This is a genomic window from Chromobacterium violaceum ATCC 12472 (assembly GCF_000007705.1).
Lineage (GTDB): Bacteria > Pseudomonadota > Gammaproteobacteria > Burkholderiales > Chromobacteriaceae > Chromobacterium > Chromobacterium violaceum.
This window is the reverse complement of sequence record NC_005085.1, coordinates 2,437,956-2,665,503: the sequence shown is the minus strand read 5'-3', so window position 1 is coordinate 2,665,503 and position 227,548 is coordinate 2,437,956. Positions and strand designations below refer to the sequence as shown.

218 protein-coding genes, 1 tRNA gene, 1 other RNA gene, 1 pseudogene and 2 riboswitches (2 of these 223 only partly in view) are annotated in these 227,548 nt (G+C 62.8%); of the genes and pseudogenes, 104 read left to right on the top strand and 117 right to left on the bottom strand.

The features are described from left to right. Positions 1-49, bottom strand: the 5' portion of a protein-coding gene (locus CV_RS12110; protein WP_011136024.1) for a M23 family metallopeptidase. It extends 1,286 nt beyond the left edge of the window; 49 of the gene's 1,335 nt are visible here — the first part of the coding sequence; its start codon is at positions 47-49; the stop codon falls past the left edge of the window. A gap of 194 nt (positions 50-243) precedes the next feature. On the opposite strand from CV_RS12110, the gene CV_RS12105 reads away from it, so the two are divergent. The 5 genes from CV_RS12105 (at position 244) to ddlA (ending at position 6,275) form a co-directional block, all read left to right on the top strand. Continuing rightward, complete coding sequence (locus CV_RS12105) at positions 244-1,242, top strand: hypothetical protein (protein ID WP_011136023.1); 999 nt, start codon at positions 244-246, stop codon at positions 1,240-1,242. An 8-nt stretch (positions 1,243-1,250) separates the two neighbouring features. Further along, positions 1,251-2,939 (top strand): single-stranded-DNA-specific exonuclease RecJ, encoded by a 1,689-nt coding sequence (gene recJ / locus CV_RS12100; protein ID WP_011136022.1) that lies wholly within the window; start codon positions 1,251-1,253, stop codon positions 2,937-2,939. Next, positions 2,939-3,493 carry an AAA family ATPase gene (locus tag CV_RS12095; protein ID WP_052278910.1) on the top strand — a complete coding sequence of 185 codons (555 nt, stop codon included), beginning with the start codon at positions 2,939-2,941 and terminating at the stop codon, positions 3,491-3,493. The genes recJ and CV_RS12095 overlap by 1 nt, the downstream gene beginning before the upstream one ends. Positions 3,494-3,525: 32 nt before the next feature. Next, a complete protein-coding gene (gene rmuC / locus CV_RS12090) occupies positions 3,526-5,103 on the top strand; it encodes a DNA recombination protein RmuC (RefSeq protein ID WP_043596186.1) in 1,578 nt (525 codons plus the stop codon). A gap of 71 nt (positions 5,104-5,174) precedes the next feature. After that, positions 5,175-6,275, top strand: a complete 1,101-nt coding sequence (ddlA, locus tag CV_RS12085) for a D-alanine--D-alanine ligase (RefSeq protein ID WP_011136019.1) — start codon at positions 5,175-5,177, stop codon at positions 6,273-6,275. A gap of 68 nt (positions 6,276-6,343) precedes the next feature. Here ddlA and gcvA read toward each other — a convergent pair whose 3' ends face one another. Further along, complete coding sequence (gene gcvA / locus CV_RS12080; protein ID WP_011136018.1) at positions 6,344-7,252, bottom strand: transcriptional regulator GcvA; 909 nt, start codon at positions 7,250-7,252, stop codon at positions 6,344-6,346. A gap of 188 nt (positions 7,253-7,440) precedes the next feature. Here gcvA and acnB point away from each other — a divergent pair, with 188 nt between their 5' ends. Together acnB and CV_RS12070 are read left to right on the top strand one after the other, a co-directional pair. Further along, entirely contained in the window at positions 7,441-10,029 is a 2,589-nt protein-coding gene (gene acnB / locus CV_RS12075) for a bifunctional aconitate hydratase 2/2-methylisocitrate dehydratase (RefSeq protein ID WP_011136017.1), read from the top strand. Between the two features lie 122 nt (positions 10,030-10,151). Continuing rightward, positions 10,152-10,724, top strand: coding sequence for a GNAT family N-acetyltransferase (locus CV_RS12070; protein WP_011136016.1), 573 nt, complete (start codon positions 10,152-10,154; stop codon positions 10,722-10,724). Between the two features lie 3 nt (positions 10,725-10,727). Here the strand turns inward: CV_RS12070 and CV_RS12065 are convergent, their stop codons facing one another. The 4 genes from CV_RS12065 to CV_RS12050 form a co-directional block, all read right to left on the bottom strand. Further along, the gene (locus CV_RS12065; protein ID WP_043596184.1) at positions 10,728-11,081 is read right to left on the bottom strand and encodes a hypothetical protein; all 354 of its coding nucleotides are present in this window, start codon (positions 11,079-11,081) and stop codon (positions 10,728-10,730) included. A 141-nt stretch (positions 11,082-11,222) separates the two neighbouring features. Then, positions 11,223-12,233 carry a BMP family lipoprotein gene (locus CV_RS12060; RefSeq protein WP_011136014.1) on the bottom strand — a complete coding sequence of 337 codons (1,011 nt, stop codon included), beginning with the start codon at positions 12,231-12,233 and terminating at the stop codon, positions 11,223-11,225. 294 nt (positions 12,234-12,527) lie between these two features. Continuing rightward, positions 12,528-13,328: a siderophore-interacting protein gene (locus CV_RS12055; RefSeq protein ID WP_011136013.1), complete on the bottom strand. Its 801-nt coding sequence runs from the start codon at positions 13,326-13,328 to the stop codon at positions 12,528-12,530. After that, entirely contained in the window at positions 13,312-13,935 is a 624-nt protein-coding gene (locus CV_RS12050; RefSeq protein ID WP_011136012.1) for a PadR family transcriptional regulator, read from the bottom strand. The genes CV_RS12055 and CV_RS12050 overlap by 17 nt, the downstream gene beginning before the upstream one ends. A gap of 204 nt (positions 13,936-14,139) precedes the next feature. On the opposite strand from CV_RS12050, the gene CV_RS12045 reads away from it, so the two are divergent. Then, a complete protein-coding gene (locus CV_RS12045; protein WP_011136010.1) occupies positions 14,140-15,774 on the top strand; it encodes a methyl-accepting chemotaxis protein in 1,635 nt (544 codons plus the stop codon). Positions 15,775-15,776: 2 nt separating this feature from the next. Here the strand turns inward: CV_RS12045 and CV_RS12040 are convergent, their stop codons facing one another. Beyond that, positions 15,777-16,688 carry a TIGR02285 family protein gene (locus CV_RS12040; protein ID WP_011136009.1) on the bottom strand — a complete coding sequence of 304 codons (912 nt, stop codon included), beginning with the start codon at positions 16,686-16,688 and terminating at the stop codon, positions 15,777-15,779. 280 nt (positions 16,689-16,968) lie between these two features. Between CV_RS12040 and CV_RS12035 the strand changes: the two genes are divergently transcribed. From CV_RS12035 to CV_RS12015, 5 genes are all read left to right on the top strand, one after another. Further along, entirely contained in the window at positions 16,969-17,469 is a 501-nt protein-coding gene (locus CV_RS12035; protein ID WP_011136008.1) for a metal-dependent hydrolase, read from the top strand. Positions 17,470-17,640: 171 nt separating this feature from the next. Continuing rightward, entirely contained in the window at positions 17,641-18,621 is a 981-nt protein-coding gene (hlyD, locus tag CV_RS12030; RefSeq protein ID WP_011136007.1) for a secretion protein HlyD, read from the top strand. Next, entirely contained in the window at positions 18,618-20,336 is a 1,719-nt protein-coding gene (locus CV_RS12025; protein ID WP_043596182.1) for an ATP-binding cassette domain-containing protein, read from the top strand. The genes hlyD and CV_RS12025 overlap by 4 nt, the downstream gene beginning before the upstream one ends. Next, positions 20,333-21,445, top strand: a complete 1,113-nt coding sequence (locus CV_RS12020) for an ABC transporter permease (RefSeq protein WP_011136005.1) — start codon at positions 20,333-20,335, stop codon at positions 21,443-21,445. Before CV_RS12025 ends, CV_RS12020 begins: the two co-directional genes overlap by 4 nt. Positions 21,446-21,449: 4 nt before the next feature. Further along, the gene (locus tag CV_RS12015; protein WP_011136004.1) at positions 21,450-22,541 is read left to right on the top strand and encodes an ABC transporter permease; all 1,092 of its coding nucleotides are present in this window, start codon (positions 21,450-21,452) and stop codon (positions 22,539-22,541) included. Between the two features lie 6 nt (positions 22,542-22,547). On the opposite strand, the gene CV_RS12010 is transcribed toward CV_RS12015, so the two are convergent. After that, a complete protein-coding gene (locus CV_RS12010) occupies positions 22,548-23,159 on the bottom strand; it encodes a TetR family transcriptional regulator (protein WP_011136003.1) in 612 nt (203 codons plus the stop codon). A 110-nt stretch (positions 23,160-23,269) separates the two neighbouring features. Between CV_RS12010 and CV_RS12005 the strand changes: the two genes are divergently transcribed. The 3 genes from CV_RS12005 (at position 23,270) to CV_RS11995 (ending at position 27,015) form a co-directional block, all read left to right on the top strand. Then, complete coding sequence (locus CV_RS12005) at positions 23,270-24,643, top strand: MATE family efflux transporter (RefSeq protein WP_052278823.1); 1,374 nt, start codon at positions 23,270-23,272, stop codon at positions 24,641-24,643. Positions 24,644-24,708: 65 nt separating this feature from the next. Next, positions 24,709-25,920 (top strand): M24 family metallopeptidase, encoded by a 1,212-nt coding sequence (locus CV_RS12000; RefSeq protein WP_011136001.1) that lies wholly within the window; start codon positions 24,709-24,711, stop codon positions 25,918-25,920. Between the two features lie 387 nt (positions 25,921-26,307). After that, positions 26,308-27,015, top strand: a complete 708-nt coding sequence (locus tag CV_RS11995; RefSeq protein WP_052262998.1) for a hypothetical protein — start codon at positions 26,308-26,310, stop codon at positions 27,013-27,015. Positions 27,016-27,200: 185 nt separating this feature from the next. Here the strand turns inward: CV_RS11995 and CV_RS11990 are convergent, their stop codons facing one another. The 7 genes from CV_RS11990 to CV_RS11960 are packed head-to-tail and all read right to left on the bottom strand — an operon-like array spanning position 27,201 to position 34,039. Further along, positions 27,201-28,274: an acyl-CoA desaturase gene (locus CV_RS11990; RefSeq protein WP_011135999.1), complete on the bottom strand. Its 1,074-nt coding sequence runs from the start codon at positions 28,272-28,274 to the stop codon at positions 27,201-27,203. Further along, complete coding sequence (locus CV_RS11985; RefSeq protein WP_043596180.1) at positions 28,262-29,359, bottom strand: sterol desaturase family protein; 1,098 nt, start codon at positions 29,357-29,359, stop codon at positions 28,262-28,264. Before CV_RS11985 ends, CV_RS11990 begins: the two co-directional genes overlap by 13 nt. Then, positions 29,356-29,979 carry a phosphatase PAP2 family protein gene (locus CV_RS11980; protein ID WP_011135997.1) on the bottom strand — a complete coding sequence of 208 codons (624 nt, stop codon included), beginning with the start codon at positions 29,977-29,979 and terminating at the stop codon, positions 29,356-29,358. Before CV_RS11980 ends, CV_RS11985 begins: the two co-directional genes overlap by 4 nt. Continuing rightward, complete coding sequence (locus CV_RS11975) at positions 29,976-31,265, bottom strand: F390 synthetase-related protein (protein ID WP_011135996.1); 1,290 nt, start codon at positions 31,263-31,265, stop codon at positions 29,976-29,978. Before CV_RS11975 ends, CV_RS11980 begins: the two co-directional genes overlap by 4 nt. Beyond that, complete coding sequence (locus CV_RS11970) at positions 31,259-32,068, bottom strand: MBL fold metallo-hydrolase (RefSeq protein WP_043596178.1); 810 nt, start codon at positions 32,066-32,068, stop codon at positions 31,259-31,261. Before CV_RS11970 ends, CV_RS11975 begins: the two co-directional genes overlap by 7 nt. Continuing rightward, the gene (locus CV_RS11965) at positions 32,061-33,080 is read right to left on the bottom strand and encodes an NAD-dependent epimerase/dehydratase family protein (RefSeq protein WP_043596175.1); all 1,020 of its coding nucleotides are present in this window, start codon (positions 33,078-33,080) and stop codon (positions 32,061-32,063) included. The genes CV_RS11970 and CV_RS11965 overlap by 8 nt, the downstream gene beginning before the upstream one ends. Beyond that, a complete protein-coding gene (locus CV_RS11960) occupies positions 33,068-34,039 on the bottom strand; it encodes a 3-oxoacyl-[acyl-carrier-protein] synthase III C-terminal domain-containing protein (RefSeq protein WP_011135993.1) in 972 nt (323 codons plus the stop codon). Before CV_RS11960 ends, CV_RS11965 begins: the two co-directional genes overlap by 13 nt. A 367-nt stretch (positions 34,040-34,406) precedes the next feature. Here CV_RS11960 and CV_RS11955 point away from each other — a divergent pair, with 367 nt between their 5' ends. Beyond that, positions 34,407-35,300 carry a CHAD domain-containing protein gene (locus CV_RS11955; RefSeq protein ID WP_158303317.1) on the top strand — a complete coding sequence of 298 codons (894 nt, stop codon included), beginning with the start codon at positions 34,407-34,409 and terminating at the stop codon, positions 35,298-35,300. 19 nt (positions 35,301-35,319) lie between these two features. Here the strand turns inward: CV_RS11955 and CV_RS11950 are convergent, their stop codons facing one another. Next, on the bottom strand, positions 35,320-35,655 hold the full coding sequence (locus tag CV_RS11950) for a cupin domain-containing protein (RefSeq protein WP_043596173.1): 336 nt from the start codon (positions 35,653-35,655) through the stop codon (positions 35,320-35,322). Between the two features lie 165 nt (positions 35,656-35,820). Between CV_RS11950 and CV_RS11945 the strand changes: the two genes are divergently transcribed. Beyond that, the gene (locus CV_RS11945) at positions 35,821-36,990 is read left to right on the top strand and encodes an RHS repeat-associated core domain-containing protein (RefSeq protein ID WP_011135990.1); all 1,170 of its coding nucleotides are present in this window, start codon (positions 35,821-35,823) and stop codon (positions 36,988-36,990) included. A 40-nt stretch (positions 36,991-37,030) separates the two neighbouring features. Here CV_RS11945 and CV_RS11940 read toward each other — a convergent pair whose 3' ends face one another. Then, on the bottom strand, positions 37,031-37,429 hold the full coding sequence (locus CV_RS11940; RefSeq protein ID WP_256595646.1) for a hypothetical protein: 399 nt from the start codon (positions 37,427-37,429) through the stop codon (positions 37,031-37,033). Between the two features lie 117 nt (positions 37,430-37,546). After that, positions 37,547-37,709, top strand: a riboswitch (yybP-ykoY riboswitch). 45 nt (positions 37,710-37,754) lie between these two features. On the opposite strand from CV_RS11940, the gene CV_RS11935 reads away from it, so the two are divergent. Together CV_RS11935 and CV_RS11930 are read left to right on the top strand one after the other, a co-directional pair. After that, positions 37,755-38,753 carry a sodium:calcium antiporter gene (locus tag CV_RS11935; RefSeq protein ID WP_011135989.1) on the top strand — a complete coding sequence of 333 codons (999 nt, stop codon included), beginning with the start codon at positions 37,755-37,757 and terminating at the stop codon, positions 38,751-38,753. A 442-nt stretch (positions 38,754-39,195) separates the two neighbouring features. Further along, entirely contained in the window at positions 39,196-39,984 is a 789-nt protein-coding gene (locus CV_RS11930; RefSeq protein WP_011135988.1) for an alpha/beta hydrolase family protein, read from the top strand. A gap of 114 nt (positions 39,985-40,098) precedes the next feature. Here CV_RS11930 and arsB read toward each other — a convergent pair whose 3' ends face one another. The 3 genes from arsB to CV_RS11915 are packed head-to-tail and all read right to left on the bottom strand — an operon-like array spanning position 40,099 to position 42,065. Beyond that, positions 40,099-41,175, bottom strand: a complete 1,077-nt coding sequence (gene arsB, locus CV_RS11925; protein ID WP_011135987.1) for an ACR3 family arsenite efflux transporter — start codon at positions 41,173-41,175, stop codon at positions 40,099-40,101. A gap of 46 nt (positions 41,176-41,221) precedes the next feature. After that, entirely contained in the window at positions 41,222-41,716 is a 495-nt protein-coding gene (locus tag CV_RS11920) for an arsenate reductase ArsC (RefSeq protein WP_011135986.1), read from the bottom strand. A gap of 16 nt (positions 41,717-41,732) precedes the next feature. Then, the gene (locus CV_RS11915) at positions 41,733-42,065 is read right to left on the bottom strand and encodes an ArsR/SmtB family transcription factor (protein WP_011135985.1); all 333 of its coding nucleotides are present in this window, start codon (positions 42,063-42,065) and stop codon (positions 41,733-41,735) included. 132 nt (positions 42,066-42,197) lie between these two features. Here CV_RS11915 and CV_RS24260 point away from each other — a divergent pair, with 132 nt between their 5' ends. From CV_RS24260 to CV_RS22915, 3 genes are all read left to right on the top strand, one after another. Further along, on the top strand, positions 42,198-42,326 hold the full coding sequence (locus CV_RS24260; RefSeq protein ID WP_256595645.1) for a virulence factor TspB C-terminal domain-related protein: 129 nt from the start codon (positions 42,198-42,200) through the stop codon (positions 42,324-42,326). A gap of 197 nt (positions 42,327-42,523) precedes the next feature. Beyond that, on the top strand, positions 42,524-43,042 hold the full coding sequence (locus CV_RS23535) for a DUF3304 domain-containing protein (protein ID WP_011135984.1): 519 nt from the start codon (positions 42,524-42,526) through the stop codon (positions 43,040-43,042). Further along, a complete protein-coding gene (locus tag CV_RS22915) occupies positions 43,043-44,566 on the top strand; it encodes a T6SS phospholipase effector Tle1-like catalytic domain-containing protein (protein WP_011135983.1) in 1,524 nt (507 codons plus the stop codon). Positions 44,567-44,943: 377 nt separating this feature from the next. On the opposite strand, the gene CV_RS11900 is transcribed toward CV_RS22915, so the two are convergent. The 6 genes from CV_RS11900 to CV_RS22910 form a co-directional block, all read right to left on the bottom strand. Continuing rightward, the gene (locus tag CV_RS11900) at positions 44,944-45,558 is read right to left on the bottom strand and encodes a DUF2726 domain-containing protein (protein ID WP_011135982.1); all 615 of its coding nucleotides are present in this window, start codon (positions 45,556-45,558) and stop codon (positions 44,944-44,946) included. After that, positions 45,558-46,007, bottom strand: coding sequence for a hypothetical protein (locus CV_RS11895; protein WP_011135981.1), 450 nt, complete (start codon positions 46,005-46,007; stop codon positions 45,558-45,560). The genes CV_RS11900 and CV_RS11895 overlap by 1 nt, the downstream gene beginning before the upstream one ends. A gap of 265 nt (positions 46,008-46,272) precedes the next feature. Then, positions 46,273-48,414 carry a CHAT domain-containing protein gene (locus CV_RS11890; protein ID WP_011135980.1) on the bottom strand — a complete coding sequence of 714 codons (2,142 nt, stop codon included), beginning with the start codon at positions 48,412-48,414 and terminating at the stop codon, positions 46,273-46,275. A 1-nt stretch (position 48,415) separates the two neighbouring features. Continuing rightward, complete coding sequence (locus CV_RS11885) at positions 48,416-49,855, bottom strand: metallophosphoesterase (protein WP_011135979.1); 1,440 nt, start codon at positions 49,853-49,855, stop codon at positions 48,416-48,418. A gap of 50 nt (positions 49,856-49,905) precedes the next feature. Continuing rightward, the gene (locus CV_RS11880) at positions 49,906-50,703 is read right to left on the bottom strand and encodes a hypothetical protein (protein WP_218567018.1); all 798 of its coding nucleotides are present in this window, start codon (positions 50,701-50,703) and stop codon (positions 49,906-49,908) included. A gap of 234 nt (positions 50,704-50,937) precedes the next feature. Further along, positions 50,938-52,038 carry an RHS repeat-associated core domain-containing protein gene (locus CV_RS22910; RefSeq protein ID WP_011135977.1) on the bottom strand — a complete coding sequence of 367 codons (1,101 nt, stop codon included), beginning with the start codon at positions 52,036-52,038 and terminating at the stop codon, positions 50,938-50,940. A 147-nt stretch (positions 52,039-52,185) separates the two neighbouring features. Beyond that, a riboswitch (Fluoride riboswitch) is annotated at positions 52,186-52,250 on the top strand. 77 nt (positions 52,251-52,327) lie between these two features. On the opposite strand from CV_RS22910, the gene CV_RS11870 reads away from it, so the two are divergent. Further along, positions 52,328-53,644 carry a voltage-gated chloride channel family protein gene (locus CV_RS11870; RefSeq protein WP_011135976.1) on the top strand — a complete coding sequence of 439 codons (1,317 nt, stop codon included), beginning with the start codon at positions 52,328-52,330 and terminating at the stop codon, positions 53,642-53,644. Here the strand turns inward: CV_RS11870 and CV_RS11865 are convergent. After that, positions 53,641-54,423 carry a substrate-binding periplasmic protein gene (locus CV_RS11865; RefSeq protein WP_011135975.1) on the bottom strand — a complete coding sequence of 261 codons (783 nt, stop codon included), beginning with the start codon at positions 54,421-54,423 and terminating at the stop codon, positions 53,641-53,643. The genes CV_RS11870 and CV_RS11865 overlap by 4 nt on opposite strands. Positions 54,424-54,562: 139 nt before the next feature. Between CV_RS11865 and CV_RS11860 the strand changes: the two genes are divergently transcribed. Further along, a complete protein-coding gene (locus CV_RS11860; protein ID WP_011135974.1) occupies positions 54,563-55,570 on the top strand; it encodes a class 1 fructose-bisphosphatase in 1,008 nt (335 codons plus the stop codon). 51 nt (positions 55,571-55,621) lie between these two features. Here the strand turns inward: CV_RS11860 and CV_RS11855 are convergent, their stop codons facing one another. Then, positions 55,622-56,266 (bottom strand): SOS response-associated peptidase, encoded by a 645-nt coding sequence (locus CV_RS11855; RefSeq protein WP_011135973.1) that lies wholly within the window; start codon positions 56,264-56,266, stop codon positions 55,622-55,624. 9 nt (positions 56,267-56,275) lie between these two features. After that, positions 56,276-56,827, bottom strand: coding sequence for an RNA 2'-phosphotransferase (locus tag CV_RS11850; protein WP_043596158.1), 552 nt, complete (start codon positions 56,825-56,827; stop codon positions 56,276-56,278). Positions 56,828-56,939: 112 nt separating this feature from the next. On the opposite strand from CV_RS11850, the gene CV_RS11845 reads away from it, so the two are divergent. The 8 genes from CV_RS11845 (at position 56,940) to CV_RS11810 (ending at position 62,010) form a co-directional block, all read left to right on the top strand. Beyond that, entirely contained in the window at positions 56,940-57,641 is a 702-nt protein-coding gene (locus CV_RS11845; RefSeq protein ID WP_011135971.1) for a glutathione binding-like protein, read from the top strand. Between the two features lie 176 nt (positions 57,642-57,817). Continuing rightward, positions 57,818-58,993 carry a PrgH/EprH family type III secretion apparatus protein gene (locus CV_RS11840; protein WP_011135970.1) on the top strand — a complete coding sequence of 392 codons (1,176 nt, stop codon included), beginning with the start codon at positions 57,818-57,820 and terminating at the stop codon, positions 58,991-58,993. 18 nt (positions 58,994-59,011) lie between these two features. Beyond that, entirely contained in the window at positions 59,012-59,266 is a 255-nt protein-coding gene (locus CV_RS11835; protein WP_011135969.1) for a type III secretion system needle complex protein, read from the top strand. A 44-nt stretch (positions 59,267-59,310) separates the two neighbouring features. Next, positions 59,311-59,613 (top strand): type III secretion system inner rod protein PrgJ, encoded by a 303-nt coding sequence (gene prgJ / locus CV_RS11830; protein WP_011135968.1) that lies wholly within the window; start codon positions 59,311-59,313, stop codon positions 59,611-59,613. Next, on the top strand, positions 59,610-60,338 hold the full coding sequence (locus CV_RS11825) for an EscJ/YscJ/HrcJ family type III secretion inner membrane ring protein (protein ID WP_011135967.1): 729 nt from the start codon (positions 59,610-59,612) through the stop codon (positions 60,336-60,338). The genes prgJ and CV_RS11825 overlap by 4 nt, the downstream gene beginning before the upstream one ends. Next, the gene (gene orgA / locus CV_RS11820; RefSeq protein WP_011135966.1) at positions 60,331-60,909 is read left to right on the top strand and encodes an oxygen-regulated invasion protein OrgA; all 579 of its coding nucleotides are present in this window, start codon (positions 60,331-60,333) and stop codon (positions 60,907-60,909) included. Before CV_RS11825 ends, orgA begins: the two co-directional genes overlap by 8 nt. Continuing rightward, complete coding sequence (gene orgB, locus CV_RS11815; protein WP_158303316.1) at positions 60,866-61,567, top strand: type III secretion system linker protein OrgB; 702 nt, start codon at positions 60,866-60,868, stop codon at positions 61,565-61,567. Before orgA ends, orgB begins: the two co-directional genes overlap by 44 nt. Further along, positions 61,561-62,010: a hypothetical protein gene (locus tag CV_RS11810; RefSeq protein ID WP_011135964.1), complete on the top strand. Its 450-nt coding sequence runs from the start codon at positions 61,561-61,563 to the stop codon at positions 62,008-62,010. Before orgB ends, CV_RS11810 begins: the two co-directional genes overlap by 7 nt. Positions 62,011-62,017: 7 nt before the next feature. Here CV_RS11810 and CV_RS11805 read toward each other — a convergent pair whose 3' ends face one another. Further along, entirely contained in the window at positions 62,018-63,214 is a 1,197-nt protein-coding gene (locus CV_RS11805) for an MFS transporter (protein ID WP_011135963.1), read from the bottom strand. 359 nt (positions 63,215-63,573) lie between these two features. On the opposite strand from CV_RS11805, the gene CV_RS11800 reads away from it, so the two are divergent. After that, the gene (locus CV_RS11800) at positions 63,574-65,289 is read left to right on the top strand and encodes a hypothetical protein (RefSeq protein WP_043596155.1); all 1,716 of its coding nucleotides are present in this window, start codon (positions 63,574-63,576) and stop codon (positions 65,287-65,289) included. Here CV_RS11800 and nrdG read toward each other — a convergent pair. Together nrdG and nrdD are read right to left on the bottom strand one after the other, a co-directional pair. Next, positions 65,233-65,736: an anaerobic ribonucleoside-triphosphate reductase activating protein gene (gene nrdG, locus CV_RS11795; protein ID WP_011135960.1), complete on the bottom strand. Its 504-nt coding sequence runs from the start codon at positions 65,734-65,736 to the stop codon at positions 65,233-65,235. The two genes, CV_RS11800 and nrdG, sit on opposite strands and share 57 nt — an antisense overlap. A 7-nt stretch (positions 65,737-65,743) precedes the next feature. Next, positions 65,744-67,882, bottom strand: a complete 2,139-nt coding sequence (nrdD, locus tag CV_RS11790) for an anaerobic ribonucleoside-triphosphate reductase (protein WP_011135959.1) — start codon at positions 67,880-67,882, stop codon at positions 65,744-65,746. 255 nt (positions 67,883-68,137) lie between these two features. On the opposite strand from nrdD, the gene CV_RS11785 reads away from it, so the two are divergent. Beyond that, the gene (locus CV_RS11785) at positions 68,138-68,695 is read left to right on the top strand and encodes a hypothetical protein (protein WP_011135958.1); all 558 of its coding nucleotides are present in this window, start codon (positions 68,138-68,140) and stop codon (positions 68,693-68,695) included. 59 nt (positions 68,696-68,754) lie between these two features. Here the strand turns inward: CV_RS11785 and typA are convergent, their stop codons facing one another. Further along, positions 68,755-70,572 (bottom strand): translational GTPase TypA, encoded by a 1,818-nt coding sequence (typA, locus tag CV_RS11780; RefSeq protein ID WP_011135957.1) that lies wholly within the window; start codon positions 70,570-70,572, stop codon positions 68,755-68,757. A gap of 197 nt (positions 70,573-70,769) precedes the next feature. Between typA and CV_RS11775 the strand changes: the two genes are divergently transcribed. Together CV_RS11775 and CV_RS11770 are read left to right on the top strand one after the other, a co-directional pair. After that, complete coding sequence (locus CV_RS11775) at positions 70,770-71,639, top strand: hypothetical protein (protein WP_011135956.1); 870 nt, start codon at positions 70,770-70,772, stop codon at positions 71,637-71,639. Between the two features lie 173 nt (positions 71,640-71,812). Then, positions 71,813-72,766: a hypothetical protein gene (locus CV_RS11770; protein ID WP_011135955.1), complete on the top strand. Its 954-nt coding sequence runs from the start codon at positions 71,813-71,815 to the stop codon at positions 72,764-72,766. Positions 72,767-73,048: 282 nt separating this feature from the next. On the opposite strand, the gene CV_RS11765 is transcribed toward CV_RS11770, so the two are convergent. The 5 genes from CV_RS11765 to CV_RS11745 all read right to left on the bottom strand — a co-directional run bounded on the left by CV_RS11765 (position 73,049) and on the right by CV_RS11745 (position 78,640). After that, positions 73,049-74,044, bottom strand: coding sequence for a hypothetical protein (locus tag CV_RS11765; RefSeq protein WP_011135954.1), 996 nt, complete (start codon positions 74,042-74,044; stop codon positions 73,049-73,051). 23 nt (positions 74,045-74,067) lie between these two features. After that, positions 74,068-74,796 (bottom strand): pseudouridine synthase, encoded by a 729-nt coding sequence (locus CV_RS11760; RefSeq protein ID WP_011135953.1) that lies wholly within the window; start codon positions 74,794-74,796, stop codon positions 74,068-74,070. A gap of 129 nt (positions 74,797-74,925) precedes the next feature. Next, a complete protein-coding gene (locus tag CV_RS11755) occupies positions 74,926-75,552 on the bottom strand; it encodes a hypothetical protein (RefSeq protein ID WP_011135952.1) in 627 nt (208 codons plus the stop codon). Positions 75,553-75,652: 100 nt separating this feature from the next. Continuing rightward, the gene (locus CV_RS11750) at positions 75,653-76,699 is read right to left on the bottom strand and encodes a DNA-binding protein (protein ID WP_147296139.1); all 1,047 of its coding nucleotides are present in this window, start codon (positions 76,697-76,699) and stop codon (positions 75,653-75,655) included. Positions 76,700-77,227: 528 nt separating this feature from the next. Then, complete coding sequence (locus CV_RS11745) at positions 77,228-78,640, bottom strand: hypothetical protein (protein WP_043596152.1); 1,413 nt, start codon at positions 78,638-78,640, stop codon at positions 77,228-77,230. Positions 78,641-79,309: 669 nt separating this feature from the next. Between CV_RS11745 and CV_RS11740 the strand changes: the two genes are divergently transcribed. After that, positions 79,310-80,005, top strand: coding sequence for a response regulator transcription factor (locus tag CV_RS11740; RefSeq protein WP_011135948.1), 696 nt, complete (start codon positions 79,310-79,312; stop codon positions 80,003-80,005). Next, positions 80,002-82,365 carry an ATP-binding protein gene (locus CV_RS11735; protein ID WP_011135947.1) on the top strand — a complete coding sequence of 788 codons (2,364 nt, stop codon included), beginning with the start codon at positions 80,002-80,004 and terminating at the stop codon, positions 82,363-82,365. Before CV_RS11740 ends, CV_RS11735 begins: the two co-directional genes overlap by 4 nt. Before the next feature lie 16 nt (positions 82,366-82,381). Here CV_RS11735 and CV_RS11730 read toward each other — a convergent pair whose 3' ends face one another. Next, positions 82,382-83,455, bottom strand: coding sequence for a response regulator (locus CV_RS11730; protein ID WP_043596149.1), 1,074 nt, complete (start codon positions 83,453-83,455; stop codon positions 82,382-82,384). A 190-nt stretch (positions 83,456-83,645) separates the two neighbouring features. On the opposite strand from CV_RS11730, the gene CV_RS11725 reads away from it, so the two are divergent. The 4 genes from CV_RS11725 (at position 83,646) to CV_RS11710 (ending at position 87,758) form a co-directional block, all read left to right on the top strand. After that, the gene (locus CV_RS11725; RefSeq protein WP_011135945.1) at positions 83,646-84,410 is read left to right on the top strand and encodes a response regulator; all 765 of its coding nucleotides are present in this window, start codon (positions 83,646-83,648) and stop codon (positions 84,408-84,410) included. 79 nt (positions 84,411-84,489) lie between these two features. Next, positions 84,490-85,287, top strand: coding sequence for a type I methionyl aminopeptidase (gene map / locus CV_RS11720; RefSeq protein ID WP_011135944.1), 798 nt, complete (start codon positions 84,490-84,492; stop codon positions 85,285-85,287). A 45-nt stretch (positions 85,288-85,332) separates the two neighbouring features. Then, positions 85,333-86,421 (top strand): tyrosine-type recombinase/integrase, encoded by a 1,089-nt coding sequence (locus CV_RS11715; RefSeq protein ID WP_011135943.1) that lies wholly within the window; start codon positions 85,333-85,335, stop codon positions 86,419-86,421. A gap of 71 nt (positions 86,422-86,492) precedes the next feature. Then, positions 86,493-87,758 carry an Hsp70 family protein gene (locus CV_RS11710; protein WP_011135942.1) on the top strand — a complete coding sequence of 422 codons (1,266 nt, stop codon included), beginning with the start codon at positions 86,493-86,495 and terminating at the stop codon, positions 87,756-87,758. A 65-nt stretch (positions 87,759-87,823) separates the two neighbouring features. Here the strand turns inward: CV_RS11710 and CV_RS24325 are convergent, their stop codons facing one another. The 8 genes from CV_RS24325 to CV_RS11670 all read right to left on the bottom strand — a co-directional run bounded on the left by CV_RS24325 (position 87,824) and on the right by CV_RS11670 (position 95,842). Further along, the gene (locus CV_RS24325; RefSeq protein ID WP_011135941.1) at positions 87,824-90,718 is read right to left on the bottom strand and encodes a DNA translocase FtsK; all 2,895 of its coding nucleotides are present in this window, start codon (positions 90,716-90,718) and stop codon (positions 87,824-87,826) included. A gap of 133 nt (positions 90,719-90,851) precedes the next feature. Continuing rightward, positions 90,852-91,358, bottom strand: coding sequence for a phosphatidylglycerophosphatase A family protein (locus tag CV_RS11700; RefSeq protein WP_011135940.1), 507 nt, complete (start codon positions 91,356-91,358; stop codon positions 90,852-90,854). Further along, a complete protein-coding gene (thiL, locus tag CV_RS11695) occupies positions 91,342-92,289 on the bottom strand; it encodes a thiamine-phosphate kinase (RefSeq protein ID WP_011135939.1) in 948 nt (315 codons plus the stop codon). Before thiL ends, CV_RS11700 begins: the two co-directional genes overlap by 17 nt. Positions 92,290-92,357: 68 nt before the next feature. After that, on the bottom strand, positions 92,358-92,807 hold the full coding sequence (nusB, locus tag CV_RS11690) for a transcription antitermination factor NusB (protein WP_011135938.1): 450 nt from the start codon (positions 92,805-92,807) through the stop codon (positions 92,358-92,360). Between the two features lie 76 nt (positions 92,808-92,883). Beyond that, entirely contained in the window at positions 92,884-93,351 is a 468-nt protein-coding gene (ribH, locus tag CV_RS11685; RefSeq protein ID WP_011135937.1) for a 6,7-dimethyl-8-ribityllumazine synthase, read from the bottom strand. Between the two features lie 60 nt (positions 93,352-93,411). Then, positions 93,412-94,536, bottom strand: coding sequence for a bifunctional 3,4-dihydroxy-2-butanone-4-phosphate synthase/GTP cyclohydrolase II (gene ribBA / locus CV_RS11680; protein WP_011135936.1), 1,125 nt, complete (start codon positions 94,534-94,536; stop codon positions 93,412-93,414). 29 nt (positions 94,537-94,565) lie between these two features. Continuing rightward, entirely contained in the window at positions 94,566-95,228 is a 663-nt protein-coding gene (locus CV_RS11675) for a diphthine--ammonia ligase (RefSeq protein WP_011135935.1), read from the bottom strand. Further along, positions 95,225-95,842 carry a riboflavin synthase gene (locus CV_RS11670; RefSeq protein ID WP_011135934.1) on the bottom strand — a complete coding sequence of 206 codons (618 nt, stop codon included), beginning with the start codon at positions 95,840-95,842 and terminating at the stop codon, positions 95,225-95,227. Before CV_RS11670 ends, CV_RS11675 begins: the two co-directional genes overlap by 4 nt. 232 nt (positions 95,843-96,074) lie before the next feature. Between CV_RS11670 and CV_RS11665 the strand changes: the two genes are divergently transcribed. The 3 genes from CV_RS11665 (at position 96,075) to CV_RS11655 (ending at position 99,252) form a co-directional block, all read left to right on the top strand. After that, positions 96,075-97,685 (top strand): peptide chain release factor 3, encoded by a 1,611-nt coding sequence (locus CV_RS11665; RefSeq protein ID WP_011135933.1) that lies wholly within the window; start codon positions 96,075-96,077, stop codon positions 97,683-97,685. Between the two features lie 7 nt (positions 97,686-97,692). Then, positions 97,693-98,538, top strand: a complete 846-nt coding sequence (locus CV_RS11660) for a mechanosensitive ion channel family protein (protein WP_011135932.1) — start codon at positions 97,693-97,695, stop codon at positions 98,536-98,538. A 69-nt stretch (positions 98,539-98,607) separates the two neighbouring features. Then, positions 98,608-99,252 carry a TetR/AcrR family transcriptional regulator gene (locus tag CV_RS11655; protein WP_011135931.1) on the top strand — a complete coding sequence of 215 codons (645 nt, stop codon included), beginning with the start codon at positions 98,608-98,610 and terminating at the stop codon, positions 99,250-99,252. A gap of 72 nt (positions 99,253-99,324) precedes the next feature. Here the strand turns inward: CV_RS11655 and CV_RS11650 are convergent, their stop codons facing one another. Together CV_RS11650 and CV_RS11645 are read right to left on the bottom strand one after the other, a co-directional pair. Continuing rightward, complete coding sequence (locus CV_RS11650) at positions 99,325-99,678, bottom strand: hypothetical protein (RefSeq protein WP_011135930.1); 354 nt, start codon at positions 99,676-99,678, stop codon at positions 99,325-99,327. A gap of 349 nt (positions 99,679-100,027) precedes the next feature. Then, entirely contained in the window at positions 100,028-101,236 is a 1,209-nt protein-coding gene (locus CV_RS11645) for an amino acid aminotransferase (RefSeq protein WP_011135929.1), read from the bottom strand. Between the two features lie 245 nt (positions 101,237-101,481). On the opposite strand from CV_RS11645, the gene CV_RS11640 reads away from it, so the two are divergent. After that, positions 101,482-101,760, top strand: coding sequence for a hypothetical protein (locus CV_RS11640; RefSeq protein WP_011135928.1), 279 nt, complete (start codon positions 101,482-101,484; stop codon positions 101,758-101,760). Between the two features lie 50 nt (positions 101,761-101,810). Here CV_RS11640 and CV_RS11635 read toward each other — a convergent pair whose 3' ends face one another. Beyond that, positions 101,811-103,193, bottom strand: a complete 1,383-nt coding sequence (locus CV_RS11635) for a sodium-dependent transporter (protein WP_043596145.1) — start codon at positions 103,191-103,193, stop codon at positions 101,811-101,813. A 125-nt stretch (positions 103,194-103,318) separates the two neighbouring features. Further along, positions 103,319-104,482, bottom strand: a complete 1,164-nt coding sequence (gene argE, locus CV_RS11630; protein WP_011135926.1) for an acetylornithine deacetylase — start codon at positions 104,480-104,482, stop codon at positions 103,319-103,321. 168 nt (positions 104,483-104,650) lie between these two features. Between argE and ffs the strand changes: the two genes are divergently transcribed. Next, an RNA gene (ffs, locus tag CV_RS22905) (signal recognition particle sRNA small type) lies at positions 104,651-104,749 on the top strand. A 264-nt stretch (positions 104,750-105,013) separates the two neighbouring features. Then, a complete protein-coding gene (locus CV_RS11625) occupies positions 105,014-105,337 on the top strand; it encodes a helix-turn-helix domain-containing protein (protein WP_011135924.1) in 324 nt (107 codons plus the stop codon). 111 nt (positions 105,338-105,448) lie between these two features. Here CV_RS11625 and CV_RS11620 read toward each other — a convergent pair whose 3' ends face one another. Beyond that, positions 105,449-105,898 (bottom strand): universal stress protein, encoded by a 450-nt coding sequence (locus CV_RS11620; protein WP_011135923.1) that lies wholly within the window; start codon positions 105,896-105,898, stop codon positions 105,449-105,451. A gap of 129 nt (positions 105,899-106,027) precedes the next feature. Here CV_RS11620 and CV_RS11615 point away from each other — a divergent pair, with 129 nt between their 5' ends. The 4 genes from CV_RS11615 (at position 106,028) to xerC (ending at position 108,705) form a co-directional block, all read left to right on the top strand. Further along, positions 106,028-106,456, top strand: coding sequence for a thioesterase family protein (locus tag CV_RS11615; RefSeq protein ID WP_011135922.1), 429 nt, complete (start codon positions 106,028-106,030; stop codon positions 106,454-106,456). A gap of 18 nt (positions 106,457-106,474) precedes the next feature. Then, positions 106,475-106,888 carry a TerB family tellurite resistance protein gene (locus CV_RS11610; protein WP_011135921.1) on the top strand — a complete coding sequence of 138 codons (414 nt, stop codon included), beginning with the start codon at positions 106,475-106,477 and terminating at the stop codon, positions 106,886-106,888. A gap of 64 nt (positions 106,889-106,952) precedes the next feature. Then, positions 106,953-107,804 (top strand): AAA family ATPase, encoded by an 852-nt coding sequence (locus CV_RS11605; RefSeq protein ID WP_011135920.1) that lies wholly within the window; start codon positions 106,953-106,955, stop codon positions 107,802-107,804. Position 107,805: 1 nt separating this feature from the next. Then, on the top strand, positions 107,806-108,705 hold the full coding sequence (gene xerC, locus CV_RS11600) for a tyrosine recombinase XerC (protein ID WP_011135919.1): 900 nt from the start codon (positions 107,806-107,808) through the stop codon (positions 108,703-108,705). Positions 108,706-108,720: 15 nt separating this feature from the next. On the opposite strand, the gene CV_RS11595 is transcribed toward xerC, so the two are convergent. The 4 genes from CV_RS11595 to orn form a co-directional block, all read right to left on the bottom strand. Next, a complete protein-coding gene (locus tag CV_RS11595) occupies positions 108,721-109,452 on the bottom strand; it encodes a sterol desaturase family protein (protein ID WP_043597916.1) in 732 nt (243 codons plus the stop codon). Between the two features lie 11 nt (positions 109,453-109,463). Beyond that, a complete protein-coding gene (locus tag CV_RS11590; protein WP_011135917.1) occupies positions 109,464-109,964 on the bottom strand; it encodes a CinA family protein in 501 nt (166 codons plus the stop codon). After that, complete coding sequence (gene pgi / locus CV_RS11585) at positions 109,954-111,606, bottom strand: glucose-6-phosphate isomerase (protein ID WP_011135916.1); 1,653 nt, start codon at positions 111,604-111,606, stop codon at positions 109,954-109,956. Before pgi ends, CV_RS11590 begins: the two co-directional genes overlap by 11 nt. Positions 111,607-111,678: 72 nt before the next feature. Then, a complete protein-coding gene (gene orn, locus CV_RS11580; protein WP_011135915.1) occupies positions 111,679-112,224 on the bottom strand; it encodes an oligoribonuclease in 546 nt (181 codons plus the stop codon). Between the two features lie 70 nt (positions 112,225-112,294). Between orn and CV_RS11575 the strand changes: the two genes are divergently transcribed. The 5 genes from CV_RS11575 to CV_RS11555 all read left to right on the top strand — a co-directional run bounded on the left by CV_RS11575 (position 112,295) and on the right by CV_RS11555 (position 116,192). Continuing rightward, positions 112,295-113,542 (top strand): M48 family metallopeptidase, encoded by a 1,248-nt coding sequence (locus CV_RS11575; protein ID WP_011135914.1) that lies wholly within the window; start codon positions 112,295-112,297, stop codon positions 113,540-113,542. After that, positions 113,539-113,865, top strand: coding sequence for a 4a-hydroxytetrahydrobiopterin dehydratase (locus CV_RS11570; protein ID WP_011135913.1), 327 nt, complete (start codon positions 113,539-113,541; stop codon positions 113,863-113,865). Before CV_RS11575 ends, CV_RS11570 begins: the two co-directional genes overlap by 4 nt. Then, positions 113,862-114,725 carry a ribosome small subunit-dependent GTPase A gene (rsgA, locus tag CV_RS11565; protein WP_011135912.1) on the top strand — a complete coding sequence of 288 codons (864 nt, stop codon included), beginning with the start codon at positions 113,862-113,864 and terminating at the stop codon, positions 114,723-114,725. Before CV_RS11570 ends, rsgA begins: the two co-directional genes overlap by 4 nt. A 125-nt stretch (positions 114,726-114,850) precedes the next feature. Then, positions 114,851-115,591 carry an acetoacetyl-CoA reductase gene (gene phbB / locus CV_RS11560; protein WP_011135911.1) on the top strand — a complete coding sequence of 247 codons (741 nt, stop codon included), beginning with the start codon at positions 114,851-114,853 and terminating at the stop codon, positions 115,589-115,591. Positions 115,592-115,697: 106 nt separating this feature from the next. Continuing rightward, on the top strand, positions 115,698-116,192 hold the full coding sequence (locus CV_RS11555; RefSeq protein WP_043596142.1) for a GAF domain-containing protein: 495 nt from the start codon (positions 115,698-115,700) through the stop codon (positions 116,190-116,192). Between the two features lie 65 nt (positions 116,193-116,257). Here CV_RS11555 and CV_RS11550 read toward each other — a convergent pair whose 3' ends face one another. From CV_RS11550 to CV_RS11510, 9 genes are all read right to left on the bottom strand, one after another. Beyond that, positions 116,258-116,671 (bottom strand): FKBP-type peptidyl-prolyl cis-trans isomerase, encoded by a 414-nt coding sequence (locus CV_RS11550; protein WP_011135909.1) that lies wholly within the window; start codon positions 116,669-116,671, stop codon positions 116,258-116,260. A 50-nt stretch (positions 116,672-116,721) separates the two neighbouring features. Then, complete coding sequence (folE, locus tag CV_RS11545; RefSeq protein WP_011135908.1) at positions 116,722-117,420, bottom strand: GTP cyclohydrolase I; 699 nt, start codon at positions 117,418-117,420, stop codon at positions 116,722-116,724. A 292-nt stretch (positions 117,421-117,712) separates the two neighbouring features. Beyond that, positions 117,713-118,933 carry a nitronate monooxygenase gene (locus CV_RS11540; protein ID WP_230623785.1) on the bottom strand — a complete coding sequence of 407 codons (1,221 nt, stop codon included), beginning with the start codon at positions 118,931-118,933 and terminating at the stop codon, positions 117,713-117,715. Between the two features lie 151 nt (positions 118,934-119,084). Then, entirely contained in the window at positions 119,085-119,666 is a 582-nt protein-coding gene (locus CV_RS11535; protein ID WP_011135906.1) for a uracil-DNA glycosylase family protein, read from the bottom strand. Next, positions 119,663-120,610, bottom strand: a complete 948-nt coding sequence (locus tag CV_RS11530; protein ID WP_011135905.1) for a phospho-2-dehydro-3-deoxyheptonate aldolase — start codon at positions 120,608-120,610, stop codon at positions 119,663-119,665. Before CV_RS11530 ends, CV_RS11535 begins: the two co-directional genes overlap by 4 nt. Beyond that, a complete protein-coding gene (locus CV_RS11525) occupies positions 120,610-121,209 on the bottom strand; it encodes a hypothetical protein (protein ID WP_011135904.1) in 600 nt (199 codons plus the stop codon). Before CV_RS11525 ends, CV_RS11530 begins: the two co-directional genes overlap by 1 nt. Before the next feature lie 8 nt (positions 121,210-121,217). Continuing rightward, complete coding sequence (locus CV_RS11520; RefSeq protein WP_043596137.1) at positions 121,218-121,799, bottom strand: TIGR00730 family Rossman fold protein; 582 nt, start codon at positions 121,797-121,799, stop codon at positions 121,218-121,220. A gap of 67 nt (positions 121,800-121,866) precedes the next feature. After that, the gene (pheA, locus tag CV_RS11515) at positions 121,867-122,940 is read right to left on the bottom strand and encodes a prephenate dehydratase (RefSeq protein ID WP_011135902.1); all 1,074 of its coding nucleotides are present in this window, start codon (positions 122,938-122,940) and stop codon (positions 121,867-121,869) included. A 135-nt stretch (positions 122,941-123,075) separates the two neighbouring features. Then, the gene (locus CV_RS11510; protein ID WP_011135901.1) at positions 123,076-123,879 is read right to left on the bottom strand and encodes an alpha/beta fold hydrolase; all 804 of its coding nucleotides are present in this window, start codon (positions 123,877-123,879) and stop codon (positions 123,076-123,078) included. 222 nt (positions 123,880-124,101) lie between these two features. Here CV_RS11510 and CV_RS11505 point away from each other — a divergent pair, with 222 nt between their 5' ends. Next, positions 124,102-125,892: a protein-disulfide reductase DsbD gene (locus CV_RS11505; RefSeq protein ID WP_011135900.1), complete on the top strand. Its 1,791-nt coding sequence runs from the start codon at positions 124,102-124,104 to the stop codon at positions 125,890-125,892. 63 nt (positions 125,893-125,955) lie between these two features. Further along, the gene (locus tag CV_RS11500) at positions 125,956-127,050 is read left to right on the top strand and encodes an AI-2E family transporter (protein ID WP_011135899.1); all 1,095 of its coding nucleotides are present in this window, start codon (positions 125,956-125,958) and stop codon (positions 127,048-127,050) included. Between the two features lie 72 nt (positions 127,051-127,122). On the opposite strand, the gene CV_RS11495 is transcribed toward CV_RS11500, so the two are convergent. The 6 genes from CV_RS11495 to CV_RS11470 all read right to left on the bottom strand — a co-directional run bounded on the left by CV_RS11495 (position 127,123) and on the right by CV_RS11470 (position 133,458). Further along, complete coding sequence (locus tag CV_RS11495; protein ID WP_043596135.1) at positions 127,123-127,458, bottom strand: 2Fe-2S iron-sulfur cluster-binding protein; 336 nt, start codon at positions 127,456-127,458, stop codon at positions 127,123-127,125. Further along, positions 127,455-128,630: a molybdopterin molybdotransferase MoeA gene (glp, locus tag CV_RS11490; RefSeq protein WP_043596133.1), complete on the bottom strand. Its 1,176-nt coding sequence runs from the start codon at positions 128,628-128,630 to the stop codon at positions 127,455-127,457. The genes CV_RS11495 and glp overlap by 4 nt, the downstream gene beginning before the upstream one ends. A 127-nt stretch (positions 128,631-128,757) precedes the next feature. Continuing rightward, positions 128,758-129,723 (bottom strand): ABC transporter permease, encoded by a 966-nt coding sequence (locus CV_RS11485; RefSeq protein ID WP_011135897.1) that lies wholly within the window; start codon positions 129,721-129,723, stop codon positions 128,758-128,760. Position 129,724: 1 nt separating this feature from the next. Continuing rightward, on the bottom strand, positions 129,725-130,816 hold the full coding sequence (locus CV_RS11480) for an ABC transporter permease (RefSeq protein WP_043596130.1): 1,092 nt from the start codon (positions 130,814-130,816) through the stop codon (positions 129,725-129,727). After that, positions 130,813-132,342, bottom strand: coding sequence for an ABC transporter ATP-binding protein (locus CV_RS11475; RefSeq protein WP_011135895.1), 1,530 nt, complete (start codon positions 132,340-132,342; stop codon positions 130,813-130,815). Before CV_RS11475 ends, CV_RS11480 begins: the two co-directional genes overlap by 4 nt. 111 nt (positions 132,343-132,453) lie before the next feature. Then, positions 132,454-133,458: a BMP family lipoprotein gene (locus tag CV_RS11470; RefSeq protein ID WP_043596127.1), complete on the bottom strand. Its 1,005-nt coding sequence runs from the start codon at positions 133,456-133,458 to the stop codon at positions 132,454-132,456. A 465-nt stretch (positions 133,459-133,923) separates the two neighbouring features. Between CV_RS11470 and CV_RS11465 the strand changes: the two genes are divergently transcribed. The 5 genes from CV_RS11465 to CV_RS11450 all read left to right on the top strand — a co-directional run bounded on the left by CV_RS11465 (position 133,924) and on the right by CV_RS11450 (position 137,145). After that, complete coding sequence (locus CV_RS11465; RefSeq protein WP_011135893.1) at positions 133,924-134,673, top strand: tRNA pseudouridine(65) synthase TruC; 750 nt, start codon at positions 133,924-133,926, stop codon at positions 134,671-134,673. Positions 134,674-134,685: 12 nt separating this feature from the next. Beyond that, a complete protein-coding gene (locus CV_RS11460) occupies positions 134,686-135,534 on the top strand; it encodes a 23S rRNA (adenine(2030)-N(6))-methyltransferase RlmJ (protein WP_011135892.1) in 849 nt (282 codons plus the stop codon). Positions 135,535-135,848: 314 nt separating this feature from the next. Further along, positions 135,849-136,226 (top strand): nitroreductase family protein, encoded by a 378-nt coding sequence (locus CV_RS24105; protein ID WP_011135891.1) that lies wholly within the window; start codon positions 135,849-135,851, stop codon positions 136,224-136,226. A 168-nt stretch (positions 136,227-136,394) separates the two neighbouring features. Next, positions 136,395-136,535, top strand: coding sequence for a hypothetical protein (locus CV_RS24100; RefSeq protein ID WP_198403930.1), 141 nt, complete (start codon positions 136,395-136,397; stop codon positions 136,533-136,535). Between the two features lie 55 nt (positions 136,536-136,590). Further along, on the top strand, positions 136,591-137,145 hold the full coding sequence (locus CV_RS11450; protein ID WP_011135889.1) for a thymidine kinase: 555 nt from the start codon (positions 136,591-136,593) through the stop codon (positions 137,143-137,145). A gap of 48 nt (positions 137,146-137,193) precedes the next feature. Here the strand turns inward: CV_RS11450 and CV_RS11445 are convergent, their stop codons facing one another. After that, positions 137,194-137,562: a VOC family protein gene (locus CV_RS11445; RefSeq protein WP_011135888.1), complete on the bottom strand. Its 369-nt coding sequence runs from the start codon at positions 137,560-137,562 to the stop codon at positions 137,194-137,196. A gap of 204 nt (positions 137,563-137,766) precedes the next feature. Between CV_RS11445 and CV_RS11440 the strand changes: the two genes are divergently transcribed. The 4 genes from CV_RS11440 (at position 137,767) to CV_RS11425 (ending at position 140,106) form a co-directional block, all read left to right on the top strand. Beyond that, positions 137,767-138,198 carry a GNAT family N-acetyltransferase gene (locus CV_RS11440; RefSeq protein WP_158303315.1) on the top strand — a complete coding sequence of 144 codons (432 nt, stop codon included), beginning with the start codon at positions 137,767-137,769 and terminating at the stop codon, positions 138,196-138,198. Positions 138,199-138,239: 41 nt separating this feature from the next. After that, positions 138,240-138,776: a GNAT family N-acetyltransferase gene (locus CV_RS11435; RefSeq protein ID WP_011135885.1), complete on the top strand. Its 537-nt coding sequence runs from the start codon at positions 138,240-138,242 to the stop codon at positions 138,774-138,776. Next, positions 138,777-139,202 carry a GNAT family N-acetyltransferase gene (locus CV_RS11430; protein WP_011135884.1) on the top strand — a complete coding sequence of 142 codons (426 nt, stop codon included), beginning with the start codon at positions 138,777-138,779 and terminating at the stop codon, positions 139,200-139,202. It abuts the gene before it with no gap. A gap of 328 nt (positions 139,203-139,530) precedes the next feature. Next, complete coding sequence (locus CV_RS11425; RefSeq protein WP_011135883.1) at positions 139,531-140,106, top strand: type 1 glutamine amidotransferase family protein; 576 nt, start codon at positions 139,531-139,533, stop codon at positions 140,104-140,106. On the opposite strand, the gene CV_RS11420 is transcribed toward CV_RS11425, so the two are convergent. Genes CV_RS11420 through CV_RS11410 form a run of 3 tightly spaced genes read right to left on the bottom strand, consistent with a single transcriptional unit; the run spans position 140,103 to position 141,811 of the window. Then, the gene (locus CV_RS11420) at positions 140,103-140,792 is read right to left on the bottom strand and encodes a helix-turn-helix transcriptional regulator (RefSeq protein ID WP_011135882.1); all 690 of its coding nucleotides are present in this window, start codon (positions 140,790-140,792) and stop codon (positions 140,103-140,105) included. The genes CV_RS11425 and CV_RS11420 overlap by 4 nt on opposite strands. Before the next feature lie 3 nt (positions 140,793-140,795). Next, the gene (map, locus tag CV_RS11415) at positions 140,796-141,587 is read right to left on the bottom strand and encodes a type I methionyl aminopeptidase (protein WP_011135881.1); all 792 of its coding nucleotides are present in this window, start codon (positions 141,585-141,587) and stop codon (positions 140,796-140,798) included. Continuing rightward, positions 141,584-141,811 carry a ParD-like family protein gene (locus CV_RS11410; RefSeq protein ID WP_011135880.1) on the bottom strand — a complete coding sequence of 76 codons (228 nt, stop codon included), beginning with the start codon at positions 141,809-141,811 and terminating at the stop codon, positions 141,584-141,586. The genes map (CV_RS11415) and CV_RS11410 overlap by 4 nt, the downstream gene beginning before the upstream one ends. A 285-nt stretch (positions 141,812-142,096) precedes the next feature. On the opposite strand from CV_RS11410, the gene umuD reads away from it, so the two are divergent. After that, positions 142,097-142,693 carry a translesion error-prone DNA polymerase V autoproteolytic subunit gene (gene umuD / locus CV_RS11405; RefSeq protein WP_011135879.1) on the top strand — a complete coding sequence of 199 codons (597 nt, stop codon included), beginning with the start codon at positions 142,097-142,099 and terminating at the stop codon, positions 142,691-142,693. Between the two features lie 16 nt (positions 142,694-142,709). Continuing rightward, the gene (locus CV_RS23930; protein WP_165691443.1) at positions 142,710-142,856 is read left to right on the top strand and encodes a hypothetical protein; all 147 of its coding nucleotides are present in this window, start codon (positions 142,710-142,712) and stop codon (positions 142,854-142,856) included. Between the two features lie 207 nt (positions 142,857-143,063). On the opposite strand, the gene CV_RS11400 is transcribed toward CV_RS23930, so the two are convergent. Next, the gene (locus tag CV_RS11400; RefSeq protein ID WP_011135877.1) at positions 143,064-144,596 is read right to left on the bottom strand and encodes a mechanosensitive ion channel family protein; all 1,533 of its coding nucleotides are present in this window, start codon (positions 144,594-144,596) and stop codon (positions 143,064-143,066) included. 203 nt (positions 144,597-144,799) lie between these two features. Further along, a complete protein-coding gene (locus CV_RS11395; protein ID WP_011135876.1) occupies positions 144,800-145,747 on the bottom strand; it encodes a tRNA dihydrouridine synthase in 948 nt (315 codons plus the stop codon). Positions 145,748-145,814: 67 nt separating this feature from the next. Between CV_RS11395 and CV_RS11390 the strand changes: the two genes are divergently transcribed. The 13 genes from CV_RS11390 to CV_RS22900 all read left to right on the top strand — a co-directional run bounded on the left by CV_RS11390 (position 145,815) and on the right by CV_RS22900 (position 156,344). Next, complete coding sequence (locus tag CV_RS11390; protein ID WP_011135875.1) at positions 145,815-146,270, top strand: GNAT family N-acetyltransferase; 456 nt, start codon at positions 145,815-145,817, stop codon at positions 146,268-146,270. A gap of 62 nt (positions 146,271-146,332) precedes the next feature. Further along, the gene (locus CV_RS11385; protein ID WP_043596123.1) at positions 146,333-146,548 is read left to right on the top strand and encodes a DUF1653 domain-containing protein; all 216 of its coding nucleotides are present in this window, start codon (positions 146,333-146,335) and stop codon (positions 146,546-146,548) included. Between the two features lie 9 nt (positions 146,549-146,557). After that, positions 146,558-147,466, top strand: a complete 909-nt coding sequence (locus tag CV_RS11380; RefSeq protein ID WP_011135873.1) for a histone deacetylase family protein — start codon at positions 146,558-146,560, stop codon at positions 147,464-147,466. 127 nt (positions 147,467-147,593) lie between these two features. After that, entirely contained in the window at positions 147,594-148,124 is a 531-nt protein-coding gene (msrA, locus tag CV_RS11375) for a peptide-methionine (S)-S-oxide reductase MsrA (protein ID WP_011135872.1), read from the top strand. Positions 148,125-148,207: 83 nt separating this feature from the next. Then, positions 148,208-150,496: an ATP-binding protein gene (locus CV_RS22185; RefSeq protein ID WP_052278816.1), complete on the top strand. Its 2,289-nt coding sequence runs from the start codon at positions 148,208-148,210 to the stop codon at positions 150,494-150,496. Then, complete coding sequence (locus CV_RS11365; RefSeq protein WP_011135870.1) at positions 150,496-151,170, top strand: response regulator transcription factor; 675 nt, start codon at positions 150,496-150,498, stop codon at positions 151,168-151,170. Before CV_RS22185 ends, CV_RS11365 begins: the two co-directional genes overlap by 1 nt. 9 nt (positions 151,171-151,179) lie before the next feature. Next, entirely contained in the window at positions 151,180-152,055 is an 876-nt protein-coding gene (locus tag CV_RS11360; protein WP_011135869.1) for an NAD kinase, read from the top strand. Positions 152,056-152,074: 19 nt separating this feature from the next. Then, positions 152,075-153,745 carry a DNA repair protein RecN gene (recN, locus tag CV_RS11355; protein WP_011135868.1) on the top strand — a complete coding sequence of 557 codons (1,671 nt, stop codon included), beginning with the start codon at positions 152,075-152,077 and terminating at the stop codon, positions 153,743-153,745. A 46-nt stretch (positions 153,746-153,791) separates the two neighbouring features. Then, positions 153,792-153,879, top strand: a tRNA-Ser gene (locus tag CV_RS11350). Between the two features lie 130 nt (positions 153,880-154,009). Then, positions 154,010-154,489 (top strand): hypothetical protein, encoded by a 480-nt coding sequence (locus CV_RS23530; RefSeq protein WP_140411200.1) that lies wholly within the window; start codon positions 154,010-154,012, stop codon positions 154,487-154,489. Continuing rightward, positions 154,489-154,905 carry a hypothetical protein gene (locus CV_RS11340; RefSeq protein WP_011135866.1) on the top strand — a complete coding sequence of 139 codons (417 nt, stop codon included), beginning with the start codon at positions 154,489-154,491 and terminating at the stop codon, positions 154,903-154,905. The genes CV_RS23530 and CV_RS11340 overlap by 1 nt, the downstream gene beginning before the upstream one ends. Positions 154,906-155,356: 451 nt before the next feature. Next, complete coding sequence (locus CV_RS22180; protein WP_140411201.1) at positions 155,357-155,530, top strand: transposase; 174 nt, start codon at positions 155,357-155,359, stop codon at positions 155,528-155,530. Between the two features lie 223 nt (positions 155,531-155,753). Continuing rightward, on the top strand, positions 155,754-156,344 hold the full coding sequence (locus tag CV_RS22900; RefSeq protein WP_080508992.1) for a GNAT family N-acetyltransferase: 591 nt from the start codon (positions 155,754-155,756) through the stop codon (positions 156,342-156,344). A gap of 179 nt (positions 156,345-156,523) precedes the next feature. Here CV_RS22900 and CV_RS11325 read toward each other — a convergent pair. The 6 genes and pseudogenes from CV_RS11325 to CV_RS11300 form a co-directional block, all read right to left on the bottom strand. Continuing rightward, positions 156,524-157,593 (bottom strand): annotated as a pseudogene (locus CV_RS11325) (IS256 family transposase); the annotation flags it as partial. A gap of 556 nt (positions 157,594-158,149) precedes the next feature. Beyond that, positions 158,150-158,968: a helix-turn-helix transcriptional regulator gene (locus CV_RS11320; protein WP_011135860.1), complete on the bottom strand. Its 819-nt coding sequence runs from the start codon at positions 158,966-158,968 to the stop codon at positions 158,150-158,152. 43 nt (positions 158,969-159,011) lie between these two features. After that, positions 159,012-160,202: a mannose-6-phosphate isomerase, class I gene (gene manA, locus CV_RS11315; protein ID WP_011135859.1), complete on the bottom strand. Its 1,191-nt coding sequence runs from the start codon at positions 160,200-160,202 to the stop codon at positions 159,012-159,014. Continuing rightward, positions 160,199-162,691: a phosphoenolpyruvate--protein phosphotransferase gene (ptsP, locus tag CV_RS11310; RefSeq protein WP_011135858.1), complete on the bottom strand. Its 2,493-nt coding sequence runs from the start codon at positions 162,689-162,691 to the stop codon at positions 160,199-160,201. The genes manA and ptsP overlap by 4 nt, the downstream gene beginning before the upstream one ends. Positions 162,692-162,734: 43 nt before the next feature. Continuing rightward, a complete protein-coding gene (locus CV_RS11305; protein ID WP_011135857.1) occupies positions 162,735-163,028 on the bottom strand; it encodes a PTS fructose transporter subunit IIB in 294 nt (97 codons plus the stop codon). Positions 163,029-163,060: 32 nt separating this feature from the next. Then, positions 163,061-164,101, bottom strand: coding sequence for a PTS fructose transporter subunit IIC (locus CV_RS11300; protein ID WP_011135856.1), 1,041 nt, complete (start codon positions 164,099-164,101; stop codon positions 163,061-163,063). A 212-nt stretch (positions 164,102-164,313) separates the two neighbouring features. Between CV_RS11300 and CV_RS22175 the strand changes: the two genes are divergently transcribed. Further along, on the top strand, positions 164,314-166,446 hold the full coding sequence (locus CV_RS22175; protein ID WP_052278812.1) for a putative bifunctional diguanylate cyclase/phosphodiesterase: 2,133 nt from the start codon (positions 164,314-164,316) through the stop codon (positions 166,444-166,446). A gap of 305 nt (positions 166,447-166,751) precedes the next feature. Here the strand turns inward: CV_RS22175 and cysN are convergent, their stop codons facing one another. Both cysN and cysD read right to left on the bottom strand, forming a co-directional pair. After that, positions 166,752-168,185: a sulfate adenylyltransferase subunit CysN gene (gene cysN / locus CV_RS11290; RefSeq protein WP_011135854.1), complete on the bottom strand. Its 1,434-nt coding sequence runs from the start codon at positions 168,183-168,185 to the stop codon at positions 166,752-166,754. After that, positions 168,185-169,111 carry a sulfate adenylyltransferase subunit CysD gene (gene cysD / locus CV_RS11285; protein WP_011135853.1) on the bottom strand — a complete coding sequence of 309 codons (927 nt, stop codon included), beginning with the start codon at positions 169,109-169,111 and terminating at the stop codon, positions 168,185-168,187. The genes cysN and cysD overlap by 1 nt, the downstream gene beginning before the upstream one ends. 339 nt (positions 169,112-169,450) lie before the next feature. On the opposite strand from cysD, the gene fliD reads away from it, so the two are divergent. The 4 genes from fliD to CV_RS11265 all read left to right on the top strand — a co-directional run bounded on the left by fliD (position 169,451) and on the right by CV_RS11265 (position 175,314). Continuing rightward, positions 169,451-170,827 (top strand): flagellar filament capping protein FliD, encoded by a 1,377-nt coding sequence (gene fliD, locus CV_RS11280; protein ID WP_011135852.1) that lies wholly within the window; start codon positions 169,451-169,453, stop codon positions 170,825-170,827. A gap of 218 nt (positions 170,828-171,045) precedes the next feature. After that, complete coding sequence (locus tag CV_RS11275) at positions 171,046-172,029, top strand: LD-carboxypeptidase (protein WP_227590033.1); 984 nt, start codon at positions 171,046-171,048, stop codon at positions 172,027-172,029. An 89-nt stretch (positions 172,030-172,118) separates the two neighbouring features. Next, on the top strand, positions 172,119-174,563 hold the full coding sequence (locus CV_RS11270; RefSeq protein WP_011135850.1) for a S9 family peptidase: 2,445 nt from the start codon (positions 172,119-172,121) through the stop codon (positions 174,561-174,563). Between the two features lie 343 nt (positions 174,564-174,906). Continuing rightward, positions 174,907-175,314 carry a hypothetical protein gene (locus CV_RS11265; protein ID WP_011135849.1) on the top strand — a complete coding sequence of 136 codons (408 nt, stop codon included), beginning with the start codon at positions 174,907-174,909 and terminating at the stop codon, positions 175,312-175,314. A 68-nt stretch (positions 175,315-175,382) separates the two neighbouring features. Here the strand turns inward: CV_RS11265 and serC are convergent, their stop codons facing one another. The 8 genes from serC to CV_RS11225 form a co-directional block, all read right to left on the bottom strand. Beyond that, positions 175,383-176,471, bottom strand: coding sequence for a 3-phosphoserine/phosphohydroxythreonine transaminase (serC, locus tag CV_RS11260; protein WP_011135848.1), 1,089 nt, complete (start codon positions 176,469-176,471; stop codon positions 175,383-175,385). Between the two features lie 130 nt (positions 176,472-176,601). Beyond that, positions 176,602-177,042: a PaaI family thioesterase gene (locus tag CV_RS11255; RefSeq protein ID WP_011135847.1), complete on the bottom strand. Its 441-nt coding sequence runs from the start codon at positions 177,040-177,042 to the stop codon at positions 176,602-176,604. Continuing rightward, a complete protein-coding gene (locus tag CV_RS11250; RefSeq protein ID WP_011135846.1) occupies positions 177,039-177,506 on the bottom strand; it encodes a PaaI family thioesterase in 468 nt (155 codons plus the stop codon). Before CV_RS11250 ends, CV_RS11255 begins: the two co-directional genes overlap by 4 nt. Further along, a complete protein-coding gene (gyrA, locus tag CV_RS11245; protein ID WP_011135845.1) occupies positions 177,506-180,106 on the bottom strand; it encodes a DNA gyrase subunit A in 2,601 nt (866 codons plus the stop codon). The genes CV_RS11250 and gyrA overlap by 1 nt, the downstream gene beginning before the upstream one ends. Before the next feature lie 280 nt (positions 180,107-180,386). Continuing rightward, positions 180,387-181,196, bottom strand: coding sequence for a MetQ/NlpA family ABC transporter substrate-binding protein (locus CV_RS11240; RefSeq protein ID WP_011135844.1), 810 nt, complete (start codon positions 181,194-181,196; stop codon positions 180,387-180,389). A 24-nt stretch (positions 181,197-181,220) separates the two neighbouring features. After that, the gene (locus CV_RS11235; protein WP_011135843.1) at positions 181,221-181,907 is read right to left on the bottom strand and encodes a methionine ABC transporter permease; all 687 of its coding nucleotides are present in this window, start codon (positions 181,905-181,907) and stop codon (positions 181,221-181,223) included. After that, complete coding sequence (locus tag CV_RS11230; RefSeq protein WP_011135842.1) at positions 181,908-182,645, bottom strand: methionine ABC transporter ATP-binding protein; 738 nt, start codon at positions 182,643-182,645, stop codon at positions 181,908-181,910. A 305-nt stretch (positions 182,646-182,950) separates the two neighbouring features. After that, positions 182,951-183,703 carry an endonuclease/exonuclease/phosphatase family protein gene (locus tag CV_RS11225; protein ID WP_043596119.1) on the bottom strand — a complete coding sequence of 251 codons (753 nt, stop codon included), beginning with the start codon at positions 183,701-183,703 and terminating at the stop codon, positions 182,951-182,953. A gap of 541 nt (positions 183,704-184,244) precedes the next feature. On the opposite strand from CV_RS11225, the gene CV_RS11220 reads away from it, so the two are divergent. Then, positions 184,245-185,498 carry a hypothetical protein gene (locus CV_RS11220; RefSeq protein ID WP_043596116.1) on the top strand — a complete coding sequence of 418 codons (1,254 nt, stop codon included), beginning with the start codon at positions 184,245-184,247 and terminating at the stop codon, positions 185,496-185,498. Positions 185,499-185,525: 27 nt separating this feature from the next. Here the strand turns inward: CV_RS11220 and CV_RS11215 are convergent, their stop codons facing one another. The 3 genes from CV_RS11215 to CV_RS24095 are packed head-to-tail and all read right to left on the bottom strand — an operon-like array spanning position 185,526 to position 188,094. After that, entirely contained in the window at positions 185,526-186,293 is a 768-nt protein-coding gene (locus CV_RS11215) for an ABC transporter permease (RefSeq protein ID WP_011135838.1), read from the bottom strand. Then, positions 186,290-187,066 carry an ABC transporter ATP-binding protein gene (locus CV_RS11210; protein WP_011135837.1) on the bottom strand — a complete coding sequence of 259 codons (777 nt, stop codon included), beginning with the start codon at positions 187,064-187,066 and terminating at the stop codon, positions 186,290-186,292. Before CV_RS11210 ends, CV_RS11215 begins: the two co-directional genes overlap by 4 nt. After that, positions 187,063-188,094: an ABC transporter substrate-binding protein gene (locus tag CV_RS24095; protein ID WP_043596113.1), complete on the bottom strand. Its 1,032-nt coding sequence runs from the start codon at positions 188,092-188,094 to the stop codon at positions 187,063-187,065. The genes CV_RS11210 and CV_RS24095 overlap by 4 nt, the downstream gene beginning before the upstream one ends. Before the next feature lie 539 nt (positions 188,095-188,633). Here CV_RS24095 and CV_RS11200 point away from each other — a divergent pair. The 9 genes from CV_RS11200 (at position 188,634) to CV_RS22890 (ending at position 198,733) form a co-directional block, all read left to right on the top strand. Next, the gene (locus tag CV_RS11200) at positions 188,634-189,104 is read left to right on the top strand and encodes a DUF2844 domain-containing protein (protein WP_052278811.1); all 471 of its coding nucleotides are present in this window, start codon (positions 188,634-188,636) and stop codon (positions 189,102-189,104) included. An 11-nt stretch (positions 189,105-189,115) separates the two neighbouring features. After that, the gene (locus CV_RS11195; protein WP_043596110.1) at positions 189,116-190,324 is read left to right on the top strand and encodes a DUF3443 domain-containing protein; all 1,209 of its coding nucleotides are present in this window, start codon (positions 189,116-189,118) and stop codon (positions 190,322-190,324) included. A 516-nt stretch (positions 190,325-190,840) separates the two neighbouring features. Beyond that, on the top strand, positions 190,841-193,687 hold the full coding sequence (locus tag CV_RS11190; protein WP_043596108.1) for a ribonucleoside-diphosphate reductase subunit alpha: 2,847 nt from the start codon (positions 190,841-190,843) through the stop codon (positions 193,685-193,687). A gap of 216 nt (positions 193,688-193,903) precedes the next feature. Continuing rightward, on the top strand, positions 193,904-194,329 hold the full coding sequence (locus CV_RS11185) for a nuclear transport factor 2 family protein (protein ID WP_011135833.1): 426 nt from the start codon (positions 193,904-193,906) through the stop codon (positions 194,327-194,329). 61 nt (positions 194,330-194,390) lie between these two features. Next, the gene (locus CV_RS11180) at positions 194,391-194,786 is read left to right on the top strand and encodes a hypothetical protein (RefSeq protein ID WP_011135832.1); all 396 of its coding nucleotides are present in this window, start codon (positions 194,391-194,393) and stop codon (positions 194,784-194,786) included. Positions 194,787-194,800: 14 nt separating this feature from the next. Further along, positions 194,801-195,016, top strand: coding sequence for a hypothetical protein (locus CV_RS11175; RefSeq protein ID WP_043596105.1), 216 nt, complete (start codon positions 194,801-194,803; stop codon positions 195,014-195,016). A 46-nt stretch (positions 195,017-195,062) separates the two neighbouring features. Continuing rightward, complete coding sequence (locus CV_RS11170; protein WP_011135831.1) at positions 195,063-196,145, top strand: ribonucleotide-diphosphate reductase subunit beta; 1,083 nt, start codon at positions 195,063-195,065, stop codon at positions 196,143-196,145. A gap of 116 nt (positions 196,146-196,261) precedes the next feature. Further along, entirely contained in the window at positions 196,262-197,962 is a 1,701-nt protein-coding gene (locus CV_RS22895; protein WP_080509122.1) for an AIPR family protein, read from the top strand. A 522-nt stretch (positions 197,963-198,484) separates the two neighbouring features. Continuing rightward, positions 198,485-198,733, top strand: coding sequence for a hypothetical protein (locus CV_RS22890; protein WP_011135828.1), 249 nt, complete (start codon positions 198,485-198,487; stop codon positions 198,731-198,733). 902 nt (positions 198,734-199,635) lie between these two features. Here the strand turns inward: CV_RS22890 and CV_RS23525 are convergent. Next, complete coding sequence (locus CV_RS23525; RefSeq protein ID WP_147296136.1) at positions 199,636-200,031, bottom strand: hypothetical protein; 396 nt, start codon at positions 200,029-200,031, stop codon at positions 199,636-199,638. Positions 200,032-200,748: 717 nt separating this feature from the next. Between CV_RS23525 and CV_RS11165 the strand changes: the two genes are divergently transcribed. Then, positions 200,749-201,465, top strand: a complete 717-nt coding sequence (locus CV_RS11165) for a hypothetical protein (protein WP_011135823.1) — start codon at positions 200,749-200,751, stop codon at positions 201,463-201,465. 145 nt (positions 201,466-201,610) lie between these two features. On the opposite strand, the gene CV_RS23520 is transcribed toward CV_RS11165, so the two are convergent. Beyond that, complete coding sequence (locus tag CV_RS23520) at positions 201,611-201,991, bottom strand: hypothetical protein (RefSeq protein ID WP_147296135.1); 381 nt, start codon at positions 201,989-201,991, stop codon at positions 201,611-201,613. A gap of 213 nt (positions 201,992-202,204) precedes the next feature. Here CV_RS23520 and CV_RS11155 point away from each other — a divergent pair, with 213 nt between their 5' ends. After that, positions 202,205-203,329 carry an RHS repeat-associated core domain-containing protein gene (locus CV_RS11155; RefSeq protein WP_043596103.1) on the top strand — a complete coding sequence of 375 codons (1,125 nt, stop codon included), beginning with the start codon at positions 202,205-202,207 and terminating at the stop codon, positions 203,327-203,329. A 257-nt stretch (positions 203,330-203,586) separates the two neighbouring features. On the opposite strand, the gene CV_RS11150 is transcribed toward CV_RS11155, so the two are convergent. The 4 genes from CV_RS11150 to CV_RS11135 form a co-directional block, all read right to left on the bottom strand. Then, entirely contained in the window at positions 203,587-203,964 is a 378-nt protein-coding gene (locus CV_RS11150) for a hypothetical protein (RefSeq protein WP_011135820.1), read from the bottom strand. A gap of 33 nt (positions 203,965-203,997) precedes the next feature. Beyond that, positions 203,998-205,047, bottom strand: a complete 1,050-nt coding sequence (locus CV_RS11145) for a hypothetical protein (RefSeq protein WP_043596101.1) — start codon at positions 205,045-205,047, stop codon at positions 203,998-204,000. An 84-nt stretch (positions 205,048-205,131) separates the two neighbouring features. Then, entirely contained in the window at positions 205,132-205,509 is a 378-nt protein-coding gene (locus CV_RS11140; protein ID WP_011135818.1) for a hypothetical protein, read from the bottom strand. 33 nt (positions 205,510-205,542) lie between these two features. Next, positions 205,543-206,592 (bottom strand): hypothetical protein, encoded by a 1,050-nt coding sequence (locus tag CV_RS11135; protein WP_011135817.1) that lies wholly within the window; start codon positions 206,590-206,592, stop codon positions 205,543-205,545. A gap of 1,068 nt (positions 206,593-207,660) precedes the next feature. On the opposite strand from CV_RS11135, the gene CV_RS11130 reads away from it, so the two are divergent. Further along, complete coding sequence (locus tag CV_RS11130) at positions 207,661-208,209, top strand: hypothetical protein (protein ID WP_011135814.1); 549 nt, start codon at positions 207,661-207,663, stop codon at positions 208,207-208,209. Between the two features lie 197 nt (positions 208,210-208,406). Here CV_RS11130 and CV_RS11125 read toward each other — a convergent pair whose 3' ends face one another. From CV_RS11125 to CV_RS24320, 12 genes are all read right to left on the bottom strand, one after another. Continuing rightward, on the bottom strand, positions 208,407-209,420 hold the full coding sequence (locus CV_RS11125) for an SGNH/GDSL hydrolase family protein (protein WP_011135813.1): 1,014 nt from the start codon (positions 209,418-209,420) through the stop codon (positions 208,407-208,409). Positions 209,421-209,790: 370 nt separating this feature from the next. Continuing rightward, a complete protein-coding gene (locus tag CV_RS11120) occupies positions 209,791-211,281 on the bottom strand; it encodes a scabin-related ADP-ribosyltransferase (RefSeq protein WP_043596099.1) in 1,491 nt (496 codons plus the stop codon). Positions 211,282-211,539: 258 nt separating this feature from the next. Continuing rightward, entirely contained in the window at positions 211,540-212,382 is an 843-nt protein-coding gene (locus tag CV_RS11115; RefSeq protein WP_147296134.1) for a hypothetical protein, read from the bottom strand. Positions 212,383-212,469: 87 nt separating this feature from the next. Next, positions 212,470-212,688 (bottom strand): RHS repeat-associated core domain-containing protein, encoded by a 219-nt coding sequence (locus CV_RS23810; RefSeq protein ID WP_158303314.1) that lies wholly within the window; start codon positions 212,686-212,688, stop codon positions 212,470-212,472. A 332-nt stretch (positions 212,689-213,020) separates the two neighbouring features. Further along, complete coding sequence (locus CV_RS11110; RefSeq protein ID WP_115610128.1) at positions 213,021-214,217, bottom strand: MFS transporter; 1,197 nt, start codon at positions 214,215-214,217, stop codon at positions 213,021-213,023. Positions 214,218-214,426: 209 nt separating this feature from the next. Next, positions 214,427-215,458, bottom strand: coding sequence for a methyltransferase (locus CV_RS11105; protein WP_169308513.1), 1,032 nt, complete (start codon positions 215,456-215,458; stop codon positions 214,427-214,429). A gap of 13 nt (positions 215,459-215,471) precedes the next feature. Then, positions 215,472-216,257, bottom strand: coding sequence for an HAD-IIB family hydrolase (locus CV_RS11100; protein WP_011135807.1), 786 nt, complete (start codon positions 216,255-216,257; stop codon positions 215,472-215,474). Between the two features lie 4 nt (positions 216,258-216,261). Further along, the gene (locus tag CV_RS11095; RefSeq protein WP_115610127.1) at positions 216,262-216,885 is read right to left on the bottom strand and encodes a DUF1349 domain-containing protein; all 624 of its coding nucleotides are present in this window, start codon (positions 216,883-216,885) and stop codon (positions 216,262-216,264) included. Next, positions 216,878-217,723 (bottom strand): SDR family NAD(P)-dependent oxidoreductase, encoded by an 846-nt coding sequence (locus tag CV_RS11090; RefSeq protein WP_011135805.1) that lies wholly within the window; start codon positions 217,721-217,723, stop codon positions 216,878-216,880. The genes CV_RS11095 and CV_RS11090 overlap by 8 nt, the downstream gene beginning before the upstream one ends. A gap of 95 nt (positions 217,724-217,818) precedes the next feature. Next, positions 217,819-219,579, bottom strand: coding sequence for a 1-deoxy-D-xylulose-5-phosphate synthase N-terminal domain-containing protein (locus CV_RS11085; RefSeq protein WP_080508985.1), 1,761 nt, complete (start codon positions 219,577-219,579; stop codon positions 217,819-217,821). Further along, complete coding sequence (locus CV_RS11080) at positions 219,557-220,795, bottom strand: aminotransferase class III-fold pyridoxal phosphate-dependent enzyme (protein ID WP_011135803.1); 1,239 nt, start codon at positions 220,793-220,795, stop codon at positions 219,557-219,559. Before CV_RS11080 ends, CV_RS11085 begins: the two co-directional genes overlap by 23 nt. 1 nt (position 220,796) lies before the next feature. Beyond that, positions 220,797-221,318, bottom strand: a complete 522-nt coding sequence (locus CV_RS24320) for a sugar O-acetyltransferase (protein WP_011135802.1) — start codon at positions 221,316-221,318, stop codon at positions 220,797-220,799. Between the two features lie 862 nt (positions 221,319-222,180). On the opposite strand from CV_RS24320, the gene CV_RS11070 reads away from it, so the two are divergent. Continuing rightward, positions 222,181-223,239: an RNA methyltransferase gene (locus CV_RS11070; RefSeq protein WP_011135800.1), complete on the top strand. Its 1,059-nt coding sequence runs from the start codon at positions 222,181-222,183 to the stop codon at positions 223,237-223,239. An 11-nt stretch (positions 223,240-223,250) separates the two neighbouring features. Here CV_RS11070 and CV_RS11065 read toward each other — a convergent pair whose 3' ends face one another. Further along, complete coding sequence (locus tag CV_RS11065; protein ID WP_011135799.1) at positions 223,251-223,964, bottom strand: hypothetical protein; 714 nt, start codon at positions 223,962-223,964, stop codon at positions 223,251-223,253. Between the two features lie 232 nt (positions 223,965-224,196). Beyond that, positions 224,197-226,260, bottom strand: a complete 2,064-nt coding sequence (locus CV_RS11060; protein ID WP_115610150.1) for a TonB-dependent siderophore receptor — start codon at positions 226,258-226,260, stop codon at positions 224,197-224,199. Between the two features lie 120 nt (positions 226,261-226,380). Here CV_RS11060 and CV_RS11055 point away from each other — a divergent pair, with 120 nt between their 5' ends. Then, positions 226,381-227,475: a PepSY-associated TM helix domain-containing protein gene (locus tag CV_RS11055; protein WP_011135797.1), complete on the top strand. Its 1,095-nt coding sequence runs from the start codon at positions 226,381-226,383 to the stop codon at positions 227,473-227,475. Between the two features lie 13 nt (positions 227,476-227,488). Here CV_RS11055 and CV_RS11050 read toward each other — a convergent pair whose 3' ends face one another. Then, positions 227,489-227,548: the 3' end of a hypothetical protein gene (locus CV_RS11050; RefSeq protein ID WP_011135796.1), read on the bottom strand. 165 nt of this gene lie beyond the right edge of the window; only the last 60 of its 225 coding nucleotides appear in the window; its start codon lies beyond the right edge, outside the window — the gene reads right to left on this strand; the stop codon is at positions 227,489-227,491.

Here is a 227,548-nt window from a genome sequence, read left to right as displayed (position 1 = left end):
GCCGGCTGGCGCATTTTTGCGGGATGTGTAGCAGTTTGCGATAATCCATCACTTTTCCGGGCAGGCGCCGCCTGCCTATGCAAAATATTGATCCGATTCCGGCGCGTGCATGCGCCAAAATCATGTTTGGTAGGCGGTCCGCGCGATAGTTCCGGCAAAGTCGTCAGTGTGCCGCAGAATGATGCGCGAGCCAAATGACCAGCGGCCAAAATGGCCGCCATTCGCAATCCATCTGGCAAGAATATGAAATTGACCCTGTTGTTACCCGGCCTGTGCTGGCTGGACGCCCACGACGGCGCGGAGGTCGGCAAGGGGCTGAGCGTTCCTGCGCTGCAACAGCTGCTGGGCAAGGGCGCCCTCCTGCGCTGCGGCGAGAGCCACGCCGAGTGCCTGGGCCGCCTCTGGGGCGCGCCGGCGACTGGCCTGGCGCGGCTGGCCGCCGCCGAGACCGGCCTGGATGCCGCGCAAGGAGACTGGCTGTTCGCCGACCCGGTGCATCTGAGGGTGGACCGCGACCGCGCGTTGCTGGCCGACGTCGGCGTGATGCAGGTCAGCCAGGACGAGGCCGCCAAGCTGGCCGAAGCGTTGAACCGCCACTTCGGCGAAGACGGGCTGAGCTTCCATCCGGCGCAGCCCGGCCGTTGGCTGCTGCGCTCGGACAAGCCGTTGCGGGCCAGCTTCACGCCGTTGTGGGACGTGGTGGGCGAGGACATCAACCGCCACTTGCCGCAAGGCGCCGACGGCCTGGCCTGGAGCCGGATGCTGAACGAACTGCAGATGCTGCTGTACACTCAGCCGGTCAACGACGCGCGCGAAGCGCGCGGCGAGCTGGCCATCAACAGCGTGTGGCTGTGGGGCGAGGGCGAAGCCGGCGCGTGGCGCGCTCCGGCGCCCAGGCTGCTGGCCGACGACGAGGCGCTGCTGCCGCTGGCGAGCCGGACCGGCATGCGCGCGGACGCCGCGCCGTTCGCCTTCGACGGCCTGGAGCCGGGCGACGACTGTCTGCTGGTGCTGGACGCGCTGCAGGCCGCCGCGCAGTACCGCGACGCCTGGGGCTGGCGCGAGACGCTGGAACGCCTGGAGCGCGACTGGTTCGCGCCGATGCTGTCCGCCCTGCGCCGGCGCCAGCTGGAGCAATTGACGCTGATCGCCACCGGCCCGGCCGGCTTCGAGCTGACGCTCAGGCCCGTCGACCTGTGGAAGTTCTGGAAACGCGCGCTGCCGCTGGCGGCGCTGTACTAGAAGAAGACATGTCGCAAATCGTTACCCGCGAAGTGCCCGCCGAACTGCAGCAAAAGCTGCTCGGCCAGGGCCTGACCCCGCTGCAGGCGCGGCTGTACGCCGCCCGCGGCATCGCCGACAGCGAAGAGCTGGACTACGGCCTGAAGGGCCTGCTGCCTTATCAAAAACTGAAGAACGTCGAAGCGATGGCCAGCCGCCTGGCCGACGCCATCGCCGCCAAGCAGCGCCTGCTGGTGGTCGCCGATTACGACGCCGACGGCGCCACCGCCTGCGCGGTGGCGGTGAAGGGCCTGTCCATGCTGGGCGCCATCATCGGCTTCATCGTGCCCAACCGCTTCGAGTACGGTTACGGCCTGACGCCGGAAATCGTCGAACTGGCGGCGCAGAAACGGCCGGACATCATCGTCACCGTCGACAACGGCATCGCCAGCGTCGCCGGCGTGGAAGCGGCCAAGGCGCGCGGCATCGAGGTGCTGGTCACCGACCACCACTTGCCGGGCGACACCTTGCCGGAGGCGCTGATCGTCAACCCCAACCAGCCCGGCTGCGAGTTTCCGTCGAAAAACCTGGCCGGCGTCGGCGTGATGTTCTACGTGTTGATGGCTTTGCGGGTGGAGATGCGCCGGCGCGGCGTGTTCGACGAGCAGACCCAGCCCAATCTGGGCGTGCTGCTGGACCTGGTGGCGCTGGGCACGGTGGCGGACGTGGTGCGGCTGGACCGCAACAACCGCACGCTGGTGGAAAACGGTCTCAAGCGCATGCGGGCCGGGCGGATGGCGCCCGGCATCGCGGCATTGTTCCGCGTCGCCGGCCGCGCCCACTACAAGGCCAACACCTTCGATCTGGGCTTCACCCTGGGGCCGCGGCTGAATGCCGCCGGCCGGCTGGACGACATGAGCCTGGGCATCGCCTGCCTGTTGGCGAGCAATGAAGAGCAGGCGATGCGGCTGGCGCAGGAGCTGGACAAGCTCAACCGCGAGCGGCGCGGCATCGAGGCCGGCATGCAGGACGAGGCGCTGGCGGCGCTGTCCGGCATCGACGCCGGCAACCGCTACACGCTCAGCCTGTACCGCGATGACTGGCACCAGGGCGTAGTGGGGATTGTGGCTTCCCGGTTGAAGGAGCGCTTCCACCGGCCGGCCATCGTGTTCGCGCCGGGCGACGAGGGCGAGATCAAGGGTTCCGGCCGCTCGATTCCCGGCTTCCACCTGCGCGACGCGCTGGACCTGGTCTACAAGCGCCATCCGGGGCTGATTCTCAAGTTCGGCGGCCACGCGATGGCGGCCGGCCTGAGCCTGGACGAAAGCCGCTTCGCCGAGTTCCAGCAGGCGTTCGAGGCGGTGGCGCGCGAGCTGCTGGACGAGAAGCAGCTGACCCGGATGATAGAAACCGACGGCAGCCTGCCGGCGCGCGACCTCAGCCTGCAACTGGCCGAGACGCTGGCGGCTGAGGTGTGGGGGCAAGGCTTCCCGGTGCCGTATTTCCACGACCAGTTCATGGTGGTGAATCAGAAACTGGTCGGCGACAAGCACCTGAAGCTGCGCCTGGCGCGCGAAGGCTGCGAATTCGACGCGATGCTGTTCAACCATGCCGACTGGCTGCCGGACCGCATCCAGGCGGTGTACCAGCTGATCGCCAACGAATGGCAGGGACGCAAGGAACTGCAGGTCTACCTGCAGCATTGGGCCGCGGCCTGATGCGGCCGGCGGACGGCGTGGAAGCGAAACCGCTGGTCCTGACCGGCGGCCCTGGGGCGGGGAAAACGTCCTTGCTGACGATGTTGGAAAACATGGGTTATCCGACGCAGGGAGAAGCGGGGCGGGCCATCATCCAGGACCAGCAGCGGATAGGCGGCAACGCGCTGCCCTGGGTCGATCCGCGCGCGTTCGCAGAGCAGATGCTGGCTTGGGACATGCGCAATTTCAGCAACGCCCAACGGGAGGCGGGGCCCGTGTTTTTGGATCGAGGCATTCCGGACACCATCGGTTATCTGGAGCTGTCGGGGCTTCCCGTCCCCGCGCACATGGAAAAGGCGGCCTGCATGTTTCGCTATGAGAAGGTTTTTCTGTTGCGTCCCTGGCCGGAGATTTTCACGCAGGACAGCGAGCGCCGGCAGACCTTGGCCGAGGCCGAGCGCACTTGCGTGGCGATGGAGCGCGTCTACGGCCGCTTGGGATACATATTGATCGAAGTGCCGCGCGGGTCGCTCGAGGAGCGGGCGGCTTTTGTGATCGGCCAGGCGGGCGCCTGAGGGCGGGCCGCGCAAAGAATGAGGTGTCTGTGATGGAAATGTTGGTGATCGGCCTGTTGCTGGGCCTGCTGGGCGGCGGCGCCGCGGCCTGGGCCGCGCGCGGACGGCGCGCCAGGGAGCTGGAGTCGTTGCGTCAGCAGACGGCGGCGCTGCAGGCGCAGCTGGACGCGCAGCGAGCGCAATGGGAAGAAGCGAAGAGCCGCGAGCAGGAGGCGAATCGGGCGCTGCAGGCGCAGAGCCAGCAATTGGCCGACAGCCAGACCCAGCTCGGCGCCTACATCGCCCGCGCCCAGCGCGTGCCGGAGCTGGAAAAACAGCTGCAGGAGCGCGAGCAGGCGCTGGACGCGTCGCAGCGGGAGGCGCGCGGACTGGCCTCGCAGTTGGCGGCGAGGGAAGAGCAGGGCAGGGTGCTGGAGGCTCTGGAGGCGCGCAGCCTGCAACAGGGCCAGGACATCATGCGCCTGACGGCGCGCGAGCAGGAACTGGCCACGCAACTGGACAACGAGCGCCGGCAGAGCCAGGAAAAGCTGGCGCTGTTGATGGAGGCTCGCCAGACCCTGTCCGACCAGTTCAAAGCCTTGGCCAGCGACATCCTGGAGGAAAAATCCAAGCGCTTCACCGAACAGAACCAGAACAATCTGGGCGCGCTGCTGAACCCGCTGCACGAACGCATCCAGAATTTCGGCAAGCTGGTGCAGGACACCTACGACAAGGACAGCAAGGAGCGGTTGACGCTGGAGGCCGAACTCAAGCGCCTGCAGGAGCTGAATACCCGTTTGGGCGACGACGCCGTCGCGCTGACCAACGCCTTGACCGGCGCCAGCAGCAAGGCGCAGGGCACCTGGGGCGAAATGGTGCTGGAGAAGGTGCTGGAGACTTCCGGCCTGACCAAGGACCGCGAGTACCGGGTGCAGGTGTCGGACATCCTGGAAACCGACGACGGCGGCAAGCGCTACCAGCCCGACGTGGTGATAGACCTGCCGGAAGGCAAGCAGCTGGTGGTCGATTCCAAAGTGTCGCTGAACGCTTACGTCCGCTACACCGCGGCCGATGGCGAGGAGGCGCGCGAGGCCGAGCTGAAGGGCCACATCGCCGCCATCCGCGCGCACATCCGCACGCTGTCGGACAAGCGTTACCAGGACCTGTACAAGCTGAACACGCTGGACTTCGTGTTCATGTTCATCCCGGTGGAGCCAGCCTATCTGCTGGCGGTGCAGCACGATATGAGCTTGTTCAACGAGGCCTTCGAGCGCCGCATCATGATCGTCGGCCCCAGCACGCTGCTGGCCACGCTGCGCACCGTCGCCAGCATCTGGCGCTACGAGTACCAGAACCAGAACGCGCAGGAGATCGCGCGCCAAGGCGGGGCGATGTACGACAAATTCGTCGGCTTCGTCGCCAATATGGAAAAGCTGGGCAAGCAGCTGGACACCAGCCGCGACACCTTCTCCGACGCGATGAAGCAGCTGTCCAGCGGGCGCGGCAATCTGATGACCAGCGCCGAGAAGCTGCGCAAGCTGGGCATACGGAACAACAAGCAGCTGCCGTCGCAGCTGCGGCTGGAAAGCGACGAGGGCGAAGACGCCGACGAGGCGCCTGGCGAAGAGTAGGCGCAGGCCGAGTGGCGGCATCGAAAATACATTATCATGCCGCGTTCCTGTTTTTCATATTGAAGGCAGTCATGGGCAAAATCCGGGTGGGTCTGATTTTCGGCGGACAGTCGTCCGAGCACGAGGTTTCCTTGCAATCTGCCAGGAATATCCTGCAAGCGATAGACGGCGAGCGTTTCGAAGTTTCGCTGATCGGTGTGGACAAGCAAGGCCGCTGGCATGCCAGCCAGGCGTCCAATTTTCTGCTGAACGCCGACGATCCCGGCCGCATCGCCTTGCGCGAGTCCGGAGAAAACCTGGCCCTGGTGCCGGGCGAATGTTCGGGCCAGCTGCAGACGGCGGCGAATGCGCATCCGCTGGCGCAGATCGACGTGGCCTTCCCCATCGTCCACGGCACGCTGGGCGAGGACGGCTCGCTGCAAGGCCTGCTGCGAATGGCCAACATCCCCTTCGTCGGCGCGGGCGTGCTGGGTTCGGCGGTTTGCATGGACAAGGACGTGGCCAAGCGCCTGTTGCGCGATGCGGGCCTCAAAGTCGCTCCTTTCGTCAGCCTGACTCGATCCAAGGCCGCCGGCGCCGATCTCTCCGCCATCGTCGAGCAGCTGGGATTGCCGCTGTTCGTCAAGCCGGCCAATCAGGGCTCATCCGTAGGGGTGAGCAAAGTGAAGCGGGAGGCGGATTTGCGCGCGGCTCTGGACGAAGCTTTCCGTTACGATCACAAGGTCCTGGTGGAGCAGGCGGTGATAGGCCGCGAAATCGAATGCGCGGTGCTGGGCAACGAGCGCCCGCGGGCCAGCGGCTGCGGCGAGATCGTGTTGAGCGATGAGTTCTACGCCTACGACACCAAGTATCTGAATGAGGACGGCGCCCGCGTCGCAGTGCCGGCCGACATCCCGGACGAGGCCTGCCAGCGCATCCGCGGCATCGCCATTGAGGCTTTCCAGGCGCTGGAGTGCAGCGGCATGGCGCGCGTGGATGTGTTCCTGACGCCGGATGGCGAGGTGGTGATCAATGAACTGAACACGCTGCCGGGTTTCACCAATATCAGCATGTACCCCAAGCTGTGGCAGGCGGCTGGGATGTCGTATCGGGAATTGATCACCGCGCTGATAGAGTTGGCGCTGGAGAAAGGCCGGATGGATGAAGCGTTGAGCCGCAGTTGCCAGTACTAGCCGCGCCCTTTGCGCGCTGGTGCGGTCTGCGTCGGCGCGCCTTGCCTCAGCCGTCAAACTGAATTTCGTTAGCCACTCTCAACGCCTGACAGGCCCGCCTTTTCCGCCTCGCCCTCCAGCCAGCGGCAAAAAGTCGCCACTGTCGCGTCTTCGGCCGACATGCGCGGCACCACCCAGCAATAATCCCGCACGGTCACCACCGGACCCGGCAAAGGGGAGACCAGTTTCCCGGCAGCTATCAGTTCGTGCGCCATGGGCAGCGGGCCCAACACCACGCCTAATCCATCCACCGCGGCCTGCAGCGCCAGGGAGAACTTGTCGAAATGCAGGCTGCAGGCGGGCTTGAGCTCGGGCGCGCCTGCCAGCGTCAGCCAGCGCGGCCAGGCCGTGGGGCGGGTGTCCGCATGCAGCAAGGTGTGCTGGGTCAAATCTGCGGCCTGGGCCAGCGGCTGGCGGCTGAGCAGCGCCGGGCTGCACAGCGGCAGCTCCCACTCCTTCAGGAAAGGCTTGGCGATATGGCCGGGCCAGTCGCCGGGGCCGCGGCGGATCGCTACGTCGAATGGCGCGTCCAGCCGCGAAAGGTCGCGGTCGGAGGTCACCAGGTGCAGCTCCAGCTCCGGCAGCTGGGAGCGGAAGCCTGCCAGCCGCGGCAAGAGCCAGAATGCCGCGAAGGTGGGCGTCGAGTTGATGGTCAGCCTGCGCTGGCGATTGGGTTGCAGCAGCTGTGACGTGGCGTTGGCGATCAAATCCAGCCCGTCCTGGACCTGAACCAGATAGCGCCAGCCGGCATCGGTCAGCCTGACGCGCCCGCCGCTGCGCTCGAACAGCTGCACGCCCAGCCAGTCTTCCAGCTGCTTAATCTGTTTGCTCACAGCGCCATGGGTGACGAAGAGTTCGCCGGCGGCGGCGGAAAAGCTTTCCAGCCTTGCCGCGGCCTCGAAAATGCGAAGAGAATTGAGAGGGGGGTAAGCGCTCATGCTGTGATTTTAACTCACAATCCGTGTTGCGATTACTCGTTTGTATGCAAGCGCCGAAAAGCGTAATCTTCAGTCACTACAAAGTGCATATCCCGCAGCGAGAGTGCGGGATGGTGCGAAATCAGCAAGTGGAAGCCGCCGGCCCGCGCCGGCAGCCTGCGAAACCAAAGCCAAGAAGGTCCCGAGTCATGCTAGAAGCTTACCGTCAGCACGTTGCCGAGCGCGCCGCGCTGGGCATTCCGCCCCTGCCGCTGTCCGCCAAGCAGGTTGAAGAACTGGTCGAACTGCTGAAGAATCCGCCCAAGGGCGAGGAAGCCACGCTGGTCGAACTGATCACCCACCGCGTGCCGCCGGGCGTGGACGACGCCGCCAAGGTGAAGGCCTCCTTCCTGGCCGCCGTGGCCGAGGGCAGCGCCAAGTCGCCGCTGGTTTCGCGCGAGCTGGCCACCGAATTGCTCGGCACCATGCTGGGCGGCTACAACATCAAGCCGCTGATCGACTTGCTGGACGACCCCGCCGTCGCCAAGATCGCCGCCGCCGGCCTGAAGAAAACCCTGCTGATGTTCGATTCCTTCCACGACGTGAAGGAAAAGATGGACAAGGGCAACGCCGTCGCCAAGGAAGTGATCGAATCCTGGGCCAATGCCGAGTGGTTCACCAGCCGCCCTGAAGTGGCCGAGAAAATCACCGTCACCGTGTTCAAGGTGCCTGGCGAAACCAATACCGACGACCTGTCGCCGGCCCCGGACGCCTGGAGCCGCCCGGACATCCCGCTGCACTACCTGGCCATGCTGAAGAACACCCGCGCCGACGCGGCCTTCAAGCCGGAAGAGGACGGCAAGCGCGGCCCGATGCAGTTCATCGACGATCTGAAGAAGAAGGGCCATCTGGTCGCCTACGTCGGCGATGTGGTCGGCACCGGCTCCTCGCGCAAGTCCGCCACCAACTCGGTGGTGTGGGCCACCGGCCAGGACATCCCCTTCGTGCCGAACAAGCGCTTTGGCGGCGTGACGCTGGGCGGCAAGATCGCCCCCATCTTCTTCAACACCCAGGAAGATTCCGGCTCGCTGCCGATCGAAGTGGACGTGTCCAAGCTGGAAATGGGCGACGTGATCGACGTCTACCCGTACGCCGGCAAGATCGAGAAGAACGGCGCCGTGGTGGCCGAGTTCAAGCTGAAGTCCGAAGTGATCCTGGATGAAGTGCGCGCCGGCGGCCGCATCAACCTGATCATCGGCCGCGGCCTGACCGCCAAGGCGCGCGAAGCGCTGGGCCTGCCGGCTTCCACCGCATTCCGCCTGCCCAAGTCCCCGGTCGATTCCGGCAAGGGCTTCTCGCTGGCGCAAAAGATGGTCGGCCGCGCCTGTGGCCTGCCGGAAGGCAAGGGCGTGCGTCCGGGCACCTACTGCGAACCGAAGATGACCACCGTCGGCTCGCAGGACACTACCGGCCCGATGACCCGCGACGAGCTGAAAGACCTGGCCTGCCTGGGCTTCTCCGCCGACCTGGTGATGCAATCGTTCTGCCACACCGCCGCCTATCCGAAGCCGGTGGATGTGAAGATGCACAAGGAACTGCCGGCCTTCATCTCCACCCGCGGCGGGGTGTCGCTGCGTCCGGGCGACGGCGTGATCCACAGCTGGCTGAACCGCCTGCTGCTGCCGGATACCGTCGGCACCGGCGGCGACAGCCACACCCGTTTCCCGATCGGCATTTCCTTCCCGGCCGGCTCCGGCTTGGTGGCCTTCGCCGCCGCCACCGGCGTGATGCCGCTGGACATGCCGGAGTCGGTGCTGGTGCGCTTCAAGGGCAAGCTGCAGCCGGGCGTCACCCTGCGCGACCTGGTCAACGCCATCCCCTTGTACGCGATCAAGCAAGGCCTGCTGACCGTGGCCAAGGCCGGCAAGAAGAACATCTTCTCCGGCCGCATCCTGGAAATCGAAGGCCTGCCGGATCTGAAGGTCGAGCAAGCGTTCGAGCTGACCGACGCCTCGGCCGAGCGTTCCGCCGCCGGCTGCACCGTGCACCTGAACAAGGAGCCGATCGTCGAATACATGCGCTCCAACATCACGCTGATGAAGGCGATGATCGCCGACGGTTACCAGGACGCGCGCACGCTGGAACGCCGCATCAAGTCGATGGAAGACTGGATCGCCAACGGCCAGCTGCTGAAGGGCGATGCCGACGCCGAATACGCGGCGGTGATCGAGATCGACATGAACGAGATCAAGGAGCCCATCGTCGCCTGCCCGAACGACCCGGACGATGTGAAGCTGATGTCCGAAGTGTCCGGCACCAAGATCGACGAAGTGTTCATCGGCTCGTGCATGACCAATATCGGCCACTTCCGCGCCGCGTCCAAGCTGCTGGAAGGCAAGGCGGATATCCCGGTGCGCCTGTGGGTGGCCCCGCCGACCAAGATGGACGCCAAGCAGCTGACCGAGGAAGGCCACTACGGCGTGCTGGGCCGCGCCGGCGCCCGCCTGGAAATGCCGGGCTGCTCGCTGTGCATGGGCAACCAGGCGCAGGTGCGCGAGGGCGCGACCGTGATGTCCACCTCCACCCGCAACTTCCCCAACCGCCTGGGCAAGAACTCCAATGTGTTCCTGGGTTCCGCCGAGCTGGCCGCGATCTGCTCCAAGCTGGGCAAGATCCCGACCGTGGAGGAGTACCAGTCCAACATCGGCATCATCAACGAGAAAGGCGCCGAAGTTTACAAGTACCTGAACTTCGATCAAATCGCTGAATATCAGGAGCTGGCCGCCAGCAAGGCCTGATAGCCGAACCGATTACCTTGGTGATGGCGCCGTTCGCCCGCATGGGCGGGCGGCGTTTTTTTTGCGGGAACTGGCGAGGCGTTTTTCGGCCCAATCCGGGTGACGCATCAACAGGACGCGAAATGGAAGTGTCGACCGCCCCCTACCAGGAACTGCCGCAGGCCTTGCGGCGGGAAATCAATGTCATGCTGCACCTGGCCTATCAATGCGAGGGAGAGGCCGACCTGGACGAAACGCTGCACCGCGCCGAGCTTGACGCCCAGTCCTTCTGTCTGCTCGACGGCGACGGCAGAGTTGCCGCCTATGCGGCGGTGCTGGGAAAGTCCATCGCGCAGCAGGGGCAGGCTTACGCGCTTGGCAGCCTCAGCTGCGTCGCCACCCATCCGGCCATGCGCGGGCGCGGACTGGGCGCGCGCGCGGTCAAGGCCGCGTCGGACTGGCTAAGGGACTGCGGCCGTTACGATATCGCCGCCTTTTCCTGCGATGCCGGCTTGCTGCCATTTTACCGGGCGGCAGCGGGGTGGGAGGCGGCCGACGTCGTGCTGCTTGCCAATGGAGATGAAAATGCCTTGCGCAGCGACATGCTGGGCAAGGCGGTGGTGCTGGAGCTGCTGTCCGGGCGGGCTCAGGCGGCCGCGGCTTCGTTTCAGGGCGCCGAGATCAATCTCGATCTGCCGCCGGGAGAGTTCATCTGAGAATCAGCGCGGTGCCTTGCGTCGGGACGCCTTGGCTGGCGGCTGCATGCCCAGTTCCAGCTCGAACAGGCTGCCGGTGCGCCCGGTCTGCGACTGGCAGGCTATCATCAGCGCGCGGTTGATCGCTTCCTTCTTGCTGACGCCCCACCACTCTATCATCTTGTCCAAAGACTTTTGCGCGTCGCGGCTCAGTTCCACCGTCACCGACATTTCCTGCAAGCGGTTGCGGCGCAACTCGCGGCTGCGGCGCTTGCGCTCGGCCACCGTCATCGCCCGTTCGCCCAGCGGCTTGCGGCCCGGTTTTTTGGCCACCCCGCCTATCAGGTCGAAGGTGTAGTGATCGCAAGGGTCTTTCATTGATGGGTGACGGGTCACGGCAAGTGAACGAGGGGGCGCAAGAATACCATAAACACGGCGTTTGCGCAGGATCGCAGGCCCGTTGCGCCGATAAAAAAGGCCCCGCGAGCGGGGCCTTGCCTCGAACTGGGTCCTGCGGGCTCAGTTCACCGGGCAGCTGTTGGCCGCGCGGTAGTCCACCACCTTGATCTTGCCGGCGATGATGTCCTTGCGCGCGGCGACGATCTTCTTCTCCATTTCCGGCGTGATCAGCGCGCGGTTGTACTGGTCCAGCGCCCAGTCCACGCCGTTTTCCTTCAGGCCCATCAGCTTGACGCTGGGCTTCCACTTGCCGTCCTTGGCGTCGCGCATGGTTTCGTACACGGCGTTGTCCACGCGCTTGACCATGGAGGTCAGCACGGTGCCCGGCTGCATGTAGTTCTGGTTGCTGTCCACGCCGATGTAGTACTTGCCGGAGGCCTTGGCGGCCTGGATCACGCCCACGTTCGACAGCGCGGCCGCGGCGAAGATCACGTCGGCGCCGCGGTCGTACTGGCTCTTGGCCAGCTCGTTGCCGCGCGACGGGTCGTTGAAGGCGGTGTGGGTGGTGCCCAGCATGTTCTGCAGCACCACGGCCTTCGGGTTCACGTAGCGGGCGCCTTGCGCGTAGCCGCAGCCGAAGGCGCGGATCAGCGGCACGTCCATGCCGCCCAGGTAGCCCACCTTGCCGGTCTTGGACTTCAGCGCGGCGGCCATGCCCACCAGGAAGGAGCCTTCCTGTTCCTTGAAGGCGATGCTCTGCACATTGGCGCCCTTGGCCACCGAGTCCACCAGCGTGAACTTGGTGTTCGGGAATTCCTTGGCCACGGTCTCGATCGATTGGGTGTAGGCAAAGCCCACCGCCACTACCAGGTCGGCGCCTTTGCGCGCCATATTGCGCAGCACTTGTTCCTTCTGCGCATCGTTGCTGGGCTGACCTTCGCGGTAATTGATCTTGAACTCTTTCTTGAAGCGTTCGGCGCCGGTATAGGCCGCTTCGTTGAAGCTCTTGTCGAACTTGCCGGCCTGGTCGTACACCACGGCCACGTTGAAGTCCTTGGCCAGCGCGGGGCCGGCGAGCAGGGCGGCGGCTACGGCGCATCCTGCGGTCTTGATCGCAAACGTCATTTTCATCAGCTTTTCTAGTAGTAGTTTTCGAGATGGCTTGCCCGCGAGTCTTCCGCGGGCGCTTCAACGAGGGGACATGCCGTGCCGGGAAGAGTGAGGCCTCGCGCGGCAGGATGCGACGAGGCGGGCGCCGAGCCGTCGTGTCCGACGGCGCGTGCAACCCGCCCATTGAAGCGGCGAGATTCTACCCAGCGCCACCCCTCGTGTAAACCAATATAGACGAAATGCGTGCGAAAACCGCCGCATCAGCCAGACGGCATTCGGCATGCGGCGGCGGAAATGCGCGCCGCATGCCGGGCATCAATCTTCGCTGATGCTTTCGTGGGCGCCTGCGTCGCCGCGCTTCCAGTAACCGGCCACCCGCATTCTTTCCTTTGGCAGGCCTCTCTGCTTGAGCTGCTGATGGATGGCGCGCATTTCTCCGCTTTCGCCCGCCGCCCAGACAAAGCCCTCGCCGGCAGGGAAGTCGTGCAGGGAGAGCGCTCGCTCAAGGTTGGCGTCACGGTCGCGATACAGCCAGATGACTTCGATGCCGGCCGGGGCGCTCAGCGCTTGCCGGCAGTAAGACGAGTCTGCCAGGATCAATGCCAGCCCTTGGGCGTTTTCCGGCAACTCCTCCAGCCGGCGGGCGATGGCCGGCAGAGCGGACTCATCCCCCAGCAGCCAGTGCCAGTCGAAACCTTGGGGAATGACGCGCGAGCCGCGCGGACCGCCAATGCCCAGCTTGTCGCCGGGCTTGGCGTCCAGCGCCCAGCTGGCGGCTACGCAGCCGGCGTGGACGACAAAATCGATGTCCAGCTCTCCTGCTGCAGGGTCGAAGCGGCGCGGCGTGTAGTCGCGCATCGTCGGCTTGGGCTGGCCGGCCGGAAAGCGGACGCCGCCATCCGCGCCCAGCGTCGGCATGACCGGTTCCGCGGCGCCGGCTTCCGGGAAGAGCAGCTTGATATGGTCATCGAATGATGGGGACGCGAAACCGGCGAGATCTTCGCCGGAAAGCGTGACCCTCAGCATCGACGGGGACAGCCGCGAGACGCGCGCCACCTGCAGCAGGCGGAAACGCAGCGGGAGCCGCAGGCGCTGGATTTCAAGTTCGGGATTCATGCATGTCCTCCGGTTTTCTCGCCGCGGCGATTTCGGCCGCGGCGCGTTGCAGGATGGCCGCGATGCGGCGCTGTTCGTCAGGCCCGGCCTGGTCTCGGAGCAGCAGCGCATGTTTCAGCGCGCGCCTGGCCTCTATCAGTTCCCGGGTCCAGCCGGCCGCGCCATCCTCGCCGATTTCCTCGCCGGCGTAGGCGCGGCGCGCCAGCTCCATCTTGCGGCCGATGTGAACCAGCTTGGCCAGGGTCAGCTCCACGTGTTCGCGGTGGATGGCCAAGCGTTCCCGCCCGGCATCGGCCAACGAGTAGCACTTCCGCTTGCCATGGCTGGCGACGGTGACCTGGCCGGCTTCTTCCAGGTGGACGAGGGCGGGATAGATCACGCCCGGGCTGGGGCTGTAATAGCCATTGGAGCGGGACGCCAGCTCCTTGATCAATTCGTAGCCGTGACAGGACTTCTCGCTGATCAGCGCCAGCAACAGCAGTTGCAGGTCGTCTGCGCCGAACTTACGCCCCCGCGCCAGCGCCTCATCTTCGCCGCCGCGGCGACGAGGCCCGCGCATTGCCCGCATCATTCGATGCAGCGGGTGTTGATAGGGATTGAATGGCATCTCAGTCTCCTCTGGTTCTGTTTATGTATCTTAAGATATATATCGTAAGATACAAAGTCAAGCGGCGAGAGGTTTGCGGCAGTAAAAAGCAAGGAACCGGGCAAGATTCCATGACAAAAATCAACAAAATACATTTGAATATTGAAATTGAATAATGGCATCGGTTATCGTAGCCAGTTGTTTACAAATTTCGTGAGCGAAAACATGGCCAGAACCCTTTCCTTGAAGCGGCGCCTGTTGCTGCAGACTGTCAGCGCCATTGCCCTGGTCTGCATTCTGGGCACCTTGCTGATGAATACCCTGCGCCAGCAGATGCTGGATGACCGGCACGATCAGGTGCGCACCCAGGTGGAAAACGCCGCCAGCCTGGTGGCGATGCACGAGCGACAGGCCGCAGCGGGCCTGGTGCCCGAGGCGGAGGCGCAGAAGATGGCGATGCGGGAGCTGGCCAGCCTGCGTTTCGACGGCGACGAGTATTTCTTCACGCTGGACCGCAATCTGAAGTGGCTTTCCCATGGCATGAATCCCAAGCTGGTCGGCAAGGACATGCACGGCGTCAAGGACGGAGCGGGCGCCAATATCGGCGCGCTGTTCGAGGATGCGATGCGCAAGGGCGGGGGCAAGGGCTTCGTCAACTACGTCTGGGACAAGCCGGGCGCCAGCGCTCCCCAACCCAAGCTCGCCTACTTCCAGACCACTCCGCGCTGGGGCTGGGTGGTCGGCACCGGGCTGTATCTGGACGACATCAACGCCACGCTGACGCGGCAGCTGCTCAGCGTGGGCGCGCAGGTGCTGCTGTTCATGGCGGTCAGCCTGTCGCTGGGCTGGTGGGTGTACCGCAGCGTGATGCGGGAACTGGGAACCGAGCCTTCGGTGGCCGCCGACATCGTGCGCGAGATCGCCGCCGGGAGGCTGGACAGGGAAATCGAGGTGGATGCCGGCCATCAGGACAGCCTGCTGGCCCATATCCGCGAGATGCAGGGCCAGCTGCGCCAGTTGGTGGGCGACATCATGCGCGATGCCGAGGAGCTGGGCCGGCTGAACGCCGACGTGGTGGACGGCGCGCGCATGGTGGCAGGCAATTCCCAGGGGCAGAGCGAGGGCGCCGCGGCGATGGCGGCCTCGGTGGAGCAACTGACGGTCAGCATCAATCATATCGCCCAGCACGCGTCGGATGCCCGGACGGTGTCGCAGGACTCCGGCCAGCTGTCCGAGGCCGGCAGCCAGGTGATCGCGCGCGCGGTGGAGGAAATGCAGGGCATCAGCGCCACCGTGGACCTGACCGAAGCGGCGATTTCGGAGCTGGCGAGCAAGACCGCCACCATTTCCAGCATCATGCAGGTGATCAAGGACATCGCCGATCAGACCAATCTGCTGGCCTTGAACGCAGCGATAGAGGCGGCGCGGGCCGGCGAGACCGGCCGAGGCTTCGCCGTGGTGGCGGACGAGGTGCGCAAGCTGTCGGAGCGCACCGCCAAGGCCACCGAGCAGACCGCGGACATGATCGCCGAGATCCAGGCCAGCTCCGACCTGTCGCGCCGCAATATGAGCGATACGGTGGCCAGGGTGAAGTCGGGGCTGGAGCTGGCGGAGCAGGGCGGCGAGCTGATTCAGCAGCTCCGCGGCAGCGCCGGCCAGGTGGTGCAGGTGGTCAACGACATTTCGCATGCGCTGCAGGAGCAGGGCACGGCCAGCCAGGACATCGCCCGCCACGTCGAGCAGATCGCCCAGGTTGCGTCCGGCAACGCGGTCGCCGCCACCCAGGCCTCGGAAAGCATACAGCGGATAGACGAGGTGACCGGCAACCTCAGGCTGTCGGTCGCGCAGTTCCAGGTATAGCGTCAGCGTCGCAGCGCGTAGCGCGCGGGGTCGGCGGGCCGCGCGCGCTGGCGGTAGAAACGGTCGAGCTCGACGCGGTAGCGCTGCACGGATTCCGGCGACAGCCAGCGATCCTGCGCCTGGCGGTAGGCGGGATCCGCCACGGCCTCGCTGAGCAACTGGTCTATCTTCATCACGGCCATCCGCCCCCAGCGGGTGCGCGGACAGGCGATGCCCACCGGGATCAGCGCCGCCCCGGCGATGGGCAGGCTGGCCAATGGATGATCGCGGTTTTGCTCTTCGCGGTATTTGAAGTTGGGCTCGTAGTCCAGCGTGTAGTCGGCGCGACCCAGCTCCAGCAGCTTGAACAGGCCATCGTTGGAGGGGAGGTTGGGGATATCCCTGACGTTGGACTCTCCCTTGCGATCGGCCAGCAGCCGGTCGATCTCCGCCGTATAGCTTCGGCCGGCGGCGGTGATGCCGCGCAACCCTGGCTTCAGGATCAATTTCTCAAGTACCACTTCGCCCGCCTCGTTCAAAGGCGCCTGCGCCGCCAGCTCCCTGCGGATCACCAATTGCAGCGGCAGCTGCATGTGAGTCAGCGTGAAAAAAGCGAATTTCTCGCGCTCGGGCGTCGGGATCAAATTCATCCGGCACAACTGGCTGCCGCGCTGCAGCTCTAGCGTGCTGCGCGCGGTGCTCATCACCATGAAGCGATGCTCGGCCTCCGGCCAACGGGCGATGATCAGTTTCAGGTAGACATCGTTCTGTCCGGTGGTGGGCTTGCCGTCGCGAATGATGAAGTTGGGCGCCCAGTCCGACAGCACCCAGGTGATTTGGTAAGGCTCGGCCGCGAGGCTTGCTCCGGCGGCAAACGCCAGCAGGGCGAAACCGGCGAGTTTTCGCCGCAAGGCGGCAGACGGAAAGACGAGCATCGGCACTCCTGGCGGCGCCCAGGCCGCTGATTTGATTCTAGACCGTCGATTTTCAGCAACCAATTCCGCGGCGGATGGTCTGTTCCTGCCTGACTGACGGATTTCGGCCGGCCGGCCTGGCCGCGACGGCGCAGACTGGGGTTTTGCGCGGTTTTTGCTTCCGCCGCCGGACTGCAGTAGCATGTGCGCCCCGCGCGCAAGGCGGGGCAATACCGCAAGAAGCAATGGCCGCAAAGGCGACAACCATAATGACTGACAATTTACGCGGCGGGCTGGCGCCATGATGGTGGCCACCCATGTCGCATTCGGGGCGTTTTGCGCGGTTTCCGCCGCGCTGATCCTGCATCTACCCGCCATGATGGCGGTGCTGCTGCTGGCCGGCGGACTGGCCGGCTCATTGCTGCCGGACATAGACCATCCCAAGAGCTGGCTGGGCCGGCGCATTCCCTTCCTGTCCCGTCCCATCTCTTATCTGTTCGGCCATCGCGGCATTACTCACAGCCTGCTGGCGGTGGTCGGCGTGTTTTATGCCAGTGCCGCCTGCCTGCATGACTGGGGTGTTAGGCTGGGGCATGCGATGCCGCTGGTGCTGGGTCTGTGCGTAGGCTATGCCTCCCATCTGGTGGGCGATTGGCTGACCCCGGCCGGCATTCCATTGCTGTGGCCGATCCGGATACGCTTCCGCGCGCCGTTGATGCTGCTGCGCCCGAAAATGGCCGAACCCATCATGACGGTGCTGCTGTGGTTCGGGGCCGGCTTCCTGATGTCCCGCGCGCTCTAGCTGTTGCATCCATGTTTCGCGGGCCGGCGCGCCGCCGTGTTCCGGCATCGAATGCCATCATTGGATGACATGGGCTTCGATTCGGTGCGGTATGCTACCCCATGGCCGCCGCGGCCTGATTCCGGCGCGGCGGCGGGCCGGGTGAGTGATGCCGGCCGAAACGGGGGCATAATGAAAAAATGGATGATTCCCGCGGCGCTGTTGCTGGCCGCCTCGCTGGCAGGCGGCTATTACCTTTACCAGCGGCAGGCGGAGGCGGCGCGCCAGGGCACGCTTTACGGCAATGTCGACATCCGCGAGGTGGTGCTGGCCTTTCGCGTCTCCGGCAGATTGTCCTCGGTCCAGGTGGACGAGGGCGACAGTGTGCAGCCGGGGCAGATTCTCGCCAGGCTCGACGTCGAGCCATTGAAGAACAACCTGAACGCCGCGCTGGCCAACGAGGCGGCCAGCGCGGCGCGCAATGCGCTGATGCGCAAGGGCAACCGTAGCGAGGACATCGCCCAGGCGCGCTCCCGGCTGTATGCGGCCCAGGCCGCAGTCGTCCAGGCCGACAGCGAATACAAGCGCCAGCGCGACCTGGTGCCGGCCGGCGGCAGCAGCCGGCAGTCGTTGGAGGCCGCCCGCTCGCAACGCGACCAGTCCGTGGCCCAGCGCGATGCCGCCATCCAGCAGCTGAAGGCGCTCGCCGCCGGCTTCCGTCCCGAGGAAATCGCCGAGTCCGACGCCCAGCTGAAGCAGGCGCGGGCCAATGTCGCCGCCGCGCGCCTGGCGCTCAAGGACGCCAGCCTGCAGTCCCCCAGCGCCGGCATCATCCTCGCCCGCGCGGTGGAGGCTGGCAGCATGGTCCAGGCCGGCACGCCGGCATTCACGCTGTCGCTGCGCCAGCCGGTATGGGTGCGCGCCTACGTCGGAGAAAGCCAGCTCGGCAAGTTCGCAACCGGGACGGAGGTGCAGGTCTCCAGCGACAGCCACCCCGAGAAAATCTATCGCGGCGTGGTGGGCTTCGTCTCGCCCACCGCGGAGTTCACGCCCAAGTCCGTCGAAACCGCCGATCTGCGCACCGCGCTGGTCTACCGGATACGCGTGGTGGTCGGCGACGCCGACGCCGGGCTCGGCCAGGGCATGCCGGTGACGGTAAGGCTGGCGCAGTGAATGCCTCCATCCACGCCGCAGGCCTGGGCAAACGCTTTTCCGGCGCGGCCGCGGACGCAGTGTCCGGCGTGGAGTTGGCCATCCCTCCCGGCTGCGTCGCCGGCCTGGTCGGCCCGGATGGGGCGGGCAAGACCACGCTGCTGCGCATGCTGGCCGGCTTGCTGACGCCCAGCGGCGGCAAGGCGCGCGTCGCCGGGCTGGACCCGGTGGCGGAGGGTGACGCGTTGCGGCGGAGCATAGGCTACATGCCGCAGAAATTCGGCTTGTACGAAGACCTGACTGTGCAGGAGAACCTGAACCTGTACGCCGATTTGCGCGAGGTGGCCGCCGGCGACCGCGAGCGGGATTTCGCCCGCCTGCTGGCCTTGACCGACCTGGCCGCGTTCACCGCCCGCCCGGCGGGCAAGCTGTCGGGCGGCATGAAGCAGAAGCTGGGCCTGGCCTGTTCGCTGCTGGGCCGGCCGCGCGTGCTGCTGCTGGACGAGCCGGGCGTCGGCGTCGACCCCATCTCGCGGCGCGAGTTGTGGAAGCTGATACGCGCGCTGTCGGCCGACGGCATCACCGTGCTGCTCAGCACCGCCTATCTGGACGAGGCGGAGTCCTGCGACGTGGTGTACCTGATGGCCGCCGGGCGGATCCGCGCCGGCGGCTCGCCTGCCGATCTGACCGCGCCGCTGGCCGGCCGCTGCCTGCGGCTCACCGGCATAGCCGGCAACCGCCGCCGCTTGCTGCAGCGTCTGCTGCGCCAGCCGGCGTTGATGGATGGCACGATACAGGGCCACAGCCTGCGTTTGCTGTTGCGAGATGCCGAACATCGGCCGGATCTCGCCGCGGCTGAGGCCGGCCCGGACACCAGATTGCAGGTTGCCAGACCCAGGCTGGAAGACGCGTTCATCAGTCTGCTGGGAGGCGGGCCCGGGGGGGATTCGGCATTGGCCGCAGTGATGCCCGACGCGCCGAGTCGGGCGGACGAGGCGGTGATCGAGGCCCGGCGGCTGGGCAAGCGCTTCGGAGACTTCCGCGCCGCCGACGACATCAGCTTTTCCGTGCGCCGCGGCGAAGTGTTCGGCCTGCTGGGGCCAAACGGCGCCGGGAAGTCCACCACGTTCAAGATGGAGTGCGGGCTGCTCAAGCCCAGCGAAGGCCAGGCGCTGGTCATGGGCCTGGACTTGAAGGCCAGCCCCAGCGCCGCCCGGCAGCAGTTGGGCTATATGGCGCAGAAGTTTTCGCTGTACGCGCAGCTGACGGTGCGCCGCAATCTGATGTTCTTCTCCGGCGTCTACGGCCTGGCCGGCGCGACGCAGCGCGCCAAGGTGGCGCAGATGGAACGGGTGTTCGGCCTGTCGCCTTATATGGACAGCCCCGCCGGCGAGTTGCCATTGGGCTTCAAGCAGCGGCTAGCGCTGGCCTGCGCGGTGATGCACGAGCCGCCGCTGCTGTTCCTCGACGAGCCCACCTCCGGCGTCGATCCGGTCACCCGGCGCGAATTCTGGACCCATATCAACGGGTTGGCGGAAAAAGGCGTGACCGTGCTGGTGACCACCCACTTCATGGATGAGGCCGAGTATTGCGATCGCATCGCGCTGGTCTATCGCGGCCGTCTGTTGGCGCTGGACACGCCGGACGCGCTCAAAAGCCGTGTGCAAAGCCCCGGCTTGCCCGATCCGACCATGGAGGACGCCTTCATCCTGCTGGTGGGGGAGGCCGACGCATGAACCTCCGCCGCCTGGCCGCGCTGTGCTGCAAGGAAAGCTATCAGATCGTCCGCGATCCCAGCAGCATTCTGATCGCTTTCATCTTGCCGGTGGCGCTGCTGTTCATCCTGGGCTATGCGGTGAATCTGGACTCCGCCCACATCCGGCTGGGATTGCTGGACCTGGACGGCGGCGGCGCGGCGCAACGGCTGGCGGCGACGCTGTACGCCACGCCGGCGCTGGATGTGCGGCCGCTGCACTCCCGCCCGGAGCTGGAGGAAAAACTGGCCCATGGCAAAATACGCGGCGCGCTGGTGATTCAAAATGGTTTTTCCCGCGATTGGGCCAACCGCCGGGGCGCGGTGCAGTTGCTGACCGACGGCGCCGAACCGAATACCGCCAACTTCGTCGCCGCCTATGCCCAGGGCGCCTGGCTGCGCTGGCAGCAGGCCGAGGGCGACGAGCGTGCCCAGTCCGCCGCGCCAGCCATCGACATCCGCCAGCGCTTCTGGTTCAACCCCAGCGCGGAGAGCCCCAATTTCCTGGTGCCGGGCACCATCGCCATCGTGATGACCATCGTCGGCGCGCTGCTGTCCTCGCTGGTGGTGGCGCGCGAGTGGGAGCGCGGCACCATGGAGGCGCTGCTGGCCACGCCGGTGAGCCGCGCCGAATTGCTGCTGTCCAAAATCCTGCCGTATTACGTGCTGGGGATCGCGGCCATGCTGTTGTGCCTGCTCGTCGCCGTGTTCGTGATGCGGGTGCCGTTCCGCGGCCCGCTATGGCTGCTGTGGCTGATGTCCTCGCTGTTCCTGGCCAATGCGCTGGGCATGGGGCTGTTTCTGTCCACGGTGATGCGTACCCAGTTCGACGCCGCCCAGGCGGCGCTCACCGCCGGCTATCTTCCGGCGCTGATGTTGTCGGGTTTCGTGTTCGAGATATCCAGCATGCCGGCGCCGCTGCAATGGCTGACGCGCATCCTGCCGGCGAGGTATTTCGCCAGCACGCTGCAAACGCTGTTCCAGGCCGGCGTGATTCCATCGCTGTTGTGGTTCAACGCCGCCAGCCTGATCCTGCTGGGCGCGTTCTGGCTGGGGCAGACCGTGCGCAAGACGCGGCGCACGCTGGATTGAAGCGATGTGGCAACGACTGCTGTGGCTGATCATCAAGGAACTGCAGGCGCTGGCCGGCAACCGCCAGGGGCGCTTGCTGCTGGTGGTGCCAGTGCTGCTGCAATTGCTGGTTTTCCCCTTCGCCGCCACGCTGGAGGTCAAGCATGCCAGCCTGGCGGTGTACAACCAGGATGCCGGCGCGGCCTCGCAGGAGCTGGTGAAGCGCATGGCCGCCAGCGCCACTTTCGACCATATGCTGCCGATGCGCAGCTATCCGGAGCTGCGGGACTGCATCGACCGCCAATGCGCGCTGCTGGCCGTGGTGTTTCCCCAGGACTTTTCGCGGGCTCTGGCCGCCGGCCGGCCGACATCGCTGCAAGTGATCGTGGATGGGCGCCGCTCCAATAGCGGACAGATCGCCAGCGCCTACATCGGCCAGATGGTCGCCGCCTACCGGCAGGAGCGCGCCGATCCGGGGCCGCAGCTTTCCGTTCGCAACCTGTACAACCCCAACCTGGAGTTCCAGTGGCATGTGCTGCCCAGCCTGGTGGCCATCATCACCACCATAGGCTGCCTGATCGTCACCGCCCTGTCGGTGGCGCGGGAGCGCGAGGAGGGCACCTTCGAGCAGTTGCTGGTGTCGCCGCTGACGCCGGCCTACGTGATGGCGGGCAAGGCGGTGCCGGGCGTGCTGGTGGCCTTGCTGCAGGGCGGATTGATCGCCGTCGCCGCGGCATGGGCTTACCGGGTGCCCTTTGACGGCTCCGTCGCTCTGCTGCTGATCAGCATGGCCAGCTATGGCCTGGCGCTGGCCGGGGTGGGCCTGTTCATCTCATCGATCTGCCGCACCCAGCAGCAGGCGTTTCTGGGGGTGTTTTCCTTCATGGTGCCGGCGGTGATCCTGTCCGGCTACGTGTCGCCTATCGAGAACATGCCGGACGCGCTGCAATGGCTGGCGCGGATCAATCCGCTCAGCTACTTCATTCCCATCCTGAAAGGGGCTTTCCTGAAGGGCTACGGTTTCGTCGACGCCTGGCCGTGGCTGCTGCCGCTGTGGCTGATCGCCGCCATCACGCTGAGCCTGGCGCTATGGCGCTTCCGCCGCCATGTCGAATAGCGGTCGTCAACGCATGATGCTGGCCGCGTGCGGCAAGCCTTGCAGCGCACCGCGCAGAATGCGCTCGCAGCGCGGCAGCGCGTCCGGGCTGGCCTCCAGCAGCTCGTACAGGCCCAGGAACAGACAGACCAGGTAGTCGGCGGCCAGGCCCACGTCCAGCCGGTCGGGCAGTTCCTGCTGGGCGATGGCCCGCCGCAGTTGTCGCCGCGCGTAATGCATGGTCAGGCGGTCCGCCAGCTCGCGGCGCCGCAGCACGCTGCGGTTTTCCTCTGTCTGCTCGCACTTCTGGTACAGGATCTGGTACACCCGTTGCGGCGAGCCGGGCTCCAGGAATTGCGCCAGGTAGTAAGTTCCGGCCGCCAGCAGCGTGTCGCAAGCGGATGCGCAGGGGGCGGGGAAGCGCAGCGCGTCCAGCGCGAAGGCGCGGTCTATCATCGCCTGGCACACTTCCAGCTTGTTGTCGTAATGACCGTACACCGCGCCGCGCGATACCTGCGCCGCGTCGGCGATCTCGGCCATGGTGGCGTTGGCGATGCCCTTGTCCAAAAACACCCGTTCCGCGCCATCCAGTATCGCGTCCCGGGTTTTTTGCGAGTCTTCCTTGGTTTTGCGAGCCATCTGCCTGCTTTCTTGTCATGGTTGGTCACATTCTGCCAACATTTAATCAATCATGCATGATTAATTAAATGCTAGAATGGTCTTTCCCATCGCTCTTTGCCGCAGCGCATATGCAGAATACCAATACGCACATCCGTGACCTGGACCTCCTTCCCGTCTCCACCTTGTTCTGGCGCTACGCCATTCCCTCGATCGCCGGCATGCTGGTGACCGGCCTTTACGCCGTGATAGACGGGGTTTTCGTCGGCCATTACGTGGGCAGCCACGGCCTGGCCGCGATCAATCTCGCCTATCCGCTGGTGATGCTGCAAGTGGGGCTGGGCGCGATGATCAGCATGGGCGCCGCCACCCGCATAGCCATCCAGCAAGGCGCCGGCGACATGCGCGCCGCGCGCGGCACCCTGCTGACGGCGCTGGCGCTGCTGCTCTTGCTGAGCGCGCTGATCCCCGCGCTGGGCCTGCCCAATATCGATCTGCTGCTGGCCTGGCTGAAGGCCGACGTCCAGCCTCAGGTGGCGGAGCAGGCGCGCGATTACCTATTGCTGATGCTGGCTGGCGCCGGGCTGACCATGGGGCCGATGCTGCTGACCTATCTGGTGCGCAACGACGGGCGGCCCAAGCTGTCCACCGCGCTGATGACGCTGGGCGCCTTGTTGAACATTGGCCTGGATTACCTGTTCGTCGGCGTGATGGGCAAGGGGCTGGCCGGCGCGGCCATCGGCACCTTGCTGGCGGAAGCCGTGGTCTTGATCCTGGCCTTGGCTTACTTTCTCAGTCCGCGCGCCTCGCTGCGCATCCGCGCGGACCGGCTGCGGCCCGACTGGCGGGGCTTGTGGCCCATCCTGGCGCTGGGCGCGCCCAGCCTGCTGATGGAGCTCAATCTGGCGCTGTTGCTGTATGCCCATAACCATCAGCTGCTGGTGTGGGGCAACGACCTGAGCGTGGCCGCCTACGCGGTGGCCGGCTACAGCGAGTCCCTGTTCACCCTGGTGATCCACGGCCTGGCCGTGGGCATGCAGCCGCTGCTGGGACATGCCATAGGCGCCGGCCAGGCCGAACGCGCGCGGGATGCGCTGCGGCACGGCGTCAAAGTGGGCCTGATCATCGGCGTCGCCGCATGGGCGGCGGTACAGCTGTTCCCGGCCTGGATCGCCGGCTGGTATAGCGACGGCAGCGCGGCGCTGGTGGAGGAGGGCAGCCGCGCGCTGCGCCTGCATCTGCTGGCCATGCCTTTGGACGGTCTGGTCATCGTCGGCACCACGGCCTTGCAGGCGATGGCGCTGACCCGCTTGGCGCTGGGGGTGACGGTGGGCAAGACCGCGCTGCTGTTGCCCGCCTTGGGCCTGCTGCCGCTGGCCATGGGTTTGGATGGCGTCTGGCTGGCGATGCCGCTGGTGAACCTGCTGCTGGGCACGGCGGTGGCGCTGCTGTTGTGGCGGCAGTTCGGCCAGTTGCGGGGACGTTCGCTTGCCGCGCAAGCATGATGCGGGGAAATGCGATTTGATTTATGTCATATTGATATCTCGGATCCTGGATTGGGGAAGACGATATGGCGCATTTCGAGCAGGAACACCATCTGGAAATGGCGCGCCGCGACCAGCTGCTGCGCAGCCGCCTGCTGCAGGCCGGCATCAGCCAGTATGTCGCCAGCGGCACGGAAAGCATTTATTACCTGTCCGGCATCAGCTATGAACCGCTGGAGCGCCCGTTCTTCCTGCTGCTGGACGCCGCCAGCGGCAAGCGCAAGCTGCTGGTGCCCCAGCTCGAGCATGCGCACCTGAAGCAGGCCTGGGGCGTGTCGGAAGACGACGTGCACAGCTACCGCGAATATCCGGCGCCGGCGGGGCAGCGCTGGGAGGATGCGCTGATCCCGCTGTTGAACGACCGTTTCGCCTTCGATCCCGCCGCGCCGCTGCATCTCGCCCAGTTCATGCAATCGGTGGGTGGACGCGCCGACGACGCGCTGGAGCGGATCCGCATGGTCAAGTCGCCTTGGGAGATCGCCAAGCTGGCGCGCGCGGGCCGTTATGCGGCGGAGGGTGTCAATCAGTTGCTGCGCGGCGTTTACGACGGCGTGTCGGTGGCGGAGGGCTTTGCCACCGGCCAGCAGCTGCTTCGCCGGATCATACGGGACGAGCCGGCGTTCGATCCCCTGTGCACCCGGGTGCTGCTGGCGCCCTGGCCGGCGCCGCTGAGCGCGCAGCCGCATGCGATTCCACAGCTGTCGCAAAGGCTGAAAAATGGCCCGCACGTGGTGATCTCCGTGGTGCGTCTGGATGGCTACACCGCCGAATGCGAACGCACCTTCTTTACCCGTCCACCCACCGCCAGCCAGCGCGAGCGTTTTCAGCTGATGAGCGAGGCGCGCAGACTGGCGATGTCCATGCTGAGGCCAGGCGCCGCCTGCGCCGAGATTGACGAGAAGGTCAACGATTTCCTGCGCGACGAAAGCTTCGGCGACTGGAGGCTGCGGCTGCACCGCTGCGGCCATGGTCTGGGCCTGGGCAACCATGAGGCGCCTTGGCTGGCCCTGGGCAGCGAGGACGTGCTGCAGGCCGGCATGGTGGTATCGATAGAGCCCGGCATTTACCTAGCGGACGAGGGCGGGTATCGCCACTCGGACACGCTGGCCATCACTGACGATGGCTGGAGCAATCTGACTGGCCAGGCCGAGGTGGAATTGGATGCGCTGATTATCGCCGCCGCCAAGCCCACTCAGAGAATGAAGGGCTATTTCATTCGGAAACTGGTCGCCGCTTAGCGCGGCTAAGCAAACCGCTGATCCAGCGTTGCGCCAACTTGCCGTACTGCTGGTACTGCCTGCGTCGGCACGGCTTGCTTCAGCCGTAAAACAGAGTTTTGCTAGCCGCTCTTGGCGGTGTGAATTCAGATTTAACTCTGCAAAACATAACTATCCAGTAAATAACTAGGCCAGTCTTTGACTGGCCTTTTTTCCTATTTCAGGCGATTAAACGTTTGAATTAACATTTATATCGAATATTTGCCGTTGCATTGCAATTAAATTCATATTTTTTGCAGTAAAAGCGATATTTTCCATTCGAATAAAATAGGGGCTAACATGTCTGAAATGGGAAAATCCGTTGTCGTCACGCCAAGTTTGATGAGTAGCGGCGACAGGGAAAAACTGGTGGACGAATTATATCTGGTGCATTGCGACATATTCGATGGCGTCAGCAAGGAGGATTTTGCCAACTATGTCGTGTATTCCAAGGCCAATGAAACGCGCATCCTGATTCACAAGAATATGCACGGGCAATCCGTCGGATACTGCGCGATCCATTTCTTCGAACAAGAACTCGAAGGCAAGCAATCCACCGTCATCCGCATGGAAGCCGGCCTGATGCGCGCTTACCGCGGCAAAAACCGCAACGCGCCCTTCGTCTGCCGCCAGGTGCTGGGCTACCGGTTGACGCATCCCGGCCGCCGCGTGTACTACCTGGGCGCGCTGGTCCACCCATCCAGCTACATGCTGCTGGACAAATACGCGACCAAGGTATGGCCCAGCGAGCAGCAGTCCTCGGAACTGGATTATGGCGGCGTGATAGGTCAGCTGGCGCGTCTGTTCGGCCTCACGCCGGTAGACCCGGATACGCCCGGCGTCGTGCATGTCGGCTGGCAGACGCGGGACAACGACGGCGACCGTCGGCAATGGCAGGCCAGTTCCAGCCAGGCGGCGCAGTTCTACATCCGCCGCAACCCTGGCTATATCAAGGGGCATGGCCTGCTGACGCTGGTGCCGGTGACGCTGGGCTGCGTGGCCCACGCCACCGGGCGCATGCTGCTGAACCGGCTGAGCCAGCTGTTCGCCCCGCATCCGCACGGCAATCGCGGCTAGGAGGAAGCCGGCGGGGCTTGCCCTGGCCGTCCCGCTGGAAATCCTCTGCCTGCGACAACCGCCCATCCGGAAAGGGACGCGGCGGATTCTCTCCAAGCTGTTCGCTTGGCGGCATAAGATTTAGCCGCGACGGAAGACAAAACGCCCGCGATGCGCCGCGGGCGTTGGTTTTTGCAGGCCTCGATTCAATCCGGCCGTCGCCCCATGGCCCGCAGGAAGTTTTGCTGCGCGCGCCAGAGGCCCTGGTAGCCGATGCGGCGGTAGGGCAGGCCGTGCCGGCATGCCAGCTCCTCAACGATGCGCGCCAGCGCCGGATAGTGGCGATGGCTGTAAGCGGGGAACAGATGATGGGTGAGATGCAGATGCAGCCCGCCCAGCAAATGCCCCAGCGCCTGCGGCCTGGGTAGCCAGTCGCAGCAGGTCAGGAACTGGTGCTCGTGCCAGGTGTGCGGCATTTCCATGCCCTCGGGCCGGAAAAACTCCACTTCCGCCCAGTGCGTGCCCAGAATCATCGCCACCAGGAAGCAGGAAGCCGTCATCAGGCCGGCCAGGTAGCACAGCAGCAGCCCCCCCCAGCTGATCGTGCCGGCCGGCAGGCAGTACCAGGGCAACGCCAGCAGCAGGACCAAGTGTCCCAGCTTGCCCAGCAGGAATCCCGCCGCGGGAATTGGCTGGCTGTCGTATTGTCTGAGCTTGCTCTTGCCCAGCAGGTCCAACCAGTCGCCATACCAGCACAGATAGGGCAGGGACAGCGCCGCCACCAGCGGCCAGTAACGGTGCTGAAAGCGGAATTGCGGCGACCAGTTTTGGAATGGGGTTTGCCTCAGGAAGGGATTGGGCTCGATGTCCAGATCGTAGCCGTCGACATTGGGGTAGGTGTGGTGCAGATGCACGTGGCGCCGGGTCCAGATATCGGCGTCTATGCCCATCGGCAGGCTTGCGGCGCGGGTCAGCAGGCGGTTGAGCGCGGCGCTGCGGAACAGCGCGCCGTGCGCGGCGTCGTGCAGGCTGTTCATCGCCAGCAGCATGGCCAGGACGATGGCGGCGATATAGGCCGGCGCGAACGTCCACATCGTCGTCGCGCTCAGCGCCAGCGCGTAGCAGCCCAGGCTGAGGGCGGCCAGCGCCGCGCCCTTCAGTCCCACCCGCCAGTCTGCGAAGCGATGGTCGCCGCGCTCTGCCAGATAGTCTTGGGCGGCGCGTTGCAGGTCGACCCGGAACGGCAGCTGCGCCGACGAGCGGAATCTCAGTTTGCCCATGCGGCCTCCCGCAGGCGAAGTCCGGCCAGACCGTGGACCAGCAGCAGCGCCAGCAGGCACAGCGCCCAGCCGTCGCGGATGCCGAACAGGCCTGCGCACAGGGCCGGCATCGCCAGCGTCAGCGCCAGCCAGCCCATCCAGCCCCAACGCCGCTGATCCGACATGCCGCCTATGGCGATGGTGCCGGCTACCAGGCAGGCGAATACGCTCCATTTGCCGACGGCGTCCCAGCCAGCCACCCGGTCCACGTAATAGATCACCATGCCGAACAGCAAGATCCCGCCGGTGGCGATGTAGGCGGCGGGCAGGCGCGGCGCGCGCCCTTCCGCGCCGCCGAAGCGGCGCCGGGTCCAGGCCAGCAGCCCCTGGTTGCTGGCCCAGAACGGATTGTAGCCGGGCGAGGCGCCGCTCACGCCGTAGCGCAGCGGGATGTCGTCGCGCTCGGCCTGATAGCTGCCGAACAGCTTGTCCCAGATCAGGAAGGTGCCGCCGAAATTCTTGTTCAGGTACGCCGGATGCATCGCATGGTGGACGCGATGGTTGGACGGCGTCACCAGCACCCGGTCCAGCCAGCCGCTCTTGCCGACGAAGGCATTATGGTTGTACAGCTGCACCGCGTAATGAAAAGACGATGCGGCGACGAACATCTCCAGCGGCAGGCCCAGCACGGCCAGCGGCGCGACGAAAAGAAACGAGGTCAGCGAGGAATACCAGGAATTGCGTATGCCCAGCGACAGGCTGAAATGCTCGCCCTGGTGGTGCACCACGTGCACCGCCCAGAAGATGCGCCAGGTATGGTGGGCCCGGTGCATGCAGTAAAAGCTCAGGTCCCAGGCGATGAATGCGAAAACCCACTGCCAGAACACCGGCAGCCGGTCCACCAGGTGCAGGTTGGCGTATTGCAGCAGCAAGCCGAACCCCGCCACCTCCACGCCGCGGAACACCCACATCACGATGTGGCCGGAATTGAGGTTGAAGATGATTTCGCGCCAGGGAATGGCCTCTCTGCGCCAGTAGCGCAGGGCGAACAGCTCCAGCAGCACGACCGCCAGCATGACGGCGAAGGTGAGGGCGAATACGTTCATGTGCGTTGATAAGAAAAATTGAAAACAGTTGCCGGCCGCGCCGCCAGCAGGCCGCAAAGCAGCCCCAGCGCCACGCCGGCGGACAGGTCGATGAACAAATGGCGGCGCAGTTGGATCACGGCGAACAGGATGGCCAGCGCCCACGCCAGCGCCAGCCAGGAGCGCAGCCGGCGGCGGCCGGCCCACAAGGCCCAGGCGGACAAGGCGGTCAGCGCGCCGTGCAGCGAGGGCAGGCAGTTGTGCGGGGTGTCGAAGCGCAGGAAGACGCGCAGCGCCTCGGCATGCCAGCCATCCCCGACGATGGGCGGGTAGGCCAGGGTGGTCGGGCACAGCAGGAACACCGCGCCCGCGGCCAGCGCGCACAGCTGCATCGCGCGCTGCAGCCAGGCCAACTTTTCCGGACGAGCGAACAGGTAGGCCACGGGCACGATCAGGAAAAACGACGCGTACAGCCAGATCGCCGCCGGGTCGAAGGGAATCCAGCGATCCACGGGCAGCTCGGGCAGGACGATCGCGCGCCGCGGCCACAGGCTGCCCAGCGAATACGCGCAGCCTACTGAAGCCCAGCCCAGCAGCAGGTGGCGCAGCCTGGGCGGCAAGCCATCCAGCGCGCGCCTCATGCGAACGCCCTGACAATGCGCCGGCGCTTGCGCGTGGCGTCCATGGCCGGAACGTGGTTGGACAGCGTCCATCGCAGCGCCTCGGCATCCACGCCCAGGCCGGCCAGCGTTTGTTCCAGGCAGCGGCGGATGGCGGGCAATGACGCCGCCGGCACGTCGGCGTCCAGCGCCAGCTCTGCCGGCCCGGTCTGGCGCAGCCGGTAATCGGCTTCCCGCGGGAGGGCGGTCGCCAGCGCGCGCCCCATCACGTCGGCGAACACCGTCAGCTCGCCGCCATCGCGGCCCGGCAGGCGCAGCATGTCGTCGCAGCGGCCCTCCACCGCGTCCAGCGCCATCGCCGCCCGCCCGCAGGGACAGGGCTCGGCGCGCGCCTGCAGCACGTCGTTCAGCCGGTAGCGGACGATGGGTTGGGTTAGGCGGCTGAAATCGGTGATCACCGGCACGAAGCGGCGTTTTTCCGCGTCCAGCCATTCCGGCTCGACATGGATGTATTCCTCGTTCAAGTGCAGCGTGCCGTATTCGCAGCTGCTGCCGAGAAAACCCTCGGTCGCCTGGTAGATCTCGTGCACGCGGCCGAAGGCCTGTTCGATCAGCGCGCGGTCCTGCGGCTCCAGCACTTCGGCGATCGAATACGCCCGCTTGGGCGACAGCCTCAGCCGGCCGTCCAACTGGGCCAGCGCCAGCGCGCGCAGCACCTGGGCCGGCGCCAGCAGAATGGTGGGCGCGTATTCGCTCAGCGGCGGCAAATGTCCGTCCAGCGGCTGAAACAGGTCGAAGAAGCGGAATGTCAGCCAGCGGCTGCGCACCGCGCTATAGAGATTGCTGTTGGCGCGCAGGAACAGCGCCACCCTTTCGCCGGCCAGCAAACCGTCTGGCAGCGCCTTGGCCAGCATGATGCCGGCCCACTGCGCCTGCTCGCTCTTGCTGACGACGAAAGCGCCGCGCTGGCCGGACGTGCCGGACGACAGGCCCACGGTATGGCCGTTCAGCGTGGGCGAAAAGTCGCGGCTGCGCTCCGCGCGCAGCGCGGCGTCCATCACCTCGTCCAGCTTCAGCCCCGCCGCGTTCATGTCGTCGAAATGCGCGAGCATCGCGGCCTTGTCCATCCGCGGCCACTGCGCGAAGGGAAGCGCGCCCAGCTTGGCGAAATAGGGGCTGCGCCGGCGCAGACGGGCCAGGAAACGGCCCATCTGCCGGGCCTGGTGGCGTTCCAGCGCCGCGCGGTCGCGGAAATGCAGCCGCCGGGCGCGCCAGTAGGCTGCCAGAATGCGGATCAGCCTCAGCACGGCGTCTCCTCCTGGTGGGTCAACAGGATATCCACGCGGCCGCCGCGATGCAGCGCATGCAGCCTGGCCAGCGTGTCGTAGTAAGACCGGCGACTGTGCTGAACCAGAAAGGACAGCTCCGATGGGCCGCGCATCTCCCGGTAGCCTTCCTCCGACCACGCAGCGTCCGAGGCCAGCAGCGTCCAGCCCGCATCGCCCAGCACGAAGGCCCCCAGGTGGCCGGCCGCATGTCCGGGCAGGTCGACCACGAACACTTCGCCGCAGCCGCTGACGTCGCGGCCATGGCTGAACGGTGCCAGATCGGCTGGCAGCGCTTGTAAGGCAAAGGCCTCGACGAAGGACAGCCGGCTTTCCATGTCGGGCGGCAGCAGGCCGGGTAGAAAGGCCTGCCGCACCGCGGCCAGCCCGCTCAGCCCGCGCACCGCGCGCCAACCTGGCTCCGAGGCCAGGATGCGGGCGCGGGGAAAGTCGCGCAGGCCGGCGATATGGTCGGCGTGAAAGTGCGACAGCAATAATGTGTGTATATCGTTTGGCCCGATTCCGTGGGCGCGCAGCTGCTCGCGCAGCGAACGGGCATCGTCGAAATGCACCGGCGTCACCAACGGATACAGCCGGTAGGCGCCGCGGCGGCTGGCATCGAAGAAATGCTCGGAATAGCCGGTGTCCCACAGCAGCAAGCGATTTCGGGTTTCGATCAGGTAGGCGCGCGACGGGAAGCAGCGGCTGGCCAGCCCCGCGCCCTTGAGCGCCATGCAGGCGGGGTGGGTGCAATGCCCGACGCTGAAGGCGGTGACGTTAGCCATGCCCGCGCTCCCGCAGCCAGCGCGCGGTGCGCGCCAGGCCTTGGTCCAGGCTGTACGGCGGCAGATAGCCCAGCACCTCGCGGGCCTGGGTGTTGTCCAGCGTCATGTCGAAATGAATCGCGCCCAGGCTGTAAGGCGTCAATGCCGGTTCCCTGCCGGTGACCGCAGCCCACAGCTGCGCCAGTCGGCTGGCCGCGCTCAGCAAGGGGTAGGGCAGGGTGACGATGCGCAGCGGCTGGCCCAGCTCCTGGACGAACACCCGCGTCAGCGCGTCGCGCAGCATGACAGGCTGCTGGTTGGTGATGTTGAACGCCAATCCGCTGGCGAGGTCTGGATGCGAGGTGGCCAGCCACATCGCGTGAACCACGTTGCCGACATAGGTCAGATCCAGCGTCGCCGCGCCGCCGCGCGGCAGCGGCAGGCGCCCGCCGCGCCGGCTCAGCATGCGCGCCAGCCTGGGCATCAGCACCTGATCGTGCTCTCCGAAAATGGCCCTCGGCCGCAAAATGGTGGTCCGCAGCGCGGGATAGGCGCGCGTCGCCTCCTGCACCTTGTCCTCGGCCTGCGCCTTGGTGCGGGCATAGGCGTTGACGAAGCGGCGCGGGCGGAACGCCTCCGGCACGTTGTAGCGATGGCGGAAATCGAAATACAGCGCCGGCGTGGAAACGTGGATGAAGCGGCTGGCGCGCGACGCGCCGGCGGCATCCAGCAGTTTTCCCGTGGCCAGCGCGTTGGCGGCGGCGAAATCGGCTTCGCGTCCCCAGGGCGCGGAAAGCGCGGCGCAATGCCATACCGCGTCCACGCCGTCCATCAGGTCCGCTAGCTCGCTTTCACCCGCGGCGGCCAGATCCAGCGCGACGAATTCCGCGCCCGCAGCCGCCAGTTCGCGGCCCGCAGCCAGGTTGCGCCCAGTGGCGCGCACCGCGCATCCCCTGTCCAGCAAGTGGGCGACGGCATTGCGCCCCAGGCCGCCGGTGGCGCCGGTGACCAGCACCCGCGTCACAGATCCCATACCAGCCCGCCCAGGTTGAGGCCCGCCGCCGTGCCCACCATCAGCAGGCGCTTGCCGGCGCGGGCGCGGCCGTCGACAAAGGCCTCGTGCAGCGCGGTGGGCAGCGAGGCCGCCACCTGGTTGCCGTGCGAGGCGTAGATGTCGACGATGCGGCCGGCGGCGATGCCCAGGCGCTTGGCCATGTGCTGCATGCCCAGGTGGCTGGCCTGATGGGGCACCACGCAATCTATGCTGTTCAGTCCGCCCGGCGTGGCATCCATCAACGCATCCAGGAAGTCCGGCATCAATCGCGATGCCAGCTTGAAAACCGCCTTGCCGTTCATGTCGAACAGGAAATCCCCGTCCGCGACGCCGCGGCGCGGGTTGCGCTGGGTGCCGCCCGCGCGTATCTCGCAGAAGTTGCGGCCTTCCGGATAGGTGGCCAGCTTGAAAGTCTTCAGGCCGTGGCCCGGCGCCGAGCGCTCGACGATGGCCGCCGCCGCCCCATCGCCGAAGATCAGCGAAGCCTCGGGATCGGCCCAGTTCAGGCCGCGCGAGGCCAGGTCGGCCGATACGATGGCAATTCGGCGATACGCGCCCGACAGCAACAGGCTGTCCGCCACCTGCAGCGCGGACAGAAAGCTGAGACAACTGGTATTGACGTCGAAAGCGGGCAGGCCGGCGGGCAGCCCGGCGGCATGGGCGATGAAGCTGGCGGTGCCGGGCAAGGCCTGCTCCGGAATGCCGCAGGCGCCGATCAGCAAGTCTATCTCCGACGCTTGCATTGCCGCGCGCGCCAAAGCATCGTTCAGCGCGCGGGCGCCCAGCAGGCTTTGCGACTCGTGGTCGCCGGCGAAATGCCGGGTGTGGACGCCGCTTTTCTTCAGGGTATGGCCGCGGCGGCAGCCAAGCTTGATGTCAAGATCGTCAGCGGTGACGGGATGGCTCGGCAGTGCTTTGCCGGTTGCAATCAAATTCATTCAGGCTCAAGGTGCAATTCAGATTCGGCCGCATTTTCATGCACTGGAACATTTTCAGACAAGTCCGTTCACATAAAAATCATTCAAGCATGCGGAGCGCGCCCAGATGAAACCTTCGCCAGGCAATACTCTGAAGCATGACTGTCAATTAGGACAGTTGCTGGTTTGCCATGAAGAGAAATGCTGTTTTTTTCGCTACCGCAAGACGTGAAAAAACATTGCGGCGCGGCCGGAAAATAGACCGCGTCGTGAGAAATGCTCATTGGTCGGAATGAGGACAGGCCTGTGTTGCGCTGAAGACTCGCATGATCCATCCGATCCGCGCATACTCAGCTCACGATAATCGCCGATGAGTCGAGAGAGAGCCATGGCAAAAGGCCGCTCATTGCGTCAGCAGCGCTCGCCATCTCATTTGTCCGCTGATCGTACCCAGGCGCGCATTCCGCGCCTGCAGGCGGACATGGGATGCGATCAGGCGCTGAAGCGCATCGCGCTGGAATGTCTGCGGCACCTTTTGGCCAATACGCCAGCCATTTGCGAAGGGAACGAGGCCGAGCCCGTCCACCAGGCCCGCGTGGCGATCCGCCGGCTGAGAACCGCGCTTGCCATATTCTCGCCCCTGGTTCGGGGACGGAAATGGAAAGCTGTATCGGGCGACTTGAAATGGCTGGCCGGCATACTCGGCAAAGCGCGCGACCTGGATGTGCTGGCGCTGGAAACGCTTCCCGCCCTCCAGGCCGAGCTGCGGGACGCCAGCCTGGCGCCTGCCGCGGCCGCGTTGAGCGCGGCCCGCCAGGACAGCCGCGCCGCTTGCCGCGTAGCACTGGCGTCTAGGCGCTGGACCGCGCTGCCTCCTGGATTGCTGAATGGCCTGGCCAGGCTGCCGGCGTGCCGGCAGCCTGCGTTGCCAGTGCTGGCAAACCAGTCGCTGAAGCGGCAGCGCAAAACCGTTTGCGAACTGCAGGCGAAATCCAGACATTCGATCGGGCAATGGCACGAATTGCGAAAACAGGGCAAAAAACTGCGCTATGCGGCCGAGTTTTTCACCGATCTGCGATTGAGCCGGAACGACAAGCGCCTGCTCGGCAAGCTGCAGGCTTTGCAGCGGCGCTTGGGCGATTATAACGATGCCATCATCGGCCGGGAGTGGTTGCTCCGGCATCTCGCTCCGGAAGACATGCCTGAGCGATTGGAGCAAATATTGGGCCGGCGGATCCGGCTCGCGGAAGAAAGCTTGCTTTCAGCCGAACACCGGTCTTGAAACCCATGCGACCGGCGCGTCATGCCGGAAAAAATACCGCCAGCCATACGCTGCGCTGTTCGGGATCGGTCCACGCGACCCTGTGGCGGCGATGGGCCGGGATCATGACCGCATCGCCAGGCTCCAGCCGCATCTGCTGATCTGGTTCGGCGAATTCCAATATCGCGGCGCCGGATAGCAGCGACACCCATTCATGCTCATTCTGGTCATACCAGAAGCCATCCGGCGAACAATGTCCGTTTGACACGATGCGTTCCATGCGAAACCCCTGGCCGCCAGAAAGAATTTCCTGGCACCACTCCTCTGGGAGCTCGCCGGGAATATGGTCGAACAGATTGTTTTTCATGATCAGCATGGCCTTGTCGCTCCCCTGGGATGCATTCTACTGAACGCAGGATAGTCCGCCAGTCGGGTCTTTTATCGGCGGAAATATCTGATTTTACTCATGACTCGCAGCCGGGTCTGGCGGGGTCATGAATAGTGCGATCGCTGATTGCGGTTTTGCTTGCAGGGGGAAATCATGAGCCGTGGTGTATTGGGGTTTAATGGGGAGCGCCTTGACCCGGCACGCGGATTCGCTCTCCTCGGAAAGGGTTGCCGAGCCTACAGTCCGGCATTGATGCGTTTTCATTGCCCGGACAGTCTGAGTCCATTTGGCGCCGGCGGGATCAATTCCTACGCCTATTGCAGCGGAGACCCGGTCAATCGGGCCGACCCCTCTGGGCATCTGAGCTGGCAAGCCTGGGCGGGGATTGGCTTGGCCGCGGCAGGTTTGGCGCTGGCGGCCTATACCGCAGGCAGCTCGATTGCCGCCGCCGGCGGCATGATCTCTGCGCTGGAAAGCGCCTCTGCCGCATCGTTGGCGATAGGCGGAGCCGCCGTGGTGGCGGATGCGGCGGCAATCGCGAGCGAGACGGTTGGCGCGAGCCATCCGACAGCGTCATCTGTCTTGGGATGGGTGTCGCTATCCGCGGGGATGCTGTCACTGGGTGCGGGACTGGTCTCCACAGGACACCGAGCCCTCAGGCAGTCAGGGAAAGCCAGCGATTCCATGGTGATGGATCTGGATAGCGAATTCAGGTTCGTTGCCGCGCTTGGCCGTACGGCGAGAAGAGGGGCGAATCCCGACTCGATGATGTCTGTAGTATTCGAAGATCATTTTCAGAATGGATTGCGGCTGAACATCTGGGCGCATGGGAGGAATCCCGATCTCATCTTCATAAATGGACGAACATTCAATGCCCGCACACTGCTCGAACTTCTCGACGCCGTAGGCGTGGATCTGGCAGATTACGATGCTATCAGGTTTATAACCTGCAACTCGGTAAATCTGGCGCGGGCATTTGTGAGAAATTTGCCAGTCGCCGGAGATTTGCCGATAAATTCAATGCAAACCGTTACTGGTTTTCGAGGAGAGGTGACCGTTCAGGGGCATGCCGTTGCTGCGCTCAGGCGGATATCCGCGGAGGTGCGTAATTTTCCAGACGCCGAGGCGCGGATACGTTTTGCTCAAGCCGTGGAGCGATACCCTGACCAGGCGATCATCGAGGGCGTCAATATTTTCGCGGATCTGGAGTTTTTCCGTATCGCGCATGGCAATCCTGTTTCATTCAGGCGGTCGCCAGCCCAGAGAGAGATCATAGAGCAGACGGAGGGATATCCCCCGCCGGCTTGGGGTGGACTGGCCTAGTTTTCCCGGCAAGACCGGCGCCATCTTTTCAAGCCAGGCTTTAGATGCGGCAACCCTGGCGGTTCATCTTGTCCTGCACGTCGCGCAGCTTGGTGAACAGGTCTTGGATGGTGGAGTTGTTCTTTGGCTCCATCTGGGCCATGTAGTAGTCGCGCCATGAGCGCAGCGTTTCGCATGACGGCTGCGCAGGCAGGGGACTCTGGGCAATGATAGGGCGCGTGTAGACGGGTTGGGGGCTGCTGTAGGGATGGGCGCGAGCCGGCGGCGGAGGCGGGTAGTTCTCGTTGAGCTGCAAGGCGCGCTTGGGTTTGAAACCACTGGGGCACTCGGTTGCATTGGTGAATTCAACCCTGCCGCCGCCGACGCATTCCAGGACTTGCGCGCCGACATGGCTGCTGAGCAACGCGATGGTTGATGCCAACAAGATTTTTGACCGCATGACGCCCGTCCGAAAAATGACTTTGTCATTTTACCTCTTCGATCATCATCCAGGGAAGTCTGTGGTTGATCAATCGCCGGTGTCTGGCCGCCGAGTCAATCAGCTGATAGTATCTGTCGCTCAGTCATTGGGGAGTAGCCTTTCCCGGCCAGCCCGGGAAGTCCACGTCAACAAACTTGAGGCCTCACGCCTCATGGCGTGGTCAGCTTGTATTGCGCTTAACCGCAAGGCAAGTCAGGCAAGACCTTTGGCCGCGATGCGTTTGCCAGCCGGGCAAGCCGCATGGCGCGCCATCGGTTTTCGCTTGCCCGGCTGGATGGCTTTCATGTTTGTCACGTTTGTTCTGTTTTTCCTCTCCGCCGGCGCGATCTACGCCTCCTGTGAATATTTCGTCAACGGCATTGAATGGCTGGGCCGTCGCTTGAACCTGGGCGCCACCGCCATAGGATCGGTGCTTGCCGCATTTGGCACCGCGCTGCCTGAATGCGCGGTGACGCTGATGGCGGTAGCGTTCGGCAGCACGCCGGAGCAACGCGACCTTGGCGTCGGGGCGGCCATGGGCGGCCCCCTGGTGCTTGCCACGCTTGCCTATGCGGTGGTCGGGCTGACCCTTCTGGCGAATCGCAAGCGCCTGGGCCGCGGCCATGGGCAGACGCAGGCCGACCACGTCCGGCTGAGCCGGGACCAGGCGGCGTTTTTCGGCGTGTTCGCGCTCAAGGTCGCACTGGGGCTGTTCGCCTTCACCATCAAGCCCTGGCTGGGCCTGGTGTTCTTGGCCGCTTATGCCGCCTATGTCTGGCGCGAGGTACGCGATGCGGAAACCTCGGAGGACGAGGAGGCGCTTGAGCCCTTGAAAATCCGGCCCTCGGCTGATGAGTCCTCTTTGGGCTGGCCGCTGTTGCAGACGCTGCTGGCCTTGATCGCCATCGGCCTGGCTTCCCACACCTTCGTGGCGCAGCTGGAAGCCATCGGTTTGGCCATCGGCTGGCCGGCGCACCTGACCGCCTTGTTGCTTAGTCCTGTGGCGACAGAACTGCCGGAAATCATGAATGCCCTTATCTGGGTGCGCCAAGGCAAGGAGCGCCTGGCCTTGGCCAATATTTCCGGCGCAATGATGATTCAGGCCACGATACCCAGCGCGCTGGGGCTCTTCTTCACCCCCTGGCTGCTCGACGCCTCTTTGCTGGCCGCCGGCGCGGTCACGGCCTTGGCTATCGCCATTCTCTGGTTCAATTTCCGACGCGGCGCGGTCGATGGCCGTGCATTGGTGGCGGTCGGCGGCCTGTACGGCGTTTTCGCATTGCTGATCGCCGGTGGCTTCTGACGCCATGCCCGGGTAAAACTCGATGCCTGCGTGGTTGGTCGTGCCTGGCTGCCGTCCCGTTTCATCGGCGGCCAAATGGACCCGGATGTCGACAAGCCGGGATCAAACCCAATAAATTTCCCGTTCAAAGCGGGCCGCTTACAGAGCTGCCCGCCATGCCCATGCAACGCGCGGATAATCCACAAGTTGTGGCAAGACGGTGAAAACTCGATAATCTATTTGAGAAAGGGGAGCTCACCCTATCCAGGACTTACGCAACAGCACCCAAAGGTATCTTTCAATAAATAATTTTGACTAATTGGATGGGCACCCACATGAGAGCATTGGTCTTGACGGTGTTATTCTGTCTGTACACGGCGATCACACATGCGGCAGGAATTAAGTTTGCTCAAGTCCCAGCCGATGCAAATGGCCCGGCGCTCAAGGCGATGGTGTGGACGCCATGCGCCGTGAGTGCGCAAGAAGTACCCATCGGGCCTATGGCCATGGAGGGTCTTTTCTTAGCCACCACGATCTTGCCGAGCGGCTGGCTGATGCGGGTTTTATCGTGGTGGCCATTAACCATCCCGGCGATACGTTCTCGGATATGAGCCACGCGGCCGAACTGTCCGAGTTCGTGGAGCGTCCGGTCGACATAAAGCGGTTGATCGACTACTTGCTGAGCGAGGCGCCGGACGCGCCAAAAATCGACCATGCATCGATAGGCTTTTTCGGTTTTTCGCGCGGAGGCTATACCGGGCTTGTATTGGCGGGCGGCAATCCAGATTTTCTTAACGCCAATGTCCCCTGTGCGGACCTGAATCTTCCCATGTGCGCACAGCTCCGGCGAAAACAGGTCCCCAAGGGGCCATGGACTCACGATGCGCGGATCAAAGCCTACATCATTGCGGACCCGCTCAACGAGTTTCCAACAGCAGACAGTCTGAAAAGTGTAAAAGCGCCCATTCAGCTCTGGGCTTCACAACATGGCGGTGACGGCGTATTACCGGAAACTGTTCCTGCACTAGCCAATGCGCTTCCCATCAGGCCAGAATTTCACCTTGTGTCCGGTTCGGCGCATTTTGCCTTTCTTGCGCCTTGCCCTGAAGCATTGGAGAAAGATGCGCCTGAGCTCTGCGTCGACGCGCCAGGATTTGACCGCATAGCCTTCCACAAAGAGCTTGGCGAGAAGGCGCTTGAGTTTTTTCAAGCCAACATTGGCAATGCACGCCATGCAGGCGTTGCAGACTAACGGATGAGCTTGATCCAACGCCCGAAGGCCCAATTGCGTCGCACCGAAGTAGTGCGAGATATTCTAAAAAAGCCGCGCGGTACTGCCCAGGAAGGCGTTCCAGCAATCGAGCCACTAACCCGATGCGCTCCTCTCGTACCACCCTTTGCTCGCATTAACAACGTGGACGACCAGCAGCATTACCGGCACCTCGATCAGTACACCAACCACCGTAGCCAGGGCCGCGCCCGACTGGAAGCCGAACAGGCTGATCGCTGCCGCCACAGCCAGCTCAAAGAAGTTGGAAGCGCCGATCAGGGCGGATGGGCAGGCTACTGAGTGCTTTTCTCCGACGCGGTGATTGAGCCAGTAGGCCAATGCTGAATTGAAGAACACCTGAATCAGAATAGGCACGGCTAGCAGGGCGATCACCAAGGGTTGTCGCAGGATGGCGTTGCCTTGGAAGGCAAACAGTAGCACCAAGGTCAGCAATAGCGCCGTGATCGACCATGGCTGGATGCGATGCAACGTGGCATCAAATACCGCTTGGCCTTTGCTCAGCAGTGTCTTGCGAATGGCCTGCGCGATCAGCACCGGCACCACGATGTATAGACCTACAGAAGTCAGCAGCGTGGCCCACGGCACGGTGATGTTGGAGACACCCAGCAGCAGGCCTACCAGTGGCGCGAAGGCGAACACCATAATCAGGTCGTTCAGTGCGACTTGGGATAGCGTGAAATACGGATCGCCGTCAGTCAGCCGACTCCAGACAAACACCATGGCGGTGCATGGCGCAGCCGCTAGTAGGATCAGGCCAGCAATATAGCTGTCCAACTGCTCAGCCGGCAAAAGCGGCGCAAACAAAACCCGAATGAACAGCCAGGCCAGAAAGGCCATCGAGAACGGCTTCACCATCCAGTTGATGAACAAGGTAACGCCGATGCCTTTCGTGTGCGCCTTGACTTGATCCAGCGCGCCGAAGTCGATTTTCAACAGCATCGGGATAATCATCACCCAAATCAGCAGGCCGACCGGAAAATTGACCTGGGCGATTTCCAAACCAGCAATCATGTGGAATGCGGAAGGGAAGAACTGCCCTAGGCCGATTCCGATCACGATGCAGATGGCGACCCAGGCTGTCAGATAGCGTTCAAACAGATTCAGAGATGTGCTGGCGGTGCTGGCGCCGGCGACTTCAGAAGGGGAGGACATGCCATTCTCCGCAAAATAGAGGGTATGTGACGCCGTGAGGGCTGACTCAGCGGTGTAGCGTGCCGATGCGCTCCAGCTCTGTCTTGAGACGAAGCGGATCTTCGCGCAGCGTATCCAATGGCAACGCTAGAAAAGCCTCAATTCGCGCCCGCAGGATGCGATAGGCCGCCAGAAAGGCGGCATCAATTTCCTCATTGCTGCCTTTCGCGTGCGCCGGATCGTCTACACCCCAATGGCTGCGCAGCGCCGGTCCCAGGAACACGGGACAGGTCTCGCCGGCAGCGCTGGCGCATACCGTAATCACGATATCCGGCGTAACCGGCAGATCATCCCAGGATTTGCTGCGGTAGCCATCGGTGGCAATTCCTTCTCGCGTTAGCAAAGCCAGCGAGCGAGGATGAACTTGGCCTGTCGGTTGGCTTCCGGCGCTCATCGCATGCCAGCCAGCCGGTGCTAGGTGGTTAAAAACTGCTTCAGCCAGGATGGAGCGGCAGGAATTGCCCGTGCATAAGAACAGCACATTTGCCGTAGGTTGATTCATGATGAGTTCGCCTCTTTCAGCAAGTGCCATCGCAGGGCGGCACATTGTTTGCTGGCGTGCAGGTTTCGCCGCGACAACAGTTTTCGGTCAGAAAACCTAGCAAGGCGTTCATCTGCTCGTAGTTGGCTGAGTAGTAGATAAAGCGCCCCTCTTGGCGGGACAAAATCAGCCCGGCATGAGATAGCTCCTTCAAATGAAAGGACAGCGTGGCATTAGCCACAGCAAGCCGTTCTCCGATCTGGCCGACTGCCAGGCCTTCAGGGCCTTGCTGAACCAGAAGTCGATAAATCGCTAGGCGAGTGTCCTGCGCCAAGGCGGCCAAGAGCGTGACAGCACTTTTCATTTCCATATTTCCATATTTATGGAAATAAAAACTCCGGTCAAGAAAAATGTGCGAACTAGATCCTCCGCAGGGTATCAATGACCGGCTCGGGAGACCGCGCTCGCGCGCGAAGTCGTCTTCACCCCGAAAAGCTTTTCCATGCCGGCGACCTGTCCGCCGAACTACGAATTCACGCTGAGCAGCGGCCAGCACTTCTCGTACTCGTTCGAATGGTTCTGCAAGTACGCCAGCGCCATCCGCGCCTACTTCATCAAGGGAAGCGGGTAGGAATGGAATGCTATTAGTGACCCTTATGCCTCGTGATTGCAGCCGTCGGCCTGCCGGTGTTGCTTGTGTACTTGATCAAGAATGTGCGGTAGCGGCCTAGCCAAACCGCCTGTTCGTCATTCACAAAAGGACAGGTGCACGAATGCGGCATTGTGGTATGGTGCTAGCTTGCTTATAACTGCCTCAACTATAAGACAATGAAACAAATCTCCTTCCTCCTGGCCAGCATATTGCTGGCCTTTGTCTTGACCTCCTGCGCCACCACCAATGCAGCGGAATCCAATGATCCTTACCTGAGGAATGGCATTGGCTTGAGTGTCTATTCTGCAAACTATGTTAATCGGGCGGTGTTCTTCCGTTTGGATGATGGGGTTAATGGAGGCGGAGCCCCGGCGGCCGCAAAAGATGGAAAGCCAGGCACGGGCGGTTCTATGTGTTGTTTCAACATAACCGACTTGAAGAAGCCAGTGAAGATTGAGCTGAATTGGCACTCTGTATCCGAGCCGCCTGTCATGGGTCCTGATCAGAATTTTATAGAAGGAAAGGTTTTAATTCCTCCAGTAAAAAAAATAGTAACAGCCAGATTGCCTCAGAGATTGCCACGCATTATCCCGAATGATCATATAAATAGCGAAGATGTGATGTGCGTAGTAATCAGAGACCTTGAAAAGGTTGAATTAAAATACGCTAACGAATACGATTGCAGGGATAAGTAGATGACTCTCAGGCAAGCGGGTGCTTACATCGACGATCAGGCATTATTAGCTGCACATAAAGCCGCCAAAATGGCTAGATTGTCGTGCGAAATCGGTGGCGAAACTTGGAAAGAGAAAATTGAATGTAAGTTCTTTCCGAAATTCACCATCTTTTTTGATGGCACAATGAACAATCTGAATACCTCGCCGGATAATAAGTCCAATGTGGCCCGCTTATTTCTGACCGCCTACGACGACAGAGGTAAAGAATACTATCCCCGCTACATCACTGGCGTTGGCACTTTATACGAACCCAAGGACAATCCCGAAGTTGGCGTAGACAAAGGCGGCAATATGGGTGCCGGTTTCGGCAAGGGTGGCGATATGCGCCTGAAGGACGCCATCCTTTTTATTGAGAAGACATTAGGCAGGAATTACACAACGGCCATTGCGCATATCAAAATGCTCCGGGTGGATGTAATTGGTTTCTCGCGCGGGGCAACACTTGCCCGAGCATTCGTATACGGCATGACTGTTCCCTTGGAAATCGGCTTTCTCGGCCTGTTTGATACTGTGGCCTCGGTGGGCGGGCCGCAGTTGCACGCGGATTGGGCCAAAGACTTGCGCGTGCCGTCCGCTGTAAAACGCTGCGTCCATCTCGTCGCCGCGCATGAAGTCCGCAAAGCCTTCCCGTTGGACTCCATCCAATACAAAAACAAATATCCCGACAATAGTGAAGAAGTTGTCTATCCCGGTGTGCATTCTGATGTAGGCGGCGGCTATTACCCGAACGAGCAAGGCCGCAGTCTGGAATACACCAAAATTCCTCTGCGGGAGATGTATTTAGAGGCGCTAAAAGCAGGCGTTGGATTGCAGTCGCTTACGGAGATGACAAAAGAGTATAGGGGCGAATTCACACCCGAAAATCGGGTGGAGCTCGTCGAAAAATATAAATCTTATATGGAGTATGTAAAAGCTCCGATAGGTGCAAAAAAAACATCGGATGCGAAAGCCAAAGAAGATAACTTGGTTTCATTGATATTGGCACATCGACCGGTATTCTTTAGGTGGCATGCAGATGTGGAACGCAGTGGCGATAAAACTCGACTTTTCTCTGGATTAGCAAAAGAGGCTGACTGTTCCGCGTGCTTATCCGCTCCAGCGGAACGCATCAAGGTCGAGAAAAATGAAAAGCTGTGGGCTAGTCGCAATATGAAGGATGCGACAGGGCAGGGCAAAGAGCTGGTTACAGAGCATAAGCGTCTTGCAAATCGCATTCCCTTCATCAAAGAACCTTATGAGCGCATAGGCAATGAAAACGTCGATCGGCCAAGGACGGATTATGAGGAACTCATTTACAGTGCTTGGACCAATCCGAATCCGTTGCCTAAATACATTATCGAGTTCTTTGAAGAGTATGTGCATGATTCCGTGGCGGCATTTGATAGCTGGCCATGCGCGCTATATGATCCACGAAAAATATTCATGCATGAAGATACCGTCCTAGCTCAACGGACAAGCCCTGAGACAGATGCAATTGCCTAGGTCGCACTATAGAGCGGTGAAACATGCTTTGACACTGGCGGTGCTTGCGACCCTGGCCGGATGCTCCTTGCCCGATACGGATGCAACCGTGACACGAGACACCGCAGTCTATGCGGCCGTGAATGATGCGCGCGACACGTATCTAAAGTACATCACTGACCATTCAAAAGCGCCTCGACACGGTGAGTCCAGCCACACCCCGGGTGACATCACGAATGAGGTAGTGGCCCGTTCGTGGTCTGTCATGAATCGTTACCTTGAATATCGAAAAGCTGGTGGAGTGCTGCCAAGTAGCTTGCCTCAACTGACTGGCTAGTAACGCCCAAGAAGGCCGCGAAGCGGCCTAGACGGGTGACTGGTATTACCCGTCTTTTTTCTCAATTTGAGAATTTTTCCGTAGGCCGGAGCGTCTTCCCGGGCCTTTGACTTTGCGCTTCTGTGGCTGCACCAGCCGGGTACATCTTGGACAGAATACTGGCGTAGCGATCAAGCAACTCCTGAGGTGGTGTCTCTGGGATGCGCAGCGGCATCAAGCCGATTTGCCGAATGACAGCATCACGCATCTTGTCTTGTTCCTCTTTCCCCAGGTGGCTGCTATCGTCCAGCTCTATCACCGCGATCATGGTCAGATCATTTTTGCAGATGAGGTAATCAGCCACTTTTTGGCTCATGGTTCTGCGTAGCCATTCACGTTGCCATCGGCTCCCGCCCTTGGTGTCTAGTATCTGGCTGAACGCCACTTGAGGGAAGACTAGAAAATTCGGACAGAGGCTGACAGTTAGTCGCCGATAGCATTCAATTTCACGGGGCGTCAGGATAGTGGGGCGCTTCAGCACAAATCGTGCTGCGCCGTAGCTGTTTGTTTTTTCTATCTCCTGTGACTCAGGCTCTTTCGTTGCCTTCTGCGCCTTCTGTTTTCCCGGCTTCAGTACAAGCCCAGCTACGCCGGCGAGGATGATGGAGATGATGAAGAAGCTGACCATGATATTCATTAGTCCGGAACTAAGGCATTGATGATCATGCCATATTTTGCTTGTTTTAAGCAGTTGCGTCGGTAGAAATCGCGCTCCATCATTAGCCGCTCAATTAGTGCTGACTGTTGCTCGATCAGGCATTGCGCGCGACGGTACTCGGGAAGACGCACAACGTCTGCGTGGTTCACCCGAATGCCTGTTGCTGGGCATACCAGGGCGTCGCCGCGATCGCATAGCCGGAACCCAGTGAACGGCCCGTATTGCGCGCCTAGGACCGTTTCTGAGCGATGGCGCAGCCATAGGTAGACCACGCGCGGCACTGGCTCGCGTCCACGCCGCCAGTAGGCCAGCTGTTGCGCGCTGACGCCGAGCTCGGCGGCCATTTCCTCAATGTCACCAAACGAAACAGCCCTGACGAGATCGTCAGGGCTGCAGGGGAATTCACACCACGGCTGATTCTTTTTCATACGAGCTTGAATTGTTGTCGGTGGAACTCCCTAGATCGGCAGTGTTGCGTAATTGGACCCCGTCCAAAAGGACAGTGCGCCTTTTAGGAACCGCCTGATTCTTGATAATACGCGATTTGACATAATATAGATTATGCGAATATAGGCCATTAGGCTGTAAGGGTCTGCGTGCGGCTTGCATAGCTGGCGCCTGCTGGATCAGCTCATCGTTGTTCAACGCTTCCGCCATGAACATCGCTTGGCGTGATCATAGCTTTGGGCATCGCTATGTGTGCCGATCGGCCCAACCGACATCTTCTTGCTCTGGCAGCATCCCGATCGCCAGTTTCGACAGTTGGAGCACTTGTTCGAATCGCGCATGGAGCTCGGTTCCATCTGTCGAGCGGCGTATCGAATCCATCTGGAGGATTTTCTCCCACAGCGCGTAGCGATGCAGTTGTCGGTACGTCGAAAACAGCTCAAACGAATCCACGCCAACCATCTGCTGCAGTCCACTCGCCAGTTGCTGCACTTTCATGCGCAGCGGGTCGCGATCGTTTAGCCGCCTATGTTTGCTGAGCTGCGAGGCGATCTCGGGCAGCATGGGCGCCAGAATGTGGAGCTCAAGCAAATTGGCCTGCGCCCAAATCGCTTTTGCCCCAGCGGCTCCCTGGTCCTGTCGGGACTGCACCTCAGCCAGCCACCATAACGGTGGCAAGTCATCCCACTCTTCGTCGAGGGGTTGCGGTGCCCTGCCGATGACTCCTAGCACGAAGGTAAGCGACAGGTACTGCACGACAGCCCAATAGTCCTCACGGTTTCCAGAGTACGCCGACCAGTAGTATTGCCGGGCGCGAGCCAAGGCTCGCCATCCCTCATCACGCAACGTGGCGGCATGCTTTAACTCGCTTTCGCGCGGGTCCATGCTGAGCAGAAAACAGACTTCGGATGCGCGCTTTTCTGTGCTGGCCAAGAAGCCATGCAATCGTGCCGCCTCACCGGGATGGCGCTGAGTCAGGCCCTTCAGTCTCGTCACGGCGTCAGCGACGCGTTCGCGAGCTTGCGACAGCATGTTGAATCCAATGCCGCCGTCAGGCGCCGGCGCCGATTGGGTCTCAAACGGTTCGGCTGCCTCATCCTTTTCTATCGGCTGTTGGTTGACTTGCTGAGAGGTCTCCCACACCGCCTCGCCTGCAAATCGCAGCGTCACATCGATATGCGCCATCGCCCGGGCGATCTGGGCATCCGCGAGCCCCTTATCGAATCTGGGAGGAAACGCCGCATAGGCGGTAATGCTGGCCCAATCGTGGGTGTCTGGATACTCGCTGTGAAGACTGCGCCGCAAGGCAACCAACAGGTGACGAGGGTCCTCACCCCACAGAAAGCCAGTATAAAGCGTTTGTACGAAGCGGACTGAAGCGCCATAGGACAACGGGAACTGTGATCCGATCACCAAGGGGATGCCTGCCTCATGCAATGCGTGCGCCACGCTGGCGCCTGTGCCGATCACCGACCCTTGGTGCCCGCTGTCACACGACGCCATGGTGACCACGGAGGGCCGCGAATTGGCTGTTTGGCGTTCAGCCGTTGTCGCCCGCAACGCGGAAGCAAGACGCTTGCCGCTTACTTTGTCCATTTCTCCTTGAGGGCTGTTCACCGCGTGCAAGGCAATGCCGAAACTCTGGTCGATCTCCCCTGGCAGGTTGACTCCATGCGCGAGGATATGCACATGCGTGTATGCCGTCTTCGCGCAGGCCTGCTCGATGTCGCGGATGCTGGCGTTGCTCAATACAGTGAGGTGTCGCATGACTCGATCCCGTTGGCGCTCTGGCAAGTCGAGCTCGCTTTGAGCGATCCAGGGGTCCAGGGCCTGGCGGATGGCCAATAAATGCGCCTCCGCGGGAATCGCCGGCAGCCCTGGCGGAGACGCGAGCACGACCAGGATACGTGGGTGGACCGGCCATGAGACGGCGTCGTCGGTAACGCGGCGAATTTCCCGCGTCAGACATATCGGCCTTTGCGCCTGCAGCAACAGGTGCTGCCCTGCTCCTGGCTGGCCAGGCGGCGACAGCATCAATTCGAACGGTAATAGCGCCAGTTCGGCCGCGGACAGAACCAAGCGCAACTGGGTGTAACTATTGCCATCATCGCCAACCTCGTGTCCCGCCATGTCGGCTGTCAGCCCTGGCACTTGCCCGAACAAATCAGCCAGCGCGCGCGCCGTGTCTTGAAGCTGAAACCGGCGTGGCTCATCCCCTTGCCGATAGCTGAGCGCGGTCAATCGGTGAAGCATTTGCCCATGCTCGAAAGGAACAGCCAAGGTGACCGCCGGGTGGTTCTGGCACAGTGCCAGATAGGGTGTCAGCGGAGACAGCAGCTGGTTATTCGATGGACCATGGCGAAGCAGCTCCAGCGATATGGTATGCAATTCAGGCCTCCTTGCTCCGCAAGGTATTCGGTACCGGGATCAGCGTTTTTCGTCCTGCGGCGAGCGCTACACGCCGCAGTTCACCAAGGGTCCGGTCTCCGTCCTTCCAGATCGACACGACCGAGCAGCGCCGGATCACTAAACCATCGGCCTGATCCAGTTCGCCCATGCTGCGGCTCTTGATAAGCCGGTTGATCAACGTATTGAACGCCTGGGGGTCCTGGCGGGTTTGCGGCGAGATCTGGATAAGCCGTGCCCAGGTGCCGCTGTTGAAATAGCTTCCCTGCCCTTTCCTTCGGGAAAGAGAACGCTCTAGATGGGTGTGGCCCGCCACCAGAAAATCGATGCTCGGGTCAACCTGCTCATCCAGGGCGGTGAACGTGTCGTCAACTGCGTTCGGATTAAAGCTTTGGTCCTTATCAAGTCCATCCAGCCCCCTTCGCAATGCCTCCTCCGTCGACTTCCCCTGGATTAGCCCCCGTATGGCATCCATTACCCCCAGTTGCTGGGAGGCGGCGCCGGGCAAGAGCGCCATCGGATCTGCTTGCTGGCGCGCCATGTACTCCACGCCGTCCAGTAGTTGCCGCGATGATGGCAGCGGCCGGGTCGAGTTGACGAGCGCATCCGAGATTGGAAGAGCCTCGTCTTCGCCAAGCCAGCCGATATGGCTTTTGAATTTGTCCAGCCCCACCCGGCCGAGCACCGAGAGCACCGGCTGCAGTTTGCCGTACGCCTCTGGAGAAAGCGTCAGCAGAATGGGGATCGCGGCTTCCGTTTCCGGCTTGAGCAAGTCAACGAATGGATACTGGCGCTTGATGTCATTCATCACCTCGATGACCATTTTTGAGCCGGCATTCGGTTCGATGGGGTCGATGCGCCCGCCCCATTGGCCCGTTCTGGCAGCCATCCGGAGCTGCTCGTAATTGGCCCGGTTCCAGTCGTCCACCTCGTTTCCGTGCACAAAGAGAACATTCGCCTTGCCAACGCGACACGACACTCCCGTGCCATCGGCGACCAGCCGTATCCGGCCGCGTCGACTGTCGTCGCCGGCGCTCAGCATTTCCAATAAATGCCGCTGGACCCATGGCAGGGAAAGTTCGATGTCATGATTGCCGAGATTGATGATCAGGGTTCGATTCGCCGTCGAGACGAACCGCTGGATTGCCGGGAAAATGGCCGCAAAGGTACCGTCCCCCTTGATGCGCTCCAAATCTCCGATTGCCTTGTCGGGGTTAAAATGCCGCGCGCCGGGCTCGGCGAGAAAATCAATGAAATCGCCGTTGATGACCAGCGCAACGCGTTGCTCGGCGGGCTTTTGGCTGAGCGTATCCAGTAGCCAGACCAGTTCCTCGGTCGATCCGAAAATTTGAAAGCCTGGTTGCCCGCCAATATGGAGGTCTGAAATGCCATGGACTTCGTCAAAGTCCAAGTCGCTCACCATCGTGCGTCCTCCTCAAGATTCGCCAAGCGGCGCGTGCCGTGGCGAGGTCTTTATGCCCTCGGCAAAGCGCTGGCTGTTCGCCAAATGCCTAGATTCATTGCTTCGGATTGTTCTTTTACGGAATAACTGCCGGGAGCCGCATAAAGCGGACTTTCAACGCCCCAGACTGTTTGCGCGCTACGCAGGCAGCTGAGCAAATGCTCATCCAGCGCCGAGTCGCTCACCACTTCCCGCCGCTCCGCCAGACGCCGCGGCAGGCTCCAGCGATCCCAGAACACTGCGTGGCCTGCGTCGAGGAGCGCGCGAGCAAGTTCGAATGCTGGCTGCGTTCCGTCGGCGATGCGATAGCTGATGAATTGCAACGGGAGATCAAGCATCCGCTTCGCATAGGCTTGTATCTCCTCTCCGGAAACAAGCATCCTTGGGCTTTGCAGATATTGCCCGATTGGAGCGGTTGGTCGCCTCCAAAGCGGCATGACCTGCCCCTTGGTGTTCTGGGTCTGCAGTATTCTCAACAAGGGCCGCGCATCGAATAATGGAAACCAGCACGAGTCCGCGCTTGCAGCGAAGCGAAAACGTCCATCAGGAAGACGTTCCACTTTCTCGACGTTGATGCGCGCATCGAGCGATGGCGGCAAGGTCCCCCAGGGCGCATGCAACTGCCCGACCATCCAGATCACATCTCCTTCGCGCACCAAGGACGCGGCGCCCCGTGTCTGCCGAGTTGTGTGATAGCCAGGGCGTTTGAAACCATCGTCAGGCTCGCGCGGTTCCGCAAACCAGCTATCTGCATGCGCGGCGTGAATGCGCCGCGGTTGGTAGTGGATGATGTGCTGGGAGGTGTTCATGATTGCGACCCGTCGGAAGTCCATCCATGGCATTGGCAGGTGACAAACGAGCTGATGACAATATTCTAGGCAAACATGATGGTGTTTGCTGGCTGCTTAGTCCAATCTCGCCCAGGCCGCCGTTGAGTCGCCCTGCCCCATTGCCGCCCTCCCCCTCGGGTACAGGCTTGCGCGATCCGCGCAGTCATGACGACAGGCGGCATCGAGAGCGGCTCACGCATGCGGAGTGGTTCTTCAGATTAACCATTCCTCTGAATAGTTGGGCCATTGCTGTATCTTCCAGCGCAAATGGTCGCTTTCAGCGCGCATTTCCAATGCCGAGCTATTCATTGCAGATGCGCTGAAGTCTATGAATTTGAATTCATTCGCTGCCTTCTCGAACAAGATATTGCCATCGCTGATATCGCCATGCAGTATTCCCAGATCGTGGATTCTATCCATCGACTTCACCAGGGAACGTGCATGATCGCTTGTCAGTTCAAACAAAACATGATTATTGGAAAGCGGCACGCCTTTCACCAAAGGCATTTTTATGCTGCGGGGAGGTTTTACTTTTGCTGTGGTTGAGGCATGAACTCTATTGAAAATCGATGCCTCATTGCTGAGCTGTCTTAGATCCACTTGCTGGTTTTTATATTCTTTTATTAAGAAATTCCCTTTTTTATATAATATCGCCTCGCTGCCTTCGCTGAAGACGGCGCGTCTGCGCAGGAAAGGGATTCGCTCCTGGATGGCGCGCCATATTCCGGCATGCCCAGACCCAGCCTGGCCTGCTGTGGTTTCCGCTCTGACGCCTCCAGACATCATCAATCCACCAAACGGACGATCACTGCTTCCCGGCAGCAAGCCGATTAATGAACGCGCCCCAGGCGCAGCCCAAGTCAAGGCCAGCGAGCTGAGTCCGCTCACACTCCCTGCCCCAAGCGCGGCCCACCCCAATGCAGCTGCGGCTTGGGGGTCCGATGCCTCCACAAACTGTTGCGCGATGGCCAAGCCGGCGGATGCCGCCGCGCTGATGACCGATACGGTGGACAACACCGCGGCCAGTGATGTCCCTCCAGATATCGGCGTCAGCAAGACGCCCAAACTCATCCCGACGCCAATGCCCAGCCACCCCCAGAAGCTGTGGCGCCCAGCAGGATCGACACGGTTGATCGGGTCGCCGGCGCAATAGGCATACGGATTGAGCCCGCCGCCGCCGAATGGGCTGGCATGGTCAGGGCTGATGAAACGCATCATCGTTGGGCTATGCGCCCGATGCCCGTTTCCCAGTTGGTAATGCCCATTTGCGGGATCCAGCCGTTCGCCATTGAATCGCAGCACGCCTTCGCCCATAGCAGTCTCCCAGAAGCCAATTGAAACGTTCAAACTGCCCGGAGAGCTTTCTGCAGGGATATGGCGGCGGCTGATTTGCGGAGAGTCCGAAAGATCGCACCCAGTTGAAAGTCTTGTATCGATCGACCCTTGCTCATAGAATCGACGTTCTATTGCGGAGATGGCATTCCTCCCGTAACCACCCCTAGAGGGTTGATGATGCCTACGGTATTCCTGGCACGGAAGCTGTAGGCGCGCGCCCTATCCCCTGTCCGTCCAGGCGTTTAGATTCGACTGTATTGGACATTCCATGATGCAAAGAAAATTGCCGGCTCTGTCATTTGCGCTGTCTTTCATCGGCAAATGGTCGTTGCTTTCCGCGCTGGTCGCCGCCTTGTCCGGCACGGCATCCGCGTTTTTCCTGTTCGCGCTCGAGCAAGCTACGCGCACCCGACTCGCTCACCCATGGCTGATCTGGTTATTGCCGCTTGGAGGCTTTGCCGTTGGAATGGCCTATCTGCGGCTGGGGAAGGAAGTTGAAGGCGGCAATAATCTGCTGATAGACGAAATTCACGATCCCCAAAAAACCGTGCCGCTGCGCATGGTCCCTCTAGTGCTGACCGGCACAGTCGTTACCCACCTGTTCGGCGGCTCGGCCGGACGAGAAGGCACCGCGGTGCAAATGGGAGGCGCGCTGGCCGACCAGGTCCATAAGGTGCTGCCTTTGCAGCCTGAAGACAGGCGCATGCTGTTGATGGCCGGGATCAGCGTCGGTTTTGCTTCGGTTTTCGGCACCCCGCTCGCCGGCGCGATTTTCGGCCTAGAGATGCTCGCCATTGGGCGCTTGCGCTACGATGCGATCCTGCCCTGTCTGGCTGCCGCCATTCTCGGCGATCAGGCGAGCTTGCTTTGGGGCGTGCATCATACCTTCTACCGGATTCCCTTCATTCCCGCTCTCGATGCCTGGGGACTGTGCGCCTCGGTTCTGGCCGGGGCGGCGTTCGGCCTGACCGGCAAACTGTTCGCGGAGTCCGTGCACTGGTTGGCCGATTGTCTGAGGCGCCGCATCGCGTTCGCGCCGCTGCGGCCTTTGATCGGCGGAGGCGCCATCGCCGTCGCGGCATCGCTGATGGATGCGCGGGCTTATCTTGGCCTGGGCATTCCGACCCTTGTTTCCGCCTTCCAGCAGCCGCTGTCGCCCTATGACGTCATCGGCAAGCTGGGTTTTACCGTCGCGACGCTCGGTTCCGGCTTCAAGGGCGGCGAAGTGACGCCGCTGTTCTACATCGGCGCGGCGCTGGGCAATATGCTGGCCCCCCTGTTGCACCTGCCCTTCCCCTTGCTGGCCGGCATGGGTTTCGTGGCGGTGTTTGCCGGCGCGGCCAATACGCCGCTCGCCTCCACCGTGATGGCTCTGGAACTGTTCGGTTCGGAGATCGGCGTTTACGCCGGCATGGCCTGCGTGGTCGCTTACCTGTTTTCGGGCCATTCCAGCATCTATCGGGCTCAACGCATAGGCGTGGCCAAGCGTCGCGGCGTGCCGGAAAACATCAGACTGGCCGATTGGCCGGCTTTGCGCCAGGCAACGAGGCGGAAACAGGAGACCTCGGGCCCTGACGCCGGCTAGCGCGCCGTTCCCGGCGGCACGCCCAACAGCTTCATCTCCATCGGCGGCGCGTCCCGCGGCAGCCATTTGTTGTAGATGCGCTTGAACGTGCCGTCCTTTTTGATGGCGGCGAAGCCATCCTGCCAACGCTTGACCTCTTCCGCGGAGGTGCCGCGGGAAAAGGCGAGATACAGCTCCAGCGACTCCAGCACCCGCACCACCTCCACCGCATTGGCTGGCTGATGGATATCCTTGAGCACCGAGGCGACGACGAAGCCGCCCTCCACCCACATATCGTAGCGGCCCATCAGCATTTTTTGCGCGGTCAGCTGCGGCGTCGGCGCCAGGTCCACCTCTACGAAACCGGCGGCGGACGCGGCGTCGGCGAAGATGCTGCCCCGATAAGCGCCCACGGGCCGCTGGTAGATGCCGGCGCCCAGCGCCAGCAGCTTGGCGGCTTCGCCCTTGCGGGCCAGCAGCACGGTTTGGGATACCGCGATCGGCCCCAGCAGGGTCATTTGCTTCTCCCTCGCCTCGCTGCGGCCGACAGTGAACAGCATCACGCCCGGCGTGGTCAGCAAATCCTTGTAGCCGCGCGCCCAGGGAACGACTTCGATCGGGCTGTTGTCGTGGATGCGGCCTTGGATCTCGCGCACCACTTCCACCGCCATGCCATCGGCAATGCCGTTGCGCTGAAAAGTAATGGGCGGCCATTCCTCGGTATAGATCGTCAGCGCATGCGCTCGGGCAGGCCAAGCGCACAGACTGAACATCAGCAAGATCAGAACGCGGGCCAGCATCGGGATTCTCCTACGCATAACTACTCATCTCTTGATAGTTCCCAACCGCCCCGTCTGCCGGCTTATTCGCTATAATCCCGCTTTGCGCCGCCAAGCCGTCGGCATTATCATTCGCGCACCTACCCATCTAAGGAACGTCATGAGCCGCATCACCCTCTCCCGTTTTCTGATCGAACAACAGCGCAAGGCCGGCACGCTTCCACCGGAGCTGCGCCTGCTGATCGAAACCGTGGGCCGCGCCTGCAAGGCCATCAGCTACTCGGTGAACAAGGGCGCGCTGGCCGACGTGCTGGGCGAGGCCGGCACCGGCAACATCCAGGGCGAGGCGCAGAAGAAGCTGGACGTGATCGCCAACGACTTCCTGCTGGACGCCAACGAGTGGGGCGGCAGCCTGGCCGCGATGGCGTCGGAAGAGATGGAGCTGCCCTACCACATCCCGGGCGAATACCCGAAGGGCGAATACCTGCTGATGTTCGACCCGCTGGACGGTTCGTCCAACATCGACGTCAACATCTCCGTCGGCACCATTTTCTCCATCCTGCGCTGCCCCGAGGGCGTGACGCAGCCGACAGAAACCGATTTCCTGCAGCCTGGCACCCACCAAGTCGCCGCCGGCTACACCGTGTACGGCCCGCAAACCATGCTGGTGCTGACCTTCGGCAGCGGCGTGCACGGCTTTACGCTGGACCGCGAGCACGGCTCTTTCGTGCTGACCCACCCGGACATGAAAGTGCCGGAACGCACCGCCGAATTCGCGATCAACATGTCCAATATGCGCCACTGGGAAGCGCCGGTGCGCCGCTACGTGGAGGAGATGCTGGCCGGCAAGACCGGCCCGCGCGGCCGCGATTTCAACATGCGCTGGGTGGCGTCGATGGTGGCCGAAGTGCATCGCATCATCACCCGCGGCGGCATCTTCATGTATCCGAAGGACGCGCGCGATCCGTCCAAGGCCGGCAAGCTGCGGCTGATGTACGAAGGCAACCCGATGGCCTTCATCATCGAGCAAGCCGGCGGCGCGGCCACCAACGGCCACCAGCGCATCCTGGACATCGTGCCGACCAAGCTGCACGAGCGCGTGGCGGTGTTCCTCGGCTCTAAGGAAGAAGTGGAACTGGTGACGCGCTATCATAGCGAACAGCAATAAGCCGCCAGTCGTCTTTCTGAACCAAGCCCGCGTCCTGCGGGCTTTTTGCCTTCAATCGAACAGCGATCCCTGCCGGGGCGGATCGGCGATTTCGCCTTCCGCGCGCATGGCCTCGGCGGAAAACAGCTGCAGAAAGGCGCGCGCCTGCTCCGGATTGCGGCAATGCAGCCACGCCTGGTAAAGCGCCGCGGGGATGATGGCCAGCGAGCGCTTTTCGTCGCCGGGCCTATGCATGCGCCCCATCACCGCGTGGCCGTCGGCATGGATGGTGATCTGGGTGAAGGCCAGGCTGATCGAGCCGTCCGCCTCGCGCCATTCGCGCCACAGGCCCGCCACTGCGAACGGCGCGCCGTCGGCCATGCTTATCTTTGTGCGCACCGCCCGACCGCTCTCGTAGCAGGGTTCATAAAACGCCTGCATCGGCACCAGGCACAGCTGGCAGTTGCGCCAGGCGTCGCGGTAGCTTCGCAGCTGGCCTATGGTTTCGACGCGGGCGTTCATGGTGCTGAGCCGCACGCCCGCCGGCTGGTGGCGCTTGGGAATGAAGCCATAGCTGGCGAAGCGCAAGCCATCCCGGGTCAGGATGGGAGCCGGGTAGTCCTGCCAGGCCTCGTCCGGCCATTGCCCGTCGCCGGGGTCGCAGCCTAACCATTCACGTAGCTGGCCGCGGCTGGGCGGAATGAAGTTGACGCACATGTTCCGGCCCTATCGCGCTTCGGTTTGACGGATGAAGACCGGCGGCACGCCGTCGATCAGCCAGACGCCGTTGTCGGAGCGGTAGAACGCCAGCCCGGCCTGCCGCATCGCGCGGGCATCGATCTCCAGCACCACGGGCTTGCCGTGGCGCGCGCCCACCTTGCGCGCGGTCTGCCCGTCGGCGGAAAGATGGACATGCTGGCGCTGGCCTGGCCGCAGCCCTTCGGCCAGGATGGCGTCGAGGAACCGGCTGGCGGTGCCGTGGTACAGCCTGTCGGGCGGCTCGCAGGCCGCCAGGCCCAGATCTATCTTGATCGAGTGGCCCTGGTTGGCGCGGATGCGCAGTCCATCCTCGCTGATGGCGAACCGCTGCTTGTCGTTGTCGAGAACAATCTTCTCCAGTTGCTTGCGGCCCAAGTTCCGGCCCTTGGCGGCAAGCCTGGCCAGCAGCTCGCCGATATCGGCCCAGCCCTGGTCGTCCAGTTGCAATCCTATGGTTTCCGGTTGATGCCTCAGTACCAGGCTGAGAAAACGCGAATGGTCGTCTTGCGTATTGCGCATGGCAGGATCTTGCTTGATTGGGTTTCGCGCAATCATACCGCGCGCGGATGCTCTTTCAAAACGCGGGCATGCCCCCATGTCATTCTTTCCATTCCCATCCAGGAGGCGAACGATGATAGACCTTCATTACTGGACCACGCCCAACGGCCACAAGATCACCCTGTTCCTCGAGGAGGCCGGCCTGCCTTACCGCATCGTGCCGGTGAACATCTCCGCCGGCGATCAGTTCCAGCCCGATTTCCTGCGCATCGCGCCCAATAATCGCATTCCGGCCATCGTCGACCATGCGCCGCAAGACGGCGGCGAACCGATCAGCCTGTTCGAATCCGGAGCCATCTTGCTGTATCTGGCCGACAAGACCGGCCGCTTCATTCCGCAAGACCTGCGCGGCCGCAACGAGGCGCTGCAGTGGCTGTTCTGGCAGATGGGCGGCCTGGGGCCGATGGCGGGCCAGAACCACCATTTCTCCCAGTACGCGCCGGAAAAGCTGCCATACGCGATCGACCGCTACGTGCGCGAGACCGCCCGCCTCTACCGCGTGCTGGACACGCATTTGTCCGACGGCCGCGACTTCATCGCCGGCGATTACTCGATCGCCGACATGGCCTGCTACCCGTGGATCGTGCCGCACCAGCGCCAGCAGCAGAACCTGGACGACTTCCCTTCGCTCAAGCGCTGGTTCGAGCGCATCGCCGAGCGTCCCGCGGTGAAGCGCGCCTATGCGCTGGCGGAAAGCGTCAATACCGCGCCGTCGGTCACCGAGGCCTCCCGCGCCATCCTGTTCGGCCAGGACGGCAAGCCGCGCGGCGGCTGATCCCGCTCCTTTCGCTTCCTTCCATGCGCGGCGGCCATCGGCCGCCGCTCTTTCAAATCTGATCGCTCCGCCGGATTTTGATCGGCTTTTCATCAGGAACTGTTGCCATCGCGCCGCTACAGTGCCCACATGCCCGGCCCCGCCGGCAAGCACCTGATCCGGAAGACGATATCACCGTGGAAGACATCAACACCTCTGGACGCGACGCCGTCGTCGTCCGCCTGCTCAATAGCCCGCTGCGCGGATGCGAGTTCACGCTGCAACCCGGAAAGACTCTGTTCCTGGTTGGGCCCGAGTCCGCGCTGGCCGCGGATGGGCTGCCGCCGGAGCTTCCGGCGGACAGCCTATTCGTGCCGCTGGCTGAGGGTGGCGTCAACTTCGAGCTGCTGCTGGACAACGGCTGCGCCCGGCTGAGGATTCTCGGGGATGAGGTGACGGAAAGCGAGGCGCCGTTCAACCAGCCGCTGTCAGTGGGCGCCTTGCGACTCGCGTTGCGGCCCCAGCATCTGCCGTGGCAGGCCGAGATCCTGAACGGCTTCGAACCGACCGGAGCGCCCGCGGCGCCATCTTCTGCGACCCCGGGCCGCGCCGGCCGCGCCCTGCTCGCGCTCGGTGCCTTGTGCGCCGTCGCACTGCTGGCCGCAGGAGGGCATTGGCTGTGGAACAGCCAGCAGAGACAGGTGGCCGAGCTGAGCGCGCTGCTGGGCGACGATGGGCAGCGCTTCCATGTGCTGCCGGGACGGGACGGCGTCTATTACGTCGCCGCCGCCGACGCCCGCGACGGCGTCTGGGCCAGGCAATCGTTATTGCGAGCCGAATTCCGCCAGCCGGTCCAGATCGTGGAGCCGGCCGGCGAAAGCGAGCGCGTGTCCCGCTGGCTGTCCGAAAGCCGGCCCGAATTGGCCTTTTACAGGCTGTTGTTGGACGACCCGCGCCGGCCGCAGCTGTGGATCAGCCGCCAGCGATCGCCGCTGGATGAAGCCTCCAGGCAGAAGCTGGCCAGCCAGCTGTCGGTACTGATGCCTTACGCCGAGCGCGTATCCATCGTGCCGGTGGACGACGAGGCCGCCTCCCGGCAGGCCGAGGAAGGGCTGAGCCGCCAGGCGCTGCCGTTTACCCGCAACGATCAGCGCGACAGCGTCACATTCGTGATCGCCGGCGCGCTCGACGACGGCGAGCTGCAGCGGGCGCGGCAATTCGTCGATGCCTACTATCGCCAATGGGGCGGACGCTATGTGCAGTTCGCCATCGAGTTGAAGGATGACTGGCTCAAGGGCAAGTCCTTCAAATATGGAAGCCAGGGCTATGTGAAGCTGAACAGCGGCCATTGGTATTTCCCCAAACCCCTCTGACCGAAAGGAACCACAGACATGCCAGACCCGGTGAATACCCCATGGAGCGGTTATCTGGATGGCGTTTCCAACCAATTCGACCAAGGCGTGCAGGATCTGCACGGCGCCGTCGAGCAGGCGCTGAAAGATCTTTCCGCGACGCCATCCGACCCGAAGCTGCTGGCGAAATACCAGAGCAAGCTGTCCGAGTACAACCTGTACCGCAACGCGCAATCCAACGCGGTCAAGGCGTTCAAGGACATCGACGCCGCCATCATCCAGAACTTCCGCTAAACCGCGCGCGCCGGCCTTTGCCGGCGCTCTTCACGGAGCTCATCATGAACGTCATCGGCCCCGCCGCATCGCAAGCGCTGGCACAGGCCAGCGATCTAGGACAGACAGACGCCGAAATGGTGTCGCTGGAAGATAGATTGATCCAGGCATTCTCCCGTTCAGCCGTGGCCACCGACGCCGAAAGAAACGACATCATGCAACGACTGGAGCGGCCGGAGTTGATCTCCAATCCAGCCGAGCTGTTCGCGTTGCAGCAGCGAACCGCCAATTACAACCTCGAGGTTTCGATGATCAGCACGCTGACCCGCAAAACCGTCGGCGCGGTGGAAAGCTTGCTGCGCTCATGATGAAGGCTTGCCTGAAAGCGTTGCTGCTGGCCGCGGCGCTGAGCGGTTGCCAGCAAAAGGACCTGCTGAAAGGATTGGATCAGCAGCAGGCCAACGAGGTGATCGCGGTGTTGCAGCGTCACAATATCGAAGCCGACAAGGCGGACCGTGGCAAAGCCGGTTTCAGCATCGCCGTGGCGCCTGCGGATTTCGCCGCGGCGGTGGACTGGCTGCGCGCCTACGACCTGCCTTCCAGGCCGAGGATGGAAGTGGCGCAGATGTTTCCCGCCGATTCGCTGGTCTCTTCGCCGCGGGCTGAGAAAGCTAGGCTCTATTCCGCGATAGAGCAGCGGCTGGAGCAGTCGCTGCAAACCATGGACGGCATCCTGTCCGCCCGGGTCCACGTCAGCTACGACCTGGACAGCGGCGAAGCCGGGCGCGCGTCCCAGCCCATGCATATCTCGGCGCTGGCGGTGTACGACCGCGATGTCGACGCCGCAGCGATGATCAACAACATCAAGCGTTTCCTGAAGAACAGCTTCGCCGAAGTCGACTACGACAACATCTCGGTGGTGTTGTCGCGCCGCGAAGAAGCGCAGCAGCAGCCTCCCGGCCCAGCGCCGAAAAGCAATGCCGCCTCCCTGTCCTGGCTGATCGCCGGGATCGGGTTGGCGCTGCTGGCCGGCATCGCCGCCTGGTGGCGGATGAGGCGCGGCTCCCGAGCCGGAGAGCCTCGCAATGGCTGAGCAGGCTGTCCAGCTGCGGGCCCTCCTGTTCGACCCCCTGTCCTACCTGCATCGGGACAGGCTGCGGCTGCCGCCCGCGCTTGCCGGCGCGGAACAGCGGCGCCTGGTCAACGATATGTTGATCGCCGGCTACCGTTTGAGAACCGACTGGTCGCCGGACCCTGCCGACAGGTCTCATGGCCTGTGGCTGGCCGAATGGCACCGGCTGCCCCAGGCGGCCTATCTGATGGGCTGCCAGTTGCTGCGGGCCAGGCTGGCCGCGAGAGGCGGCCTGCTGCGGCTGCCCGGCTGGGCGCGCGGTTTCGCCGCCATGCAGATCGGCGCCGAATGGCCGGCCGCGCCCCTGGACGAAGCGCCCGGCCACGACGCCATCCTGCTGGCCGGTTTCGGCCAGTTGCTGTCCTGGCGCGAACGCATGCCGGAAGCGCTGGCACAGCGGCTGCCGCTGCTTTTCCCCGCCTGGGTGGATGAGGCTTCGCCATGCATCCCGGCCCAAAACACCCTGTTACTTACCCTGGCCCTGCAATATGCCAAGAGACATCCCCATTTTCCGCCCTCCGAACGCGATTGAGGGCGTGCTGGTATGCCGCGAGCAGCTGCTGCGGCACGACAAGGCGGTCAGTCTGGAACGGGAGGCGCGCCGTCATGCGGCGCGCATCGTGCGCCAGGCCGAACAGGAGGCGGAAAGCCTCCGCGGCCGCGCGCTGCTGGACGGATACGGAGACGGCATGATCCAGGCGCTGGGCCAGCTGGCTCGCCACCTGGCCAATGGCGATGCCTTGCTGCGCCATTGCCGGGAAAGGCTGGAGGCCGAATCCCGGGCGATGCTGTCCGCTGCGGTCGACCACCCGGACGCCTTGCTGCTGGCCCTGGATGAATGGCTGCGGGAGCGGCGGAGGGAGGATGAATCCCGCACCCTGCACCTGCTGTTGCCGCAGCAAGCCCGCGCCTCTCAGGCTGAGTTGATGGCCCTGCTGGCCGAGTCCTGGGGCGGACGGCTGAGCCTGGATTACCACGCCGACAGCCGCTTCGTCATGTGCTGCGGCGAGCAGGCGGCGGAGTTCTCGCCGGAACTGTACGTGGAGCCCGCATCCAGCCAGGCGATGCAGGCGCTGGGCGACCTGCCGTCCCGCTGCCGCGGATTGTCCGCCGCCGCGCTGTCCGCCCTGCGAGACGAACTGGACAGAATGCTTGCCGACCAAGAAAACCGGGAGACCGAAACATGCTGAATCCGATAAGCGCCATCGGCGCGCAAGCCTTCTCTCAGAGCGGCGACGGCGTGCAATCGCTGCAACAGCGCGTCGCCGTTGCAGCGGACGCCGCCTCATCGGCGTCGTCCGCTTCTGGCGCCCAGCTGCAGGCCTTTCTGCAGGCGGTGCGGGACCTGCCGCCGCCGCTGGCCGACTCCCCGCAGGCGAAGCAGGAGCAGATCGACGCGATCGCCAGGCTGTTGCGCGAGTTCGGCGAAGGCGGCCAGCCCGCCTTCCCCACGCTGGCCCAGCAACTTGAAGTGATCGATATGGCGCTGAAGGAGGAAGGCGAGGCCTCGCCCCTGCGGGAGCCGTTGATGGGCGTGATGGTCAGCCTCGGCAATCTGCAGTTCCAGATGGACAAATGGATGCAGGACACGATGCTGTCGGACGGCACGCCCGAGGAGTTCGAATCCTGGTAAGCCCCGGCTAGTGAGCTTGCATCGCCTCTCCCCTGCGCTCGTGGCTGAAGCGGATCAGGATGGCGATGGCCAGCGCGACGATGCCGGCGACGATGGCCATCGCCAGACCGTAATCGCCGCCATTGGTCTTGGCCATGTGCGCCTGCAATGGGCTGTTGACCGAGGCCAGCAGATTGCCCAGCTGATAGACCAGGCCGGGGAAAGTGGCCCGCACCGCCGGCGGCGAGATTTCGTTCAAATGGGCGGGTATCACGCCCCAGGCGCCCTGCACCGATATCTGCATCAGAAAAGCGCCGATGGCCAGCGGCAACGGCGTGCTGGTGAACGCCCACAGCGGCAGCACCGGCAGCGCGAACAGCGCCGCCAGGGTGATGGCGTTGCGCCGGCCTATCTTTTCCGACAGGCTGCCCATCGTCAACCCGCCGACGATGGCGCCGACGTTCAGGCAAATGGCGATCAGCTGCACGGTGTGCGGATCGAACTTGTGCTGCACGCGCAGGAAAGTCGGATACATGTCTTGCGTGCCGTGCGAAAAGAAGTTGAAGCAGGTCATCAGGATGATGGCGTACAACGACAGCCTCCATTGCGCGGATATCGCCTGCAGCAGTCCGGGTTTATCGTGATGTTTCGAGGCTTCCCAGCTCGGGCTTTCCGGCACGTTGCGGCGGATGTACAGCGTCAGTAGCGCGGGCAGCAGGCTGAGCATGAACATGCCGCGCCAGCCTATGTGTTCGAACAGCTGGCCGAAGGCCAGCGTCGCCAGCAGGTAGCCGCTGGGGTAGCCGGCCTGCAGCAGGCCGGAGACGAATCCGCGCGATTCCTTGGGTATGCTTTCCATCGTCAGCGAAGAGCCCACGCCCCATTCCCCGCCCATCGCCACGCCGAACAGGGTTCGCAGCGCCAGCAGCGCCAGCAGGTTGGGCGCGAACGCCGATGAGAAGCCCAGCACCGAATACAGCACGATGTTCGCCATCAGCACCGGCCTGCGGCCGAAACGGTCAGCCAGCCGGCCGAATATCAGCGCGCCTATCGGCCGCGCCGCCAGGGTCAGCATGATCGCCCAGCTGACCGCTTCGATGTCGGCGCCGAACGCCTTGGCGACATCCTTCAGCACGAACACCATCAGGAAAAAGTCGAACGCGTCCAGCGTCCAGCCCAGATAGCAGGCGAACACCGTTTGTTTCTGCTCCTTGGTCCAAGCCATGCCTCTTCTCCAGTCCTAGTTATTGTCAGGTCGCCCACTCATGATAAGTGCATTTTTCGCAGGGGGTCTGGCATCGCAAAAAACAGCAACACACTTCCACGCGCCCCGCGGCGTCGCGCCAGCCCATTCCAATGCCCGCGGGCCCTGATGCGTTGATGAAGAAACATCCATACGCGCTTGCGGATTGGCTAATCTGGGAACACAACCGTATGAACCGAGGGGGAAAAGGAATGAGAATCCATCGCGCGTTTCTTGGACTTGCCTGCTGTGTCGCGCTGGTTTCATGCGGGGGCGGCGGAGGCGGGAGCGCAAGCACCGGCTCTTCCAGGCTATCCGGCACGATCGCCGTCGGCGCGCCGATGCAGAATGCCACTCTGACGGTGCTGGGCGCCAATGGCCAGACCGTCAGCGTCAGCGTCAATAGCGACGGCAGCTACAGCAACCTGGACGTCAGCGCGCTGACCGCGCCCTTCCGCCTGCAAGCCTGCGGCCTGGTCAACGCGGTCTATACCTGTCATTACGCCGTGGCCCAAAGCGCAGGCACCGCCAATGTCACGTCACTGACCACAGCGTTGGTCACGCTGGCCACCGGCAGCGACGCCGCCAGCATCATGAGCGGCGGCGCGCCGTCCGCCGGCGCGCTCAACAGCAGCCAGCAAACACTCCAAAACGCCTTATCGCAAGTGCTGGCCGCATCCGGCCTCAGCAGCGGCGCCGACCTCACCACCACGGCCTTCAGCGCCAACCGCACCGGCATGGACAAGGTGCTGGACGCCATCGCCGCCAATACCGGGACCAATAACGGGCATACCTTCGTGCAACTGGAAGGCCGTTTTGGCAGCAGCAACTTCTACGTGGACAATAGCGGCAGCCAGTCCGGCAGCCTGAGCGACAGCACCTTGCTCAACGGGCTGGGCTTGGATCTGACCAGCATCAGCCAGATCTTCGCCGCATTGAATAGCGCCGCCGGCAGCAGCAGCGCCAGCGCCTGCGCCACCGTGCTGAACAACAATGCCAGTATGCTGGATCCGCAGTTCACGCTCAGCATCAACCAGCAATCCCTCAATACCAGCAATTTCGCTTCGATGATCTGCGGCTTCCTGTCGCAAGGCAACTTGCTCGGCGGCAGCGTCGCCAACCCCGCTCTGCGCGATTGCGACTTCTCCGGCAGCGACAAAATCTGCACGGTCGGCTTTGACGTCATCAACGGCAGCGCCGTGCAGGAAGGCGCGGAAATGGCGGTGGTGCTGCGCAACGGCGCAACGGCATGGAAACTGCTGGGCCAGGCGTCGCCGTATGAAATACACGTCAACGCCAATGCGCAGCGCACGCTGCGGGTTGGCATCAGCAATCCGCAACCCAGCTATTACCGCGCGATTTCGTTTGACATCGGCACCAGCGCCAACGGCGTGAGCAACGCCGTGCAATCCGCCAAGGTTTACCAGCGCAACGCCGCCGGCACCGGCTGGGACGGCACGCCCATCGCCACGCTCAGCAACGCCGGCTGCAGCAGCCAGCCCAGGCTGACCATGCAAGGCAGCACGTGCGGCAGCACCTGGCTGGGACTGGACAGCTTCAACAATGGCAGCCTTGCATCCGGCGACGCTTTGATCTCCGCCTTCTTCCAGCGCGGACGGAGAGTGAAGATCGACCTGTACTCCGACAATGCCTTCAGCAGCCTGCTCGCCAGCGTCATTACACGCGTGGATGGCGTGCCGCCACAATCGTCCGAGCTGGCGACGCTGCCCTGGCTGACCCTGGACAGCGCCAGCCAGAGCGCGCTGGCCAACTATGCCAGCGCCCAAGGCGGCGCCTTGAGCTTCTCCTGGACTGGCAGCAATAGCGTCGTCCCGCATGATGCCTCATTCTGCAACGCCGGCAGCTGCAACAGCCCGGTGCAAATCGATCTGAGCGGCAAACTGGGCAGCGCCGGCAGCGCCAGCTTCAACCTGTCCAGCCTGACGCTGGCCTCCAGCGACTACAAGATGATCGCGCTGTACGGGCGAGACCGCAGCAATCTAGGCTTCGAAAGCAATTACGTCAGCTGCGCCAACGGCAGCAACAGCTGCCCCTGATCCGGCGCCCAGCCTGATCAGGCGCTGATTGTCCGATCCCCGCCAGGGCTTGCTTGTCGGCAGGTCCTGGCGGTAGCGGCCGTCTATCAGCACATCCACGAATTGCAGGATTTCCAATTCCCGCACTTCTTCGTAGTCATAGCCGGTCCACAACCAGATGTTTTTCTGCGGATAGCGCTGCTTGAACATGCGGCACAGTGCCAGAATCTCGTCGCGGTTGGCCGGCAGCAGCGGATCGCCGCCGGACAGGCTGAGGCCATCATGGCTTGCGCAGTGACGCAGCAATTCTTCCCTCGCCTCCGGCGTGAATGGCCGCCCGCTCTTGCGATCCCAGGTCGAGCGGTTGTGGCAGCCGTCGCAGGCGTGGGCGCAACCGGTGACGAAGAGCGTGACCCGCACGCCCTCGCCGTTGACCAGATCGCAGGTGTAATAGCGATCGTAATTCATCCCGCGCTCAATGCTCTCCGCCGAAGTGCTTGACCCGGCGCATCACTTCCTTCTGCTTGCCGGCATTGAACGGGCGCGAGTTGGGGCTGCCCAGATAGCCGCATACCCGGCGCGTCACCGACAGCGAGGCGCTGTCGCGGTTGCCGCACTGCGGGCAGCAGAAACCTTCCGTGTCCGCCTTCGCCTCGCCCATGAATCCGCAGGCGCCGCAAGAGTCCACCGGCGTGTTGCTGCCGAAATAAGGCACCCGTTCCAGCGCGTAATCCCATATGCGCTCCAGCGCCTGCAGATTGTGCTTCATGTTCGGCAGCTCGACGTAAGTGATGTGGCCGCCGCTGGCCAGCTCGGCATAGCCGGCCTCGAAGTCGATCTTTTCAAACGGGTTGACCTTGCGGAACACGTCCAGATGGAAGGAGTTGGTGTAATAGCCCTTGTCCGTCATCTCGGGGATGTCGCCGAAGCGCTCGCGGTCCAGCTTGCAGAAGCGGTGGCACAACGATTCGCTGGGCGTGGAATACAGCGAGAATCCAAACCCGGTTTCGCGCCGCCACTGCGCCGTCGCCGCGCTCATCCTGGCGACCACGCCGCGCAGGAAGTCCCTCGCGGCCTCGCTGTCCGCGGGATGCGCGCCGAACAGCAGCGTGCCGACTTCGTGCAGACCGATATAGCCCAGCGAAATCGAGGCGCGGCCGCCCTCGAACAGCGTCATGATGTCCTCGTCCGGCTTCAGCCGCATGCCGAACGCGCCCTCGGTGTAGAGAATCGGCGCCACATTGGCCTTGACGCCGCGCAGCCGCTCGATGCGCAGCATCAAGGCGCGAAAGCACAGGCCTAGACGCGCATCCAACAGTGTCCAGAACGCCTGCGCATCGCCTTTCGCCTCGATGGCGATGCGCGGGAGATTGAGACTGACCACGCCCAGGTTGTTGCGGCCGTCCAGCACCTCCCTGCCCGCCTCATCCCTCCAGACCGGCAGGAAGCTGCGGCAGCCCATCGGCGAGACCGGCGTCGCGGAGCCGGTGATGCGCCGGTTCAGCTCGGCGGAGATGATGTCCGGATACATGCGCTTGGAGGTGCACTCCAGCGCCAGCTGCTTGATGTCGTAATTGGGATCTTCCGGCCGCAGGTTGACGCCCTTGTCGATGAACATCACCAGCTTGGGAAAGACCGGCGTGATGCCCTCCTTGCCCAGGCCTTTGATGCGCACCCTGAGGATGGCCTGCTGGATGATGCGCTCTTCCCAGGCCATGCCCATGCCGAAGGAAAAGGTGACGAAGGGCTGCTGGCCGTTGGAGCTGAACAGGGTGTTGATCTCGTATTCGCAGGCCTGGATGCCGTCGTAGCACTCCTTTTCCGTGCGCTCGCGCGCGTAGCGTTCCGGCTCGGCGATGCCGTACTGCTGCGCCACGTCCAGATTCTTGCGATAGCTTTTCAGCACATAGGGCGCCAGCGTCTGGTCGATATTGGGGATGGTGGTGCCGCCGTACTGGTGGCTGGCCACCTGGGCGATGATCTGCGCGGTGACGGCGCAAGCGACGCCTATCGATCTGGGGCTTTCGATCTGGGCGTTGCCCAGGCGGAAGCCCTGCTCCAGCATGCCTTTCAGATCCACCAGGCAGCAGTTGGTGAACGGCAGGAACGGCGAATAATCCAGGTCGTGGAAATGGATGTCGCCATCGTTGTGCGCGCTCAAGATGTCCTTGGGCAGGAAATTGCCGGCGAACTGTTTGGACACGATGCCGGCCATCAGGTCGCGCATCACCGGGAAAACGTTGGCGTCCTTGTTGGCGTTTTCGGTGGTGGCCTCCCTGTCGGTCTTGTGCACCAGGCCCATCAGCTTGGCATGCAGCTCGGAGCCGCGGGCGCGGACGTTGTCGCGATCATGGCGGTATTCGATGTAAACCCGCGCGACTTCCGGATAGCGCTGCATCAGCGCGTCCTCCACCCGCTTCTGGATCGCCGGAATGTCCAGCCGGCCATCGCGGGCCAGCTGTCGGCATTCGCGCTCCACCTGGGACGCGATTTCCAATGCCAGCCTGGCCGGCTCCGCATGCCCGGCCGCCATGGCCGCCCGCTGGCAGGCATTGGCAATCTTGCCGATATCGAATCCCACTACCGCGCCGTCGCGCTTGCTCACTTGCAGCATCGCCTGGTTCTCTCCCGACTCGTGGCCCTTGCGGCCGTATAGAACACGCCTGCGCCCGGCAGGCCCTGAAACCGCCAATACTGTAGGCGATTTGGCAGGGTTGTGGGCCAGTTTTTCTTCAAAATATGGTAACTTAACTTGAGTGCGATCAATATATTGTGCCTATCGGCTAAAAATAAGGCAGCCTTCACGCAGATTGCAATCGTCATCAAATTCGGATTGGATGTCATGTCAATGTTTTGATGGAAACTGCCAATGAGACGCATACTCTGCTTGCTGCCGCTGATGTTCTGCCTGGCGGCCTGGGCTGCGGATAACGAACAAATACAGGGCCAGGGCGGCCGCATCCTGCGCTACAGCTCCACTCAGGTGCGGGTTGAGCCATCGGCCGACGATGTGCGCAGCTATCTGCAAGCGCGCGATGCGCGACTGGAGGGCGCGAGCGCGGCGGCGGCGCTGCAGGCCGGCCGCAAGGCATTGGCGCGTTTGGGATACGGGCGGGTGGATGTCGATGCCGATTACGGCGTGATCCGCGCAGAGAAAGACGAGAAGCTGATCAGCGAAGCGCGCCAGGTGCTGCGCGGGCTGCTGAAATTGAAATTCCCGCTGCCGGGCAAACCGGATCATCAGACCACCGAGGTGCTGCTGACCCTGAAGCCGGGAACCCAGCCCCGGCAGGTATTGCTGCGGGCGAATATCCGCCAGACCGTCTGGGACAGCAACGGCAATTCGCGCGCGCTGCTGTGCAGCGACCCAGCGGTCTATCGCCAGCTGTTCGACCAGCTGAGCGACGCGCTGGGCAAATCGAACTAGCGCACAAAACAAAAGCCCCGCTTGCGCGGGGCTTCGTCATATTCCGAACCGCTCCGGAATCAGATGCTTTCCACCTTGGCCATCTTGCGACGCTCATGCTCTTGCAGGTAGCGCTTGCGGATGCGGATGGACTTCGGCGTGATTTCCACCAGTTCGTCGTCGTCGATGAACTCCACCGCCGATTCCAGCGTCAGTTTGATCGGGGTGGTCAGGCGAACCGCTTCGTCGGTGCCGGAGGCGCGGACGTTGGTCAGTTTCTTGCCCTTGATCGGGTTGACGACTAGGTCGTTGTCGCGGCTGTGGATGCCGATGATCATGCCTTCGTACAGCTTGTCGCCCGGGGAGACGAACATGCGGCCCCGGTCTTCCAGGTTCCACAGCGCGTAGGCCACGGCCTCGCCATGCTCCTGCGAGATCAGCACGCCGTTGTGGCGGCCCGGCAGATCCGGCTTCACCGGCGCGTAGTCGTCGAACACGTGGCTCATCAGGCCGGTGCCGCGGGTCATGGTCATGAAGTCGGACTGGAAGCCGATCAGGCCGCGCGCCGGAATGTGGTATTCCAGGCGGGTGCGGCCGTTGCCGTCCGATTCCATATTGGTCAGCTCGCCGCGGCGGCGGCCGATTTCTTCCATCACGCCGCCCTGGTGGTCGTCTTCCAGGTCGATGGTCAGGTTCTCATACGGCTCGCACTTCTGGCCGTTGATTTCCTTGAACACCACGCGCGGCTTGGCCACAGCCATTTCAAAGCCTTCGCGGCGCATGTTTTCCAGCAGGATGGTCAGGTGCAGCTCGCCGCGGCCCGACACGCGGAACACGTCGGCGTCGCCGGTGTCTTCCACGCGCAGCGCCACGTTGGTCAGCAGCTCCTTGGTCAGGCGGTCGCGGATCTGGCGGCTGGTGACGAACTTGCCCTCGGTGCCGGCCAGCGGCGAGGAGTTCACCATGAAGTCCATGGTCAGCGTCGGCTCGTCCACCGACAGCATCGGCAGGCCTACCGGCTGCTCCTTGTCGCAGATGGTCACGCCGATGCCGATATCCTCGATGCCGGAGATGATCACGATGTCGCCGGCTTCGGCTTCCTGCACTTCCACGCGCTCCAGGCCCTTGAAGCCCAGCACCTGGTTGATGCGGCCGGAGGCCACTTGCTCGTCGTGGTTCATCACCACCACTTGCTGGCCCGGCTTGATGCGGCCGTTCAGGATGCGGCCCAGGCCCAGGCGGCCGGTGTAGGTGGAGTAGTCCAGAGCGGAAATCTGCAGCTGCAGCGGCGCGTCCGGGCTGCCGGCCGGGGTCGGAACGTGCTTCAGCACGGTCTCGAACAGCGGGCGCATGTTGTCGGACTCTTCGTCCAGCTCATGCTTGGCGAAGCCGGTCAGGCCGGATGCGTAGATGATCGGGAAGTCCAGTTGCTCGTCGGTGGCGCCCAGCTTGTCGAACAGGTCGAAGGTCTGGTCCACCACCCAGTCCGGACGGGAGCCCGGGCGGTCGATCTTGTTGATCACCACGATCGGACGCAGGCCCAGGGCCAGCGCCTTCTTGGTTACGAAGCGGGTTTGAGGCATCGGACCTTCAACCGCATCGACCAGCAGCACCACGCCGTCAACCATGCCCAATACGCGCTCCACTTCGCCGCCGAAGTCGGCGTGCCCCGGGGTGTCGACGATGTTGATGTGCACGCCTTCGTAGTTGATGGCGGTGTTCTTGGCGAGAATGGTGATGCCGCGCTCTTTTTCAAGATCGTTGCTGTCCATTACGCGTTCGTCGACCTGCTGGTTCTCGCGGAAGGTGCCGCTTTGTTTCAGCAGTTGGTCGACCAGGGTGGTCTTGCCATGGTCGACGTGGGCGATGATGGCGATGTTGCGGATTTGTCGGGTCATGTTTAGCGTGTTTCGGCTGGAATTCTGAAAACAGAAAAATCGAAAGATTATAGCATGCTAGAGCCCCGCCGAGAAAATTTCAGTAAAGACAGATGACAATCCTGTAAAGGCCGCGTGTATTTTCAACGCTCGACGGATTCGTCCGCCTGCTCGTTTGGCGCTACACTTCGGCCCATCTGGCAACAAGGAATGAAAACATGTACGACTGGAACGCCCTGTGGCGCGAGCGCGAGGCTTACCGCACCGGCTACAACGTCCATCACGCCGACGCCAACGAGCTGGCCGACGCGCTGAAGGCCAAGCTGATCCACCCCGCCTCGGAGACTAATCCGGTGGCCGTGTACGAAGACCAGGACCGCTATGTGCTGGCTGGCCACGATGGCGGTCTGCAACTGCTGGAAGTGATGAAGCACGGCCTGTTCGACATCACGCTGCGCTTTGTCAGCGAAGACGAAGGCCAGGGCGTGGCCCTGCCCTACGTCGAGATCCACGTCGACAATCTCGCCACCGAAGAGCAGGCGGTATGGCGGGGAGAGGCTCGCCTGGACGACGAGGGGCGGATCTGGGTGGGCAAGCGCACGCTGGACGAGGATGTGCTGCCGGCCATGCCTTTCGACGAACTGTCGTTCACCGACAATGCCCAGTTCCGGGAAGAACTGGCACGCGTCTGGCACGAAGACCTGCCACAGCTGCGCCCGCTGATCGAGGCCTGGTTCCACCATGGCGGCGCCATCGCCGAAGCGGACGAGCCCGCGCATTACGGCGACGCCGAGCGAGTTCAGCAGATGTGCGACCGCTATGCCGAAATCGTCCGTCGCGAACAGTCCGTGCTGTCGCGCATGTTCAGCGACGACGAGCTGCGGCTGATCGCCGGCGTGATCGCGGGTATTCATTTCGACAGCGCGGCCTCCTGCCGCGGCGTATGGCTGGCGGTGGAGGCGCGCATCATAGAAGACGAGCTCGATCAGCAGCACCAGATTGACGCCGAGGCGTTGCTCGCCAAGATGAAGGGCCTGAGCTATGCGCAGGAAGTGGCGCTGATCGAGGCGCTGTCCCCCCTGCATTGATCTGGCCGGATTTTGCCGGCGGCGGCGCGCGCCGCGTCTCGGCCAGCCCGCAGCCCCTCTGCAATCCGTGAAAGTCTGCACCATTGGACAGGTGCCTTCCCCTCCTGGCCGGCTACGCTCAGTCAGGAGCGCGACCCGGAGAACCGGACCGCCGCACTGCGAGGGAGGGATGAATGAAACGATTGGCCAGCCTGCTTGGCCGCATCTTTCCGTTGATGGCCGCCCTGGCGGCCTCATCGGTCTGGGCGGCCTCTCTCACTCCGGCGGACGCAAAATCCCGCCCCGCCGATGTTCCGCAGCACTACGTCGTCACGCCCTTTGGCTACTTCCATCCGTCTTGCGTGAGAGAGGTGCCTGACGGCGCGAGGCTGGAGGACGCCGACATCTCATCCGCCTGCGTCAATCGACCGCATTACGATGCGCAGGGCAAGGTGGCGGCAGCGACGGGCGCGGCGATGCCTCCGCCCCGAGCGGGCGCCGCGCTTGCCGCGATCAATGGCTGGGTGGAAGACTCGGAATTGGTCGCCTCATCTCCATACGCCGGAATCAGCGCCAGCTGGCCGGTTCCGGCTGCGCCGGCAAGCCGTGGCGGACAGGTGGTCTACTTCTTCCCCGGCCTGCAGGACAGCCACAATGTGCAAAGCATTTTGCAACCAGTGCTCGGCTGGAATGCCTTCAGCGACCAGGCCTGGACGATCGCCAGCTGGAATTGCTGCAAGAACGGCGCGGCAAACTACAGCGCGCCGCGCAAGGTGGCCAGCGGCGACTGGATAACCGGCCGTGTCTGGCATGATTGCGCGGCCGGCGCGACCGCCTGCGGCTCCTGGAACGTGGAGACCCGCGACGCCACGCAGAACATCCAGACCACGCTGAGCCATACCAGCAATTACGGCCAGAGCTTCAATTGGGCGTTCGGCGGCGTGCTGGAGGTGTACAGTGTCGCGAATTGCCAAAACTATCCGGCGGACGGCGCACTCAGCTTCAGCAACATCCAGCTTCTGGATATCAACAAGCAGATCATTTCCAACCCGGCCGCCCTGGCTTGGCGAGCAAACGTCCTGCAACAGGGCGGCGGCTGCAATTACCATGCGGCGGCCGCGAAGACAGTCACCACTCTCAGCTACTGATCGCCTTTGCCATCGCCGTGGCCGACATCCCCCTGTCGCCGCGGCGTTTTTTTTTGTTTTCTCCGCCTCGGAGCAAGGGGCGGCGGCAGGCGTAAAAAAGCCCCGGCCGGCAGGTCGGGGCAGATTCAACCGACCGCCCTGAGGCCGATTGAAACTCGTACTGTATTCAGCATAGTCCTTTCATGGCCTGTCGTGACGGTTTTGGCTAAAAAAGCGAGACGAGCTTGACGGCGGCGTCTGCATGGCCAGCCAAAGGGACATCAACATCGCCTGCGCCATGCGTTATCCGCCAAGCTGCCGCCGGAGTTCGGCAATGCTTTCCCTGCGCACCCTGACCGGCATCAGCGCCCTTCGGATCGGCTTGTCCCGTCCCAGCACAAGCTCTTCAAGCTGCAGCGTGGTCGCGCCCTCTTCCAAGGCGTCGGACTTGATGCCCATCCGGTTCAGGCTCAGCGTCACGCTTTCCAGGCTGAAATAATCGTCGGGATGCTCAAGCACGTGCCGCACGGAGTCCAAGGCGCCTTCCAGGCTATTCAATTCGCGGAGGCTTTCCAGCAGCGGCTGCACCTCGGACAGGCGCCTGTCCACCTCCGCCAGCGTGTCGGGCAGGTCGTCATCGCCCTGCCCGTCCACCACCACTTGCGAGGTGGACTTCAGCGCCAGCCTGCGCAACTGCAGCCTCCCCAGCTCAGCCTCAAGCTGGAGGCGGGTCTGCTCCTGCATGCTCAACTGGCGGGCGATGACGGAAGTCAGCACATTCAGCGCGCGCTCGCCGGATTGGGTGCGGAATTGTTCCTCGCTGGCGCAAGGCATCTGCAGCCGGTGCCCATCGAAACTGACGACAACCTGTGCGACATCGTTGCGCAGCTCCCCGTTTTCCATGGCCACGCCGAAGCGGCTGGTCTCGCTGCGCTGCATGGTCATCAACGCCCAGGCCTCGTCGCCGTTGGAGGCGGAAGAAAAGAATTCCCGCAAGGCATCGCTGCCATCGAGCAACTCCAGCAAGCTTGGCGGCCCGGCGAACATCAGCCCGAGCCGCGGATCTCGGGAAAAGCTTTGCAAGGAAAGCTCCAGCACGGGAGGAAGCCTGTCGCTCAGCGTGGAGAGATACGCCTGGGCAATGCGCATGCCCGGCATTAGCGCATGCTGATGGTCAGGCAACAGGCACAGCCTGCGATCGCAGGCGCTCAACAGCCGGTCGATCTGCATCGCCTGCTCGCGGACTCGCAGACGGCTGGCCGCGTCCCATCCCATTTTGCGAAGCAAGAATTCGAACATGCCCACCCCTCCGGCCGCTCAGGTCAGAACTGCTCGTCGTCGCGCAGATAGCGCCACTGCCCCGTCGGGAGGTTGCCCAGCTTGACTTTCCCGATCGAGATGCGTTTCAGGCCGACCACGCGCAAACCGACCAGTTCGCACATCCGGCGAATCTGCCGCTTCTTGCCTTCGCGCAGCACGAAACGCAGCTGGTCTTCGTTCTGCCAACCCACCTTGGCGGGCAGCAGCTTCTTGCCGTCAAGCTCCAGGCCATGGTTGAGCAGCGCCAGGCCACTGGGCGTCAGCTCGCCCTCCACGCGCACCAGGTATTCTTTCTCCACTTCGGAATGTTCGCCGATGAGCTGCTTGGCGATGCGCCCGTCCTGCGTCAGCACCAGCAGGCCGACGGAGTCGATGTCAAGGCGACCGGCGGGCGCCAGGCCGCGCAAGTGCGATGGCTGGAAGCGCTTGCGGCTGCCATCCTCGGCCCAGCGATTTTCCGGCTTGATCAGCGCGGCGGCGGGCAGATAGCCGTCCTCTGCCTGGCCGGAGACGTAGCCCACCGGCTTGTTGAGCAGGATGGTCACGCGGGCCGATTGGGCATCCTGCGCCTTCTTGTCGATCTCTATCTGATTGTGCGGCAGCACTTTCTGGCCCAGGACGGCGACTTCTCCATCCACCTTGACCCAGCCCTGCTCGATATAGCTGTCAGCCTCGCGGCGCGAGCACAGCCCCAGCTCGGCCATGCGTTTAGACAGGCGTACAGGTTCCATTTGGTCTTTCCGTAATGAAAAAGCGGGCTCCGGACGCGCGTTCGCGCGTGGAGACCGCTATTGAATCGACCATTATTGTATGAGATTGCCGCCCGCCTGACCATGCGCGGCGGCAAATTAGACGCTGCCTCAGGCGGTCATCGCCGGCGAAGGCGGCGGATTGGCGGCGGCGCTGCCCGCTTGCGACGGTGCCGGAACGACCTGCGGCGCGGGACTGCCGGCTTCACGGGATTTCATGCCGACGTAGGTCGCGCTGCTCAGGCCAAGCACGGCCAGCCAGCTGGCGTCTATCGGGTAGAAGCCTTGCATCTGCACGGATTTGTACAGGAAGGCGACACCTATCCCGGCATTCGCCAGCAACGCCTGGTAGCGGTGTATCGACACGCCCTGGCCGTCATCCAGCACATCCTGCAGCCAGCCGCGGGAGCGTTGCAGCGTCGCCGACGCGCCTCCTGCCGGCGCGTCGATCAGCGCCGAGGTGCCGGAAGTGGCCACGCTGATGCCCAAGAGGCCCAGCAACTCCAGCGTCGGAGCGGGCAGATTGCCCGTGGTCAGCAGCAGCCATCCCGAAATCACCATAACCAGAAAAGTCCACCAGATCAGCTGGCTGCGCGCCAGGCTGAAAGTCTGTTGCCCGATGGCGAGGCCCGGAGGAAGCTGGCCGCGATCCCTCAGCACATCGGTTTTCCAGACCACGGCGGCAAACAGCGCGATGACAAAGGCAGAATACAGTACGGCATAGGCTTGCAGAGTCATTTCAGCTCCTTGCTGTGGAAGGTTGAAACTCATTCAGCATAGCCAAGCCCATGTCCTCGCCCCGCGATTTCGCCCCATTCCGATGGACAGGTGCGACGATTCAGTCGACGAGCCTCTCTTTCAGCCACGCCCGCAGCGGCTGCTCGGGCGCCGGCCTCTCCCCTGCCTCCCAATCCTCGCAGGCGCGCCCCAGCCGTCGGAGCCATTCTTGCTCCGACCTTTCCTCCAGGCGCGCGCACTGCGCGGCCAGCGCCTGCAACCGGACATTGCCGGCATCCAGCGCCTGTTGGCGTTCCAGCGCCTCTCGACGCAAGGCATCCTCCCTCTGGGCCAGCAGATCCAGCCTGGCTTGCAGTCCGCCGTTCTCTCGCTCGCGCTCCAACAGCCTCTCTTGCCACAGGGCCTCCACCTTGGCGGCGTCCTGTCTTGCCTGAGTCAAGGCGTCCTCCAGCTTTTGCAGCTGCAGCTTCATGTCCTGGCGCTCTTCTTCCACTTGCTGGTACAGACGCACTCGCAGTCCCTCAAGCCGCTCATAGGCCAGCGTCTCTTTTCGCTCGGACTCCTCTCTTGCCGCCAGCAATTGCCGCTGATGCTCGCTCTCCAACTCCTCCAGGCGGGCCGCCGCCAGCTTGCGCTCCCGTCCCAACTCTTCCCGCGATTCGGCGGCCGCCTCCAGCAGCGCCGCTCGCTCTTTCTCCAAAGATTGCGTCAGCAGCTTCTCGCGTTGCAGCAGGCTGTCCAACTCCACCTGCCGGGCGGCGCGCAGCTCCAGTTCGTGTCGCAGCGACTGGATCTCAGCCTCGGCCGATTCGTTCTTGCGCTCCGCTTCCTGAAGCCTCTTCCCAAGGGCTGCGGCCTCCGCCTCGGCCTCTTCGCGGACCGTCGCCAGCTGCAGATCCGCCTCATCGCAGGCTTTTTGCCAGACCTGGTCGAAAGCTTCAGCCAAAGCCGGCGGCCAATCGGGACGGCGCGAGGAGATGGCCACCTTGCCGAGAAACTCTTGCCTCCAGCTCTTCAACGTATTGTTGATGGTGGTGTTGGAGCCGCTGCCAAGACGTGCGCGGACATCCGCCACCGTCGGCCAGTTACCCTCCGCCACCATTTCGAATGCCGCTTGGCGTATGCGCGAATAAATATCGACCGTCACTTGCCTCTTCCCTGAACACTTCAATTGGCTTGGAGTGTAGCAGATACAAGGCGGTAAATATATTACGTATTACATGATTAAATTATCATTCTGGTAAAATTTTTCCCATAATTAAACTTATCGGAATATTTGTCTGGAAATATGGTCGAATTGCAGGCTAAGCACAGCCCGATGCCATCTTGCCCTTCCTGGTCGCTTAGAGCGCTCCGCAGTGAAATTCACACTTAGAGCGGCCAACAAAATCAGTTTCACGGCTGAGGCAAGGCGCGCCGACGCAGGCAGCACTTGAGTACGACAAGTCGGCGCAACACCGCATCAGGAATTTTGTTAGCCACTCTTAGGCGACCTTGAGGGCTTCGATGTCGAGATGAGCCTCGGCCAGCAATTTCTTGAGGGGAGCGTTCTCGGCTCCCCTATCTCGGGCGCACTGGAGATTCGAGGGCGAGCGGAACCTTTCGGCAAGCTTCCTTGACGGCTCGCCGTACAAACCGCCCCCTCCCGCGCAACGGAAAGATCGAGCCCCTCTTCTTATGGCAAGCTCACGACATTCGCGTGCAAATTCACCTTCACCACCGGAACGGGCTTGCCGTCGGGGGAAACATATTTCTTGGCCATTTCCTTGGCCTTGAGAAAGTCATCGTCGTAAAACAGGCCCTCGGAGTTCGCGCTCCAGAAAAAAGCCTCGATCTCCGGAATGTCGGCCGCCTGCCATGGCTTGACTATCAACTCATTCCAAGGATCATCCGAGGCCTTCAGATTGGTAGCCGAAACCTGAATGGCAGCCTCGAACTGACTCGCGTCATGCACGCTGAGCGAGCATTGGCGAAGCGCCTCCTCGCCGTTGCGTCGATAAGGATATTTGGCGAGGAAGGCAGCCGTCCATTGCGCCGCAGACGCGCCTGCCCTGATGCCCAGCACTCTCGAGCAAGAACTGAGATCCGCCTGGCTCATCTGAGTTGCCGCGTCGCTGCACAGAAAGTTCGCATGGTCCCGATGGTAATTCCCGCCTTCCCCCCACGCTGAATTCGCGTCGCGCGGGTAAATGCACTTCAGCCAGTTTTCGCCCAGATCCGCGGTCGGTTTCAAAATAAGCCCTCGCCCCGCGCCCGACATCAGGTGCCGGGTTCTCGTATCCGCCCGGACAAAATAATGAGCAGCGACCGACGCGCTGGCCCAAGGGGAAAGATGGCTTGTCGATCTCATGATCAAACCGGAGCACAGCCAAGCAGGTTTCTTATCGCCACGCTCATCAAGGCCGCAGTCATGAACCGCATGATTGAGGCGTTTATTCAGCCTCGCGACGACATCGGCGCTTTCAGCATACGGGTTGCGGATGGGCACAGAGGCTTGAGAAATAACCTTGTCAGCCAACGCGCCTTGAGGGATATCCTCCCCACCTGCAGTATCAAGCTGGAATACAGGGTAAGCCTCATGATGGGCCGCCTCTTCCGTAGCTTGCAACTTCAAGGCGTAATCCAGGTTTTGCCCTGTAGACATTTGGCTGCTGGGCACGTAAAAAATCGCCTTTTCCTTGTCCGAGACCCACAAAAGGCCGTAAACCGGAGCTTTATGGCTGTTCAAGCCTTTGAAAACAGGGCTTGCCTCCCGCGTGAACAATACGCCGTCTTTCGACATGTAAATCGACACCAGATTATGATCCGAAGCGCCTGGCGTGAAGAAATCCAGATGGACAGGAATGCGCTTTTGAAATGCGTCCATCAAGGCGTTCTTGTCAAAAGCGGCCTCTGTTCTGGCCTGTTTATTGATAAAAGCGCCATGGCTCAAGTCTTGCGCAGTCCTCAATAGATGGGGTCTTTCATCCTTCAATGCCTGATCGCCGCCAGCATGGGCGAACGCGCCAGACCCGCTGCCGAGCAGCAACGCGATGGGCCAACCCAGGCAAGCCAGCTTGCGGCTTCCGCCTCTCTGAAAAAGGGACATTTTCCACTCCACAGTTATTCAGGAATAAGCAAGCCAGCGCAGCCGATCCCCATGCCGCGGACAACTCGCATCACCTCATCTCAACTCATCGGATTCACGCTTTTAAAACTTGGGAATGAAGCGTGCAGGCATCATAAAGAATGCATTTTCCGGAGCGCGCCATTCACATGGAATTCAGAATCAACCCTGAAATCCGGCACGACCAAAGTGCGCGAAGTTTTGCCGCGGGCGGAAACCATTGGACGGATAAACCGGCAGATCAACGTAGCCGCAAGAAATGAGGCAAGCCCTGTTCGAGAAAATTGGCGCGGCGGCGCCAGGTCCGCCTCAGCGCGACCCTCTCGGCGCCAGCCCTACGCGCGCTGCCGAGAATGCGAGCCGGTCCTTCCCGAGGCAGAAGCAATGGACCCGCGCCCCCTCTCTCCCCGATCGAAGCCTGGACTCCCCGCCCAATCCTGCTCGCGGCCTCGCTGCAGGCCCTGTTACGAACCCAATTCGCCATCCCGCGCGCGCCGAGCGTAAAATCGGAGCCACTCGACCGACACATTGGCATCGATCCGCTCAAGCGATCGTACTTTCCCTGGACAGCCAATATCGTCGACAATGAAACCAGACATAGACAGTCAATACAGCGAGCCGCGCCACACCGTCCCCTCCCCGAGAGCCGTCATGAACCTCACCTCATCTTCTACGGAACAAGCGATCCGTGTCATTTTGCTGGATGACCACCTGATGGTTCTGCATGGGCTCGGCAGCCATCTGGAGAACGTGCCCGACATCAGCCTGACCGGCAGCTTCTCCTCCAGCGGCCAATTGATGCGCACGCTGGCCGGTGCCGCGGCGCCCCTGGCGGATGTCGCGGTGATCGATTACGCGCTGAGACCGGACGACGTGGACGGACTGAACCTGATCCGCGCGATGCGCATACGCTTTCCCTGGCTGCGCATCCTGGTGATGTCCGCCTATTACACCCCCGCCACCGTCGCGCTGGCCATGCGCGGCGGCGCGCATGGCTTCATCGGCAAGGAACAGGGCATGAGCGAGCTGATTCTCGCCATTCGCCGGCTGGCGGCCGGACAAACCTATCTGAGCGAAGACATGCGCGAAGCGATGCCGCAACAAAGCGGCGAGGCCTCCATTCCGTCTGACGCGCTGCCCAATCTGCTGGACCATCCCGATCTGTCTCCCCGCGAGCGGGAAGTGCTGCGCTGCTGTTTGCTCGGTTTGTCGGTCAGCGAAATCGCGGTCAAGTTCTCTCGCAGCATCAAGACGATCAGCAATCAGAAACAATCGGCGCTCAAGAAGCTGGGCCTGCGCAGCGACAACGAGCTATTCCTGCAACAACAACGGCTGGAAGGGCAATGAGGCTGTCAGGGCTGCATCGATGGCTGCTGGCCATGTCGCTGGCGTTCTGCTCCGGATCGAGCGTGGCCGCGAGCCCGTTCAACGCAGGAGAGCAAGCCTGGCTGGCCAACCATCCTGTGGTTCGCTACGCAATAGATCCCCACGGCTGGCCGATAGAATACCTGGACGACGGCGAGCACAAGGGTCTGACCCAGGAGTACCTGCAACGCATCGCGGACATCACCGGCATCCGGTTCCAGCTGGTGCAGGTGCAAAACCGCCACCAGGCGATGGGCTTGATGCTGAGAGGCAAGCTGGACCTGCTCACCGCGACCTCCCCCAGGCTGATCCCGCCGCCGTTCAACAAGCAGATCCTGTTCAGCGATCCCTACTTTTCCGGCAGCACACTGCTTGTCACGCGCGCGGACAAGCCCATCGTGTTCGATCCGGCCAAGCTGTCGGGCAAAACCGTGGCCGTGGAGCAAGGCGACCCGTACGAATACTTCCTGCGCGAGCACTATCCGGAAATCAAGATCGTCCAGACCACCACCCCGCTGGGCGCGCTGGACGCCGTCGCCGATGGGGACGCCTATGCGGCGGTCGGTCTGGACGCCATTCTCCAGAGCGTGATCCAGCGACGCTATTACGGGACACTGCACATCGCGGGCAGCGTCAGCGAGATGCCGCGGCTGGTTTCGATGGCGGTCAGCCTGCAGCAGCCGATGCTGCGCGACATCATCAACAAATCGCTCGGACAGCTGACCGCCGAGGACACCGACAACATCCTGTACAACTGGCTGCGCACCACCGACTACGGCACGCCGACCGTGGGTTCCATCGTCCGTCACTACTGGATAGAGCTTTCGCTGCTGGCCGTCGCGCTCTGCCTGCTGCTGCTGTTCGCCCAGCACGCCCGCTCCGCCAAGCGCGCGGCCCAGCGCAGCGAGGCTGAGAAATCGATGTTTCTCGCGATGATGAGCCACGAGATACGCACGCCGCTGAACGCCGTGCTGGCCTCGGTCGAATTATTGCGCGGCAGCATGCTGCCGCCCCGCGAACGGGAGTTGGTGGCTTTGGCCAACGCCTCGGCAGTGAATCTGCTGGAGCTGCTGGACAACGTTCTGGACATCGCCAAGCTGGATGCCCACAAGCTGATGCTTGAGCCGGTCCTGGTGGACATGGCGGCGCTGGCCAGCGGCGTGGCCGGCATCTATCGCCCCTGCGCCGAAAAGAAGGGACTGGCGCTGACCACCCAGTTGTCGGGATTGGCGGGCCTGCGCGTATGGCTGGACCCCGTGCGCATGCGACAAATATTGAGCAACCTGCTCAGCAACGCCGTCAAGTTCACCCATCAGGGCGAGATTCTGCTGCGCGTGGAACTGCTTCCGGGCGACGCCGGCAGCGGAACCTTGCTGATCATGGTGCAGGATACCGGCATCGGCATCGCACTGGAGCAGCAAGGCAGGTTGTTCACCGCCTACGCCCAGGCAGGCGACAGCCGGCAGGGGTACGGCGGCTCCGGGCTGGGATTGGTCATATGCAGGCAACTGGTTGAATTGATGGCCGGCAGCATTTCGCTGTCCAGCCTGCCTGGATGCGGCACCACCATGACGCTGAGGCTGCCGGTAGAGTGGGAGCCGGCGCCGGCGATGGAGCCTCCCCAGGCCATTGAGCGTCGCCCCGGACTGCTTCAGGCCTATGACCCGATACTGGTGGTGGAAGACCAGCCGGCGAATCGCTTCGTGATCGGCCAGCAACTGGAAACGCTGGGCTTTCGCTCGGTGATGGCCGAAGATGCCCCGGCGGCGCTGGCCCTGCTGGATCAGGGCGGCCGCTTCTCCATGGTGCTGCTGGACTGCAACCTGCCAGGCATCGACGGCTATGAGCTGGCCAGACGCTTGCGCCAGCATCCGGCCCTGCAATGGCAGCCCTATCTGCCCATCGTCGCGATCTCCGCGACCACCGGCATCGAGCACCAGCAACGCTGCCTGGAAAGCGGCATGGACAGCTGCCTGTCAAAACCTCTGCAGCTGGCCCAGCTGGAAAACATCCTGGCGCTGTGGCTGGACCACCACCCGGCGGGCGAGGTCCACGAAAGCGCCGCGATCCATGGAGAGAGTTTCGACGCGGTGTTTCGCCGCAGCGCCGGCGAGGATGTCTCACGGTTTGGACTGGCGCTGTCCCAGGGAGACTGGAAGCAGGCCGATCATTACGCGCACCGCCTGCATGGCGCGGCGCTGAGCGCCGGCCGGTCGGAACTGGCCGCCACCGCGGAACGGATGCAGAACGCCCTGCGTGACGCCCAGCCGGATCAGGCCTTGCTGCGCGCCCTGCAGGAAGAGGCCGACTGCCTGCTGAACGCCGCTCCGCCTTCGCCATGAGCGCCGCAGCGGCGCGCTAGCGTCCCGCATCCGTCAGGCGCAGGCTCAACAGCTCCAGCTCTCTCATCTGCCGGCCAAGCAGCCTGTCCAGCGCGGCCTGCGCCTCGCACGCCACGGCCAGCAACGGCGCCGCCTGGGCCTCGCTGACGCCCATTGCGGCCAGCAGGTCCTCCTGTTGCGCCCTCATCGCGTCCAGCAGCGCGCGCGCGTCGTACTGGCTGGCGCGCTGGTTCGCGGCGATCGCGGCCAGCGTGTCGCGGATCTGGTCCAGGCGGTCAGGCCGGCCATCCCGGATCATTCCGTTCGCCCGCTCCGCAGCGCCTTCCGCCATCAAGGCCAGGTAGTCCTTCAACTTGCCGCAGCGTTCTTCGTCGTCAACAGGCATATTGTTGACCAGCAAGGAAATCGGCCCGTAGTTGAACGCGCAGCGGCTGTCATAGCTCACGATCCGTTGCGGCTCCGCCGACAGATCCTGCAGCAGCAGCGACTCCAGCTGGCTGTCGGGCGCCGAGCTCAGCGTTTCCACCTTTCCGTCGTCGCGGAACTGCACCGCCGCGGCCAGGCCGAACTCGCCCAGCGCGTCCAGCGTGATTTGCATCAGTTGGCCTGGATCGGCCGCCTGGAACAGCCGGCGGAAATACTGCAGACAGATGCCCAGCGCGCTGCTGTCCGTCATGGCCGACATCGCCACCGACATCGCGCCCTGCGCCTGGCTTTTCAACTCATGCATCTCGCGCCGATAGCGCAGCGCCTGCTCCACCTTCCGCGTCAGCTCCTGGGGCTGAAGCGGCTTGCTGACGAAATCCTCGCCTCCCACGCTGTAGGCGGCCAGACGCTTGACGGGGTCGCTGTGCGCCGATACGAAGATGATGTACGGCTGGGACGGCAGATTCAGCTGGCGGATGCGGCGGCAAGCCTCGTAGCCGTCCATGCCTTCCATCTCGATGTCCAGCAGCACGATTTCCGGCTGCTCCTCTTCCACGGCACTCAAGCCTTCCTCTCCGGTCACCTTGCAAGTCAGCCTCAGCTCCGCCTCGAACAGCATCTGCATGATCTGGTGGGCGATCGGGTCGTCATCGATTACCAGCATCCTGTGTTTTTCCATTTCATCCCCCCTTTCGCTTGACTAAGCTTGAACTTGCGGAGCGCACGCCCCGCGACCGCAGCGATATCCCGGTATTACAGCTATAGCTCTTCCATCGGCGCGCGGCACCCGAGCCTGCATGATGCGTGCGGCATTTTCATACCCGAAACGAAACGCGCGTGCCGCTGGAGGATCTATGAAGCAAGGGGATTGCGCTGGCGCGAAACCGTCCAGGCTGAGCGTCCTGCTGGTGGATGACAGCGAGATCAATCGCTTGTTCGTATCCAGCCTGGCTGAAGATTTGGGGATTGCCCTGGATTGCGCAAACGATGGCGCCGAAGCCGTGAGGCTGCTTAGAGATCACGGCGGGCGCTATCAGCTGGTTCTGATGGACCTGCAAATGCCCGTGCTGGACGGATTGGGCGCGACCCGGACCATCCGGGAGGAATTGCAGCTTGGGCTGCCCATCATCGCGCTGACCGCCAGCGCCGATCCGGAGCAGAGGGAAAATTGTCGCCGGGCGGGCATGAACGGTTTCCTGCTCAAACCGGTGGAGGGCGAAAGACTGTCGCAACTGATCGACCACTATCGCGCCTGCAACGATGCCAGCGGGGAATACGGCAAACTGAAGCTTGGCACGCTGGACTTGTTGCACCGCGCCTCCGCGGCGCGCCTGTCCAGCACTCTTCGTGAGGCCGTCGCCACCTGTCGGGAAGAATTCGATCAGGCTTGCCAGCAGTGGCGGGAAGGCGACGCGGAGGCTGCCGCGCGGCTGATTCACCGCTACCGCGGCTCGCTGGGCACCTTCGCCCACGACGGCTTCGTGCGGCAGACGCTGGATCTTGAGCATGCGGTGCGGCAGGGAGAAAAAGACCTGGAATCCCGTTTCGACGCTTTTCGCGCGGAACTGGACGAGCTGCGGCGCCAGCTTCAGCTGTGGATGGAGAGCCGGGCCGACTGAAATTCGCCGCCGCGTGCCCCGGGAGCCGCATTTTGATAGAATTACGTCTCATTAGCCGCCAATCATCGCAAACCCACTCATGAGCATACAAATCAAAGACGCGCAGGATATCGAGAAGATGCGCATCGCCGGCCGCCTGGCGTCCGAAGTTTTGGATTTCATCACCCCGCACATCAAGCCCGGCATCACCACCGAGGCCATCGACAAGCTGTGCCACGACTACATGGTCAACGTGCAGGGCACCATTCCCGCCCCGCTGAACTACGCGCCGGACGGCCACAATCCTTATCCCAAGTCGGTATGCACCTCGGTCAACCACGTGATCTGCCACGGCATCCCCAATGACAAGCCGCTGAAAAACGGCGACATCATGAATCTGGACATCACCGTGATCAAGGATGGCTACCACGGCGATACCAGCCGCATGTTCTTCGTCGGCGACGTCAGCCCGCATGCCAAGCGCCTGAGCAAGATCACCTACGAAGCCATGTGGAAAGGCATCGAGAAGGTGAAGCCGGGCGCCACGCTCGGCGACATCGGCTACGCGGTGCAAAGCTACGCCGAAAGCGCCGGCTACAGCGTGGTGCAGGAATTCTGCGGCCACGGCATCGGCAAGAAATTCCACGAGGAGCCGCAGATCCTGCACTACGGCCGTCCGGGCACCGGGCTGGAGATCCAGGCCGGCATGATCTTCACCATCGAGCCGATGATCAACCAGGGCAAGCGCCATCTGCGCATGCTGGCCGACGGCTGGACCGTGGTCACCAAGGACCGCAGCCTGTCCGCCCAGTGGGAGCACACCGTGCTGGTCACCGAAACCGGCTACGAAATCCTCACCCAGTCCGCGGGCACGCCGGACAAGCCGAGCTTCAAATAATCTTCCAGGCCGTCCGCATCCGCGGCGGCCTTCTTCCGCTCAGCCATGCTGCCAGATGTTTTCCGCGCCGATACAGGCTCCCGTTCGCTGATACAAGCCCAGTCCGACGCCCAGGCGGTGCTGACCTGGCTGGCCGAGCATGCCGATCGTCCCGCCACCTTGGCGGCCTACCGCAAGGAAGCGGAGCGCCTGCTGCTGTGGCTGGCCCCTCGCCGGCAGACGCTGGCCCAGGTCAAGCGCGAGGATGTGCTGGACTACCGCCGTTTCCTCGCCTCGCCCCATCCGGCCGAACAGTGGCTGGGGCCGGCGAGGCCGCGCAGCCATCCCGACTGGAAACCGTTCAGCAAGCCGCTGTCTCCCGCCAGCGTCGAGCACAGCCTGACTGTGCTGGGCGCGCTGTTCGCCTATCTCAACGACGCCGGCTACTTGAACGGCAACCCATTCAAGCTGCTGCGCCGGCGAGGCGCGAGGAAGTCGGCCCAGGAAATCGAGCGTTTTCTGGACGCCGATTGCTGGCGCCATCTCCAGGCCACCTTGAACGGCCTGCCGCGCGGCAGCGACAGGGAAATCCGCCACGCCGAACGCGCGCTGTGGCTGTTCACCCTGCTCTACCTGACCGGCGCGCGCCGAGCCGAAGCCGCCGCCGCGCGCGCCTGCGACCTGGCCCGTCGCAACGGCAACTGGTGGTGGCATGTGGTCGGCAAGGGCGGCGTGTCGGCGCGCATTCCGCTGTCGGACGAATTGATGGACGCGCTCGCCCGCTATCGGTTGAGCCTGGGACTGCCGCCGCAGCCTGCGGCGGATGAGGATACGCCGCTGGTCTGCCGCGTCGGAAGCAAAGGCCAGGCGAAGCCTCTGTCCGACAAGGCGATCTACCTGGTCTGCAAGGAAGTGTTCGGCCGGGCGCAAGCCGCCGCGCCCAATGAGGATATCCGCGCCAAGCTGCGCGCGGCCAGCACGCACTGGCTGCGTCACACCGCCGCCAGCCATCAGCTGGAAGCGGGCGTGCCGCTGCTGCTGGTCAGCCAGAACCTTCGCCACGCCAGCATCCAGACCACCCGCCGCTATCTGCACAGCGAGGAGGACGCCCGTCACGAAGCCAGCCGCCTGCACAAGCTGAAGCGCGATTCCTGAGCGTTTCGCCCTTCCCTTTCCGCGCCATTCCGCGTACCATCGCGCCTCTTTTATTTTCAAGGAGATGCTAAGTGACTGATCAAACTGCCGCCCGCGCCTGCGGCATAGACTTCGGCACCTCCAACTCCACCGTGGGCTGGCTGCGGCCCGGCCATGACACCCTGTTGCAGCTGGAAGACGGCAAGATCACGCTGCCCTCGGTGGTGTTCTTCAACTACGAGGAAGACCACTCCCGCTTCGGCCGCGCCGCGCTGGCCGAATACATAGACGGCTTCGAGGGCCGGCTGATGCGCTCGCTGAAGAGCCTGCTGGGCTCCAGCCTGATCGACAGCCAGACCGAGGTCCAGGGCAAGGCGCTGCCGTTCCGCCACCTGCTGAAGCTGTTCATCCAGGAATTGAAGCTGCGCGCCGAAGGCGCCGCCGGCCGCGAATTCGAGCAAGTGGTGCTGGGACGCCCGGTCTACTTCGTCGACGACAACCCACAGGCCGACAAGCTGGCCCAGGACACGCTGGCCGACATCGCCCGCCAGGTAGGCTTCAAGGAGATTTCCTTCCAGCTGGAGCCGATCGCCGCGGCGTTCGACTACGAATCCAACATCCAGAAGGAAGAGCTGGTGCTGATCGTCGACATCGGCGGCGGCACCTCGGACTTCACGCTGATCCGCCTGTCGCCGGAGCGCCGCAGCCATGCCGAGCGCCGCGACGACATCCTGGCCACCGGCGGCGTGCACATCGGCGGCACCGATTTCGACCGCCAGCTGAGCCTGCACGGCGTGATGCCCTTGTTCGGCTTCAAGACCCGGCTGCGCAACAACGCCGAGATGCCGTCCAGCCAGTACTTCAACTTGGCCACCTGGCACACCATCAACTTCGCCTACACCCGCAAGGCCTGGATGGACCTGCAGGACGTGCACCGCGACGCCGCCGAGCCGGAAAAGCTGGACCGCCTGTTCAAGCTGATCCAGGAGCGCGCCGGGCACTGGCTGGCGATGGAAGTGGAAGCCGCCAAGATCGCGCTGTCCGACCGGGACAGCCACCGCCTGGCGCTGGACGCCATCGAGCGCGGTCTGCACTGCGACCTGAGCCGCGCCGATTTCGAGACCAGCATCAGCGCGCTGCTGGACCGCGTCGGCGGCACCGTCGGCAAGCTGCTGGCCGATTCCGGCCTCAAGGCCCAGGATGTCGACACCGTGTTTTTCACCGGCGGCTCCAGCGGCGTGCCGGCGCTGCGCGACGGCATCCGAGCCTTGCTGCCCAATGCCCGCCACGTGGAAGGCAATCTGTTCGGCAGCATCGGCAGCGGCCTGGCCATCGAGGCGAAAAAGCGCTACGGCTGAGCCTGCCAGGCTTGCAATGAAAAACGCCGCGAATCATCGCGGCGTTTTTTTATGGAGACAGCCGTTCAGAAATCCCGCTGCGGCACCAGCACCGTGCGGTTGCCGTTGCTCTCCATCGGGCTGACGATGCCGGCGGCCTCCATTTCCTCGATCAGCCGCGCGGCGCGGTTGTAGCCGATGCGCAGGTGGCGCTGCACGCCGGAGATGGACGGTTTGCGGGTGCGCAGCACGATCTCCACCGCCTCGTCGTACAGAGGGTCGCTTTCCGTCGCCGCCTGCGCCTTGGCCGTGGCGTCGGCCGAAGCGTCGTCGGCCTCGCTCTCGCCGGTCAGCAGGCCTTCCACATAGTCCGGCTCGCCGAACTGCTTCAGATGCTCGACCACCGCATGCACCTCGTCGTCGGTGACAAAGGCGCCGTGCACGCGTTGCGGATAGCCGGTGCCCGGCGGCAGGTAAAGCATGTCCCCCTGGCCCAGCAGGCTTTCCGCGCCCATTTGGTCCAGAATGGTGCGGCTGTCTATCTTGCTGGACACCTGGAACGCGATCCGGGTCGGAATGTTGGCCTTGATCAGGCCGGTGATCACGTCCACCGACGGCCGCTGGGTGGCCAGGATCAGGTGGATGCCTGCGGCGCGGGCTTTCTGCGCCAGGCGGGCGATCAACTCTTCGATCTTCTTGCCGGCCACCATCATCAGGTCGGCGAACTCGTCCACCACTACCACGATGAAGGGCAGCGTGTCCAAGGGCTCCGGGGTTTCCGGCGTCAGGCTGAACGGATTGGCGATACGCTGGCCGCGCTCCGCCGCCTCCCGCACCTTCTGGTTGTAACCGGCCAGGTTGCGCACGCCCAGCGCGCTCATCAGCCGGTAGCGGCGCTCCATCTCGCCGACGCACCAGTTCAGCGCGTTGGCGGCCAGCTTCATGTCGGTGACCACCGGCGCCAGCAGGTGCGGGATGTCGTTGTAAACCGACAATTCCAGCATCTTGGGGTCGATCATGATGAAGCGGACTTCTTCCGGCGTGGCCTTGTACAGCAGCGACAGGATCATCGCGTTGACGCCCACCGACTTGCCGGAGCCGGTGGTGCCGGCCACCAGCAGGTGCGGCGCCTTGGCCAGGTCGGTCACCACCGGCTCGCCGGTGATGTCCTTGCCCAGCGCCATCGTCAGCCTCGACGCGGAATGCTGGAACACATCGGCGGAGAAGATTTCCGACAGCCGTATCATCTGCCGCTTGGGATTGGGCAGCTCCAGGCCCATGCAGGTCTTGCCGGGAATGGTTTCCACCACGCGGATGGAGGCCAGGCCCAGCGCGCGCGACAGGTCCTTCATCAGGTTCACCACCTGGTTGCCGCGCACGCCCACCGCCGGCTCCACTTCGTAACGGGTGATCACCGGGCCGGCGTACGCATCCACTACGCTGACCTTGACCTTGAACTCGGCGCACTTCTCCTCGATCACGATGCCGCGCTCGATCAACTCGTCCTGGTTGCAGGTTTCCATGGCCGCGTCGGCCGGACTCAGCAGGTCCAGGCCGGGCAGCATGGAATCGTCGTAATTGTGGCGGAGCGGAGCGGCTTCCGCTTGCGGCGCGGGAGACGGCTCGGGCCCGGCGGCGGCCTCGACGGGTTCTGCGGCAGCCGGCGTCGCCGGCGTTTCCTCCATCAGCACCCAGGGCATGGGATTGCTTGCCAACTGGGCCGCCGTGGCAGCCAGCGTCGGCATTACCGGCTCAGGCAGCACGGTTTGCTGAATGATGGCGGGGCTCTCGTCCTGCTGCACCAGCACGTCGCGCGTTTGCGGCCAGCGCCACGGGGTTCGGGCCGCAGGGATAGCGTCGGAAACAACCGCGCCTTCTTCTGCTTGGGGCGCGGACTCGGCGTGGATGCGTTCAAGCGGCGCCGCCGGCGCGAACGGCGCGCCGCGCGCGGCTAAATCGGGCGCAGGTTCCGCCGGCTTCGAATCTTCGAATTCGGCATCGGCCACCGCAGACGCCGTCGCCTCCGGTCCACTGATTTCAGGCCACGGCTGTGGCTCAACCTCCGCGGCATCGAGAGGCCGGATGACGACTGCGTCAGACGCGGCGTCAGGCTCGGCGGCAATGGGCTGCGGGTTTGCCGGCTCCGACGGCGGCAAAACGACAGGGGCGGGCTCCGTCTCGACGGTTGGCTTGCGAACCGGCTCCTGCTCCGGCTTGCGCCATGGCTCCAGTATCACCAGCGGCTTTTCCGGCTCCGGCCTGGGCTCCGGCTTCTCGCGCGGGATGGAAACCAGCTCCACTCTGGGCAGCGGCGCGGCTGGCGGCTGCGGATGGCGGCGATGCGCGTGCAGGCTCGCCACCTTGGCGCGCACCTCGCTGCTGCCTATCGTCGGCAGCTCGCCCTCGCTCCGCTCGCCGGGCTCCACGCCCCTCACGCGCAGGCGGCGGCGGTAATCCTGCCGCATATTGCTCTGCATTTCGGACAGGCCGATGACCGGCAGGTCCTGCTGCTTGCTTTGCGGCTGCTGGCGGGTTTTCCGGCGATATTCGCGCGACAGCTCCAGCATCGGCAGCTCGGCCGGCGGCTCATGGCTGGCTGATTGCGGGCGCTTGGGCAGGATGATGGTCTCGCGCGGCCGCTCCTCAGGCGGCGGCGCCTCCCGCCGGGCCTGCGGACGCGGCTGAGGGATGCGGACAGGCTCAGGCTGTTCGCGGCGCGGGGCCGGCTGAGCTTGAAGCGCGGGCTCGGCGGCTTGCGCCTGCTGGTCCGGCTGCTCTGCGGCTTGCGCGACAGGCGGCCCTTCGCCTGCCGGCGGGTGCTGCGACGCCTCGGCGAAGTAATCGGGCTGGTAGCGCTCGCTGCGCCCCTCCACGCCAAGCAGGCCATCCAGCTTGCGCATCAACTGCGGCATCTTGCCGCTTTTCACCAGCCAGCCGGCCGCGGCCAGCGCTGACAGCAATAGTACGACGACAACCCACACGGTCGAGAACCCCGGAATCTAGCTGCCCGCGGCGAAGCGCGGGCGTGTTTTTCATGGCAGCGCGCTGGACTCAGCCTAGCGTCAAACTGTCTGTCACTTTAGGATCCGATTGTAACTGTTTTATGCGTTCGCATCACAGCCAATGCCAGATCGCAGCCTGCGCGGCCAGCGCGAACAGCGCGGCGATCACATCATCCACCATCACGCCGAAACCGCCGCCGACGCGCTGGTCGAACCAGCGTATCGGCCAGGGCTTGACGATGTCGAACAGGCGGAACAGCGCGAACGCCAGCATCCAGCCGGCCCAGCTTGCCGGCGCGAAGGCCAGCACCATCAGCATGCCCACCACCTCGTCCCAGACGATGCCGCCGTAGTCGTGCACCCCCAGCGCGCGGCCGGTGACGCCGCAGGCGTAGACGCCGATCAGGAACAGCGGCAGGCACAGCGCCACCAGCATCCAGCCATGGATGCCCAAGGCCAGCAAGGGGAAGAAGACGGGATAGGCGACCAGGGTGCCCCAGGTGCCCGGCGCCTTTTTCATCAGGCCGCTGCCGAAACCGAAAGACAGCAGATGGATAGGGTTGCTCAACAGAAAACGCCAGTTGGGCGTGATTCTTGGTGCGTCAGCCAAAATGGTCATAGCCTTTCTTGTCCAGCGTCACGGCTTGCCCGGCGCCATCCAGCAACAGGCCGCCCCGCCCGTCCAGCACGCGGCCGATGCGGGTGGCGCGGCAGATGCCGGCGGCTGCGGCCTCGATGGCGGCGCGTCGCGTCGGCGGCGCCGTGAAAACCAGTTCGTAATCGTCCCCGCCCGCCGCCAGGCAGGCGAGGAATTCCGCTCGGCGGGCCTCCAGCGCGGGATGGGACGGCAAGGCGTCCGCCCACACTTCTCCGGCCACGCCCGAGGCAGCCAGGATGTGGCCGAGATCGGCCATCAGACCGTCGGACACGTCGGCGGCGGCATGCGCCAGCGGCAGCAAGGCGTCGCCCAGCGCCAGCCGCGGTTGCGGGTATTCCAGTTTGTGCGTCGCGGCGGCCAGCAGTTCCATATCGTTTACATTCAGCCAGCCCAGCCGCTGGCGAACCGCCAGGGCGCCCAGGCCCAGTTCGCCCGACACCCAGATGTCGTCGCCGGGTTTGGCGCCATCCCGGCGCAAGGCCTGGCCGGCCGGCGTCTCGCCGATGATGGTCACCGACAGCGTCAGCGGGCCGCCGGTGGTGTCGCCGCCTATCAATTCCACGCCATGGGCGTCGGCCAGCGCGAAGAAGCCGGCGGCGAATTCAGCCACCCAGGCTTCGTCTGCGCGCGGCAAGGCGATGGAAAGCAGCGCCCAGCGCGCGCGCGCGCCCATCGCCGCCATGTCGGACAAATTGACTGCCAGCGTTTTGTGGCCCAGCGCCCGCGGCGACACGTCGGCGAAGAAGTGCCGCCCCTCCACCAGCATGTCCGCCGACAAATGCAGGTCAAGGCCTGGCGTCGGCCGGACGATGGCGGCGTCATCGCCGACGCCCAGCAGGACGGATGGCGCGCCGCGCTTGAAATAGCGGCCGATCAGTTCGAATTCGTTCATGAGCTTCTCACGCAAAAACACCCGCCGCGGCGGGTGTCGTCGACAGCGGCACGCCTGCGGCGTCCAGCTCAGTCCTGTTTGCGGCGCTGTTTCTGCGCCAGCACTTCATCGCCGCGCACTTCGGCGGCGAGCTTGTCCAGCACGCCGTTGACGAATTTGTGGCCGTCGGTGCCGCCGAAAGTCTTGGTGATCTCGATGGCTTCGTTGATGATCACCGGGTACGGGGTTTCCGGGCTTTGCGTCAGCTCCAGCGCGGCCATCAGCAGCACGGCGCGCTCCACCGGGCTGACCTCGTCCTCGGCGCGCTCGTAGTAGCGGCCGACCTGGGCGGACAGCAGCTCAACATCCTTCAGCACGCCGTACAGGATGCTGCGGAACAAGGCTTCGTCGGCCTTGGCGAAGTATTCGTTCTCGCGCAGGTGTTTTTCGATCAGCGAAGCCGGGCGATCCGGATTCAGCTCCCATTCATAGATGCCTTGCACAGCGAATTCGCGGGCGCGGCGACGGGCGGTTTTCATGGTGGCGATTCCTTGAAAGAGCAAGGGAAGCGGCGCGACCGCCCCGCTTCCCGTTGGACGACTGGCGGCGAACGGCTCAGCCGCGCAGCGTCTTGTGCAGATTGGCCATCTCCACCGCCACGCGGGCGGCATCGCCGCCCTTTTCCAGCATGCGGACTTCCGCCTGCTCGTCGTTCTCGGTGGTCAGGATGGCGTTGGCGACCGGAATATCGAAATCCAGGCCGACGCGGGTGACGCCGGCGCCGGATTCGTTCGACACCAGCTCGAAATGATAGGTTTCGCCGCGGATCACTGCGCCCAGCGCCACCAGCGCGTCGAAACGACCGCTCTTGGCCATGGTTTGCAGCACCAGAGGAACCTCCAGCGCGCCCGGGACTGTGGCCAGGGTGATGTCGCCGGCGGCGACGCCCAGTTTTTCCAGCTCGGCGAGACAAGCGTCGCGCAGGCCGTGGCAAACCGGCGTGTTGAAACGCGCCATGGCGATGCCGATTTTCAGCCCTTTGCCGGAAAAATTGGGTTCAATACACTGGATGGCGTCAAGCATGTTGGGTCCTCGCGGCGAAAACACTAAGGAAAGCCGGCAATTGTAACGCAATCGCCGCGATTAGGCCACGCCCGGACCGCCGTCCCGGTCCACGTGGAAGTGCCCGGGCTGGCAGAATCCGGTCACTTCGAGCTCGAAGCCGGCCATCGACGGCAGGCTCACCGGGCTGGACATCAGCTTCATCTTGCCCACGCCCAGCGCCTTCAGCATCTGGGCGCCGATGCCGAAGGTCTTGCTGTCCCATTTCTGCCGCGGCGGCTCCTGGTCCAGCGCGCGCTGCGCCAGATCGGCGCCGGTCTCGTCGCGGTACAGCAGCACCATCACGCCGCAGCCCTCTTCCTCCATGGTTTCCAGCGCGTTGGGCAGCGTCCAGGAGTGGTGGCTGCACAGCGGCGCCAGCACGTCTATCACCGACAGCGGCTCATGCACCCGCACCAGGATTTCCTTGTCGGGGCGTATCTTGCCCTTGCTCAGCGCCAGATGGGTCGCGGAGGTGGTGATGTCGCGGAACACGTGCAGGTCGAAGCTGCCGAACGGGGTCTCCACCGGACGCTCGCCCACTTTCTCCACCAGGGATTCGGTGCGGCTGCGGTGCTGGATCAGATCGGAGATGGTGCCTATCTTCAGTCCGTGCTGCTTGGCGAACTCCAGCAGCTCCGGCAAGCGCGCCATGGTGCCGTCGTCGTTCATGATCTCGCAGATCACGCCGGCCGGCTCCACGCCCGCCAGCATCGCCAGGTCGCAGCCGGCCTCGGTATGGCCGGCGCGGATCAACACGCCACCGTTCTGCGCCTTCAGCGGGAACACGTGGCCGGGCTGGACCAGGTCGCTGGCCTTGGCCAGCCGCGCGACGGCGGTCTTGATGGTGTGGGCGCGGTCGGCGGCGGAAATGCCGGTGGTGACGCCCTCGGCCGCTTCCACCGACACGGTGAAATTGGTGCCGAAACTGGTGCCGTTGTTGGTCGCCATCATAGGGAGGTTCAACAGCTTGCAGCGCTCTTCGGTCAGTGTCAGGCAGATCAGGCCGCGGCCGTATTTGGCCATGAAGTTGATCGCTTCCGGCGTGACGAACTCGGCCGCCATCACCAGGTCGCCTTCGTTCTCGCGGTCTTCGGCGTCCATCAGCACCACCATCTTGCCGGCCTGGATGTCGGCGATGATGTCTTGGATCGGAGATATGGTCATTGCTCTATTCCTTTGTCGGTTCGCCCGTTCTACGCGGGCAGCAAATCCAGCGCCCGGTATTCGCCGAGCTTGGCCGCCTCGCCGTCTCGCAGCGCCAGCGGCTTGTTGAACAAGGGGCCATCCACCACCAGGGTGTGGAATTCGCCCGCCTCGCCGCAGGGATCCACGCCCTCGGCCAGCATGTCTTCTATCAACGGATGGTCGAGCGTCCGGCCCAGCCATTTTTCGTCCACCAGCGCAGTATTGACCATCACAATGCGGGCGGAGAAGCCTGCGTCGACGAATTCGCGCACCAGATCGGCGCGAGCCTCTTGCCACAGCGGCAGAATCGCATCGAGGCCCGCCTCGGCGCAGACCGCCTCCTCCCATTCGCGGTGCGCGTCCAGATCGATGTCGCCGAACACCACCGCCTGGATGCCGTCATCCGCCGCCGCGCGCAGCTGTTCGACGAAAACCTCGCGGTAGCCATTCCAGCTCGCGCGTCCCAGCCGCTGCGGCAAACCCATGGCATGCGCCTGCAGCGCCAGCACCTCGGGCCGCACGCCATGGGAGCGGGAACGATCGCCCGTCTCGTCCAGCATGGTCAGCAGCGCCTGCGGCCGGGCGCCGGCCCGCACCGCCCGCCACAGCGCGAGGCAGCTGTCTTTGCCGCCGCTCCACGACGCCAGCACCGGCAGATCGCGCAAGATCACGCGACCTGGCCGCGCTGCGCCAGCACGCGCTCGACGGTATCGACGATGGCCTGGGTCTGAGGGTCGATTTCGATGTTGATCCTGTCGCCCGGCTTGCGGCCGGCGATATTGGTCCGGTTCAGCGTCTCCGGAATCAGGTGCACGCAGAAACGGCGGCCTTCTACCGCGCCCACCGTGAGGCTGATGCCGTCTATCCCGATATACCCCTTGGCGAACACGTATTTTTCCAGGCCCGCCGGCAGCTCGAACCAGACGGTGCGGTTGTTCGGGGATTCGATGACCTCGGTCACGGCTGCGAGGCCCATCACGTGGCCGGACATCGCGTGGCCGCCGATGTCGTCGCCGAAGCGCGCGGCGCGCTCCACGTTCACGCCGTCGCCAGCCTGGATCCCGCCCAGGTTGGTGACCCGCAGCGTTTCCTGCATCAGGTCGAAGTGAACCAGATCGCCATCGACGCGGGTGACGGTCAGGCAGCAGCCGTTATGGGCGACGGAGGCGCCGAGCTGCAGTCCGGGCAGCATCTCCTGGGGCAGACGGACGATATGGGTGCGGAAATCCTGTTTTTCTTCGATGGCGACCACTTCGGCCACGCCCTGGACGATACCGGTGAACACGGCAAGCCTCCTTGGTTTGAATTGTCGTTTGGACAACATTGTAGCCGAATGGCTGTTTTCCAATCTGTTCGGGAACAAAAAAACGCCATGGAGTTTCCAGGCAATATGTGCTTGTTTCCGCCGCGCGCGGCGCCGCATCACTCGCCATCCCGCGCGAAAGCAATATGGAATTTCCCGAAACCGGCAACTCCGGTAAAATGATCGGCTTTATTGAATTTCAAGCAAGCCATCCATGTCCGCCGATCTCGCCCGCATCGCAGAAGAAGTTTCGCATCGCCGCACCTTCGCCATCATTTCCCACCCCGACGCGGGCAAAACCACGCTGACGGAAAAACTGTTGCTGTTCTCCGGCGCCATCCAGATGGCCGGCACGGTGAAAGGCAAGAAGGGCGGCAAGTTCGCCACTTCCGACTGGATGGAGATCGAGAAGCAGCGCGGCATTTCCGTCGCGTCGTCGGTGATGCAGTTCGACTACCGCGACCACACCGTCAACCTGCTGGACACCCCCGGCCACCAGGACTTCTCCGAGGACACCTACCGCGTGCTGACCGCCGTCGACAGCGCGCTGATGGTGATCGACGCCGCGAAAGGCGTGGAGGAGCAGACCATCAAGCTGTTGAACGTCTGCCGCCTGCGCAACACGCCCATCGTCACCTTCATGAACAAGTGCGACCGCGAAGTCCGCGACAGCCTGGAATTGCTGGATGAAGTGGAAAACGTGCTGAAGATCCGCTGCGCGCCGATCACCTGGCCGATCGGCATGGGCAAAACCTTCCGCGGCGTATACAGCCTGCTGAGCGACGCGGTGATCCTGTTCGAAGCCGGCACGGAAAAGCTGGTTTCCGACATCGAGGTGATCCAGGGCATAGACAACCCGCGCCTGGACGAACTGTTCCCGCTGGAAATGGAACAGCTGCGCATGGAGATCGAGCTGGTCAAGGGCGCGTCCAACGAGTGGAGCCTGGAAGAATTCCTGGCCGGCGAGCTGACGCCGGTGTTCTTCGGCTCGGCCATCAACAACTTCGGCGTGCGCGAAATCCTCAATGCGCTGATCGACTGGGCGCCGGCGCCGCAGGAACGCGACGCCACCGTGCGCAACGTGGACCCGAAGGAAGCCAAGTTCTCGGGCTTCGTGTTCAAGATCCAGGCCAATATGGACCCCAAGCACCGCGACCGCATCGCCTTCCTGCGCGTGTGCTCCGGCCAGTTCGAGCGCGGCATGAAGATGAAGCACCTGCGCCTGAACCGCGACATCGCCGCCTCCAGCGTGGTGACCTTCATGTCCCACGACCGCGAGATCGTGGAGGAGGCTTTCGCCGGCGACATCATCGGCATCCCCAACCACGGCAACATCCAGATCGGCGACAGCTTCTCCGAGGGCGAAGACCTGGCCTTCACCGGCATTCCCTTCTTCGCGCCGGAACTGTTCCGCTCGGTGCGCATCAAAAACCCGCTGAAGCTGAAGCAGCTGCAGAAAGGCCTGCAGCAGCTGGGCGAGGAAGGCGCGGTGCAGGTATTCAAGCCGCACAGCGGCGGCGACCTGATCCTGGGCGCCGTGGGCGTGCTGCAGTTCGAAGTGGTGGCCAGCCGCCTGGCCGCCGAATACGGCGTCGACGCCATCTTCGAATCGGCCAGCATCTGGTCCGCCCGCTGGTTCAGCTGTGACGACCGCAAGAAGCTGGACGAATTCGTCAAGACGCTGCAGATGAACATCGCGACCGACGCCGGCGGCAACCTCGCCTATCTGGCGCCCAACCGCGTCAACCTGCAATTGACCCAGGAGCGCTGGCCGGACATCGTTTTCCACGAAACCCGCGAACACGCGGTGAAGCTCAACGACTGAGGAGTCCATGCACACCCTGCTCGATCTGATCGCCTTCCTGCGGGAGAACTACGCGCACGAAATCACCCGCTCCCTGCTGCTGATCCTGACGCTGGTGGTGATCCGCGTGGTGGTCGACCGGCTGCTGGCGGCCAACAGCGGGGTGCCGGTGGAGGAGCGCCGGCGCTGGTCGATCAACACCCGCAACGGCCTGTTCCTGGCCGGCCTGGCCGGCATCGGACTGATCTGGGCCAATGAGCTGCAGACGCTGGCCGTGTCCATGCTGGCCTTCGCCGCCGCGCTGATCCTGGCCACCAAGGAGCTGATCATGTGCCTGTCAGGCGGCGTGGTGCGGCAGATGTCCAACAGCTACGGCCTGGGCGATCATATCGAAATAGGCGCGGTGCGCGGCCGGGTGGTGGACATCGGCCTTCTGTCCACCACGGTGATGGAGATCGGCCCCAACCACAGCTCGCACCAGATGACCGGCCGCGCCCTCACCTTCCCCAACAGCCTGCTGCTGTCCACGCCGGTGATCCGGGAAAACTACATGGGCGAATACGTGATGCACATCATCAACGTGCCGCTCGCCTACACCGTTCCGCCAGCCCAGGCGGAACGCCTGCTGATGGAGGCCGCGGAAGAGACCTGCGATTGCCATGTAGACGTGGCGCGGCGCCACATGGAGGACATGGCGAAGCGCTATCTGGTGGACATCCCGTCGGTGGAGCCGCGCATTTCGATCCAGCCGGTCGATGAAAAGCGCTATCAGTTGATCCTGCGCATCGCGATTCCGGCCAGAGAGCGGCAACGTATCGAACAAGCCATCCTGCATAAGTTCATGTCGGATTGCTATCCCATTATTGAGCCATAAGAAATAGAGCAAGAACTCCAAACATCGTATACAATTGCGCTATGCGAAGTCACTACCAGCCGGTGCTAAATGAGTAAAACCAGAATCAAGACCTACGACCGCATCATTCAAGAAAGCCTGAAGCTGTTCAACGAGCAAGGCGAGCGCAGCATCACCACCAACCACATCGCCGCGCATCTGGGCATCAGCCCGGGCAACCTCTACTACCACTTCCGCAACAAGGAAGAAATCGTCTACCAAATCTTCCTGATGTACCGCGAGTTCATCAATCAGCGGCTGTCCGTGCCGGAAGACCGCAAGATGACGGTCGACGATCTGGTCAACTACCTGGACACCGCCTTCCTTGCCATGTGGCAGTTCCGCTTCATGTTCTATGACCTGCCCGGCCTGCTCGCCCGCAACCCCCAGATGCAGTCCGAATACCACCAGTTCGTCAACACCGAGCTGAAGAACATTCTGGGCGAGCACTTCCGCGAATTCATCCGTCTGGGACTGCTGAAAATGGACGAGGAAGACATCGAGCCGGTCAGCATCAACATCTGGCTGGTGGTGAAGTTCTGGTTTGCCTTCGAGCAGACTTCCCGCCCCAAGGCGCCGATCACCGAAGAGTCCGGCCATCGCGGCGTGCTGCAGGTGCTGGCCCTGCTGAAGCCCTATGTGCAGCCGGAATATCGCCACGCCTTCCACTCGCTGTACGAGCGGCACGGCGGCTGAGCACAGGATTTTCCGCGCCAAACAGAAAGGCCACTGCATAGCAGTGGCCTTTTTCATTGCCGCCAGGGTGGCTTACGCCGCCTCGGCAAGGTTCTGTGTCAGATAAGCGAGCAACTCGCCGTTGGCGAGCATTTTGCGCAGATGGCTGCCCGGCGCATTGCCCACGTACTCCACCTGGCCGAGCTTGCAATGCGCAACCTTGGCTTCGGCGCATACTTCCATTTCAACTTCCAGCGTCCACAACGCAGGCTGAAGATCCGAGCCCACCGGCTCCAGCGACACCGTCAAATGATAACGGCCATCGCGGGAATGCACGTCGAGCAGGCCCAGCAGGCCCAGGTTGTTGCGGACATCTGCGTCGTCCGCGTCGAAAGCACCCGCAGAAAGAGCCTGCGGAACCAGCACTTCAGGAAAAGTCGCAGTCATGGCATCTACCCCGAGGGTTTCCCCTCAAAAAACGAACTATTGGATTATTGTCATCGCGCGCCATCTGAATGGTTTGCGATCAGACATTCATTGATGTCTGGTTCCATCATGAGGATGTTTGCCGGAGGGGACAATCCCGAAACGGGAAAAAGCGCGCCGTCGCGAGGAAACCTGTACTTTTGGACATTCACCAGGTGGCGAGGCCATCACAAGCGCGGGGAAAAAATGATGAATAAATTTAGCATTCTGTTGAATGCTTCATTTGACGAGGGTCATGGTATGATTTTTTATCATTATAAAAAAAAGCCCTGGTCATACCAGGGCTCTTGCTCATGAGTGCCGGATCCCGTCAGGCCTGAACCACCTTGGCGATGGCGGAGGCCACATAGCCTACGTTCTTGCTGTTCAGGGCCGCCAGGCAGATGCGGCCAGTGGATACCGCGTAAATGCCGAACTCCTCGCGCAGGCGGTCCACCTGGGCGGCGCTCAGGCCGGTGTAGGAGAACATGCCGCGCTGGGCCGTGATGAAGGAAAAGTCGACGGCCACGCCTTGCGCCTTGATCGCCTCCAGCAAGGCCAATCGCATGTCGCGAATGCGATCGCGCATGCCCGCCAGCTCTTCCTCCCATTGCGCGCGCAGCGCCGGGCTGGACAGCACGGCGGCGACGATGGCCGCGCCATGGATGGGCGGATTGGAGTAGTTGGTGCGGATCACGCGCTTCAGCTGGGACAAGACGCGGACCGACTCGTCCTTGGCTGCCGTGATGATGGACAGCGCGCCGACACGCTCTCCGTACAGCGAGAAGCTCTTGGAGAAGGAGCTGGCGACGAAGAACTGCAGATTCGAGGCGGCGAACAGGCGCACCGCCAGCGCATCGGCGTCGATGCCGTCGGCGAAGCCCTGGTAGGCCATGTCCAGGAAGGGCACCAGGCTGCGCTCGCGGCAGATCGACACCACTTCTTCCCATTGCGCGGCGGACAGGTCGGCGCCGGTGGGATTGTGGCAGCAGGCATGCAGCACGATGATGGAGCCCGCATCCAGCGAGGACAAATGCGCCTTCATCGCGGCGAAATCCACGCCGCGGCTGGCTGCGTGATAATACGGGTAGTTTTCCACGGCAAAGCCGGCGGACTCGAACAGCGCGCGGTGGTTTTCCCAGGACGGGTCGCTGATGTACACCTTGGCGGCCGGATTCAGGCGTTTCAGGAAGTCCGCGCCGATCTTCAGCGCGCCGGTGCCGCCCAGCGCCTGGGCGGTCACCACGCGGCCGGCGGCCAGCAGTTCGCTGCTCTCGCCGAACAGCAGCTTCTGCACGGCGACATCGTAAGCGGCGGGGCCTTCGATCGGCTGGTAGCCGCGCGCCGGCAATGCTTCGAGGCGAGCTTTCTCGGCCGCCTGCACCGCGGCCAGCAGTGGAATCTTGCCGTTGTCGTCGGAATACACGCCCACGCCAAGATTGACCTTGGTGCTGCGGGTATCGGCGTTGAACGCCTCATTGAGTCCGAGGATGGGGTCGCGCGGCGCCAGCTCCACGCCGGCGAAGATCGAAGAGGTCATACCAGGCTCCATTAGCTTTACGAATGCACCGGCCAAGAGGCCGATCAAAAAAATCCGATGCTGCTTGTTGCCTTCCGAAGGAAGGTTGTTCGCTGTCGAACATAGTCTAACATGTATCCACTGGCCTCACAGGCAGGATATTGCGGCCAGTTATCGACAAACCCGTTCCCATGGCTTAATCAGAAGCATAAGCTGGTCAGCGGGCGATTTTCTGCCCATGCCTTTACTTTAAACCGGAGGCATCCATGAAAAAGGGAATCTTGCTGCTTTGGCCGTCCTTCATGATCGCTATGATAGCGACCGCCGTGTTCTTCTCGATTTTCGATCCCGCCGAGCTCAAACTGCACGGCGACACCCTGTTTTCCGACAAGCTGAGCGCCTATTCGGTATTCTTTCTGGTCAGTTGGGCCTTCGGCGCCCTCAACACCTCCATCGTACTGCTGCTGGAGAAGAGCGCCAGGGAAATCAACGGCTTTACCCCGCCGCCGGTGGCGGCGCCCGACGAGGACACGCCCCTTCCCTGATTTCCAGGGAACAAAAAAGGCCAGACTGCGCGTCCGGCCTTTTTCTTGCATCAGATGACCTTCAGGCCCTTCAGCATCACATACAGTATCAGCACCGGCGACACGAAGCGCAGCACGAAGAACAGCGGCTTCAGCACGCGCTCGTTATCCAGCGCGCCTTCGTTGCTCAGCGCGGCGCGGAAGCGGTCGTAACCCCACACCCAGGCGGTGAACAGGCACAGGCAGATGCCGCCCAGCGGCATCAGCACATTCGAGGTGACAAAGTCGAACAGGTCGAACATCGTCATGCCGAAGATCTTGAAATCCGCGGTCAGGCTATTGGACAGCGCGCAGGCGGAACCCACCAACGCCAGCAACAACAGATTGATCACGGTCGCCTTGACGCGGCTGATGCCGAAGCGCTCGCTCAGCACCGACACAGGCACTTCCAGGATGGACAGCATGGCGCCGGTGGCCGCGATGGCGGTCAGGACGAAGAACACCACCATGAAGAAGTGGCCCAGCGGCATGCTGGCGAACACCGCCGGAATGGTGATGAACAGCAGAGATGGTCCGGCGGCCGGCTGGAAGCCGAAGGCGAACACGGCCGGGAAGATGGCGATGCCGGCCAGCAGCGACACGAACAGGTCGGCGCACATCACGCGGAAAGTGGTCAGCGGGATGTTCTGGTCGTCGCGGAAATAGCTGCCGTAGGTGATCATGGTGCCCATGCCGATGGACAGCTTGAAAAAGGCCAGACCCATCGCGGTCAGCACTACAGCCGCGCTGATCTTGGAGAAGTCGGGCGCGAACAGGAAGGCGAGGCCCTGGCCGGCGCCCGGCAGCATCAGGCTGCGCGCGCCGATCACCACCAGCAGGACGAACAGCAGCGGCATCAGCTTCTTGGTCACCGCCTCGATGCCCTTGGACACCCCCAGCAGCAGGATGCCGCCGATCAGCGCCAATACCAGCCACTGCCACAGCAACGATTGCACCGGATCGGAAATCAGCGCGGTGAAGGCGCCGGACGTCACCTTGGGATCGCGCGACAGGATGTCGCCGCCGATGGCCTTGAAGATGTAGGCGAATACCCAGGCCGCCACTTCGGAATAAAAGGCCATGATCAGGAATGCGGCGAACACGCCGAAAGCGCCCACCAGCCACCAGGGCTGTCCGGCCGGGGCCAGCTTGACCAAGGAGGTGACGGCGTCGCGCTTGGCCTTGCGGCCCAGCATGATCTCCGAAATCATCACCGGCAGGCCCACAACCAGCGTGGCCAATACATAGACCACCAGGAAGCCGGCTCCGCCGTTGGTCCCCGTCAGGTAGGGAAATTTCCAGATATTACCCAGGCCGACCGCCGACCCCAGCGTAGCCGCCAAAACGCCGAAACTGGACGTGAAGCCGTCCCGCGCCTTGGGCTCTCCACCCGTTTTCGATTTGTTCTGACTCATTGTTTTTCTGAACCCTAGATAATGATGAACCCGCGCGGAAGTCACCGGCGGGCTCAATAGTCCTTCGTTTCCAAGGGGCAGAATTTTGCAGCCTATCGCTTATGGATGCAAAGCATTTCTGACAGTTATTTGATTAAGTTGTTAGTCAATAGCCCAAGCCAATCATGGCATGCATTCAGCTGGGCGATTTCTATGAACTCGTCCGGCCGGTGAGCCTGCTCTATCGATCCCGGCCCCAGCACCACGCACGGCATGCCTGCCTCGCTGAACAACCCCGCCTCGGTAGTGTAGGCGACGCCCCGCCCGGCGCAAGCGCACAATCCATGAACGTAGCGGCTGATATCCGAATCCGGCTCGGCTTCGAATGCCGGGCTGTATACCACGCGCTCGATCTCGATATCAGCCTCCTCCGCCACCGCCCGCATTTCCAGCAGCAGGCTCGCCGCGTAGTCGGCCACCGACGAGACCAGCCGCTGCGGATCGTCTCCCGGCAGCCAGCGGCACTCGAACATGAATTCGCAGTCGGCCGGCACGATATTGCAGGCTACGCCGCCGCGGATCACGCCAGTCTGCATCGTGGTGAAAGGAACGTCATACAAAGGCTGGCGGTGGCCGAACGACGCCTCGGCGTCGGCCAGCTTGCGGATATGGGTGATCAGTCTTGCCGCATACTCGATGGCATTGACCCCGTAAGGCGTCAGGGAAGAATGCGCCGCACGGCCCCTGACCCGGCAACGGTAATGCGCGATGCCTTTATGCGCCACCACCGGCCGCATCGAAGTCGGCTCCCCTATCAGGCACCCAGCCACCGTCACGCCCTGGGCGACCAAATCGTCGATGAGCCTGCCGACGCCCAGGCAGCCCACTTCCTCATCGTAGGAAAGCGCAATGCCTATGCCCTGCCTCAGCTGGCCGGCCTTCGCCAGCGCCACGAAATCCGGCACTCTCGCCAGCACGCAGGCAATGAAGCCTTTCATGTCGGCGCTGCCGCGCCCATACAGGCGCCCATCGCCGCCATCCGTCAGCTGGAATGGCGGATAGGACCAGTCCTGCCCATCCACCGGCACCACGTCGCTATGGCCGGACAGGACAATCAATGGCAAATCATCTCCGCCGATGCGGCAGAACAGATTAGCCTTGCTGCCGTCGTCGCTATGGGTGAGCCGGCTTGCCAACCCGTGGCCGGCAAGATAACGCCTTACCCATTCTATCAGTTGCAGATTGGAATTCCGGCTGGTGGTATCGAAGCCGATCAGTTCGGCCAGCAAGTCGGCGAGTGTGGTATCCATGGCGCTTGGCGTGTATATATTAGGTGGCTTGACTGCCGAGTCTGCACCGCATGATGCGCGCAATCAATAGCCACTCTCCCCGCCGACGACTCCTTCCGCCGTTCGGCAAAAAACTTATAAAAATGCTTGTCAAATAGATGGGCATTGGATACAATCCGTTTTCTCTATGGCGGGCCTCCCCGCATTGCACGGTAGCGAACCTGGTCAGGTCCGGAAGGAAGCAGCCACAGTTATTCAGTGCAAGTGCCGGGGGTCGGGCTCGCCACCCCTCCCCTTCTATGCGTTCCGCAAGGACAATTGCAAATTTGCGACACTTTTGCGCCTATGCACAGTCTCGCATGCTGATAACATTGTCCTGAACGATAAGAATCCGCTAACATTAGCAAAACTGAATTTTCAAATTCATGGAACTTCACTAAATTCCCTGCATCAAAAATATTCCTGTTGAATTTTTTTTGCTATTTTTAGTAGGCAGGGCGAAGTCCTAAAAAAATACTAGAACCATTTGTTTCAGATACGAGAGGAACACTCATGAAACTGTTTGAAAAGATCCCGAATCCTCGGGAAATCCGTCGCAAGCTGGGCCTGAACCAACAAGAGTTCTGGAGCCGCATCGGCGTTACCCAATCCGGCGGCTCCCGCTACGAAAGCGGCCGCAACATGCCGAAACCGGTCCGCGAACTGCTGCGCCTGGTTCACGTCGAGCAGATCGACCTGTCCAAGGTTCGCCGCGAAGATTTTGAAATCGTCGAAGACCTGAAGGAAACCCACCCCGATCTGTACAAAAGCCTGCGCAAGGCCGTACGCACCAAGATCGAGGCACAGGAAGGCGGCGCCGAAGCTGCCGCCAGCTGATTTCCAGCCCCTCGAAAAAGCCAGCCGCGGCACGCCGGGCTGGCTTTTTTTCATTCACGGGTCCACCAGGACCGCAAGGCTTCCCGCAGAATGACGGAACCATGACTCGGCTCAGTCGCCGGGATTGCGCACCAATAGCACCGGCATATCCGCCACCTTCAGCAGGCCTTCGGCCACGCTGCCCATCAGCAGGTGCATCAGGCCTCCCAGCCCGTGCGTGCCCATCACGATCAGGTCGGCGCCCCAGGCGCTGGCTTCATCCGACAAGACGGCGGCGATCTTGTCTCCCCAGCTTTCCAGTATCTTGCAATCCGGCGTCACGCCCAATGCGCGGGCGCGATCCCCTGCCTGCCCCAGCACCTGCTCCCCGGCCTGCTTGATGGACTTCTGCAGTTCGGTGGCATCCAGAAATTCGGTGCCGCCCCAACCAAACTGCGCCAGATCCACCACGTGAACCAGCCTCAAGTTCGAGCCGAAAGCCTTGGCCAGCTTGCACGCCTCATCCAGCGCCATATTTGACGTGTCGCTGTCATCCACCGGTACGAATATCCTTTGATACATGACGTTCAGCTCCTCTATGATCTTGGCTTGCGCCCCCAGTCTATCAAAGCCGCCGCGCCAGCATTTGACACAGCTTAGCTTGCTTTGACATAAAGGCCATATCGTCATTCCCTTCTGCCAGTATACGCCATGGCCAGAATCAGAATCGAAGCACCTGGAACCATCGTCTACGAGACGCTCATGGATGTCCGCATCGGCGACATCAACTACGCCAACCACCTCGGCAACGACGCCTTGCTGCGGATCGCCCAGGAGGCTCGCCTCCGATTATTCCGCGACTGGGGCTACGTCGACGAGCTGCATATCGACGGCGTCGGCATCGTCGTGGCCGACGCCGCCATTTGCTACCTGTCCGAAGCCTTCCTCGGGGATGTTCTGCGCATTCTGGTCGGCACGGCCGACATCCACCGCAAGGGTTTGGATTTCATTTATCAAGTGATCGATGACAACAGCGGCAGAGAAGTGGCAAGATTGAAAACGGGCATTGTGTTCTTCGATTATCCAGCGCGCCAAGTCGCCCTCATGCCGGAATCTTTTTCGGCAAAGCTCGGCCAATAAGCAAGAAGGAATCGCGCCATGAGAAACTACTCGCCAAACAGTCCGGAGGCGATTGCCAGGCTGCTCGCCATGTTCATGATCGCGGACGGCAATATGGACCCCCGCGAGCTGGAGTTGCTTGAAAAGCTTCACGTCTACCACCTGATCAATCTGCCGCGGAAACAATTTTCCCAAGTATTGCGGGATTTCTGCGACGACATTTCCGACGAGGCGTCCGACGACGGCTCCATCCGGCTGCTTGAACGCGAACGCATCGACAATCTGCTTTCCGACGTGACCGACCGACGCAAACGCATCCTCACTTGCGTGCTGGCCATGGACATCAGCAAGTCCGACGGTACAATCAGCGACAGCGAAATGGCTCTGCTCAGCCACATGATGAAGAGCTGGGCCGTCACGCTGGACGATCTGGAAAGAGAATTCGCCCGATGACCGGCGCCGGCCGCCCCACCGGCGGCCCGGCAACAAGACGCACGCAACCTACTCGCAATAAATAATGAACACTCGCTTTACTGGAACCGAACGCTACATCGCCACCGACGACCTGATGATGGCCGTCAACGCCTCCATCACGCTGCAGCGCCCGCTGCTGATCAAGGGCGAACCGGGCACCGGCAAAACCATGCTGGCGGAGGAAGTGGCCGCCAGCCTGGACCGGGAGCTGATCGTCTGGCCGATCAAATCCACCACCAAGGCGCAGCATGGGCTTTACGAATACGACGCCGTATCGCGGCTGCGCGACTCCCAGCTGGGCGACGCCAAGGTGCACGACATCGCCAACTACATCGTCAAGGGCAAGCTGTGGCAGGCCTTCGAGGCCGAGCAGGCTCCCGTGCTGCTGATCGACGAAATAGACAAGGCCGACATCGAGTTTCCCAACGATCTGCTGCGCGAACTGGACCAGATGGAATTCTTCGTCCATGAAACCCAAGCGTTCGTGCGCGCCAGGCAGCGCCCCATCATCATCATCACCTCCAACAATGAAAAAGAGCTGCCGGATGCCTTCCTGCGGCGCTGCTTCTTCCACTACATCCGCTTCCCGGACCCCGAGACGATGCAAAGCATCATCGACGTCCATTTCCCGGACATCCGCCAGCAGCTGGTTCAGCAGGCGCTGGAGGTGTTCTTTTCGATACGGGAATTGCCGGGCCTGAAGAAAAAGCCCACCACATCCGAACTCCTGGACTGGCTGAAACTGCTCTCCGGAGAGAATATCGGCGCAGAAGAACTGGCCGGGCTGCACGAACGCAACGCGCCGCCGCCCCTGGCCGGCGCGCTGCTGAAGAACGAGCAGGATCTGCAGCTGTTCGAGCGGCTGATGCAGATGGCGCGCCTGCGCCGCAACTGAGATGGACGAGGCCATCCGCCGCTTCATCGAGCATCTGGCCGTCGCCGGCCGCAGCCCGCACACGCTCGCAGCCTACCGGGCCGACATCGAACTGCTGGAAAACATGATGCAGGCCAAATCCGCTCGCGACGCCACCGCCGCGGAATTGCGCAAGGCGCTGGCCAAATTGCACGCGCAAGGATTGAGCAGCCGCAGCCTGGCGCGGCGGCTGTCCTCGTGGCGGCAGTTCTACCATTGGCTGCAGCGCAACGGAGAGCGCGAGGACAACCCTGCCGCCGGGCTGTACGCCCCCAAGCGAGACAAGTTGCTGCCCAAGGCATTGCCGGTCGACGGCACGGCAGCGCTGCTCGACCGGATAGAAGGCGAAAGCGAACTGGATGCCCGCGACCGCGCGATATTCGAGCTGGTTTACAGCTGCGGCCTCCGGCTGTCGGAAACCGTGGCGCTGAATCTGGACGACGTGGACTTTTCCGACAGTCTGCTGCGCATCCGCGGCAAGGGCGGCAAGGAGAGGCTGGTGCCCATCGGCGCCGAAGCCATGCTCAGACTGCGGACCTGGCTGGGCGAACGCTCGGCGGGAATGGATGAGCCGGCGCTGTTTCTGGGCCGGCACGGCCACCGGCTGGGAGGCCGCCAGGTGGAAAAACGATTGCGCGACTGGGCGATCAAGACCGGGGCCGGCCAGCATGTCCACCCGCACATGCTGCGCCACTCGTTCGCCTCCCACATGCTGCAATCATCAGGCGATCTGCGCGCGGTGCAGGAACTGCTGGGCCACGCCAACCTGTCCAGCACCCAGATTTACACCGCGCTGGACTTCCAGCACCTGGCCAAGGTGTATGACGGCGCGCATCCGCGCGCGCGCAAGCGCGGCAAGCCGGACGACGAAAACAAATCATAAAACCGGCAGCGGCCATCAGCCGCCCTTGTGCACGTCGCGGCATAGCAACATCGCATGGATGTTGTCCGCCTTGTCGGCATCGAAGCCCAGGCGCGCCACTCTCTCCTCCGGATTGCTCCAGGTGCCAAACAGCAAATCCCACAGGGGCAGGCCGTAATTCTGAGCATGGTGGCCATGGGCGTGGTGGACGGTATGCATTTCCGGGCGTTGGAGGAAATAGCCCAGCCAGCGCGGAGTCTTCATATCGCCATGCAGAAACAGATCGAAGCCGCTGGTGAAAAACAGCGCCCAGGCTGCCGCGACAGGAGACGCGCCCAGCACCAGGTAGCTGGAGAAAGCGCTGATCAGCACCGCGGCCGCCGAATCCAGCGGATGCGCGTAAAACGCGGTCAGCGCCTCAACCCTCCCAGGGCTGTGATGAAGCTGGTGAAACAGCCGCCACAGCAGGTCGGAAGCGTGCGTCGCGCGGTGCCACCAATAGAAGGCGAAGCTGGTCAGCAGGAAGCTGGCCGCGCCCACCAGGATATCGGGCCAGCCGCGCGCGGCCGGAATCAGCGCGACGCTGTCGATCTGCGCGGCGAACAGACCGCCCAGCGCCAGCGTGACCGCCGCCGTGCACCCGCCCAGCGCAGAGGCAAGCAGCAGCCAGCGGCGGTCGCAGCGGTTTTTCGATGCGGGCGCGATCACCTCTCGGGTGAAGATGCCGACGAACAGGATCGCCAGCGCGGGAAAAGCGTATAACTCCATGCCGCCCAGCCTCAAGCTTGCGCCGCCTGGCCGTGAACGCGCTCCAGCAGGCGCGCCAACGCCTCTTCCATCGTTTGCTGACGCACCGCGTGGCGATCGCCGGAGAAATGCCGGCTCCAGGCCTCGGTCTGCCCGCCAGGATGCGCGATGGCGAGCCAGACCAGACCCACCGGCTTTTCCGGCGAACCGCCGTCCGGACCGGCAATGCCGGAAACGGCCACCGCCCAGTCGGCGCCGGCCAGAGCCTGCGCGCCGGCGGCCATCTCGCGCACCACGCGCTCGCTGACCGCGCCATGATCCATCAACGACGAAGCCTGGACTTTCAATAGTTGCTGCTTGGCCTGGTTGCCATAGCTGACCACGCCATGGCTGAACCAGCCGGAGCTTCCCGGGATGTCGGTGATGGCTGCCGCGATCATGCCGCCAGTGCAGGACTCCGCGGTGGCCACGCTTTCGCCTCGGGCCTGCAAGGCCTCGCCTAGGTCCGAGGCCAGTTGTCTGCTATTTGCCATGGCGTTCCCTGTAATGTCGGATCAGACCATTGGTGGAGCTGTCGTGCCCCAGCGCCCCGGTGTCGCCGGACAGCTCCGGCAGGATGCGCCGCGCCAGCTGCTTGCCATACTCCACGCCCCACTGATCGAAGGAATTGATGCCCCAGATCACCCCTTGCACGAACACCTTGTGCTCATACAGCGCCATCAGCATGCCCATGCTGTACGGCGTCACCCTGTCCAGCGCCAGCGTGTTCGACGGCTGGTTGCCCGGAAACAGTTTCTGCGGCAGCAGCATGTCCAGCTGCTCTCCGGACAGATGGCTCAACTCCCGCATCACCTCCGCCTCGTTCTTGCCGCGCATCAGCGCCTCGGTTTGCGCCAGGCAGTTGGCGACCAGCACATCGTGCTGGTTGCCGAGCGGATAGTGGCTGTTCAGCGGCAGGATGAAGTCGCACGGCACCAGCCGGGTGCCCTGGTGCAGCAACTGGAAGAAGGCATGCTGGCTGTTAGCGCCCTCCTCGCCCCAGATCACCGGGCCGGTATCGAAATCGAGCGCCTCGCCCAGCCTGCCGACCCGCTTGCCGTTGGACTCCATGTCCAGCTGCTGGATGTGGGCCGGCAAGCGGCGCAGACCATGATCATAGGGCATGATGGCATGGGTGTGCGCCCGGTAGAAAGTGTTGTACCAGATGCCGATCAGCGCAAGCAGCACCGGCATATTGGCATCGAACGGCGACTCGAAGAAATGCCGGTCCATCGCATGGCCGCCGTCGAGGAAGGCGCGGAAGTTGTCGTAGCCGATGGACAGCATGACCGGCAGGCCTATCGCCGACCACACCGAGTATCGCCCCCCCACCCAGTCCCAGAAGCCGAACATATGCTGCGGATCAATGCCGAAAGCCCGCACCGCCGGTTCGTTGGTGGAGACTGCGACGAAATGCTTGGCGATCTGAGCCTCGCCGGCCGCCTGCAGAAACCAGGCGCGCGCCGCCTGGGCGTTCAGCAGGGTTTCCGGCGTGGTGAAGGATTTTGAGGCGACGATGAACAAGGTGGTGGCTGGATTCAGCCGCTCCAGCGTGCGCGCCAAGTGTTGGCCGTCGACATTGGATACGAAGTGGACCTTGAGATCGGGATGGGCATACGCGGCCAGCGCGTCCGCCGCCACCAGCGGCCCGAGATCGGAGCCGCCGATGCCGAGATTGACCACGTCGCGGATCGGCTGCCCGGCGAACCCCAGCCAGCGGCCTTCCCGGACCTGCTCGCTGAAATCCTTGAGCCGCGCCAGCACCTGATGCACGTCGGCCGCCACGTTATGGCCTTCCAGGTCGAGCCGCGCCCCCGCCGGCAGCCGCAAAGCGGTATGCAGCACCGAGCGGTTCTCGCTGACGTTGATGCGCTCGCCGCTGCGCATCCTGTCCATCCAGCCTCTCAAGTCGGCCTTGCGCGCCAGATCGAACAACAGCTCCAGCGTGCGCTCGGTCACCCGGTTTTTCGAATAGTCGAGCAGAAGGCCATCCAGCTCCAGCGAAAAACGCTGGAAACGCTGCGGATCCAGCTCGAACAACTCGCGCATGTGCATATGGCGCGTCGCGCGCTGGTGCTGGTGCAGCTTGGCCCAGACCTGGGTGGAATTGATGTCGATGTGGCGTTGTGCGGCCATGTTTTCTGCCAATGGAATACAAGGTGAATGTGAAAAAGCCGGCCCGCTCGAGCCGGCTCGACACGGCGTAGCTTATACCTTGAGGAAGTGCTCGCGGTAGTAGCGCATTTCCTCTATCGACTCCAGGATGTCCGCCAGCGCCTCATGCTTGCCGCGCTTGACCACGCCCTTGGCGATTTCGGGACGCCAGCGCTTGCACAACTCCTTCAACGTGGACACGTCCAGGTTGCGGTAATGGAAATAGGCTTCCAGCTTCGGCATCCAGCGCGCCATGAAGCGGCGGTCCTGATGGATGGTGTTGCCGCACATCGGCGTCGCGCGCTCCGGCACGTGCTGCATCATGAACTCCAGCAGCAGTTGCTCCGCCTCGGCTTCGCTGACCGTGGAATTCTTCACCTTTTCGATCAGCCCGCTCTTGCCGTGGGTGTTCTTGTTCCAGTCGTCCATGCCGTCCAGAATGGCGTCCGGCTGGTGAATCACCAGCACCGGCGACTCCGCCAGGACGTTCAGATTGCTGTCGGTGACGATCATCGCCACCTCGATGATGCGGTCCTGATCCGGGTTCAGGCCCGTCATCTCCATGTCGAGCCAGATGAGGTTATTGGTATCTTGTGCCATACTAGTCAATCTTTAGAAAACCCTGCCATTTTCCTTCATTGCCGCGTCGTCGGCAAACTCCAGGACACCCATGACCGAGGCTTTCTCCCTACTGTTCGCCGCCGCGCTGACGCTAACCCTATGCCTGAAGCTTTGGCTGGGCTGGCGCCATATCCGACACATCGCCCGCCATCGCGACCAGGTTCCGGCGGCCTTCCGCGACAGCATCACCTTGGAGCAGCACCGGCACGCCGCCGACTACACCATCGCCAAGACCAAGCTGGGCCTGCTGTCCGCCTGGGTGGACACCGCGCTGATCGCGGCTTTCACTTTCGGCGGTGGATTGCAATGGCTGGCCGTCCACAGCATGCAATGGCTCGCCAACCCGCTGCTGTCGGGCATGGCGCTGATCGTGTCGGTCGCCGTGATCAGCAGCTTGGTTTCGCTGCCCTTCACTCTGTACGGCACCTTCGGCATTGAAAGCCGCTTCGGCTTCAATAAGACCACCATCGCGCTGTTCATGGCCGACATGATCAAGGGCGCTCTGGTCGGCGCGGCGATCGGCCTGCCCTTGCTGGCGCTGGTGCTGTGGCTGATGGAGATCTCCGGCCCGCTGTGGTGGCTGTGGGTATGGCTGGTCTGGTCCGGCTTCCAGTTGCTGATGGTCGCGTTGTACCCGACGCTGATCGCGCCGCTGTTCAACAAGTTCAAACCGCTGGAGGATGAGATGCTCAAAACCCGCATTGAAGCCTTGCTCCAGCGCGCCGGCTTCAAAAGCCAGGGCGTGTTCGTGATGGACGGCTCGCGCCGCTCCAGCCACGGCAATGCCTACTTCACCGGCTTCGGCTCCGCCAAGCGCATTGTGTTCTTCGACACGCTGCTATCCCAGCTCAGCCACGCCGAGATCGAAGCGGTGCTGGCGCACGAGCTGGGCCACTTCAAGCGCCGCCACATCGTCAAGCGCATCGCCTTGGCCTTCGCCTTGTCTCTGGCCTTGCTGTGGCTGCTGGGCCAATTGCTGCATGCGCCATGGTTCTACGCCGGCCTCGGCGTCGCCGCGCCCAGCACGGCGATGGCGCTGATCCTGTTCCTTACCGCGACGCCGGCCTTCACTTTCCCGCTGACGCCGCTGTCCAGCCGGATGTCCCGCGTCCATGAATACGAGGCCGACGATTTCGCGTCGGAACAGACCCGGGCGGACGACCTGGTCAGCGCCTTGGTCAAGCTGTACCGCGACAACGCGTCCACGCTGACGCCGGACCCCATCCATTCCGCCTTCTACGATTCGCACCCGCCAGCGGCGCTGCGCATCCAACACCTGAAAGGAAACCACGCATGAACCTGTTGGAGCTATCCTGCACTCCTCAGCATGGCCAGAGTCCGCTGGCCGACAACACCGTCAAGCAACTGCTCTCCACGCTGCCGGACTGGGAAATCGTCGGCATCGAGCTGCGCAAGACCTATCGCTTCGCCAATTACCACGAGACCATGGCCTTCGTGAACGCGCTGGCCTGGATCGCCAACCAGGAAGACCATCATCCGGACATGTCGGTCCACTACAATCGCGCAGTCGTGAACTTCAGCACCCACGACGCAGGCGGACTCACCCTCAACGACTTCATTTGCGCGGCCAAGACCGAAGCCCTGTTCCGCCGCCCATGACAGCCAGCACCGGACAAATCATACGCAGCCACGGCCGTCGCTTCATCGTCGAGGCGGACGGCCAGACGTTCGATTGCACCACGCGCGGCAAGCGCGTCGACTATGCCTGCGGCGACATCGTCGATATCCTGATCCAGAACCGCGAACAGGCGGTGATAGAGCGCGCGCATGAGCGGCGCAGCCTGCTCTACCGCCAGGACGAATGGAAAACCAAGGTGATCGCGGCCAACGTCACGCGCATCCTGTTCGTGATCGCCGCCGTGCCCACGCCCAATGAAGAACTGCTGGGGCGGTGCCTGATCGCCGCGGAAGCCGGGGACATCGATCCCGTGATCGTGGTCAACAAGAGCGATCTGCCGGAAACCACGGCGCTTCTGGAAAAATTGCAACTCTATGTGAATCTGGGTTACAAGCTGGTCACATTGTCGGCGAAGCAGGATTTTTCACCGCTGAAACCCTTGCTCAGCGGACATACCAGCGTGTTGGTCGGCCAATCCGGCATGGGCAAATCCACACTGACCAACGCGCTGCTGCCAGACGCCAATGCGCGAATCGGCGATATTTCGGAAGCGCTTGACTCAGGCCGCCACACCACCACCCATGCCACGCTATACCACCTCGATGAAAACAGTCATCTGATAGACTCTCCGGGCCTGCAGGAATTCGGCTTGAAACACCTGAAATCGACGGATTTAATTCATTATTTCCCTGAAATGCGCAGATACATTGGCCAGTGTCGCTTCCATAACTGTTCGCATTGCGTGGAACCGAACTGTGCGATCATTGCAGCTGCAGAACAGGGAGCAATTTCTAAACATAGACTGGATCTACTGCAAAGGCTGAGCCGAGAACTAGGCTAAAAGGATTGTAAATAAAGTAGTACACGCTATTTATTTACTTTTTATGGCTCCCTGCATATTCTGTAATAAAAGGAAGTAAAGATTATCCAAATATAGATTCCAAACCCGACAGAGGAGCCAGCATCATGACGAAAAGGATTGCGTTAGTTACCGGTGGCATGGGCGGTATCGGCACCGCCATCTGCAAAGCCTTGGCTGAAGCGGGGCATATCGTGGTAACCACGTACAGCAAACCGGGCCGCGAAGCGTCCTGGCATGCCGACATGAAGGGACTGGGTTTCAGCGACATCCACAGCTACCTGTGCGACGTCACGGACTTCGCCGCCTGCCAGGATGTGGCTGCCCGCATCGCCAAGGACGTCGGCCAGGTCGATATCCTGGTCAACAATGCAGGCATCACCCGCGACGCCAGCTTCAGGAAACAGAGCAAGGACGACTGGGACGCCGTGATCCGCACCAACCTGGACTCGGTATTCAACATGACCAAGCCCGTGCTGGACAATATGCTGGAAACGGGCTTTGGCCGCATCATCAACATTTCGTCCATCAATGGCCAGAAGGGCCAATTCGGCCAAACGAACTACTCCGCGGCCAAGGCTGGCATGCACGGCTTCACCATGGCGCTGGCTCAGGAAGTGGCCAAGAAGGGCGTGACCGTCAACACCATCTCTCCCGGCTACATCGCCACCGAAATGGTGATGGCGGTGCCGGAAGATGTGCGCAACAAGATCATCGCCCAGATCCCGGTCGGCCGCCTGGGCCGCCCGGAGGAGATCGCCGCACTGGTGACCTTCCTCTGCTCCGACAACGCCGGCTTCATCACCGGCAGCAATATCGCCATGAACGGCGGCCAGCACATGATGTAATCGCGTCAAGGCTCCGCAATACTGTTCACGCCGCCTCTCCCGGGCGGCGTTTTCTTTTCTGGTGTATGCTGTCCGGCCCGCCACTCATTCGCAAGCAACACCCGCCATGGCAGAAAATCTCATCATCGAAAACGGCAGCAAGGAAGACAAGTATCAGGTTTTGCTGCCGCAAGCCCATGCGCTGATCGCCGGAGAGACAGACATCGTCGCGGCGCTGGCCAATCTGTCCGCCGCGCTGGCGTCCACCTTCGGCTGGCTATGGACCGGCTTCTATCTGGTCAAGGGCGAACAACTGGTGCTGGGTCCGTTCCAGGGGCCGATCGCCTGCACGCGCATCCCGAAAGGCCGCGGCGTCTGCGGCAGCGCCTGGGCTCAGAACCGCACGCTGCTGGTCGACGACGTCGATGCCTTTCCCGGCCATATCGCCTGCTCGTCGAGCGCACGCTCCGAGGTGGTGGTGCCGATCCGCGACGCCTCCGGCAAGGTCGCCGCCGTGCTGGACATCGATTCCGACCAGTTGGCCAGTTTCGACCAGACCGACGCCGTCTATCTGGAACGCATCGTCGCGCCGCTCGCCGGACTATTCGCCCCAGCCGGCTGAATGCAGGCAAACTGTGTGAAACAGGCCCGAAATATCGGGCCTGTTTTTCTGTCCGCCTGCGAATGCTACTTCTGGATGGACAGCAGTTCCACTTCGAAATACAGCGGCGTATCAGGCGGAATCACGCCCGGCACGCCACGGCTGCCATATGCGGTATTGGCCGGGCAATACAGTTTGGCCTTGCTGCCGACCGTCAACGCGCTGACGCCCTGGGTCCAGCACGGGATCACGCGATTCAGCGGGAAGCTGATCGGTCCGCCATTCTTGTAGGAGCTGTCGAACTCCTTGCCATCCTTGAACGTGCCGCGGTAATTGACCTTGACGGTATCGCCGCTGGAGGGCTTCACGCCCTTGCCCGCGACCAACACCTCGATCTTGACGCCGGAAGACAGGGTTTGCGCTGCCGGGGCATTCGCGGCCTGCGCGCCGCTCGCGCAGGCCAGCAGGGCCAGGGCGGAAATCATTCGTGTGGAAAACATAGGCTCTTTCATTCAAGTAAATGCTGCGCGTCCGGCCCTATGCCGCCCGCTCACTTCCGCATCAAGGACAGAAATTCCTTGCGCAGGTCCGGATTGGTCAGGAAGGAGCCGCGCATCACGCTATTGGTCATCTTGCTGTTGCTGTCCTTCACGCCGCGCCAGTGCATGCAGAAGTGATCCGCCTCCATCACGATGGCCAGACCGTCAGGCTGCAGCTTCTGCATCAGCAAATCCGCTATCTGCGATACCGCCTCTTCCTGTATCTGCGGACGGGTCATCACCCAATCTATCAGGCGGGCGTATTTGGACAGCCCGATCAGGTTCGAAGCCTCGTTCGGCAGCACGCCCACCCACACCCGGCCGATGATGGGGCAAAGATGATGGGAGCAGGCGCTGCGCACCGTGATCGGCCCGATGATCATCAGCTCGTTCAGATGCTCGACATTCGGGAATTCGGTGCAGGGAGGCATCGACACGTAGCGCCCCCGAAATACTTCGCGGACGAACATCTTCGCCACCCGCTTCGCGGTCTCCTGCGTGTTGTGGTCGTTCGCGGTATCGATCACCAAGCTTTCCAGCACGCCCTTGAGCTTGGCCTGCACCTCTTCCTGCAATGCATCCAGCTCTCCGTCCTCGATAAAGGCCGATATATTGTCGTTGGCATGGAAGCGCGCCCCCGCCGCCTGCAACCGGTAACGGATGCGCTGCGATATCGCTTCCTGCTGGTCCTGCTTGTCGATTTTGCTCATTGTTGATTACTTGTTCGCAAGAAAATGGAAATCATTTCGAAATATACAGCAACTTACGGCACGGGTTCGAGCGGTCCATGCACGCAAGCGCATGGCCGCGATGGTAGAACAGCCTGACCGGGCGCGCAAATGACAAGCGCAACAACGCATGGCCATACTCAAGCCGAAGGAGCAATGCTATATAAATAGTCGACTTGCGACAATACCCGTCCGGGCTGACGCGGCCCAAAAAAAAGCAGCCGGCCCCAGAAGGGCGTCGGCTGCCGTCGCGGCATGCGGGCCATCAGGCGGGTCAACCCGCGAGCAGGCACTCCTCCCGGCGCGGAAGGGCGATCTTGTGATCCTTGCTGTGCTGATAATCGAGGAAGACATGTTCCGCGCTCAGCATCTGGTAGCTGCCATCGGCGCGTTTGTGCGTCGTATCCTTGAGGCGATACGCGTAGTGGCCGCAAGTCCAGCAGTCGAAATTGCGCATGTGGGTGCACAGGCAGGTCTTCTCCCAGACCGGCACGCGGCGCTGGCCCGGGTTTTCCTCGTGCGCCTTGTGATAGGCGTCGATATAGGAACAGCCGCCCTTGGCATCCAGCAGATAGCCGTAGGCCTCGCAATTCGGACGGATGCTGTCGCCGATCGCCGGGCAACTCTTGATCATGCGCATCGGATAGCCGGTCGGCGACAGCTGGTTGACCTCGATGTCCTCTTCGTTGGACTTGAAGTACTCCTGCTGAACCTTCTCCGGCAAGCCGCATTCGCGGGTCACCGTGAAACGGGTCGCGACCTGCACCGCGCCGGCGCCCGCGTCCAGAAAGCCTGCGGCATCGCTGCCGGTGAAGATGCCGCCGGCCGGAATCAGCGGGATGTCCAGCTGCTCGGCCCGCAGCCAGTCGCGGATTTCGGTAAAAATGCTTGCCAGGTCGTATTGGGCCCAATCCATGCCGAAGCCCAGATGACCGCCGGCCAGGGGGCCTTCCACCACCACATAGTCCGGCAGACGGCCGCAGCGGCTGTTCTTCTTCAGGAACAGCTGCAGCGCCCGCAACGAGGAAACGATGATGCCCAGCTTGGCGTCACGGAAACGCGGATGGTCTTCGATCAGGGAGAACGACCCCAGATGCAGGCCGGCGGCAAGCGTGATGCCGTCGATGCCGGCATCCAGCGCCGCGCGCATCCGCACTCGCAATGTCTCCTTGGGGGCATTCATCGTCAGCTTTTCCATGCAGTTGATGAACACCAGGCCCTCGCCCTGCTTCTGTTGCATGGCATTGCCGACATGCAGGCGGGTCGCCTCTTCCAGCATGCCCAAGTCGAAGCGAACCACGGACTTGTCCGGGTTCTCGACGTTAAACTTGTACTGGGCTAGCTTATTCTTGACGAACTTGGTATTGAAACGACGGTCGGCCACGGTGGGCACCATCGCGTCGGAAATATGACCGACGCCGCCCAGGCGCGCGGCCTCCAGAGCCAATTGGGCGGTAGAAATGTCCACGCCCATGCCGCCTATCACGATAGGCACCAGTTCGTGTTTTCCCAGTTTCAGTCGAAAATCATCAACACACTTCATTGTGACGGGTCTCTCCATAGAGCTGGGCCGAATTATCACCCGCAAAACGATGGAAATCCACATTTTTAGAGTTTTTGCTCATAGCAAAGCCAGGCGCGCCCGCCTACCTCCCCAACACCTCGGCCACCCTTGCGCGCAGCGCCGGCAGCAACTCGGATTCGAACCAGCGGTTGCGCGCCAGCCACATCTGGTTGCGCGGACTGGGATGCGGCAACGGCATCACCGCCGGGAAATACTCGCGCCAAGCCGCCACCGTCTCGGTCAAACTGCGCTTGCGCGCAGCCAGATGATAAGCCTGCGCGTAATACCCCACCGCCAATACCAGCTCCACCCGCTCCAGCAGCGGCAGTAGCCGGGGATGCCACAGGCGGCGGCATTCCGGACGCGGCGGCAGATCTCCGCTGGGCCCGGTGCCCGGATAGCAAAACCCCATCGGCACGATGGCGAAGCATTCCGGATCGTAAAACGTTTCCGCATCCACAGCCAGCCACTCGCGCAGGCGCTTGCCACTGGCGTCGTCCCAGGGCACGCCGCTCTCGTGCACCTTGCGGCCAGGCGCCTGGCCTGCCAGCAGGATGCGCGCTCCCGCCGCCGCCCTGAGCGCCGGCCTCGGCCCGCAAGGCAATGCCGCCTCGCAGACCCGGCAAGCGGCGATCTCGCCCAGCAGGTCCGCCAATGCGCTCATGCGGCGATGCCGGCCAGATACGTTTGCCAGGCGACGGCTTCAGACTCCGTCCACCCCGCGCACTCCAGCATCAGGCCGCAGGCGCCTGAAGTCAGCGCGGCGCGCGCCAGCGCGCGGGCGGCAAGCGGATCGGCAGCCAAGGGGCCCGCGGCGATGACCGGCAAGTGGGTCCGCTTGCGCAGGCTGAGCAGGCTCCCGACATCCAGGCTGACAGACTGGCCATCCCCTCCGCATTCGCACAGCACGATCTGGTGATTGCCGCCAAGCGCCACATGCTCGGCCGCCGCCAGCCACTCGTCCAGCGTCAGGCGATTGTCCCGCTGCAGGATGACAGTCTTATTTACGCGGCCGACTTCGCGCAGCAATTCGACATTGCTGAGCGCTTGCGGCGGCAGCAGCAGCGCCTCCGTCTGCAGTTCCAGATGCGAGTCCAGCAGGCGGACGTCGCGCAATTCGGCGACGGCGCCCAGCCCGGCCTCGCCGGCCGCGTCGCAAAGGCGCTCCAGTTCGGCCACGCCCATCGCCTGGTAATGGTAGGGACTGGCATGGCTGCGGCCGCCGCCCGCGTACAGCAGCTTGCCGCCGGCGGCCGCCACATGGCGCGCGGCGGCGCGAAGCGCGGCTTCGCCCCAGTCCTGCGCGCAGCCGCCCAGCCAGGCCGCGCCGCCGGCGCCGAACACCGTCCGCCCCACCCGCACGGCGCTATCCTCCGGCTGAGCGGCCCTGGAAACGATGCGGTCATCGCCGACCACCCTGAGCGCGCGCTCCACGCCGGCCATGGCCTCGAAGCCGCCGGGCTCCAGCCCGCGCTCCTCGCCCACCGCGCCTATCACCGTGCGCTCCATGCCGCGGGAGACATGGGCAGCCAGACCGGCGCGCTCTATCCTGGCCACCACGGCATTGACATCGGCCTCGCTCGCGCCCGCATTCATCACCACTATCATTATTCAGCCTCCTTGTCCTCTCCCTGCGGGGAGACATTGCGGCGCCAGCGGCCGGCCAGCCGCCGCGCCAAGCGGGCCAGCGGCGATGGCCTGGACCAGAATCGGCGCAGCCGCATTTTCGCCATCCTCGCCCAGCGCCACGGCAGCGAGGTGCGCAGACGCTCGAACACCCAGCCCCGCAGCCGTTCGAAACGCCGATACCAGCGCACGAACCACGGCACCGACATCAGCACCGGCCGCGTCAGCGCGAACAGCCAAGCCACCAGCGCGGTGCCGCCCAGCTTGGCCAGCAGGATCACCGCCAGTCCCAGCAGCGCGTGCCCCTGCTCGATCAGGAACAGCGCCGCCAGCTTGACCGGCAGCAAGGTCAGCGCCGGCGCCAGAAACAGGGCCAGCGCCGCATGAGGGGAGCGGCGCGCCACCCAGCGCTCCAGCGCGGCGAACGGCGGCCACCTGCCCAGCCTGGCAAGCGCCGCGGCCAACTCATCCCACGCGTACTCTTCAAAAACGATGATCGCCGCCAGCAGCAGCGCCAGCGGCCAGGCCGCCGCGCGCCGCATGCGCAGCCAAGGCGACGCTTTCGAATCGGCCCTTTCCATCAAGCCCCTCAAGTACGCGCCAGATCCAGCCACTTGGCGACGTGGCTGGGCTGGTATTGCCGCATCCAGCTCAACAGCGCCGGCAGATCGCGCTCGATGCGGAACAGGTCCTGATTGCCCTTGGGGACGAAGCCTTCGCTGACCGCGTGTTCCACCAGCGCCCGCAAGGGCTGATAGAATCCGCCGGCATCCAGCACGCCCACCGGCTTGTTGTGCACCGACAGCTGCGCCCAGGTCAGGATCTCGAACAGCTCGTCGAAAGTGCCGAAACCGCCCGGCAAGGCGATGAAGCCGTCGGACAGCTGCGCCATCATGGCCTTGCGCTGATGCATGGTTTCGGTGATGTGCAGCTCGGTCAGGCCCAGGTGCGCCACTTCCTTGGCCTTGAGGAATTCCGGGATCACGCCGATCACCTTGCCCCCGGCTTCCAGCGCGGCGTCGGCGGCCAAGCCCATCAGGCCCACCTTGCCCGCGCCGTACACCAGGGTGATGCCTTGCTCGGCCAAGGTGCGGCCGAATACCCGGGCAGCTTCCTCGTACTCCGGCTTGCCGCCTTTGTTGGAACCGCAAAACAGGCAAATCGATTTCATTTTCTTTTCCGTTTCTCTCAAAAAAACAAGGGCCGGAATCTTCCGGCCCCGGGTCATTCCAGGCGACTCACAACACCGCGGTCGGATAAGAGCCCAACACTTTGACGAAGGACGTGCGCTCACCCAGGCCAGCCAGCGCCTTCAATACGCGCTCGTCCTGCCGGTGGCCTTCCAGGTCTATGAAGAACACGTAGTCCCACAGCCCCGCGCGCGATGGGCGCGACTCGAACTTGCTCATCGACACGCCGTTGGCCGCCACCGGCTCCAGCAACTGGTGGACCGCACCCGGCCGGTTGGGCGCGGAGACCACGATGGAGGTCTTGTCCTGCCCGCTGGGGCCGACATCCTGCAATCCCAGCACCAGGAAGCGGGTGGTATTGTTCGGCTCGTCTTCGACATTTTCCGCCAGCTTGACCAGCGCGTAACGTTCGGCAGCGGCCTGGCCGGCGATGGCCGCGGCGGTGTCATCCTCCGCGGCCAGGCGAGCGGCCTCGGCGTTGCTGGCCACCGACACGCGCTCCACGTCGGCCGGCAGGTTCTTGTTCAGCCATTCATGGCATTGCGCCAGCGCCTGGGCGTGGGCATACACGCGGCGGATGCCGTCCACGCCCTCCACCTTGCGCAGCAGGTGGTGATGGATGCGCAGCACTACCTCGCCGCAGATCTTCAACGGCGAGCTCACCATCAAGTCCAGCGTGCGGCCCACGGCGCCTTCGGTGGAATTCTCCACCGGCGCCACCACGTAGTCGAGCGCGCGCGACTCCACCAGCCGGAACGCCTCGTCTATCGAACTACAGGCCACGGCGCGGGCCGCGTGGCCGAAGTGCTTGATGGTGGCCAGCTGGCTGAAGGTGCCTTCCGGCCCCAGGTAGGCGATGGACAACGGCTTTTCCAACGCCAGGCATTCTGACATCACCTCGCGGAACAGGCGGGCGACGGACTCGCTGGGCAGCGGACCGGGATTCAGATCCTTCAGCCGGCGCAGCACCTGAGCCTCCCGTTCCGGGCGGTAGATGACGCCGCCGCCCTTGATCTCTCCGATCTCGCGGGCATGGCTGGCGCGCTGGTTCAGCAGTTTGAGGACTTCGACGTCGATGGCGTCGATGGCGTTGCGGTGTTGCTTGAGACGTTCTTCAGACACTGGTTTCCGGCTTTCTCACGATGACGAAACTGGCTCTTTCGATAAGCTAAGTTTCCGCGAGATGGCCGCCGCTCGCAAGCGCCTTGCTTGGAATTCAGACTCCTTGCGCGGCATTTCCATATCTCGGCAGCCAGGTCACGCCCAGCCTCGGTCCTCCAGCTGCGCCAGCAGGCGTTCGATGCTGGCCGCGGTTTCCAGCGGTTTCTCCAATGGGAACAGGTGGCTGCCCGCCTGCTTGCCCACCTTCACCGAGAAGTGCTTGCGCATGAAAGCCAGGTCGCCGTCGCGCAGCACGTCCGAAGCCTCGCCGGCCAGCAGCGCGGCCGGCACCTTCAGCTTCCCCTTGTGGCGGGGGAAATCATGCGGCAGGGTCGCGTAAATGTCGTGCTCCACCTGCGGGCGGAATTTGAGCCGGCGGCCGCCCTTGCCATCGTCCTGCGTGCCGTGCAAGGCGTAGTCGGCCAGGCAATCTGGATCGAAACGGGCGAATTTGGGTTTGCGCGCGAAATAATCATGCGCCATCTCCACCGTCGCCCAGTTGTCGCGCCGCCGCAGCGTGTCGCCGCCCGGCGTCACCCGCTGAATGAAGCCCAGCCGCTTGGCCAGCCAGATGCCGAAGGAACGCGACGGCCCCATCAGCGGCGAATCCAGGATGATGATGGCGCGGAAAAGATCCGGACGTTTCAGCGCCGCGTAAAACATCAGGAAACCGCCGAGCGAATGGCCGACGCCGACGACCGGGCCCCGGTATCGCGTTTCGATGAAGCGGACGCTCTCGTCCACCAGATACGGCCAACAATCCGTCACCGGGTAGTCCGGGTCATGGCCTATCGTATCCAGATAGCCGACGTCGCGGCCTTCGGCCAGCTTGCCCAGCATCTTGCCGTAAACCGATCCGGGAAAGCTGTTCGCATGAGCGAAATGAATGGCTTCTCGCATAGCCCCTCTTGATATCCTCGTTCTTATTTTTCATAAGCGGAACGCTGTCTGCGCCCCGCCCGCCCGGCTATACTAGCCCTTCCCGAACCGTTTGGGACGCGGCGCTTACCGTTTGCCGGGCGATGCAATTTGATGCATATTGCATCACGCATCGTAAAAACGGAACCGCAAACCGTTTACATCGTCACAGTTTCATCGCCAACCGCAAAGAAGAGTCTGCACGTGCAAGCATACCTCCATTCGTTTTACCGATCGGCCTGGCTATGGCTGGCGTCCGTGATCGCCTGTCTCGGCCTGGCCCTGCCCGCGCACGCGGTCAACCAGGACGACCTGCTCCCGCCGGAGCAGGCTTTCGCCGCCCAGGTCAGCCGCAGCGGCGACCAGCTCCAGCTGACGCTGGAGGTCGCGCCCGGATACTACCTGTACCGCGACCGCATCAGCATCAGCACCACGCCCGCCGACCTGGCCGGCAAGCCGACGCTGCCCGCCGCCCAGGAAAAAAATGACCCTTACTTCGGCAAGCAGCAGATTTACCATGGCAAGCAGCTGATCACCATCCCGCTGGCCGCCGGCGCGCCGGCCGACTTCCAGCTGAACGTGAAGCTGCAAGGCTGCGCCGAAGCCGGCGTCTGCTACCCGCCTTACACCCACAAGCTGAAGGTGGGACAGGCCGGCGCCGCGGGCAACAAGCTCAGCGCCTGGACGGAGGTCGACTCGTCGGGAAAAGCTTCGGCCGGTAACAGCGAGTTGGCCGCCAGGGGTTGGCTGGCCACACTGGGCACCTTCCTGCTGGCGGGTCTGGGCATGGCGTTCACCGCCTGCATGTACCCGCTGCTGCCCATCGTTTCATCGCTGATTGCCGGCCAAGGCGCAACCCTCAGCCGCGGCCGCGGTTTCCTGCTGTCCCTGCTTTACGTGCAAGGCCTGGCGCTCACCTACACCGCCGTCGGCGTCGTCGCCGGGCTGACCGGCTCGCTGCTGACCGTATGGCTGCAGCAGCCGGCGGTGGTGCTGTCCGCCAGCGCGCTGATGGTGGTGTTCGCGCTATCCATGTTCGACCTGTTCTCCATCCAGTTGCCCAGCGCCCTGCAGTCCCGCCTGGCCGACACCTCCAACCGGCTCACCGGCGGCAAGGCCGCCACCGTGTTTCTGATGGGCGCGCTGTCGGCGCTGATCATCGGCCCCTGCGTGGCCCCGCCGCTGGCCTTGGCGCTGGGCTATATCGGCAGCACCGGCGACGCCGTGCTGGGCGGCGCGGCGCTGTATGCGATGGCCATGGGCCTGGGCCTGCCGCTGATCGCCATCGGCACCTTCGGCGGCCACGTGCTGCCGCGCGCCGGCCACTGGATGAAGGCGGTGAAGTCCGCGTTCGGCGTGGTGATGCTGGGCCTCGCCATCTGGCTGGCCACGCCTTTCCTGCCGCCGCCGCTGGTGATGCTGCTGTGGGCGGCGCTGCTGATCGGCTCGGCGGTGTTTCTCGGCGCCTTCGACAGCCTGTCGTCCGCCACCAAGGCCAGCGCGCGCCTGGGCAAGGCGCTGGGCCTGCTGCTGTTCCTGCTGGGCGGCGCCCAGCTGGTCGGCCTCTTGTCCGGCGCCGACAACCCGCGCTATCCGCTGAAGCTGCTCGCCGCCAGCAGCGCCGAGGGCGCCGTTCAGCAGCATTTCCAGCCGATCCGTTCGAGCGCGGAACTGGACGCCAAGCTGGCCGAGGCCAAGGCCGCCGGCAAGCCGCTGCTGCTGGACTTCTACGCCGACTGGTGCGTGGCCTGCAAGGAAATGGAGGCCGACGTCTTCCCGCAGCAACAGGCGGCGGCGCAGATGCAGCGCTTCGTGTTGCTGCGCGCCGACGTCACCGCCAACACGCCCGAGCACCAGGCGCTGCTCAAGCGCTTCGGCTTGTTCGGCCCGCCGGGCATCATCCTGTTCGACAGCCAATCCCGCGAAAGCAACCGCGTGGTCGGCTACACCCCCGCCGACGCATTTGCCCGCGAGCTGGCCAAGGTGGCAAACTAGCGCCGTATCCGGCCGGCGCCATCGCGCCGGCCGCCATTTCCGCCACCTAGATCGGACGCCTCCATGCCGCCCCTCCCCAACGCTTTTCCCAATGTCAGCATACTCGGCGCCTTTCGCGTCGCCATACTGGCGTTGCTGGTGGTCGCTTGCCTGAAAGTGCTGCAACCCTTCCTCGGCGCGCTGACCTGGGCCGCCATCATCGCCATTTCCGCCTGGCCGCTGTACAGCCGGCTCAAGCTGCGGCTGCGCGGCCGCCACAAGCTGGCGGCGCTGCTGATCGTGCTGGCGCTGTCCGCCGCGCTGGCCATTCCCATCGGCCTGATGGCGCTGACACTGGCCGACACGCTCCCGCATCTGGCCAATCTGGCCCATGACCTGACCAGTTTCCGGCTGCCCGACGCGCCGGCATGGCTGACCAATCTTCCGGTTGTCGGCGACAGCCTGCAGAAGCTGTGGCAAAGCACCCAGGCAGACCTGCCCGGCTTCTTCGAGAAAGTCCGTCCCGCGATCAATCAGGCGGCGCTGTGGCTGCTGTCCGGCGGCGCCAATCTGGGTCTGAGCCTGCTGGAAATCGTGTTGGCCATCGCCGTCGCCGGTCTGCTGCTGATCAACGGCGACAAGCTGTGGGATCTGGTGGAGCGCATCGTGGTCAAGCTGGGCGGAGAAACCGCCGGCGACCTGCCCGAGGTGATCGCCCGCACCATACGCAGCGTCACCACCGGCGTGGTCGGCACCGCGCTGGCGCAGACCATCCTGTGCGTGATCGGCTTGTTGATCGCCGGCGTGCCTGGCGCGCTGGTGCTGGGCTTTTTGTGCTTCATCGTCGCGGTGGCGCAGATGCCGACGCTGGTCGTCTGGCTGCCGGCCGCCGCCTGGGTATTCTACACCGGCCACACCGGGCTGGGCGTGTTCCTGCTGATCTGGGGTTTCCTGCTGATCAACACCATAGACAACATCCTGAAGCCGCTGTTGATCAGCCAAGGCGCGCAGATGCCGCTGTCGGTGATCTTCCTCGGCGTGATCGGCGGCCTGATCGCCTGGGGGGTGATCGGCCTGTTCATCGGCCCCACCCTGCTGGCGGTAGGCCTGACCATGCTGCGCCATTGGCTGCAGCGCGAGGACAACGAGGAGCTGGCCTGCGAGGGCGAGCAGGGCTGAGTCCTGCTTCCAAAAGAAACGGCGCGGCGTCCTGATATGGGCGCCGCGCCGTTTTTTGTTTCCAATCATCGCTCAATAGTCGGGACAACGAACCACCCAGCTCTCTTCCTCCACCGCCAGGTGGCAAGCCAGCCGCCACGGTTCCGCTTCACGCCATTCCTCGCATGCCGCCAGCTCCGCGCCGATCGCGCCGGCCCGTTGCAGCACATTGCGCTCCTTGCGGCCCGGCCGCTGCGGCGCGGCCATGCCGGCGATACGGACCTTGCAGGTGCCGCAGGTGCCCTGGCCGCAGCGCCAGTGCAGCGGCACGTCGGCCAGGCGGGCGACGTCCAGCAGATTGTCGCCCGGCATCGCATCCGACTCGTTCAGCAAGGCCCCGCTCTCGCTGACGAAACGTATTCGCGTCACGTCAGCTCCAGGTAAGCCAGTTCGTCGCCCGGCTTCACCTGCTGGCCCGGCTGCAGCCAGACCAGGCCGTCCGCCCAGGCGCAGGACATCAGCACGCCGGAGCCCTGCTGCGGATACAGCTGCAGCTGGCCCGCCAGTTTGCGCACGCGCAGGAACTCGCTGCGGCGCGTGTCCGGCTTGTCCCAGGCGAAGGCGGCCGGCAACCGCTGCGTCTCCGGCGGCGGCACCTCCAGGCCCATCCGCTTCTGCAGGAAAGGCTTGATCAGCGTCTGCAGCGTCACGTAGCCGGACACCGGATTGCCGGGCAGGCCGATGAAATCCGCGCTGCCCACCTTGCCATAGGCCAGCGGCTTGCCCGGCTTGATCGCCACCTTCCACAGCGTGAGCTCGCCCTCCGCCTCCACCGCGGCCTTGACGTGGTCCTCCTCGCCGACCGACACGCCGCCGCAGGTGATCACCACGTCGGCCACCATCGCCGCGTCGCGCAGCAGCTGCCGGGTGGGCTCCAGCGCGTCGCCGACATGGCCGAGGTCGATCACCTCGCAGCCCAGCTGCTGCAAAGCCGGCAGCAGCCAGTAGCGGTTGGAGTTGTAGATCTGGCCTTCGGCCAGCGGCTGGCCCGGCTCCACCAGCTCGTCGCCGGTGAAGAAGGCAGCCACCCGCAACCGCGGCAGCACCGGCAGCCGCGCCAGGCCGATGGAGGCCGCCAGCCCCAGATCGGCGGCGGACAGCTTGCGCCCGGCTTCCAGAATGCGCTGGCCGGCAGCGATGTCCTCGCCGCGGCGGCGGATGTTCTGCCCGGGGCTGGGCTCCGCGCTGAAAGTCACACGACCCTCGCCGTCCAGATCCGCCTGCTCCTGCATGATCACCGCGTCCGCGCCCGGCGGAATCGGCGCGCCGGTGAAGATCCGCGCCGCGGTGCCGGCCTGGAGCGGCGCCGGCACGCTGCCGGCAGGCACCCGCTGCGTCACCGCCATCGCCGGCGCCAGGTCGGCGCAACGCAGCGCGTAACCGTCCATCGCGCTGTTGTCGTGCGGCGGCACGTCCATGCCGGCCGCCACCGGCTGGGCCAACACGCGGCCCAACGCTTGCATCAGCGGCAATTCTTGATGGGTGTTCAGCGGTTTGGCGCGCTCCAGCAGCCAGTCCCGCGCCTGTTGATAGCTCAGCATGCGGTATTCCAATCCTGTCTTGCGATGGGCCGGACCCATCCTTCACAAGCCCCCATCATAGCACGCGCGGCCATGCAAAAAGCCCGCCGGCGTTGAGCGGGCGGGCTTGGAAAAAGCGGAAAACGTATCAGCGCGACTTGACGAAAGGCACGCCGATGGCCTTGGGCGCCAGCGCGCGGCCGACGAAGCCGGCCAGCAGCAGCACGGTCAGCACGTAGGGAATCACGGCGATCGCCTGCGACGGGATCTGGCCCACTACCGGCAGCGCCACGCCTTCCAGGCGGATCTGGATCGCGTCGGCGAAGGCGAACAGCAGGCAGCCGATCACCGCCGGCACCGGGCGCCATTTGCCGAAGATCAACGCCGCCAGCGCCAGGAAGCCCTTGCCGGCGGTCATTTCCTTGATGAAGCTGCCGGTCTGGTACACGGACAGATAGGTGCCGGCCATGCCGCACAGCATGCCGCCCCAGAACAGCGCCGTGTAACGCACCTTGGCCACCGAGATGCCGGCGGTGTCGGCGGCATGCGGATTCTCGCCCACCGCGCGCAGGCGCAGGCCGAATCGGGTCTTGTACAGCACCCAGGTCACCAGCGGAATGATGATGAACACCGTCAGGTACACCAGGATGCTGTGGCCGGAAATCAGCTTGCTGTAGACCAGCCCCACTACCGGCACGTCGCGCAGCGCGTCGGCGAACGGCAGCGTGATTTCATGGAAACGTCCGTCGTCCGGCAGCTGCGGCGAGTTGCCGCCCTGCTGGAACCAGGCCAGCGCCAGCACCGGCGTGATGCCGGAGGCGATGGTGTTGATCGCCATGCCGGAAATCAGCTGGTTGCCGTTGTAGGTGACGGAAACGAAGGCGTGCACCATGGCCAGCGACACCGCGGCCATCATGCCGGCCAGCAGGCCGATCCACGGGTTGTGGGTGACGTAGGCCGCGGCGGCGGAGGCGAAGGCCGCCGCCAGCATCTTGCCTTCCAGGCTGATGTCCACCACGCCGGAGCGCTCGGAGAACATGCCGGCCAGCGCGGCCAGCACCAGCGGCGTGGCCACGCGCACGGTGGAATCGAGAAGACTGAAGAACATTTCCATATTACTTGTCCTTGCGCTTGAACAGGCCGGCGATGAACGGCTCGAACAGGTTTTCCAGCGCGCCGCAGAACAGGATGATCAGGCCCTGGATGAACAGGATCATCTCGCGGGTGATCATCGGTTTTTCGAACGACAGGTCGGAGCCGCCCTGGGTCAGCGCGCCGAACAGCAGCGCGGACAGGATGATGCCCACCGGGTGGTTGCGGCCCATCAGCGCCACGGCGATGCCGACGAAGCCGACGCCGTTGGTGAACAGCACGTTCATCCGATGCGAGGAGCCCAAGAGGTCGTTGACCGAGGCCAGGCCCACCAGCGCGCCGGACACGCACATTGCCACGATGATCACGCGGCTGACGCTCATGCCGGCGTAGCCGGCGGCGTGCTCGTTGGTGCCGACGGTGCGCAGCGTGAAGCCCCAGCGGCTGTGCCAGACGATCAGGTAGAACAGGCCGGCCGCCAGCAGCGCGAACACGAAGCTCAGGTTCAGCGGCGAATTCGGCAGGAAGGCGAACAGCTCGTGCATCTGCGGAATCCAGCCGTTCTCGGCGAACAGGCGTGTGGTCGGGTTCTGCGAGCCGGCTTCGATCAGCTGGTGGCTGATCAGGTACAACATCAGCGAGTAGGCGATGAAGTTGAACATGATGGTGGTGACCACGATGTGGCTGCCGCGCTTGGCCTGCAGGTAGGCCGGGATGTAGGCCCAGGCCGCGCCGAAGCCCATCGCCGCCAGCATGGCCAGCGGAATCAGCACATAGGGCGGCAGCGCGTGGTCGAAGCCCAGCATCACCAGCGTCACGCCCAGGCCGGCCAGATAGGCCTGGCCTTCGCCGCCGATGTTGAACAGCCCGGCGTGGAAGGCGGTGGCCACCGACAGGCCGGCGAAAATGAAGCTGGTGGTGTAAAACAGCGTGTAGCCTATGCCCTCACCGTAGCCGAAGGCGCCGTGGATCAGCAGCTGCAGGCATTCCCAGGGGTTCTCGCCAATCATCCAGGTGACGAGGCCCGTCACCAGTAAGGCGGCCAGCAGGTTGAGCGCCGGCAGGATGGTCAGCTGCGCCCAACGCGGCAGAGTGGATGGTTGTCCGAATTTCAATGCTTGTGCCCCCCCATGAGCAGGCCGAGGGAAATGGTGTCGGCGTCCTTGGCCGCCACTTCGCCGGTGATCTGGCCGCCGGCCATCACCAGGATGCGGTCGGACAAGGCCAGGATTTCCTCAAGTTCCACCGAGACCAGCAAGATGGCCTTGCCTTCGTCGCGCAGCTCGATCAGCCGCTTGTGGATGAATTCGATCGCGCCGATGTCGACGCCGCGCGTCGGCTGGCCGATCAAGAGCAGGTCCGGGTTGGCGTGGATTTCCCGCGCCAGCACCACTTTCTGCTGGTTGCCGCCGGACAGGAGGCCCACGCGCAGCAGCGGGTTGCCCGGACGGATGTCGAACTGGGCGATGAAGTCTCGGGTGCGCTCTACCAGCTTCTTGCGCGAGTACAGCGGACCGCTGTTCAGCGTCTTGTCGTCGTGGTAGCCGAGGATGGCGTTCTCGAAAGTGGAGAAAGCCTTGACCAGGCCCTCGCGCGAACGGTCTTCCGGAATGTGGCCGATGCCGCGCTGGCGGTAGACGGCGGCGCGCGGCTTGCGGCGGCACGGCAGCTTGAGCAGGTCTTCGCCCTTGTAGACCACGGCGCCCGCGCTCGGATCGCGCATGCCGGCCAGCACTTCCAGCAATTCGGACTGGCCGTTGCCGGATACGCCGGCGATGCCGACGATCTCTCCCGCCCGGACCTGGAAGTTCAGGTTGTCCAGCAGCTTGACCTTGCGCTCGTCGATCAGCGTCAGGCCCTGGACGTCCAGCACGGCGGCGCCGGCCTGGCTATCGGCCTTGTCCACCTTCAGCGACACCTTGCGGCCCACCATCAGGTCGGCCAGCTTTTCCTTGTCCACGTCGCAGGTGCGGACGTTGTCCACCACGGTGCCGGCGCGCATCACGCTGACATTGTCGGTGATATCCATCACCTCGCGCAGCTTGTGGGTGATCAGGATCACGGTCTTGCCCTGCGCTTTCAGCGAGCGCAGGATGTGGAACAGGTGGTCGGCCTCCTGCGGCGTCAGCACCGCGGTCGGCTCGTCCAGGATCAGCACGTCGGCGCCGCGGTACAGCGCCTTCAGGATTTCCACCCGCTGCTGCAGGCCCACGCCCAGGTCGCCGACCAGCGCGTCCGGATCCACTTCCAGCGAGTAGTTCTTGTTCAGTTCCTTCAGATGCTCGCGGGCCTGCTCCATGCCGCCCTTGAGCAGCCGGCCGCCTTCGGCGCCCAGCACGATGTTTTCCAGCACAGTGAAGGTCTCCACCAGCATGAAGTGCTGGTGGACCATGCCGATTCCCAGTCGGATGGCTTCCTGGCTGTTGCGGATGCGGACATCCTTGCCGTTCACGCGGATGGTGCCGCTGTCGGCGTGGTAGTAGCCGTACAGAATGCTCATCAGCGTGGACTTGCCGGCGCCGTTCTCGCCGATGATGCCGTGTATGCTTCCCTTCGGCACGCTCATCGTCACGTCGCGGTTGGCCTTGACGGCGCCAAAGCTCTTGTTGATGCCTGTCAGTTCAATGGCAAACTCGGTCATGCTTGATATGTTCCCGATTCTTCGATTCTGGCTTCCCCGCCGGCACGAACAAACAGCCGCGATGATGAATCACCGCGGCTGTGGCCCCGTCCGGGGAAGTCACCGCCCTGCTTATTGCGCCGGGCAGCTGTTGTTGGCGCGGTAATCCACCACCTTGATCTTGCCGGCGATGATCTCAGCCTTGGCTTCGTTGACCTTCTTCTCCATTTCCGGCGTGATCAGCGCGCGGTTGTACTTGTCCAGCGCCCAGTCGACGCCATGCTCCTTCAGGCCCAGCACTTTCACGCCGGACTTCCAGGAGCCGTCCTTGGCTTCCTTGAAGGTGTTGTAGACGGCCACGTCCACTTTTTTAACCATGGAAGTCAGCACCGAGCCCGGATACAGGTAGTTCTGGTTGCTGTCCACGCCGATGGAGAACTTGCCGGCGTTTTTGGCGGCCTGCAGCACGCCCAGGCCGGTGCCGCCGGCTGCGACGAAGACTACGTCCGCGCCGCGGTCGAACTGGCTCTTGGCCAGCTCGGTGCCGCGGGCCGGGTCATTGAAGGCCTGCGGGGTGGTGCCGGTCATGTTCTGCAGCACGGTGATGTTCTTGTTGGCGTACTTGGCGCCCTGCACGTAGCCGCAGCCGAAGGCGCGGATCATCGGGATGTCCATGCCGCCGATGTAGCCGACCTTGCCGGTCTTGGACTTCATCGCGGCGGCGATGCCGGTCAGGAAGGAGCCTTCCTGCTCCTTGAACACGATGCTCTGCACGTTCGGGCCCTTGGCCACGGCGTCGATCAGCGTGAACTTGACCTTGGGGAATTCCTTGGCCACGGTTTCCACGGCCTGGGAGAAGTTGAAGCCGACGGCGACCACGACGTCGGTGTCGCGGCCGGCCATCTTGCGCAGCAGCTGTTCCTTCTGCGCGTCGGAAGAGATCTGGCCTTCGCGGTAGTTGACCTTGAAGTCCTTCTTGAAACGTTCGGCGCCGTTGTAGGCGGCTTCGCTGAAGCTCTTGTCGAACTTGCCGGCCGAGTCGTAGATCACGGCGGGGGTGAAGTCTTTGGCGCCCGCGGCAGCGGACAGAACTGCGGCGGCGACAGCGAAGCTGATACGTTTCAGTTGGATGGTCATCTCTATAACTCTTGGATTGAGTTGGTCAACGCGCCTTGGCCCCAGGCAGACGCGGCGAGTGCAACAGTGCTTGGACGTGAATGGAGGCAACCAAACTTGCAACCGGCATGTAACCGGCGAACTACAACCCTGGCTGTGGCAAAGCCGCCCGGGCCCCTCTCGCGCGATGCGCGAAAGCCGGCTACGGACACCACCATGTCGTTCTTCTGAGCGCGGCGAATTGTAATGAGCGTTCACGGGGCTGTAAACAATTTCCTCTCGACTTTGAAATACCGTGTCGCAAACATTTCTTCACTTAAAAATATTGACTCGTCCACAAGGCGCGCCAGCCTTGAGTTAAGCGCATGGCATCCCATGTTTGTCATGACTGTATTCAATTGGATTGATCCAACACAAAACATAACGGCTATATCCAAAGCAGCGTGCAAGCCCTACAATTCCGCCCTGCCCAAAAGCTTTGTATCCATGCTGCAAATACTGTATCGAGACGATCTGCTGATCGCCATCCACAAGCCGTCCAACCTGCTGGTGCACCGCACCGAGCTGGACCGCCACGAAACCCGTTTCGCCATCCAGATGCTGCGCGACCAGATCGGCCGGCGCGTCTATCCGGTGCACCGGCTGGACAAGGGCACCTCGGGCGCATTGCTGTTCGCGCTGGACAAGGACGCCGGCCGCGAATTGTCCTTGCAGTTCGAACGCCAGCAGGTGTACAAGCGCTACCTCGCCGTGGTCCGCGGCCACCCCGACGACGCGGGCCATATCGACCATCCGCTCAGCCGCCGCCCGGACGACCTGGAATGGATAGGCGAGAAAGTGGAAACCGCGCCGCAGCCGGCCGTCACCGATTACCGGACGCTGGCGCGCGTAGAGTTGCCCATCATGGTGGAACGCTATCCCACCAGCCGCTACAGCCTGCTGGAGCTGGAACCGCAGACCGGCCGCAAGCACCAATTGCGCCGCCATCTGAAACACATCGCCCACCCCATCATCGGCGACTCCACCCATGGCAAGGGCCGCCACAACCGGATGTTCGCAGACCAGCTGGGCTGCCGGCGCATGCTGCTGGCCTGCGTGGAAATGCGGCTGACCCACCCCATTACCGGCCAGCCCCTGCTGCTGAACTGCCCGCTGGAGAGCAACTTCTCCGCGCTGCTGGCGCGCCTGGGCTGGACCGACGCCGCGCGCGATGCCGGAATCGAATTAACCATCTGAAAGACAACAACAATGCTCAGCTATCGCCACGCCTTTCATGCCGGCAACCACGCCGACGTGCTCAAGCACCTGATCGAGATCGAGCTGCTGAATTACCTGGGCCAGAAAGACAAGCCCTACTGGTACATCGACACCCATGCCGGCGCCGGCGCCTACTCGTTGACCGAGGGCTACGCCACCAAGAACGCGGAATTCGAAACCGGCATCGCCCGTCTCTGGCAACGCGACGATCTGCCCGAAGCCGTGCGCAATTACGTGGACGTGGTCAGGCGGATGAATCCGGACGGCGAGCTGAAGTTCTACCCGGGCTCGCCGTGGTGCGCGGCCGACGTGATGCCGAAAAGCGACAAGCTGCGGCTGTTCGAACTGCACCCCAGCGACGCGCAGATCCTGCAGGACAATTTTTCCGGCAGCGGCCGCCGCGTGCAGATCCAGCAGGCCAACGGCTTCGACGGCATCAAGGCCGTGCTGCCGCCGCCGCCGCGCCGCGCGCTGGTGCTGATCGATCCGCCATACGAGGACAAGCGCGACTACCACAACGTGGTCACCGCGCTGAAGGAGGGCCTGAAACGCTTCGCCACCGGCGTCTACGCGGTGTGGTATCCCTGCCTGCAGCGCGCGGAAATGAAGGAAATGATTCCCGAGCTGAAAAAGCTGCCGGCCAAGAGCTGGCTGCGGGCGGAGCTGCACGTGCAAGGCCCGTCAGCCGACGGTTTCGGCATGCACGGCAGCGGCATATTCATCCTCAACGCGCCGTGGACCCTGCCCAAAACGCTGAACGAAACGCTGCCTTATCTGGTCCAGCACCTGGGCCTGGACGCCAAGGCCAGCTTCATCCTGGAAACCGGCGGCGATCTGTAAAGCGTCCCGCCATGCCGCGACAAGCGCCCTTTCCGGGCGCTTTTTTACATCCAGCACCGGCCCATGCCTGACCGTGATCACTCAGTGGATGTAACTTTACATAAAGTATCTTTATTTGAAATAAAACTACATGACAAACGGCTTTTCAAATGCATAATGTCAATTGCATTCCAGAGACAGGCGCTGCCATGGCGCCTGTCGCAGGCAGTGGAATCTCTCGTTTGCCGATTGCGCTGCGGCACGGAAAACCGCATCGCCTCCGAAACCGCCGGACCGATGCCCCGGCGACGCAACACCCACTCGCAGGAGACGCCATGGGCAAATTGCCGTTCAAGCAGGGCCAGCCGGCCTTCACCCCGCTTAGCACTTTCCAACGCTATCCGGAAGCGGAGATGGTGGAGCGCTCGCGCGCCTTCTACGCCGACATCCGCCGCCGCAAGGCCGTGCGCGCATTCACCGGCCAGCCGGTTCCCCGCGAGGCGATAGAGAACGCGCTGCGCGCCGCCGGCGCCGCTCCATCCGGCGCCAACCGCCAGCCCTGGCATTTCGCCGTCGTCAGCGACCCGGACCAAAACGGAAGATACGGGAAGGCGCATAAAGCCGAGGCACGCGAATTTTATACACACAGGCGCCGCCGGAACGAAAGGACGCGCTGGCACCCCTGGGCACCGACGCCGACAAGCCTTTCCTGAAAAACGCGCCGTACCTGATCGCCATCTTCGGGCAGAAAAGACCGCGCTGAACGGCGGCAGCGAGATCAAGACCTCCTACGTGCCGGAGTCGGCATCCGCCGCCGCCGGCTTCCTGATCGCCGCGCTGCACCACGCCGGCCTCGCCCCCTCACCCATAAGCCCAGCCCAATGCACTTCCTCAATCGGCTGCTGGACCATCCCGCCCGCGAGAAGCCCTATATCCTGCTGGTGGCCGGCTACCCGACGGACGATTGCATGATGCCCGATATCGGCAAAAAGCCGCTGGGCGAGATCGCCAGCTTCTACTGAGCGCGCCGGCCATGGTATGCTGCGCGCCCCGGCAACGTCCTTCGCGCCCAGCACCATGGCCAAACTGTTTTTCCGATACGCCGCGATGAACAGCGGCAAGAGCACCCAGCTGCTGCAGATCGCCAACAACTACGAATCGATGGACAAGAAGGTGGCCCTGTACACCAGCGCCATCGACGACCGCTACGGCGTGGGCATGATCACCTCGCGGCTGAATATCCAGCGCGAATCCAACACCTTCGACGCCGGCTTCGATTTCCTGGCTCACGATTACGGCGACACCGCATGCGTGCTGGTGGATGAAGCCCAGTTCATGACGCCCGAGCAGGCGCAGCAGCTGCACCGACTGGCCCACAAGCGCAATATTCCGGTGATCTGTTTTGGCCTGCGCACCGACTTCCAGGGCCATCCCTTCCCGGGCTCAGCCTGGCTGCTGTCGCTGGCGGACGACGTCGAAGAGATCAAAACCATCTGCCACTGCGGCCGCAAGGCGACGATGCATATCCGCATCGACGGCGACGGCCGCCGCGTCAAGGAAGGCCCTCAGGTGGAAATCGGCGGCGAGGCGCGCTACCGCGCCGTATGCGGCCGCTGTTTCCACCACGACTAAGCCCGCGCGGCAGCCAACATTCCAGAGCCGGCCAAAACCGGCTCGTTTTCATTCCGTGCGCACATAGGCCCGCAAGCGGTGCCCATCCGGGTCCAGCGCTACGAAAGTGCGGCCAAAGTCCATATCCGTGATGGGTTGCAGAATGCGCAGCCCCTGCGCGCGCCAATCGGCAAGGCAGGCATCCAGCGCCGCGAAGTCCTCAATCAGGACCACCAGCTCTCCGCCACCGCCCAGCACATCCGAGCCCGGCTCGACGGTATGGCGCGACCACAAACCCAGCCGCATGCCCGACGCGAACTTGAACATCGCAAAGGTCGGCGATTGCTCGATAGGCTGCAGATCGAACAGCCGGGAATAGAAACCGGCGCTGCGCGCCGGCTGGTCCACATACAGGATCACAAAATTGGGGTGTTGCATGGCGATTCTCCTTGGCTGAACACCGGTCACGTCCCGGCATGCGTTCATGCTAAGCCATGGCACTGTCAAATTTTGTCAGTAGTGCGCGCAATTTCGACATGACAATATACTTTCACTTCAGACACTTTCCGCACCTCACCAACCATGCCAAACCTATCTGTTGATTTCCTTCCGTCCAGCCCATGCGACTCACCGCCAACCCAATTGGCATCCGAAACAGCGCCAGATATCGCTATCCGCCGCGCAGAGGAAAGCGACCAGGCCCACATCGCTGGCTTTGACGAAATGGGCGGCAACCGCCAACAAGAAATCGCCAGTGGCTGCTGCCTGGTGGCGGAACAACATGATCAAGTCGTGGCCTATGCCAGCTATCAGCCCACCGGACTGCTGGGCCAGCCGCTGCTGACCTATCTTTGCGTCGCACCCGCCATGCGCGGACAAGGCATAGCCAAGCAACTGGTGGAAACCATACAGGGGCAGGCCAGAGGGCGAATGCTGCTCTCCTCCACCGAAGACTGGTGCCTCGCCAGCCAGAAAATCTTCACGGACTTGGGCTGGCGCAAGATCGGCGCACTGGCCGGCGTCAACAAGGACGGTTCGACTGAATACTTCTACGCCGTCGATTTAAACCACTAGTGCGAATGGCGTCTCCGCACCAATCAACAGGAGAAACCATCATGTTATTTGCTGAAATGCCAGTTCTCGACTACCCACAAACCATCCTCCGCCCGCTGCGTCAGGACGATATCGAACCCTGGTTCGATTATCTGAGGCAGGAGGCTGTCTACCAGCACACCAGCTGGAATGTGCAATCCCCCGCCGAGCTGGAGCACTACGCCTGGCAAACGGAGCGTTTCACCGATAGCAGCGCCCTGCGCTTCGCCATCGCAGACCGCGACACCGACCGCCTGCTCGGCACCGCCGGCTTCCATACCGTCACACCCGTCAATGCCAGCTCGGAATTGGCGTATGATCTCTCCCCCGCCGCATGGGGACGGGGCCTGGCCACTGCGGCCTGCGCCAGTTTGCTGCGATGGGGACACAGCCACATCGGCCTCGTCCGCATCCAGGCCACGGTATTGCCGGCCAACCAACGCTCCATTCAGGTGCTGGAGCGCAATGGCTTCGAGCGCGAGGGGCTGCTGCGCAGCTATCGCAAGGTGCGCGGCCCATCGCGCGACTTCTGGATGTACAGCCATATACAGGAGAAATAGATGATCCAACTGGCCGCGAAAGACCAGGAAATAGAACGCTGCTTCGCCGTGATGCGGCAGCTGCGGCCGCATCTGCAGGCGGAGGACTTTGTCGCTATCGCGCGCGCGCAGATGGCGGAGGGCTATCAACTGGCCTATCTGCAGGACGGCGATGCCGTCGCCTGCGTGGCCGGCTTCCGCATCCTGCGCACGCTGGTGGCCGGGAAAAGCCTGTACGTGGACGATTTGGCCACCGATGAGACGGCGCGTTCGCGCGGCCACGGCGCGGCGATGATGGACTGGCTCCGTCAACGGGCAGTCGACGAAGGCTGCGGCGAGATCCATCTGGATTCCGGCGTGCAGCGCCACCGCGCCCATCGCTTCTATCTGAACCGCAATATGGACATCGTCGCCCATCATTTCTCGGAACGGCTCCAGCATGACTGAAGCGGTAAGCGATGTGATAGACGCCAGATTACCGTCGCGGAACGGGATGGGACAGCGGATGCCTATGGCGAATTGAAACGGCGGCTGGCGGCCAGCCTGGCCGATCCGGACAGCGATCCCAACCAGCGGACCTGGTCTACCTGGCCGCGGAGCAATGGGCGCCCCTCGGCGGCGGGAAACCCGGAGACGGCGGCGCGCGATAGCCTGTCCGCCCGCGCATCCGTCCGCGGCAAGTTTGCGTGCTGCGCTGCTGACAAGAACTGTCAGCAGCATGGTTTACCCTGCGGGTGTCCGGAACGCATCCGGGCTATCGTACAAAAGGAATCCAATGAAGCGCGCCATCACCATTCTCACCGAAAACTTTTCCGACTGGGAAACCGCCCTGATCAACTCCTGCTGCCGAGGCTACTACGGCTTCGACGTACGTTTCGCCGCGCCCGGCGGCAGGCCCGTCACCTCGTCCGGCGGACTGATGGTCACGCCGCATCTGGCGATAGAAGCCATCCGGCTTGAGCGGCTGGATCTGCTGATCGTGTGCGGCGGCACCATCTGGAAGACCCCGCAGGCGCCCGACGTCGCGGGCCTGGTCGCCGCCGCGCATGCGCAAGGAACGGTGGTTGCCGGCATCTGCGACGGAACGCGGGCGCTGGCCCAGGCGGGCGTGCTGAACGCCGTCGGCCACACCTCCAACTCGGCTGACAATCTGGCCGCCGTGTCCGGCTACGCGGGCGCCGCCCGCTACCAGGACGTGCCCTGCGCGGTCGGCGATAACGGCGTGGTCTCCGCGCCCGGCACCGCTCCGGTCAGCTTCATGGCGAAGATACTGGCTGCGCTGGGCATCGGCGGCGCGGACCTCGACGCCTACCTGGCTCAACACGCCGCGGAACACTGCGGACAGGGCTAGGCCGGGCCGGCGATCCCCAGACGCTGCCGCCACTCCCGGAGCAGCGCCTGGCGGCGCCGAGGGTAGCGATCCTCCGCGCTTTCGCAATGCAGAATCCTGTCGCAGCGAAAATGGCGGAAATCCTGGCGCAATTCGCACCAGGCCGCCAACACCTGCACCTTCTCGAAAAAGCCCAACGCGAACGGCCACACCACCCGCCGGCTGTCGCCGCCGTTGACGTCGCGGTAGGACAGGACCAGTTTGCGCTGCTGGCGGATGGCGTCGCGCAGCGCGGCCATGTCCACCGCGATGCCCGGCACCGCGGCCGGCCCCACCAGCAGCGTCTCATCCTCCAGCCGCCGCCGCAAATCGTCCGGCAGCACCGCGGCAACCTTGGCCAGCGCGTTGCCGGCGGCGCCGGCAAGCCGGGAGTCGGCCCGCTTCTCAACCCAGCGCATGCCCAGCACCAGCGCCTCGATCTCCTCTTCGGCGAACATCAAGGGCGGCAGCAGAAAACCCGGCCGCAGCTGGTAACCCATGCCCGGCTCGCCGGCGATGTCCGCCCCCTGCAGCTGCAGGCTGGCGATGTCCCGGTAAACGGTGCGCACGCTGACATCCAGCTCGTCGGCCAGCGTCTGCGCCGTCACCGGACGGCGATAGCGGCGCAGCAGCTGCAGCAGCGCCAGCAAGCGTTCGGAACGCGCCATCGCTCAAGCGATCGCCGGATAATCGCCCAGGCCGTCCGGCCACGGCGTCAGCACTTCGAAGCCATGATCGGTCACCGCCACCATATGCTCCCACTGCGCCGACCACGACCCGTCTTGCGTCACCACCGTCCAGCCATCGCCCAGCTGGCGGGTGCCGGCCTTGCCGGCATTGATCATCGGCTCGATGGTGAACACCATGCCGCGTTTCAGCTTCATGCCTATGCCGGGACGGCCGTAATGCAAGACCTCGGGCTCCTCGTGATAGACCTTGCCGATGCCGTGGCCGCAGTACTCGCGCACCACGCTGAAGCCCGCGGATTCGGTGATGGCCTGGATCGCGTGGCCGATGTCGCCCAGCGTGGCGCCAGGGCGCACCGCGCGGATGCCGGCGCAAGTGGCGTCGTAGCAGGTTTCCACCAGCCGCTTCGCCTCCGCGCTTGGCCTGCCCACATAGAACATCCGGCTGCTGTCGCCATGCCAGCCGTTCTTGATCACCGCCACGTCTATGTTGACGATGTCGCCGTCGCGCAGGATCTGCTTTGCCGATGGAATGCCGTGGCACACCACTTGGTTGACCGAGGAGCAGATGGTCTTGGGATAGCCGTAATAGCCGACATTGGCCGGCTTGGCCTTCTGCACCTTGACGATGTATTCATTGCAGCGCGCATCCAGTTCTTCGGTGCTGACGCCGGGCTTCACGTGCTCGCCTATCATCGCCAGCAGTTCCGCCACCAGCTTGCCCGCCTCGCGCGCCTTGGCCACCTCGGCCGGAGACTTGATCACCACCCGGCTCATCGCGCGCTCTCCATCGCCTGGCGTCGCAAATCCAGGCCGCCGCCATCCTGGCCCGCTTTCAGCAGCAGCTGGCAAATCTCGCTGTAGCGCAAATCCGGATTCAGTTCGGCCAGCATGCCGATGCGCAGCCAGTGCTCGGCCTGGGAATTGATGGAGCGGCTCAACGCCTCGCTGGCGGTGCGCAGATTGTCATGCATCCGCTCGGAAATCTTGACGATGCCCATGGCGCCTTCCAATAAGCGATTAATATATGAAACGTATATTAATTGAATCATTCCAGCCAATGCAAACGCACGGCCTCATGCCGGCGACGAACCGCCGCCTTGGCCAGCCAAGTCCGCGCATGAGGCCGCCATGCCGCCGGATCGGCTGGAGAACAGGGCCCGCGCCGCCCTTGTGGCTGGAATCAGACAGCTCCAAACCTTGTCAGGCCTTGATCCTCCCCCGCGAGTCCCTCACCTGGACGGCAAATCCTTGCATTCGCATTTGAAATTGTACAGAATCAAAACATGGATACCGACAAGCCCAAACAGCATGGCGGCAAACGCTCAGGTGCCGGCCGCAAATCCGTCTTCGGAGGCGACAAGACCGTCGCCGTACGCGTTCCGGAGCCGCTCAAACCCATCCTGCAGCAATGGTTGGACGACTACCGCAGCTGGCGCACCGCCAACAGCGCGCAGGCCTTCGACTTCCGCACATTGGGCGCCCAACTGAGCGAACTGTCGCTGCCGCTGTTCGCCGGCAGCGTGCCGGCCGGCTCTCCTGTGCCGGCTGACGACCTGAAAGAAACCGATATCGACCTCAACACCCATCTGGTCAGCCGCCCCGGCGACACCTTCATGGTCAAGGTCAAGGGCGATTCCATGCAGGGCGCCGGCATACACGACGGCGATCTGCTGCTGGTGGAGCGCAGCCGGGAGCCGCGCAGCGGCAAGGTGGTGGTGGCGGCGCTGAATGGCGAGCTGACCGTGAAGCGCCTGGAACGCGGCCCCGCCGGCGTGCGGCTGCTGCCGGAAAACCCGGCCTACCAGCCGATAGACGTGCCGGAAGACTCGTCGTTTCACATTTGGGGCGTGGTGACCAGTGTCATCCACAAAGTGGATTAGCGTGAAGGAGAACGCAATGGGAAAGCTCAACGACAGCATCAAGATGAAATTCAACGACTGGAAGCGCCTGCCCCGCCCTTACCGCGCGATGATAGAAGGCCAGCCCCAGGTGCTGGTCAGCCGCCCCGGCCGCGACTTCTTCGTGCCGGTCCAGTTTGTCTGACTCCAGCCATTTTTCTTGAAACCGCGCGGCCGGCTGGCTTGTCCGCCGGTTCGCCAAGCACGATATGCCGCCAATCCGGGTGCCCGCGCAAAATCATGATCTCCACATTGCGCCATGCCCGGACAAGGCCGCAGGCAAAAGCAGGCGCGGGCCTGCCGCATTTCAGAAATGGGCGATCGGCCATCCCTACGGGCTGCGCCGAGCGGCTCAGTGCTTGTTCAAGCCGAAAAAGCTGCGGACGCGATCCACCAGCTCCGCGCGCTTCGGCATCTCGCCCTCGGCGTCCAGCAGCGCGTCCGGCACCCGGTTTCGCTGCTCCTCCAGCCTTTGCGCCAGGATGGTGGAAATGGTTTCCGCCAGCTCCTTGCGCGACACCAGGATGGTTTGGAACGCATCCTTGTCCAGCCTCAGGCACTCGACATTGGAGCGAGCGATCACGGTATTGGAACGCGACTCTCCGGTCATCAAGCCCATCTCGCCGAAAAAGCTGCCTGACTTCAGCACATCCACCAGCTTGCGGCCGCCATCCGGCAGCGTCAGCCAAACCTCCACTTCGCCGGACAGCATGATGTACAGCCAATGCGCGACCGAGCCCTGGTGCATGATGATGTCCCCTGTGACGAAGGGCGTGAACTTCAGCTGATCGGCCAGCACCACCATTTCCTCGTCGTTCAGGGCGGACAGCAACTCCACCTTGCGCAGCGCCAGCACCCGCTCCTCCAGGTGGCGCTTCATTCGCGCTTCGATGTATTTCTCGTTTTCCTTGATGGTCAGCACATTGTAATAAGGCGAGGCCATCCGCAGGTTGTGCCGCCGCAAGGCCGCGTCGATATGCGTGCGGACGATGGAATCGGTGTAGTCGTCGGCGGCAAGGTCGGTCAGCCAATAGCGCACCGCGTAGCGGGTGAAACCGTTCTCGAAACCCATCAGGATGCAATTGGGCGCCGGCGTGGCCGCCACCCCGGGCAACTGGGCCTCGCGCAGCGACTTCTCCACCACGCCTATGATCTGTGTCGGCAACGTGTCCCAGTTGATGTTGAACCACACCCAGCGCCGCCATTGCAGCGGGCAGCCATGGCGTTTGCCGAGGATGGCGAAGTGGTTCTTCATCAGCATGCTGTTGGGGATCACCACCGTTTCCCAGTTCCGCGTCTCCAGCGTGGTGGCGCGCCAGTTGATTTCCACCACCTTGCCCACCAGGTCGCCGCTCTTGATCCAATCGCCGATGTCGACCGAGTTGTCCACTTGCAGCGATAAACCCGCCAGGATATTGCCCAGCGTGTCCTGCATCGCGAAAGCCAGCACGGCGGTGATGACGGCGGACGTGGTGACGATATGGCTCAGGTCCAAACCGGCCAGCCGCAACAGCACCAGCCCCCAGCCGATATAGCCCAGCACCACCAGGATCTCTTCCAGGATTCGCGGAGGATGGATGCGCATCACGGGCAACAACAGGCGGAACAGCAGCATCGCCCACAGCCGGATCATGGCCAGCCCCAGCACCACCACGGCAACCTGCCGCACCCACTGGCCCGATTCGGTCGGGGGACTGACATTGACCACCAGCAAAGCGATCAGCACGATCAACTGCGTGCGCAGCACGCGCTTCCGGCTGTCGGCCCGAGTCAGGTACAAGAGAATGGAAAACGCCGCGGTGACCGCGACAAAAACCGTCAGGGAGCCGTACCAGACGGCGGGAATCAGCTTTTCCAGCCAGCCGACAGCGGGAGGGGTGTCCATGCTTGCTCCGCCATGCTTTTTTCTAATTATTAGTTCATGCGGGCGGATAAAAAAAATCCCTCCCGTGAGGGAGGGGTGCAAGGTATCGGGGAAGTGTAAGATCTGCAGCCAGGCAGGCCGGCAGATGTTACAGCGCGCTGCTTTACCAAAGCAGCACGCGTTTTGATGTTAGCAACAGTTTCCGCATTGCGGTATGAGTATATTTACTTATCCCGTCTTGCAATCAGAATATTCTCAATCTTTTCAGCCTCTTGCTCGCGCCTTACCGTTTCAAACAAACGCTCGGCCTCTGGCCAGGTGCGCTTGAGCAGACCCAGCCATTGCTTGAGCCTGGCTGCCGGATAACGCTCTTCTCCTGACTTTTGCCGGCACAGACGGAAGAAGTCCAGCACCCAAGGCATCATTTCGCCCCAGGACATGGGTTCGGCCGGCCCACCTTCCGCAATCCTGAGCGCCAGATCCGGGCAGGCCACCAGGCCGCGCCCTATCATCACTGTGTCGCAGCCGCTCTCCTCCCGGATCGCGCGGTAATCGGCCAGCGTCCATACCTCGCCGTTGGCCGTGACCGGAATCGTCACGCTTTCCCGGATCCGGGCGATCCAGTCCCAATGCGCCGGCGGCTTGTAGCCCTCCACCTTGGTGCGGCCGTGGACGGTCAATTCGTCGGCGCCGGCGCTGGCTATCGCCTGCGCGCACTCCAGCGCCCGGCTTTTATCCTCGAAGCCCAAGCGCATCTTGGCCGTCACCGGCACTTCCGGCGGCACCGCGCGGCGAACCGCGGCGACGATCTGGTTCAGCAGTTCCGGCTCGTTCAGCAAAACCGCGCCGCCGCGGTGGCGGTTGACAGTGGGCGCCGGACAGCCGAAATTCAGGTCCACGCCCGGCGCGCCCAAGCTAGCCGCCTTGGCGCCATTCTCGGCCAGACAGGAAACATCGGAGCCCAGCAACTGCACCCGCACCGGCACGCCGGCCCGGGTCTTGCCCTGATGGTCGAGCTCCGGCGCCAAACGCATGAAGGTGCGGGTGGGCAGCAGCACGGAGGTGACGCGCACGAACTCGGTCACGCAAAGATCGATGCCGCCCACGCGAGTCAGCACATCGCGCATCACATCGTCAACCAGGCCCTCCATCGGGGCAAGCACCAGCTTCATTGTCTAACCTGCTGAAAAAGGGCGTTATTGTACCCCAGCGCCGCCCTTCCCATCACGGAGATTGTAGATGGACATACAGTTGAGCATCGCCACCCCGGAGTCGGTCGCGGACTGGCTGCCGCTATTCACCGCCTACCTGGACTTCTACCGGGTCAGCCAGCCACCTGAGGCCTGCCGGGAATACCTGAGCGAAAGACTGCGCCGCCGCCAGGCCGTCGCCTTCCTGGCCCGCCGCGGCGATACGCCTCTCGGCTTCGCGCTGATGTATACCGGCTTTTCCTCATTGTCGCTGCAGCCATGCTGGGTGCTGCACGATCTTTACGTCGCCTCCGCCTCGCGCCAGGAGGGCGTGGGCAAGATGTTGATCCTGCGTTGCCAGCAGTATGCTCGCGATCAAGGCGGCGGCGAGATCATGCTGCAGACCGCGCACGACAATCTGAACGCGCAACGTCTGTATGAAAGCCTGGGCTTCGCGATGGATCGCGACTTTCGCGTCTATTACTGGAGCAGCCGCCATTCTTGACGCTCCACGCCCGCTGCGGCATGCTCGCCCCCCCCACTCGTCAATCGCCGGAGGAGCCCGCCATGACCACGCCCGGAATTTACCAGCACTTTCGCAATCGCCAGCTTTACCAGGTTATCGGCACTGCCGCTCACTCGGAAACCCATGAGCCGTTGGTGATGTATCGGGCGCTGTACGGCGACTACGGCTTATGGGCGCGCCCCGCCGCCATGTTCGCAGAAACGGTGGAGCACGAAGGCCGGCAAGTGCCGCGCTTTGCCCTGGTGAAGGCGCTGTAGGCGGGCGCGATGCGCATCTATCGCACCGACCAGTTTCCGCTGCCGCTGCCCGCCGGCCACCGCTTCCCGGCGGAAAAATACCGGCTGCTGGCCGAGCAGGTGTCGGCCTTCGCCGCCGAGCGCATGGAAACCGCGCCGGCGGCGACGCGCGGCGAGCTGATCCACGCCCACCATCCGGATTACGTCGACGCCGTGCTGAATGGCACGTTGGACGCGCGCGCCCAGAGGGAGATCGGCCTGCCATGGTCGCCGGAGTTGGCCGAACGCAGCCGCCGCTCGGTGGGCGCCACCGTGGCCGCCAGTCGATCGGCCCTGCTGGAAGGTTGCGGCGTGAACCTCGCGGGCGGAACCCACCACGCGGGCCGGGAACGCGGCAGCGGCTTTTGCATGTTCAATGACATCGCCGTCGCATCGATGCTGCTGCTGGCGGAAGCGCGTGTCCGGCGCGTGCTGATAGTGGACCTGGACGTTCACCAAGGCGACGGCACCGCCGCCATCGCCGCGGACGAGCCTCGCATCTTTACCTTTTCCATGCACGGCGCGCGCAATTTCCCGTTCCGCCGCGTCGACAGCGATTGGGACATCGACCTGCCCGACGGCACCGAAGACGCCGCCTATCTCGACGCGCTGGCGCGCGCGCTGCCGGAACTGTTCGCCCGCGCCCGTCCCGACCTGGTGTGTTACCTGGCCGGCGCCGACCCCTACCACGGCGACCGCCTGGGCCGCCTGGCCCTCAGCAAGCAGGGGTTGGCCGAGCGGGACCGAATGGTGATGGAGGCCTGCCGCCGCTACGACGCCGCGCTGGCGGTGACCATGGCAGGCGGCTATTCGGTGCCGATCACGGATACGGTGACAATACAGACCGAAACGGTCAGACTGGCGTGTGAGATTTTCGGCTCGTCCCCGACCAATCATTAAGCTCGCGGGCGCGGGCGCCGTCGCCCGCATCCGGACCAGGTCCGCGAGTCCGAGCTGAGCGCGGCGGAAAGGCAAGGCCTGACGCTGGCCGCGCCAAACCCTCAACCCAAGAATTACAGGAGTCATCATGGAAAAAGCGATTCTGGGCGGCGGCTGCTTCTGGTGCCTCGAGGCAGCCTTCTCCCAGCTGAAAGGCGTGGAGCGGGTGGTTTCCGGCTATTGCGGCGGCCACACCGACAGTCCCGACTACCGCCAGGTATGCTCGGGGGACTCCGGCCACGTGGAGGTGGTAGAGATCAGCTACGATCCCGCCTTGATCGACTATGCCACGCTGCTGCAGGTGTTCTTCGCCGTGCACGATCCCACCACGCTCAACCGCCAGGGCCACGATGTCGGCACCCAGTACGCGTCGGCGATCTTCTACCTGGATGAAACCCAGCGCGAATGCGCGCGGCGCGTCATCGCGCAACTGGACGCGGAACAGATATTCGACGCGCCCATCGTCACCCGGGTCGAATCCGCGCCTCGCTTCCACCCGGCCGAGGATTACCATCAAAACTACTATGCGCAGAATCAGCAACAGAATTACTGCCAGCTGGTGATTTCGCCCAAGCTGGCAAAAATCCGCCGCCGATTCTCCCATCTGCTGCAAAACTAACGGGCAAAACCGGGGCGCGGCCGGTATAATGGCCGGCGCCCCGCGGCACGCGTTCCAACCTTGCACCCACCAAAGTCCGAAGCATGTCCGATGTCGAAGTGCCCCGCCCCTCCCCGTTCAACGCCCTGCGCACCCACCTGCATCTGCTGCGCCACGCATCCGCCCGCAGCAAGGGATTAAGCGCGCTCTGCCTGCTGCTCGCCTTCAGTCTGCTGATCGCCCATGCGCTGCTGCTGGACATCCGGCAACAACGCCATGAATTCCGCCAAACGGTCGAACTAATGCTGCAGAACGCCAACAGCCGCTTGCGCAGCAGCGAACTGCTGCAGGACGAAGTGGGCGACATCGCGTCCAACGGCCATCCCGCCGGACGGGCCCGCATACGCGAACTGGTGCAAACCGCTACCCAGACCCAGCCTCAACTCTACTTCATCGGCTACCAGCCGCTGGTGGAGCAGGCTGAGAGAACTCGCTTCGAGCGCGAGCAGGCGATCCGGCTAGGCCAGCCCTACGCCATCCGCGACTACCTGCACAATCAACTCAACACCTGGCGCGATCCGGCCGCCTGGCGGATGGCGCCGCAGCGTTCGCGCTACCTGCCGCTGAGCATGGCCGAGCCCGGCCTGGCCTCGCCGGACTGGCGCGAAATGGGCCTCGACCTGCTGGACGACTCGGTGCTGTCCACATCCGTCAATCGCGCGCTGGGGCATTTGCAGGCCTCCTCGCCCACCCTGCTGCTGCGCAACGGGGAATGGGGGCTGGCGCTGTTCCAGACGGTCTACCGCATCGCTCCGCCCTCGCCGGTCCCGATGGTGCGCATCGAACAGGCGGCCGGCGTGGTGATGCAGGTACTGTGCCTGAAGCCGCTGCTGGCTCTGCCACCCTCGCTGGAGGGCCGCTATACGCTGCAGCTGCTGCGCCGCGACAACACCAGCGACCCCGGCATCATCCAGCTGCAACGCCAGAAGCCTGACCCCGCCGCATCGAGGCTGGACTGGCTGCTGCCGCAACTCAGCTACCGCGCCAGCCTCAACCTACCCGCCCTGCCCTACGACCTGTTGCTCAGCCGCCAGCTACGGCTGGAGCGCACCACCGCCGCGGAAGCGGCCCTGTGCCTGCTGATCGCGCTGCTGCCCGCCTATCTGCTGTGGGTGGTGCTGTCCTTGCTGGAATACAACCGTCAGGCCCGGGAACAGATCCAGGACGACATCTTCCGCGAACGCGAATACGCCAGCGTGGCCCTGCGCGGCATCAGCGATGCGGTGGTCAGCATAGACACCGAACAGGTGATCCAATACCTGAATCCGGCGGCGGAAGCCTTATTGGGGCTGCCCGCCGCGCAACTGCTGCAGCGTCGGCTGAAACAGGTGGCGCCGCTGCACTACGAATTTTCGCGCCAGCCCGTGCAAGACCCGATCGAACAAGCCATCGCCACCCAACAAGTGGTTCATCTGGCGCAAAATTGCTACCTGAAGCGGCACAATGGAGAGAAACTGCTGGTGGAAGGCGCCGTGGCGCCGTTGCTCGGACGCAACGGCCAACTGATCGGCAGCGTGCTGACCTTCCGCGACACTGCGCCCATCCGCCGCCGCATGCTGGCGGCGCTGGAGGCCAGCGAAAGCCGACTGCGGCAACACGAACTGGAGCTGGCGCGCGTCACCCGCATCAACACCATGGGGGAGATGGCCTCCGGCATCGCCCACGAAATCAATCAGCCGCTGTCGGCCATCATGAGCTACTGCCAGGCCGGCCTCAGCCTGCTGGAAGACGACGAGCTGGACATGGCGATGCTGCGCCGGGCGCTGACCTCGTCGGTCAGCCAGGCCGACCGCGCCGGCCGCATCATCCACCGCCTGCGGGAGTTCGTCACCCAGAAGAACCAGCAACTGGCGCCGGTACAGTTGAATCAGGCTGTGCACAACGCATTGTCGCTGCTGGATTACGAATTGCATGATCACGACATCCATATCGAGCAAAACTTCGCACCCGAGTTGCCGTTGGTATACGCTGACACTATCCAGTTGGAACAGGTGGTGCTGAACCTGGCGCGCAACGCGGTGGAAGCCATGGAGCCAACCCGTCCCTGGGGACGCCTGAGCATTACCACGCGCCGCCAGGGCGAGCGCGTGCAGCTCATCATCAGCGACAACGGCTGCGGCATCCCCCCGGACAAGCTGGACCGGATTTTCGACCCCTTCTTCAGCACCAAGCCCAACGGCATGGGGCTGGGCCTGGCCATCTGCCAGACGGCGGTCGAGGCCTTCGGCGGCAAGCTGATAGCCGGCAACAAGCCCGGCTCGGGAGCGGAGTTCATCATTGACCTGCCATGCGCCCCGCGCGACATGGCCGTACCATCCGGAGTGGAAGCCTGATGCAAAACACGACCCCTACCGTCTTCATCGTCGACGATGATCCGGCCGTACTGGACTCCCTGGCCATGCTGATCACGGCCCAGGGCATGAAAACCGTCACCTTCCCCAATGCGATGGAGTTCCTGGACGGCTACCAGGGCAACCAGATCTGCTGCCTGGTGCTGGACATCCGCATGCCGCAGATCACCGGCCTCGCGCTGCAGGAACAACTGATGGAGCGGAACATCAGCATCCCCATCGTCTTCATCACCGGCCATGGCGACATCGAGCAATGCCGCCGCGCGTTCCAGACCGGCGCCATCGATTTCCTGACCAAGCCGATAGACCAGAACCGGCTGATCGCCAGCCTGCGCCGCGGCATACGCATCAGTATCCAGCAGCACCAGCAGGAAGAGGAAACCCAGGAGGTGATGAGCCAGCTCTCGCGCATCAGCGGCCGCGAACGCGAGGTGCTGGAGCTGGTGGCCGACGGCCTGTCCAGCAAGGAGATCGCCCGCGAACTGGACCTGTCGCCTCGCACCATCGAAGTGCACCGCGCCAACCTGTTCAGCAAGCTGGGCGTGGACTCGCTGGCCGATCTGGTCCGTTTCTACCTGAAAGCGCTGGAAGCCACCGGCAAGAAACAGCGGATAGACGAAGAGATTTTGCTCAACGAATTCCCGCCAAACCAGTAGAATCGCCGCATGGAAAGATTGTTCAAACACATCTGCCTGGTGGCGCGCCACAGCAAGCCCGGCATCACCCCCGCGCTGATGCAGCTGGCCAACCACCTGGCCGCCGGCGGCGCCACGGTGCTGATCGACAAGGAAAGCGTCACACCCGACGAGGCCAACGGTTACCCGCTGATAGACCGCACCGACATGGGCAAGCTGGCCGACCTCTGCATCGTGCTGGGCGGCGACGGCACCATGCTGTCCATCGCCCGCCTGCTGGCCCCGTACCGCGTGCCGCTGGTCGGCATCAACCAGGGCCGGCTGGGCTTCATGACCGACATCCCGCTGCACGAGATGCTGGATTCCGTGGACGCCATCCTGCACGGGAAATTCGTGCCGGAAGACCGCATCCTGCTGCAGGCGGCCGTTGTCCGCGAGGATGCCGAAGTCGCCAGCGCGCTGGCCTTCAACGACGTGGTGTTCAGCCGCGGCGCGGTGGGCTCGATGATCGAGTTCGAAGTCTTCATAGACAACCAGTTCGTCTACAGCCAGCGCTCGGATGGCCTGATCGTGTCCACGCCCACCGGCTCCACCGCCTACTCGCTGGCGTCGGGCGGCCCCATCCTGCACCCGACGCTGCAGGCCATCGCGCTGGTGCCGATCTGCCCGCAGTCGCTGTCCAACCGGCCGATTGCCGTCAACGACTCCTGCGAGGTGGAATTCATGCTCACCCGCGGGCTGGACGCGCGCGTGCACTTCGACGGCCAGCTGCACTGCGACCTGATGGAAATGGACCGGGTGCTGATCCGCCGCTACCGCAACCCGCTGCGCATCCTGCACCCCGAGGGCTACAACTACTACGACATGCTGCGCCACAAGCTGCACTGGGGCGAGCGCCTGATCTAACCGGAACAGACCACACACCATGCTTCTCTCGCTGACCGTCAAAGATTTCGTCATCGTCGACAGCATCGCGCTGGACTTTTCCGGCGGCTTCACCGTGCTCACCGGCGAGACCGGCGCCGGCAAGTCCATCATGCTGGACGCGCTGGGCTTGCTGTTGGGCGATCGCGCCGACGGCACTCAGGTGCGCGAAGGCGCTGAGCGCGCCGAGATCACCGCGGAGTTCTCCACCGAGAACCGGCCGGAAGTGGACGCCTGGCTGGATGAGAACGAGTTGTCCGGCGACGAAGGCGTGCTGCTGCTGCGCCGGCTGATAGACCGCGGCGGACGCTCCAAGAGCTTCGTCAACGGCCAGGCCGCCACCTTGGCCCAGCTCAAGCAGTTGGGGGAATTCCTGGTGGACATCCATGGCCAGCACGCGCACCAGTCGCTGATGAAGAGCGAAACCCAGCGCCAGCTGCTGGACGCCTACGCCGGCTCCGCCACGCTGGCGCGCGACACCCACAAGGCCTGGCAGGAATGGCAGGCCGCGCGCCAGGCGCGGCAGGACGCCGAGCGGATGTCGCGCGAATCCGAAGTGGAGCGCGAACGGCTCACCTGGCAGATCGGCGAATTGACCGAACTCAATCTGCTGCCCGATGAATGGACCACGCTGAGCCAGAGCCACACCCGGCTGGCCAACTCCGCCGAACTGGTGCAGAGCGCGCAGCAGGCGGTGGATGTGCTGTCCGAGAACGACGACAGCTGCCTGTCCCAGCTCGCCCACGTGCAAAGCCGCCTGTCCAAGCTTTCCAACCTGGATCCGCGCCTGTCCGACACCCTGTCGCTGCTGGACTCGGTGGACGCCGAATTGCGCGAGGTGGTGTACAGCCTGCGCGACTACGCCAGCGACATCGACCAGGACGCGAACCAGCTGGTGGAAATGGAGCGCAGGCTGGATCTCCTGATGAGCACGGCGCGCAAATACCGCGTGCAGCCGGCCGACCTGGCCGACAAGCTGGCCGACTGGCAGCAGCAGCTGGCCGCGCTGGAGGCCAGCGTGGACGTGGAAGCGCTGAGCGTGGCGGAGGCCGCCAGCCTCGCCCGCTACCGCGCGCTGGCGGAAGCCCTGTCCGGCAAGCGCCGCCAGGCCGCCAGCGAGCTGTCCGAGCGCATCTCCGGCGAAATGGGCCGCCTGGCGATGGGCGGCGCCCGCTTCGCCATCGAGCTGTCCGCGCTGGCCGAACCTGGCGCGCACGGCATGGAGTCGATCGAATACCTGGTGGCCGCCAACGCCGGCACCAGCCTGCGCCCGCTGGCCAAGGTGGCCTCCGGCGGCGAGCTGTCCCGCATCAGCCTGGCCATGCAGGTGGTGATCAGCCAGGTGGCCAGCGTGCCCACGCTGATCTTCGACGAAGTGGACGTAGGCATAGGCGGCCGCGTGGCCGAGGTGATAGGCCACATGCTGCGCGACCTGGGCCAGCGCTACCAGGTGCTGTGCATCACCCACCTGCCCCAGGTGGCGTCATGCGGCAAACACCATTGGCAAGTCAGCAAGCGGGAACACAAGGGCCAGGTGCTCAGCAGCATCGCGCCGCTGGACGCCGAACAGCGGGTGCTGGAAATCGCCCGCATGCTGGGCGGCGTCGAACTCACCCAGACCACGCGCGAACACGCGGCGGAAATGCTGGCCTCCAACGCCGCCGCCCTCTAGCCAAGCGCGGCGATTCCCGTTAGAATCGCTGGCTCTTATCGAATATGGAAGAGTGGCCGAGCGGTTTAAGGCACTGGTCTTGAAAACCAGCGATGGGCAACTATCCGTGGGTTCGAATCCCACCTCTTCCGCCAAAGTCAAAAGCCCAGATGCACCATCTGGGCTTTTCAATCTCCTCTTGTTGGCTTCTCTCCCTGGCGCTTCTTTCAGAGCACTATCTCTCCTCATTTTCTGCGATCTCCGCCATTCACCGTCAAAATAAAGATGAAAGGACGCGCCTCGTGGCTAATGGTCGTAAAGACTGGATTTCGGCATCGGCTCTCGCGCAGCCGGCTCAAGTCGCCGATGCAACAAGCTTCTGTGCATGCAGAAGAGGATGCGGAAGACGCGCTTCCGCCATTTCCGTCCTTTTCACTTCAAGGCGTCGTGCCATCGCGCTGTCCCGCATTCACCGCTATGAGCGCCTGCGCCCGGGTGCGGCCCAGCCCGCTGATCATGAGGCGGACAGCGCCGGGTCGCGCGGCCTATAACGGCGGCTCCCCTGCCAAGTGGCGGCAGAACGCCGTCTGTGTGACGCCCGACGGCCATATCCCCTCCGCCACCGTCCAGGCCGCCAACGCCATTCACCTCGCACGCACCGTGCTGCGCTTCCTGGCCTATATGACCACGTTGCATAACTGGCCGACGTTCGGCCGCGGCTGGGCGGTCCGCATCTCGGACAATATGCTCAGGGGAGCGATGTGATGGATCCGATTTCTATCGCGATGGGGCTGGCCACGTTCGCTCCCGACATCATCAAATGGATTAGCGGCGACAGCAAAGCGAGCGACGCCGCCCAGAAAGTCGTAGACATCGCCCAGCAACTGACGGGTACGCGCACCGGCGGGGATGCGCTCAATGCGGTTCGCAACAACCCGACGCTGGCTTTTCAACTGCAGCAGGAAATCGATAGAAACAAGATGCAGCTGGCACAGATCAGCCAGGCGACAGCACTTGCCGAAATCCAGGTGGACACGACAGGCACCGTCGCGGTCAACGCGACCATGCAAGCGGAAGCCAGAGCGGAGCATTGGCCGACATACTCCTGGCGGCCCTTCATCGGCAGCCGAAGCCCAATTCTTGGGGCAGGTTCTCGCACCAGTTCGTCGGCCTCTCTCTAGACGCCACTCCAGATGAAACCACCTTGCTGAACTTGCGCCACCTGCAGGAAAGACATCGACTGACCCATACACTGTTTGCCGCCATTCACCAGCATTTATCCGACAAGGGACTGATATTGACGCAAAACATCATTTGCCAACCTGATCCACGTGCCCAGTCCCAGCAAGAACGCCCAGAGTGAACACGATCCGGACATGCATCAAACCAAGAAGGGCAATCAGTGGTACTTCGGCATGAAAGCCCATATGGGGTCGATGCCCATCCCGCCTGGTGCATCACGTGGCTGGCACCGCCGCCAATGTGGCAGATGTCACGATGGCCAATCAGTTGCTGCACGGCGAGGAAGTCGATGTCTTTAGCGATGCAGACTTGACAGACGTGCACAAACGTGTGAAATAGAAATCGCAAGTGGTACGCTGGGGGATCGCCATTAGGCCCGGCCAGCGCAAAATGCTGACCGATTCTGCGGATAACCAGCAGATTAGTCGGGTCGAAACGGTCAAAGCCAAGATTCGGGCCAAAGTCGAGCATCCTTTCCGGGTCATCAAACGGCAGTTCGGACACCTTAAAACACGCTACCGTGGCTTGAAAAAGAACACTGCCCAGTCGATGACATTGTTCTGAACGGCCAACATCTGACTAGTACGAAAGACCTTGCTGGCGCGTGGTTGAAAGGGAGATGATCGAAGGAATCCGGTCATCCTCATGGCGAGCGGTATGAAATCTGTGGGTTTACTGCAGCCGAAGCTTCTACGAGAAATTGCGTTTCTGTTTGTCCGGCAGGTCGTTCAGACTTCCTTTATGTCCAATTTGATATACTGTGTACATTAAGATAAGCATAGTCGGTATGAGTATTCCAATTTACTTAAACAGTAATATAGGTACTACTGTGGAGATCGGTTCCATCCCACAGATATACATCAATGATTTGCATTTGAAATTATGCCATCCAAGTGACGCCAAGGAGGTTCTGGCGTTTGAAGCAGAAAACAGATCATTCTTTGCTAAAACTGTAGAAGATCGAGGAGATGATTTTTTCTCATTGAGCAAAGTGGAAAGTCACCTATGGCACAACGCCATGGGCGCCCAGAATGACTCTGCATATTATTTTTTGCTTCGGCGGGGCAATGAGCTGATTGGTAGAATTAATCTGACCGATATCGTGCGTCCTTATTACAATAAGGCGACTATTGGCTATAGGTTTGCGGCAACCACGCAAGGCAAAGGGCTCGCGACACAAGGAGTAGCCATGGCCCTGATCATGGCAGAGCGCATGCTCGGTCTACACCGAATCGAAACAACAGTTGAGCTCCGAAACGAGGCTTCGCTTCGTGTCCTGCAAAAAAATAACTTTGACATAATAGGTAAAATCAAAAGAGGTGTTTTTATGCATGGCGAATGGCGCGATCTGTACTACCTGAGCCGTTTGCTGGCATAGCAAGATACGAACAAGGGGTAAAGCCTCTGACAACTCAATGCGGCGACCAGCCCTCAGGCTGCGCAAGATACAAGGCACTGGAGTTGGTCCCCGAAACCACCTTCTACAACTGATTGCAACCGCTACTTCCTCCATCACCGCGCCCTCCCCGAGGTGGGCGGCCACGGTTGGAGAAGGTATCAGGAATTCTGTGTGCTGAGGTCGGTTAAACATAGGACATCAGTGAAGCGCTCGCCGAACAGAATGGCGAACTGGTTGGCCGCCTGTTTCCAGGTGATCGGCGGCATCCTCCAGTCTTTCTCGATATTGCGCAAGGCCAAGTACAGCAGTTTGCTGGCGGCTTCGTCACTTGGGAAATGCCCCCTGTTTTTGACGATCTTGCGCAGTTGCATGTGCATGCTCTCGATCGCGTTGGTGGTGTAAATGATTTTGCGCACCTCCGACGGGTAGGCGAAGAACGGAACGACCTGTTCCCATTGCCGGCGCCACATGGCCGGTACGGTCGGGAGTTTGCGGCCCCAGTCACCTTCGGCAAACTCGTCCAGCAGCGCTGCGGCAGCGTCGGCGGTGGCCGCCTGGTAAATCGGTTTGAGCACGGCGGCCAGCCCCTTCCGGTCCTTCCAACTGGCCAGATTGAGCGAATTGCGGATCAGGTGAACGATGGAGGTCTGGATTTGCGCCTGCGGGAAGACCGCCTTGATCTCCTCCGGAAAGCCGCGTAGGCCATCAACCACAGCGATCAGGATGTCGTCCAGGCCACAGTTCTTCAGTTCGTTGAAGACCTTGAGCCAGAACTTGGCCCCTTCGGTCTGTTCGACCCAGAGCCCGAGCACTTCCTTGCGGCCGTCAGCGCGGATGCCGAGCGCCAGGTAGACGGCCTTGTTCTCGACGTCCCTTCGTCCCGAATCTTGAGGCACAACGCGTCGAAATAGACGATGGCGTACATCGCTTCGAGTGGGCGTTGTTGCCACTGTTCGACTTCGGCCAGTACTTCATCGGTAATGGTGGAAATCAGGCCAGGCGAAACTTGCAGCCCGTACAGCTCCTGCAAATCTCCTTGGATCTCACGCACCGTCATTCCGCGCGCGTACATAGTGATGACGTAGTCGTCGAAGCCCGGCAGACGGCGCTGATATTTGGCGACCAGCTGCGGCTAGAAGGAGGCCTGCCAGTCGCGAGTAATATCCAGTTCCAGCTCGCTGCTCGGCGTGATGACGGTCTTGGAGCTGGAGCCGTTCCGATGGTTGCCTAGCCGTTCTAAAAAAAGAGACCCGGCACAAGGCCGGGCAAAATGCACTCTTGGAGAAGTTATGACGCGAATGACACGTCATGCGGCCAGCTTGCGCCTGTCGGCCGGCGGATGCGTGCCTCTTCAGGCATATTCGGAGCGTTCCGATGAAAAAAGCCCGACTCGAAGCCGGGCGAGTGGCAAACAGGGAATACACGCCATGACGTTGTCGACGCGTCACTCCCGCAGCATGCCTCAGCCGACAGGAGCGCAGCCATGGCCGGGCGCATTTGCGGACAACTCCTAGACGGCCCCGGGGAAGGACACGCGTCGGCGCCCAACCCTGAAACCCGACAGGCCGCATGGCTTGCCCGCCACGCTCCGGCTCAGGGAGCCTGCTTGCCAGCATGGCGGACTCAGAAACCAACCACGGGAAACCATGGCGACCAAACCGCGATCTTTGATTTCGACGGCGCGCTCGCCGATGCCTATCCGGTATTCGCGGATTCGTTGAACGCCTGGACCCACAGTCATGGCCTCAAGCCGGTTGACGCCCAGTCAGGCGAGCGATAAACGCTTACGCGAACTCCCTCCTGTACGCGCATGGCGTCATCGCGAAACGTTGCTTGAATACTCGATGGAAGTAGTTGACGTCGGCGTAGCCGCAACGGGCGGCGACGCGGCTGAGCGGCAGCTGTCCCTGCCTCAGCAAGGCCTTGGCCAGGTCAAGCCGGGCATGGGACAGGAATTCGCAGAAGCCCAGGCCCAAGTGCTGGCGGAACAGCCGAGACAGATGGGTAGCGGAAATGCTGAAACGCAGCGCCACATCCTCGCGCGTCAGCGGCGCGTACAGATGCTCGCTGATGTACAGGCAGATGGCGCGGAACAGGTTGCCGCCCTGCTGCCACTGGCTGTCGCGCGCCTCGTCGTACAGCGACTGCAGCAAGGCCAGCAACGCCTGGCCTTGCAGGCGCAGCACTTCCGGATCGGCGCCATCGCGGCACAGGCCGGCCAGCACATCCAGCATGCCGTTCAGGCTGCCGCGCTGGGCCAGCACCATGCTTTCCTTGTGAGTGCTGATCACGCCCTGCGGGCCGGAGCGCACCAGGCTGAAACCTATCCGCGCGTAGTCAAACAAGATATGCAGCACTTCGCCGTTGGCGCACCAGTTCGGCAGCGTCCAATGCTCGGCCGGAATGAACAGCGCCTCCTGCGCCGACAGGCTGGCGTTCTCGCAGCCCTCATGGCTGTAATGGTAGCGATTGGACAACACCAGCTCCAACCGCGGGAAATGCACCTGATAGGCGCCAGCAGGCATGTGCTTGCCGGCTGGCGCGTGGCACAGCCGCTGGAGCGCGGACGGCCAGCTCAGGCGGAAGGACGGGAGCGGCGTCATGTCTTTCTATCCGTCTCAATCTGGACTATCCGCCACCTTAGCATCAGCCGGCCATCGGGCAAAAGGCGCGGTAGGCCAGCGCCAGCCGGCCGGCTTGCGCCTCGCACGCCAGGCCGGGCTGCAGCAAGGCGCTTTGTCCCTGTTCCAGCGCTAGCTCGCCGCCGGGGTGGCGCAGCCTCAGGCTGCCATCCACCACCAGCAGCACCTCCGGCCCGGCGCTGCGCCAGGACTCGCTTTCGCCTTCTCCCAGCAGCAGCTGGTCCAGCGCGAAATAATCGCCGCCGCAGCGCGGATACGGTCTTAGCCCGCAGCCGTCCGGCGCGGCCATGGTTTCGGGGCGGACTGGTTCGCCGTCCATCACCCCCAGCAAGGCCTCCACGTCCACCGGCTTGTCGGTGAGGCCGGCGCGCAGCACATTGTCGGAGTTGGCCATCAGCTCGATATTGCGGCCATGCAGATAGGCATGCGGCAGCCGCGCCGGCTGGAAGATGGCCTCTCCCGGCCGCAGTCCCACCAGGTTGAGCAGATAGCAGCCGAATATCCCCCTGTCCTCGGCCCGGCTGCCGGCCAGCCGCCGCGTCCAATGGTCGGGATCGTCCGGACCGGCATCGTCTCCGGTCTCCAGCCTTCTCCATAGCGGACGCAGCAACGCCGCGATCTCCGCCTGCGGCAGCCGCAACAGGCGGCGATACAGCGCCGCGCCGCCTTCACGCGCCAGCCCTTCCCGCAACGGCGTCCACGCCGGCTGCCGCGCCAGCAGCGCGTCGATCTGCGCGTCCGGCCTCATGCCGTGCAATAGCCAGAACGGCGACAGCGCCACCATCATTTCCGGCTTGGGATACGGGTCCCTATAGTTGCGCCGGGCATCGTCGATGGCCAGGCCGACGGCGTTTTCGCGCGCGAAGCCCGCCCGCGCCTGCGCTTCGTCAGGATGCGCCTGGATGGACAGCGGCGCGTCCACGTCCAGCACCTTCAGCAGGAAGGGCAGGCGTCGTCCGTGGCGGCGGATCAGCGCCTCGCCCAAAAAAGCCGGCGCCTGATGGGCGATCGCGTAATGCAGCGGCTGCGGCCCCAGCGGCGTCTCGATCACCGACGGCGCGTCCTCGTGCGCGCCTAGCCACCACTCGGCGAAACGTTGCTGCTCGGCATTGTCCAGGCCCAGCATGCCGGGAATGAAGCGGCGGCCGCCCCAGGCGTAGTGCTGGGCCAGGCCATGCAAGGGAAAGGCGCTCATGCCGCGCCCTCCAGCCTGTCCCGCAGCAGCGCCAGCAAGCGCTCGGGATCGCGCTCGGCGCGCAACGCCTGGCGGAAGTCCTCGTGCATCACCAGCCTGGCCAGTCTGGAAAAGAATTTCAGGTGCGCGGCGCCGGCGTCCGCGGCGTTGAAGGCCAGCAGCAGCACCATGTCCACCGGCTGCCCGTCGCTGGCGCCCCAATCCACCGGCCGCTCCAGCCTGGCCAGGCACAGCGTCGGATGCAGCACGTGCCCGGATTTGGCGTGCGGGATGGCGAAGCCGTGTCCCAGGCCGGTGGAATAGGCCTGCTCGCGCAGCCACAAGTCCTCCTCCATGCCATAACGGTCGTCGCAGCGTTCCAGCAGCCACAGCCGGTCCACCATGCCCTTGATGACCGCCGCCTTGCTGCGCCAGTCCGCCTCCGGCATCAGGCAGTCGACGGTCAGCATGGGCAGCGCGGGACGGGTGGCGGCGCTGTCCACCAGCGCCCTCACTTCGGCCCCGTCCGCGCACGCCAATGCCTGGGCCAGCAACTCGCGGCAACGCCCTGCGTCCAGTCCGCGCAAGCGCCGGCGGCAGGGCTGCAGCGAAGGCGCGCTCATGCTCAACTCATCCAGCCCCATGCCCAGAAACAGCGGCAGCGCGTGCGGCGCGGCGGCGGCTTCGCCGCACAGACCTATCCAGCGGCCGTGGCGATGGATGGTGGCCACGGCTTGATTCAGCGCCGCCAGGAAGGCCGGATGCAGGCTGTCGTACAGCTGCCCCACCCGCTCGTTGTCGCGGTCGGCGGCGAACAAATACTGCGTCAGATCGTTGCTGCCCACGCTGAAGAAATCGACTTCCCGGCAGAAAGCGTCCAGCTGGAACAGCACCGACGGCACCTCCAGCATGATGCCCATCGGCACGGCCTCGGCCAGCCCCAGCGCGGCGCGCTCCTCCTCCAGCACCCGCCTCGCCCAGCGCGCTTCGTTCAAGGTGGCGATCATCGGGATCATCGCCTTGACCGGACCCAGCGCGCTGGCGCGCAGAATGGCCCTGAGCTGGGTGCGGAACGCCGCCTCCTGGTCCGGGTACATTCGGATGGCCCGGTAGCCGAGGAAGGGATTGCTCTCCTGCGCCGCGGGAAAGCACGGCGCCGGCTTGTCGCCGCCGATGTCGAAGGTGCGGATGATCACCGGCCGGCCGGCCGCCAGCCGCACCACCTCGGCATAGCACTGGAATTGCGCCTCCTCGCCCGGCGGCTCGTCCGCCTCCATGAACAGCATCTCGGTGCGGAACAGGCCTACGCCGTCCGCGCCCTGCGCGAAACCCAGCTGCGCCTCGGCGGCGGAGGCGATATTCACCGCCAGCTCCAGCCGCTGGCCGTCGGCGCTGACCGAGCCTCCGGCGCAGGCCTGGGCCAGTTTCTGGCGCTGCTGCGCCAGCAGCGCTTCTTCTGCCCGGTAGTAGTCCAGCACCCGCTCGTCCGGGTTCTGGAACAGCGCGCCCAAGCCGGCGTCCAGCACCGCGGTCCGGCCGACGCCGCCCGCGATGGCGGCGCTTTGCACCCCGATCAGCACCGGCAGCGAGAATGCGCGGGCCAGAATGATGGTGTGCGAAGTCAGACCGCCGCGCGCCAGCAGCAGGCCCTTGACCCTGCTCCTATCCAGAGCCAGCAGCTCGCTGGGCGCCAGATCCTCGGCCCACAGCAGCGTCGCGGGCGGGAAATCGCCCCCGGCTGGCTCCATTCCCGGCGCCAGGATGTCGAGCAGACGCCGTCCGACGTCGCGAATGTCCACCTCCCGCTCGCGCAGGTATGCGCTGGCCGACCTGGCCAGCTGCGCCCGGTAATGGGCGACCGCCGCCGCCACCGCGCGGGCGGCGCCCGCCCCGTCGCCCACGGCGGCGTCCAGCCGGTCGCGAAAATCCGGATCGCGCAGGATGGCCAGATGCGCGCGCGACACGGCCGCCGCCTCGCCGTCCTCACGCTCCGCCTGCATCCGCAATTGCTCGGCCAACGTTCGGCGCGCGCCCTCCAATGCGGCGATTTCCGCATCGCGGCCGGTAGACAGAGGCAGTTCGGCCGGCTCCGGCAGGCGAAAACCGCGGTATACGCATAGCTCGCCTATCGCCACGCCCTGTCCGGCAGGCTGGCCGAAGCACGGCGACGGGACCAGTTCGGCCAAGCCGCGCGGCAGCGCCCGGCTGGCGGCCGGCGCGGCGGCCAGCGGCTCGTCGCACAGCGGCAGGGTCTGTTTCAGGAAACGGCCCAGTTCGGCGGCTACCCGCGCCGCTTCCTCGCCGTCTATCTCGATATCGACGACATCGTTGAACAGGATGTCCCCGCCTATCAGGCTGAGCACGCTCTTGGCGTCGGCCAGCTGGCCGTTGCGCTGGTTGCGCCAGCGGATGGCCGCGCCGAAACCGGCGCAGAACTCGGCGATCCGGCTGGCGGGGCGGGCATGGATGCCATTGGGCAGCGGGCAAACCAGGGTAAGGCTGTGTGACATACGACTGCTTCCTTATGCGCCGGGCGCCGCGGCCCGGCCGGGTTCACAGGAGCGCGAAAACCGCATTGGCGTCTTTCAGCACATTCTGGATCGGCACCCGCACCACGCGCTTGTCCTCAAAGCGTTCCTCGCCCTCGATGGCGATGTCCACCGCCAGCAGCACCACGTCGGCCGCCTGGATGTCGCGGCTGGACAGCTCGTTCTCTATGCCTATCGCGCCCTGGGTTTCCACCTTGACGTCGTGTCCCAGCCGGCGGCCTGTGCTTTCCAGCTTTTCCGCGGCCATATAGGTGTGGGCGATGCCGGTCGGGCAGGCGGTGATGGCGACTACTTTCATGATCGGTTTCCTTGTGACGGTGATTCGGCGGCTCAGGCGGCCGGAGCGGATTCGGCCGGAGCGGCGCTCCTGGCCCGGAGCAGGTTGATGACGACGGCGACCAGCAGCACGCCGGCCAGGATGGCCAGGCCGAACATCAGCCGGTTGTCTATCACCGGCAGCACGATGGGGCCGCCGTGCGGCGCGTGGTCGCCCACGCCGCCCAGCATCGCGATCATGCCGCCCAGCGCCGAGCCGGCGACGATGGTGGGGATCACCCGCAGCGGATCGGCGGCGGCGAAGGGAATGGCGCCCTCGGTGATGCCTATCATCCCCATCCCCAGCGCCGCGGAGCCGGCTTCGCGCTCCTGCTCGCTCCACAGCGACTTGCGCAGCTTGGTGGCCAGGCCCAGGCCCAGCGGCGGAATGCAGACCGCGGCGGCCACCGCGCCCATCACCTGGTACTGCCCTTCCGCGATCATGCTGGCGCCGAAGAAAAACGCCACCTTGTTGACGGGGCCGCCCATGTCGAAGGCCACCATCGCGCCCAGCAAGGCGCCCAACGCCATCGCGTTGGCCCCGCCCATGGATTTGAGCCAGCCGCTCATCGCCACCATCAGGTCGGCGATCGGCGCGCCCAGCACCTCGAACATCAGCGCGCCTATCGCCAGCGAAGACAGGATGGGGATGATCAGGATGGGCATCAGCGGCTTCAGCGCCTTCGCCACCGGCAGTTTCTTCAGCAGCTCCACCACCCAGCCGGCCAGCAGGCCGGCGATCAGCGCGCCGAGAAAGCCGGCGTTGACGGTATGGGCGATCTGGCCGCCCACCATGCCGGCCACCAGCGCCGGCTTGCCCGAGCGGGCATAGGCGATGTATCCGGCCAACACCGGCAGCAGCAGGGCGAAGGCGCTGCCGCCTATGTCCAGGATCAGCTTGAGCAGCGGGGAATGGCTGAAGTCCGGCCCCTTGCCGGTCATCGGCGCCAGCGAGATGGCCAGCGCGATCAGGATGCCGCCGCTGGCGATGAAGGGGATCACGTGCGACACCCCGGTGAGCAGGTACTGCTTCCATTGTTCCAGACGGGCCTGCATCTTGTTCTCCTCCGCTTTATGAATGGGGAAAGGCTACCGCAGGCGCGTCCGGCCGATATAGTAGCGAGATCAGCCCTGACTGGATTTTTGTGACATCGGCGCTTGCGACGGCCGCTCCCGAAAATTCCTTTCATGCGTCGGCAAACCGGCCTCGGAATCGGGCCGATGGGTTCTAAACTGAATCAATCCCACCGCCCCAAGAGAACCGCGCCATGCGCAGCCTGTTTTCATCCGGTCGGCCATTCCGGCTGGTGCCCTATTTTTTCCTGCTGTCGCTGCTGTTGATGGCGGGCGCCACCGCGCTGATGGCTGGCAACTTGCGGCACTACTCCGGCGAACAGCTGCTGAAGCTGGAGAAAAGCCGCGCGGCGTCGCTGGTGCAGATTTTCGAGAACTCGCTGTGGACCGACTTTCGCCCGCTGCTGCCTTTGGCCCGCGACCCGGCGAAGCTGAAGCAGGTGGCCGGCCAGCCCCGGCTGCGCGAGGCGGTGATACGGCTGATGCGCGGCACCGACGTGATTCGGGTCAAGATGTACGCGCTCAATGGCATCACGCTGTTCTCCACCGACGCCAGCCAGATCGGAGAAGACGAAAGCGACGACGACGGCTTCCGGTCGGCCGCCGCCGGCACGCCGGCAAGCGAGCTGGCCCACAATCACAGCATCGACGCCTTCGAGCGCACGCTGACCGACCGCGACATCATTTCCACCTACGTGCCGGTGCACGACCCCGCCGGGAAGATAGAAGGCGTGCTGGAAATCTACCTGGACGCCACGCCTTTCGTCGCCGACAGCGACCAGCAGCTGAGCTGGGTGACCCTGGCCATCTGCGCGCTGATGGCGGTGCTGTTCGTCGCCCAGATGCTGGTGGTGCGGCTGGCCGGCCGCATCATAGACCGCCAGGCGGCGGCCTTGTCCGAGACCAACCGCGAACTGGACAGCCGGGTGGCGGCCCGCACCTGGGAACTGGCCAACGCCAACGCTCGGCTGGAAGACGAAATCCAGGAACGCCGCCGCGCAGAGGAAAGGCTGGACCACCTGGCACACCACGATCCCTTGACCGGCCTGCCCAACCGGCTGCTGTTCCAGAAACGGCTGAGCCGCGCGCTGAGCGTTCCCGACCTGCCTCCGTACAAGCTGGCCATGCTGTTCATCGACCTGGACCGATTCAAGGATGTGAACGACACGCTGGGACACTACATCGGCGACCAGTTGCTGAACGCGGTGGCAGCCCGGCTGGCGGACAGCATCCGCGCCGAGGACATGCTGGCCCGGCTGGGCGGGGACGAATTCATCTGCGTGCTGGAAAGCATCGAAAACCGGGACATGGCCGCCGATGTGGCCGGCAAGCTGCTGGCGCTGTTCCGGCAGCCGTTCTGCATCAACGGCAACGATCTCTACCTGTCGGCCAGCATAGGCATCAGCTTCGCCGGCAACGACGGCGCGGATGTGGACACCCTGCTTCGCCACGCGGACATCGCGATGTACAGCGCCAAGAACGCGGGCCGCAACCGCTGCCAGCATTACAGTCCTCAGATGTCCGAGGACGCCGAGCAGCGGGTGGTGCTGGAACGACAACTGCGCCAGGCGCTGGACAACGACGAAATCACCGTCCACTACCAACCGCAAGTCGACGCGGTCACCGGCAAGCTGGTCGGCGCCGAGGCGCTGGCGCGCTGGCGGCATCCCATACTTGGCATGGTGCCGCCGGCGCGATTCATTCCGGTCGCGGAAGAATGCGGCCTGATCGTGGCGCTAGGCGAGCAGATTCTGGAGAAGTCGCTGCGCCAGCTGGCAAGCTGGCATGAGGCAGGATTCCCGCTGCCATCGGTTTCGGTGAATCTCTCCGCCCGCCAGCTGGAGCGGCAAGACTTCCCGCAGCATGTCGCCCGACTGCTGAAGCGCTACCGGCTGGAGCCGCGGCACCTGGAGCTGGAAATCACCGAAAGCGTGATCATGGCGACGGAAGACGCGGTCAACATCCTGGCTGAATTGCGCGCACAGGGCATCCGGCTGTCGATCGACGACTTCGGCACCGGATATTCATCGCTCTCCTACCTGCGGCAGCTGCCGGTGCAGGTGCTGAAAGTAGACCGCAGCTTCATACTCGGCATCGGCAAGGGCGGCGAGGCCATCGTGCACGCCATCATGGCGCTGTCTTCCAGCCTGGGCCTGGAAACCGTGGCTGAGGGCGTGGAGGAGGCATCGCAGCTGGAATTCCTGCGTTCGGCCGGATGCCACATCATCCAGGGATTTCTTTACGCCGCTCCCCTGCCAGCGGAAAGTTTCGCCGATGGCTGGCGAGACCGGCTGCATGCGCCCTCCAGCCCCTTGCAGGAAGGCTAGCCAGCGCGTCTCGCTCAGCCCCGTCGGCATGAGAAACCATGCACGGGCAGCATGAAGCGCAGATCAACCGGGGACGCCGCCCAAACCTTTCGGACATAGACATCTTGAAATTGAGCTGTTTTGCGCTCAAGCGGCGCCTCGCCCTGCAGCGACGACGGCAACGGCGATTGCGGTGCTGGACCGGGACGGAAGGACGCCACCGGCTACAATCTGCGCAGCGTCATCGGCCAGGACCGATTCTGAGCGGGCGTCCAAGCACCGGAAAAGAAACAGCCCCGGAATCGGGGCTGTTGCGGGGAGAGGAATCAGAGCTCGTCCCGCAAGCGCCGCGCCAGTTCAGCGCGCGTCATCTGCGGGAAGTAGCGCTGCAGCAGCTGGTCCAGCTCCTGCTCGAACAACGCCCATGGCGACAGCGCGGCCGGCGACGCCTCTTCGCTTTGCGCGACGATCATGCCTGCGGCTACCGTGCCGTTGCTCAGCCTGTCGATCAGGATCAGGCTGCCGCTGCCGCGGCAGTCGCGGTATGCGTCGAACGCGGCCGGGCTGTTCAGCGAAATCCGGCACAGGCCGATCTCGTTCAGCGCCAGCGCGTCGGCCGGACTGTCCTGCAGCGTGTTGACGTCGGTCCGATGCAGGATGGCTTCGATGCGTCCGGTCACATACTTGCCGGCCAGCTTGAAGCCGTATTCCTTGCCCGGCCGCAGCGGCGCCTCGCCCATCGCCACCAGGTGGGCGTCGAAGCTGCGCGACACGTGCGGCCGCGCCTCGTCGGCGCGCACCAGCATGTCGCCGCGGGAGATGTCGATTTCGTCCTCCAGCGTCAGCGTGACCGCCTGGCCGGCTCCGGCGCGGGACAGGCTGCCGTCGAAAGTGACGATCTCCTTGACCCGGCTCTCCTTGCCCGACGGCAGCGCCACGACAGCATCCCCCGGATGCACGGCACCGCTGGCGATGGTGCCGCAGAAGCCGCGGAAGTCCAGATTCGGCCGGTTCACGTATTGCACCGGCAGGCGGAAGGCGGACAAAGGCGCATCGTGGCTGATCTGCACCGTTTCCAGCAAGTGCATCAGCGTCGCGCCCTGGTACCACGGCGCCGCCTCGGTGCGGCTGACCACGTTGTCGCCGCGCAGCGCGGAGATCGGCACGAAATGGATGTCAGGGATGTCCAGATGCTCGGCGAAGGTCAGGTATTCGTCGCGGATGCGGTTGTAGACGTCCTCGCTGTAATCCACCAGGTCCATCTTGTTGACCGCGACGATCACGTGGCGGATGCCCAGCAGGCTGACGATGTAGCTATGGCGGCGGGTTTGCGTCTGCACGCCGCGCCGCGCGTCGATCAGGATGATGGCCAGATTGCTGGTGGACGCGCCGGTGGCCATGTTGCGGGTGTACTGCTCGTGGCCTGGGCAATCGGCGATGATGAACTTGCGCTTGTCGGTGCTGAAGTAGCGGTAGGCGACGTCTATGGTAATGCCCTGCTCGCGCTCGGCCTGCAGGCCGTCCACCAGCAGCGCCAAGTCGATGTCCTGGTCGGTGGTGTTGTATTTTTTCGAGTCGCGCTCGATCGCCGCCAGCTGGTCCTCGAAAATCAGCTTGGAGTCGTGCAGCAGCCGGCCGATCAGCGTGGACTTGCCGTCGTCCACGCTGCCGCAGGTGATGAAGCGCAGCATGTCCTTGTTCTCATGCTGGCTCAGGTATTCCAGGATATCCCCGGCGATCAGTTCGGATTGGTGCGACATCAGAAATACCCTTCCATTTTCTTCTTTTCCATCGAGCCGGCGCTGTCATGGTCGATCAGCCGGCCCTGCCGCTCGGAAGTCCTCGTCAGCAGCATTTCCTGGATGATCTCCGGCAGCGTGGCGGCCTCCGACTCCACCGCGCCGGTCAGCGGGTAACAGCCCAGCGTGCGGAAACGCACCTTGCGGGTCTGGATGCTCGCCTTCTCCTCCGGGGTCAGGTATTCGAGGATGCGCTCGTCGTCGATCATGATCAGCATGCCGTCGCGCTCCACCACCGGGCGTTCGGCGGCGAAATACAAGGGCACGATCTCGATGTTCTCCAGGTAGATGTATTGCCAGATGTCCAGCTCGGTCCAGTTGGACAGCGGGAACACGCGAATGCTCTCGCCCTTGTCGATCCTGCCGTTGTAGATGTTCCACAGCTCCGGCCGCTGGTTTTTCGGATCCCAGCGGTGGTTCTTGTCGCGGAAGGAGTAGACGCGCTCCTTGGCGCGGCTTTTCTCCTCGTCGCGCCGCGCGCCGCCGAAAGCCGCGTCGAACTTGTGCCGGTTCAGCGCCTGCTTCAGGCCCTCGGTCTTCATCACGTCGGTATGCTTGGCGCTGCCGGCGGTGAACGGATTGATGCCGGCCTCCACGCCGTCCTGATTGACGTGGACGATCAGATCCCAGCCGTTTTCCTTCGCCTGCTTGTCGCGCAGCGCGATCATGTCGCGGAATTTCCAGGTGGTATCGACGTGCATCAGCGGGAACGGCGGCTTGCCCGGGTAGAAAGCCTTCTTCGCCAGGTGCAGCATCACCGCGGAATCCTTGCCGATGGAGTACAGCATCACCGGGTTCTCGAATTCCGCCGCCACCTCGCGGATGATGTGGATGGACTCCGCCTCCAATTGCTGGAGATGGGTCAGCCTTGCTTGATCGATATCCATGCTTGCAGCCTGTTCTATGATTGCAGCCAATCTACCGGAAATGTTCGCGCGTATTCAAAACCGATTGGATATATCCATATAAACTTAGCAAATCTTAAAAACTTCAAAGCGGGAATATGGATTCCGGGCAGGCTCGCCTCCGCGAGACGGTGTAAGATCAAGGCAGGCAGGCGATTAAAGTTTCCTGCAATGATGTCGATATGAACGTGAAGTGGCCGGCAGCCATGCCACGCACAAACATTGCGGCGACAGACCGCATCCGTGATGACAAACAGACAATAGCCCTAATAGCAACACGCCCGCTTGATGGCAGATCAGGCGGCACCGGGAGACGACGTCATGTCATCCATCAGCGCCAGCGCAGGTCCGTTGGACGTGCAATCCATTGTCAGCCAGCTGATCCAGGCCGACTCCCAGCCCTTGGCTCAAAGCAGGCAACGCGCTTCGACCTACCAGTCGGAGCTGAGCGTGATTGGCCAGGTCAGCTCGGCGCTGTCCGCGCTGCAAAGCGCCGCCTCCACCTTGCAGTCCGGCTCCTTTCTGCAGCAGTTCAGCGCCACCTCTTCCGACAGCACGGTGGCCAGCGTCTCCACCTCCTCAGGCGGCGCGGCCGGCACCTATGTGCTGAACGTCTCGCAGCTGGCCAAGTCGCGCCAGCTGGTATTCGACCAGAATCCCAACGGCAGCGCGATCACCGATCAGAACGCCGCCATCTCCGGCGCGCCCAGCTCGCTGAGCTTCAGCGTCGGCGGCGCCAGCTCCACCGTCCAGCTGGGCAGCAACGCGTCGCTGTCGTCGATCGCCAACAGCATCAACGGCGCCGGCATAGGGGTCAACGCCTCCATCGTGCAGTACAACAACACCTATTCGCTGGTGTTGAGCTCGGCCCAGGCCGGGCCCGGCAACGCCTTCAGCATCACCGCAGGCGGCACCGACAGCAACAACACCTCGGGCAATACCCTGGCCGGCCTACAGCAAAGCGCCACCGCGGCCAGCGAATCGGCCAACGCCCAGAGCGCGCTGATGACGGTGAACGGCGTCAACGTCTCGTCAGACAGCAACAGCGTGACCAGCGTCGTCAACGGCGCCACCATCAATCTGGAAAAGACCGGCCAGGTCACCATCAATATGGCGCAGAGCACCACCAACATCACCAATACGCTGCAAACCTTCATCAATGCCTACAACCAGGTGATCACCACCACCGCATCGGCGACGCAAAGCCATACCACGGTGGGCAGCACCCCGACCAATACCGACATCAGCGGCGATCTCACCTCGCTGCAGGAGCATATGGCCTCCATCCTCGGCACCCCGGTCAAGGGCGTGGACGCCACCAGCTCCTATGCCTACCTGGCCCAGGTAGGGATCACGCAGAAGGCGGACGGCACGCTGACGCTGGATTCCAGCGCCTTCAACGCGGCCCTGACCGCCAACCCTTCCGCGGTGGCTAATCTGTTCGGCAATAGCCAGAACACCGGCGTCGCCAATGTGTTCAACACCACCATCAATTCGCTGCTGGGGCCTAACGGGCTGATCACCTCGAACCAGACCAATCTGAACAGCAAGGTCACGGCCGAGCAGCAACTGCAGGAACGGCTGCAGAACCAGCTGAACAACGAGCAGACCAGCCTGCTGACCGAATACTCCAACCTCAACAGCGAGCTGGCGCAAATGCAGCAAGCCTCCAGCAGCATGGCCAATCTGATTGCCTGATCCTTGCCAGGCATCTTGCAGGCGGCATCCGCGCTGGAGGCCGCCTTTTCTTTTGGCGTATACTCCCGCTGACCGCGCCGCGCCCGCCGGCCCGCGGAACTCGAACTCCGCCAACCCGTCCGATTTCCATGACTCCCGACATCAATCTTCCCCGCCGCCAGTTGCTGCAGCTGCTCGCTCTCGGCACCGGCGCCGGCATATTGCAAGGATGCAGCTCCATGTCCTCCCCCGCCCAGCCTTCCCAGGCCAGCCTGCGCCTCTACCTGATCGCATGCTCCGGCATCGTGCCGGAAAAGCAGCGCCAGCTGGCGTTGCCGCGCCTGGCGCGCGCCGGCTTCTCGCTGGAGAACGCCGCCGCGCTGAACCGCGCCTACCAGCGCTTCGCCGGCACCGACGCCGAACGGTTGTCCGATCTGCACGCGCTGCTGGACCAGCCGCAGTGGCCGCAGCTGATCATGGCGGGCCGCGGCGGCTACGGCGCGATGCGCCTGCTGCCCAAGCTGGATCTGGCGCGACTGGGTGCGCGCCTCAAGGAGTCCCGCTCGCTGCTGATAGGCTATAGCGACTTCTGCGCGATCCAACTGGCCTTGCTGGCCAAGACCGGCGCCGGCAGCTTCGCCGGTCCGATGCTCGGCGATTTCGGCAGCGCCGCGCCGAACGCCTATGCCGTCAGCGAATTCATCGCCGGCATCTCCACGCCGCGGCGCGGCCTGCGCATCGCCGGCCGCCAGCCGCAGGCCAGCGGCGAAGGCATTTTCTGGGGCGGCAACCTCAGCGTGCTCTCCAGCCTGGCCGGCACGCCCTATTTGCCGGACATCAAGGGCGGTCTGCTGTTCCTGGAGGACGTGGGCGAGCAGCCGTACCGCATCGAACGCATGTTGCAGCAGCTGCATCTGGCCGGCGTGCTGGCCAAGCAAAAGGCCATCTTCCTGGGCGACTTCTCGATGCAGCGGCATGTGGACGTCTACGATCCGCATTACAACTTCGACGCCGTGGTGGCCGAGCTTCGCCGCATCAGCGGCGTGCCGGTGTTCACCGGCCTGCCCTTTGGCCACATCGCCGCCAAGACCACGATGCCGCTGGGCTTCCCGGCCCGCTTCCAGGCGGAGGGAGACGGCGTGACGCTGCAATTCCTCGACTACCCGACGGTAGACGCCTCCGCCATCCAGATCCCGGCGCTGATGGCCGAGCATCCGGTCTGAAAATCATGCCAGATGCTTGACCGGACAGTCCGGCTGGTGCAGTTTGACTGTCCTCGCGCAACCCATCGCGCCCATGATCAGGAGAAAGCATGACCCGCAGCCAGAATGTCCTGGCCGGCCTGTTGCTGGCCGGCCTGCTCGCGCCTCACGCGGTATCCGCCGAAGGCTATCAGACCCCGCCCCCAGAGCTGGCCGCGCTGGTCGACGCGCCGCGCACGCCGCTTCAATCGCTGAACCCGCAAGGCGATGCCGTGCTGCAGACGCACCGCCCCGGTCTGCCCGCCATCGCCGACGTCGCCCAGCCCGAACTGAAGCTGGCGGGGTTGAGACTGAATCCCAGAATGCGTGCGGCCAGCCGTTTCGATTTCGGCAGCGCGTTGACGCTGCTGGATGTGAAAAGCGGCAAAAGCCGTCCGGTAACGGGCTTGCCGGCCAGGCCGCGCATCGCCGACAACGCCTGGTCGCCGGACGGCAAACAGGTGGCGCTCAGCCTGTGGGGGGATCGCGGCGTGGAGCTGTGGCTGCTGGATGCGGCTAGCGCCCGCGTGCGGCGATTGGGAGATTTCCACCTGAACGCATCCAGCGGGCGCGGCTTCGCCTGGATGGGCGCTCAACTGCTGGTCAAGCTGCTGCCGGCCGGGCAAGGCCCGGCGCCGGAGAAGCCCTCCACGCCGACCGGCCCCAACATCCAGCAAAGCGCCGGCGGCGCGCTGTCGCAGACCCGGACCTATCCCGACCTGCTGAAAACGCCATACGATGCCGACCTGCTGGACTACGAACTGAACAGCCAGCTGGCCCTGGTGGACCTGAGCGGCCGGACGAAGCTGATCGGCAAGCCCGACCGCTACCTGTCGGTGCAGGCCTCGCCCGACCGTCGATACCTGTTGGCGACCAAGCTGCAGCGCCCCTATTCCACGCTGGTGCCGCTCAACCGCTTCCCGCGGCGCATCGAAGTGTTGAACCTGCAGGGCGACAGCGTGCATCTGGTGGCCCAGCGTCCGCTGCTGGAACGGATGCCGTCCGGCAACGACGCGGTGGAAACCGGCCCGCGCGAAGTCCAGTGGCGGACCGACGCGCCGGCCACGCTGTTCTGGGCGGAAGCGCAAGACGGCGGCGATCCATCCACGCCTGCCAAGGCGCGCGACGCGCTCTACCTGCTGCCCGCGCCCTTCCAGCAGCCGCCGCTCAAGCTGCAGGAGCTGGCCAGCCGCTTCGCCGGCATCCAATGGGGCCGCGGGGATCTGGCGCTGGTCAGCGAATACTGGTGGAAAACGCGCGATCTGAAAGTCTGGCGCGTGCGGCCGGCCGAACCGGACCATGCGCCGACGCTGCTGAACCGGCGCAGTTCGGAAGATCGCTACGCCGATCCGGGCAGCCCGGCGATGGTGAGCAACGCCGACGGGCTGCCGGTGCTGCAGACCAGCCCCGACGGCGGCAGCCTGTACTTGCTGGGAGAAGGCGCCAGTCCCGAAGGAGACCGGCCCTTCATCGACCAGCTGAACCTGGCCGACAACAAGGCCACCCGGCTGTGGCGCTCGCAAGCGCCATGGTACGAAGCGCCGATGGCGGTGCTGGACGGCGGCAAAACCGCGCTGCTCAGCCGGGAGCAGGCCGACGCGCCGCCCAATCTGTACCTGAAAACGCTAGGCCAGGGCGGCGGCCTGAAGCAGCTGACCTTCTTCCCCCATCCGACGCCCCAGCTCAAGAACGTGCAGAAGCGCCAGCTGCGCTACAAGCGCGCGGATGGCATAGACCTGACCGCCACGCTGTACCTGCCGCCAGGCTACGACGCCAAGCGCGATGGCCCGCTGCCGATGCTGATGTGGGCGTATCCGGCCGAATTCAAGAGCGCCGACGCCGCCAGCCAGGTCACCGACTCGCCTTACCGTTTCAACCGCGTCGGCTACTGGGGACCGGAGGCGCTGCTGGCGCGCGGCTATGTGGTGCTGGACGACCCGTCCATGCCCATCGTCGGCGCAGGCAAACAGGAGCCCAACGACACCTATCTGCCTCAGCTCAAGATGGATGCGCAGGCCGCGGTGGACGAAGTGGTCCGCCTGGGCGTGGCCGACCGCGACCGCATCGCCATCGGCGGCCACTCCTACGGCGCCTTCATGACCGCCAACCTGCTGGCCCACACCCGGCTGTTCCGCGCCGGCATCGCGCGCTCCGGCGCCTACAACCGCACGCTGACGCCTTTCGGCTTCCAGTCCGAAGAGCGCGACTTCTGGCAGGCGAAGGACGTTTATCAGGCCATGTCGCCGTTCAACTACGCCGAGCAGATCAAGGACGCGTTGCTGCTGATCCACGGCGAGGCCGACAACAACCCCGGCACCTTCCCCATCCAGAGCGAGCGGATGTACCAGGCGCTGCAGGGACTGGGCGGGACGGTGCGCCTGGCGATGCTGCCGGCGGAAAGCCACGGCTACCGTGCCCGCGAATCGATACTGCACATGCTGTGGGAGGAAGACCGCTGGCTGGATCAGTTCGTGAAGCGCGCCAAGCCCCGCGCGCAGGGAACTGCCGCGCGGTAAACGACAGCGCGCAATCGCGGCGGGAATGGACGCCGAGCCGGCCAATTGCAACCGGCTCGGCGCCGTGAGGAAATGCCTGAAGCCCGGCCGGCCCGGGCTTCGCGATTTTCCGCAAGACAAAACCCAGCCCTTGCCGAAAACCGGCCGAATTGGCCGGCTGCCTTTTCCCGCCATTCCCTGGCCCCGCTGAAAAATCGGAAACGGACAAAATGCCATTCATGCTGCATTTTCTTTCGCCATGCGCACATATTTCAGCTTGAACTTTGATTCTGTGTGTACAAAATTGAGTATGGCGAGCAATGGATCTCATTAATAACGCTTGCCGGCAAAAGCGGGAAATTACATGCACAAAGACAGCGGCCACCGCCTTCATATCGAACAGCCCGGACGGCCCAGGCTATATCAATTCGATGATCTGCCCGGCTATGAAGTGGTAGGGGTCATTACCCTGGCGGGCAGAAGCGGCGCATTGGTGAGGAAATACAGCAATGGCGTCTACAGCATGGCCAATTCGGGCATATTGCGGCCATTGGATCAGCGACGGGTGAAAATGGCGTTGGGCATAGGCAGCAATGCCGGCGCTCCGCCTAAAATGCAGGGCGGCGCGCGCCATAATGTCTATCTCGACGCGGAAAGCATCGATATCGCGCTGGAATTGGGAGACGGCAATATCAGCAGAGGCATCCGGCTGGCGCTGAGAATCCGCGCCGACGCCGATTGCGTCGAGCTGCCCAAGCCGGCTGCCGCCTAGGCCGCGCCGCGGAGCGGATAAAAAAAGGAGCCCCGGCCAGACCGGCGCTCCCCCTGCGGCAATGATGATCAGCCGTATTGCCGCGCGAAGTCCTGCATGAAGTTCACCAGAGACTTCACCCCTTCGATCGGCATCGCGTTGTAGATGGAAGCGCGCATGCCGCCCACCGCGCGGTGGCCCTTCAGCTGCGCCAGGCCGTTCTTGCGCGCCTCCAGCAGGAAGATCTCGTCCAGCGCCTCATCCCTCAGCTTGAACACCACATTCATCTTGGAACGGAACGGCTGTTCGATGTGGGTGGAGTAGAAGCCGCCGCTGCTGTCGATCACGTGGTACAGCAGGCCGGCTTTTTCCTCGTTGCGGGTGGCGATGCCCTTGACGCCGCCCTGCTCCTTCAACCACTTGAACACCAGGCCGGCGATGTAGATCGGGTAAGTGCCCGGCGTGTTGTACATCGAGTCGGCGTCGGCGTGAACCTGGTAGTTCAGCATGGTGGGGATGTCGGCTCGCGCCTTGCCCAGCAGATCCTCGCGGATCAGCAGCACGGTCAGCCCCGACGGGCCGATGTTCTTCTGCGCGCCGGCATAGATCATGCCGAAGCGGCTGACGTCCACCTCGCGCGACAGGAAGTCGGACGACATGTCGCAGACCAGGGGCACGCCGTGCTGCTCGGCCGGGATGTAGGGGAACTGCAGGCCGCCGATGGTCTCGTTCGAGGTGTAGTGCAGATAGGCGGCATTCGGGTCGCGCTGCCAGGCGGCCTCTTCCGGGACGTAACAGAAGTTGCGGTCTTCGCTGCTGGCCACCACATTGACCTTGGCGTAGCGCTTAGCCTCCTTGATCGCCAGCTTGGACCAGTGGCCGGTATTGACGATGTCGATGCTGTCCTTGTCGCCCAGCAGATTCAGCGGGGCCATCGCGAACTGCAGCGACGCGCCGCCTTGCAGGAACAGCACCTTGTAGCCGGCGGGAATGCCCATCAGCTGGCGCAGGTCCTGCTCGGCGTCATGGATGATCTCCATGAACTCCTTGCCGCGATGGCTCATCTCCATCACGCTCATGCCGGAGCCGTGCCAATCCAGCAACTCGCTTTGCGCCTCGGCCAGCACCTGGTGCGGCAATACGGCGGGACCGGCGGAAAAGTTGTACACCTTGGCCATGTCTATCCTCTGTGTCTTTGCGTGTATCGGGTCAGCCTGCTCCGGGCTGCGTCGCTACGAGTGTATAAAAAAACCGGCGTCTCCCGCCAGGGATGCGCCGGTTTGCCTGCGTACAGTACGAACAAACTGTTCAATTGGTCAGCAGGAAATGGGCTCGCGCCACCGCCACCGGCTTGGAGCGGTCGTCCTGCCAGGCCTCGATCAGCACATGCGCCACCCGCTTGCCCTGTTTGGTGATTTCGCATTGGGCGAACAGCGTCTGCGGCCGGCCGGGACGCAGGTAATCCAGCGAGAAGTCGACGATCTTCGGCGCCTCCAGCGATTCGCGATTCCACATCAGGTGTATCATCGCCGCGCTTTCCATGAAGCCGCCGATCAGGCCGCCGTGCAGCGCCGGCAGCGTGGTGTTGCCGACGTTCCGCTGGAGGAACGGCAGTTCGAAGCGCAGTTCGCCCTGCTCGTCCTCTGCCATCGAGGTGCCCATCAGCTTGACGTAGGGCAGCGCGTCCACGATCTCGGCATAGGCCTTGCGATCGCGCAAGTCGGCGAAGCGTTGCATGAATTCGCTCATCGTCCGTCCTCCTGCAGCATCGGCGTGCGGCTGGATTCCCGCATGAAGGTGGCGACGCCGTGGGCGATCGGATCAGCCGGATTGTCGTGATAGCAGACGGCCCGGGTGAACGCGATCTGGCTGGCCAGCCGGTAGCACTCCGCAGTGCAGTGGATGGCCTTGCCCGGCGTGGCGGACTTCAGGTAATCGATGCGCAGATCCAGCGTGGCGATGGTTTCCAGCTCCGGCAGGTGCGCGGTGACGGCGATGGCGCTGCAGGTATCCACCAGCGAGGTGATCACCCCGCCGTGGAGGATGCCGGTGGCCGGATTGCCCACCAGATCCTCGCGCCATTGCAGCTTCAGCGTGGGCTTGCGGCCGTCGGTGCCGACGTATTCGAAGCCCAGCGTCGCGCAGTGGGGAAAGGAGACGAAGAGCTGGCTCATCGTCTCCAGTATCCGGGGATTGGCCGGCGTCGGGATCATCACGCTTCGCCCTGCTCCGGCGCGTCGCCGCCCTCGGTTTCGCCTTCGGCGCACTCGGCCTCGGACTCGGCCACGATCTCCAGACCGATCAGCTTCTCGCCCTCGTCCAGATTGATCAAGCGCACGCCCTGGGCCGAACGGCCGGTTTCGCGCACTTCCGCCACCTTGGTGCGGATCAGCACGCCGCCGGTGGTGATCAGCATGATGTCGTCGGTTTCCTCCACCAGGCTGGCCGCCACCAGCTTCAGGCCGGTCTTGTCGGTCAGGTCCATCGCGATCACGCCCTGGGTGCCGCGGCTGGTGCGGCGGAAATCGCCGACGCAGGTGCGCTTGCCGTAGCCGCCGTCGCTGGCGGTCAACACCATCTGCTGCTCGGAATTGCTGACCAAGAGCGAGATCACCTGGTGATCGTCCCCCAGCATCATGCCGCGCACGCCGGTGGCGTTGCGGCCCATCGGGCGCACGTCGGTTTCGCTGAAGCGCACGGCCTTGCCGGCGTCGGAGAACAGCATGATCTGGTCGTCGCCGTGGGTCAGCGCCACGCCGATCAGGTTGTCGCCGTCATCCAGGTTCACCGCGATGATGCCGGCGGTGCGCGGACGGGAGAAGTCCACCAGCGGGGTCTTCTTCACCGTGCCGTTGGCGGTGCACATGAACACGAACTGGTCGTCGCGGAATTCCTTGACCGGCAGCAGCGCGTTGATCTTCTCGCCCTCTTCCAGCGGCAGCACGTTGACCATCGGCTTGCCGCGGCTCTGGCGGCCGCCCTGCGGCAGGTCGTACACCTTGCGCCAGTAGCAGCGGCCGCGGCTGGAGAAGCACAGCACGTAGTCGTGGGTGTTGGCGACGAACAGCGTTTCGATGAAGTCGTCGTCCTTGGTGGCCGCCGCCTGCTTGCCGCGGCCGCCGCGGCGCTGCGAGCTGTAGTCGTCGATCGGCTGCGCCTTGATGTAGCCGGTATGCGAGATGGTCACCACCATGTCCTGCGGGGTGATCAGGTCTTCGATATTGATGTCGCCGCCGTACGGCTCGATTTCCGAGCGGCGCGGATCGCCGAACTGCGCGCGGATGGCGGTCAGTTCCTCGCCGATGATCTGGCTGATGCGCTCGGGCTTGGCCAGGATGTCCAGCAGGTCCAGGATCACGTCCATGATCTCGCGGTATTCGCCGACGATCTTGTCCTGTTCCAGGCCGGTCAGGCGCTGCAGGCGCATGTCGAGGATGGCCTGAGCCTGGGTGTCGGACAGATGGTAGCCGTCTTCCTTCATGCCGAAGGCCGGATCGATGTTTTCCGGACGCGCCTTGTCGCCCTCGACGCGGGACAGCATGTCCTCCACCAGCGACGAGCGCCAGGCGCGCGCCATCAGCGCGGCCTTGGCCTGCGGCGGCGCCTCGGACGCCTTGATCAGCGCGATGATCTCGTCGACATTGGACAGCGCGACGGCCAGGCCTTCCAGGATGTGGCCGCGCTCGCGGGCCTTCTTCAGTTCGAAGATGGTGCGGCGGGTCACCACCTCGCGGCGATGGCGCAGGAATTCTTCCAGGATCTGCTTCAGGTTCAACAGGCGCGGCTGGCCGTCGACCAGCGCCACCATGTTCATGCCGAAGCTGTCCTGCAGCTGGGTCATCTTGAACAGGTGGTTGAGCACCACTTCCGGCATTTCGCCGCGCTTGAGCTCGATCACCACGCGCATGCCGGACTTGTCCGACTCGTCGCGCAGGTCGGAAATGCCCTCGATCTGCTTGTCGCGCACCAGTTCGCTGATGCGCTCCAGCAGGCGGGCCTTGTTTACCTGGTACGGAATCTCGTCGACGATGATCGCTTCGCGGTCGCCCTTGCCGATGGGTTCGGTATGGGTGCGCGCGCGCATGATCACGCGGCCGCGGCCGGTGCGGTAGCCTTCCTTGACGCCGGCGGTGCCGTAGATGATGCCGGCGGTCGGGAAGTCCGGCGCCGGGATGATGTCGATCAGCTCGTCGATGGTCAGGTCGCTGTTGGCCAGCAAGGCCAGGCAGGCGTCCACCACCTCGTTCAGGTTGTGCGGCGGGATGTTGGTGGCCATGCCCACGGCGATGCCGGAGGAGCCGTTGACCAGCAGGTTCGGGATCTTGGCCGGCAGGATCAGCGGCTCATGCTCGGAGCCGTCGTAGTTGGGGCCGAAATCCACGGTTTCTTTTTCGATGTCGGCCAACAGCTCGTGCGCGATGCGCGCCATGCGGATTTCGGTGTAACGCATCGCGGCGGCGTTGTCGCCGTCCACCGAGCCGAAGTTGCCCTGGCCGTCCACCAGCGGGTAGCGCAGCGAAAAGTCCTGCGCCAGGCGCACGATGGTGTCGTACACGGCGGTATCGCCGTGCGGGTGGTATTTACCGATCACGTCGCCAACGATACGCGCCGACTTCTTGTACGCGCGGTTCCAGTCGTTGGACAGCTCGTGCATCGCGTACAGCACGCGGCGGTGCACCGGCTTCAGGCCGTCGCGCACGTCCGGCAGCGCCCGGCCCACGATCACGCTCATCGCGTAATCCAGGTAAGAACGGCGCATCTCCTCTTCGAGGCTGATGGGAAGCGTTTCCTTGGCGAACAGGTTATCGGTCATAAGTATCTTGATTCGTAAGGATGATCCGGCAGCCGCCTGGGCCGCGCGCTCCGCATTTGCGTTTTCGCGCCCGCCCAGCCGCCTGCCGACGGATGTGACAATCTTTCCATTCTACCACGAAAGGCATGGCCGATGCCCGCAGCGCAAGCGCGGCGGACCGCATGCGGCGCGGCATGAACATATATAAATGCATCGGAATGCCCGCCCCCGCCGCGGGCATAAAAAAAGGAGGGCCGAAGCCCTCCGCAAGTCTTGTAGCCAGGAGTGTTACAAGAAAAACTCAGTTCCAGTTCTGCGGCAGCTTGTAGCCGGCGAACTTCTGCTTGGTGTAGGACTTGAACGCCGCGGAGTTGTAGGCGGAGACCACATCCTTGGCCCAGGGCTTGGCGGCGTCGGCCGCGCGCACCACGCCCCAGTTCACGTAGGCGTAGCTCTTTTCCTGGTAGACGGCGTCGGTCAGCTTGATGCCGGAGCTGGTGGCGTAGTTGCCGTTGATCACGGCGAAGTCCACGTCGCTGCGCGAGCGCGGCAGCTGGGCGGCCTCCAGCGGCACGATCTTCACCTTCTTGATGTTTTCGGCGATATCGCGCTCGGAGGCGGTCAGCGGATTGATGCCGGCCTTCAGCTTCACCCAGCCCAGATCGTTCAGCATCACCAGCGCGCGGGCGAAGTTGGACGGATCGTTAGGGGCGGCGATCGTCACGCCCGGTTTCGCGTCCTTCAGCGACTTCAGCTTGCCCGGGTAGATCCCCAGCGGCGCGGTCGGCACCTGGAACACTTCCTTCAGGCTAAGCTTGTGTTCCTTGGCGAAGTTGTCGAGGTAGGGTTTGTGCTGGAACACGTTCACGTCCAGCGAGCCTTCCTGCAGCGCCAGGTTCGGACGCACGTAGTCGGTGAATTCCACCAGCTTTACCGAGTAACCCTGCTTTTCCAGCTGGGGCTTGATCGACTGTTTGACCATGTCGCCGAAGTCGCCGACGGTGGTGCCGATGACGATCTGCTTCTTGGCCGGGTCGGCGGCCAGAACCTGGCCGGCCAGTGCCAGGCCCACTACGGATGCGGCAACTGCCTTGATCACGAATCTACGCATTGTTCTCTCCTTTAGATTTTGAAATCAGCGTTTGTCGAGCTTGGCCGCCAGGCGGTTGCCCAGCAGCTGGATGATTTGCACCAGCACCACCAGCAGCAGCACCATGGCCACCATCACGTCGGTCTGGAAGCGGTAGTAGCCGTAGCGGATGGCGAGGTCGCCGATGCCGCCGCCGCCCACCACGCCCGCCACCGCGGTGTAGCTGAGGAAGCTGATGGTCAGGATGGTGAGGCTGGAGATCAGGCCGGAACGGGCCTCGTTCACCAGCACCTTGAAGATGATCTGGGCCGGGCTGGCGCCCATCGCCTCGGCGGCCTCCACCACGCCGCGCGGGATTTCGCGCAGCGTCTGCTCCACCAGGCGGGCGAAGTACGGAATGGCGGCGAAGGACAGCGGCACCGACGCGGCCACCGGGCCGATGGTGCTGCCCACCAGCGCGCGGGTCAGCGGAATCAGCACCACCATCAGGATGATGAAGGGGAAGGAGCGCACCAGGTTCACCACCCAGCTCAGCACGCCGTTGACGGCGCGGTTGGCGAACATCTGGCCGGGCTGGGACAGGTAGAGAATCACGCCCAGCGGGCCGCCGAACAGAATGGCGGCGCCCAGGCCCACGCCCAGCATCACGCCGGTCTCCAGGATGGCCTGCCAGATTTCAGGGCCCATCGATTGCAGGTTCTGCAAGGCTTCGTTCAGGGTTGCGGCATCCATTTACGCAGCCTCCAGCAGCGAGCGGGCCAGATCGGAATCGGCCTCGACTTCTTTATCGTTCACGTCCACGACCTCGACCACGCGGCCCTGATCCAGCACCGCTGCGCGGTGGCAAATGCTGCGCACCACGTTCATCTCGTGGGTGACGATCACCACGGTGACGCCGAAGCGCGCGTTGATGTCCTGCAGGCAGTCCAGGATGGATTGGGTGGTTTTCGGGTCCAGCGCCGAGGTCGGCTCGTCGGCCAGGATCACGTGCGGACGCGGCGCCAGGGCGCGGGCGATGCCCACGCGCTGCTTCTGGCCGCCGGACAGCTGGGCCGGGTAATGGTTGGCGCGGTCTTCCAGACCGACCACGGCCAGGCACTCGGCCACGCGCTTTTCGATGTCGGCCTTGCTCCAGCCAGCGATCTCCAGCGGAAAGGCGACATTGCCGGCCACGGTGCGGTTGGCCAGCAGGTTGAACTGCTGGAACACCATGCCGATGTTCTGGCGAGCGGCGCGCAGTTGCTTGGGAGACAGGTTGGTCAGGTCCTGGCCGTCGACGATCACGGCGCCGGCGTCAGGCCGCTCCAACAGATTGATCAGGCGCAGCAAGGTGGATTTGCCGGCGCCGGAGAAGCCGATCAGGCCGAAGACTTCGCCAGCCTTGATGGTCAACGAGGTTTCCGCGACGGCGTCGAACCAGCCGCCTTCCGGGCGACGGAACCGTTTACGGACATTTTGCAGATGAATCATTCCAAACACTCCCAAAGCACAAAGCCCGCCGATTGCTGCGGCGGGCTTTGCTGTGGAAATCTTCGGATCGACCGGTAGACTTATGTAGACAGATTTAGGTGTTGCTGGGTCTGTCTACCCACGCTTTAGCTGTTTTACGCCCGCAAGCTGTGTTCAAATCGGCGATAAATTTGATTGAGATTGAACATCTTTTTTCGCTTAGCGTCAACACCCTTTTGAAAAAATATAAGCAATCGTCTCGTTATTGCAAAAAATTCTTTGCAATATAATTGCTCGGAATTTGCATATCTCTTCTGATTCTAAAATCACCCCGATGGACGGATCTCCGCGCACAGCGGCAGGTGGTCGGACAAGCCGGACCACGGCCGCCCGCTCAGCACCCGGGCGGACTCCACCTTCAAGCCGCGCACGTAGATGCGGTCCAGCGCCAGCATCGGCATCCTTGCCGGAAAGCTTTGCGCGTGGCGGCCGTGCAGCGTCAGGAACGCCTCCTCCAAACCCAGCTCCTGCCGCAGCAGCGCGCTGGCCTCGCCTCGCCAGTCGTTGAAGTCCCCGGCCAGGATCAAGGGCAGGTGGTCGGCGATGGCCTGTCTCACGTAATCAGCCAGGCCTCGGTATTGCTTGCGCCGGTCAAAGGCCAGCAGGTTGAAATGGCCGCACAGCGCCACCACCGGCTGCGGCCAGCCGTCCGGCTGCAGCAGGCATTGCAGCACGCCGCGGCTTTCAAAGCGGTTGACCGAGATGTCGCGGTTGCACCAGTCGTTGACAGGAAAGCGCGTCAGCAAAGCGTTGCCGTGATGGCCATGCCCGTAGCTGGCGTTCAAGCCGTACACGGCGCGATGCGCCAGCCTGCCCGCCAGGTAATGGTGCTGCGGCTGGACGGGCCAGATCTGGTGGCGCAAGGCCCGCTCCAGGTTCTTGCCCTGCACCTCCTGCAGAAACAGCATGTCCGGCGCCAGTTCGGCCAAGGCCTCGGCCATGCCGCCCACCTTCACATGCCGGTTCAGCGGAGACATGCCCTTATGAATATTGTAAGTGCATATTGATATGCTTTTCATAATTCCAAATTCATTAAGTAGCCGAATGCAAAGCCTGACGCCGCAAAACCTTCCCCCGCCGCTCGATGAGTCCTGCGCCCACGGGCCGTTACAGACGCATCGCGAACACTTCAGTATCGGCGGTCCGCGCGAGTCTGTAAAAGCAGGCACGGACGAAATGGCAAAACCAGCATGGCCCGCGGGCTGAAAGCCTCGCGGGGAAGCGGCGCACGGGGCCAACGCGTCCGCGAACCGGATGGATGACGTCGTCCAATTGCGAAAACCACGCGACTCCGGCGCGTCCCGCAAACCCATCATATCAAGCGACTTTCGCTTTTCACCGGCCTGCTGGGCTTCGGCAGCCGGATGTCGGGACAATCCGAATCGAGCAGAACGTTCCCCGGCTTGAGATCGCCGTGCAGGATGCCGAAGCGCGTCAGGCTGATCGTTTTTTGAAAGCCCGGCCGCCCCTGTTTTTGACACTCTGCCCACTAGGCGATCAGGCGCGCCGCAGTTTCCCCTTGCGCCTGTTTTTTGATTTTCTCCAACGGTGCCTCACACAATGTCTTCCTCCATCAACCTCAACACCCGCCAATCGGCGTTTTCCCTGAGCAACGAGCGCGCGGCCCGGATGATGAGCGGCGACAAGCAAACCGCCACCCATATGGGCCTGTGGGACCGCTTCAAGGACTTGTTCCGCTCCGAGAAAAAACAGGACGCGCTCAACGCGCTGTTCGATCTGGTGAACAGCCAGCAGGGGCCGGCGCGCTCGTTCCACGTGTTCAACCAACTGGCGCAGATGGCCGCCCCCGACAACCGGACTTTGTTCACCGTGGCGCTGACGTCCGATCTGGCAGGCTGCAAGGCCAGCTATTGCATCAGCGGCCACCCGGTGAGAACCGAGCAAGTGTCGCCGGAGGAGCGCGAAGTGATGTTGGCGCGCCTGGGCGTTCCGCCCGGCGGAGAGCATGTGCTGACGCAGGCGTCGTCGCTGGACGACTGCAGGCTGGAAATCACGCCGCACCAGCTGAACGCGCTGCGCGACGCCGACTTCGGCGCAGGCGGCGTGCACAAGCGCTTCCATGCCGCCACCGGCGTGCTGCAGGCCCGAGACAATATCGGCCGCGAGGACTTTGTCCGCGAAAGCCGCCTGCAGGAATACGCCGAATCCCGCCCCGACCTGCAGCACTACATTTCCACCCAGCGGCAGATCGACGCGCCGCCCGGCGTCAGCGACAAGTTCGCCTACGCCCAGGTGCCCTTGTACGACTCCGCGCGCGTCGCCAGCCGCGAACTGGACGCGGCGCTGCCCAAGCTGTCGCAAGACCAGGCCAGGAGCATGGCCGCGCAGCTGGTGGACATGGCCCGGGCGTTTTATTGCAACCAGCTGTCCCACCGCGACCTGCACATGCAGAATCTGCTGGTGCACGAGCGCCTGGAAGACGGCGCCGTGTTCCTGAAGGCCATCGACTTCGGCCGCGCCAAGTTCGGCGGCGCGGAATTCGAGGCGGATCGCTTCAACGACATCGACTACCTGTTCGACCGCCAGGGCTGCTCCCTGGCTGAAACGGTGGGCCGCAACTATCTGGCCGGCAAGGAGTCGGCGGTCGCCAAAAAGCATTACCCGCTGCACAAGCTGCTGGAACGCTTCAACAATCGCGGCGCGGACGTGACGGAAACCCTGTCCGGGATCGGGCAGCGGCTGAAGGCGGACCTGCGGATGGCCGGGGACGATCCCGCGCGCATCGACCAGGCATTCGCCAGCGCCGCCGTCGAAACGCAGACGGCGTTGAGCTGGGGCGCGCGGCCGCGCTAACCCGGTCGTCTCCGCGGGTCGGGAAGTTCAACCGCTTCCCGGCCCCCGCCGCCACGCCAGCAAACGCCGCTCGGCCAGGCTGACCGCCGCGTCCAGGCCCAGCGCGCATGCGGTCAGAACGAAAACGCCGGCGATCACCGCATTGATGTCGAAGGCGCCCTCCGCCTGCAGAATCAGGTAGCCCATGCCCCGCGCCGAGCCGAGATACTCCCCCACCACCGCGCCGACGAACGCCATGCCGACCGCGTTGCGCATGCTGGAGAACAGCCAGCCGGCCGCCGACGGCAGGTAAACGTGCCGCAACAGCTGGCGTCTGCCGGCGCCCAGCATCCGGACGTTGTCCAGCACCGCCGGCGGCACTTCGCGCACGCCCTGCAGCACATTGAAGAACACCACGAAGAACACCAGGGTGAAACCCAACGCCACCTTGGAACCGATGCCAAGGCCGAACCACAGCGCGAAAACCGGCGCCAGCACCACGCGCGGCATCGCGTTGGCCGCCTTGATGTAAGGGTCCAGCACGGCGGCGGCCAAGGGCGCCAGCGCCAGCCACAGCCCCATGCCGGCGCCGGCGAGCGAACCGCCAAGCAAGGCCAGCAAAGTCTCCAGCAAGGTCGTGCCCAGATGCGGGAACAGCACGCCGCTGCCCAGCCAGTCCAGCAACTGCCGCCCGACCATGAGCGGCTCGCCGAAAAAGAACGGCGGCAGGATGCCTCCGGCGGTCAATCCCCACCACATGCCGACCAGGCCGATCAAAAGCGAGACGCCCCAAAACCGTTCGCGCCGCAATGTCATGGACACGCCTCCTCCGCCGGCCGCTTCAGCGCCCGCCACAACGCCGCATGGTAGCGGCTGAAACCAGGCTCCAGCGGCATTTCCTCCGCCACCCGCGGATGCGGCAGGCCGATCGCCATATCCGCCGCCACCCGGCACGGCGGCCCGGCGGTCAAGACCACCACCCGGTCGGCCAGCGCGATCGCCTCCTGCAGGTCATGGGTGATCAGCAATGTCGAGCGCGTCCCCGCCCGCGCGAGCCGCAACAGCTCGGCGCCCATTTTCTGCCTGAGCTGGGCATCCAGCGCCGAGAACGGCTCATCCAGCAGCAGGATGGGCGGCTCGCTGATCAGCGCCTGCGCCAGCGCCGCCCTTTTTTTCATGCCCCCCGACAATTGCGATGGGTAGCAGCCCTCGCAGCCGGCCAGGCCCACGTCCCGCAGCCATTGCCGGGCGCGCTCCCGCGCGTTGCCGCGGCTCATGCCGCGCAGCACGAGCCCCAGCGCCACATTGTCCAGCGTCGTCTTCCACGGCAACAGCGTGTCGGCCTGCTGCATGTATCCGGCGTGGGGATTGAGCCCGTCCAGCGCCCGCCCATCCGCGCGCACGCAGCCCGCATCCGGCGCAAGCAAGCCCGCGGCCAGATTGAGCAGCGTGGACTTTCCGCATCCGGAAGGCCCGACCAACGCCAGGAACTCCCCCCGCATCAGCCGCAGATCGAACCGTTCGACTATCGGGCTCCCCGGCTGATAGCCGGCCGTCACCTTGTCAAAGGCAAGCGCGGGCGGCGTCACGGCCGCTCCGGCAGACTGCTGGCGCGCAGCGCGAAGCGGTTGTCGTAGCTTTGCTCCAGCCGCACCTTGCTCAACGCCGGATAGGCCGGCAACAGGAACTGGTACGCGTGCCGCGCCGCATCCTCGCTCATCACGCCGTCGGCGGTGTATCCCCCCGAATTCCTGGCCAGCGCCAGTTGATAAATCCCCGGCCGATCGCCGCGCAACGCGGCAGGCACTGCCGCAGCCACCTGCGCGGGAGTCGCCTGTTTCAACCATCTCAGCGCCCTGACCATGGCGTTGGCGACCGCCTGCGTCGTTCTCGGGTGGCGCAGGATGAAGCCGGCCCGGGCATAGATGGAGCCCGCCGCGCAGGCGCCGCCGTACACGGCCTTGGCGCCGGCCTGTTCGCGGGTATCGACCTTGGTCACCGCCGCGCCATCCTGCTCCAGCAAGCTGACGCTGGGGTCGACGGCCACCAGCGCGTCGATCTCTCCCCGCTTCAACGCGGCCACCGCCGTCGCGCCCGTGCCGACGCCGATCGCCGATACGGCGTCGGCAGCCAGCCCCGCCTTCGCCAGCAAGGCATTCAGGAACAGATGCGTGCCCGAACCGGGCGCGCTCACGCCCACTTTCAAACCCTTCAGGCTGGCCGGAGACCGCCAGCCGGCCGCCTTGTCCTTGCGCATCATCAGCACCAACCCCGGCCTATCCCCCTGCGTGACGATGGACTGGATCGGCACGCCTTTGGCCTGCATCTGCAACACATGCTCGAACGAACCCGCCGCGAAGTCCGCGCTGCCGCCCATCAATGCCTGCAACGCCTTGGCGCCGCCCGGCAGATCCGCAATCGACACCTTCAGCCCCTGATCGCGGAAATAGCCGCGCTGCTCCGCGATGACCAGCGGGAGGTAATACAGCGTGCCCAGGCCGCCGACGGCGATGGAGATCTCTTTTTTCTCCAGCGCCGGCGCCGCCTGCGCCGACAGCGTCGAACACAGACAGATCGCGCCAGCCCAGCGCAGGGTTCGGTTCGAATAAAAACGCATGCCGTTTCCTTTCAGGCAGATGGGTAAGGCCGCCTCCGGGACCATCCCAGAGCGTGACCGCAGGCCAAATGCTACGGGGCCGCCCAACGCCGCCTGGAGCCCGGCGATGGCTATCAGACTATTCCGAAATCCGCCCCTCCCCCTGAGCTCCCCTCTCGCGCCGCCTCTCCGAGCCGCCTGAAAGCCTCGCCGGCATTGCCTTTCAATGCGTGTCTTCGGCGTGCCGGGTGGCGCTTTCCGGCATCGGATTCGGATGAAAAACAACCGACTCAATATTTACCGTCAGTTGCTTTTGGATAGCGTACCCCTGCCATTCCATCCGACTAAGGAGGCATGAATCATCCCGACTTTCCCGCCTGGGACTGAATGCGCTTCTCAGGCCATTCCCACCACTCGCCGGCGCGGCCCTGACAGACGTGATCGCAGCAGAGCGATATCGGCCGGACCATCTCGTCGCAATGGCGCCCAAACATGAGGTATGCACGAATATGTCTTGGAAAACATCGCTTTCGAAACCAGGTATCTGCACTGTTCTGTTATTGTCGCCCCTTGCCGCGCTGGCCTCGCTGGGCGGCAGCGCAAGCAGCGTGAACCAGGATCTGGCCGCGCTGAGCGGTCCGCCCTCCCGGGCAAGGAGCATCCAGCAATCCGCCCCGCAGCCCGTGGATGTCACGCCTCAGGGCGTCGGCTACCAGATCAAGGCCTTTTCCACCCAGGACGGCACCGCCGTGCGGGAGTATCTATACCAGGGCCGGGTATTCGGCGTCGCCTGGCATGGCCCCGCGATTCCCGATCTGCAACAGCTGTTCGGACAGGTCCACTACGCCAGTTACAGGAATTCGCTGCGGGCGCTGGAAAAAAGCCGCTCGGCCCAGGTCTCGCGCCGCGTGCTGTCGGTATCGAACTCCACCTTGGTGGTGAAAGCCTACGGCAAGGTGCCCAACTTCGCCGGCAGCGCATATGTCCCGCAATTGCTTCCGGCCGGTTTCTCCGCCGCGGACATCAAATGAAAGGGATCATCATGCGCCAACTACTCATCGCCACTCTCGCAGCCATCTCCAGCAGCGCCGGCGCGGCAAGCAATGTGCTGCCCATGCGGGTCCATCACAATGCGGTTGTGCAGGCCGCCAATCAACCAACCGTGAGCGTCACTCTGTGCCTGCCGGGACACACCGACGTCGACCACTGCCAGACCATCCCGGACATACTGGTGGACACCGGCGCCGCCGGCCTGCGCATCATGAGCGAAGCCTTAAAGCCCAGCCTGCGGACGGCGTTCGCGCCGGAAACCCATCACGGCATGGCTGTCGCCGAGTGCCTGCAATATGTGCAGAGCGCCGCCTGGGGCAGCGTGGCCCAGGCTGACGTCTGGCTGGGCACGGATCCGACTCTGGACAGGGGCACCAAGCCGCAATACGGGAAAATGGTGCCCTTCCAGTTGATAGGCGACAGCCGCGTGCCGGCCCCGCCTCTGGGCTGCAACTCCCAGGGGCCGCTGGAGGATACGGTGGAAGATTTCGGCTCCAACGGCACCATAGGGGTATCGCCGGACACGCTGGACCACAATCCGCTGTATTACACCTGCACCGCCTCAAGCTGCACGCGGCAGCGCCTGGCAGAGACGCAGCAAGTGCCCAACCCCGTAGGCCGCCTGCCAGACGACAACAACGGCGTGATCCTGCAGATGGACGCGCTGAGCAATGGACGCGTGCAAGAGTCCAGCAACGGCAAGCTGATCCTGGGCATCGGCACCGAGGACAACAACAAGCTCGCGCCGAACACCAAGATAGCCTACGTCAATGAAGACATGGGGATGAAGAGCATCACGCTCCGGATCGGTTCCAAGCCAGCCTCGACATTCAACGCGCTCTATTACGATGCCTTCGACAGCGGCACCAACACCCTGACTTTCCCCAGCCTCAACGGCCTATCCACCCTCTACCCGGGACGATGGTGGTACAACCCCGACAAGCCGGAAGTGGTGTCGATGTCGGTGACGGATGACAAGGGGGCGACCACCGCCGGCTACGCCTTCACCGTCGCGCCGACCGCGGAGAAAGACTTCGAGCATTACGCCGCCTTGGGCCAATTGGGCGGCCACGAGGACAGAATGGTGCTGATCGGCCTGCCCTATTTCTACGGCAAGACGCTTTACTTCGCGATGAAAGGCGCCAAGGTACCCAGCGCGGACGGCAAAACCACGTTGACCGGACCGTTCAACGGCCTGTGAACCCCTCACTCGGCATTCGCGCCCTCCCTTGGCGGAGAGGCGCGAACGCGCGTTTCTCCCTTCCCCCTCCAGAAAACGGCGCCCCTCCCCCCGCATTGCCTTGCGGAGGCCGCTTCCGCAAATTCACGCCATAGTCGTAGCGGGCGCGCAACAGTGCATGTCTACAACATCTAGTGCCTATTCAATCATGGGCAACAGCTGCTAGCGCATGCGAGGTTTCCTGCAATTTTCTGACGGTCCCATCCGCGCGCCATTTTCCCCGCCAAAAAATTTGCTTCCCCGCAAAGCCAATAACGGCGCGGCTTTCCGCCCTCGCTGCCAGATTTCCGGCCAAAGTCAAGACTTGAACTACGTCACCCCCACCACTAGAATTTGGGCAGATTCAGCGGTGCTGACGGTATATATTGTGTTTACCCACAGCCCGCACACAGCTTTTCAACAGAATTGTCCACAAGCCGACCTGCCCTCCAAGAAAGCAGCGCGGCCGGACGTAAACTTCTCTTTATCGAGGGATACATGCAACTGACCACCTTTGAAGGGCAAACCGCCGCGGAACTCGGCCGCGCAGCAGCGCCGCAAGCCGATTTCAGCCTGTACAAGACCATCCGACGCAATGGCGCGGTGGTGCCGTTCGAACCCGTCAAGATCTCCATCGCCATGACCAAGGCCTTCCTGGCCGTGATGGGGAATCAAGGCGCCACTTCCGCCAGCATCCGCGACAAGGTGGCCCAGCTGACCGAACAGGTGGTCAACGCGCTGATGCGCCGCAAGCCGGAAGGCGGCGCCATCCACATCGAAGACATCCAGGACCAGGTTGAGCTGTCGCTGATGCGCTTTGGCGAGCATGACGTGGCCCGCGCCTACGTGCTGTACCGCGAACAGCGCTCGCAAGAGCGCGCCGCCCGCGGCGAAGCGCTGACCAGCGTGCAGATCAACGTGCTGCGCAAGGACGGCCGCAAGCTGCCGCTGGACGTGCCGCGCCTGCGCGCCAGCATCGAAGCCGCCAGCAAGAACCTGGCCGGCATCGACGTGGACGCGATCCTGGCCGAAACCCTGAAGAACATCTACGACGGCGTGCCGGAAGAAGAAGTGGGCAAGTCCGCCATCCTGGCCGCCCGCTCCATGATCGAGCAAGACCCGGCCTACGATTACGTGACCGCCCGCCTGCTGATGGGCAACATCCGCCTGGAAATCCTGGGCGAGGCCGTGAGCCAGGACGAAATGGGCAAGCAATACGCGCCCTACTTCGCCGACTACATCAAGAAGGGCATCGCCGCCGAGCTGCTGGACGAAAAGCTAGCCGAATACGACCTGAAAAAGCTGGGCGCGGCGCTGGACGCCGAACGCGACCTGCAATTCGGCTACCTGGGCCTGCAAACCCTGTACGACCGCTACTTCCTGCACGTGGACGGCACCCGCATCGAAATGCCGCAGGCCTTCTACATGCGCGTCGCCATGGGCCTGGCGCTGAACGAAGTGAACCGCGAAGACCGCGCCATCGAGTTCTACAAGGTGCTGTCCAGCTTCGACTTCATGTCGTCCACCCCGACGCTGTTCAACTCCGGCACCCGCCGCAGCCAGCTGTCCAGCTGCTACCTGACCACCATCGCCGATGACCTGGACGGCATCTACGAAGGCATCAAGGAAAACGCGCTGCTGTCCAAGTTCGCCGGCGGCCTGGGCAACGACTGGACCCCGGTGCGCGCCATGGGCTCGCACATCAAGGGCACCAACGGCAAATCGCAAGGCGTGGTGCCGTTCCTGAAGGTGGTGAACGACACCGCCGTGGCGGTGAACCAGGGCGGCAAGCGCAAGGGCGCCGTATGCGCCTACCTGGAAACCTGGCACGCCGACATCGAGGAATTCCTCGAGCTGCGCAAGAACACCGGCGACGACCGCCGCCGCACCCACGACATGAACACCGCCAACTGGATTCCGGACCTGTTCATGAAGCGCGTGATGGAAGGCGGCGACTGGAGCCTGTTCTCCCCGTCCGAAACCCCGGACCTGCACGACCTGTACGGCCAGGCTTTCGAAAAGGCCTACACCGCCTACGAAGCCCGCGGCGCGCGCGGCGAGCTGAAGGTGTACAAGCGCATCCCGGCCCTGAGCCTGTGGCGCAAAATGCTGACCATGCTGTTCGAAACCGGCCACCCGTGGGTGACCTTCAAGGACCCGTGCAACATCCGCAGCCCGCAGCAGCACATGGGCGTGGTCCACAGCTCCAACCTGTGCACCGAAATCACGCTGAACACCAATGACGACGAAATCGCCGTCTGCAACCTGGGCTCCGTGAACCTGTCCGCTCACCTGAAGGAAGACGGCAGCCTGGACGCCGACAAGCTGCAGCGCACCATCCGCACCGCGCTGCGCATGCTGGACAACGTGATCGACATCAACTTCTACCCGGTGAAGAAGGCGCGCAATTCCAACCTGAAGCACCGTCCGGTGGGCATGGGCATCATGGGCTTCCAGGACTGCCTGCACATCAAGCGCGTGCCGTACGGCTCCAACGCCGCCGTGGAATTCGCCGACGAATCCATGGAAATGGTGGCTTACTTCGCGTACCTGGCCTCCACCGAGCTGGCCGAAGAGCGCGGCCGCTACCCGTCGTACAGCGGCAGCCTGTGGGACCGCGGCGTGCTGCCGCACGACAGCATCAACCTGCTGGCGGCCGAGCGCGGCGGCTACCTGGAAGTGGACCGCACCGAGCGCATGGACTGGAACAAGCTGCGCGAGCGCATCAAGCAGCACGGCATGCGCAACAGCAACTGCCTGGCCATCGCCCCGACCGCGACCATCGCCAACATCATCGGCGTGTCCGCGTCCATCGAGCCGACCTACCAGAACCTGTTCGTGAAGTCCAACCTGTCCGGCGAATTCACCGTCACCAACGAATACCTGGTGCGCGACCTGAAGGCCGCCGGCCTGTGGGACGAAGTGATGGTGGCCGACCTGAAGTACTTCGACGGCAGCCTGGGCCAGATCGACCGTGTGCCGGCCGAACTGAAAGCCATCTACGCCACCGCCTTCGAAGTGGACCCGAAATGGCTGGTGGAAGCGGCTTCCCGCCGCCAGAAGTGGATCGACCAGGCCCAGTCGCTGAACCTGTACATGGCCGGCGCTTCCGGCAAGAAACTGGACGAGCTGTACAAGCACGCTTGGCTGCGCGGTCTGAAGACCACCTACTACCTGCGCACCCTGGCCGCCACCAGCGCCGAGAAGTCCACCGGCCGCGGCGGCGAGCTGAACGCCGTGTCCAGCCAGGCGCAAACCGCGCCGGCAGCCGCGGTGGACAACACCCCGGCCACCGACGCCAAGTTCTGCAGCATCGACAACCCCGATTGCGAGAGCTGCCAGTAAGGCAGGTTTCGTAAGGTGGAACACCCCGCAAGGGGCGTTCCGCCGAATGGGCAAAATCTCTCGCGAGGTTAAGCCAAACCGGGAGGCGCAAGCCTCTCCATCCTCAAGCCGCTTGGCCTCCAGGTGGTTTCGGGATGCAAGCCCCGGCCCCGCGCGCATGGCGGCGGGCTGGAAAAATGCCGTGCCCCGACCCAGAAACGAGACGAAAGCCCCGCAATGAGCCTGGAAGCATTTTTCGAGCAATACCGGCAAAGCTATTCGCAGCTGGACGTGGATGCCGTGATCTCGCGCTTCACCGTGCCTTTCACCGCCATCCACCACGGCGACCTGGCCAGCTGGCAGGACATGTACTCGCTGCGCGCCACCACCGCGGCCCTGCTGGAGTGGTATCGATCCCAGGGCTTCGCCGGCGCCGCGCACCAAATGGAAAGCGTGCTGCCGATGGGCCGCGACGCAGCCTGCGCCACCCTGCTGTGGACCGTGGAACGCCACGGCCAGCCGCCCTGGCGCTACCGCACCGGCTACCACCTGAAACGGGTGGCCGGACAATGGAAGATCTACGGCGTGGTGCAATACGACACCGCGCCGGAGCAGCAGGCGATGGCCACGCCGTCGCCGCAGCCGCAAGCCGAGGCCGGCTAGCGCGGCAGGTGTCGGCCGGGTTCGGCGGACAAAGCAACAGGCAGCGCCATGGGAGGGTCAGATGCAGACATTTGAAAACATCGGCATTACCGGATTCTGCGAAGAAAAGTCGCACAACCCGGACAAGCAGTTCCTGCTGTTCAACATGTACCTGCAACTGAACGCCGCGCCGCCAAACGAGTGGAAAGACTTCTTCAACGAGTCCCGCCGCCTGCCCCGCGCCCAGCTGTGGCGCAAGGCCTGGATAGAAGGCGACACCCTGGTGGCCTACTGCCAGCCGGAAGAGCTGCAGCAACAGATTGAAGAACTGAAGGAAGACCTGGCCGTGGCCAATCAGCAATACCGCCAGCTGCTGGCCTTGCGCGCCCAGCGCCGGCGGCTGCAAGACCAGGTGGAGCAGGAAGAGGCCTGTGAACGCAGGCTGATCCGCCAGCTGGCCCAGCAACTGCGCTTCTAGCCGCCGGAGACGCCATGAGCACCACCGCCTATTACCTGTTGCGCAAAAGCGTGAGCGGCCGCCGGCCGCTGGTGGCCGACGCCGGCGCCCACGCCCTCAGCGTGCAGGCCGCGCCGCCGGACGATGCGCCGGCCGCGCCGGGCAGCATAGAAATCACGCGGCAAAGCCAGCTGCAGCCGGCCCAGGCCATGCAGACGCCGCAAGCAGAACCAGCCGTAAAAACCGCATAAGCAAACCGCCGCGCCCGCGCGGCAAAACCAAGAATCAGGAGCACCCATGCTGAATTTCGAAGACGCCGTCCCCGCCCCGTCCGCCGCCCCCTCCTCCATGGACGCCCATGGCACCGGCCGCGTAAACGTGGTGGACAAGAAGGTGATCAACGGCACGACCGACGTCAACCAGCTGGTACCGTTCAAGCACAAGTGGGCTTGGGAAAAGTACCTGGCGCAGTGCGCCAACCACTGGATGCCGCAGGAAGTGAACATGCAGCGCGACATCGAACAATGGAAAACCGGCCAGCTGACCGAAGACGAAATGCGCATCGTCAAGCGCAACCTGGGCTTCTTCGTCACCGCGGATTCCCTGGCCGCAAACAACATCGTGCTGGGCACCTATCGCCAGATCACCAGCCCGGAATGCCGCCAGTTCCTGCTGCGCCAGGCCTTTGACGAAGCCATCCACACCCACGCCTACCAATACATCGTGGAAAGCCTGGGCCTGGACGAAGGCGAAGTGTTCAACGCCTATCACGAAGTGAAGTCCATCCGCGACAAGGACGAATTCCTGATCCCGTTCATCGACGTGCTGTGCAACCCGGAATTCAAGACCGGCACCGTCGAAAACGACCAGAAGCTGCTCAAATCCCTGATCGTGTTCGCCTGCATCATGGAAGGCCTGTTCTTCTACGTCGGCTTCGTGCAAATCCTGGCCCTGGGCCGCCAGAACAAGATGACCGGCGCCGCCGAACAGTACCAGTACATCCTGCGCGACGAGTCCATGCACTGCAACTTCGGCATCGACCTGATCAACACCATCAAGCTGGAAAACCCGCTGCTGTGGACCGACAGCTTCAAGGCCGAGATCGTGGACCTGTTCAAGCAAGCCGTCGAGCTGGAATACGCCTACGCCGAAGACACCATGCCGCGCGGCGTGCTGGGCCTGAACGCCAGCATGTTCAAGGAATACCTGCGCTTCATCGCCAACCGCCGCATGCAGCAAATTGGCCTGGACCCGCTGTTCCCGGGTGTCAACAACCCCTTCCCGTGGATGAGCGAGATGATCGACTTGAAGAAGGAAAAGAACTTCTTTGAGACGCGGGTTACTGAATATCAGACTGGCGGGGCGTTGAGCTGGGATTGATTTGACATTAAGATTTGACAGCTCCTTATGCAAAAGGCACACTCTTAGTGTGCCTTTTTCTTTAAGGAAAAAAGATGTCTACCAATAATACTGTGAACCAATTAAATATGGAACCCATGGAATCCAATGATTATCCAGATTTTCTATCTGATTATGGCAGTCTTATTGATCATTTAAACTCTCAAATGGAAGACCTCAGCACAACTGAGAAGGGTGATAAGTTTGCAACTCTTGCAGAATATATTGTGCCAAATATAGATTTTGGAATCCGGTTTGAAAAATCCAAGAAATCAAAAAAATCATGGGACAAAGGGGTAGACATCAGATTCCAATCTATAGATAGCGATAAAATTGAACTAAGAATTCAATCAAAATTTACGATATCAAAAGTAGATGATATAGATTCCATCATAAGCAAATTTTCTTCCTATGATACAATAACCGAAGATGAAAATGCACAACAAAATCTTAATCTTGATCTAGAAAATTGCCAACCGCATCAATATCTCATCTTTACCACATCAAAAATTGAAAATCTTATAAAGTTATACGAGAAATCACAAAGACCATCATTAAAATTTTACGAAAAGATAAAGGAGAATAATTTATTTCACACAATACAAGGAGAGGATCTTCTAACACAAATAAGATCAATATATCGCCAAGCATACGTACCACCAAAAGAAATCCGCATAACCCTTAGCCATCCATTTATTCAAGAAAAAAATGTCTTCATTGGAGTAACAAAAACAGAAGAAGTGAAAAGAATATATAAACAAACAGGAGACTCTATCTTCTTTGAGAACATAAGAGAATGGCTTGGCGTACAAGGAGGAAAACTGAAAAGCGGAGGAAAAAGAGAGACCGTTAACGAGGCCATTGCATCAACATTAGAAGAGTCTCCAGAAAAGATGCTAGAGCGAAACAATGGCATGACATTCAAAGCTACGGCCATAAAAATAATAAGTGACTCTATCATTAGCCTAGAAAATCCAAGCATAGTCAATGGCTGTCAAACCACTATGAGCATCGTCAGCTCAGAAACTGCCAATGCTCATGTGCTCTTAAAATGTATTGAAACAGAAGATTCTTGGGAGATTGCAAAAGCTGCCAACTTCCAAAATCCAATAGAAAGAGTGGAGCTAGAGCTTGCTCGATATATTAGGCCTCAACTTTTAAAATACATTGGCGCCAAGGGAAGATTCAAAGTAACCGACAGCAATCAGTACAAAACATCCGCATTCTCCCTACTATCGAATATTCACCGTGACGAGGTAATATACGAGGAAGTCAAATCTGTCTTTATCGGCTTATTCTCTCGACTACCCAACAATGCCATCGGAGCAAATTACACAGACCTTCGATTTGACATGCTCTCCGATTTCGAGAATGATGAAAATAAGTCGGAATTTATTGAAGCGCTATTCGCAATTAACATAAAGTCAACTGACTCTATAGAAAAACTAGATCAGTCCATTCAAAACAATGATGTGCGAGAATTCTTCAAAAGATTCTGGGATGATAACAAGCCATCATACAGAGCAACCCTGGGATTGCTATCCATATTCAAAACTGCAAACATAAAAAAGGATGAAGTAAATAATTATCAAACATTAAAAAATAAAATCATTACATTAGCAAAAGCAATAGATGCCAGCCCAACTGAGTTTTCTGAAAACTATATAAATGGATTTAAAATAATTGCAATTGGGGTTCTAAACAAAGACGAAGACAAGAATAAAATTTTACAAGGCATGTACAAAGAAATAAGAGGGCTCAACTTTGAAACCACAATCATGAGAATGAGCATAATATAAGCTAGAGCGCAGCAGCCTAAAACTATCAATTCAAAACTTACTACGAAATAAAAGCAACCAATAGAAACATCATGGCAAATGCGGCTGAACTTGTGAAACCCATTTTACCGCATAATAGAATCAACTAATTGGAACTGCAGGGTTATATTTTGAAATCCGCTTCGCGGATAATATTTGTCATGCCGGTTTTGCCCGGCAAACGGCAAGGGGATTGCGCGGCCAATCCCATCGCTGAGCGAACGGGACATGCAGGGCCAACCCAGCAGTCCCGTTCGCACGCAGACAACCCCAGACAGCCCCTACAACGCTGCGAAACCCCGTCTTTCAAACCAACCTCGGGGAGCTGCCGGAACTACATGCGTGCGAATCTTTGATTCGCTCAACAGTAGGCGCTACCGTCGCCCCGCGTCGAACAACCGGCGGCTTAAAACCCCGAGCCTGGTTCGAAAGCCGACTTGCGCTGAAAGGGGACTATGGGCACATTGATTCGATCTAAAAAATTTGAAGAGTTGAGCTACTAAAATGACATCACTGTTACATGAGGCATGGGAAGAAATTAACGAAGATGGTCAGTCTTTGCCCGGCCTTTGCTTGGCAGGGCCTGATGGTGATGGATTCAGGGCCTTACTTGGCCCACGCTCTCGGCTTGTTACAACGTTCTACGCCTCTTCTCATTTTGAAGCAATGACAAAGTATTATGAAATTGTTGGCTATGGTGAGTATGTGAACGACCAATCATGGTCACATGAACCATTTGATATGCAACGCTAACTACAGTGCCAGATCCAAAATTTTATGATACTAAGATCTAATTTATCTCTACCCACATTAATATAAAATGACAGTTTGCCCAAGATGCCAACAAGGCGAAATTAAAGCAATGGTACTGCGAAAAATGAAACAGCCAATTTGGGTTTGTGAGGAATGTGATGCTGCTTGGCTAAGCAACGAAATATCGTTTAATAGCTTTGAGGACTATGGGATTATCATGGAAAGAATGGGACTACCTCCACTCTGGTCTGAGTTAAGTGAGCCCTGAGCGCAAATCAAAACTTATACCAGCATGGCAGGAGGCGCGATAAAATGCCGTGGGAGAAAATATTCCAAGCTTTCTTTATTGCGCCATGTATTTATGGGATATGTCTGGAAAGTAAGCGACGCTCAGATGCGGCTCGAGGCATGGCGAAAGATTGGCTACAAAGGAATTACAGGGGATGCTATATCCAATCAATACAATCTTCCAGCTGGCGCTGGCCTGTCGTGGTCATTATGAAAGTTTACACATCAAAGGATGAGGATTTCGAGATTAAGCTGAAGATTGGATTATTCTTTGGCGGGGTATTTAACGATAAAATTCGCATTATTTACATCCGAAAAACTAAAAACCCTCTACGCGCAAAATCCTCAACGTAACAAAATGATAGCATGGCAGGCTGGGCTGAACCTGTGAAGCCCAACGTTTACCACGAAGTTGAAGCACCCCATTGAGATCGCCATTATCTTTTGGAATCCGATTCGCGGATAATTTTTGTCATGCCGATTCCGCCCGGCAAACGGGCAAGGGGATTGCGCGGCCAATCCCCTTGCAACCCCAGGCCGCCCCAACAGCGCTGCAAAATCCTAGATTGCACTGAAGGGGGGGCTGGCAAATTGGTTCGATCACACTTCTAAGCTTATAATTTAGCATCCGTAGACCACAAATACTTCCCATAACTATCAATCCAGACTAAATCACCCTCTATCCAAGCATGCGTCTTTGATACTCCATCGCTGTCGTATGCCAGCACAGTCAAGAATTGATCATCATCAAACTCGTCATCATCAGGCCAGCCGCTCTCCATCTCTGCAAGTACAAGATTAAAATCTTGGACAATTTCAGATCGACAGCCCCATTTCACTAGATTTGAATCAAACAACAAACGTAAGATGTAAAGAAATATCTCTCTTTTCTTTTCCATGCTTAGAGTTGGTTCAATCTGACACCAAATGGCAGCAACGCCCATCCCATAGGAATTTTCATGAAATTCATTAAGCTGCGCTCTTAACCTCTCCCGCTCATCCACTAACAACGCTCTCACTCCTCTCCAGCAGAGTTATGGCTAACCAAAAATCCAGTTCCAGATGACGATGCTTCCATAATTGCCACTGCCTCAGATTGATAGATTTAAGTTTTAAATCCAACGGCAAGAATATCATCAATACAACTTATAACTTTTAAAATGCACGAAACTGGAATTTCTAAAACTGGAACAGCGGCATCATCCCAAAAAATATAGAGTCTTCCACTTTCCTTATTGAACTGCTCTAGCAGCTCCCTGATCTCTCCTCTCCTCGATCAGAAAAAAATAACCTCAGCATCGCTGGCACTTATAACCTTCGTATTACCACCCAAAGCTTGTAAACATTCGGCAAATAAAACTGACATAGCCATCTCCAAAGCCAAATTACTGTCCATTCTACCTGACTGGATTGACCCCAAGCAGCGGCACTGTTAAATTCAACGATGGTGCTCAACACACCTCCGTTAGCGGTGGCCCACGCCCGAAAGCCGTGGTTGTTCAACACGCCCTTGCATTGCATCCCACTCGTGCCCTTGCGCTCGCAATGCTTGGTCGGGCAAAGCCGTTTGGAGACATCGCTATGGATGCTCGTATTGTCGTTTCACTCTCCCCTCGCCTGATTCCCCCTCCCCGCCGCTGGTCGCGTGCCTTGTTGCGTCTGCACGCCGCATATCGGCTTGCGTTTTTAGCAGCGCAGTTTGCGCGTTTGCTTGGGGAGGCCCGGCCATGAATGCAGCTATCGATCAGCAGGTGAATGCGCCGCTGCGGCTGGATTTCTCCAAGGGTTTGGCCATGCGGGTACTGCGGCGGCCGGAGGGGTTTTGGCTGGTGGCCGCGGAGGTGGCGGCGTCCATGAAGCTGGAGGTGAAGGACTTGCTGAAGGCTTTGGGCGAGCCGCTGGGGCGGCCCTTGCGGCTGGCGGATGAGGCGGAGCCGGTGCTATGCCTGTCCGAAGGCGAGCTGGACGAGGTGTTCCGCCGCATCAAGAAGCCCGGCGCGCGGCGCTTGCGGCGCTGGTGGCTGGAGGAAACCCGCCCGGTCTTGCTGCAGGAGGCCGGCGCGGCCCATACGGCGGAAACCCTGCGCCTGGCGCTGGCCCTCGCCGCGGAGGCCGCGCAGCAGGTCAGCCGCGCGGTGATGGAGGCGGTGCTGCGCGAGCCAGGCACTTGGCAGCATTCGCGCTGGGTGGTGGCGCTGGATTACGCGCCCAACAACAAGCAGCGTTGGCCCCATGGCAGGTTGATCGGCCTCAATAGCAGCGTTTCCACCCTCAGCGCCATGGCGGAGCTGATCGCCCCGCCCGGCAAGATGCCGGCCACCAGCGCGGAGCTGCTCAAGCTGGCCACCGCCTGCCAGCTGCGCCTGGCGGAGCGAATTGACAAGCTCGACACCTGCCGCCTGGCGAAGCGTATGGGCAAGCAGGCTGACACGCAATCCGCCTAGCGGGTGGTGCATCGCCCCAAGGGGTGATGCGCCCTACAGTCTTCCTTTTGGCGATGCGTCACGCAGCTGACAGGCGAACGGGCTGGCTGTGCATGTTCGAACCTTGCGCGCCATACGGGGGGCGCGGCCCTATTCTCCTCGGCACTCAGCCCAGACTGCGCCCGGCATGGCGGGAAAGCAGCCATGAGATGGCCGAGCAAGCCATCCACAGCGCCCCCATTATCGGCAGGAAATACATCGCCGCCATCTGCAGAAAAACCATGAAATACATCCACGCTCCATCCGTTTCGCGCCAGCACCACGCGATGGCGAACGCCCAATAGCTCACCGCCAGGATCAAAAACCTTTTTCCTTTGCTTATCTTTGTTTTCCGCATCCCATCACTCATCGCATGAACACGCATCGCCGTTGACCCAACCTCGTCCGACACCAGCCGCCCTGCCCGGCCAAGCCCGGATGATTTACCTCGGATGAATTGCCTCCCGCATGCGGGCTCACGATTGTAATGCATGATCGGCAAAGCCATGCGCAGACATCGTGGCGCGTGGCTCACGCGCCTCGCGGCAAGCTGCGCGCAGGACGCGCGGCAAGCTGACGCTCAGACTTAGGCCATGCGGAGCAGACAGCAGCCCAGCCCGCACTGAAACTGGGCATCCACTATCGGATATTGCCCAGAACAATATGGAAAAGCCGCACGCGGCGATTGGCTCTGATTTGCTATGCCGGAAAAGGGAAACCAATGGAGAACGGTGTGCTGGGATTTAATGGCGAACGCTTGGACCCCGCCAGCGGCGCTTTTCATCTGGGCAACGGCTACCGGGCCTACAGTCCCGCGCTGATGCGTTTCCACTGCCCGGACAGCCTGAGCCCCTTCGGCGCAAGCGGCGTCAATCCATACGCTTACTGCGCCGGGGATCCGGCCAACCGGGCCGATCCGTCCGGACATCTGAGCTGGCAGGCCTGGACCGGCATCGGCCTGGCGGTGGCCAGCCTGGCGCTGGCGGCGTTCACCGCGGGAACGTCCATCATCGCCTCCGGCGGCATCGTCGCCGCGCTGGAAAGCGCTTCGGCCATCACGCTGGCGGAGGGAGGCTTGGCCGTGGTTTCCGACATGACGGCGATCGCCTGCGGCGCCATGGAAGCGTCCGATCCGCAAGCGGCGGCAGCGCTAAGCTGGGTGTCTTTGGCTTGCGGTGCCATGGGCATGGTCCATGCCGGGTATGGCGCGGTCCGCGGCATTGACCGCAAGCTCGGAGCCTTCTTGCAGGAAAACAGCCGTTTTTTGGGAAAGATCACCCGAGGGGAGCGGGACAGCTTAGGCATTCCACTGGGCGGGGGTTTGACTAAATGCTTCCGTCCGGCGTCGGAAATGGAAGGGGCATCTGCTGGAATCGCCCTCGGTCGTTTGCATCGCTCATCGTCGACACCCGACATGGAAGCCTTCCTTGCCTTGCCAGCCGCAAAACGCAAGCGGATTGGATCGGGCGTGTCCGGGGTGGTTTATGAAGCCGGCAGGGGGTGGGTGGTCAAGATAGCCATTGACCCGCTGCCTATCGAAACCATGGAACGCGAAGCGGAAATATTCCGAGCCGTGCATGGGCCAAGGTCCGCGCTGGTGGCAGAAAACATGCTTTGGATGAAAAGAATACCAGGGGTTCCGGTGAATACGCTTAACCTTCTGGCGGACGAAAAGGCGGAAATGTGGCAAAAAACCTTAGCCGAAGTGAAACGCTTGCAAGAGATGGGCATTCATCACGGGGACCCCAGCTGGAATAATTTACTGTTTGACCAGCAAACCGGGACGGTCAGCTTCATCGACTTTGGCAAATCCAGATACCTTGACGGATTCGCTCCTGCCACGTAACCGCCTCGGCCAGCGGACGCCCGGCGCCGGCCTGCGGGATCGTTTGAAATCGCGGGCCGATTCCAGCCTGACGCCAAGGCCTGCTCAAAGGCCACCGCGCCGTTGCAGCCAAGGGCACAGATTGCCAAAACGCAAACGCTGGCTTGGCGCAGTCAAAAGGCTCTGCCAAGCAGAGCCTTTTGATCCGAGCGATTCACAAGCCCCCGCCTCTTGCCATTGCCAGACCATGGGGCGGGCGCTTGCCTCAAGCCACAGGCCTACGGCGTGGGAGGCGTCGGCTTCGGCGTGGTGCCCGGATACTTGCTCGTGATTTGATCGGCCTGGCTCATGATCGGCGAGGCCGTGCTCACCGTGGTGGGCGGGTCGTCGAAGACCGTGTTCTGCTGCACCGCGGCCTGTCCCAGAGTTTGGGTCAGCGCGGTGATCAAATTGAATACCGCCGGGGCCTGCGGCGAAGTCTCGCGCACGATCTTGGGATCCTGCGGCCCCGGCGTGAACGGTTTCGACGGGTCGTGCGGCGGCACCGTGAAGGATTCGGCGGGCGCGCCCGGGATATAGCCGGCGATGCCGCCTTCCGCGACGTTTCCGCTTTGGGCAGCGCTTTCGGCATTGCTGAAAATATTGTCAAAGACCATGATGGCGATCCTCGTGTGCTTGTTGATGCGGATTTACAGGAAATGCGGCCGGTCTATGCTGAGGGCGTTGTTCGCGGCGGAAATGGGTTCCGACGCGAACACGGTGTGCTCCACCGCAAGGGCCGACACCGTCTCCGCCATCCCCGTCGATCGATAGGATTGCCCGGCCGGCAGCAGATTGCTAAGGCTGGAGATATTGCGGGCGATGACGTTGACCTTGGCGGTCGACGGAGCTTGTGGCGGGGAGTCGCCCACCGGGACCGGCAGCGGGTAATGCAAGGCGACGTAGCCCGCCACGTCTATGGGCAGCTGGTAGATGTACTGCCTGATCTGACGCCGCTGCGTGACCATGGTCTCCACGCGGCTGGCGGCCGCGACGCTGCCCGACACCGAGGAGTTCGAGGTCCACGATGTGGTCAGCGATCCGCCGACCGCGCCGGTGATGCCAAGCATCAACTGGGCAAACTCCTCTCCCGTGCCCGTGGCGGAACCCGTTCCCGTTTCCGTGACGGTGTTCGTCGTGGTGGTCGCGGTTAGGCTCTGATCCTCCGTGCCGACATTGTCTCGATGGTTGTGCTGGATGTGCGTATTCGCCGTCATCTGCGCGAGGCTGCTTGCCAGGCTTTGTTGCAGCTGCACAGTCATCGCGGCGCTGGCCTTGCCGCCGAACGTAAGCTGGGCCGTCCCCTCCAGAGACCAGTTGATCGTATTGGAGACGGTGAACTGAACCGACTCATTGAAGGACCTGGGATCGCCCGACCGATTCGCATAAACGCGAGTGGACAGCGTATCTGCCGGTGGTTGGATCACATTGGCGCGCTCCTCGATCAGCGGCTCGCCGACGTTCATGTAAGCCATCCAGCCCAGGACCGCCGCGCTGGGGCCGGAATAGTTGCCGAAGATCGACTCGTTGATCGAGATCCCGTCCGGCGACTGGCCATTGATTTGCAGGCTTGGCGAAGCCAGGAACGCCTGCAGCGTGGGCCAGTCGAGACCGAGTTCGGCCAGATTTTGCGGCGTCAACAGGTGGCGTACGCCGTTGTCGATGCCATAAGTTGGCGCTGTTGCGGTTACTGTACTCATTTCCATTTCCTTTAGAGCGAAATCTCACACCCTGCAGCGCTTCACAGAATGGAAGCCGCTGCGCGCATTGCCTGATCCTCATGCCTACGACGTGGGAGGCGTCGGCTTCGGCGTGGTGCCCGGATACTTGCTCGTGGTTTGATCGGCCTGGCTCATGATCGGCGAGGCCGTGCTCACCGTGGTGGACGGGTCGTCGAAGACCGTGTTCTGCTGCACCGCGGCCTGTCCCAGAGTTTGGGTCAGCGCGGTGATAAAATTGAATACCGCCAGGGCCTGCGGCGAAGTCTCGCGCACGATCTTGGGATCCTGCGGCCCCGGCGTGAACGGTTTCGACGGGTCGTGCGGCGGCACCGTGAAGGATTCGGCGGGCGCGCCCGGGATATAGCCGGCGATGCCGCCTTCCGCGACGTTTCCGCTTTGGGCAGCGCTTTCGGCATTGCTGAAAATATTGTCAAAGACCATGATGGCGATCCTCGTGTGCTTGTTGATGCGGATTTACAGGAAATGCGGCCGGTCTATGCTGAGGGCGTTGTTCGCGGCGGAAATGGGTTCCGACGCGAACACGGTGTGCTCCACCGCAAGGGCCGACACCGTCTCCGCCATCCCCGTCGATCGATAGGATTGCCCGGCCGGCAGCAGATTGCTAAGGCTGGAGATATTGCGGGCGATGACGTTGACCTTGGCGGTCGACGGAGCTTGTGGCGGGGAGTCGCCCACCGGGACCGGCAGCGGGTAATGCAAGGCGACGTAGCCCGCCACGTCTATGGGCAGCTGGTAGATGTACTGCCTGATCTGACGCCGCTGCGTGACCATGGTCTCCACGCGGCTGGCGGCCGCGATGTCGCCCGATATCGCGGAGTTCGAAACCCACGATGTCATCAACGATCCGCTGACCGCGCCGGTGATGCCTAGCAGCAGCTCGGCATCCACCTCTCCCGTGCCCGTGGCGGAGCCCGTCCCCGTCTCGGTGGTGGTGTTGGTCGTGACGGTTTCGGTTTCGTGCCTGTCCTCGGTGCCGACGTCGTGTGCGTGGTTGTGCTGGATATGCGTATTCGCCGTTGTTCTCGCAAGACTGCTTTCCAGACGTTGTTGCAGCTCCACAGCCATCGCGGCGCTGGCGCTGCCGCCGAACGTGAGCTGTGCCGTACCCTTCAGAGACCAGTTGAAGGTATTGGAGACGGTGAAATCGATCTCGTCATTGAACGACGTGGGACTGCCCGACTGATTCACGTAGACGCGCGTGGACAATACATCCGCCGGCGGCTGGGTGATGTTGGCGCGCTCCTCGATCAGCGGCTCGCCGACGTTCATGTAAGCCATCCAACCCAGAGCCGCCGCGCTGGGGCCGGAATAGTTGCCGAAGATCGATTCGTTGATCGAGATCCCGTCCGGCGACTGGCCGTTGATTTGCAGGCCGGGAGTGGCTAGGAACGCCTGCAGCGTGGGCCAGTCGAGACCAAGCTCGACCAGGTTCTGCGGCGTCAGTAGGTGACGGATTCCGTTGTCTATTCCATAGGTTGGAACCGTCGCAGTGACTGTACTCATCTGCGCTTCCTTCAAAGAGAAATATCACACCAAACAGCGCCTCTTCGCGTGAAATCACGCGTGTTCAGCTGCTGCCGACATTGCTCATTCGTTCGCGAAGCAGATCATGCGCAGGTTTTTCGCCTTCCGCCGTACATGCATCCGCAGCGAAGTACGCCTGATCCATGCTCTCCACTGCCTGCTGCCCCATGCTGCCAGCCGCTCAATTTGTTATTTTATATTTAAACATTTATATTATTTTGTGTAAAAATCAAGCACAAACGCTGCTCAATTCTCCTCATATGGACGAACCACGGCACGGCATGCGGATGCAAAAGCCGGCCGGCATGACCGCGCGCGACTTTCGATCCTGAGGCAGAAGTCCTGCTGCAGGCGAGCTACGCCAAGAGTTTGGCCACAGCGCCGCATGGCGGCTGGAAAGGATTCGGCAGCCTGCTGCGAAAACGGCTGCGGCTATTGGAGACAGAGCAGGTGGGAACCGCCCAGCGAGCCGCTTGGACGGCCGTTGCGGCTGACGGGCGCGGAAGAATCGGTTTCCTGTTTGTCTGACGGCGCAAGGGGTGGATGTCCTTCAGGACAAGAAGCCGTGCGTCCGGCGCTTGCGGCATGAGGGATTGGGATAGACCGTCGTTTTGGCGCATAAGTCGCAGGCGGCGTTTGCCATGGAATGACGGAGGCTGCGCGCATCGCAGGACAAGCCCCGCTGCCGGCTGACGACCGAAGGCGTGCCGTCTTCACGCGGAAGAACATGGCGGCGCTGATTGTCGAGCCAGACAAGATACCTGGCGACACCAGCGCCAAGCTGATCAAGCCCGCCGCAGCCAGTCCCCGCACCTAGCAATGCGGCTAGCCAAGACGGAAGACCAAGCTCTGCTGGCAAAAGCTCCATGCTGCGGCTCGCCTTGCCTCTGCAGTCGGCCAAGCCTGGCGGCGCGCTACTGGCGGCGCGAAAGCCACATGCCTCACGCAGCGATATGAATAAGAAGAGAAACCATGCGGAGCGCCTGCCCCTGCATTAAGATATGCCATTCAGATCTCAAGCCAGCATCACATCAAGGGTGAAATATCATGAGCGCACTCGAAAAGCTTTCCAGCCTTATCCAGCTTTCCGCCGGCTTGAATATAGCCAGCGGCGTTTTCCTAGATTATCACGCCCGGAGACTTCAACTTCATGCCGACTATATAAATTACGCAAAAACTGAAGTCCGTCCCCATGCCGAAAAAAGGGGGATGATTGGCAGGTTGAATTATCTCATTGCGGAACTGGAAAACGCGCTGCTAAAGCACAGTTTCAAAAACAAATCAGCGATTCAAGCCATAAGAATACTATGCTCGATATCTGCCATACTATTAATAATCATGCTCTGCATTCCTGCCCTTGACCTGGGAGAAATATTCCCGCAGAACAGCATCCTGGCACAAGCATTGAAAAAAATCAGCGACACGGACCAGCATCGCCCTATTACGATGCTAACAATTACCTTATGTTCCTTCCTGCCATTTTTCGGCGGCATGCTATATCTTTGGCTCTATCATTTCCAGACAAGTAGAAAACTGATGCCGCTGAAAAACTCCCTGCAGGAAGCTGTGCGCCTCTCGCTCCAGACAGAAGAATGAATCCCATCAAACCACAGTAGAAATGCAAGCCATCCACCCGATCAAGAAAAGAAAGCCGTTCTGCTCCATTTCACGCCACACGGCCAGAAACGCTTAGCCAAGCCCTTTCACCCAAAGAATGGAAAGCGCATGGCGCCGATCGTCATTCCTGGCAATGAGCAGAACCTGGATCGGCTGACTGCGGAAGTCCTGCGGGGTCAGCGGACTGGCTGCTCGGCGGACGACGCGCCAGCGTAAACGCCCGCGCGCTCCAACCGGCTGTCAGTTGCGGCAGCAGCCTCCTCCGGTCTGCCATACTCCTCCCGGATAAAGTCCGTGATGTGGGAGGCCAGGATCTGGTGCACTTCCTGGCTCGGGTGCACTTCATCATGGAAGACATGCCGATGCGAGGTGTCCAGCGGCCGGGTGTCGCCGGCGAAGCCAAACACGCGCGGCAAGTCGATATAGCCTTCGTGTTTGTTGAAGCGGGTGTCGTAGTCCACTTCGCCCGCCAGCGACATCAGGTAGTCCAGTTTTCCGCCGATGTCGAAAAAGCGGATTTCCACGCCCTCGCCGCGATGGCGCTCCCGCAGCTTTTCCACCGATTGCCGCAATTGCTCGTTATGCTGGCGGGACAACGCGGCCAGCTTGTCGGCATGGCCGGGTTTCTGCTTGGGGCTGCGCGCGGACACGGTTTTGGACAGGTCGGGGACGCCGGCGACCAGGATGTTTTTCACGCCCTTGGCCACCAGCTTGCCGATCTGCTTCTCGTAGACATGAATCACCTTGTCCACATTGGTCTTGCCGAAAGTCATGTAGTCATTGGCGCCCAGCTCCAACACCGCCATGTCGCCCGGCTTGAAATCGTGCTTCTTGATCTGCCGGCCCATATTGGAAATGAACATGAAGGTGGGGTTCAGCTTGGAATACTTGCCCGCCACCGCGCCGCCCTCCGCGTAGTTCACCAGCGGCTTGTCCAAGAATGCCCGCGAGGCGGCGAAATCCGGCCAGGCGAAGCCATTTGTGAACCGGCCTTCGTAGTACTGGCGGGACGAAGGCATGATGCCCAGCGTTTTGCTGCGCATGCGGCCCTCCGTATCCGACAGGCTGTCGCCTATCACCACCAGGCGCTTGATGTGGTCCAGCGTCTTGCCTTCGCCGGCTGGGCTGGGCTGAACTTCCCGGTTCTTCAATGCCAGCGCGAACAGGCCGGATCTGCCATTCTCCGCCACGCATGCGCACGCTTGCGGCCCGCCCGCCTGTGGCGGGGAAAGCGTTTCCGTCCTCACCTGTTTCACCTGCCCTCCCAACGGGAAGGCTCGCTCAGCGCGAATCGCTTCGCGCTGGGAGGGATTCCTGGGGACCAGCAGTCTGCCGGGCACGACTTTGCAAGGCATGAGCATTTTTCAAGTTCCTGTGCGTAGTAAAACGGTGCGATGTATTGTTCTTTGCGTGTGCACACACAGGGTGCCAAAGGACGATTGCATGAACTTGCACAAAGCGACCAAGCCATGACCGGCAGCTGTCTGGACGCCGTCGTGGCAACTCACGCGGCCATCGCGCCGATCAAAATGGGAACCGCCCAGGCCAATGCGCTGTGTTTCATTGCCCGCGGCTCCCAGCCGCCGGCGAAGACGCGCCGGCAATCCGGCGGATGGGGTTGAACCGAGCCGGCGCCACATTGACCTTTACCTGGACCGGCGAGAACGACTCCGCTTCCGGCGCGCCTTCCATGACGGTGTAAATGTCCAGATACACGGGAATCAGCCCATCCACGTGGTCCCTCAGCCCCAGCTTGCGGCCCATGTTCTCCGAAACCGCGTAGCGGGTGGCGTTGGGATCGAGAATGTCGCCCACGATCTGGACGGGATTGCCGTAGATGTCCGTCCAGTAAATCCGGTATCCCCGCACCCGGGCCAGGTCCGCCGGACTGTTCCAGTGCACGCTCAATCGCGTCCAGTAATGATCCGCACCGCGGGTGGCCTCCGCCCCGGCGTCGCGCACGGCCACATCCCGATCGGACAAATAGACGCAAGTGCCCGCGCGCCGTCTTGGCGTAGCCACTTCCAGAACCGGCGTCCGGGTCACCGCCAGCGCATGGTTCCGCTCCAGGGCGGTGTCCACCAGCGCGCAGCGGTACCCCGCCTCTGGCGGGAACCTCGGCTGCCGGTGCCCGGTCGTCGCCCACAGCGCGGCGGAGCCGTCATGCGTGCTCAACTGCGCCTGGGTCGCCGCGCCGCGGCCATCCGTGGCCGGGAAACGCCAGGTGGAGGCATCCACGGCCCGGCCACCGCCCAAAACATCCACCGCCTCCCGGGAAGAAACCAGCACATCCACCTCGCCGTCTCCCGCGCCTTTGGCGCCTTGCCCGTAGCGCGGATTCGGCGTGTACGCCAAGGTTTCCACGTAGGGCGTTCGCCCCGGCTCGCCATAAACCAGTCGGTTTTCGAACATCCCTTTGACGAAGCGGGACTGCACCCCGCCGGGAAAGGCGATTTCCTCCTCATTGCCGGTCCCCTCGCTTCCCAGCGACTCGTCCACCGCGATGCCGCCGGGCGCGTTGATCGCGTAGACATAATGCCGCTCATCGTGGCTGACCAGCGCGAATCGTTCGGCCAGAGCATATGAGAACGACGAACTCTTGAGCGCGCTGGCTGTGGACTGCCCGGTTCCGGGGCGGATTTTCAGGCTGCCATCGGCCTTGATCACCTGCAACCCCTCGTCAAATACCGCTGCCGGTTCGTAATGATGGTTGCCCGCGCCATAAAACAACAGCTTCTTGTCCGCATCGCCGGATCCGCGCCAGACGATTTTCACGCCCGGATTGTCGCGGTCCGCATGGCGGACATCGGTGCACAGATCAGCCGTCACAGCCAGCCAGTCCCGGTACCATTGCGCGCTCGTCAAAGCGTTCCGCCCCTGGATGTCGAGGGAGGCCAGCCATGGCGGACTCTTGCCTTCGCCCGGCACGCATTCGGCAGGCCGCCCGGCGGCGATGCCGATCGCCGGCCAGCCCCCAAGCTGCAAGATGAACAAACCGCGCGCGATCAGGCGCGCGCAACTCCAACCCAGCCTGGCATCCAACAACGGCATAAGCGATCCTCGGCGATGGAAAGGTCGCGGCAAGCCGCGCGGCCTGGCGCGGCGCGAGAGCTTGCCCACAGTTTTCAAACCGGCAAGATAAAGGACATTGGGATGCCGAAAAATGGAGGCATGCCGATATAAGACCGATCCGAATCCGCCTTGGATGCACCCTGGCATCCTCTCACCGACGGCGCCGCGCCGCAGGCAACGGGCCGCATCCAGGTTTGCACACGCCATGCCCGCTGGAGAAAGGCCCAGTCACAGGCCTTATCTGGCGTACTCCATGAAGAGCACGTCATGATCCGCTACTCCGTGGATCAGCAGCGTCCGGGCACTGGGGTTGGACATCTTCGCCAACTCCGCATTCAGGAATTCGTTCGTGACTGCGATGGCCTCGGCCTCGCCCCCGCGATGAAATGCCTCTTCGAAAACATTCACGCCAGGCCTGAGCGCGTTTCTGTAGAGAGCGCTGTTGTTTGCATGCACCCAGAACCCGCCATCGTTGAAAGTGACGAGCGAGCGGCCAGCCCTCTTGAAGAAGGAGTCCGCCAGCCTGTTCGATCCTCTGCCAAGCACCCTGATGCTCTTTATTTCGCTCATCCTGGGCACGATTTCTTCAAGCCGTTTGAAAAGGCGCTTCCCTTCCCACGTCACGCCATTGATGTCGGCATGGCTTTCCCTGCCCCTGCGCAAGCTCATGTTGATGAAAACATCCAGATGGCTGTCCTTGTCTTCGATGCCGCGGTACGCCAAGGCAAGCTCCCTTGAGGTTCCGCCTTGGGAGTTCTCGCGCGTCGTCACCCCGAAGACGTAAACATCGTTTTGCGGCAGTACCGATATCCTCGATGAAATGAGCTGCTCCCGCGTCATCATCGCGGCGCCCGCTCCTTCGGCCCCTCTGCCGCTGAGTCCTACGCTCACCAGCTTGCCCAGCCGCGCCCTGATCCCCGCGGTGGCCCTTAACGCGCCGCCGCCCAACCCCGCGCCCATCGCCGCCGCCCCAGTGGCAAGCGATATCCAGCCCAGCGCCGAAGAAGCCTTTGGGTCGCTATCTTCCAGCGCGCCGGAAACGATCGCGGCCACGCCCGAGGCGGTCTCCAGCGCCGCCATCACGCAAGTTGTCACGGTCAGCGACTGACCCAATGTGACCGGCGCCAACGCCAACCCGACAACGCCAGTCGCGATGCCCGTGATAGCCTACCAACTCAGGTGTCCGGAGGGATCTGTCCGGTTGACGGGATCTTCGCCGCAATAGACGTACCCATTGACGCCGCCCGCGCCGAAAGGACTCAGGCTGTCCGGACGGTGAAAGCGCAGCAGCGCGGGGCTGTATGCGCGGTAGCCATTGCCTAGATGAACGGCGCGGCAAACGGAGTCCACACGCTGGCCATTGAATCCGAGAATGCTGTTGTTCATTTCCCCTCCCAATGATGAATAAGCATGTCCCCCATGACTCCGGCGCCGTCTAAAATCGCGGCATGCCGTTCCAGGCCGCCTCATAGTCAGGCACGGCAAGCCTGGCCGCCAGACTCCGGGGCGGCCGCCAAGACATCTTTCGGAGAAGATACTCGCTGAACATGCCGGCATACTTGCCGGGCGTTCATATCGGACCAGTCCGGCCGGCAGCGGGGAAACGCCGTGCCAGCGCGCATGGCAGGGAGAAGCGGATTGAATTGCTATGCGGAAGATTGCATGGCAATCAGACAAGCTGCCGTCAGGCGAATGCGCGCGGCCGACAACTAGAGAGATCAAGCCCGCGCGGCCGCTGCCGGCACGGGCCTGAAGCCCAGCAGCGAGGTCGCGACCTGTGCCAGCAATAGCAGACATAGCAGCACGGCGGCGTTTTGCCAGTCGCCATCATCCACGGCGCTCCCCAGAGCGGCTATCATTAGCGTCGCGCCTATATTACCGGCAAGCCAGAAGATGGCCGTCGCCATCCCGGAGCGCCGCGGGCCAGCGATGCTGGCCACCCTTCCAAGCAGCAAAGGCAGCGGTGACAGCAACGCCGCCCCGATAACCAGACCGGCAAGGGCCAGCAATGGAAACCAGCGGCTGTAAAACAGACACAAGGTCCCCAATCCGGCAGCCAGGGCCGCTCCCGAAAGCACGCGGCCCGCAGTCGCTCCCGCTCTAACCAGGGCCATGATCAACGCAGCTCCCACGACGCCGCCGGCCAGCATGAAGACCACTACGAGTCCCGACGTCTGCGCATGCACGCCGCTGCGAGCCAAAATCGGCTCAAGCCAGGTGGTGATGGCGGAAAAATAGCCGTTGGTCAGGAAAATCATCATCAACACGGCCATGAAGGACGGCATGCGCAGAAGCGCAAGGCCATCCGCCCACAAGGAGCGTCCGACGGGCTCAGGCATGGCATCCAGGCCCGCAGGGGAACGGTCATGCGGCACCAACGCGAAAGTCAGTAAGGCGAGCGCCCCGAAGAAGGCGACATCCAGCCACAGAGAGCCAGCCACATTCCCCGGCTCGGTCAACGGCACCAGTATGAAGGCCGCGCCGATTCCCAAAAAAATAACCATGCTGGACAAAGCGGACACGGTATCGCGCTCGTTCACGGGAAACCAGACCAACATCAGTTTAACCAACAGCGACATGGTCAGCGGCTGAACAAAGCCGAACAGCAACTGGCCTGCGAGCAGAAAAACGTACTGCGGCTGCGCCACGCGGATAAGGGCTGCCAGCAACATGGCGGCCGCGGTCGTCCGCAAGCAGGCCCGCACCGACCACCGATCCACCAGGCCGCCGCTGGGTAAAGCCAAGGGCAAGGCCAGCGCGGTCACGGCCAACGACAGCGCGCCTACCTGGCCATAACTGACATCGTAAGCGGACGCCACCAGATCGGTAATCGGAGCAAAACGCATCCACTGGTATTGCGTCATGGCGAGCATGGCGCCGTATATGCACAAAATTCGGTAGCGGCTTGGAACCATATAAAGTTTCCCGCAGGCAAGGGCAATTGAAACGCGGATCGTATCCTCAGTAGCACGGCGAGGGCGCCAAGCTGTGCACCTCGCCGTGATCGCCCTAAGCGTGGCCAACAAAACTCAGTTTTACGGCTAAGGCAAGGCGCGCCGACGAAGACAGCACAAGCCGTACGGCAAGTCGGCGCCACGCAGCATCAGGGGTTTTGTTAGCCCCTCTAAGGCTTAACCCCCGTCACCAAGCTCCAGTCTCCATACCCTGTGGGGAAGGCCAAGATCTCGACGAAGCCTGCGGCCTGCAACAAGTCCGCAGCCTCCGGCTCAGACAGTTGCTGGCCTTGGGTCCAAAGCAGCATATTGGCGTTGTATGCCGCCACATTGCGCGGCCCCGTCTTCTGCGTATTGAATAACATCTCATGCAGGATGATGCGGCCGCCGCTTGGCAATGCATCAAAGCTCTTGCGCGCCAGAAACCGGCACCTTTCAAGCGGCCAGTCATGAAAGATGTCGCTATAGAAATGCGCATCGGCAAACGGGTAATCCGTATACCAAATATCTCCGCCATGCGTTTGAGCCCGCGCCATCATCTGATATCGCTCGATGAAAGTGTCGGCGATCGCACAAACCGGAGGGAGATCGAAAACAACGGCGTTCAGATTAGGCCAGCGAGCCAGGGCACTGATCGCATGCACACCGGAACCGCCGCCGACATCCAGCAGGCAGGCATGCGCGGACAAGTCGATTTTCTCGACCCAGGCTTGGGCCGGCCCCTTGCTCTTGCTATGCATCGCCCGCGTGAATATCTCGCAATGCTCGGAATCCTGGGCATTGTTGTCGAAGAGATCCCTTCCTCCGAACAGCTGCGACTCGCCCTTGAGTAGCGAGGCCTTGAAAAAATCATACGAGAACGCCGCCGCCTGCCCTCTTGCCGATGCCAGCACCCCGCAAAAGGAAGTCTCCGCCTCGCGGACAAGAAAGCCTTCCGCCAAGGCGGAAAGCGCAAATCGCTCCCCTCTCTTTTCCAACAAACCCAGGCTCGCGCACAGCGAAAGCAGCGCCTGGCTTGAGCGGAACGGCAGCGACGTCGCCATCGAAACTTGATCCAGAGTCAATGCCTCGCAGCGCAGCAGATCGAACAGCCCGACCTCATCGGCAAACAGCAAGGCATAGCTATGGAGAAAACCGAAATATATGTCGAAGATTTTCTTATCGCTTTGGCGCGCTTGCGGCGCCGCGTATCCCATGTTCATGAACCGCCCTTATTCAGATATGTCTTTGCAATCCATCGATGATGCCATGGCAGTAAATCCCATCCACCACCCTGTCGAACACCCTTCTGGCTTCAGCCAGCGCATTGCCCACCAGATAGCCGTTCTCATAGCCGGTCAGCATTTCGATATCGTTGCAGCTGTCACCGAACACGATCACCCGCCGGGGATCCACCCCATGCCTGGCGGCGATGAAGTCGACGCCCTGTTTCTTGCCGCAGCCCGGGGGCAGGATCGCCACATCGTAAACCCCCTCGGGATCTCCCGCCGCCGGGCTGGCATGGGTAATGGACGCCGTCAATCCGACATGCGCGCAGAGACGGTGGATCTGTTCAATCGCAGCGCCCTCCTTGCCGTCAGCCGGCAAGTAATAGCCACGAATGCGCCTTTGCTGAAAGGCATCCGCTTGTGCGGGCAAGGCGAGACCGTGCTGGCAAAACAGCGCGACCAGCCTCTCCATGCGCGATTCGAACGCCGCGCCCGCCTGGGGAGGCCAGCCGGCGTCCTCCACCACGCCTTCGGCCTCTCGCCAGTACAGCTCGGTACCCAGGCTGGTAAGGGCGAAATCCCATGGAAAATCCGGATAAGCCCGCATTTTCTCCATCACCGCGCTCCGGCTGTTGCCGGTGGCCCAGCCGAACAGCAGCTTATGGCTGCGTTTGAGCCCGGCCAGATGGTTTTGCAGCCTTTCTATGCCGGCATCGGGTTCGCGCGATTCCATCGCGGGCATGAAGGTTTCGTCAAAGTCGGAAACTATCAGCCAGATATCCTGGTTCTTCATACTCTTACCCCCTGGAATGCTCCATGCCCGTGTCCGAGAACGCGATTTCGGCAAAACGGCCTTGCGCGCCCTCGGAAAACGGCGCCTGCACGCAGAAGCCTATCCGAATCAGATCCGGGCACCCTTCCGCGTAGAACGCCCGATGGAAGGCCGTCCGTCCATCCCGCGTCCGGAAATAGCAGGAAAAGACATTCTCGTTGCGCGTCACGAACAGCCCCACGGACCCAGCGCCGACATCAATGCCATTAGCCTCATCGCTGTAAGGCGCGGAATGGACGGATACCAGTTTTTTGCCGCCTGCGCCGTAGTCCTCCACGCCGAACTTCATCCTATGCTTGCCCGTATCGATGAAAAGTCCGGCCGCATCGAACTTGTCCCGGCTCGCCACCTCCACTTGCGCAGACAAGGTGAATGGCCCCGCCACCTCCGCAAGCAAGGTCCCCAAACGGTCCGCCTGGTGCAAGCCCGGAATGTTGAAGCCGTCGCTGCCGGGCCCGCCGGCCAGCAGCAGCACCCCGTCCCGATATTGGCTGCTCACGCAGCCTCGGGCTTCGAACGACAGGCCGCAAATACGCAATGCCGTCTCCTGATGCCGCGCCATGGTTTCCCCCAGCAGACGGTCAACCATAGAGATTCATCCCGCCATCAACGGACAGCGACTGGGCGGTAATATCCTCGTTCTCGAGTATTGCCACGCAGAAGCGCGCGATATTGGCCGCTGTCTGAGTGCGGCCCAGCGGGATCAAGCCCTCCATCCTCGCCCATAATTGCTCCAGATTTTCCCCGGGCCCCATCAATTGGTTTTCCAGATACTTCCACATATTGGTCTTGACTATGCCTGGGCACACGCAGTTGACCCGAACATTATGAGGGGCCAGCTCCAGCGCAAGCGCGCCGGAAAACCCCTGCAAACCGGACTTGGCCGCGCAATAAGCGGAAATGCCGGGGAACGCGAGCTTGGCGGCGATAGAGCTGATGTTGAGAATGGCCCCGCCCCTTCCTTGCCTTACCAGGATTCGCGCGGCCTCGCGGGAGGTCAGATAGGGCGCGGTAAGATTGGTCTGCAAAATAGCCTCGAATTCGCTTAGCGAAGAGTCAACCGTGTTCGCCACATGGCTGCTGCCGATCGCGTTCACCAATCCGTAAAAGTCTTCGGCAGCGTGGGCGACAAGGTCCACGGCCTCAACCACCTGGGATTCCGCGGTAGCGTCGACCGCCATGGCCTGAACCGACAATCCCTGTGCCGCCAGCTTCTCAGCCAGTTGGCAAGCGGCCTGATAGCCGCTGATATCCCGACTCTGGTAATGGTTGGTGGCCGTCGGCGCGCGGTCGGTGTCAAAAATGGACACCTTGACCTCTTGCCGGGCCAGCGCCTCGACTATGGCGGCGCCTATGCCTCTGGCCCCGCCGACCACGATCATGGTTTTGCCTGCCAGCTTGCCGTGCTTGGTATTTTCCTGCGTCATGAATCATCACTCCTCGGTTAATAGAAGGGTGGCCGAAGCCCTGTCGGGATTCGGAAAACAATGAAAAGGGAAAGCGGAGCGCGAAGTCGAGGCGACTAGCCGGCTAAAGCGCAAGAAGGCTCTGTCAACAAGGCGCGCAGCTTGCGGGGCGCGGCTGCGGCTTGAAAAGTCTCTATCCGTGGCCACTCATAGGCATCGCTGCATATCTTTTTGACCCTGATGAGCAGCGTGGACTCGACATATTCCGCCAGGTTGAAACGGGGACCGTTGTGCTCCACCACAACGACATTCTCCGCAGCCGACAACAGCTTGCGCACACACTCCAGATCCGGTCTGGTTGACAACACCCGGACATGCGCGCAGCGCTTGCCGTCCACCGCCAGGAAAGCCTCGTATGCCATTGACTCCGAAGACAGGACCACCGTGCCCCCCGCATGTTCGAGCTGATGGGCGTAAACATCGTCGGAAAGCCTGCGGTACTTCTCCCTCATCGCCAGCACGTGCTCCATCGGCTGGTCGTGCAATAGATACAGACCGTTGCTTCCCGACGCCCGCCGCCGCCTGATGCATGCCTGCAGGTCGCGAGGGTCCGCAAACTCATACACCGCATCGTCAAACAATAAGCCGAAGACGCTCTGAACATAGGTGGGACCGCCCCATACCCCGTTTTTTCGCGCGGCTATCACATGCAGATTGCGGCAGGCGATCAAGGCGGAATGCAGCACATCGATTGCATTCAAATAATATTTATCGTCGGTCAAAACGAATTTGAGCTCGTCCTGCGGGCAGCCCATGGCGGCCGTCAGCAGAGCGGACTCCGCAAGACCGACATTGCAGTAGCCGTGTGATGGCTGGAGCCCGAAACGCGCGGCCAGATCCGCGGTGAAGATATGGGCAGGGCCGCCTTCACGCATCTCCTCGATCAACGCTCCCGTCAGGCTGCAGCTGCTGGCCTTGGCAGTCGCGGAGATGGCTGGCCTGGCGTTTGCGCGTTTGAAGGAGTGGGAGCCCTTGCGGGTATGACAGATAATGGCGACTGCCACGCCCTCGCGCTCCGCGTCTCGCATGCTCTCGACTATGGCGTCCGCGTCATGGCCATCAACCTCGCGCACCCGATCGAAATAGGCGGCTAGATAAGCGGGCCTGAGCGTGCCCGGCAGGGGGTCGATGCCCTTTCCGTTGCTGTCCACGATCAGCGTCAGGTTGCGCATGCCCAGCTCGCCAACTAGCCGGATGGCCTCGTAAGACACACCCTCGTTCAATTCACCATCGCCGGCGACGCATACCACTCGCTGATCGCTATGGGTTTTGGCGCGGCCGAGCGCGATGCCCATCCCCTCACCCAGGCTATGGCGCATGCCGTAGGGGAAACCATAGGTCTTGTTCACCACGGCCGGGACCCTATCGTGCACCGCGGCGAGAAAAGCAAGCGGCATGCCCCGCCTCAGGTGCCGGCAAGCATAAAACAAGGGAGCGATATGGCCCCGCCCTACCACCAGATTCTCCGACGCGACGCCGGCCGCATCGCAAAGTCCGGCGCTGAAAAGCGCCTCGGCGATATCCAGCGACGACAGGCAAGACGCCAGCGTGCCGTAGCCGGCGATCTCGTGTATGCGTTCCAGGCATGAGCGCGCGTCACGATAGAAAGGCTCGAAGCGGCCGGCGATGGCCACCGCCAGCGCATTGATGCCCTCGCACGCATCTGCCAATGCCAGGCCAGCCTCGATTTCTTCCTGCGCACGCGCATACTCGCTATCGCTCAGAGCTGAGCGCCGTCCCCGCAGGCAGGCGTCTATGCCGAAAAGCTGTGCTGACAGGCTATCCACCGGGGACTTACAAGTGATTAATCGATTCATTCAGCACCTCGAACGCTTCTTGCAACGCCGCCTCCGACATCACGTAGGCGGGAGCCAGGCATGCCCAGTTCTCATCGCCGCGGATAATAAGCTTGCGTTCGAAGCACAGCTGCTCAAGCCTCTTTCCCGCTCCGGCGCCAAGACGCTCATCCAGCGTCAGCCCGATCAGCAGCCCGCTTGCCTCAGCCCTGGCTATGCGTTCGTTCGAAGCCATCTCGCTGGTCAACTCCGCCGCCTTGGCAATCAGTCGTCTCAGTTGCCCCGATGACTCGACCTGCTCCAGCACCTGCAATGAGGCATGGATGGATGCGATCGATACCGGGTTGCTGGCATAGGTGTGGGAGTAGGAATAGGGAATCCAGGCGCCGCGCTTTTCGAACACCGAGGCGATCTTGGCAGTGGTTGCCATTACCGAAGCGGGGTAATAGCCGCCGCTGATGCCTTTGCCCAGCGCCACGATGTCGGGCACGACGCCGAAACGCTGCGTATTCAGAAATGAGCCGGTGCGGGAAGCCCCTGTTACGATTTCATCAGTGATCATCACGATATCGTAGCGGTCGCACAGCTCACGGATTCCTGCCAGATATTCTCCTCCGCTTTCTCGCATGCCTTTCAAATGATTAACCGGCTCAAAGATGATGCCGGCGATATGCTCCGGACCCGTTTGCAAAATAATGTTCTCCACATCGCTCACGCTGTGCGCTTCCTGCGGCCTGCCCTGATGGGTGACGGCAAACGGTGGGTGTATGCGTATCGTGTCGTAGCCGCTGTTTCTAAGCTCCTGGAAGTCATTCCTGCCGCTCACGCTATGCGCGCCGAGGGTGGCGCCGTGATAGGAGTGTTTGCGGCATATTATCTTGCGCTTTTTGACATTGCCTTTGCGTTGGTGATACTCCAAGGCCATCGCAATCGAGGACTCAATCGCCTCGGACCCGCTGTTCACGTAGAGCAAGGCGCCGTCACTCATCATCGCCCTATCTAGCAACATCGCCGAGGCTTCAAACCATTCCTGCGAATAAAAATGATCCTTGGGATGAAAAGGCAGATTATTCAAAGTTTGGGCAATGCGTTGCTTGATGGGCTCGCATGAATATCCAAAGGGAACATTGAACATGCCGGAGATGGCATCTGTATACGTGCCGCCTGCCGCATGCACATAAACATCCTTGACCGAATGAATAATCTGGTCTTTCAATCGAGACTGATAAAGATACATGTCAACCTTCCATAGCAAGAGGATAAACCTGGGAACGAGCACCTAAAACCTTGCTGAATGCCGGCACCGAGCGGGCCACCACCGCGCCGGCTCCGATAATCGAGCCCCTCCCTATACTGACTCCCGGCAAGATGATGGCACCGCCGCCTATCCAGACATCATCTTCTATCACCACTGGCGCGCCGGATTCCACATACTCCCGCCTGCGCTGGGAATTCTGGTCATGATTAGAGGTATAAATTCCCACACTGGGCCCGATAAAGACGTGATTGCCTATGTCGATATCAAATGCATCCAGGAATACGCCATTGGTGTTGATAAATACCTGATTTCCTATTTTGATATTCCAGCCAAACTCGCAGAATACCGTGCCCCACAGTTCGAACCCTTGCCCAACTTTTCCAAACAGCGCCCGGTACAGCTCATCGCGCCCCCTCGAAGCGGTGCTTATCGAATGACACAAATCCCTGGCAATGCGCCTTCTTTCGATCAAACCAGGCTCGGCCGCATTAAAAACCTTCATATCTCTCACACTCCACCTCCCCATAGCAGACTTGGCTCAACCCATCCACACGCAGCACCAATTCGCAATGAAATCGCAGATCCACCCACATTCATGAAATTAAGCACCTTGACAAAGCAAGAATGGCGCAGAGCGTAGGATCAAGGCAAAACCAGCGTCAACCGGATTTTTTACATGCAAAAACCAGGCAAATAGGACAGGTAAGTTTGGGAACCAAACCACTCCAAACAAACGCATGAAATAATCAACAAAGTCAAAATACAGAACCTATTGATAAACATGCACAAAAATCGGGGTTATTTTCACAATCTCAAATAAGTGCATTCAAACAATCCTTAAAAACCAAAAGCAAAACTTTAAAATGCAAGCTCAAAAAACAAAACAGAAACATTCATCCCAAAAAAATCATCTCAGCAATCAGATTCAGTAATAAAACAATCAATGCGACCTCCCTGTCGCAAACATAAAACTGCCACAATTAAAAGACAGAAATATTGACTATTTATCTCCCCCGGCGCCGCCAGAGGGAAAAATAGGCGCAGGCATAATATTTCTCTCAATCCATCAAGTCCGGCAAAGCTTGAGTAAAACTGAAGCCACGCATGAAATTCCGCCATGATTGGACCCATGCCAATAAACCATCCGGACCATAATGAATGCCGCATCGAGCATCCATCTTGCAGTGCGCGCGATGCAAATCGCAGGCTTGAAGTCGAACAGCTGGGAACTTGGCCTTTACCATTCATGAAAAACGGCCGTACCGCGCCCCCCCTCCCAAAGGCGCATGGCTTGCGTTACCCTACGCCCTCGCCTTCCTCGCTCCACCCAGGCGCAGCAGCCTACATAACCAATAGTCAGAAGCATGCATATCCAGGAATTCCATCAAGCCCTCGCCGACATCGGCGCCCGCCCCTGCCACATCGGCCGCATCAACCGCGCCTGGCTCAAGGGCCTGCCGCTGGACGCCGGCACCCGGCATCAAAAGAGCGAGGATTATTTCCCCTTGTCGGTGCGGGAAGGCTTGGCGCCGATAGCCGCGCGGATCGAGAAGCTGGCGCGCATACATTCGCGGCATGACGCGGATGACGGCTCGCTGCGTCTGCTGGTGGGGCTCGGCGACGGCCAGATGGTGGAAAGCGTGCTGCTGCCGCGCGATGGGCTGTGCGTATCCAGCCAGGTGGGCTGCGCGGTCGGCTGCACGTTCTGCATGACGGGCAAGAGCGGCCTGCTGCGCCAGCTGGGCAGCGCGGAAATCGCCGCGCAAGTGGCGCTGGCGCGGCGCATCCGCCCAGTGAAGAAAGTGGTGTTCATGGGCATGGGCGAGCCCGCCCACAATATGGAAAACGTACTGGAGGCCATCCAATGGCTGGGCACCGACGGCAATATCGGCCACAAGAACCTGGTGTTCTCCACCGTGGGCGATGCGCGCGTGTTCGAGCGCCTGCCGCAACTGGAGGTGAAGCCGGCGCTGGCCTTGTCGCTGCATACCACCCGCGCCGATCTGCGCGAACAACTGCTGCCGCGCGCGCCGCGCATCGCCCCGGCTGAATTGGTGGAACTGGGAGAAGCCTACGCCCGCCGCGTCGGCTATCCCATCCAGTACCAGTGGACCTTGCTCGCGGGCGTCAACGACAGCCAGGAGGAGATGGACGCCGCCGCGCGCCTGCTGAAGGGCAAGTACGGCGTGCTCAACATCATTCCCTACAACAGCGTGGAGGGCGACCGTTTCCAACGCCCGTCCAGCGAGCGCGTCCAGGCGATCAAACGCTATCTGCACGACAACGGCGTGTTGACCAAGGTGCGGGACTCCGCCGGCCAGGACGTGGACGGGGGCTGCGGCCAACTGCGCGCGCGGGCGGCCCATGTCATCGACGCCAGCCGGCTGCGGCGGCGAGAGCAGGCCGGCGTGTCAGCCGGCTGACCGTCAGCCCTCTAGCCCGGCGTCCCCGTCGGCCCTGCCGCCTGGTAGCGGCGGCGGGTCTTGTTCCTGGCGCTGGCGATGCGCCGCAGCGCCCAGCAGGCCGCGCACCAGCGCCCGGTCAGCACGCTGGATGCGGGAATGCTCCACACATGGCCGCGCTCGCATTGCCACAGCATCGGCGTGCGGATGTTGACGTAACGGTCGGACAGACATAACCCTCCGCGCTCGCGCGCCAAGGCCTGCATTTCCTCCAGCGTATGGCAGCGCCGCTGGCGATAACAATGCGGACAGCCATGTCCCGAGCGCACGGTTTCCCAGCGCACCTCCCATTCGTGACCGTGTTCGCAACGCCAGCGCAGCGGCTCGCTGCTGTGACGGTATTCGGAAAGGCATTGCCAGCCCTTGGCCGCGGCAAAGGCCTGGATCTCGCCATTCACCCGCCGTTTGCGGTCCTGGCAGCGCGGGCAGAATTGCCCGGAGAGGATGGTGGCGGGCGTGGACAGGAAGGGATGGCCGGCGACGCAGCGGAACGGGAGATGGGTGAGCAGATTCCGGTAGCGGTCGGCTTCGCAGCGGCCGCCCCAGGCCTCCGCGATCCGGCGCAGGACCGCCAGATTGGCCGCGCGCTCCGGGGAATGCTTGCGAAGGTGGCGGCTGGGACGCCAGGCCGCGATGGCCGTTTTCACGGCTTCGGGCAATGCGTCGAAATGGGCGCAACGTTTCATGGACGGAAAATCTATCGTTTCTTGTTATTGGCGCCCTCCGGCCCGACGCATGGCGCGATGTTTCCAGATCAAACGAAGCCGGAGGGAGCCTGCATTTTATGAACTCGCGTCGCCGCCAACAAGCCAGTCCGTCCCCATCCGTCGACCGGCCTGTACCATGTGCCAGATATCGCCCGCCCACGCAAAAGGCCCGGTTTTCGCCGGGCCTTTCCATAGACGACGGCAAGCCGCGTCAGAACGACAGCCGCGTCTGCAAAGCCACCTCTCTGGGTTCGCCCACTCTGACCTGAAGGGCGCTGCCGCTGGAGGACGTGTAATAGGTCTTGTCGAACAGATTCTTCACATTGAGTTGCAGCGACAAGGGGTTCCGCCCCAGCTTGCCCTGCCAGGAAACGAAAGCGTCGGCCACCGAGTAGGCCGGCAGCTCGAAGCTGTTGGCGCTGTCGCCGGGACGCGCGCCCACGTAGCGCGCGCCGCCGCCGGCGCGCCAGCGGTGACCCCGCCGGTCGGCGCCGAAATCATAAGCCAGCGACAACGAACCGCTGCGGCGCGGCACATTGAACAGGCGCTTGCCGACATTGGCGGCGATGTCCTCGGTGACCTTGGCGTCGGTGTAGGCCACATTGGCGATGGCGGACAGCCTGCGGGTCAGCTGGCCGCTGACATCCACCTCCGCGCCCTGCGAGCGCGCCTTGCCGACGGCGCGGCTGACGTTGTTCTCGGTCACCACCACATTGCTTTTCTCGATGTGGTAAACGGCCAGGCTGGCGGACAGGCCGTCGCGGTCCAGCTTGACGCCCACTTCGCGAGACGCGCCCTTCTCGGGCGAAAAACTCTGGCCGTCGCTGCCCGCATTGGGTTTGAACGACTCGCTGTAGCTGCCGTACAGCGACAGCTGCGGCGTCAGCTTGTGCAGCAGGCCGGCCTGGGGCAGCAACTGGCTGCCGCCGCTGCGGGCAGTCACCGCGTAAGGCCTGCCTGCGCCGTCCTCCTGCCGGTAATGCTGGTAGCGCGCGCCCAGATTGGCGATCCAGCGCTCGGATAGCGTCCAGTTGTCCTGCAGCAACAGCGCCTGGCTGTCGATATCGCTGCGGTTGTCGCTTTGCGCGGCGCTGAGCTGGCTGGGATACGGCAAACCGCCGTATGCGGGGTTGTATACGTTGAAGCCGCCGACCTCGCGCCCGCGGTAGGTGTCGCCGCGCAGCTCACGCCGCCGCTCCGCCTCCACGCCCGCCACCGGTTCGTGCATCTGGCCGAACAGCTGCAGCCGGCCCTGCAGCCGGCTGGAAAACAGCATCACGCTGTTGTCGTAGGCGTTGCCGTCGGCGCGGCGCTTCAACTCGCCGGTCTTGGCATTGTAGCTGGAAGGCCTCGCCTGGCGGTCGCTGTAGCGCAGCTGGTTCCAGCCCAGCCGGGTGGTCAGCTGCCACGCGCCGCCAAGCTCGCGGGTGTGGCTGAGATTGAGCGACTGCGACGTGCCCCGGGCCACGTTCCAGGCTTCGTCCAGCCGCCGCTCGCGCGGGATGTTCAACGGCGCGCCGTTGACGAAAAGGGTGCCGCGGTCATACGGGGTCAGAAAATCCTGGTATTCGTAGGCCAGCAAGGCCTGGTCGGCGCCGTCCTGCCAAGCTAGCGACGGCGCGATCAGCTTGCGGCGGCTGTTGCCGAAATTGCGCCAGTAGCCGCTTTCGTCCAGATCGCCGATCAAGCGGTAGGCGAAATGATCGCTCAACGGCCCGGTCAGGTCGAAACCCGCGCCGCCGCCGAAGCTGCCGCCCCGGACGCTGACGCTGCCTTCGTCCGCGAACTGCGGCTTCTTGCTGATCACGTTGATCACCCCGCCCGGCTCCTGGATGCCGTACAGCAGCGAAGCCGGTCCTTTCAGCACTTCGACCGACTCGGTGGTGGGGCCGAAATTGTTCAGCAGCGCGGAGCGCACGCCATCTCGCAGCACGCTGCCGTCGCCGCGGCTGCCGAAGCCGCGCCGAGTGAAGCTGTCCTGGATGCCCGCCAGGGTATTGGACTCCACCACGCCGCTGACATTGCGCAGCGCGTCGCCCAAGGAGCGCGCCTGCTGGTCGCGCAGCACTTGCGGGCCTACGCTCTGCACCGCCTGGGGAATGTCGATCACGTCCCTGGGCTGGCCAGCGATGCCGGCCTGCCTGGACTGGTAAGCCTGCCCGCCGGCGGCGGCGCTGACGGACACGGTTTGCAGCTGGAAAGCCTCGTCGGCATGGGCAGGCGCCGCCAGCCACGGCGCCAGCAACAAGGAGGGGAGAAGGCGGGTTGTGTTCATCATTTCTTCTTGGGGTGCGACGAAACGCATTTGATAATGATGATAATTATCATTAGTATTAAGCATTGTTGCAATGCATTTACACATCGGCCCTCCCGGCCCAACCCGCTGGACACCCCTGTGAAACGTTACCTGATCCTGCTCCACCGCTATCTAGGCCTTGGCGCCGCCCTCTTTCTTCTGCTGATCGGCATCAGCGGCAGCCTGCTGGTTTTCCGCCCCGAAATGGAAACCCTGGCCGGCATCCGTCCCGCCGCCTCCAGCCACCCCGCCCGCTATCAGGCACTTGCCGATGCCGTGCTGGCGCGCTACCCGAACGCAGGATTCAGCTTGCGCTTCGACAAACCCGGCGAAGCCGTGCAGGCGCGGCTGCGCCAGCCGGGCAACGAGCGCCGGCTGTGGCTGGACCCGGCCACCGCCCGCATCGCCGACGATAGGCCGAATGGGGACGCATGGTTCGATTGGCTGCTGGATCTGCATGAAAAACTGCTGATGGGAGACGCCGGGGAAACGCTGGCCGGCGTCTGCGGCCTGCTGTTGATCGCGCTGGCCGCCTCCGGCCTGGTTTACTGGTGGCCGAAGGACTGGAGGCGCGCCGGACAGGTGCGCCGGGACAAGGGCTTCCGCATCCTGGCGGCGGACCTGCACCGGCTGAGCGGCGCGCTGGCCAGCCTGCTGCTGCTATCCGCGGGACTGACCGGCGCCTACCAGGCCTTCAACCGGCCCATCAATGATGCGATCAATCGCTTATTCGGCTACCAGCAGCCCGCCAAGATCCGTTTCCATGCGCCGCCCGGCGCAGAACGGCTGCCATTGGACGCGCTGATCGCTCGGGCGGGCGCCGCGCTGCCCGGCGCCCGCCTGGTGGACATCCGCTACGAAAGCAAACCCGGCAGTCCCCTGCTGCTGCGGTGGAAACTGCCGGGAGAGCTGCATCCCAACGGCCGCAGCCAGGTGGAGGTGGACCCGTACAGCGGCGCGCTGCTGCGCGTCACGCCGGTGGACCAGGCGGCCCCCGCCATCCGGCTGACCAGCTGGGTATACGGACTGCACACCGGCAGCCTGGGCGGCGGCGCGCTGAGAGCGCTGCTCGCGCTGGCCGGCATCGCGTTGGCCTGGCTGGCCGGCAGCGGCGTCTATCAATGGGCGGCCCGCCAGCGCAAACAGAAACGCTCCAGCCGCGCCACGGCTGCCGCAGTCGGCCGGACAAGATAGCGTCGCCGCGCGGTCAAATGGAGGGGGTGTGGATATCGTCCGGATTCAGCAGCCGGTGCTTGAGTCCAAGCTG

Bases quoted from the DNA above. Each gene is read 5' to 3' on its own strand.
- CV_RS12105 (WP_011136023.1), top strand. From the start codon at position 244: ATGAAATTGACCCTGTTGTTACCCGGCCTGTGCTGGCTGGACGCCCAC.
- recJ (WP_011136022.1), top strand. From the start codon at position 1,251: ATGTCGCAAATCGTTACCCGCGAAGTGCCCGCCGAACTGCAGCAAAAG.
- CV_RS12095 (WP_052278910.1), top strand. From the start codon at position 2,939: ATGCGGCCGGCGGACGGCGTGGAAGCGAAACCGCTGGTCCTGACCGGC.
- rmuC (WP_043596186.1), top strand. From the start codon at position 3,526: ATGGAAATGTTGGTGATCGGCCTGTTGCTGGGCCTGCTGGGCGGCGGC.
- ddlA (WP_011136019.1), top strand. From the start codon at position 5,175: ATGGGCAAAATCCGGGTGGGTCTGATTTTCGGCGGACAGTCGTCCGAG.
- gcvA (WP_011136018.1), bottom strand. From the start codon at position 7,252: ATGAGCGCTTACCCCCCTCTCAATTCTCTTCGCATTTTCGAGGCCGCG.
- acnB (WP_011136017.1), top strand. From the start codon at position 7,441: ATGCTAGAAGCTTACCGTCAGCACGTTGCCGAGCGCGCCGCGCTGGGC.
- CV_RS12070 (WP_011136016.1), top strand. From the start codon at position 10,152: ATGGAAGTGTCGACCGCCCCCTACCAGGAACTGCCGCAGGCCTTGCGG.
- CV_RS12065 (WP_043596184.1), bottom strand. From the start codon at position 11,081: ATGAAAGACCCTTGCGATCACTACACCTTCGACCTGATAGGCGGGGTG.
- CV_RS12060 (WP_011136014.1), bottom strand. From the start codon at position 12,233: ATGAAAATGACGTTTGCGATCAAGACCGCAGGATGCGCCGTAGCCGCC.
- CV_RS12055 (WP_011136013.1), bottom strand. From the start codon at position 13,328: ATGAATCCCGAACTTGAAATCCAGCGCCTGCGGCTCCCGCTGCGTTTC.
- CV_RS12050 (WP_011136012.1), bottom strand. From the start codon at position 13,935: ATGCCATTCAATCCCTATCAACACCCGCTGCATCGAATGATGCGGGCA.
- CV_RS12045 (WP_011136010.1), top strand. From the start codon at position 14,140: ATGGCCAGAACCCTTTCCTTGAAGCGGCGCCTGTTGCTGCAGACTGTC.
- CV_RS12040 (WP_011136009.1), bottom strand. From the start codon at position 16,688: ATGCTCGTCTTTCCGTCTGCCGCCTTGCGGCGAAAACTCGCCGGTTTC.
- CV_RS12035 (WP_011136008.1), top strand. From the start codon at position 16,969: ATGATGGTGGCCACCCATGTCGCATTCGGGGCGTTTTGCGCGGTTTCC.
- hlyD (WP_011136007.1), top strand. From the start codon at position 17,641: ATGAAAAAATGGATGATTCCCGCGGCGCTGTTGCTGGCCGCCTCGCTG.
- CV_RS12020 (WP_011136005.1), top strand. From the start codon at position 20,333: ATGAACCTCCGCCGCCTGGCCGCGCTGTGCTGCAAGGAAAGCTATCAG.
- CV_RS12015 (WP_011136004.1), top strand. From the start codon at position 21,450: ATGTGGCAACGACTGCTGTGGCTGATCATCAAGGAACTGCAGGCGCTG.
- CV_RS12010 (WP_011136003.1), bottom strand. From the start codon at position 23,159: ATGGCTCGCAAAACCAAGGAAGACTCGCAAAAAACCCGGGACGCGATA.
- CV_RS12005 (WP_052278823.1), top strand. From the start codon at position 23,270: ATGCAGAATACCAATACGCACATCCGTGACCTGGACCTCCTTCCCGTC.
- CV_RS12000 (WP_011136001.1), top strand. From the start codon at position 24,709: ATGGCGCATTTCGAGCAGGAACACCATCTGGAAATGGCGCGCCGCGAC.
- CV_RS11990 (WP_011135999.1), bottom strand. From the start codon at position 28,274: ATGGGCAAACTGAGATTCCGCTCGTCGGCGCAGCTGCCGTTCCGGGTC.
- CV_RS11985 (WP_043596180.1), bottom strand. From the start codon at position 29,359: ATGAACGTATTCGCCCTCACCTTCGCCGTCATGCTGGCGGTCGTGCTG.
- CV_RS11980 (WP_011135997.1), bottom strand. From the start codon at position 29,979: ATGAGGCGCGCGCTGGATGGCTTGCCGCCCAGGCTGCGCCACCTGCTG.
- CV_RS11970 (WP_043596178.1), bottom strand. From the start codon at position 32,068: ATGGCTAACGTCACCGCCTTCAGCGTCGGGCATTGCACCCACCCCGCC.
- CV_RS11965 (WP_043596175.1), bottom strand. From the start codon at position 33,080: ATGGGATCTGTGACGCGGGTGCTGGTCACCGGCGCCACCGGCGGCCTG.
- CV_RS11960 (WP_011135993.1), bottom strand. From the start codon at position 34,039: ATGAATTTGATTGCAACCGGCAAAGCACTGCCGAGCCATCCCGTCACC.
- CV_RS11955 (WP_158303317.1), top strand. From the start codon at position 34,407: ATGGCAAAAGGCCGCTCATTGCGTCAGCAGCGCTCGCCATCTCATTTG.
- CV_RS11950 (WP_043596173.1), bottom strand. From the start codon at position 35,655: ATGCTGATCATGAAAAACAATCTGTTCGACCATATTCCCGGCGAGCTC.
- CV_RS11945 (WP_011135990.1), top strand. From the start codon at position 35,821: ATGAGCCGTGGTGTATTGGGGTTTAATGGGGAGCGCCTTGACCCGGCA.
- CV_RS11940 (WP_256595646.1), bottom strand. From the start codon at position 37,429: ATGCGGTCAAAAATCTTGTTGGCATCAACCATCGCGTTGCTCAGCAGC.
- CV_RS11935 (WP_011135989.1), top strand. From the start codon at position 37,755: ATGTTTGTCACGTTTGTTCTGTTTTTCCTCTCCGCCGGCGCGATCTAC.
- CV_RS11930 (WP_011135988.1), top strand. From the start codon at position 39,196: ATGCGCCGTGAGTGCGCAAGAAGTACCCATCGGGCCTATGGCCATGGA.
- arsB (WP_011135987.1), bottom strand. From the start codon at position 41,175: ATGTCCTCCCCTTCTGAAGTCGCCGGCGCCAGCACCGCCAGCACATCT.
- CV_RS11920 (WP_011135986.1), bottom strand. From the start codon at position 41,716: ATGAATCAACCTACGGCAAATGTGCTGTTCTTATGCACGGGCAATTCC.
- CV_RS11915 (WP_011135985.1), bottom strand. From the start codon at position 42,065: ATGGAAATGAAAAGTGCTGTCACGCTCTTGGCCGCCTTGGCGCAGGAC.
- CV_RS24260 (WP_256595645.1), top strand. From the start codon at position 42,198: ATGCCGGCGACCTGTCCGCCGAACTACGAATTCACGCTGAGCAGCGGC.
- CV_RS23535 (WP_011135984.1), top strand. From the start codon at position 42,524: ATGAAACAAATCTCCTTCCTCCTGGCCAGCATATTGCTGGCCTTTGTC.
- CV_RS22915 (WP_011135983.1), top strand. From the start codon at position 43,043: ATGACTCTCAGGCAAGCGGGTGCTTACATCGACGATCAGGCATTATTA.
- CV_RS11900 (WP_011135982.1), bottom strand. From the start codon at position 45,558: ATGAATATCATGGTCAGCTTCTTCATCATCTCCATCATCCTCGCCGGC.
- CV_RS11895 (WP_011135981.1), bottom strand. From the start codon at position 46,007: ATGAAAAAGAATCAGCCGTGGTGTGAATTCCCCTGCAGCCCTGACGAT.
- CV_RS11885 (WP_011135979.1), bottom strand. From the start codon at position 49,855: ATGGTGAGCGACTTGGACTTTGACGAAGTCCATGGCATTTCAGACCTC.
- CV_RS11880 (WP_218567018.1), bottom strand. From the start codon at position 50,703: ATGAACACCTCCCAGCACATCATCCACTACCAACCGCGGCGCATTCAC.
- CV_RS22910 (WP_011135977.1), bottom strand. From the start codon at position 52,038: ATGGGCGAAGGCGTGCTGCGATTCAATGGCGAACGGCTGGATCCCGCA.
- CV_RS11870 (WP_011135976.1), top strand. From the start codon at position 52,328: ATGATGCAAAGAAAATTGCCGGCTCTGTCATTTGCGCTGTCTTTCATC.
- CV_RS11865 (WP_011135975.1), bottom strand. From the start codon at position 54,423: ATGCTGGCCCGCGTTCTGATCTTGCTGATGTTCAGTCTGTGCGCTTGG.
- CV_RS11860 (WP_011135974.1), top strand. From the start codon at position 54,563: ATGAGCCGCATCACCCTCTCCCGTTTTCTGATCGAACAACAGCGCAAG.
- CV_RS11855 (WP_011135973.1), bottom strand. From the start codon at position 56,266: ATGTGCGTCAACTTCATTCCGCCCAGCCGCGGCCAGCTACGTGAATGG.
- CV_RS11850 (WP_043596158.1), bottom strand. From the start codon at position 56,827: ATGCGCAATACGCAAGACGACCATTCGCGTTTTCTCAGCCTGGTACTG.
- CV_RS11845 (WP_011135971.1), top strand. From the start codon at position 56,940: ATGATAGACCTTCATTACTGGACCACGCCCAACGGCCACAAGATCACC.
- CV_RS11835 (WP_011135969.1), top strand. From the start codon at position 59,012: ATGCCAGACCCGGTGAATACCCCATGGAGCGGTTATCTGGATGGCGTT.
- prgJ (WP_011135968.1), top strand. From the start codon at position 59,311: ATGAACGTCATCGGCCCCGCCGCATCGCAAGCGCTGGCACAGGCCAGC.
- CV_RS11825 (WP_011135967.1), top strand. From the start codon at position 59,610: ATGATGAAGGCTTGCCTGAAAGCGTTGCTGCTGGCCGCGGCGCTGAGC.
- orgA (WP_011135966.1), top strand. From the start codon at position 60,331: ATGGCTGAGCAGGCTGTCCAGCTGCGGGCCCTCCTGTTCGACCCCCTG.
- orgB (WP_158303316.1), top strand. From the start codon at position 60,866: ATGCCAAGAGACATCCCCATTTTCCGCCCTCCGAACGCGATTGAGGGC.
- CV_RS11810 (WP_011135964.1), top strand. From the start codon at position 61,561: ATGCTGAATCCGATAAGCGCCATCGGCGCGCAAGCCTTCTCTCAGAGC.
- CV_RS11805 (WP_011135963.1), bottom strand. From the start codon at position 63,214: ATGGCTTGGACCAAGGAGCAGAAACAAACGGTGTTCGCCTGCTATCTG.
- CV_RS11800 (WP_043596155.1), top strand. From the start codon at position 63,574: ATGCAGAATGCCACTCTGACGGTGCTGGGCGCCAATGGCCAGACCGTC.
- nrdG (WP_011135960.1), bottom strand. From the start codon at position 65,736: ATGAATTACGATCGCTATTACACCTGCGATCTGGTCAACGGCGAGGGC.
- nrdD (WP_011135959.1), bottom strand. From the start codon at position 67,882: ATGCTGCAAGTGAGCAAGCGCGACGGCGCGGTAGTGGGATTCGATATC.
- CV_RS11785 (WP_011135958.1), top strand. From the start codon at position 68,138: ATGAGACGCATACTCTGCTTGCTGCCGCTGATGTTCTGCCTGGCGGCC.
- typA (WP_011135957.1), bottom strand. From the start codon at position 70,572: ATGACCCGACAAATCCGCAACATCGCCATCATCGCCCACGTCGACCAT.
- CV_RS11775 (WP_011135956.1), top strand. From the start codon at position 70,770: ATGTACGACTGGAACGCCCTGTGGCGCGAGCGCGAGGCTTACCGCACC.
- CV_RS11770 (WP_011135955.1), top strand. From the start codon at position 71,813: ATGAAACGATTGGCCAGCCTGCTTGGCCGCATCTTTCCGTTGATGGCC.
- CV_RS11765 (WP_011135954.1), bottom strand. From the start codon at position 74,044: ATGTTCGAATTCTTGCTTCGCAAAATGGGATGGGACGCGGCCAGCCGT.
- CV_RS11760 (WP_011135953.1), bottom strand. From the start codon at position 74,796: ATGGAACCTGTACGCCTGTCTAAACGCATGGCCGAGCTGGGGCTGTGC.
- CV_RS11755 (WP_011135952.1), bottom strand. From the start codon at position 75,552: ATGACTCTGCAAGCCTATGCCGTACTGTATTCTGCCTTTGTCATCGCG.
- CV_RS11745 (WP_043596152.1), bottom strand. From the start codon at position 78,640: ATGTCCCTTTTTCAGAGAGGCGGAAGCCGCAAGCTGGCTTGCCTGGGT.
- CV_RS11740 (WP_011135948.1), top strand. From the start codon at position 79,310: ATGAACCTCACCTCATCTTCTACGGAACAAGCGATCCGTGTCATTTTG.
- CV_RS11735 (WP_011135947.1), top strand. From the start codon at position 80,002: ATGAGGCTGTCAGGGCTGCATCGATGGCTGCTGGCCATGTCGCTGGCG.
- CV_RS11730 (WP_043596149.1), bottom strand. From the start codon at position 83,455: ATGCTGGTAATCGATGACGACCCGATCGCCCACCAGATCATGCAGATG.
- CV_RS11725 (WP_011135945.1), top strand. From the start codon at position 83,646: ATGAAGCAAGGGGATTGCGCTGGCGCGAAACCGTCCAGGCTGAGCGTC.
- map (WP_011135944.1), top strand. From the start codon at position 84,490: ATGAGCATACAAATCAAAGACGCGCAGGATATCGAGAAGATGCGCATC.
- CV_RS11715 (WP_011135943.1), top strand. From the start codon at position 85,333: ATGCTGCCAGATGTTTTCCGCGCCGATACAGGCTCCCGTTCGCTGATA.
- CV_RS11700 (WP_011135940.1), bottom strand. From the start codon at position 91,358: ATGACCATTTTGGCTGACGCACCAAGAATCACGCCCAACTGGCGTTTT.
- thiL (WP_011135939.1), bottom strand. From the start codon at position 92,289: ATGAACGAATTCGAACTGATCGGCCGCTATTTCAAGCGCGGCGCGCCA.
- nusB (WP_011135938.1), bottom strand. From the start codon at position 92,807: ATGAAAACCGCCCGTCGCCGCGCCCGCGAATTCGCTGTGCAAGGCATC.
- ribH (WP_011135937.1), bottom strand. From the start codon at position 93,351: ATGCTTGACGCCATCCAGTGTATTGAACCCAATTTTTCCGGCAAAGGG.
- ribBA (WP_011135936.1), bottom strand. From the start codon at position 94,536: ATGACCATATCTCCGATCCAAGACATCATCGCCGACATCCAGGCCGGC.
- CV_RS11665 (WP_011135933.1), top strand. From the start codon at position 96,075: ATGTCCGCCGATCTCGCCCGCATCGCAGAAGAAGTTTCGCATCGCCGC.
- CV_RS11660 (WP_011135932.1), top strand. From the start codon at position 97,693: ATGCACACCCTGCTCGATCTGATCGCCTTCCTGCGGGAGAACTACGCG.
- CV_RS11655 (WP_011135931.1), top strand. From the start codon at position 98,608: ATGAGTAAAACCAGAATCAAGACCTACGACCGCATCATTCAAGAAAGC.
- CV_RS11650 (WP_011135930.1), bottom strand. From the start codon at position 99,678: ATGACTGCGACTTTTCCTGAAGTGCTGGTTCCGCAGGCTCTTTCTGCG.
- CV_RS11645 (WP_011135929.1), bottom strand. From the start codon at position 101,236: ATGACCTCTTCGATCTTCGCCGGCGTGGAGCTGGCGCCGCGCGACCCC.
- CV_RS11640 (WP_011135928.1), top strand. From the start codon at position 101,482: ATGAAAAAGGGAATCTTGCTGCTTTGGCCGTCCTTCATGATCGCTATG.
- CV_RS11635 (WP_043596145.1), bottom strand. From the start codon at position 103,193: ATGAGTCAGAACAAATCGAAAACGGGTGGAGAGCCCAAGGCGCGGGAC.
- argE (WP_011135926.1), bottom strand. From the start codon at position 104,482: ATGGATACCACACTCGCCGACTTGCTGGCCGAACTGATCGGCTTCGAT.
- CV_RS11625 (WP_011135924.1), top strand. From the start codon at position 105,014: ATGAAACTGTTTGAAAAGATCCCGAATCCTCGGGAAATCCGTCGCAAG.
- CV_RS11620 (WP_011135923.1), bottom strand. From the start codon at position 105,898: ATGTATCAAAGGATATTCGTACCGGTGGATGACAGCGACACGTCAAAT.
- CV_RS11615 (WP_011135922.1), top strand. From the start codon at position 106,028: ATGGCCAGAATCAGAATCGAAGCACCTGGAACCATCGTCTACGAGACG.
- CV_RS11610 (WP_011135921.1), top strand. From the start codon at position 106,475: ATGAGAAACTACTCGCCAAACAGTCCGGAGGCGATTGCCAGGCTGCTC.
- CV_RS11605 (WP_011135920.1), top strand. From the start codon at position 106,953: ATGAACACTCGCTTTACTGGAACCGAACGCTACATCGCCACCGACGAC.
- xerC (WP_011135919.1), top strand. From the start codon at position 107,806: ATGGACGAGGCCATCCGCCGCTTCATCGAGCATCTGGCCGTCGCCGGC.
- CV_RS11595 (WP_043597916.1), bottom strand. From the start codon at position 109,452: ATGGAGTTATACGCTTTTCCCGCGCTGGCGATCCTGTTCGTCGGCATC.
- CV_RS11590 (WP_011135917.1), bottom strand. From the start codon at position 109,964: ATGGCAAATAGCAGACAACTGGCCTCGGACCTAGGCGAGGCCTTGCAG.
- pgi (WP_011135916.1), bottom strand. From the start codon at position 111,606: ATGGCCGCACAACGCCACATCGACATCAATTCCACCCAGGTCTGGGCC.
- orn (WP_011135915.1), bottom strand. From the start codon at position 112,224: ATGGCACAAGATACCAATAACCTCATCTGGCTCGACATGGAGATGACG.
- CV_RS11575 (WP_011135914.1), top strand. From the start codon at position 112,295: ATGACCGAGGCTTTCTCCCTACTGTTCGCCGCCGCGCTGACGCTAACC.
- CV_RS11570 (WP_011135913.1), top strand. From the start codon at position 113,539: ATGAACCTGTTGGAGCTATCCTGCACTCCTCAGCATGGCCAGAGTCCG.
- rsgA (WP_011135912.1), top strand. From the start codon at position 113,862: ATGACAGCCAGCACCGGACAAATCATACGCAGCCACGGCCGTCGCTTC.
- phbB (WP_011135911.1), top strand. From the start codon at position 114,851: ATGACGAAAAGGATTGCGTTAGTTACCGGTGGCATGGGCGGTATCGGC.
- CV_RS11555 (WP_043596142.1), top strand. From the start codon at position 115,698: ATGGCAGAAAATCTCATCATCGAAAACGGCAGCAAGGAAGACAAGTAT.
- CV_RS11550 (WP_011135909.1), bottom strand. From the start codon at position 116,671: ATGTTTTCCACACGAATGATTTCCGCCCTGGCCCTGCTGGCCTGCGCG.
- folE (WP_011135908.1), bottom strand. From the start codon at position 117,420: ATGAGCAAAATCGACAAGCAGGACCAGCAGGAAGCGATATCGCAGCGC.
- CV_RS11535 (WP_011135906.1), bottom strand. From the start codon at position 119,666: ATGAGCGCATTGGCGGACCTGCTGGGCGAGATCGCCGCTTGCCGGGTC.
- CV_RS11530 (WP_011135905.1), bottom strand. From the start codon at position 120,610: ATGATAGTGGTGATGAATGCGGGCGCGAGCGAGGCCGATGTCAATGCC.
- CV_RS11525 (WP_011135904.1), bottom strand. From the start codon at position 121,209: ATGGAAAGGGCCGATTCGAAAGCGTCGCCTTGGCTGCGCATGCGGCGC.
- CV_RS11520 (WP_043596137.1), bottom strand. From the start codon at position 121,799: ATGAAATCGATTTGCCTGTTTTGCGGTTCCAACAAAGGCGGCAAGCCG.
- CV_RS11510 (WP_011135901.1), bottom strand. From the start codon at position 123,879: ATGCGAGAAGCCATTCATTTCGCTCATGCGAACAGCTTTCCCGGATCG.
- CV_RS11500 (WP_011135899.1), top strand. From the start codon at position 125,956: ATGCCGCCCCTCCCCAACGCTTTTCCCAATGTCAGCATACTCGGCGCC.
- glp (WP_043596133.1), bottom strand. From the start codon at position 128,630: ATGCTGAGCTATCAACAGGCGCGGGACTGGCTGCTGGAGCGCGCCAAA.
- CV_RS11485 (WP_011135897.1), bottom strand. From the start codon at position 129,723: ATGGAAATGTTCTTCAGTCTTCTCGATTCCACCGTGCGCGTGGCCACG.
- CV_RS11475 (WP_011135895.1), bottom strand. From the start codon at position 132,342: ATGACCGAGTTTGCCATTGAACTGACAGGCATCAACAAGAGCTTTGGC.
- CV_RS11470 (WP_043596127.1), bottom strand. From the start codon at position 133,458: ATGACCATCCAACTGAAACGTATCAGCTTCGCTGTCGCCGCCGCAGTT.
- CV_RS11465 (WP_011135893.1), top strand. From the start codon at position 133,924: ATGCTGCAAATACTGTATCGAGACGATCTGCTGATCGCCATCCACAAG.
- CV_RS11460 (WP_011135892.1), top strand. From the start codon at position 134,686: ATGCTCAGCTATCGCCACGCCTTTCATGCCGGCAACCACGCCGACGTG.
- CV_RS24105 (WP_011135891.1), top strand. From the start codon at position 135,849: ATGGGCAAATTGCCGTTCAAGCAGGGCCAGCCGGCCTTCACCCCGCTT.
- CV_RS24100 (WP_198403930.1), top strand. From the start codon at position 136,395: ATGCACTTCCTCAATCGGCTGCTGGACCATCCCGCCCGCGAGAAGCCC.
- CV_RS11450 (WP_011135889.1), top strand. From the start codon at position 136,591: ATGGCCAAACTGTTTTTCCGATACGCCGCGATGAACAGCGGCAAGAGC.
- CV_RS11445 (WP_011135888.1), bottom strand. From the start codon at position 137,562: ATGCAACACCCCAATTTTGTGATCCTGTATGTGGACCAGCCGGCGCGC.
- CV_RS11435 (WP_011135885.1), top strand. From the start codon at position 138,240: ATGTTATTTGCTGAAATGCCAGTTCTCGACTACCCACAAACCATCCTC.
- CV_RS11430 (WP_011135884.1), top strand. From the start codon at position 138,777: ATGATCCAACTGGCCGCGAAAGACCAGGAAATAGAACGCTGCTTCGCC.
- CV_RS11425 (WP_011135883.1), top strand. From the start codon at position 139,531: ATGAAGCGCGCCATCACCATTCTCACCGAAAACTTTTCCGACTGGGAA.
- CV_RS11420 (WP_011135882.1), bottom strand. From the start codon at position 140,792: ATGGCGCGTTCCGAACGCTTGCTGGCGCTGCTGCAGCTGCTGCGCCGC.
- map (WP_011135881.1), bottom strand. From the start codon at position 141,587: ATGAGCCGGGTGGTGATCAAGTCTCCGGCCGAGGTGGCCAAGGCGCGC.
- CV_RS11410 (WP_011135880.1), bottom strand. From the start codon at position 141,811: ATGGGCATCGTCAAGATTTCCGAGCGGATGCATGACAATCTGCGCACC.
- umuD (WP_011135879.1), top strand. From the start codon at position 142,097: ATGGATACCGACAAGCCCAAACAGCATGGCGGCAAACGCTCAGGTGCC.
- CV_RS23930 (WP_165691443.1), top strand. From the start codon at position 142,710: ATGGGAAAGCTCAACGACAGCATCAAGATGAAATTCAACGACTGGAAG.
- CV_RS11400 (WP_011135877.1), bottom strand. From the start codon at position 144,596: ATGGACACCCCTCCCGCTGTCGGCTGGCTGGAAAAGCTGATTCCCGCC.
- CV_RS11395 (WP_011135876.1), bottom strand. From the start codon at position 145,747: ATGAAGCTGGTGCTTGCCCCGATGGAGGGCCTGGTTGACGATGTGATG.
- CV_RS11390 (WP_011135875.1), top strand. From the start codon at position 145,815: ATGGACATACAGTTGAGCATCGCCACCCCGGAGTCGGTCGCGGACTGG.
- CV_RS11385 (WP_043596123.1), top strand. From the start codon at position 146,333: ATGACCACGCCCGGAATTTACCAGCACTTTCGCAATCGCCAGCTTTAC.
- CV_RS11380 (WP_011135873.1), top strand. From the start codon at position 146,558: ATGCGCATCTATCGCACCGACCAGTTTCCGCTGCCGCTGCCCGCCGGC.
- msrA (WP_011135872.1), top strand. From the start codon at position 147,594: ATGGAAAAAGCGATTCTGGGCGGCGGCTGCTTCTGGTGCCTCGAGGCA.
- CV_RS22185 (WP_052278816.1), top strand. From the start codon at position 148,208: ATGTCCGATGTCGAAGTGCCCCGCCCCTCCCCGTTCAACGCCCTGCGC.
- CV_RS11365 (WP_011135870.1), top strand. From the start codon at position 150,496: ATGCAAAACACGACCCCTACCGTCTTCATCGTCGACGATGATCCGGCC.
- CV_RS11360 (WP_011135869.1), top strand. From the start codon at position 151,180: ATGGAAAGATTGTTCAAACACATCTGCCTGGTGGCGCGCCACAGCAAG.
- recN (WP_011135868.1), top strand. From the start codon at position 152,075: ATGCTTCTCTCGCTGACCGTCAAAGATTTCGTCATCGTCGACAGCATC.
- CV_RS23530 (WP_140411200.1), top strand. From the start codon at position 154,010: ATGAAAGGACGCGCCTCGTGGCTAATGGTCGTAAAGACTGGATTTCGG.
- CV_RS11340 (WP_011135866.1), top strand. From the start codon at position 154,489: ATGGATCCGATTTCTATCGCGATGGGGCTGGCCACGTTCGCTCCCGAC.
- CV_RS22180 (WP_140411201.1), top strand. From the start codon at position 155,357: ATGCTGACCGATTCTGCGGATAACCAGCAGATTAGTCGGGTCGAAACG.
- CV_RS22900 (WP_080508992.1), top strand. From the start codon at position 155,754: ATGAGTATTCCAATTTACTTAAACAGTAATATAGGTACTACTGTGGAG.
- CV_RS11320 (WP_011135860.1), bottom strand. From the start codon at position 158,968: ATGACGCCGCTCCCGTCCTTCCGCCTGAGCTGGCCGTCCGCGCTCCAG.
- manA (WP_011135859.1), bottom strand. From the start codon at position 160,202: ATGAGCGCCTTTCCCTTGCATGGCCTGGCCCAGCACTACGCCTGGGGC.
- ptsP (WP_011135858.1), bottom strand. From the start codon at position 162,691: ATGTCACACAGCCTTACCCTGGTTTGCCCGCTGCCCAATGGCATCCAT.
- CV_RS11305 (WP_011135857.1), bottom strand. From the start codon at position 163,028: ATGAAAGTAGTCGCCATCACCGCCTGCCCGACCGGCATCGCCCACACC.
- CV_RS11300 (WP_011135856.1), bottom strand. From the start codon at position 164,101: ATGCAGGCCCGTCTGGAACAATGGAAGCAGTACCTGCTCACCGGGGTG.
- CV_RS22175 (WP_052278812.1), top strand. From the start codon at position 164,314: ATGCGCAGCCTGTTTTCATCCGGTCGGCCATTCCGGCTGGTGCCCTAT.
- cysN (WP_011135854.1), bottom strand. From the start codon at position 168,185: ATGTCGCACCAATCCGAACTGATCGCCGGGGATATCCTGGAATACCTG.
- cysD (WP_011135853.1), bottom strand. From the start codon at position 169,111: ATGGATATCGATCAAGCAAGGCTGACCCATCTCCAGCAATTGGAGGCG.
- fliD (WP_011135852.1), top strand. From the start codon at position 169,451: ATGTCATCCATCAGCGCCAGCGCAGGTCCGTTGGACGTGCAATCCATT.
- CV_RS11275 (WP_227590033.1), top strand. From the start codon at position 171,046: ATGTCCTCCCCCGCCCAGCCTTCCCAGGCCAGCCTGCGCCTCTACCTG.
- CV_RS11270 (WP_011135850.1), top strand. From the start codon at position 172,119: ATGACCCGCAGCCAGAATGTCCTGGCCGGCCTGTTGCTGGCCGGCCTG.
- CV_RS11265 (WP_011135849.1), top strand. From the start codon at position 174,907: ATGCACAAAGACAGCGGCCACCGCCTTCATATCGAACAGCCCGGACGG.
- serC (WP_011135848.1), bottom strand. From the start codon at position 176,471: ATGGCCAAGGTGTACAACTTTTCCGCCGGTCCCGCCGTATTGCCGCAC.
- CV_RS11255 (WP_011135847.1), bottom strand. From the start codon at position 177,042: ATGAGCGAATTCATGCAACGCTTCGCCGACTTGCGCGATCGCAAGGCC.
- CV_RS11250 (WP_011135846.1), bottom strand. From the start codon at position 177,506: ATGATCCCGACGCCGGCCAATCCCCGGATACTGGAGACGATGAGCCAG.
- gyrA (WP_011135845.1), bottom strand. From the start codon at position 180,106: ATGACCGATAACCTGTTCGCCAAGGAAACGCTTCCCATCAGCCTCGAA.
- CV_RS11240 (WP_011135844.1), bottom strand. From the start codon at position 181,196: ATGCGTAGATTCGTGATCAAGGCAGTTGCCGCATCCGTAGTGGGCCTG.
- CV_RS11235 (WP_011135843.1), bottom strand. From the start codon at position 181,907: ATGGATGCCGCAACCCTGAACGAAGCCTTGCAGAACCTGCAATCGATG.
- CV_RS11230 (WP_011135842.1), bottom strand. From the start codon at position 182,645: ATGATTCATCTGCAAAATGTCCGTAAACGGTTCCGTCGCCCGGAAGGC.
- CV_RS11225 (WP_043596119.1), bottom strand. From the start codon at position 183,703: ATGAAAAGCATATCAATATGCACTTACAATATTCATAAGGGCATGTCT.
- CV_RS11220 (WP_043596116.1), top strand. From the start codon at position 184,245: ATGTCTTCCTCCATCAACCTCAACACCCGCCAATCGGCGTTTTCCCTG.
- CV_RS11215 (WP_011135838.1), bottom strand. From the start codon at position 186,293: ATGACATTGCGGCGCGAACGGTTTTGGGGCGTCTCGCTTTTGATCGGC.
- CV_RS24095 (WP_043596113.1), bottom strand. From the start codon at position 188,094: ATGCGTTTTTATTCGAACCGAACCCTGCGCTGGGCTGGCGCGATCTGT.
- CV_RS11195 (WP_043596110.1), top strand. From the start codon at position 189,116: ATGCGCCAACTACTCATCGCCACTCTCGCAGCCATCTCCAGCAGCGCC.
- CV_RS11190 (WP_043596108.1), top strand. From the start codon at position 190,841: ATGCAACTGACCACCTTTGAAGGGCAAACCGCCGCGGAACTCGGCCGC.
- CV_RS11185 (WP_011135833.1), top strand. From the start codon at position 193,904: ATGAGCCTGGAAGCATTTTTCGAGCAATACCGGCAAAGCTATTCGCAG.
- CV_RS11180 (WP_011135832.1), top strand. From the start codon at position 194,391: ATGCAGACATTTGAAAACATCGGCATTACCGGATTCTGCGAAGAAAAG.
- CV_RS11175 (WP_043596105.1), top strand. From the start codon at position 194,801: ATGAGCACCACCGCCTATTACCTGTTGCGCAAAAGCGTGAGCGGCCGC.
- CV_RS11170 (WP_011135831.1), top strand. From the start codon at position 195,063: ATGCTGAATTTCGAAGACGCCGTCCCCGCCCCGTCCGCCGCCCCCTCC.
- CV_RS22895 (WP_080509122.1), top strand. From the start codon at position 196,262: ATGGAATCCAATGATTATCCAGATTTTCTATCTGATTATGGCAGTCTT.
- CV_RS22890 (WP_011135828.1), top strand. From the start codon at position 198,485: ATGACATCACTGTTACATGAGGCATGGGAAGAAATTAACGAAGATGGT.
- CV_RS11165 (WP_011135823.1), top strand. From the start codon at position 200,749: ATGAATGCAGCTATCGATCAGCAGGTGAATGCGCCGCTGCGGCTGGAT.
- CV_RS23520 (WP_147296135.1), bottom strand. From the start codon at position 201,991: ATGGCTTTGCCGATCATGCATTACAATCGTGAGCCCGCATGCGGGAGG.
- CV_RS11155 (WP_043596103.1), top strand. From the start codon at position 202,205: ATGGAGAACGGTGTGCTGGGATTTAATGGCGAACGCTTGGACCCCGCC.
- CV_RS11150 (WP_011135820.1), bottom strand. From the start codon at position 203,964: ATGGTCTTTGACAATATTTTCAGCAATGCCGAAAGCGCTGCCCAAAGC.
- CV_RS11145 (WP_043596101.1), bottom strand. From the start codon at position 205,047: ATGAGTACAGTAACCGCAACAGCGCCAACTTATGGCATCGACAACGGC.
- CV_RS11140 (WP_011135818.1), bottom strand. From the start codon at position 205,509: ATGGTCTTTGACAATATTTTCAGCAATGCCGAAAGCGCTGCCCAAAGC.
- CV_RS11135 (WP_011135817.1), bottom strand. From the start codon at position 206,592: ATGAGTACAGTCACTGCGACGGTTCCAACCTATGGAATAGACAACGGA.
- CV_RS11130 (WP_011135814.1), top strand. From the start codon at position 207,661: ATGAGCGCACTCGAAAAGCTTTCCAGCCTTATCCAGCTTTCCGCCGGC.
- CV_RS11120 (WP_043596099.1), bottom strand. From the start codon at position 211,281: ATGCCGTTGTTGGATGCCAGGCTGGGTTGGAGTTGCGCGCGCCTGATC.
- CV_RS11115 (WP_147296134.1), bottom strand. From the start codon at position 212,382: ATGGCGGCGCTGGAGACCGCCTCGGGCGTGGCCGCGATCGTTTCCGGC.
- CV_RS23810 (WP_158303314.1), bottom strand. From the start codon at position 212,688: ATGAACAACAGCATTCTCGGATTCAATGGCCAGCGTGTGGACTCCGTT.
- CV_RS11110 (WP_115610128.1), bottom strand. From the start codon at position 214,217: ATGGTTCCAAGCCGCTACCGAATTTTGTGCATATACGGCGCCATGCTC.
- CV_RS11105 (WP_169308513.1), bottom strand. From the start codon at position 215,458: ATGAACATGGGATACGCGGCGCCGCAAGCGCGCCAAAGCGATAAGAAA.
- CV_RS11100 (WP_011135807.1), bottom strand. From the start codon at position 216,257: ATGAAGAACCAGGATATCTGGCTGATAGTTTCCGACTTTGACGAAACC.
- CV_RS11095 (WP_115610127.1), bottom strand. From the start codon at position 216,885: ATGGTTGACCGTCTGCTGGGGGAAACCATGGCGCGGCATCAGGAGACG.
- CV_RS11090 (WP_011135805.1), bottom strand. From the start codon at position 217,723: ATGACGCAGGAAAATACCAAGCACGGCAAGCTGGCAGGCAAAACCATG.
- CV_RS11085 (WP_080508985.1), bottom strand. From the start codon at position 219,579: ATGAATCGATTAATCACTTGTAAGTCCCCGGTGGATAGCCTGTCAGCA.
- CV_RS11080 (WP_011135803.1), bottom strand. From the start codon at position 220,795: ATGTATCTTTATCAGTCTCGATTGAAAGACCAGATTATTCATTCGGTC.
- CV_RS24320 (WP_011135802.1), bottom strand. From the start codon at position 221,318: ATGAAGGTTTTTAATGCGGCCGAGCCTGGTTTGATCGAAAGAAGGCGC.
- CV_RS11070 (WP_011135800.1), top strand. From the start codon at position 222,181: ATGCATATCCAGGAATTCCATCAAGCCCTCGCCGACATCGGCGCCCGC.
- CV_RS11065 (WP_011135799.1), bottom strand. From the start codon at position 223,964: ATGAAACGTTGCGCCCATTTCGACGCATTGCCCGAAGCCGTGAAAACG.
- CV_RS11060 (WP_115610150.1), bottom strand. From the start codon at position 226,260: ATGAACACAACCCGCCTTCTCCCCTCCTTGTTGCTGGCGCCGTGGCTG.